This is a genomic window from Undibacterium sp. TJN19, from assembly GCF_049339485.1.
Lineage (GTDB): Bacteria > Pseudomonadota > Gammaproteobacteria > Burkholderiales > Burkholderiaceae_D > Undibacterium.
Map to the genome: position 1 here is coordinate 1 of NZ_JBMPPL010000009.1, position 228,608 is coordinate 228,608.

At 50.4% G+C, this 228,608-nt stretch carries 176 protein-coding genes, 1 tRNA gene, 3 pseudogenes and 1 riboswitch; of the genes and pseudogenes, 63 read left to right on the forward strand and 117 right to left on the reverse strand.

The window, feature by feature from the left end:
* The 14 genes and pseudogenes from ACO0LH_RS21160 to ACO0LH_RS21225 all read right to left on the reverse strand — a co-directional run.
* Positions 1-295: hypothetical protein (locus tag ACO0LH_RS21160; RefSeq protein WP_422943121.1), on the reverse strand; the 295-nt coding region annotated here is incomplete at its 3' end.
* 71 nt (positions 296-366) lie between these two features.
* Positions 367-39,000: a tandem-95 repeat protein gene (locus ACO0LH_RS21165; protein WP_422943122.1), complete on the reverse strand. Its 38,634-nt coding sequence runs from the start codon at positions 38,998-39,000 to the stop codon at positions 367-369.
* Between the two features lie 457 nt (positions 39,001-39,457).
* On the reverse strand, positions 39,458-39,724 hold the full coding sequence (locus tag ACO0LH_RS21170) for a hypothetical protein (RefSeq protein ID WP_422943294.1): 267 nt from the start codon (positions 39,722-39,724) through the stop codon (positions 39,458-39,460).
* Positions 39,725-39,798: 74 nt separating this feature from the next.
* A pseudogene (locus tag ACO0LH_RS21175) lies at positions 39,799-39,912 on the reverse strand (winged helix-turn-helix transcriptional regulator); the annotation flags it as partial.
* A gap of 116 nt (positions 39,913-40,028) precedes the next feature.
* Positions 40,029-41,088, reverse strand: a pseudogene (locus tag ACO0LH_RS21180) (IS3 family transposase); the annotation flags it as partial.
* Positions 41,089-41,393: 305 nt separating this feature from the next.
* Complete coding sequence (locus ACO0LH_RS21185; protein ID WP_422943123.1) at positions 41,394-42,068, reverse strand: hypothetical protein; 675 nt, start codon at positions 42,066-42,068, stop codon at positions 41,394-41,396.
* Between the two features lie 380 nt (positions 42,069-42,448).
* Positions 42,449-43,396, reverse strand: coding sequence for a response regulator transcription factor (locus tag ACO0LH_RS21190; protein WP_422943124.1), 948 nt, complete (start codon positions 43,394-43,396; stop codon positions 42,449-42,451).
* Positions 43,396-44,196, reverse strand: a complete 801-nt coding sequence (locus tag ACO0LH_RS21195; protein ID WP_422943125.1) for an alpha/beta fold hydrolase — start codon at positions 44,194-44,196, stop codon at positions 43,396-43,398. The genes ACO0LH_RS21190 and ACO0LH_RS21195 overlap by 1 nt, the downstream gene beginning before the upstream one ends.
* 771 nt (positions 44,197-44,967) lie before the next feature.
* Positions 44,968-46,121 (reverse strand): annotated as a pseudogene (locus ACO0LH_RS21200) (serine hydrolase domain-containing protein).
* A 185-nt stretch (positions 46,122-46,306) separates the two neighbouring features.
* Positions 46,307-46,696 carry a DUF4405 domain-containing protein gene (locus ACO0LH_RS21205; protein ID WP_422943126.1) on the reverse strand — a complete coding sequence of 130 codons (390 nt, stop codon included), beginning with the start codon at positions 46,694-46,696 and terminating at the stop codon, positions 46,307-46,309.
* Between the two features lie 139 nt (positions 46,697-46,835).
* Positions 46,836-47,651: an FAD:protein FMN transferase gene (locus tag ACO0LH_RS21210; RefSeq protein WP_422943127.1), complete on the reverse strand. Its 816-nt coding sequence runs from the start codon at positions 47,649-47,651 to the stop codon at positions 46,836-46,838.
* Between the two features lie 29 nt (positions 47,652-47,680).
* Positions 47,681-48,223: an FMN-binding protein gene (locus ACO0LH_RS21215; RefSeq protein ID WP_422943128.1), complete on the reverse strand. Its 543-nt coding sequence runs from the start codon at positions 48,221-48,223 to the stop codon at positions 47,681-47,683.
* Between the two features lie 39 nt (positions 48,224-48,262).
* The gene (locus ACO0LH_RS21220) at positions 48,263-49,594 is read right to left on the reverse strand and encodes a porin (protein WP_422943129.1); all 1,332 of its coding nucleotides are present in this window, start codon (positions 49,592-49,594) and stop codon (positions 48,263-48,265) included.
* A 43-nt stretch (positions 49,595-49,637) separates the two neighbouring features.
* Positions 49,638-50,828: a cytochrome-c peroxidase gene (locus ACO0LH_RS21225; protein ID WP_422943130.1), complete on the reverse strand. Its 1,191-nt coding sequence runs from the start codon at positions 50,826-50,828 to the stop codon at positions 49,638-49,640.
* Between the two features lie 551 nt (positions 50,829-51,379).
* Here ACO0LH_RS21225 and ACO0LH_RS21230 point away from each other — a divergent pair.
* Together ACO0LH_RS21230 and ACO0LH_RS21235 are read left to right on the forward strand one after the other, a co-directional pair.
* The gene (locus tag ACO0LH_RS21230) at positions 51,380-52,123 is read left to right on the forward strand and encodes an acid phosphatase (RefSeq protein WP_422943131.1); all 744 of its coding nucleotides are present in this window, start codon (positions 51,380-51,382) and stop codon (positions 52,121-52,123) included.
* Positions 52,124-52,449: 326 nt separating this feature from the next.
* Positions 52,450-53,175: a substrate-binding periplasmic protein gene (locus tag ACO0LH_RS21235; RefSeq protein ID WP_422943132.1), complete on the forward strand. Its 726-nt coding sequence runs from the start codon at positions 52,450-52,452 to the stop codon at positions 53,173-53,175.
* 9 nt (positions 53,176-53,184) lie between these two features.
* On the opposite strand, the gene ACO0LH_RS21240 is transcribed toward ACO0LH_RS21235, so the two are convergent.
* A complete protein-coding gene (locus ACO0LH_RS21240) occupies positions 53,185-53,700 on the reverse strand; it encodes a GNAT family N-acetyltransferase (protein ID WP_422943133.1) in 516 nt (171 codons plus the stop codon).
* Between the two features lie 89 nt (positions 53,701-53,789).
* Here ACO0LH_RS21240 and ACO0LH_RS21245 point away from each other — a divergent pair, with 89 nt between their 5' ends.
* Positions 53,790-54,215 carry a hypothetical protein gene (locus ACO0LH_RS21245; protein WP_422943134.1) on the forward strand — a complete coding sequence of 142 codons (426 nt, stop codon included), beginning with the start codon at positions 53,790-53,792 and terminating at the stop codon, positions 54,213-54,215.
* Here the strand turns inward: ACO0LH_RS21245 and ACO0LH_RS21250 are convergent.
* Complete coding sequence (locus tag ACO0LH_RS21250) at positions 54,172-55,311, reverse strand: hypothetical protein (protein ID WP_422943135.1); 1,140 nt, start codon at positions 55,309-55,311, stop codon at positions 54,172-54,174. The genes ACO0LH_RS21245 and ACO0LH_RS21250 overlap by 44 nt on opposite strands.
* Positions 55,312-55,628: 317 nt before the next feature.
* Between ACO0LH_RS21250 and ACO0LH_RS21255 the strand changes: the two genes are divergently transcribed.
* Both ACO0LH_RS21255 and ACO0LH_RS21260 read left to right on the forward strand, forming a co-directional pair.
* Positions 55,629-55,889 (forward strand): hypothetical protein, encoded by a 261-nt coding sequence (locus ACO0LH_RS21255; protein ID WP_422943136.1) that lies wholly within the window; start codon positions 55,629-55,631, stop codon positions 55,887-55,889.
* Positions 55,890-56,609: 720 nt separating this feature from the next.
* On the forward strand, positions 56,610-60,653 hold the full coding sequence (locus ACO0LH_RS21260) for a Pls/PosA family non-ribosomal peptide synthetase (RefSeq protein WP_422943137.1): 4,044 nt from the start codon (positions 56,610-56,612) through the stop codon (positions 60,651-60,653).
* 67 nt (positions 60,654-60,720) lie between these two features.
* Here the strand turns inward: ACO0LH_RS21260 and ACO0LH_RS21265 are convergent, their stop codons facing one another.
* Positions 60,721-61,386, reverse strand: a complete 666-nt coding sequence (locus ACO0LH_RS21265) for a DJ-1/PfpI family protein (RefSeq protein ID WP_422943138.1) — start codon at positions 61,384-61,386, stop codon at positions 60,721-60,723.
* 109 nt (positions 61,387-61,495) lie between these two features.
* On the opposite strand from ACO0LH_RS21265, the gene ACO0LH_RS21270 reads away from it, so the two are divergent.
* The gene (locus tag ACO0LH_RS21270) at positions 61,496-62,503 is read left to right on the forward strand and encodes a GlxA family transcriptional regulator (RefSeq protein ID WP_422943139.1); all 1,008 of its coding nucleotides are present in this window, start codon (positions 61,496-61,498) and stop codon (positions 62,501-62,503) included.
* Between the two features lie 23 nt (positions 62,504-62,526).
* Here ACO0LH_RS21270 and ACO0LH_RS21275 read toward each other — a convergent pair whose 3' ends face one another.
* Positions 62,527-63,039 carry a winged helix-turn-helix transcriptional regulator gene (locus tag ACO0LH_RS21275; RefSeq protein ID WP_422943140.1) on the reverse strand — a complete coding sequence of 171 codons (513 nt, stop codon included), beginning with the start codon at positions 63,037-63,039 and terminating at the stop codon, positions 62,527-62,529.
* Between the two features lie 65 nt (positions 63,040-63,104).
* Between ACO0LH_RS21275 and ACO0LH_RS21280 the strand changes: the two genes are divergently transcribed.
* The gene (locus ACO0LH_RS21280) at positions 63,105-63,605 is read left to right on the forward strand and encodes a nuclear transport factor 2 family protein (protein WP_422943141.1); all 501 of its coding nucleotides are present in this window, start codon (positions 63,105-63,107) and stop codon (positions 63,603-63,605) included.
* A 75-nt stretch (positions 63,606-63,680) separates the two neighbouring features.
* Here the strand turns inward: ACO0LH_RS21280 and mmsB are convergent, their stop codons facing one another.
* From mmsB to ACO0LH_RS21305, 5 genes are all read right to left on the reverse strand, one after another.
* Complete coding sequence (mmsB, locus tag ACO0LH_RS21285; protein WP_422943142.1) at positions 63,681-64,595, reverse strand: 3-hydroxyisobutyrate dehydrogenase; 915 nt, start codon at positions 64,593-64,595, stop codon at positions 63,681-63,683.
* Between the two features lie 164 nt (positions 64,596-64,759).
* Positions 64,760-65,938 (reverse strand): enoyl-CoA hydratase/isomerase family protein, encoded by a 1,179-nt coding sequence (locus tag ACO0LH_RS21290; RefSeq protein WP_422943143.1) that lies wholly within the window; start codon positions 65,936-65,938, stop codon positions 64,760-64,762.
* Entirely contained in the window at positions 65,935-66,735 is an 801-nt protein-coding gene (locus ACO0LH_RS21295; RefSeq protein WP_422943144.1) for an enoyl-CoA hydratase, read from the reverse strand. The genes ACO0LH_RS21290 and ACO0LH_RS21295 overlap by 4 nt, the downstream gene beginning before the upstream one ends.
* Positions 66,732-67,892: an acyl-CoA dehydrogenase family protein gene (locus ACO0LH_RS21300; protein ID WP_422943145.1), complete on the reverse strand. Its 1,161-nt coding sequence runs from the start codon at positions 67,890-67,892 to the stop codon at positions 66,732-66,734. Before ACO0LH_RS21300 ends, ACO0LH_RS21295 begins: the two co-directional genes overlap by 4 nt.
* 10 nt (positions 67,893-67,902) lie before the next feature.
* Positions 67,903-69,414 carry a CoA-acylating methylmalonate-semialdehyde dehydrogenase gene (locus ACO0LH_RS21305; RefSeq protein WP_422943146.1) on the reverse strand — a complete coding sequence of 504 codons (1,512 nt, stop codon included), beginning with the start codon at positions 69,412-69,414 and terminating at the stop codon, positions 67,903-67,905.
* A gap of 303 nt (positions 69,415-69,717) precedes the next feature.
* Positions 69,718-69,938, reverse strand: a riboswitch (cobalamin riboswitch).
* Positions 69,939-70,409: 471 nt separating this feature from the next.
* On the opposite strand from ACO0LH_RS21305, the gene ACO0LH_RS21310 reads away from it, so the two are divergent.
* A complete protein-coding gene (locus tag ACO0LH_RS21310) occupies positions 70,410-71,387 on the forward strand; it encodes a hypothetical protein (protein ID WP_422943147.1) in 978 nt (325 codons plus the stop codon).
* Positions 71,388-71,588: 201 nt separating this feature from the next.
* Here ACO0LH_RS21310 and metE read toward each other — a convergent pair whose 3' ends face one another.
* Positions 71,589-73,886 (reverse strand): 5-methyltetrahydropteroyltriglutamate--homocysteine S-methyltransferase, encoded by a 2,298-nt coding sequence (metE, locus tag ACO0LH_RS21315; RefSeq protein WP_422943148.1) that lies wholly within the window; start codon positions 73,884-73,886, stop codon positions 71,589-71,591.
* 88 nt (positions 73,887-73,974) lie between these two features.
* Between metE and ACO0LH_RS21320 the strand changes: the two genes are divergently transcribed.
* Positions 73,975-74,898 carry a LysR substrate-binding domain-containing protein gene (locus ACO0LH_RS21320; RefSeq protein WP_422943286.1) on the forward strand — a complete coding sequence of 308 codons (924 nt, stop codon included), beginning with the start codon at positions 73,975-73,977 and terminating at the stop codon, positions 74,896-74,898.
* 39 nt (positions 74,899-74,937) lie between these two features.
* Here ACO0LH_RS21320 and ACO0LH_RS21325 read toward each other — a convergent pair whose 3' ends face one another.
* The 10 genes from ACO0LH_RS21325 to ACO0LH_RS21370 form a co-directional block, all read right to left on the reverse strand.
* Positions 74,938-76,245: a DUF2325 domain-containing protein gene (locus ACO0LH_RS21325; protein WP_422943149.1), complete on the reverse strand. Its 1,308-nt coding sequence runs from the start codon at positions 76,243-76,245 to the stop codon at positions 74,938-74,940.
* Between the two features lie 77 nt (positions 76,246-76,322).
* On the reverse strand, positions 76,323-76,592 hold the full coding sequence (locus tag ACO0LH_RS21330) for a hypothetical protein (protein WP_422943150.1): 270 nt from the start codon (positions 76,590-76,592) through the stop codon (positions 76,323-76,325).
* Positions 76,592-77,446 (reverse strand): ChaN family lipoprotein, encoded by an 855-nt coding sequence (locus tag ACO0LH_RS21335; RefSeq protein ID WP_422943151.1) that lies wholly within the window; start codon positions 77,444-77,446, stop codon positions 76,592-76,594. The genes ACO0LH_RS21330 and ACO0LH_RS21335 overlap by 1 nt, the downstream gene beginning before the upstream one ends.
* 44 nt (positions 77,447-77,490) lie before the next feature.
* Entirely contained in the window at positions 77,491-78,300 is an 810-nt protein-coding gene (locus ACO0LH_RS21340; RefSeq protein ID WP_422943152.1) for an ATP-binding cassette domain-containing protein, read from the reverse strand.
* Positions 78,301-78,312: 12 nt separating this feature from the next.
* On the reverse strand, positions 78,313-79,386 hold the full coding sequence (locus ACO0LH_RS21345; protein ID WP_422943153.1) for a FecCD family ABC transporter permease: 1,074 nt from the start codon (positions 79,384-79,386) through the stop codon (positions 78,313-78,315).
* Positions 79,383-80,351: a heme/hemin ABC transporter substrate-binding protein gene (locus ACO0LH_RS21350; RefSeq protein WP_422943154.1), complete on the reverse strand. Its 969-nt coding sequence runs from the start codon at positions 80,349-80,351 to the stop codon at positions 79,383-79,385. The genes ACO0LH_RS21345 and ACO0LH_RS21350 overlap by 4 nt, the downstream gene beginning before the upstream one ends.
* Complete coding sequence (locus ACO0LH_RS21355; protein ID WP_422943155.1) at positions 80,339-81,421, reverse strand: hemin-degrading factor; 1,083 nt, start codon at positions 81,419-81,421, stop codon at positions 80,339-80,341. Before ACO0LH_RS21355 ends, ACO0LH_RS21350 begins: the two co-directional genes overlap by 13 nt.
* Positions 81,422-81,431: 10 nt before the next feature.
* Positions 81,432-83,627, reverse strand: coding sequence for a TonB-dependent hemoglobin/transferrin/lactoferrin family receptor (locus ACO0LH_RS21360; RefSeq protein WP_422943156.1), 2,196 nt, complete (start codon positions 83,625-83,627; stop codon positions 81,432-81,434).
* Between the two features lie 285 nt (positions 83,628-83,912).
* The gene (locus ACO0LH_RS21365; RefSeq protein ID WP_422943157.1) at positions 83,913-84,347 is read right to left on the reverse strand and encodes an EamA family transporter; all 435 of its coding nucleotides are present in this window, start codon (positions 84,345-84,347) and stop codon (positions 83,913-83,915) included.
* A gap of 53 nt (positions 84,348-84,400) precedes the next feature.
* Positions 84,401-85,615 (reverse strand): FAD-dependent oxidoreductase, encoded by a 1,215-nt coding sequence (locus tag ACO0LH_RS21370; protein ID WP_422943158.1) that lies wholly within the window; start codon positions 85,613-85,615, stop codon positions 84,401-84,403.
* A 114-nt stretch (positions 85,616-85,729) separates the two neighbouring features.
* Here ACO0LH_RS21370 and ACO0LH_RS21375 point away from each other — a divergent pair, with 114 nt between their 5' ends.
* A complete protein-coding gene (locus ACO0LH_RS21375; protein WP_422943159.1) occupies positions 85,730-86,554 on the forward strand; it encodes an AraC family transcriptional regulator in 825 nt (274 codons plus the stop codon).
* Positions 86,555-86,610: 56 nt separating this feature from the next.
* Here the strand turns inward: ACO0LH_RS21375 and ACO0LH_RS21380 are convergent, their stop codons facing one another.
* The gene (locus tag ACO0LH_RS21380; protein WP_422943160.1) at positions 86,611-86,838 is read right to left on the reverse strand and encodes a hypothetical protein; all 228 of its coding nucleotides are present in this window, start codon (positions 86,836-86,838) and stop codon (positions 86,611-86,613) included.
* A 214-nt stretch (positions 86,839-87,052) separates the two neighbouring features.
* Here ACO0LH_RS21380 and imuA point away from each other — a divergent pair, with 214 nt between their 5' ends.
* Genes imuA through ACO0LH_RS21395 form a run of 3 tightly spaced genes read left to right on the forward strand, consistent with a single transcriptional unit; the run spans position 87,053 to position 92,425 of the window.
* Positions 87,053-87,793, forward strand: a complete 741-nt coding sequence (gene imuA, locus ACO0LH_RS21385; protein WP_422943161.1) for a translesion DNA synthesis-associated protein ImuA — start codon at positions 87,053-87,055, stop codon at positions 87,791-87,793.
* On the forward strand, positions 87,732-89,243 hold the full coding sequence (locus ACO0LH_RS21390) for a Y-family DNA polymerase (RefSeq protein ID WP_422943162.1): 1,512 nt from the start codon (positions 87,732-87,734) through the stop codon (positions 89,241-89,243). Before imuA ends, ACO0LH_RS21390 begins: the two co-directional genes overlap by 62 nt.
* A gap of 8 nt (positions 89,244-89,251) precedes the next feature.
* On the forward strand, positions 89,252-92,425 hold the full coding sequence (locus tag ACO0LH_RS21395; RefSeq protein ID WP_422943163.1) for an error-prone DNA polymerase: 3,174 nt from the start codon (positions 89,252-89,254) through the stop codon (positions 92,423-92,425).
* Between the two features lie 37 nt (positions 92,426-92,462).
* On the opposite strand, the gene ACO0LH_RS21400 is transcribed toward ACO0LH_RS21395, so the two are convergent.
* The 18 genes from ACO0LH_RS21400 to rpsB form a co-directional block, all read right to left on the reverse strand.
* The gene (locus ACO0LH_RS21400) at positions 92,463-93,794 is read right to left on the reverse strand and encodes an AAA-associated domain-containing protein (RefSeq protein WP_422943164.1); all 1,332 of its coding nucleotides are present in this window, start codon (positions 93,792-93,794) and stop codon (positions 92,463-92,465) included.
* Between the two features lie 18 nt (positions 93,795-93,812).
* Complete coding sequence (locus ACO0LH_RS21405; protein ID WP_422943165.1) at positions 93,813-95,546, reverse strand: ABC transporter permease; 1,734 nt, start codon at positions 95,544-95,546, stop codon at positions 93,813-93,815.
* Positions 95,547-95,933: 387 nt separating this feature from the next.
* A complete protein-coding gene (locus ACO0LH_RS21410) occupies positions 95,934-96,620 on the reverse strand; it encodes an ankyrin repeat domain-containing protein (RefSeq protein WP_422943166.1) in 687 nt (228 codons plus the stop codon).
* A 20-nt stretch (positions 96,621-96,640) separates the two neighbouring features.
* Positions 96,641-97,420, reverse strand: a complete 780-nt coding sequence (locus ACO0LH_RS21415; RefSeq protein WP_422943167.1) for a TatD family hydrolase — start codon at positions 97,418-97,420, stop codon at positions 96,641-96,643.
* Positions 97,421-97,509: 89 nt separating this feature from the next.
* Positions 97,510-98,670 (reverse strand): lipid-A-disaccharide synthase, encoded by a 1,161-nt coding sequence (gene lpxB, locus ACO0LH_RS21420; protein WP_422943287.1) that lies wholly within the window; start codon positions 98,668-98,670, stop codon positions 97,510-97,512.
* A complete protein-coding gene (gene lpxA / locus ACO0LH_RS21425; RefSeq protein ID WP_422943288.1) occupies positions 98,671-99,462 on the reverse strand; it encodes an acyl-ACP--UDP-N-acetylglucosamine O-acyltransferase in 792 nt (263 codons plus the stop codon).
* Positions 99,459-99,920, reverse strand: a complete 462-nt coding sequence (fabZ, locus tag ACO0LH_RS21430; RefSeq protein ID WP_422943168.1) for a 3-hydroxyacyl-ACP dehydratase FabZ — start codon at positions 99,918-99,920, stop codon at positions 99,459-99,461. Before fabZ ends, lpxA begins: the two co-directional genes overlap by 4 nt.
* On the reverse strand, positions 99,913-100,974 hold the full coding sequence (gene lpxD / locus ACO0LH_RS21435; RefSeq protein WP_422943169.1) for a UDP-3-O-(3-hydroxymyristoyl)glucosamine N-acyltransferase: 1,062 nt from the start codon (positions 100,972-100,974) through the stop codon (positions 99,913-99,915). Before lpxD ends, fabZ begins: the two co-directional genes overlap by 8 nt.
* 5 nt (positions 100,975-100,979) lie before the next feature.
* Positions 100,980-101,456, reverse strand: a complete 477-nt coding sequence (locus ACO0LH_RS21440; RefSeq protein WP_422943289.1) for an OmpH family outer membrane protein — start codon at positions 101,454-101,456, stop codon at positions 100,980-100,982.
* A 91-nt stretch (positions 101,457-101,547) separates the two neighbouring features.
* Positions 101,548-103,896: an outer membrane protein assembly factor BamA gene (bamA, locus tag ACO0LH_RS21445; protein WP_422943170.1), complete on the reverse strand. Its 2,349-nt coding sequence runs from the start codon at positions 103,894-103,896 to the stop codon at positions 101,548-101,550.
* 69 nt (positions 103,897-103,965) lie between these two features.
* On the reverse strand, positions 103,966-105,339 hold the full coding sequence (rseP, locus tag ACO0LH_RS21450; RefSeq protein ID WP_422943171.1) for an RIP metalloprotease RseP: 1,374 nt from the start codon (positions 105,337-105,339) through the stop codon (positions 103,966-103,968).
* Positions 105,336-106,520: a 1-deoxy-D-xylulose-5-phosphate reductoisomerase gene (gene ispC, locus ACO0LH_RS21455; RefSeq protein WP_422943172.1), complete on the reverse strand. Its 1,185-nt coding sequence runs from the start codon at positions 106,518-106,520 to the stop codon at positions 105,336-105,338. The genes rseP and ispC overlap by 4 nt, the downstream gene beginning before the upstream one ends.
* Before the next feature lie 2 nt (positions 106,521-106,522).
* Entirely contained in the window at positions 106,523-107,341 is an 819-nt protein-coding gene (locus ACO0LH_RS21460) for a phosphatidate cytidylyltransferase (RefSeq protein WP_422943173.1), read from the reverse strand.
* Complete coding sequence (locus tag ACO0LH_RS21465) at positions 107,341-108,120, reverse strand: isoprenyl transferase (RefSeq protein ID WP_422943174.1); 780 nt, start codon at positions 108,118-108,120, stop codon at positions 107,341-107,343. Before ACO0LH_RS21465 ends, ACO0LH_RS21460 begins: the two co-directional genes overlap by 1 nt.
* A gap of 34 nt (positions 108,121-108,154) precedes the next feature.
* Positions 108,155-108,715: a ribosome recycling factor gene (gene frr, locus ACO0LH_RS21470; protein WP_422943175.1), complete on the reverse strand. Its 561-nt coding sequence runs from the start codon at positions 108,713-108,715 to the stop codon at positions 108,155-108,157.
* A gap of 84 nt (positions 108,716-108,799) precedes the next feature.
* Complete coding sequence (pyrH, locus tag ACO0LH_RS21475; protein WP_422943176.1) at positions 108,800-109,516, reverse strand: UMP kinase; 717 nt, start codon at positions 109,514-109,516, stop codon at positions 108,800-108,802.
* Positions 109,517-109,766: 250 nt separating this feature from the next.
* Positions 109,767-110,648, reverse strand: a complete 882-nt coding sequence (tsf, locus tag ACO0LH_RS21480; protein WP_186951391.1) for a translation elongation factor Ts — start codon at positions 110,646-110,648, stop codon at positions 109,767-109,769.
* Between the two features lie 137 nt (positions 110,649-110,785).
* Positions 110,786-111,532 carry a 30S ribosomal protein S2 gene (gene rpsB / locus ACO0LH_RS21485; protein ID WP_422943290.1) on the reverse strand — a complete coding sequence of 249 codons (747 nt, stop codon included), beginning with the start codon at positions 111,530-111,532 and terminating at the stop codon, positions 110,786-110,788.
* A 205-nt stretch (positions 111,533-111,737) separates the two neighbouring features.
* Between rpsB and map the strand changes: the two genes are divergently transcribed.
* The 3 genes from map (at position 111,738) to ACO0LH_RS21500 (ending at position 116,028) form a co-directional block, all read left to right on the forward strand.
* Entirely contained in the window at positions 111,738-112,649 is a 912-nt protein-coding gene (gene map, locus ACO0LH_RS21490; RefSeq protein WP_422943177.1) for a type I methionyl aminopeptidase, read from the forward strand.
* A 13-nt stretch (positions 112,650-112,662) separates the two neighbouring features.
* Entirely contained in the window at positions 112,663-115,215 is a 2,553-nt protein-coding gene (locus ACO0LH_RS21495; protein WP_422943178.1) for a [protein-PII] uridylyltransferase, read from the forward strand.
* A 66-nt stretch (positions 115,216-115,281) separates the two neighbouring features.
* Positions 115,282-116,028, forward strand: a complete 747-nt coding sequence (locus tag ACO0LH_RS21500; RefSeq protein ID WP_422943179.1) for a pseudouridine synthase — start codon at positions 115,282-115,284, stop codon at positions 116,026-116,028.
* 104 nt (positions 116,029-116,132) lie between these two features.
* On the opposite strand, the gene def is transcribed toward ACO0LH_RS21500, so the two are convergent.
* The 5 genes from def to smc form a co-directional block, all read right to left on the reverse strand.
* The gene (def, locus tag ACO0LH_RS21505) at positions 116,133-116,666 is read right to left on the reverse strand and encodes a peptide deformylase (protein ID WP_422943180.1); all 534 of its coding nucleotides are present in this window, start codon (positions 116,664-116,666) and stop codon (positions 116,133-116,135) included.
* 78 nt (positions 116,667-116,744) lie between these two features.
* The gene (gene galU, locus ACO0LH_RS21510) at positions 116,745-117,620 is read right to left on the reverse strand and encodes a UTP--glucose-1-phosphate uridylyltransferase GalU (RefSeq protein WP_422943181.1); all 876 of its coding nucleotides are present in this window, start codon (positions 117,618-117,620) and stop codon (positions 116,745-116,747) included.
* Between the two features lies 1 nt (position 117,621).
* The gene (gene ligA, locus ACO0LH_RS21515) at positions 117,622-119,673 is read right to left on the reverse strand and encodes an NAD-dependent DNA ligase LigA (RefSeq protein WP_422943182.1); all 2,052 of its coding nucleotides are present in this window, start codon (positions 119,671-119,673) and stop codon (positions 117,622-117,624) included.
* 12 nt (positions 119,674-119,685) lie between these two features.
* Entirely contained in the window at positions 119,686-120,777 is a 1,092-nt protein-coding gene (locus ACO0LH_RS21520) for a cell division protein ZipA C-terminal FtsZ-binding domain-containing protein (protein WP_422943183.1), read from the reverse strand.
* The gene (gene smc, locus ACO0LH_RS21525; RefSeq protein ID WP_422943184.1) at positions 120,774-124,298 is read right to left on the reverse strand and encodes a chromosome segregation protein SMC; all 3,525 of its coding nucleotides are present in this window, start codon (positions 124,296-124,298) and stop codon (positions 120,774-120,776) included. The genes ACO0LH_RS21520 and smc overlap by 4 nt, the downstream gene beginning before the upstream one ends.
* Positions 124,299-124,654: 356 nt before the next feature.
* Here smc and dapC point away from each other — a divergent pair, with 356 nt between their 5' ends.
* The 7 genes from dapC to ACO0LH_RS21560 all read left to right on the forward strand — a co-directional run bounded on the left by dapC (position 124,655) and on the right by ACO0LH_RS21560 (position 132,540).
* Positions 124,655-125,881, forward strand: a complete 1,227-nt coding sequence (gene dapC / locus ACO0LH_RS21530) for a succinyldiaminopimelate transaminase (protein WP_422943185.1) — start codon at positions 124,655-124,657, stop codon at positions 125,879-125,881.
* A gap of 64 nt (positions 125,882-125,945) precedes the next feature.
* The gene (gene dapD / locus ACO0LH_RS21535) at positions 125,946-126,773 is read left to right on the forward strand and encodes a 2,3,4,5-tetrahydropyridine-2,6-dicarboxylate N-succinyltransferase (protein ID WP_422943186.1); all 828 of its coding nucleotides are present in this window, start codon (positions 125,946-125,948) and stop codon (positions 126,771-126,773) included.
* A gap of 42 nt (positions 126,774-126,815) precedes the next feature.
* Complete coding sequence (locus tag ACO0LH_RS21540; RefSeq protein WP_422943187.1) at positions 126,816-127,958, forward strand: PilT/PilU family type 4a pilus ATPase; 1,143 nt, start codon at positions 126,816-126,818, stop codon at positions 127,956-127,958.
* Between the two features lie 6 nt (positions 127,959-127,964).
* Entirely contained in the window at positions 127,965-128,336 is a 372-nt protein-coding gene (locus ACO0LH_RS21545; RefSeq protein ID WP_422943188.1) for an ArsC family reductase, read from the forward strand.
* A gap of 1 nt (position 128,337) precedes the next feature.
* Entirely contained in the window at positions 128,338-129,465 is a 1,128-nt protein-coding gene (gene dapE / locus ACO0LH_RS21550) for a succinyl-diaminopimelate desuccinylase (RefSeq protein ID WP_422943189.1), read from the forward strand.
* A gap of 25 nt (positions 129,466-129,490) precedes the next feature.
* Positions 129,491-130,393 carry a 50S ribosomal protein L3 N(5)-glutamine methyltransferase gene (gene prmB / locus ACO0LH_RS21555; protein ID WP_422943190.1) on the forward strand — a complete coding sequence of 301 codons (903 nt, stop codon included), beginning with the start codon at positions 129,491-129,493 and terminating at the stop codon, positions 130,391-130,393.
* A gap of 161 nt (positions 130,394-130,554) precedes the next feature.
* Complete coding sequence (locus ACO0LH_RS21560; RefSeq protein ID WP_422943191.1) at positions 130,555-132,540, forward strand: ATP-binding cassette domain-containing protein; 1,986 nt, start codon at positions 130,555-130,557, stop codon at positions 132,538-132,540.
* Between the two features lie 17 nt (positions 132,541-132,557).
* Here the strand turns inward: ACO0LH_RS21560 and ACO0LH_RS21565 are convergent, their stop codons facing one another.
* Entirely contained in the window at positions 132,558-133,364 is an 807-nt protein-coding gene (locus ACO0LH_RS21565; RefSeq protein ID WP_422943192.1) for a zinc-dependent peptidase, read from the reverse strand.
* Positions 133,365-133,797: 433 nt separating this feature from the next.
* On the opposite strand from ACO0LH_RS21565, the gene ACO0LH_RS21570 reads away from it, so the two are divergent.
* From ACO0LH_RS21570 to ACO0LH_RS21580, 3 genes are all read left to right on the forward strand, one after another.
* Positions 133,798-134,124 carry a hypothetical protein gene (locus ACO0LH_RS21570; RefSeq protein WP_422943193.1) on the forward strand — a complete coding sequence of 109 codons (327 nt, stop codon included), beginning with the start codon at positions 133,798-133,800 and terminating at the stop codon, positions 134,122-134,124.
* Between the two features lie 26 nt (positions 134,125-134,150).
* The gene (locus tag ACO0LH_RS21575) at positions 134,151-134,378 is read left to right on the forward strand and encodes a DUF6500 family protein (RefSeq protein WP_422943194.1); all 228 of its coding nucleotides are present in this window, start codon (positions 134,151-134,153) and stop codon (positions 134,376-134,378) included.
* A gap of 96 nt (positions 134,379-134,474) precedes the next feature.
* Positions 134,475-135,587, forward strand: coding sequence for an NADH:flavin oxidoreductase/NADH oxidase (locus ACO0LH_RS21580; RefSeq protein WP_422943195.1), 1,113 nt, complete (start codon positions 134,475-134,477; stop codon positions 135,585-135,587).
* A gap of 83 nt (positions 135,588-135,670) precedes the next feature.
* Here the strand turns inward: ACO0LH_RS21580 and ACO0LH_RS21585 are convergent, their stop codons facing one another.
* Both ACO0LH_RS21585 and ACO0LH_RS21590 read right to left on the reverse strand, forming a co-directional pair.
* Positions 135,671-138,355, reverse strand: a complete 2,685-nt coding sequence (locus ACO0LH_RS21585; protein ID WP_422943196.1) for a polysaccharide deacetylase family protein — start codon at positions 138,353-138,355, stop codon at positions 135,671-135,673.
* 68 nt (positions 138,356-138,423) lie between these two features.
* A complete protein-coding gene (locus ACO0LH_RS21590; RefSeq protein WP_422943197.1) occupies positions 138,424-139,122 on the reverse strand; it encodes a DNA alkylation repair protein in 699 nt (232 codons plus the stop codon).
* 204 nt (positions 139,123-139,326) lie between these two features.
* On the opposite strand from ACO0LH_RS21590, the gene ACO0LH_RS21595 reads away from it, so the two are divergent.
* From ACO0LH_RS21595 to ACO0LH_RS21605, 3 genes are read left to right on the forward strand one after another with little or no spacing between them, the layout of a single operon-like run.
* Positions 139,327-141,396, forward strand: coding sequence for a ferritin-like domain-containing protein (locus ACO0LH_RS21595; RefSeq protein WP_422943198.1), 2,070 nt, complete (start codon positions 139,327-139,329; stop codon positions 141,394-141,396).
* A gap of 10 nt (positions 141,397-141,406) precedes the next feature.
* Positions 141,407-142,345, forward strand: a complete 939-nt coding sequence (locus tag ACO0LH_RS21600) for a DUF692 domain-containing protein (protein ID WP_422943199.1) — start codon at positions 141,407-141,409, stop codon at positions 142,343-142,345.
* Positions 142,342-143,226 (forward strand): putative DNA-binding domain-containing protein, encoded by an 885-nt coding sequence (locus ACO0LH_RS21605; RefSeq protein ID WP_422943200.1) that lies wholly within the window; start codon positions 142,342-142,344, stop codon positions 143,224-143,226. The genes ACO0LH_RS21600 and ACO0LH_RS21605 overlap by 4 nt, the downstream gene beginning before the upstream one ends.
* A 33-nt stretch (positions 143,227-143,259) precedes the next feature.
* Here ACO0LH_RS21605 and ACO0LH_RS21610 read toward each other — a convergent pair whose 3' ends face one another.
* The 4 genes from ACO0LH_RS21610 to ppsA form a co-directional block, all read right to left on the reverse strand.
* The gene (locus ACO0LH_RS21610; RefSeq protein ID WP_422943201.1) at positions 143,260-145,203 is read right to left on the reverse strand and encodes an SPFH domain-containing protein; all 1,944 of its coding nucleotides are present in this window, start codon (positions 145,201-145,203) and stop codon (positions 143,260-143,262) included.
* Between the two features lie 134 nt (positions 145,204-145,337).
* On the reverse strand, positions 145,338-146,288 hold the full coding sequence (locus tag ACO0LH_RS21615; protein ID WP_422943202.1) for an SPFH domain-containing protein: 951 nt from the start codon (positions 146,286-146,288) through the stop codon (positions 145,338-145,340).
* A 64-nt stretch (positions 146,289-146,352) separates the two neighbouring features.
* Positions 146,353-146,787, reverse strand: a complete 435-nt coding sequence (locus tag ACO0LH_RS21620) for an NfeD family protein (RefSeq protein ID WP_422943203.1) — start codon at positions 146,785-146,787, stop codon at positions 146,353-146,355.
* A gap of 405 nt (positions 146,788-147,192) precedes the next feature.
* Positions 147,193-149,610, reverse strand: a complete 2,418-nt coding sequence (ppsA, locus tag ACO0LH_RS21625; protein WP_422943204.1) for a phosphoenolpyruvate synthase — start codon at positions 149,608-149,610, stop codon at positions 147,193-147,195.
* Between the two features lie 231 nt (positions 149,611-149,841).
* Between ppsA and ppsR the strand changes: the two genes are divergently transcribed.
* Positions 149,842-150,690, forward strand: a complete 849-nt coding sequence (ppsR, locus tag ACO0LH_RS21630; protein WP_422943205.1) for a posphoenolpyruvate synthetase regulatory kinase/phosphorylase PpsR — start codon at positions 149,842-149,844, stop codon at positions 150,688-150,690.
* Positions 150,691-150,756: 66 nt separating this feature from the next.
* Here the strand turns inward: ppsR and ACO0LH_RS21635 are convergent, their stop codons facing one another.
* The 16 genes from ACO0LH_RS21635 to ACO0LH_RS21710 form a co-directional block, all read right to left on the reverse strand.
* Entirely contained in the window at positions 150,757-151,542 is a 786-nt protein-coding gene (locus ACO0LH_RS21635; protein ID WP_422943206.1) for a TrmH family RNA methyltransferase, read from the reverse strand.
* On the reverse strand, positions 151,543-152,148 hold the full coding sequence (gene rnhB / locus ACO0LH_RS21640) for a ribonuclease HII (protein ID WP_422943207.1): 606 nt from the start codon (positions 152,146-152,148) through the stop codon (positions 151,543-151,545).
* Positions 152,141-152,392 (reverse strand): glutaredoxin family protein, encoded by a 252-nt coding sequence (locus tag ACO0LH_RS21645; RefSeq protein ID WP_422943208.1) that lies wholly within the window; start codon positions 152,390-152,392, stop codon positions 152,141-152,143. Before ACO0LH_RS21645 ends, rnhB begins: the two co-directional genes overlap by 8 nt.
* A gap of 128 nt (positions 152,393-152,520) precedes the next feature.
* The gene (locus ACO0LH_RS21650; RefSeq protein ID WP_422943209.1) at positions 152,521-154,011 is read right to left on the reverse strand and encodes a DegQ family serine endoprotease; all 1,491 of its coding nucleotides are present in this window, start codon (positions 154,009-154,011) and stop codon (positions 152,521-152,523) included.
* Positions 154,012-154,023: 12 nt separating this feature from the next.
* Complete coding sequence (locus ACO0LH_RS21655; RefSeq protein ID WP_422943210.1) at positions 154,024-155,040, reverse strand: MucB/RseB C-terminal domain-containing protein; 1,017 nt, start codon at positions 155,038-155,040, stop codon at positions 154,024-154,026.
* 2 nt (positions 155,041-155,042) lie between these two features.
* On the reverse strand, positions 155,043-155,711 hold the full coding sequence (locus tag ACO0LH_RS21660) for a sigma-E factor negative regulatory protein (protein WP_422943211.1): 669 nt from the start codon (positions 155,709-155,711) through the stop codon (positions 155,043-155,045).
* Positions 155,712-155,777: 66 nt separating this feature from the next.
* Complete coding sequence (gene rpoE, locus ACO0LH_RS21665; protein ID WP_422943212.1) at positions 155,778-156,380, reverse strand: RNA polymerase sigma factor RpoE; 603 nt, start codon at positions 156,378-156,380, stop codon at positions 155,778-155,780.
* Positions 156,381-156,516: 136 nt separating this feature from the next.
* Positions 156,517-156,972 carry a protein YgfX gene (locus tag ACO0LH_RS21670; protein WP_422943213.1) on the reverse strand — a complete coding sequence of 152 codons (456 nt, stop codon included), beginning with the start codon at positions 156,970-156,972 and terminating at the stop codon, positions 156,517-156,519.
* A gap of 64 nt (positions 156,973-157,036) precedes the next feature.
* Positions 157,037-158,278, reverse strand: coding sequence for a beta-ketoacyl-ACP synthase II (gene fabF / locus ACO0LH_RS21675; protein ID WP_422943214.1), 1,242 nt, complete (start codon positions 158,276-158,278; stop codon positions 157,037-157,039).
* A 32-nt stretch (positions 158,279-158,310) separates the two neighbouring features.
* Positions 158,311-158,550 carry an acyl carrier protein gene (gene acpP / locus ACO0LH_RS21680; RefSeq protein WP_110253556.1) on the reverse strand — a complete coding sequence of 80 codons (240 nt, stop codon included), beginning with the start codon at positions 158,548-158,550 and terminating at the stop codon, positions 158,311-158,313.
* A gap of 151 nt (positions 158,551-158,701) precedes the next feature.
* Positions 158,702-159,454 (reverse strand): 3-oxoacyl-ACP reductase FabG, encoded by a 753-nt coding sequence (fabG, locus tag ACO0LH_RS21685; protein WP_422943215.1) that lies wholly within the window; start codon positions 159,452-159,454, stop codon positions 158,702-158,704.
* A complete protein-coding gene (gene fabD, locus ACO0LH_RS21690) occupies positions 159,451-160,392 on the reverse strand; it encodes an ACP S-malonyltransferase (protein ID WP_422943216.1) in 942 nt (313 codons plus the stop codon). Before fabD ends, fabG begins: the two co-directional genes overlap by 4 nt.
* 59 nt (positions 160,393-160,451) lie before the next feature.
* Complete coding sequence (locus tag ACO0LH_RS21695; RefSeq protein WP_422943217.1) at positions 160,452-161,438, reverse strand: beta-ketoacyl-ACP synthase III; 987 nt, start codon at positions 161,436-161,438, stop codon at positions 160,452-160,454.
* A complete protein-coding gene (gene plsX / locus ACO0LH_RS21700) occupies positions 161,435-162,511 on the reverse strand; it encodes a phosphate acyltransferase PlsX (RefSeq protein ID WP_422943218.1) in 1,077 nt (358 codons plus the stop codon). Before plsX ends, ACO0LH_RS21695 begins: the two co-directional genes overlap by 4 nt.
* Before the next feature lie 326 nt (positions 162,512-162,837).
* Positions 162,838-163,020 (reverse strand): 50S ribosomal protein L32, encoded by a 183-nt coding sequence (gene rpmF / locus ACO0LH_RS21705; RefSeq protein ID WP_186945318.1) that lies wholly within the window; start codon positions 163,018-163,020, stop codon positions 162,838-162,840.
* A 125-nt stretch (positions 163,021-163,145) separates the two neighbouring features.
* On the reverse strand, positions 163,146-163,670 hold the full coding sequence (locus ACO0LH_RS21710; RefSeq protein ID WP_422943219.1) for a YceD family protein: 525 nt from the start codon (positions 163,668-163,670) through the stop codon (positions 163,146-163,148).
* A gap of 115 nt (positions 163,671-163,785) precedes the next feature.
* Here ACO0LH_RS21710 and ACO0LH_RS21715 point away from each other — a divergent pair, with 115 nt between their 5' ends.
* From ACO0LH_RS21715 to ACO0LH_RS21725, 3 genes are all read left to right on the forward strand, one after another.
* Positions 163,786-164,397, forward strand: a complete 612-nt coding sequence (locus ACO0LH_RS21715) for a Maf-like protein (protein WP_422943220.1) — start codon at positions 163,786-163,788, stop codon at positions 164,395-164,397.
* A 94-nt stretch (positions 164,398-164,491) separates the two neighbouring features.
* Positions 164,492-165,244: an SAM-dependent methyltransferase gene (locus ACO0LH_RS21720; protein WP_422943221.1), complete on the forward strand. Its 753-nt coding sequence runs from the start codon at positions 164,492-164,494 to the stop codon at positions 165,242-165,244.
* A gap of 64 nt (positions 165,245-165,308) precedes the next feature.
* Positions 165,309-166,469: an iron-containing alcohol dehydrogenase gene (locus ACO0LH_RS21725; protein WP_422943222.1), complete on the forward strand. Its 1,161-nt coding sequence runs from the start codon at positions 165,309-165,311 to the stop codon at positions 166,467-166,469.
* Between the two features lie 75 nt (positions 166,470-166,544).
* Here the strand turns inward: ACO0LH_RS21725 and ACO0LH_RS21730 are convergent, their stop codons facing one another.
* The 13 genes from ACO0LH_RS21730 to ispD all read right to left on the reverse strand — a co-directional run bounded on the left by ACO0LH_RS21730 (position 166,545) and on the right by ispD (position 175,851).
* The gene (locus tag ACO0LH_RS21730; protein ID WP_422943223.1) at positions 166,545-167,768 is read right to left on the reverse strand and encodes a hypothetical protein; all 1,224 of its coding nucleotides are present in this window, start codon (positions 167,766-167,768) and stop codon (positions 166,545-166,547) included.
* A gap of 109 nt (positions 167,769-167,877) precedes the next feature.
* Positions 167,878-168,642: a hypothetical protein gene (locus ACO0LH_RS21735; protein WP_422943224.1), complete on the reverse strand. Its 765-nt coding sequence runs from the start codon at positions 168,640-168,642 to the stop codon at positions 167,878-167,880.
* Positions 168,643-168,651: 9 nt separating this feature from the next.
* Positions 168,652-169,251, reverse strand: coding sequence for a hypothetical protein (locus tag ACO0LH_RS21740; protein ID WP_422943225.1), 600 nt, complete (start codon positions 169,249-169,251; stop codon positions 168,652-168,654).
* A complete protein-coding gene (locus ACO0LH_RS21745; protein WP_422943226.1) occupies positions 169,248-169,526 on the reverse strand; it encodes a DnaJ domain-containing protein in 279 nt (92 codons plus the stop codon). The genes ACO0LH_RS21740 and ACO0LH_RS21745 overlap by 4 nt, the downstream gene beginning before the upstream one ends.
* 154 nt (positions 169,527-169,680) lie before the next feature.
* Positions 169,681-170,160 carry an FKBP-type peptidyl-prolyl cis-trans isomerase gene (locus ACO0LH_RS21750; protein ID WP_422943227.1) on the reverse strand — a complete coding sequence of 160 codons (480 nt, stop codon included), beginning with the start codon at positions 170,158-170,160 and terminating at the stop codon, positions 169,681-169,683.
* Positions 170,161-170,288: 128 nt separating this feature from the next.
* On the reverse strand, positions 170,289-170,465 hold the full coding sequence (cydX, locus tag ACO0LH_RS21755) for a cytochrome bd-I oxidase subunit CydX (RefSeq protein ID WP_422943228.1): 177 nt from the start codon (positions 170,463-170,465) through the stop codon (positions 170,289-170,291).
* A gap of 30 nt (positions 170,466-170,495) precedes the next feature.
* Positions 170,496-171,635 (reverse strand): cytochrome d ubiquinol oxidase subunit II, encoded by a 1,140-nt coding sequence (gene cydB, locus ACO0LH_RS21760; RefSeq protein ID WP_422943229.1) that lies wholly within the window; start codon positions 171,633-171,635, stop codon positions 170,496-170,498.
* 8 nt (positions 171,636-171,643) lie between these two features.
* Positions 171,644-173,233, reverse strand: a complete 1,590-nt coding sequence (locus tag ACO0LH_RS21765) for a cytochrome ubiquinol oxidase subunit I (RefSeq protein WP_422943230.1) — start codon at positions 173,231-173,233, stop codon at positions 171,644-171,646.
* Positions 173,220-173,513 carry a cytochrome oxidase putative small subunit CydP gene (gene cydP, locus ACO0LH_RS21770; RefSeq protein WP_422943231.1) on the reverse strand — a complete coding sequence of 98 codons (294 nt, stop codon included), beginning with the start codon at positions 173,511-173,513 and terminating at the stop codon, positions 173,220-173,222. The genes ACO0LH_RS21765 and cydP overlap by 14 nt, the downstream gene beginning before the upstream one ends.
* On the reverse strand, positions 173,513-174,127 hold the full coding sequence (locus ACO0LH_RS21775) for a GbsR/MarR family transcriptional regulator (RefSeq protein WP_422943232.1): 615 nt from the start codon (positions 174,125-174,127) through the stop codon (positions 173,513-173,515). The genes cydP and ACO0LH_RS21775 overlap by 1 nt, the downstream gene beginning before the upstream one ends.
* Positions 174,128-174,323: 196 nt before the next feature.
* Positions 174,324-174,596 (reverse strand): DUF4404 family protein, encoded by a 273-nt coding sequence (locus ACO0LH_RS21780; protein WP_422943233.1) that lies wholly within the window; start codon positions 174,594-174,596, stop codon positions 174,324-174,326.
* Positions 174,597-174,632: 36 nt separating this feature from the next.
* The gene (gene ispF / locus ACO0LH_RS21785) at positions 174,633-175,136 is read right to left on the reverse strand and encodes a 2-C-methyl-D-erythritol 2,4-cyclodiphosphate synthase (protein ID WP_422943234.1); all 504 of its coding nucleotides are present in this window, start codon (positions 175,134-175,136) and stop codon (positions 174,633-174,635) included.
* Between the two features lie 10 nt (positions 175,137-175,146).
* Positions 175,147-175,851, reverse strand: coding sequence for a 2-C-methyl-D-erythritol 4-phosphate cytidylyltransferase (gene ispD / locus ACO0LH_RS21790; RefSeq protein WP_422943235.1), 705 nt, complete (start codon positions 175,849-175,851; stop codon positions 175,147-175,149).
* A gap of 120 nt (positions 175,852-175,971) precedes the next feature.
* Here ispD and mfd point away from each other — a divergent pair, with 120 nt between their 5' ends.
* Positions 175,972-179,403: a transcription-repair coupling factor gene (gene mfd, locus ACO0LH_RS21795; protein WP_422943236.1), complete on the forward strand. Its 3,432-nt coding sequence runs from the start codon at positions 175,972-175,974 to the stop codon at positions 179,401-179,403.
* A 29-nt stretch (positions 179,404-179,432) separates the two neighbouring features.
* Positions 179,433-180,281, forward strand: coding sequence for a phosphoserine phosphatase SerB (serB, locus tag ACO0LH_RS21800; protein ID WP_422943291.1), 849 nt, complete (start codon positions 179,433-179,435; stop codon positions 180,279-180,281).
* Between the two features lie 81 nt (positions 180,282-180,362).
* Here serB and ACO0LH_RS21805 read toward each other — a convergent pair whose 3' ends face one another.
* Both ACO0LH_RS21805 and ACO0LH_RS21810 read right to left on the reverse strand, forming a co-directional pair.
* Entirely contained in the window at positions 180,363-180,776 is a 414-nt protein-coding gene (locus ACO0LH_RS21805; protein WP_422943237.1) for a divergent PAP2 family protein, read from the reverse strand.
* Positions 180,777-180,778: 2 nt separating this feature from the next.
* On the reverse strand, positions 180,779-181,663 hold the full coding sequence (locus ACO0LH_RS21810) for a decaprenyl-phosphate phosphoribosyltransferase (RefSeq protein WP_422943238.1): 885 nt from the start codon (positions 181,661-181,663) through the stop codon (positions 180,779-180,781).
* 37 nt (positions 181,664-181,700) lie between these two features.
* On the opposite strand from ACO0LH_RS21810, the gene ACO0LH_RS21815 reads away from it, so the two are divergent.
* The 7 genes from ACO0LH_RS21815 (at position 181,701) to ACO0LH_RS21845 (ending at position 189,839) form a co-directional block, all read left to right on the forward strand.
* Positions 181,701-182,102, forward strand: coding sequence for a GtrA family protein (locus ACO0LH_RS21815; protein WP_422943239.1), 402 nt, complete (start codon positions 181,701-181,703; stop codon positions 182,100-182,102).
* Entirely contained in the window at positions 182,099-183,400 is a 1,302-nt protein-coding gene (locus ACO0LH_RS21820; RefSeq protein ID WP_422943240.1) for an FAD-binding protein, read from the forward strand. Before ACO0LH_RS21815 ends, ACO0LH_RS21820 begins: the two co-directional genes overlap by 4 nt.
* A 1-nt stretch (position 183,401) precedes the next feature.
* A complete protein-coding gene (locus ACO0LH_RS21825) occupies positions 183,402-184,154 on the forward strand; it encodes an SDR family NAD(P)-dependent oxidoreductase (RefSeq protein WP_422943241.1) in 753 nt (250 codons plus the stop codon).
* A 2-nt stretch (positions 184,155-184,156) separates the two neighbouring features.
* Positions 184,157-186,037, forward strand: a complete 1,881-nt coding sequence (locus ACO0LH_RS21830) for a hypothetical protein (RefSeq protein WP_422943242.1) — start codon at positions 184,157-184,159, stop codon at positions 186,035-186,037.
* A 158-nt stretch (positions 186,038-186,195) separates the two neighbouring features.
* Entirely contained in the window at positions 186,196-187,269 is a 1,074-nt protein-coding gene (locus tag ACO0LH_RS21835; protein WP_422943243.1) for a phosphotransferase family protein, read from the forward strand.
* A gap of 63 nt (positions 187,270-187,332) precedes the next feature.
* Positions 187,333-188,592 (forward strand): acyl-CoA dehydrogenase family protein, encoded by a 1,260-nt coding sequence (locus ACO0LH_RS21840; protein ID WP_422943244.1) that lies wholly within the window; start codon positions 187,333-187,335, stop codon positions 188,590-188,592.
* A 404-nt stretch (positions 188,593-188,996) separates the two neighbouring features.
* Positions 188,997-189,839: a hypothetical protein gene (locus tag ACO0LH_RS21845; protein ID WP_422943245.1), complete on the forward strand. Its 843-nt coding sequence runs from the start codon at positions 188,997-188,999 to the stop codon at positions 189,837-189,839.
* 271 nt (positions 189,840-190,110) lie between these two features.
* On the opposite strand, the gene ACO0LH_RS21850 is transcribed toward ACO0LH_RS21845, so the two are convergent.
* From ACO0LH_RS21850 to ACO0LH_RS21870, 5 genes are all read right to left on the reverse strand, one after another.
* Entirely contained in the window at positions 190,111-190,863 is a 753-nt protein-coding gene (locus ACO0LH_RS21850; protein ID WP_422943246.1) for an SIMPL domain-containing protein, read from the reverse strand.
* A 54-nt stretch (positions 190,864-190,917) separates the two neighbouring features.
* Positions 190,918-192,246, reverse strand: coding sequence for a M56 family metallopeptidase (locus tag ACO0LH_RS21855; protein WP_422943247.1), 1,329 nt, complete (start codon positions 192,244-192,246; stop codon positions 190,918-190,920).
* Positions 192,247-192,321: 75 nt separating this feature from the next.
* Entirely contained in the window at positions 192,322-193,893 is a 1,572-nt protein-coding gene (locus ACO0LH_RS21860) for a TonB family protein (RefSeq protein ID WP_422943248.1), read from the reverse strand.
* Positions 193,890-194,270 (reverse strand): BlaI/MecI/CopY family transcriptional regulator, encoded by a 381-nt coding sequence (locus ACO0LH_RS21865; protein ID WP_422943249.1) that lies wholly within the window; start codon positions 194,268-194,270, stop codon positions 193,890-193,892. Before ACO0LH_RS21865 ends, ACO0LH_RS21860 begins: the two co-directional genes overlap by 4 nt.
* 171 nt (positions 194,271-194,441) lie before the next feature.
* Positions 194,442-195,299, reverse strand: a complete 858-nt coding sequence (locus ACO0LH_RS21870) for a DMT family transporter (RefSeq protein WP_422943250.1) — start codon at positions 195,297-195,299, stop codon at positions 194,442-194,444.
* Between the two features lie 192 nt (positions 195,300-195,491).
* Here ACO0LH_RS21870 and ACO0LH_RS21875 point away from each other — a divergent pair, with 192 nt between their 5' ends.
* From ACO0LH_RS21875 to ACO0LH_RS21910, 8 genes are all read left to right on the forward strand, one after another.
* Positions 195,492-196,202, forward strand: coding sequence for a glutathione binding-like protein (locus ACO0LH_RS21875; protein ID WP_422943251.1), 711 nt, complete (start codon positions 195,492-195,494; stop codon positions 196,200-196,202).
* A 67-nt stretch (positions 196,203-196,269) separates the two neighbouring features.
* On the forward strand, positions 196,270-197,496 hold the full coding sequence (locus ACO0LH_RS21880) for a DUF2863 family protein (RefSeq protein ID WP_422943252.1): 1,227 nt from the start codon (positions 196,270-196,272) through the stop codon (positions 197,494-197,496).
* Positions 197,497-197,547: 51 nt separating this feature from the next.
* Positions 197,548-198,033, forward strand: a complete 486-nt coding sequence (locus ACO0LH_RS21885) for a GNAT family N-acetyltransferase (protein WP_422943253.1) — start codon at positions 197,548-197,550, stop codon at positions 198,031-198,033.
* Positions 198,034-198,200: 167 nt separating this feature from the next.
* A complete protein-coding gene (locus tag ACO0LH_RS21890) occupies positions 198,201-199,391 on the forward strand; it encodes an acyl-CoA dehydrogenase family protein (RefSeq protein ID WP_422943254.1) in 1,191 nt (396 codons plus the stop codon).
* 10 nt (positions 199,392-199,401) lie between these two features.
* Positions 199,402-200,541, forward strand: coding sequence for an acyl-CoA dehydrogenase family protein (locus ACO0LH_RS21895; RefSeq protein WP_422943255.1), 1,140 nt, complete (start codon positions 199,402-199,404; stop codon positions 200,539-200,541).
* A gap of 56 nt (positions 200,542-200,597) precedes the next feature.
* Positions 200,598-201,059 carry a MaoC family dehydratase gene (locus ACO0LH_RS21900; protein WP_422943256.1) on the forward strand — a complete coding sequence of 154 codons (462 nt, stop codon included), beginning with the start codon at positions 200,598-200,600 and terminating at the stop codon, positions 201,057-201,059.
* A gap of 18 nt (positions 201,060-201,077) precedes the next feature.
* Positions 201,078-201,530, forward strand: coding sequence for a MaoC family dehydratase (locus ACO0LH_RS21905; protein WP_422943257.1), 453 nt, complete (start codon positions 201,078-201,080; stop codon positions 201,528-201,530).
* A 34-nt stretch (positions 201,531-201,564) separates the two neighbouring features.
* A complete protein-coding gene (locus ACO0LH_RS21910) occupies positions 201,565-201,945 on the forward strand; it encodes a nuclear transport factor 2 family protein (RefSeq protein WP_422943258.1) in 381 nt (126 codons plus the stop codon).
* A gap of 21 nt (positions 201,946-201,966) precedes the next feature.
* On the opposite strand, the gene ACO0LH_RS21915 is transcribed toward ACO0LH_RS21910, so the two are convergent.
* From ACO0LH_RS21915 to ACO0LH_RS21930, 4 genes are read right to left on the reverse strand one after another with little or no spacing between them, the layout of a single operon-like run.
* Positions 201,967-203,052: a WD40/YVTN/BNR-like repeat-containing protein gene (locus ACO0LH_RS21915; protein WP_422943259.1), complete on the reverse strand. Its 1,086-nt coding sequence runs from the start codon at positions 203,050-203,052 to the stop codon at positions 201,967-201,969.
* A gap of 2 nt (positions 203,053-203,054) precedes the next feature.
* Positions 203,055-203,333, reverse strand: a complete 279-nt coding sequence (locus ACO0LH_RS21920) for a MoaD/ThiS family protein (protein WP_422943260.1) — start codon at positions 203,331-203,333, stop codon at positions 203,055-203,057.
* The gene (locus tag ACO0LH_RS21925; RefSeq protein ID WP_422943261.1) at positions 203,326-203,802 is read right to left on the reverse strand and encodes a CYTH domain-containing protein; all 477 of its coding nucleotides are present in this window, start codon (positions 203,800-203,802) and stop codon (positions 203,326-203,328) included. Before ACO0LH_RS21925 ends, ACO0LH_RS21920 begins: the two co-directional genes overlap by 8 nt.
* A gap of 36 nt (positions 203,803-203,838) precedes the next feature.
* Positions 203,839-204,963 (reverse strand): M14 family metallopeptidase, encoded by a 1,125-nt coding sequence (locus ACO0LH_RS21930; RefSeq protein WP_422943262.1) that lies wholly within the window; start codon positions 204,961-204,963, stop codon positions 203,839-203,841.
* Positions 204,964-205,173: 210 nt separating this feature from the next.
* Here ACO0LH_RS21930 and ACO0LH_RS21935 point away from each other — a divergent pair.
* Positions 205,174-205,250 (forward strand) — tRNA-Pro (locus tag ACO0LH_RS21935).
* A gap of 86 nt (positions 205,251-205,336) precedes the next feature.
* On the opposite strand, the gene ACO0LH_RS21940 is transcribed toward ACO0LH_RS21935, so the two are convergent.
* Entirely contained in the window at positions 205,337-206,647 is a 1,311-nt protein-coding gene (locus ACO0LH_RS21940) for an ImmA/IrrE family metallo-endopeptidase (protein ID WP_422943263.1), read from the reverse strand.
* 223 nt (positions 206,648-206,870) lie between these two features.
* On the opposite strand from ACO0LH_RS21940, the gene ACO0LH_RS21945 reads away from it, so the two are divergent.
* Positions 206,871-208,280, forward strand: a complete 1,410-nt coding sequence (locus tag ACO0LH_RS21945; protein ID WP_422943264.1) for a hypothetical protein — start codon at positions 206,871-206,873, stop codon at positions 208,278-208,280.
* A gap of 63 nt (positions 208,281-208,343) precedes the next feature.
* Here ACO0LH_RS21945 and ACO0LH_RS21950 read toward each other — a convergent pair whose 3' ends face one another.
* From ACO0LH_RS21950 to ACO0LH_RS21960, 3 genes are all read right to left on the reverse strand, one after another.
* Positions 208,344-208,802, reverse strand: a complete 459-nt coding sequence (locus ACO0LH_RS21950; protein ID WP_422943265.1) for a cache domain-containing protein — start codon at positions 208,800-208,802, stop codon at positions 208,344-208,346.
* A gap of 296 nt (positions 208,803-209,098) precedes the next feature.
* Positions 209,099-210,055, reverse strand: a complete 957-nt coding sequence (locus tag ACO0LH_RS21955) for a 2-hydroxyacid dehydrogenase (protein WP_422943266.1) — start codon at positions 210,053-210,055, stop codon at positions 209,099-209,101.
* Entirely contained in the window at positions 210,052-210,465 is a 414-nt protein-coding gene (locus ACO0LH_RS21960; protein ID WP_422943267.1) for a VOC family protein, read from the reverse strand. Before ACO0LH_RS21960 ends, ACO0LH_RS21955 begins: the two co-directional genes overlap by 4 nt.
* Before the next feature lie 116 nt (positions 210,466-210,581).
* Between ACO0LH_RS21960 and ACO0LH_RS21965 the strand changes: the two genes are divergently transcribed.
* On the forward strand, positions 210,582-211,463 hold the full coding sequence (locus ACO0LH_RS21965; RefSeq protein WP_422943268.1) for a LysR family transcriptional regulator: 882 nt from the start codon (positions 210,582-210,584) through the stop codon (positions 211,461-211,463).
* On the opposite strand, the gene ACO0LH_RS21970 is transcribed toward ACO0LH_RS21965, so the two are convergent.
* A complete protein-coding gene (locus ACO0LH_RS21970) occupies positions 211,416-212,114 on the reverse strand; it encodes a ribonuclease HI family protein (protein WP_422943270.1) in 699 nt (232 codons plus the stop codon). The genes ACO0LH_RS21965 and ACO0LH_RS21970 overlap by 48 nt on opposite strands.
* A 137-nt stretch (positions 212,115-212,251) precedes the next feature.
* On the opposite strand from ACO0LH_RS21970, the gene ACO0LH_RS21975 reads away from it, so the two are divergent.
* From ACO0LH_RS21975 to ACO0LH_RS21995, 5 genes are all read left to right on the forward strand, one after another.
* Entirely contained in the window at positions 212,252-212,485 is a 234-nt protein-coding gene (locus ACO0LH_RS21975; RefSeq protein ID WP_422943271.1) for a DUF1272 domain-containing protein, read from the forward strand.
* Between the two features lie 61 nt (positions 212,486-212,546).
* On the forward strand, positions 212,547-213,443 hold the full coding sequence (locus ACO0LH_RS21980) for an EamA family transporter (protein ID WP_422943292.1): 897 nt from the start codon (positions 212,547-212,549) through the stop codon (positions 213,441-213,443).
* A 10-nt stretch (positions 213,444-213,453) separates the two neighbouring features.
* Positions 213,454-214,416, forward strand: a complete 963-nt coding sequence (locus tag ACO0LH_RS21985) for a GlxA family transcriptional regulator (RefSeq protein WP_422943272.1) — start codon at positions 213,454-213,456, stop codon at positions 214,414-214,416.
* Positions 214,417-214,482: 66 nt separating this feature from the next.
* Complete coding sequence (locus tag ACO0LH_RS21990) at positions 214,483-215,067, forward strand: glutaredoxin family protein (RefSeq protein ID WP_422943273.1); 585 nt, start codon at positions 214,483-214,485, stop codon at positions 215,065-215,067.
* 23 nt (positions 215,068-215,090) lie between these two features.
* Positions 215,091-215,564 (forward strand): DUF6265 family protein, encoded by a 474-nt coding sequence (locus ACO0LH_RS21995; protein WP_422943274.1) that lies wholly within the window; start codon positions 215,091-215,093, stop codon positions 215,562-215,564.
* Between the two features lie 135 nt (positions 215,565-215,699).
* Here ACO0LH_RS21995 and thrC read toward each other — a convergent pair whose 3' ends face one another.
* The 5 genes from thrC to ACO0LH_RS22020 form a co-directional block, all read right to left on the reverse strand.
* Complete coding sequence (thrC, locus tag ACO0LH_RS22000; RefSeq protein ID WP_422943275.1) at positions 215,700-217,160, reverse strand: threonine synthase; 1,461 nt, start codon at positions 217,158-217,160, stop codon at positions 215,700-215,702.
* A gap of 108 nt (positions 217,161-217,268) precedes the next feature.
* Positions 217,269-218,138, reverse strand: coding sequence for a formate dehydrogenase accessory sulfurtransferase FdhD (gene fdhD, locus ACO0LH_RS22005; RefSeq protein ID WP_422943276.1), 870 nt, complete (start codon positions 218,136-218,138; stop codon positions 217,269-217,271).
* The gene (locus tag ACO0LH_RS22010; protein ID WP_422943277.1) at positions 218,120-218,404 is read right to left on the reverse strand and encodes a hypothetical protein; all 285 of its coding nucleotides are present in this window, start codon (positions 218,402-218,404) and stop codon (positions 218,120-218,122) included. Before ACO0LH_RS22010 ends, fdhD begins: the two co-directional genes overlap by 19 nt.
* A gap of 9 nt (positions 218,405-218,413) precedes the next feature.
* Positions 218,414-220,723: an FdhF/YdeP family oxidoreductase gene (locus ACO0LH_RS22015; RefSeq protein ID WP_422943278.1), complete on the reverse strand. Its 2,310-nt coding sequence runs from the start codon at positions 220,721-220,723 to the stop codon at positions 218,414-218,416.
* 162 nt (positions 220,724-220,885) lie between these two features.
* Positions 220,886-221,458, reverse strand: a complete 573-nt coding sequence (locus tag ACO0LH_RS22020) for a helix-turn-helix domain-containing protein (protein WP_422943279.1) — start codon at positions 221,456-221,458, stop codon at positions 220,886-220,888.
* A 185-nt stretch (positions 221,459-221,643) separates the two neighbouring features.
* Here ACO0LH_RS22020 and kbl point away from each other — a divergent pair, with 185 nt between their 5' ends.
* Genes kbl through ACO0LH_RS22035 form a run of 3 tightly spaced genes read left to right on the forward strand, consistent with a single transcriptional unit; the run spans position 221,644 to position 225,260 of the window.
* A complete protein-coding gene (gene kbl, locus ACO0LH_RS22025; RefSeq protein WP_422943280.1) occupies positions 221,644-222,846 on the forward strand; it encodes a glycine C-acetyltransferase in 1,203 nt (400 codons plus the stop codon).
* 20 nt (positions 222,847-222,866) lie between these two features.
* The gene (locus ACO0LH_RS22030) at positions 222,867-223,838 is read left to right on the forward strand and encodes an NAD-dependent epimerase/dehydratase family protein (protein WP_422943281.1); all 972 of its coding nucleotides are present in this window, start codon (positions 222,867-222,869) and stop codon (positions 223,836-223,838) included.
* A gap of 39 nt (positions 223,839-223,877) precedes the next feature.
* On the forward strand, positions 223,878-225,260 hold the full coding sequence (locus tag ACO0LH_RS22035; RefSeq protein WP_422943282.1) for an L-serine ammonia-lyase: 1,383 nt from the start codon (positions 223,878-223,880) through the stop codon (positions 225,258-225,260).
* Between the two features lie 71 nt (positions 225,261-225,331).
* On the opposite strand, the gene ACO0LH_RS22040 is transcribed toward ACO0LH_RS22035, so the two are convergent.
* Positions 225,332-227,440 carry a hypothetical protein gene (locus ACO0LH_RS22040; RefSeq protein ID WP_422943283.1) on the reverse strand — a complete coding sequence of 703 codons (2,109 nt, stop codon included), beginning with the start codon at positions 227,438-227,440 and terminating at the stop codon, positions 225,332-225,334.
* 226 nt (positions 227,441-227,666) lie between these two features.
* Here ACO0LH_RS22040 and ACO0LH_RS22045 point away from each other — a divergent pair, with 226 nt between their 5' ends.
* Complete coding sequence (locus ACO0LH_RS22045; protein WP_422943284.1) at positions 227,667-227,981, forward strand: hypothetical protein; 315 nt, start codon at positions 227,667-227,669, stop codon at positions 227,979-227,981.
* A 103-nt stretch (positions 227,982-228,084) separates the two neighbouring features.
* Complete coding sequence (locus ACO0LH_RS22050) at positions 228,085-228,432, forward strand: hypothetical protein (protein WP_422943285.1); 348 nt, start codon at positions 228,085-228,087, stop codon at positions 228,430-228,432.
* Between the two features lie 77 nt (positions 228,433-228,509).
* On the opposite strand, the gene ACO0LH_RS22055 is transcribed toward ACO0LH_RS22050, so the two are convergent.
* Positions 228,510-228,608 (reverse strand): IS3 family transposase (locus ACO0LH_RS22055; protein WP_422943293.1); only part of this gene is annotated, 99 nt, incomplete at its 5' end.

The following is a 228,608-nucleotide window of genomic DNA, read 5'->3' on the forward strand; positions in this document are numbered from 1 at the left end:
CGTAAGCCAATACTTCATCCTGATGATTGCTGATACCCAACATCGCCATTTGCGAACCAAAATTATTGATCAGTGGACCATCTGACCATGGGCAGTCATCTCTATCCTGATCATCTTCATCATAGCTTGACAAACAGGGATATTGCTTCACAAGTTGGACGTGCAATTTACGCAGGGACGGATGTATCTTGCCGCTTTCTTGCAGATAGTCTTCTTTGATATGCGCAGCTTCGGCCAATGCTCGTTGTCTTTCTTGTGGCAAGGGATTGGCAAATATTTCTATCGTATAGCTCATGGCAGTCGTAAATTGAATATAGAAGGTTAAATGGTATCAGGTGACACTGAAAAGTGTCACCTGATATTGCGTTATTGCTGACTTAGCGTCTTATCCATCTGCGCCTGCAAAGCACTCCCCACCGAACTACCCAGACTATCCAACAAAGCCGCCATCGCCTGATCACTGCTTGCTGCTGTCGTGCTGGTGTTGCTTGATGACGTTGTTGTGCTTGCCGGTATCACAATCGCACTGCTACCTGTTGTTGACTGTAACGGTGTTGCTGAGACCGTCGCCGCCTTGCTGTTGGCAGTCGTTGCCGGTGTCGCCGGACTCACCACCGTTGCATACGGGTTGGCTGCGGCAACAGACATCGCCATCGCCGTGTTGGTGCTCGTCTGTTTCACTGGCATGGCTGCCGCCTGGAAGCTGCGGTTGTTGGCAATGTAGATATTGCTGTTCCAGTTATTGACCACCACATTGCCATCAATCACCCCACTGCCTGCGGTCACTGTCGCTAATGGCGCCAGGATACTGGCGTTCAAGGCGACATTGGTGAAGGTCAACTTCTTGGCGGTACTGAAGTTGAACAGGGTGTTGTAGTTCTTGAAGCCATCTGGCATACCGCCTTGCATGCCACTGTCCCCTGTCACATTGATGATGAGTGTCTGCCCTGGGGTGAGGTTGACGAAGTTGGCATAGGTCACGCTGAGCAGGTCGGCGCCTTTGACATTGAAGATTTGTGTACCGCTGGTGCCATCGCCCTGAAAAGTCATGCCATTGAACTGGACGGTGGTTTTACCATTGGCGGTTTGGGCTGCCAGGTTGGTGGACAAATCTGTCAACTGGGTTTTGTTATCAGCAAAGCTGAATGGTGGTGCGGCCTTGACGACGGTGTCACCCTGTTGCAGGTTGCTGGTGGTTTTGCTGCTGCCATAGGTGGCTTTGCCATGGGTAGACCCACCATTGAAGGTGAGCTGGTTACCAACGATCAGTGACATGCCCTGGTAGTTCTTTTGGGTGGTGTCCATGCTGAAGGACGACACATTGAAGTTGTGTCCTACGGCCATGGTACCGGCGACTTCACCACCGGTGGCGGTGTAGTCATTAAAGACAAAGGCATTGAACTGCCCTGCCAACCCCAGGTCGGCTGTGGTCATTGCCGGTGGGGCAACGGCAGTGATGCTCAGGCTGACGGTGGCGAGGTTGGAATCGACCTTGCCGTCGTTGACTTTGTAGCTAAAGCTGTCAGTACCAACATAGCCTGCTGTGGCTTTGTAGGTAAAGCTGCCATCGGCATTGAGGGTGACGGTGCCATGGCTGGCGGTGCTGATGAGCTTACTGGTGAGGCTGTCACCATCAACATCGGTGCCAAGCGCCTTGATGAGGATGCTGGTGGCATTGTCAACGGTAATGCTTTGGTTGCTGACGACCGGGGCATCATTGACGGCTTTGACTGTCAAGCTGACGGTGGCAATGTTGGAGTCGACCTTGCCATCATTGACGACGTAACTGAAGCTGTCTGTGCCGTTGTAGTTGGCTACTGGGGTGTAAGTCCAGCTGCCATTGCTGTTTTTTGTGACGGTGCCGTGTGCTGGCTGGCTGGTGATGCGGACACTTAATACGTCGGTGCTGTCAGCATCACTGGCGTTGCTCAAGAGGCTCAGGGAGACACTGGTGTCTTCATCGAGGCCGGCACTGCTGTTGGTGGCAACCGGGGCATGGTTGACCGGTGGGGTGGTACCAGGGGCATTGGTCGTTGCCGGGGTAAAGAAGTGGTAGGCATTGATCTGTACACCAGAGTTCCAGTTGTTGACGATGAGGTTGCCATTAATGGAACCAGACCCACCATTGACACTGGCATGGGGGGCAAGGATGTTGCCGTAGATGCTGGTGTTGATGGTGAAGGTATTGGTGCTGCTGAGGTTGAACAGGGTGTTATAGCCATCAAAGGCGTCAGTGACACCACCATCAAAGCCGGTATCACCAATGATGTTGACGATGATGCTTTGGCCTGGCTGGATGTTGTTGAGGTGGGTGTAACCGGCACTGGCAAAGTCAGCACCACTGACGGTAAAGACCTGGACTGCGGACGTACCGTCACCGGTGAAGGTGAGGCCACCGTATTGCAGCACGACAGTGCCAGTCACTGGCTGGTTGGCCAGGCTGGTGCTCAGGGTGGTCAGTTGGGTCTGGACATCAGCAAAAGCAAACGGTGGGTTGCCCTGAATGACGTGGTCATCTGCCTTCTGGCCATAGGTGTCTTGCGTGTGGCCATAAGACGCCGTGCCATTGATGCCGCCATTGTGATCAATGAGGTCATTGCCAACAATGAGGGAGAGGCCGTTGTAAGGCAAGTTCAGGTCATTGACGCTGTAGTTGCTGACGTTGAAGTTGTGACCGACGGCAACAGCCCCCTGGACGTCACCGTTGGTGCCGGTGAAGTCATTGAAGGCGAAGACGTTGAATTTGCCGGCAAGGCCCAGGTCGGCATTGATGCCTGACTGGGTGACAGCAGCAACGCTGATGTTAACAGTGGCGACATTGGAATCGACGGTGCCGTCATTGACCACATAGGCAAAACTATCTGTGCCACTGTAGTTGGCAACCGGCGTATAGGTCCAGGTGTTGTCTGCATTTTTGACCAAACTACCGTGCGCTGGCTGGGTGGTGATGCGAACGACCAGGACATCACCAACATCGACATCGCTGGCGTTCGCCAGCAGGTTGATGGTTTTGCTGCTGCCGCTGTTGAGACTGATGCTTTGGCCTGTGAGGACCGGGGCATCGTTGACAGGGACGATGTTGAGGCTGACGGTGGTGATATTGGAATCGACGGTGCCGTCGTTGACGACATAGGCGAAGCTGTCGCCCCCGTTGTAGTTGGCGGCTGGGCTGTAAGTCCAGGTGCCGTCCGGGTTTCTGGCTATGGTGCCGTGTGCCGGTTGTGTCGTGATGCGGACTGTAAGTGCATCGCCATCCACATCATTGGCGGCTGTCAGCAGATTCAGTTTGGTGGCATTGTCTTCGAGCAGGCTGACGCTTTGGTTGCTCAGTGTCGGGGCATCGTTGACCGGTGTCACGTTCAGGCTGACGTTGGCAACATTAGAATCAACGGTGCCATCATTGACCACATAACTGAAGCTGTCGCTGCCGTTGTAGTTGGCGGCGGGGGTGTAAGTCCAGGTGCCATCCGGATTTTTGGCTACAGTGCCATGCGCTGGCTGTGTGGTGATGCGAACTGTCAGTGCATCGCCATCGACATCATTGGCGGTAGACAGCAGGTTCAGTATTGCTGTGCTGTCTTCTGCCAATGTACGGGACTGATTAGCTAGTACCGGGGCATCGTTGACTGGTGTCACGCTCAGGCTGACGGTGGCGATGTTGGAATCTACGGTGCCATCGTTGACTACATAGGCAAAGCTGTCGCTGCCGTTGTAGTTGGCGGCTGGGGTGTAAGTCCAGGTGCCGTCCGGGTTTCTGGTTACGGTGCCATGCGCTGGTTGTGTGGTGATGCGAACTGTCAGTGCATCGCCATCGACATCTGTTGCACTACTCAACAAATTCAGTATTGCTGTGCTGTCTTCTGCCAATGTACGGGACTGAATAGCTAGTACCGGGGCATCGTTGACTGGTGTCACGCTCAGGTTGACGGTGGCAATGTTGGAATCTACGGTGCCATCATTGACTACATAGCTAAAGCTGTCGCTGCCGTTGTAGTTGGCGGCGGGGGTGTAGATCCAGGTGCTGTCCGGGTTTCTGGCTACGGTGCCATGCGCTGGTGGTGTGGTGATGCGGACTGTCAGTGCATCACTGTCAACGTCATTTGCTGTGGACAGCAGGTTCAATACGGCTGCTGTATCTTCTGCCAGACTGATGCTGCGGTTGTTGACCACCGTCGCATGGTTGACGTGGGCGACATTCAGGCTGATGGTGGCTTCTTGAGAATCAAGCTGACCATCATCGAGGATGAAGCGCAGGCTGTCGTTACCGTGGAACAGGCTATTTGGCACATAGGTGTAGCTACCATCGGCATTGGCGGTAAGGCTGCCATGGCTTGGCTGGGCGCTGATGCGGACGCTTAATGTGTCATGCTGGGCGTCGGTGCCATAGTCAGTCAGGTGGATGGTGATGCCACCATCTTCTTGTAGTTGCAGGCTGGCATTAGTGGCTACTGGTGCGGTATTGGCTGGCTGGACATGGAAGTACACAGTCACGCTGGCTGAATTGGCGGTGCCATCATTGATGTGGTAGACGAGACTGTCTTCACCGCTGTAGTTATTAGCTGCGGTATAGGTCCAGGTGCCATCGACATTGATGACCAGATTGCCGTGCGCAGGCTGGGTATCGATAACGGCGCTAAGCTTGTCGTGATCAACATCTGTTGCCACTGGTGCGAGTAGTGGCTCAAAACCATAGGCTTTGCCTGCGGTGACGTTGGCATCGAGATTACCAGCCACAACTGTTGGCGCATGGTTGACGTGATTAATGGTCAGGTGCACGGTAGCGACGTTGCTGGTGTGGGCGGCTATGTTTGCATCAGAACCTGTACCCTGGCCTGTGCCTGCATTGGCACCTGTGTCAACGCCAGTGACGGTGTAGCTGTACTGGAAGCTGTCTTCGCCGTAGAACAAAGCTGCCGGGGTGTAGCTGATGGTGCCGTCAGCGTTCACGACCAGGCTGCCATGGGCTGGCTGGGTGGTGATGTGCAGTTGGGGCACAGCCGCAGGTGTGCCGAACAGGTCGTTGCTCAATGGGTTGAGAATGACGGTCTGGTCTTCATTGCTGCTGACGCTGTCATCAAAGGCGACAGGTTTGCTGATGAGCTGGATGTCGCGCAGGCTGACGTGGCTGTTGCCAACACCAAAACCAAGCAAGTCAAACGACAGCAAGGCAGGTGTTGCCGCAATGGTGGCGCCATTGGCAATGCCTTGTTGCAGGTCGATGTAGTAGGTGGCGCTACCGTCGGGGTGCATGACTTTGCGCACGGTCTGGGCCAGGCGTTCTGTGCCATCGGTCTGGATGTTGAGCAAGGCGTCGCTATGGCTTAAGCCATCGGTACCAACCAGGGCGGCACCGGTGTTGGCGTTCAACAAGGCGACTTCGAAGGCGTCTTTGGGGCCAGCTTCTTCACCGTCAACCAGACCATTGCTTTGCAGGTCATGGCTGCTGATGGTGAAGGACAGATATCTGTCACCAGGGTTGAACATGAAGGATTGTGAAAGGTGGGCGTTGGCGTTACCGCTTTCGCCCAAGGTCACTGTGCCTTGTGGGGTCGTCGTGACGTTGCCTGCGGTTTGCCAGGCATGTAGATCACCATCAAAATTTCCAACGTTGGTGCTACTACTCCACGAGGCAGGCAGTTGCTGGCCATGGTTATCCAAACTAGCAGATGATTGGCTTATCGTGACGGGAAGGTTTTCCATCAATCGCGCGATATCACGCGCATCAGGCAAGCGCCTGACGCCTGGCGTCAGGTATTGCGACATGACGTCACCCGGACTATCAGACGTATCTACACTAGTTAATCCAAGTATGTGACCAAGTTCATGGATGACAACAGTCAATAAATCCAATTTGCCTTCTGCTGCACTGCCTGTTTTTGCGATAAATTCATGGCCCGCATCAGGCATGTCAAATTCTTCATTGATTGCGGGGCTTGTATCAACAAACCAACCCCAGCCAGCACCGTCAACTGAAAGGGAAACCTGTTTGCCATCGGTCAAACCGGCAAGGTTGGAACTCAGGGTTGCAACATTGAACTGCACTCCATTTAACAATGCAGGTGGCACCCCAGCGCTGATCCAATAGTTACGGGCCGTCTGAAGCGCAATCTGAATATCTAGCATCGTCAACGACTGCGTAGAATTACCTGGGCCCTGTGCAATGACATCCTGATGTTGGCCTTGATCAACACTACTGACCTTCCCTTTTCCTTTCCCAGGGACGTAAACTCTTTTGATTATGCCTTGTGGCGAATTTACATAAATATCAACATGTGAAGTAAGTTTGACTTCCTTTGGTGTAAGTTCATCGATCACAATTCCGCCTTTTGCAGCGCGCGGTCCTCTTGCCACAACTGTAATGTTCCTGCCTTCAGTAATCCATTTATACGCAAGGGTTTGATTTTTGGTTACTGTCGTTGATAAGTCCACCTTATTGTCCGAAAGTTCGCGAACACGACTAAATTTCGCATCAACCAGTTGATAGGCGTCAGATCCTTCTACCCTATACATATCGTCAATGCGTATAGTTATAGTTTTTACTTCACCAGGTTCGTTAAGTGTAATTTCCAACGTAACTTGCGATCCGTGATTTCTGATTCCAGGAATCTCACTATCTAACAATGCAGTAACCGCATCTTCATGGGTTCGCCAAGTCTCTCGGATTTCGGGATCTGATATTTCACGTCCCATTTCAACTTCTTTGCGGGCCTTGAATTCCTTGTATAACTCGTCACCAAGCTGGACAGCTTTTCCATGCGCTTCATTGATTTTATTTTCAATTTCGGCACGCGAAAATTTTCCGCTTTGAAGATCTTTTTTGAGTTTCGTGATTTCGAGATATTCATGCGCTACAACTGCCGTAATACCGTCATCTGAATTTAACAGACTTTCAGAAATTTGGACTGTCGGGCGATTGACGGGATTGCCGTCTTTGTCGGGCTTGAAGAAATCGTCCCAACCAAATAAATCAGCTCCATTGCTTTCTGGATAATCTGCAAATTTAAAACGGGCATACGCCTGCACATTATTTTTGTCCAATAACATCTCTTTGGGAACAATTTGAAATTCAATGGACAGCCCACTATCATCTACAACACGGACAACACGTGGATTTTCGGTTGATTCAATTCTTATATCGCCTTTGCCCAAGGCGCCGTTATCGCGACTGATTTCAATTGCGTTTTGCAAAGAGCGGGTTACGTTAGTGTCCCATAGTTTTTCAGTCAATTGCGATGATTCAAGCGCTGCGCCTTCAATTGCTTTTGGCTCACTCAGGTTGCGCCCTTTTACGCCATCTTCCATTAGTTCTTGTGAAGATCGCTTACCTCTTTTGGTAAGGTTGGCTATCGCATTATTCAGCGTTTTAATAGCGCTAAATTGTTTTTGCAATGCCGCTTGCGACTCGCGCACAGACTTGTTGTAATCCCTCATCGCTTGCGCTACTTGTGCAGGCTTAGTCTTGGCAGTCTCAAAAACTTTTAGGCGAGCTGCTTCAGTATTTTTCATCTGTAACTTGGCAGCACCGGCCTGCAATAACAATCCGGCTAGCGCCGCCATAATCCCCTCTGGATCATCATGTTGTAAAGCTATGCTTAAATCGTAGCCGGCAAGAAATCCACCACTGATAGGGTTGGCCTGCAACACTTGCATGCCAGCCATCTTGAGCAAATCAGCTTGTGTGGCAGTACCGGACTGATATAGCCGTGCCATTTGACTGATAGCAGGCATATCAGGCAGCGGCTGGCCGTATGCGATAGCATTCATGAGCGCAAGACTACGGACATGCACATCTAGCGCCTGTAAAGGGACTTCAATGAGGCCACTGGCAAGGCTCTCTATCACGTTCAAAATTTGTGCTGCCGTAGAATTTTTTGTATCGTATGTCACTTCTTGCAAGGTCTTGGTGGCTTCTTTGGTCCGCGCAACATAGGTCTTATTGTCTATTCCGTCTACCGCGAGATAGGCAGAATAGATGGTGGAAAAAAGGAAGTCAGTTTCTGCACCTGCCCTGATAGCCAAGGTTTGCAAAAGTCCTAGTTTTTCTTTGGGTGTGCTATCTACAGGCGGTAGCACCGGGCGGGTTACATCAATATGCCCTAATTCAGGAATGTCACCTGTAGATGAATAACTTCCGATTCCAAATACCCAGTCAAATGGCTGATCTTTGATAGGCCCATCATATCTAAATGGTTGGGCCTCTAGTACGGGAACAGATCTCAATTCACTACCTTCACGATCAATAGGGAATGATAGTTTGTTCTTTGTAGTTAGTGCTGCTTGAATCAATGCGCCAGCATTCCAGGAGAAAACTGCCTGGGACATGACTTCTGGCGCGCTAGAGTCTCCAGTATTATCAATGAATACGTCTGCGTAAAGACTTCCGTCTGGGGATAGCGAAAGTTGCCTTACGGATCCACCAGGAATTGGGGTGGTTGCCCCCATAAATTCAGGGTCGCCTTTTTCACCGAAAGGATCTCGTATAATGCCGATTTTTCCACCTAACTGTTTTCCAAAACCATAGCTATCACGTGCATTAAACAGGACATCATTGAATTTCAAGTTATAGTCGGCAACCAATGCGTATTGATCGCCGTCATAGGTCACTATTACTAATCCAGCCGCTTGCTGGATGTATTGTTGATGTTTCTTTTGCATCCAGTCACGATCAGAGATGCTTGGCGTCAACTTGGGAGATACCGCCGTAACTTGATTGCCTAATGTTCCATCATCGTTAATGGCCCACTTTAAGCCTGTCACACCCTGCGCAAAATCTTTTGCACTAGACAATAAGAACTCACCACGATTCAAACCACTGGTAATAAATTCTGGCCCCTTTGCAGAATTGCGAAGCGGATAATTGTACGCATCCAAGGTTTTAAAATTAACGCCGATTCTTCCATCCGCATCAACCTGCGCAAGATCAATGACATATACATTTCCAGGTACGATAAATGGGTTAACTGTGATGGGAATACTGGACGCCGGTGCTGTCACTGCCAGGTAACGACCGAAATTAATCGCCATATCCTGGAATCCAAATTTGATATCAGCACCTTCAAGACTTAATACTTGCTGGCGATTTAAGAAATCTTTAGCTGTCTGGTCTATATTGACTCGGAGCAAACGACCGCTATTAGGCCCATTTACCGTACCTTCTGTCACGTAAAGCCACCCACTATTGACCAATAAGCTTGTTATGCCAACGCTGGAGCCTTGAACCGCCAAGGTGTACACAATACTTTGCGTCTCTGTGTCATAGACATAGATTTTCCCATGGGCGCCTGCAATAAAAGCCAAGGTACCGTCATCACTGAAAGCAATTTCATCAGTGAACACACCATGGAAATCCAAAGCTTGCCCTTTCTCGTCTACTGTCACTTGTTTCACAAGTGTGGCAGTTCCAGCAGATTTAAACACGTTGAGTGTCGTCGCTGAAGTGATGAGGGTGTCATCGGCTATATCGTCTTTCCACGCAGGCGCTGTGTCGCTGTCAATTACTTTCTCTGACATATTTTCGCCGTCAGCACTAAAGGAGACGGCGATACGCTCTACATAAACGAAATGTTGAGAAAGTGCGATACCAGGTGGCAAAATAATTTCAAGAGACTTATCAGTCACATTTGAAGACGAGAACGATTTCCAGACCAATCCTTTGACTGGGTCTTGTCCAAAAATATTTGGTTCATCCAATTGATCGCCGCGCGGAACCAACCACACGTTATATCTGAAATTATTTGCAAATGAATCTGTTGGGACCAGATTTGTTGCACTTACTTTTAATGCTCTTGTTACGGGATTAAAATCGATGCCTGTAATTTGAGGTACTGTTGTCACACCCGGTGTAGTAGGAACATCAGGGAAGTTTATTGAAATATTTTGAGGTTCAAAGTCGTGATTCGGCACCTCTAACTGATACGAACCGTCGATTGTGTAGTTAAGCACAATGACCGCAGGGGCCGCAGCAAACAGGCTTAACGCTGCTATTGCCATCGCAGGATTTGTTGACATTGCTATAGCCATTTGGTTTGCCCATATAGCATCCCAATTTATCAATGCACCTGCAACTTTGATTTCACCAGTTTGTGGATCTTGTCTTTTCTTTACAGTGACAAGCATAGTTCCGCCAGCGGATGTGCCGGAATATGGAGGACTGGAAGTACGTGCCATTCCATCTCCGGCAATTACACCATTGTCGACGAGCCACCACGTATCGTGACGCACTCCTTGTGCGTCCACGATAATGCCTTTTTTCCAAAATAACACTTCTGTCCCCGGCGCAAGTATTTTTGCATTTCCAGTAACGGGATCTATAGGTGCCTGAACTTTCAGGGCTAACTGCAAGGGCAGATCAGACCTGACGTCTTGCATATCGATATCTACTGCGCCGAGCATGTCTAGCAATTCAGGCGCTGGTGGTGGCATTCCCAAATCATTCAAGTCACGGGTTTTAATTGATACCACAGCATTACTTTGCAAGGCTCCGGGCGCAATCATCACCAAATTGCCATCAGTATCCTGAACTGTAGCGCCCAAGCTCGCACTCACGTTAGCCGATCCAACGAATGGTTCTTGAACACGAATAACAATGTCGTGTTGCTTACCACCATAAACGACAGAAATTGTTGCTACACCACTATTTTTTGCATGAATCATTCCGTCAATACTAATATCTGCGACAGACGAATCACTAATGAAGTATTTGATGCCAGACGACGCGCTGGCAACACTTGTATGATCTGGCAACGTGACTTTAAGCTGTCGCTGCCCTACAAATGTAGGCAACTCTATGGCTCTTGGATACACGTCCACTTCAAATCCGTTTTCATCGAGTTGCGGAGATGAAGGATTTGTATCAACACTAAATACATTTACCCCTTCTATTCCACGCGCCTTAACGGTAACAATAGTCACGCCGGTAGATATACCAATTAAAGTACCATTGTTGGCGACTCTTAAAACATTTTCATTTGCAGATTTAGTTTGAAGGTAAGCGCCAGAAAGTATTACTCCGTTTTCATCTTCAAAGTCACCCGTCACATTCAAAGACGTGTTTCCGCCAATTGCCAACGTAGCGATGCGATCAACGTGTAGCAGCACTAGTTTCGCCCCGCTGACATTGACACCCAGTTCAATCGCATGCCCTGCCGCAAAGCCATCATCTGCCTGCACAGTGATCGTCGCTTGGCCTGCATAACCGACTTCTGGTGTGAACAAGACTGTCAAGCCATCTGCTGCAAGGGTGGCTGTTCCATGGGTCGCACCAATAACGCGCCAGAAGACCGGATCACTCTCTTGGTCTTCAGCGATATTGCTGAGTGTCACACTGCCATTCAAGTCAGTATGGGTTTTTACGGCATTGCTAAAATCTTGCGCCCTGGTCTTTGGTGCCACGTTGGTGTTAAGACCGTAATTCGCGTACAGGATCTGGCGGTCAGCCGCATTGACAATGCCATTACCATCCAGATCAGCTGTCAGGTTTTGGTTTGTCAATGCCTGTTCGAAGGCGGCACTGTCCAGGCCATCGACGATGCCGTCCTGATTGATATCTCCTGCAATGCCGATATGTACACTGGCATTGCCTGCACCTGTGATGCTGAGTAACTTCATACCCGCTTCTGTCACCGACAATAAAGTCAGGTGACGGCTGCCGTTCTGGCTTTGGCCCAAAACGGTCGCGCCACTGACGTTTAGTTGGACATCTGCACCCAGTGTTTCGACTGCCAGAATCAGGCGTGGTGCTGCCCCTGGTGTCTTGACGGTGGATGCCAGTTCGCTGTCCCTGACGGTGTAGCTGAGTTTTACGGTCTGTCCAGCGACCAGATTACCGGTCCAGTTATTGGTGGTTTGGGCAGCGGCGTTGGGGCCGTTAGCTATCCAGTTGACCGCTGCACCCAGGTTGGCGGTAATGCTGTCCTGGATCAAGCTGCCATCGGCATGGTAGCCAAGCTGGGTGCCATTGTTATTGCCGCCCAATTGACGCGCCAGAATGAGCTTACCTGCCTGGTCATAGCGGTAAGCAATGGCTTTACCAGCACCGGTGTTGGTATTTGCATTATTGCCGTCAGGCCCGCTGACCTGAATGATCTGGCCCTTGTCATTGCGCAAGAAGCTGACGCGGGCATTGCTGTCTGCGCCCACCAGTGCAACACCACTGTCACTGATTAGCCATTGCTGGCCATCGGTGAATTGGACGCTGTTAATCTTGCCCATGGCATCCAATTGATAACGGGTGCCATCTGGTCCGGTCAGGGTATAAGCCTCTGCCTGCCATGGCAGGCCAGTGCTTTGGTCATATAAACGGTTACCCTGACGCTGCAGGGCCACTGGCCTTGCATTGAACCCATTTTGGGTGTCGGTGGTGGTGGCTTGCAGTGTCCAGCCCTGATTGGTGGCGAATGTAGGGTGTACAACGGTCGGTGCGCTGGCGTTATTTGCATTTGTTCCGTTACTACCATTGCTCATTGATTCTGTGCTGGTACCCAAGGTAAAGCTCAAGAACTGAGTGGCAGCATTGGCTGTCGTCAGGCTGGATGGTACTTGCAGCCAGACATGGGCACCAATTTGCCACGGGGCGGTAGCGCCCAGGGCATCGGTAGTAAGTTGGTCTTGGCTTAAGCGGGTGTCCAGCAGACTGAGTGCCCAGTTACCCAGGTCGCCTTGTGGTTTGCTGGTGACATTTTGGGTGCTGAGATTGCGGTTAAGGGCAAAGCTGTGGTTACCGAGCTGGAAGCTGGCATCATTGCTGCTGGCCTGGTTTAAGGTTTTGTTGCTGCTGTCGATGATGACGCGGCTGTTGATTTCACTGGTACGGCCTGCCAGATCCCATGCTGTCAGGCGCAGGCGGTAGACGCCATTGGCCAACTGGGCCGGGTCCAGGGTGCTCAGGTCAAACTGGCCCGCAATGTGGCTGGCATTGCTGTTGACGCTGTTGAGCGTGGTCCAGGTGCTGGCATTGGCATTGCTGTCATTGCCACTATCATTACCATTGACTGGGGCAATTTCCAGTTTCCAGCCCATCAGTTGGGCTTCATTGATGCTGGCCTGAATCATGCTGGCATTGCTGATACTGAATGGGGCGGCGTTCGCATTGATGCTGGCGTTGCTGTTAGCCAGCGCACCACCCCAGCTCAGGGCGGGGGCGCTGCTGTCTTGTGGGTCACGCACCCGTATAGTCTGGGTGCTGGTGTCGCTGAAACCATCGACATCGTTGGCCGTCACTTGCAGTTCGACCAAACCAGCCTGGGCGGGGGTAAGTTTGACACGGCCTGTGGCGTCAAGTGTGACGTCAGTCCAGTTGCCGACAGTACCGTCGCTGCCAACGGTGCGCATGCGGATGTGGATGTCTTTGATGCTGCTATAGGCACTGGCACGTACGGTGGCCAGTACGGTCTGACCTGGCAACACCGGTGTGGCCGGGGTCAGGTCAACGAGGATGGCTGGTTTGTTGCCGGAGTCGTCAGCGACCACGCGCAGGGTAAATACTTCGACAGCGGTTTGTTTGCCGTCGAAGACACGGGCGGTGACGTTGACGTCGCCCAGTTGGCCTGGGCTTGGAGTCCAGTTGAGTTTACCATTGACGGCATCATAGCTGGCACCTTGTGGCAGGTTGTCAAAGCTGATGCTGAGGGCCTGGGTCTGAGCGGCACCGTCACTATCTGTCACGCGCAGGCCACCCTGTGCCTGGGCAAGCGTGCCGCCTTTGATGACGGGCAGGCTGAAGCTTTGGCCAACAATCAAGGCATGGTTGCTGGCCAGGATTTCTGGTGGGCGGTTGATGTCAAGCACCTTGACCTGCACACTGGAGATAGTGGTGGCTTTGCCATCGGTCACGGCAAAGCGGAAGGTAAATAGTTTGTCTTTGGCGTTGAGGTTATTGACGGTATCTGCGTCAGGTGTCCATTCAAAGCTACCGCTTTGTTCGTCAAATTGCACACCTGTTGGGGTGTCTTGGTCACGCAGCAGGCTGGCAGAGATGGCGTCGCCATCAGGGTCAACGTCGTGCAGGGCAAAAGCCAGGGTGTCGCCTTCCCAGACCAGTTGCAATGGTGTTTGCAAGACCAGCGGTGCCTGGTTGACGTTGGCAACGCGGATGTCGATCTGGTGGTCCGCATAGGCAGAACCATCGGTGGCACGCAGTGCGATTTGATACAGGCCTGCCGGGCCACCCGCAGCGGCTGTTTGTGCGGCCAGCATGCCGGGTGTCCAGCTGAGGGTGAGTCTGGTCTGACCATCACTGCCCGTTGCTGTTTGCATGGTCATGCCGTCTGGCATGCCTTTGACGGCCCAGTTGACGGCATCAAAGTCGGTATCGCGTACCACGATTGTGACAGACGCTGGCACGCCTTCAGTGGCGTTGACGCTGGTATTGGTTGTGCTGGTGGCTGTCACTTGCGCACCGCTGGCCTGAACGTTCAAGACTTCTGGCGCGCTGTTGGCTGCGCGTACGACGATGCGCATGTCGGTAATGACGGTGTTAGGCTGGGCGACAAAGTCTTCCGGCAGGATGACGCCGCTGTTTGCTGGTGGCAAGCCGCTGTCGCTGACTTCCAGGCTGATGTCGTGGCCACCCAGTTGGTCGGCTGTCGGTGTCCAGACAAGCCAGGCTTGACCATATTGTGGGTCACGCACAATGTGCGCACCGGCTGGCAGGCCTTGTGCGGTGAAGTTTAAGGCATCCTGATCAGGGTCGGTAACACTGATGGGGATGCGCAGTTCCTGGCCGACGACCGCGACAGAACGGGGGGCGACGCTGACGACCGGGGGTTCGGTCAGGCTGGTGGCTGACAGCACGAAACTGGTGCTGGTTGAAAGTGCCTTTAACGGGTCACCGCCACCATTGTTTTGTGCCGTCACCGTGATTGTGTAATCGCCACGGTTGTTTGCGCCTGGTGCGAAATGCAGTACGGCACGTGCATTGCTGCCTGTGCCTGTTTGTGTCAATGTGGCAAAGCGCGGCAGGCCAGTTACTGTCAAAGTGACAGGTTGTCCGTTAGGGTCCGTGGCCGTGATAGGTATATCTATGCTGCTGCCTTCTGCCACGGAAGCATTGCTGATGCTACCGAATATCGGCGTACTAAAACTGTCTTCTACAATGACAGGAATTGTGATCTGGCTGGACGCAGGGGTGCCGGTGCCATCACCATCGTCCGTTGCAGTAACGATAATCTGGTAGGTACCTGCCTGCGTGTAGCCAGGTGTCCAGTTGATTTGCAAGGTGTCTTCATCAAATGTGGCGCCTTGTGGCAATCCGGTTACGACATACTTAACAGTTGAAGTGCCCTGTCCATGCCCAGCGGGCCCTTGCGGCAAAAGACGAATTTTTGGCTGAAAATCTGGATTGTCAGGGTCATAGGCAAAGGCACTGATTTGTAATGGTTGTCCCTCAAGGATATGCCATGTTTCGGCCGGTGCAAATAATGGTGTTCCATTTGCATTGCTGACGTTAAACGTATAGTTTTGAGTAACTCTAGTCTTCGCAATTTCAACGCCATCAACACCAATATATGTGGCGGTCAAAGTAACGGGAATTACTACTTTTCCATGTTGATTAAAATCAGGCGTCCACGAGAACCAACCCGTTTCTGAGTTCAGTTTGGCACCCCCGGGCATCGATGCGGCATAATAACTCAGTTTCACCTCAGTCCCATCAGCTTGATGATAGATACCGGTTGGCTCCCATATTTGTCTATTGGAACCTGGCAAATTACCTACAATTTGCAAACCAAAACTTTCACCCTCTCTAAGTTCTCGCTCTGCAGTAGCGAAAAGCACAGGATTAGCGTAATCCTGATCAACATGAATATTAAAATTCTGTACTGTTGCCACTTTACCATCGCTCACTACAATGCTTATATTTGAATAGGTACCGGCCTGATCATAGTCAGGCGTCCAGTTCAATACTCCGGTAGCTGCGTTATAACTAGCTCCGTTGGGAAGATTGCGGAAACTAATTGTCAACGAATCTGCATCGGAATCTGTTACAGATATTGGGAGTGCCAGAGATTGGCCTTCACTTAAAGTAATATTTTCTATCTTCCTAATTACTGGCGCAGAATTACCTCCGGTTACTGGTATTTTGAAATGGCGTATAGCTACGCCTCCTCGCGAATCCTGTACACGAATAACTATTTCGGACTCAACCAGATCCGTTGAAGTCGGAATCCAATGCAAGGTTGCAATATTCCGATGTCCGACTGCTGAGTCGCCTATAGCCACGTCTGGAACTAATGTGAGCCCGGGAGGCCCCTGCACAATCTCCCAAAAAAATTCGGTCCCATCATTGTCATCTGCTGCAATTTTTGCGGTCCAAGGTGACCCTACTGTGGCAGAAGAAAAATTAGCTAATTCTGCAATCGGAGAATTTATATCATCCATTACAGTATTTAATGCTGCCAGTTCGTCATTTGGTAAATCCAACGGCAGATGTAATTCTGTTAAAAGCTCTGGCGTTATCTTTGATATAGATGCATTCGCTAAAATCAAAGCAGTAATAAGAGCATTCTTGTCTGCCAAATGCATACGAGATAGCAAAGCAAGCAAAGCTGCTGCTTCGGTTGGTGTTGGTGCATTCGAACGATCGGTAACAATCGACAAAGTCGGTGGCGTATTCGCATAAGGCAACGCATACACATTATGCGCGGCATCGAACTTCACAATCTGCCCGGTGGAGGCATCGGTACTGACCAGGCCATTCATGGGCTTGACAGTGACGGTCTGGTTAGCCAGGGTCTGGCCTGCCTTGATTTCATTGCCGTTGGCTGCCATGGCGGCGCTGAGGTCAATTTTCCAGAGGCCGGCTTGCTGGCCTGAACCCAGGCTGGCGTTATTGACTGCCCCGCCAAAGTATTGACCCGGATCAATCAGCAAGGTGATGGGTGCATGCAAATCATCCAGGCCGATGTTGGTAATGCTGATGTCGTAACTGATTTCCCCTGTCGCATGATTGGCGCGGGTGTTGTTAAAGCTCAGTTTGACGTTGCTGCTAAAGTTCATCAGCGTGGTGAAGTTGCTGATGTAACCGGTTTCCAGCGGTACCTGGTTGGCGCTACGGAGTTTATTCGACACCTGCAAGGCCCAGCCGCCGGCTGGCAAGTCAGGCAAACTCAGGATGACTGAACGGCTGGCGGCATTCCAACGGGCGGCCAGTGGGTGTACGCTCAGGTTACTGTTTGCACCGGTGGCAACCAGTGTGTAATTGAGCGGGTTCAAGACACTGGCGTCGTCGGTGCTATCGTTGCTGTCGGCCCCTGTCCACATGGCCTGATCAAAGTTAATGGCGAACTGGTTCAGTGGCAAGGGGATCATGGCGCCATCCGGGATGGTGCTGGCCAGGATGTGTGGCGGCCTGATCGGTGAGATCTCATCAATATGGCCGGTTTGCGCCACCAGGATGCGGCCATCGGCCGTGCTGACGATGGCTTCGCCTTTGGTGCCACCATTAGCGACTTGCAAAACGCGGTGCGAGGCCAGTTCTATCATCCAGACGCCGGCTGTTTGTGGCGTGGCTGTGGTGGATGTGGCTGGATGTTGTGCCGGGCTGCTGGAAGCCAGCAACAGGCCTGCCAGAGGCGAGCCCGCCTGGCCAAAATTGATGCTGTCGATGATGCCAGCCAGACGGTATTCGAGCTGCGCTCTGCCGCTTTCTTTACCTGACATCGGGAAACTGATGATGTCGGTGGTGGCCGTTGGCAAGGCGGTGTTGATGTCGCCACCAGTCCAGCGTACGCCCCACAGGCGGCCATCGGTACCGAAGGCGAGCTCACTGACGCGGGTGTTGGAGAAATGCGTCCAGATTTTGCCATTGGTGGCTTTGGGGTTGAATAGCTCTACCCCGTTACCGGATGAGACATAGATGGCGTCGCTGTTGGGGTCAATCGCCAGGGCCTGGGTCAGGGTAATACCGCCCGGGCCAGTTTGACGAGAAATTATTGACCCACTATGGGCGTCAAGCAGCAAGAGTTCGCTGCCGGTCATGACCCAGAGCTGACCAAGTTTGTCGACGGCCATATCTAGCACAGGCGCGTCGAGCGTGAACAGCGGGGTTACATTGTGACCACCGTCTTTGCTGTAGGCGAAGACTTCATTGCGCTGGCTGCCGGCGCTGGCGAGGATGCTGCCATCAGGCAGTTGTACCATGGCCATGGCACCGACATCACCCTGGCTGGCGGTATAGCCATCAGCAAAGCTGCGCAGTGTCATGGGAGCGATGACGCTTTGCAGGTCGCCCTTCTGTGCTGGTGCAACCAGACCTGGCAGGGCTTGCGTCGCCGACTGGAACAGGTCATTGCTGACGTAGGTGCGGTCTACCGGTGCGGCTGGCAGTTCGGTTGAGGTTTGTACGGTCTGGTTGGCGCCCAGGGTATTGCTGCTACTGCCGTCATCTGGCAAGACAGCATTAGTGACGGAGGCGGCTTCACGATTACCGGCATTGTCGGTGGCCGCGGCCAGAAATTCATACTGATGACCAATGCTGCCGGTAAAGACAGCTTGGCCCTGGGCAGAAGCGACCTGTTTTTTCCAGATATGGAAATCGCCACCATCTTCAGAAACGTAGATGGTGACGGTCTTGACGCCGCTGGCGTCATCAATGGCTTTCCAGCTCACGCTGTAGGCAGGTGCGCCGTTGCTGTCGGCAGGCAGGCTGCTGGCGGTAATGGTGGTTTGTGGCGACGCCGCATCAAGGGTATAGCTGATGTGGGTGCTTTCCACAGGCGGCAGGCCATCAAACCAGACGGTGGCGTTGGCATCAAGCTTGATGCCACTGACAGCTTTGGGACTGGCCTGAATGGTGTAGCCAACATAGCCGCTAATGCTCTTGCCACCATCATTTTGTTGGGGCAGCAACAAGCCGCGGCTGGCGTCGTTGAGCACTTCGCCGGTGTTGGGGTCGATGGCTTGCAATAACCAGGTGGCGGTCTGTGTAGCGGCATCTACACCGCCGCTGATACGCAGAATAAAACCCTTGCTGGCGACGAAATCAAAGTCGCGCTGGAAGACGGCATTGCCATCGGGGATGTGGACGTTGAGGTCGCCGATCTTGATGTCGTTGAGGCGGAAGGTACGCGCATCGAAATTGGCATCAAGCTTGGTAACCAGACGGACTTGTCCCAGAGCATGGTCAGTGGTGTTCTGGAAGCTCAGGGTGTAAGGCAGGTCGACATTGGCTGGCACATAAGCGACACCTTGGGCGTTAGGCAGCACTTGCGGGCCGCTGATGCCGATGGTGGATTGACCCGCCGTGGCTTGGGTGGCTGCCTGGCTCAGGTATTGGGCGAGGTTCAGTGCTTGCGGGCCGACGGGTTTGAAGTCCTGGTCAAGCAGGCCGATATGGCGCAGGTATTCCATCTCGGCACGGGAACCGGCAAAGACATTGAAGTTAATAAAGTGGGTAGACGTCGCTGCATTGGCATTGTAGTCCGCCGCATTGGGACCAACCGGAACGGGGACTTCAACAATGTCACGGTGCTCGGTTTCGCGCACTTCGTTGTAGTCGACGGTGGCAGTGGCGGCATTGGGGTCACCTGCACTGCGTGCGGTGTCGCCATACCATTGCTGCACTTTGTTGAAAAAATCAACCACGCTGCCTTGCGTGACGTAGCTGTCACCACCCTTACCCAGCAAGATGCCAGTAGCCAGTGTGGTATTGAGGCTGACGACTTGTGGATTAAGACGGATTGGTGGCGCCTGATCAACCGGACGCAACATGCCCCCTGCTTCGAGCGCGGCCAGCCAGCCTTGGGTCCATTGGGACGCGTCCGCCGCAAGAATTTGCAGGTTCAGCGGTGCCGTCTTGTCGGCCAGGATGGCAGTGCGCAGTTTTTGTGCATAGGTGGTTTGTTCGGTAATGAATTCATCGCGGGTAATGGGTGTGGCAGCACCAAAGACGTTAAAGCGGAAGGCCAGGGCCAGGCTTTCTCTTTCATCGAAATGCAGGTCAGTCTGGGATTTGAACTTGGCAGCCAGGCCGACTGAAATCTTGTCGAGATCATTGACGCCACCGTCCAGCAGGCCGGCAGCTTTCCAGTCCGGGCGTATTTGATACAGTTTGTCGCGCAGACCAACAAAATCATGGGCCATCCATTCGGCAAGGCCAGGGTAGGTTTGTATGTTGAAGGTGGCACTGGCCATACCATTGGCAGCAACGTCAAAGGCATAACCCGGGGTGAGGTTAAAGCCATTGGTATTGACTTGTCCATCGAGCGAGGCCCAGGGGATGTCTTTGCGTGCCGTACCATCGGTTGGCGTGGTGCCATAGTTCTGGTTATTGGCAATATCAGGGGAAATCTGTCCTGTTGGCTGCCCACCGACGTTCGAGGCGAAGGTGACGTAAGGTAACTTGAGGCCATCGACGATGTTGTTGCTGTTACCCATATTGGTAACACCCAGGTCGAAACGCACATACGGCGTATCGACGTTGGTCAGGCTTTGCAATGCAACGCTGTAGGTAGCTCCCTCACCCGGGGTGATGTTTTGCGAGCCGCCGATGCCGATGGTGACATCGGGTTCTATCATGCGGTCTACCAGGTAGCGGTAGCTTTCGGTGACGGTCTGGCCGTCCGGGTTGATGACCTGGATGTCATACAAGCCATGCGGCACATTTTGCAGGTTAAAAATGGCGCGTATATGGGTGGCATCAATGACTTGCCAGCGTTCTGGCTGGATTTCAAATACGCCCGGACGTGACAGCTTGACGAGGGCATCGGCCTTGAACTGTGTACCGGTGATATCCATGGTGACCCAGCGGTGACCATCGTCACCTGTACCACCGGCGTCAGGAGTAATGCTGGTGATGGACAGTGGCACCAGGTCAGCGCGCACCATGACGGGTGTGCTGGCAGGCGATTGACGGCTGCGTATCAGGACGTAATAATCCCCTGCCTTGGTGCTGGGGATGATGGCTTGCTGATCAGGTGAGACGGCCTGGTCGTAGGCGGCATCGTAATTGTAGCCGGTGGGGATGTCACCGTAGCGGATATACACTTCATTGGCACCGCTGCTGGCGCTGGAATCGAGCAATACACGCAGGGTCTGGCCTGCGGCCACGCTGACTTTGAACAACTGGTTTTGTCCGGTCGACAGCGTGGTGTTATAAGGCGTTGCCAGGGGCAGGCTTGGTACGGTGACATTGAGGCTATTGCCCGATGCAAGCAAGTTATTGGCTTTGCCTGGTGGCAGGTGCGCACCATTGGCATCATAGCTGATGGCGCCTTCGAAGACCTGGTTATAAATATCAGGACGAACAATCACACGCCATGGGCCATCTTTTAATGGCGGCAGATTGGCGATCAGTTTGCCGTCGTACGACAGATGGCCATTCAGGTCGCCATTGTGTTCCACTTTACCCAGAAGGATGTCGCCCAGATCCCACTGATTGTCGGAAGACAGGTAGATGGAATCTGTCCAGCTACCATAGGCTGGATTGTCGGAGGCATTGTTGACGGTGTAATTGATTTCAACGTTCTGGCCGACTTGTGCGCTCGCTGGCAGGGTCACTGCGGTGACGATCAAATCAGCAGGCGGTGGTGTCACGATCAATAAAGGTTGGTCAGCTGCGGCAACGTTATTGTCTTTATTGGTTTCCAGTACGGTGTTATTGCCCGCCCCCATGGAACGGTCAGGATCAGTAACAACAAAGACGTAATAGCTGCCATCCAGATTGCCTGGCGCCTTGAAACTGAGGTTGGCATCGTAGGAGCCGGATGCCAGCAAGCCGCCATTGTGGCTGACAAAGCCCAGGTACTTGTCGGTTTTGATATCCAGGTTACGGTCTTTGGAGAGATAGATCAGGTCATTCCAGCCTGCCTGATCAGGTGGGGTATCCCCCCCATGATTAACAACATGGTATTTGACCGTAAAATCTTGCCCGGCCACGACGGATGGCGGAATTTCTATTTTCGTGATCGCCAGGTCGGGTGAGGCGACGGCTGTAATTGGCAAGGCCAGGCTGGCAATGTTATTGCCTTCTTTGTTGAATTCGGCAATGGAACCACCGCCTGCACCATTTACGTCAACGACCAGCAAACCATCACGGATGGAACTAAGCGCTGGAGTTGAACTGGAATCACGGGCGATATCGGTATCGGTCTTGACAATCAGGTGAAAGTCGCCACTGATCGAGGTTGGCAGGGTAAATGTCACTGAATTGACATACGATTCACCTGCTTGCAAATAACGCGGATTACCAGATCCATCGTGCATATTGGCGGCACGTATGCGGAAGAATTTCTCTATCTCACTACCATTGTCGACGACTGGGTAATCGGTATCGTCGATGGAATCATCACGTGACAGGAACAGGCCATCGTACCAGCTCGTTAACCTGGTGGCGCGCTGACCGGCATTGATGACAGTCCAGGTAGCCGTAATGGTCTGACCGGCTTTTGGGTTCGGATCAGAAATGGTAAATGCGCTGACCTGCAAATCAGCCTCTTTAAAGGTGACATGCAGGCTGCCTTGACCTACGTTGTTCTTATTGTTCACACCTTCAAATACGCTAGCTACGTACAAATGGTCACGCGCATTTGCATTGGTGGTTGGATCACCGGTCAGTTCTTCGAGGGTGGCACCGCCAGAATTTTGCGAGATCAAACCATCGCCAACATTATTAATGGCGTCGGTGATGACATAAATATAGTATTGCCCGCTGATGCCAGCAGGTAAAGCAAAATTGCCTGTGCTTGTATAACTTGCCCCTGCTGCCAGGCCATCGTCGTTTTTATGAACCACGGAACCGATTTGAGTCAGGTGCGTGGGATCAAACTTCGGACTAGTGCTGACATACACAGCATCCAGCCATCCTTGCGTACCACTCCAGACTGCGGCACCTTTGTTGGTGACTGTCCAGGTAATGGGAGTGAGCTCACCAGAATCATTTTCTGGCTGGGTGACGACGGATGTCACTTGCAGATCAGATGGCGCATTGCTGATATTGGCCGCTACTGCTAAGGCATTGTTGGTTTCGTCGAATTCATCGATAGGGTGATAGGTATCGGTATCTGTTTCGACAACCACATAACTACCAGAAACAGATGGGCCCAGCCGCACGGTGTCGCTGACGGTATATTGTTCGCCGTTGCCAAGCGCACGTTCTTGTTTGTATTCACCCAGCAGCCATTTGACCTTGGCTTTACTGAGGTCAGCGTTGTCGCTGAGCCAGACTCGGTCGCTCCATCTGCCGTTAACAGAACCGGCTACGCTCTTGACAGCGTAGCTAAAACTAAAATCCGTACCAGCCACAATCGTGGGGTTGAAGTTGACCGAGGCAACCGTCAGATCGGGTTTGGTCACGCCAAGAATATTGATGGGGCGCGCTTTGAAGTTATCGCTTTGCGTGGATGTGGGATCATCCATGTTGACGTTGGACGCCAAGGTATCTTGCGGAATGACATTGTAGGTGTCTGCCCATACCGTAATATTGTATTGTCCTGACGCGATATCGTCTGGCAAGCGCACGGACAAATGCCCCAGGTAGTCTTCACCAACGCCTAGCAAGCCGGTGTGGCTGACTTGCCCCAGAAGGATGTCGCCTTTGCTTGGCGATGGTTTCCCTTTGCTGCGGGTCAGCCAGACAGTATCTGTCCATCCATTGACGCTGCTGTTGTCACCACGTGTTGCGGCTTCGCCTTTATTGCTGACTTTATAGTTGACATCAATGTTGGCACCAAAGGTAGCCTGATCCGGTGTCACGACATTGCTGGTGACGAGGTCGGCAAAAGGTACGGGTTCAATATTGATTTTTTTGATGCCGATATTATTGGCTTCGTTCGGGAATTCTTCAATGTTGTTGTCGATATCGGCGGCAACGATGATGTAGGCATCACCACGGTAACGCAAAGGTATCGTGAAACTGGCGAGCTGGCTGGCATAGCTGTCAGCGGGTATCAGTGCCTGGGCATTATCAATGCGTCCAAGCAGGACGGAATTGCCATTGAGCTTGCCATCGAGTGACAAATACACGGCATCCACCCATTTGCCGGAGGTGGCAACCGAGCCGGTATTGGTGACGCTGAAGCTGACGCCTGCGGTATTGCCCGCTTTGATATCGCCAACGATATTGATCTGCCCTACATGCAAATCCGGGCGCGGGGTCAGATCTACCTGGATCTGGCTACCAGAGAGGCTGACGTTATTGGTACGCGCTGATCCATATTCATAAACCTGGTCACCATTTGTGGTGCTACCAAGCAGGCTATTGGTGGTGACGCGGACACGATACGCGCCTTCAGTGCGCAGCGGCAAGCGGATTTCTTCTTTTCTGGTATAGCTGATACCGGCTTCCAGACCGTGGGTATAGGTAAAGTTACCGAGCAAGATGATGTTGCCATTACCAGTGATGGGGATCAGTTCAACGGTATCTATCCACTTACCACCGGCAGGTGCACTGCCCTGGTTTTGTACTGTCCAGCTCAACTCTGTGGTGCTACCTTCCAGCGCGCCGGGTGGCACGCTGATGTTGGTCACGGCCAAGTCAGGCGAGGCTGATAACTGAACGGGAATGGCTATGCTGGTGCCGGTATTGTTGTCGGTATGAGTAAATTCAAATGGACCTTCGGTTTTAACGTTGACGTAGTAATTGCCGCTGATGCCATCAGGTACGTTGACCGTTAATGTACGGGTGTAGCTGCCGTCGACGGCTAGTTGTCCCAGATGCGATGCGGATGCCAGTTCATAACGGGTGCCGCTGCCGTCCGGGTTGCTGCTTAACCAGATGCTGTCTGACCAGTTTGATCGGTCAGTGATGCCGATACCTCGATTGGCGACTGACCAGGTTAGCTGCAAGGGCTGGCCACTAAATACCGGCGTCGATGTGGTGACGGATTCCACCCTTAAATCGGCATAAGGCTTGGGCATGACGTCAAGCATGGTCGTTGATTTGACCGTGTTGTTACTTTCCAGATTATTTTCCCAAACCTTGCCCTCTTTGTCGGTCTTGACGAAGACATTGCCATGACGGCTTAATCCATCGGTGGTCAGGTAGGTGACCGTGCCCGTATAGCTGTCGCCAACCTGCAAGCCACCTTGATGTTCTACAGTGCCTAATACGATATCGTCGCTATTGCCAATAATATCATCACTAGAATAAATGACAACGTCGGTCCATGAACCGGTGCGACCCGCACCCGTACCCTGATTGGTGACAACATAGCTGACGCTGATGTTTTGCTGCTCGCCAATCACCAGCGAAGGATTAGTGATGGATTGCACAGCCAGGTCAGCATAGGTATCTTGCGCAACAATGATGCCGGCGTCGGTTTGATTATTGTCGCGGTGACCATTTTCATCCACGGTATTGTCAGGATTGGTGACAACGATGAGTCGATATTGTCCACTGCTGTCTACCGGCAATTGCACGGACAGGGACACATTGGCGACAGCGCCGGAAGCGATACTACCGTGAACGACTTCCCCTAATTTAATATCGTCAGCACTGAGTATGCCGTCTCGCGACAGGTAGACCACATCACGAACATTAAGCGCATCCGCACTACCGTTGTTGTGGGTAACCCAGCTCAGGGAAGCCGTATCGCCGCCTTTGAGCTTATCGCTTACCGTCAGCGAGTCAACCGCCAGATCGGGGCTGACAAGCCGTACGATGGTGCTGCCTATGTTGTCGGACTCATTGAGTTCAGAAATGTAATTTGACGCATCCGCAATGACTTCGAGTCGCCACTGGCCGGCTGGCAAGTCGGGCACTTTGAAACTGATCTGGTTGGAGAAGACATCGCCAGGTAATAATTTTCTGGAGGTACCAGGAGAAGTGGCAACAGTCATATACTGCGCCGGGCCATCGATATTGACGAGGCGCAATTGTTCTTGCGTCCAGCTGTCGGCATTGTCATTACCTGTGTTTTTAACGGTGTAGCTGACTTGCACAGTGTCGCCAACTTTCCAGGTCTGGTCTGTCGTAACGGCATTGACGATGAGATTGGGCTTTGGTTGCGCCAGGATGGTGGTTTGACCTTGCGTGGCAACGATATTATTGGCTGTATTACCGGCTTCGTAAGAATTACCAAAGCCATCGGTTTTAACGACGAAATAATAAGAGCCTGTCATTGCAGCAGGTAAGCTGACATCAAGTGCACCGGTGTAGGCACCACCGATACTGACCGCGCCAACGTGAGTAAGGGAACCAAGCAGTACGGCATCTACCCCAATAGCCGGGGTGGATGAAAGGTAAATCTGGTCAACCCAGCGGCTTACATCTGTCGCCAGATTACCTTTGTTTTCAACATGCCATTCGATGTGGGCATCGCGGCCAGCATATGCCTGGGCAGGCACCATGATAATCGCCGGCACCAAATCAGTATACGTTGGTGCAATAGCCACCACACCAGACAAACGGATGTTGTCGGCCCGGGTATCAGGTTCTATTACAGCGCGATTGACGTCGGTGACGACAGCAAAACGATAGTTCCCGACCATGCGCGCAGGAATATGGACGGTTGCTGATTGGGTATAAGTGCCATTGATGGCGAGTGCAGCGGTGTATTTGACGTTGGCCAGCACGATATCATCGGTGTTGCCGATGGTGCCATCGCTGGTTAATATCAGACGATCTGTCCAGGAGCCGGAAGCCGGTGCAGTACCGGAATTGTTGACCACCCAGGTGATGACAACATCATCACCTGAACTGATGTTAGCCGGTATGGTAAAGCTGCTGACGTTTAGGTTGGCATAGTCATGGGACGATGCGCTGAACTGGCTGCTAGCGGTGTTGTTGGTTTCGGCATTGCCAAGCAAATTGGTTTCAAAGATGCTGCCAGCGCCTGAAGTATTGCTGTCGGCAACGATGCTGACATCAAATTGGCCGCTGCCAGTAGCGCCTTTTGGCAAAGCCACTTTGACAGAGCGGACACGGGCAGCACCGGAGGCAAGCACCTGACCAGCATCTTCAGGGAAACCAATCGCCGTATCGAGAATAATAGTGCCGAGGGAGCCATCAAGATTGCGCTGACGTACAACGACGCGGTCTTGATAATCAGCCGGTGCCGCAACAGCACCATGATTGACATCTTCCCACACGATAGTGACGAGATCCCCATCTTTGATGCCGGTTTCCAGAACTCCGACATTGCGTACCTGCAAATCCGGCCCAACACCGAATGCCTGCTCACCGACGTTGTCGCTTTCCAGCGCACCGGATGCATCATACTCTGCTACCTGCGCGTTGGCATCAACGATGACGCGCAAACGGAAACTGCCGATAGCATTGATACCGCTTGGCCAGACGATGTTGGCACTACGCGTAACATTGCTGCCACTCGCCAGATTCTGACTTGTAAAGCTTTGGGTCAGGTCAGCCACGGTGGCACCTGTCGTCAGATTGATCAGTTCAACCCGTTCTGCCCAGGCGCCAGTTGCTGCTGCATTGCCAGCGTTGGCGGTGATCCATGCGATACTAACCTGGTCACCAGCCTGCCAATTTGACGCAGGTGACATTTTTATATCACTCACTTGTAAATTCGGGTACGGTGCCAGGCCGCTACTGAATCGAGCGGTCGCTAGATTATTTTGTGCAGCGTTTCCTATTTCGTTCTGGGTATTATCGGCATTGGTTTCTATGGTGACTTCGAGATCACCTGCGCCGACAGTCCCAACTGGCAAACGCAGGGTTGCAGTTCTGCTGATGGAGGCGCCTGCTGCTATGGGACCGCTATCTTGCGATTCCAAATAAGGCAGGTTTGCCTGCAAAATGATATCGCCGGTATGGGTATTACGAACGACCACGCGTTCGTTAAAGTCACCGATCGTCGGTTTGGAACCCTTATTAACAGTTTGCCAGTTAATGCGGATTTCGGAACCAGATTGCAGCGGCGTGTCGGCAACTACAGGGATGACATTGACATTCTGAATCGTCAGATCGATACCTGCTGTGGCAGTATTATCGAGGTCAATGATGCGTGGATTAGTTTTTGGGTTAACGAATACTGCCAGGGTGTAGGGGACAGACGCATCGGTTCGTTCGCGGTCTTCGACATCGATGGTGTATTTGCCTGAGACGGTGGCAACCAGCGCCACGTCATTGAGGTCTCCATAAGCGACCTGTCGCCCATAGGGATCAACCACTCGGACATTGGCCGTGTAGTTGAAATGCCAGCCACCCTTTTCTGGTTCGTACACGTAGCTACGTTGTGCCAGGTCACGGAAATCAAGATAGATGCTGTCACCGGCTTGCGCGTTGATGCTGTAACTGGTGGTTTCACCCGTTGACAATAAGCGCCCTTCCACAATTTGTGCATTCACCAGAGGGATCGCGGCAGCGGCATCAAGCAGACGAAAACCAAATTCGGTCGTCGCATTTTCATTGCCATAAACGGTCAGGGTGTAGGTGCCTGGCTTTAAATTGAATTCACGTGCACCGGTATCATAGCCATCTGTTTTTGGTAGTTCCTGGTTAGCCAGATTACCTTCGTTATAGGAACCATCCAAGCGCCAGCTAACCCCCGCGCTGGTAACCATGTTCAAACGATCGAACTGTACCAGTTTCGTCTGATCCAGGGTCAAACTGAATGAACGGCTATGCTGCCCAGCAGGGAGCGTGCCCGTTACGGTCTGTCCCAGACTGATGTTGCGGACAGCGCTGTTGTTAACCTGGGTCAGTTGGAATGAAATGCTGCTATTGTTGATGTTGCTGGTGTTGCCCGAATTATCCAATACCAAATAAACCGGGGCTGTATCGCTGACTTCATAGGCAGGGCCATCCTGACTGACCTTGCCTTGTTGCAGCAACTGGCCAAACTGATTGAGCAAACGCCAGTTTCTGGTGCTGTAGTTGCCGGTTCCTCCCTGAACATTGAGATTGAGTTTATTGCCAGCGACTGCATCGATTTTATAAACTAGCGCTGAGTAACTACTCAGGGCCGCCGTGACTGACTGTTCGAGTTGCAAACCAGGTACCTGGCTATCATTCAAATTACGCAGTGTAAAATCGTAAGTGCTTGGGTAATAGCTTTGCGCGATGTTTAAGGTATAGCGACCTGCTTTGAGGAATTGCGCTTCGCCATAGCTATTGGCTTTGAAGCTGACACCATTGACGTCGATAATCTGCGCACTTTGGTAAGCGGCATAGGCATCAGGTTTGACATTGCGATCCAGGTACCACAAACCAGATTCGCTGATTTCAAACGGAAAGCTTTGCGTTTCGCCACCATTGATATAGCCCGAGGCGCTAAAGACCGAAGTGACGGCTTGCGGTACATCCACTTCACCGACCGTTGCGGTAAAGGAATAGGCATTCGAAGCGACATTCGACAAGCTGTCACGTTGTACCTTGAGCAAAAATACGCCACCATCGCCTGCGGTGATATCAGTATCACCATTGGCAGGATTCCAGCTCGCCACAACCGCACCCGAATTGTTTCTTATCTCGACGCTACCACTGCCCGCCCATTGTTGAGCGGACAGATGGATATGATCGCCATTGCGTGCCTTGATTGACCAGACAGACTGGGTATCGCTTCCTGAAGGCATGCTTAATGTTTGTGCGATGCCGCCCTGTCTTTCCAGGTTGTGCATGGCTGGCAAGGAAGCTACAGTAAATTGTGCCGTACCTTCTGCATTGTCTACATTGTTGGTGACACGGACAACATAGTCACCGGCATCGAGGAAAGCATCGGGCTTCGTGCGGTCTGCGACGACATTGCCATTGGGCGTCACAATTTGGACGGTGGTATATGGGGAGTTCACGCTGATATCACGCAACTGCACCCAACCTGCTGTATCCAGATGGAAGTGATAACTATATTGATCCTGGCGACTTGCCATCGGGACAGATATCGGCTGGTTCCAGACCAGTTCAGCCGCCGCAGAAGCTGGTTGCCTGAGTTTCACCTCAATGTGCTGTAGAACATTGGAATCGCTGGACTGTTTGGCAAGGAGGTAGACGCCACCTGTTGCTGGTGTGGTAAAACTGACGGAATCCGTGTTTGTCCAGCCATCACTGATAGTGCGACCTGACTGGTCAACAACGACGTAATGGAGCGCGTCCTGATTGCCAACTGGGCTAGTGAAATCGAGATTGTATTGACGACCAGGCTGGATATCGAGTTTGAATATTCCAAGACTACGACCTGCGCCAAGGTCTGCACTGAGGGTCAACGGTGTCGCCTGGGCCGTTGCGGCACCGACCAAGGACAGCAGTTTGAATCCAAAATTGCCTGTGGCTGCGCCTGCGGCACCTACATTGATGGTGTAACTGCCAGCACTGAGTGTCTTCAGGGCGTAGCCAGACTTGTCAGCGAGGGGCAAATCCAGCAGATTGCCTTGCGGACCAGTCAAAGACAGGTAGGCCGCGCCTCCCATTGCATCAATTACAACAGTGCTGTCGTGATCAAGCGTGAAGTGGTAATGATTAATGTTGCCAGGGTTGGTGATGGCGGCATTGATCTGATCGCCAATATGGATGTCAGTGACAGGCTCGGCGACGACACCGATATAGACTGAGCTGTTACGCGCAGTTTCGTCAGCAGAACTTGCGCCGCCAAGTACAAACACATAATCGCCATTTGCAGGCAGAGTGACACCCTGCGACTGATCACCGTTTTGATACTGGGTTCCATTGGCAATGGAAACGCCGTTGGTGTCATACAAGTCCCAGCGTTGACCGTTCCTTGCTCCGCCCAGCAGACGGGCATCGATCAATAACTTTTGGCCTGCACTGCCGTGCACACGCCAGATGCTTTGCTGGCGGCTTTGGTCGACGGTAACAGGTGTAGTAACACCAAGGGTCAACGCCGGCAAATCACTGACCAGAGTCGACGCTAAATGGAAAGTACCCGGCGCATCCTGAGCAGGGTTAAATGTAAAGCCATAACTTCCAGCGGCCAGGTGATAGAGTCCACTTTGCGCAAAGGAATTATTATTGTTAGAAGCTAAAATTGTGGACGCGATGTCTGTTCTGTTCAATCTGACGTTATAAGCACCACCCGATACATTGAGCCAGACAAAAGCAGGTTCTGTCAGCGTAAAATTGTAGCTTTGCTGGTCAGCAGGAATATTGAGAGACGCATTGATTGTGCTGCCCAGGACGTAGTTTTCTTGTTTGATTTGACCTTCAGTAAGGGCAAAGGTCATATTGCCATTCAATTGGCCACTATTGGCAAACATCTGTACGCTGTAAGTGCCTTTTTGGGGGGCAGTAAAGGCAATACCAGTTTCCGGAGCATCATTGTAATTGCGTGTGTAGTGCCTGATGGACCCACTGGAAAAAGCCAATCCGTTTGAATCAACTACCTTGTAAAAAATATCTAAATTATATGGAAACGGCGTGATCGCATCCAGCCAATAGGTCTTGCCAGCTTCGCCAGCAATATTAATCACTTTATCCGGAACACCATTTGCCCAGTTGACATTGGTGGTATCACCAGACTTGATTTCATCTTTATTTTGCAACAACTTGGTGTTAAACGAAAAAGCGACGGGCCAATTATTTCCCTCATGATTGAATACTTGCAAAGTATAGGTACCAGCAGCAATACTAAACGCATATTGTCCGTCGTTCCCTGCACCTGAATTCAGGCGAGGTATAGCGTTACCGAATGCATCGATTAAATTTAAACTTATGCCATTTCGATCCGCATTCATTAAATCAGACAGGGTGAATTCAGATGCCGTATCTGCTGTGAAAGAATAGCGATAGACTTGGTAATTATGCAGAAACTGATTCTGAACTATTTGCCCTAAAGGCAAGGGCGTAGCCACACTCGATTGTTGGTTCACCATAAATCGAAGTGCCGTACCGCCTACCGTATCAAAAGCATTACGCTCTACGAGTAAAGTATAGTGACCGCTATGTGCTGGCGTGAATTGCAGCCCTTCATTTTTGGAAGGATCTCCTTCCCACACTTTTACACCAGTAGCATCATATAAACGGAAATAGTTACCCAGCGACGCATCAGCCAGACCGGTCAGCTGAGTTTCACCCTTGGCACTCAGATCGATGCCAAACACGGCATAATTTTGATCGGAAGCCATATCGACAACAATCTTGTCACCTGGCAGGATTTGCTGCGCCTGATCTGCATTAACCAGCTTAAACCGTGCATTACCACTACCATGGCTTAAGCTCAGTTGGTAATGCCCAGCTGGCAACCATTGGACTGGCATTTTCCAATTTCCCTGGACTGAGCCATACCCGTTCAAACTGCCTAAGAATTGTTCACCAATATGACCATTGGCCTCCACACCACGTGGCCCTGTCAATGTCCAGTCCTGGTAGTTCCCTTCCTGCCATTCAAGTGCAACCCAACCCTCAGTTGCCACATCAAAGTTATAGCTTTGATGTGGCAAGGGCGAGACTGCGAGCGTATTAACGTCAACAGGCGTGGCATTCGCACTGGAACCCGATGCAGGCTGACTCGATACTAGCAATTTCGCATCTTCGCCCGTATTAGCGGCACGGCGTACCATGACATACAAGTTGCCATCTGCAGCCATTGTCTTTGAAACGCTGTTCGGTAAAATACCATCGGCCAATAAAGTAGCTGCTCCAAATCCGGTCAACTTGTCAAAGGCACGCAACTCAAAATCACTGCTGGCTGCAAAATGCACTCCATCTTTAGACAAGCCTGCCGACACCGTGCTACCGGCCGTTTCCGCAACGCGATACCAGGCAGTTTCGCCAACTTGTAGCTGTTGCAATTCGGTGGCGACATTATTGTTGATTGCTGGCGCACCAGCCAAGGACGCCAGTCGGACAGACAATGATGTGGTCGGGCCGCCGTTGTTGACGAATTTGAGTGTGTAATGCCCTTTTTCCAGATACGCCATGTTGGCAAATGTAGCAAGGTCAGTGCTCAGGTCAGCAATATCGATTTTTTTACCATTGGGGCCAACCAATGTCGCGCTGACAGGAGCATCAGCAGCAAGGGTTGACCAGGACCATAGCCCACTCTGAGCAAGATCAAATGTCACTTCTGCTTCCTGGCCGGCAGCAGTAAATGTTTTATTGATGGCGTTGGCCAGGTTATCGGCAAGCACGATGTTTTCCTGTGGCAGCGGCAGAGGCTGGCTTACTACACTAGCGGTCAGATTGACATCAAAGGTATCACTGCGCACATGCAAGATATAGCGGCCATCTTTATTGATCGTGGCGGTGTTTTTACCCCAATTTGGCCAGCTTGCAACAAGATTGCCATCCAGGGAATACAAGTCAAAACTTGTCGAATCATCTGACTGGAAACTCCAAACATCACCTGCTTTCAAATCCTGATAAAACAGAGCATCAGTATTTATGTCAGTTGAATGAATACTCGTCAGAACGCCTTTTGCCAAAACCGATGCCGTACTCGAGTTTTGGATACGGATATGATTGAAGGTATCTCGACGCTGAAATACGCTCAGATTGTATTCGCCCGCCAAAGCCTTGAAGACAAATCCCTCACCAAAATCGGAAGAAATCAGTTGATTCCCGTCCGGCGTAGATAGACGCAATCCTGGATGGTCACGGAAAAAGACGCCATTTGTCTGTGTATCAGCAAAAATCAATCCATCTTCAGCAATACTCAGGCCATAGTTGGCAGAATAACGTCCATTATCGGCATCAATATTCGGCACCACCCATTCATTAAGATTGATCTGGCCTTGTTCCTGCGCTGCTGGTGCGATGGCTGTTACTTGTGCGTTCACAGTCAGCGCTGATTGCGTGCTGGCATCAGCAGTATTCGTAAATACAAGCGTAGCCGGGCCAGTGATATTGCTTTGCGTGACATCAAATAACTGATCACCAGTGGCATCATCCCTGTGTGTCACCACATTGAGCTTGTATCCGCTTCTGTCATAGGCATGAACGGTGTAAGCATGCTGACTATCAGAAGAATGGACGCGGAAGTTTGCTACATCCAGCGGCGTCACATCAAGTTTGAGCGCAATGGTTTGTGAAGCAGCCAAAGTACCCAGATGAAGTTCGGTGCCAGCAATTAACGGTATCGTGGACAGGGTACCAAGATTGACTGATTCAGCGACAGTAAAATCAATGCCTTCTGCGCCTGTGCTGGTCGCACCATTTCTGGTCACAGCTACATAGCAGGTTTGCGAAGTGCTGACAGACCAGTTTTGTTTTTGCAGATTAGAAAACGATCCCGTGTCCAGTTGATTGCCATAGCTATCAAAAATCGCATAGGTCTGCCCACTCGAGATTGATGACGCGAGCTGGTAGTTGACGCTTGCCAGGGCATCCATGCGGAAAAGTTCTACATTTTGTTGATCTGAAAATGCTGACGTGACATGTTGATTGGCGGCCACTGGGTCTGCCGCAATGGCAGTTTTAACCGTAAAAGAAAACTCTTTGCCAGGTTGCAAGAAACTGATCTGATAATGCCCGGCAGGCACCCAACCGAATGACGAGGTACCGTAAATATAAGTTTCCTTGATCGCACTGGCTATTTTTACAGCATTGATTACCCCTGGTGGATAATCAACAAATAGCAAGCCATCCTGCGCCAGATCAAAACTGTAAGTCGCATCGCTGCTGACAGCACCTGTGGTGACAGTTTGGCCTATGGTAATAGGCGTGCCTGCTGCAACAGTGTCCGCGCCTACTGGCGTGCGCACAGTGGTGAACAGGATATTGTCCTGGCCTGCGACTACACGTGTGACGCGTACAAAAATATCCCCTTGCGCCTTGGTTTGATTGAAGTCCCCAGTTACAGCCGTGCTGCCATTGAACGCAATACGGCCATAAGCATCAATAGCCTGGACACTGAAATCACCATTTTGGGCGTTGAGAGTATAGTGGAATTGGTCTTCTGGCGTAGAAGCGAGACGATACAAAGCCGATTCGCCGACAGCCAAGCTAGGGAGGTCAGCACTGATATTATTGGCCAGCGGCCGGGCAGTCTGCACAGATATTGCGTTGATTGCGTAATTGCCTATAGCATTGCCAGCACGGGCGACGAGTTCATAGTCGCCGGCGACCAGATAGACGGGAATTGCATCAGCGCCGGGCGTCGTATTTAGGGAGTGCCAGTCGATGACGGTTCCATTTGGCCCAATTAATTGCCATTGCCCGTCACTTAAGCCCTTAGTCGTTTCAAACAACCAGGTGCCGGACTCGGACAGATGGAAACTATTTTTTGTGATCTGTCCTGGTGCTAGCATTGTTCCAGCCAGATTGTTTGGTGCTGCATTACTCAGCGAACCATTGGCATGCGCGACATTTGTCCAGTTTTGGACTACCAGATTTCCGGAGAAGCCCGCATTGTTTCGTATTGAGCCGCCAAGCCATAGGTAATAATCACCGGTTTGAGGTAATACAATCGTAGCGTACTCGGAATTTCCTAACTCGCCCGCTTTAACGATGTGGCCTGTACGGTCTGTTACCTGGTAATGCGCAACGGCATTTGGCTGGTCGAACTGGGCGCTGAAACTCAAATTCGAATTTGCCTCAGCATGCAATTTATAGACATTATCTTCTCTGCCAGAAGATGAACCTACTGCAATAGTTTGTCCACTAGTGACATTGGCAGGCGCGGATTCTGCAACGGACAAAAGTTTGAAATCAAAGGCGCTGGTCGCACGACCTGTTGTAGAAAATTCGAGATGATAACGCCCTGGCATTACCGCCGTGGGTGGCAAGTCGTTTTCATCACGCCCGGATGTCCAGCCTGAGACGACCTGCCCTTTAGCATCAAGCAAGCGCCAGTTGACATTGTCAACATTGGAGATTTGATCCCATTTGAGCCAACCGCTTTGCGCCACATCGAAATCATAATTGACAGCAGCGCCCGGAGTTGGCAAATCTACGTGATAGGCTTGCCCCAAAACCCCTGCGACAGCAGGCGGAGTTTGCTTATACAATTTAAATGAAAACGGTATCGCGTTGCTTGGCGACGAAGCTTCTATGCTGATCAGATATTTACCGGTCGTGCTGGCAACGACTGCATTGCTATCCTCCCAATAAGCGCCCGCAGAAACGATTGCGGCGTCCGCACCGAAGATACGCCAGTTCCAATTGGATCCGCCAGCATGCGCAAAATAGAGCCTATCGCCGGCTTGCACATCAATCGCATACAGGGTAGCCAGTGTGGACGGGTTTATTTCTCCACTGATTTCCACATTAGCCTGCAGGGGAATAGCAGCTTCTTCACCCAGCAAGCGGAAATGGTAATTTCCTGTCTTGCCGTCCTTGGCATTGACCGTCAGGTAATAGGTGCCAGCATTGAGATCAAGGAAATTGTCACTACTGTCTTCAAGACCTTTTCCTGAAAACAGGCTTTTGACACCATCATCAAGTTGCCACTGAATTTGGTCGCCCTGCACACCATCAAAGAAGAAGCGCGACCGTTCTTTAACGACAAACTGATAACTGTCCTGTTCGCCAGGCTGGACGATGCTGCCTTCAATGTCGTGCACACCAGGTAAAATCACATCGGCATAACCCGTCATCGCCTGCTGGGAAACCGACTCACCTTTGCCGTCGTAAGTGTAAAGTGTACGGACGTCACCTGCGTTTTTAAGGCCATCAGTCAATTGGGCAAGCGTGCCTTCTGTTCTCAGTTCAACACTGACTTTTTGGGCGTAAACGCGTTTTTCAATAATTTGTTTGGCACCATCGTACAGTGATTGTGTCAATACGCCGTTGGTGTCGAGTGTCGCCAGCAACAAACCGTCGCGATCATAGAAATTACGCGTGCGACTATCCTTGGCATTATCTTTGACCAAGGCGATGTCTGCGGCAATGGGGCTGTCACCCAACTGACTGGTATCAATTGGCGTGAAATAGTGAATAAGTTCAGTCAGTTGTGAAGCGCCGTCATAACGATTCTCTGTGACTGCACCATTGCTGCCGATCTGGTATACCAGACGGCCAGCGTCATCCAACACTTGCCATGTGGAGCTGTCACCTGCTGTTGATACCGGCCTTATATCTGCAAGTTGCAGGTTCTTTGGCTCCCCATTTGAGTCGGTCAAGGTAGCCACATCAAGTGCTGAGGCGTACAGATGGATTTTGGTCAGGTTGCCCGCTTTGTTATAGGTGAATTCCGTGAGCTTGCCAGCACTGTCGATGGTGGCAATGTTATGCCCAGCATCATCGTAGAATTTCCAGGCTTTTAAACCACTTTTATCCTGGTAGGACGTGACCTGTCCTGTGACATCGTAGTGATAACTGGCGACAGCGGCAGCACCGTCGGTTGCCGATGTCACGAGATGGCCAAGGTTGTCGTAAATATTGACGGTTTTGATGCCCGCTGCATCCGTGACTGTGACGCGTCTGGCGGCATCGTCATACTGATTGATTGCAGTAGCCTGATTACCTTCGGTAACGCTGAGCACACGACCTAAACCATCATAGGCATAGGTGGTTTGTACTGTAGTGGTCACATCCAGTTTTGAGAGAAGGTGACCGTTCTGGTCATAGACGTAGCGGGTTTCGGCCTGACCTTCTGTCGCGCCACTGAAGGTGGGATCCACCAGGACTTTGACAAAGCGGATGACACTGGTCAATTGACCATGGGCGTCGTAGCTCATGTCGGTACGCAAAATATCAGTCCTGGACTGCGCCTGACCATCTTTGTTATGGACCAGGTTTTGTACTAAGGTATTGATGGTGTCGGCGGTTTCATTGCCGGTAAGGCTGATGGCATCGAGCGACTGGCCGGTATAGGCCAGGGCAGTAATGCGCTGGCCCTGGGCATTGTAGCGGTATTCGGTGATGCGCCCTTCGGCACTGACAATAAATCTGAGCAATTCGCCACGGCCAGAAGGAGCCGGCTGGTAATAATAACGCGTGACGCTACCATCGGCAGGTAATGCCGGACCCGCCCCATCGGCATCCGCTGTCAGGTAAATTGTCTCGCTACGCAGTTGTCCAAAACTGTCGTAGGCGCGGGCAACGGTGTTGCCGTTGGCATCGCGACTGGATGTTTGATTGCCTTGATCGTCATAGGTCATTTCATCGACATGACCGTTGTCGCCAGCAACACTGAGCAAATTGCCGTTAGCATCGTAATGCAAGTCGGTGTGGGAGACAGACAGATCAGACAGTGGCTGATCAATGGCGATCAATTTACCATTGGATCCGTAGGTCAACACGGTGCTGTGGTGTAAAGCATCGTCGACGGTGGTGATGCCGTTCCCAAAATCATAGGCAAAACGGGTGATATTGTGTTGTGCATCTTCAATTTGCGTCACACGATAATCACCCGCGATTTGCTTATAGGCGAAGGCGAGTTGTGTCCCGTCATCTTGTGTGATGTTGGAAAGACGCTTGCTGTTTCCGTCATAGGTGTAACGGGTGCTATAGACACTTTCCGTACCGCCCTGCTCTGCTGGTGCGATTGTCAGCGTTACGGCAGACAGGCGATTTTGTGTGTCGTAGACATAATGTACGGTGCTTTGATCATGCCATTGTCCGGCCTGATCTTGATAATGGGTAACAACTGCAGTGAGGTTGTTGCCGTCATATTGGTAGCTGGTGGATACACCATTGTCTGCCGTTGCCTTGGAGAGTAAGCCATTGGCATTGTATTCATAGCTGACGCGATAGCCGAGCTGGTCAATGGTGGCTAATAAACGCCCGCCTGTGATGTCATAGGATTCTGATAGACCGCTGTCGCCCTGACTCCAAACGAGTTGAGCGCCATCAATGCTGAGGGTGCTTTTAACTTCCCCTTCCTTTTGACCGGTATATTTTTGCAGGGCATCGTCCCAATGGAAGGTGACTTGCGAGCCATCGGCATCGGTCTTGACAACGCTGCTGCCCGCTACGCCAATCTGGCCGATCACATCGATGCGTTTGGCATAAAATCCTGTCAGCCAGTTATCACCATTGTCGTCTGTAAATTGGCCGTTACTATTGTAGGTGCGCAAAACACCAAGATCGAGGCCATGATCGAATAATTGCAGATCCTGGTTCTGAACAATCAAATTGCCATTTTTGCCATTGACATAGACTCGCTGCCCGTTTCGCCCTACCTGAGATTGACCCAACTGATTTCTTTGTCCTAGCAAATTCAATGCATTCAAATTCGCGCCCAAACCCTGACCATTTACTATTCCGACCATTTTGCTAACCCTTTACTTTTCGTAAATATCAATCCGTCGACATTGCTCAATAGAAATTTAAATTGGCAAATACATAACGAATTAACTGCACCATTACCTATATATGCAAGGCATCCACGGAATTCAAAAAATGTTTAGCGATTTCTTCAAAAAATTTTGAATGATTTTATTTATTTCAAAAATGAATGGCAAAACAGAAATTTCCACGAGGTTTAACGGATTTAATGTTTTTATGAAAACTATTGAAACTGCGTTGAATTTGTTAATGCTCAATAACAATGTTAAATAATTAATTCTTCTTTTTGTTGTTACTGCGTGTTACAAGAACATATTTGCCTTGACACCCTTGACAATGGTGGAGATGGGCGACCCATTGTTTTCAAATTGTTCCGCACAATACGCTACCTGTATGCCTGCGCGTTTGCATACACCTGACCATCAACCGCGACCGCAACGATTACCGCGCGAAATGGCTGGAATTGAGTTGGATGGCTTTTGGTGCCAAGGGCTTGGTCGCCATCACCTTTTTGGTTTGGTTTGTGCGTTTGCTAGCTGAATTGACCGTGTCAGTTTGATCCACCTTCCACTTCCTGGCGAAGGCTACCACCCGGTCATGCGACCCTTCAAATCCCAGTTCTTTCAGATCGAGATGGAGCTGCTTTAAGCTTCGTCGCTGCTTGCGATTTTTACCCGCTTCGGTTTTAAGCCAGCTTGAAAGCTGCAATGCATATTTGTCGATGGGACTGGTTGTTTGTCGCTCCGCATAGGCTGGCTCTGTGACTTCAGAGCGCAGATAGCGTCGCGCAGATAGCGCCGGACAGTGTTGCGAGAGATGCCAATTCGTCTGGTGATCTCCCGTAATGGAATCTGGTCACGAATGTGCCAGCGTCGAATAATACCTAGTAATGCCACGTCAATCACTCCTGCTCCCTGCTCATTAAGATAAGTAGGATTGTGTGCTAAACGTGGGTCACAATAGATGCAAATTATCCAGCAAAGTGGAGGTGCGGCGTAAAACTTGGACTGGTTTATGCCGTAAATCCGAGGCTTTTTCGGTATTCGAGGGGACTGAGTGAGCCAAGGGATATTTTAATGCGTTTTTCGTTATACTAGCGAATGTAGGAATCAACTACTTGAACGAATCAGCTTTGCGTTGTGTATCATTGAGAGCCACCCAGGCCAGCGATAGTGGGCGCCACGATCAGAGTGAACGATAGGTCGGTCTCCGCCGTTTTCTACCGTTTCAATGGCAGCATCTAACATCGTATTCACCAGATCTGCATCTGGACGTGTACCGATAGATCAGCTGATCACCAAGCCATCAAAGCAATCGATTATTGGCGATAAATACACTTTCCCAGCCGGAATCTGGAACTCCGTGATGTCGGTAAGCCATTTCTCATTTGGGGTGGCAGCCTGGAAGTCCCGATTGATGAGATTCTCCGGCGCTGGGCTGATTTCGCCCAGATAGGATCCATACCGACGCCTTCTGTTAGCGGTGACGACCAGACATTCCTGCTTCATCAAACGTTGTACGACTTTCTCCGAGATAAATATCTGGCGCCTGCCAAGTGCAGCACGCATCCATCGATAACCGTAGCAACGATGATTGCACTCGAACACTTCGGTGATGGCGAGACGCACATCAGCATACTTGTCAGCGCCTCGGAGTCGGATTCGATGATAAAAGTAGGAGCTGCGCGCGAGATCAAGTTCGACCAGAAGTTCTGACAGCGAATAGGTTTGCTTCAGGGCATCAACCAGCAGCGTCTTCTCCCGGTTGCTCAGGATCTGCAGATCGACGCCCAGGCTTTTTTTTAACAGTTCATTGGCCTTCTTCAAGAGTTGGTGTTCTAGCTGTAATCGCCGGATGTCCCGCTGAAGCGACTCGACTTGCCGCTGCAGCTCTGTTTGCTCAGGAACTGGCTTTGAATCGTTCTGGTGTCTCATTGATGGGGCTGCCTCACGACCGAGTAATTGATTCTTCCAGTTATACAACGTCGGCCTGCATACTGCTAGTTTTTGAGCAATTGCTTGTGCACTTGTCTTCCTGGTACACAGATCAATGACTGCCGCATTCTTGAATTCCGTGCTTCAAACACTTGATCCGAATAAATTTATTTACGAAGGCGTGAAGCCGGTCCAAAGCGTCCTCTAGCTTGTACTTCTCGATAGCTTTGCGAATGTGCTCGGTTACGACCTCAAAATCGCGTTCATCGGCAATGGCCGTAAAAGCATCCAGCTCGGCTACTAGCTAATCACTGAGTAGCCGCTGGGAAATCTTCCGGCAGTCGTCGATCAGCACGCCATCGCTGAGCTAACAGTTTTCTTCGCTATCGTACGAAATTAGACCCTAACGCGGTGGGCAGATGGAAACGAGTTCGTTAGGCTGCTTACGGATTAGGGTAGCTTTGGGAGTCTACCCGACAATAGGCCTCTCGTATCGTATTAAGATCCTCCAATGTTGGACCTTCGATGGATGACCCCTGAAACATCACACTATTTCTCGTTGAAACTGGGTGGCCATATGCCATGAGCACATGCCCCATTTCGTGAGTCGTAGTTATTTTCAGCCAATAATCCAAGTATATTGTTTGCGAAAGGGTGCTAAATTTTTGCAAATTCAGGTTTATTGTTGCCTTCTTTTTATAGTTACCATCGAATACAACACTAGTAGAACCGAAAGAGTCCGCGGTTGGCGTACTACCAAATCTCACTACGATGTCCGCGTCAGGCGTTGACACGAGAATAATAGCTCCAATTCCATTCCCGGCACTCGACCAATTGTTGGCGCTATAAAGAATTGCGTTCCGGTAGATAGATCTATTGTTTCCAATATCCACACCTGGGGCATTGCTTAGGTCGACATACAACGTAATCGGGAAGCGCTTCCAGCGGCTGATAAGAATTTCATTCTTATAATTGGGAGTGTTCCCGCAGGAGCCATATATGGTCACGTCTGATGGGATGACTTGACTTGATTTTTCTGAATTGCTGCCGCCCCCGCATGAAGCGAGAGCGCCCAGTAAAAAAACAAAGGAACAAATTCGTAAAGTTGAATGTTTCATGTTAGTAGCAATCTAAAAAATATTGATGTACTGAATAACCCAGGAAGCAGGCCCGGACAGGATGCGGCTTCAAGTCGTTCGGCTTGTGTTGATTCATTTTCTCGTTCTCGGCGTATTTCTTCCGTGAGTTAAGGTTTGAATCGGAGCTGGGACGACAATATTCGTCACGGCTCGTCTCGTTGCGCCCAGCGCTACCGCGATCAGAAGCCGTCTGTCTTTCATTTTTCGCTCGTTGTACTTCATGCTGAACGTCGCTCACCAAAAGCCAGGACAGTCCTGCTTGTCGAACGCAAGTAGTGCTTTCAGTTTGACAGTTCGCCTGTATTCCCGTAAATGATGCAGATGCATCATGCGGGCGTGGCAACTATGAGCGAGGCAGGTCAGATGTGGCCAATCAAGATGGCAAGTTCTCCTTTGCCACGAACACCGAGTTTTACATAGATTTTCTGGATGAAATTGCGCGCGGTTGCGGGCGCAATTTGCATGCGCCGAGCGACTTCTTTGTAGGATAGTCCTTGACTGAACAAGCGCGCCACCATCAATTCCCTGTCGGTCAGGCGCGCCAATACCTTGTCACTCAAGGCAAAAACGAACAATAGCCCGCGCTGCTGGCGCACTTTCATGCGTATTTTTGCGCCGCCAAATGACATGACACCGACCCGACTTAAGGCAGCAAGGACCGCGGCCGGCAGTCTATGCCCGTGCCAATTTGGAAACTCCAGGCTCACTATTTCGGCGAATCGTGATGTGCAATATTCAAGCGTGCCACCAGGCGTAATCACCGCCATCGCCTTGTCACATTCCGCTGCATCCATTCCCCGCAAGCGATTCAATTCGAAGGCTTGGCGTAGATGCGGGGCTAGTAATTCGAGCAGTAATTCCTCGTCTCCCGTAAAGTGCCGCGCATTGTGCGCACGGTAGAGTGAAATGCCATCCCAATAGGCAGTTTCCGAATTTTTTGCCGCGATCACCAAGCCATTGTTGTGGTTGTAACGATTTGCGTAATCTAGCACGATCAGCTTGTCGCGCTTGGCGTATAGGCACTGGGCATTGAAATTATAAGATCTGTCGGGAAGCGAGGTCACAGATTGGAGCACGGTGTCCCTGCTACTGATCTGTTCCCAATCCAGGTGGATGCTATCTGGCTCATTGTGCATTGTCGAGGAGTGGACGGTTGCCGTGTCGGCACCGACCTCGACGGCCATCATACGGGCCGAATCGAACGCCATTACCTGCTTGGTGATGGCGAAGGCAAACTCGGGAAATTCGTCGATGGGGACGTCCCGGGTACCGCGATACAAGCGCAATAGGAAATCGTTATAATCCATTAAAGCCCGTTGGTGGATACGCAGACACCATCAATGGCGGGCAACCAATGTTGTGACGCTAGTTCGAGGTGCGGGAAGTGGCCCGACTCTACAACCTGAATATGTGCGTTTTTGAGAAGCCTGTGCAGTGACTCGGTGTCTTCTGCAAGATCCAAATAGGGATCGAATGAGCCAAATATTGCCGTCACAGGACCGGGGAACGGGCATGGCAGCGGCAAGGCGCCACGCGCGAGCAGGCTGTCGAGGACTTGTTGAAAAGTCCGAAAGTCAAATCCAGCTGGACTCGACATCAATTCGGCAAAGCGTTCGCTATGAGACTTGGCATCCGGGCTCCAATAATAGTCGGTAAATCGCGGCACCTGCAATATCGCGCCAATCAGGCTCCAAAAACAAGCCGGCGCCGGTTCGGATTCGTATGCCTGGAGCGCACTTTCCAGTATGGCGGTAGGCGCTTTTTTCATCAGAAGGCGCGCAAAACGGTGGTAACTAATAGGCAAATCGAAGGTGGGTGCCAACAGCACCATGCTGTGCAATTGTTGCGGCGCCAGCGTTGCCAAATCCAGCGCGAGGCGGCAACCGAAGGAATTGGCGAGCAGGCGAATCGGCTTTCCCAATGCGACAAAATGTCGATGCAATTCGCTAGCGGCCGCTTCCAGTACAATGTCGTAGCTGATCGCATGGGGGCCGCTAGACCGCGGCTGCTCCCACCAAGCGATATCGAGCTGCTCGTTGATCCAGGTGCGCTCGGCCACGCTCGACAGTCCCGGTCCGCCATGCAGGAAAAGTGTGGAGTTAGGCATTGAAAAAGTCTCCAAAGATCAAATTCCAATCATATTAAACTGAAATCTTCATCCGTAGCGCCAGATATTTGAGGCTGCGCCGTTGAGGATGCAGCCTACAATTTGATTTCCATCTTTCGTCCAGAAAATGCGCATGCGGTTGGCCTTGGACGTAGCACCTGACCGATAATTCTCGACACCAAGCAGCCTATCGAGTGGCGATACGTTTAAGGTCGAGACCACTGGATGACAAATTCTTGGCATGGAGTGCTCGGCAGCGCTCCCAGTTTCATAGTGCGCTGCAAGCCGATCATGCGACTTATCACGCGCCTGCTATGTGAACGCCCTATAATTGGCGCAAGGAGAACGCGAATGCAAAACCTGAAAAATTTGATTCTTGGCGACATCTTCAGAGAAGCGGCAAATCAAGCAGTGAAAGTAGCGGTTGCTGAAGCTGATGCTGCGAACTTGCCAAGAGCATATGACCCCTGATTTTTCACTGATACGCAGCGCAGTTGGCGAAAAATGCCGACTAACCACGCACAATCAGTTGTCGTAACGCAACTCTAGAAGCCGATTGAGTTCCACGCACCCCGCCAGCGCCCCACATCCTCGGGCTACTGAAGTAGCGCTTTCTCCGTCGCCGCGTTCGCGGCTGAGTTACTGAAGGGCAGGTATGTCGAGGCGACAGAACAGCACCATAGTCGATCATGCTCAATCCATATCAGCAGTGACTGCCTGCGATTTGATCCCTATCTCTTGCGGCATTAATGAGTAGCCGGCGGTGTTGCACTAATGGCGCAACACGATCTTGGCGATTTTCTCTGACATGGCGTCAGGTGCCGGATCATGGGCATCGTTATTGGCCAGCACGGCGACAAAGATCGCTTCTTTTGGAAAGCGCCACGTATCTGCGCTGTAACCGCCTATGTCGCCACCGTGTTCAATTGCATCGCTGCCAGGAAATTGGCGGATGAACCAGCCATAGCCGTAGCCGGTGTGGCCGCCGCCAACTAAAGTGTAATTGGTCGCCATCCGCCCCCAGGACTCAGCCTTCAGCAGCAAGCCGCTGGTGATCGCAGCATCCCACCGGGCAAGATCGTCGACGCTGGTACGCAAAGCGCCTGCGGCAAAAGGCCAGCGCATGCTGTAGTGCGGCACACGGACGCTACCCTTTCTGCTTTGTGTGTATCCGACCACATCCGCGGACGGCGTCGAGCTTTGTTCGATCACTGTGTTGTCCATTTGCAGAGGCTGGAAAATCTGGCGCTGCAGAAAGTCCGGGTATGTCATTCCGGATACCTGTTCGGTGATGGCGCCGAGTAAAAAATAATTCGAATTGTTGTACGAAAATCGCTGGCCGGGTTGAAACTCAGATTGTGCGTCCTTGAAAAAAGCGATGGCTTCATCGACGCCCACATCTTTGTCCATCACCGTGCCGAATGCCGGCAAGGCGGTGTAATTTCTGATGCCGGAGATATGGGTGAGCAGGTGTCCGATGGTAATGTGACGGCCATGCAAGGGAAACTCGGCAAGTACTTGCTGATTTCATCCGATACGGCGAGCTTACCCTGCTCGGCCAGCAGCATGATCGCCGCCGCTGCGAATTGCTTGGTGATGGAACCCACCCGCAACGGCAAGCCGGGATGCATGGGCAAGCCATTCTCCACGTCTGCCATCCCATACCCCTTGCGGAGCAGTGTGGTGCCGTGTCGGGTAACGATGACGCTAACGCCGGGTTCGTCCGGTTTGAAGTATTTCGTCAGCATCGCGTCAATTTCCGCCGCACGCGCATAGGGGGCAGGTGTCTCCCTAATGGCACGCGCGGCATCATCAGATTGACCCCACGCGTCAGCACTTAACAGCATCAGTGGAATCAACAGGCCCGCAAGGCACCTGCATGGAAATTTGCTCAAAACAGTCACCCGAAAATTGTCCAGTTTCATTGGGTCGTCAGCCAGCGAATCGCGGTGAGGCACGCAGCATTGTTAAGAATTGTATATTTTGCAGCATTGAAAAATAGATCCCAACGCTGGCGTGGATACCCATGTTCACACTGACACGGTCAGCCAAAAGTGGCGCCAGAGACCCGGCCGTACATCCTCGTGTTTGGCTAGCAATCGTGCCCACCCTATGCAGATTCAGAAATTGACCGCCTACCCGCCTTGATATGCCAGATCAGCAGCAATGGTAGAAGCAGACCCGATATCCAATGGGACAGCGACCAGAGGTTGCGGCTGTCCTCCGTCACCAGATAATAGAGGCCGTATCCGCTGACGCTTAACCAGACAAGTAAAGTGATCATCAACCATCCCGTCGTCAGATTGCGACGGGCGTTGATGGCACGACGAATATGGTTGTTAAGCAGGCTGCCGATAAAGAAGCAGGCAAACATGGATGTCGCACCATGCATTTGCATGGATAGATGTTCGAGTGGATGCACGGTTTCACCAAATTCTCCGTTGACCCGCAAGCAGTAATGTGCGAGCAGCCAGAGTAAACCGGTGATCATCAGGGTCATGCCTATCCCATAAATTGTTCGCCTGTGCCAGCGCTCCAGGCGGAAACTGACTGAGCGGCTGCGGGCATGCGAAAGATGATGGGGATTATGTTTCATAGGGGTGCGATGCAATGCCCGGCATGGCCGGCGGCCAAAAGACTTAGATTATAATGGCTTGAGCACCAAATTGTGCCAGGCAGGAATGTTCGGCCTCGCCACTGGCCATTACCACTTTGGTCAAGGCATCAGCCAGCATGCATGACCTGGCCGATACGGAAACGCTGGATTTTGTCAGCACGCTTTCACCAGTTTGACCATTGACCAAGGCGCCATAGCTGCCCTGCTCTGTCTGTTTCTGAGAGAAATAGCTTGCTGATGTCGCCAATGCCTGATCCTGCAAATACAAGGCATAATTCATTTCAACTGGATTGGCTGGATTGCGCAACATGATCTGTGTCGGTATATCGCCAATGACGCGCAAGTCGCCACCGGCATTGACACAGGCGTTTTTCACGCCGGCCTGTCGCAGGCTGGATATGGCCATGTCGACGGCATAGCCCTTGGCAATGCCGCCCAGTTCCAGCCAGTCTGCCGTCTGTTTATGCACTTGCCCATCTTCTGTCAGGTGAAATGCCATTTTTCCGGGTTGATAGTCGGGAAGTTTTTGCGATGATGATGGCAACATCGCCCACGCCATCAAACAGCCAGCAATACGTATATCAAATAAGCCTTCGCTGGCTACGCAGACTTCCATGGCTGCCTGTAACACCGCATAAGTATGAGCATCTACAGGAATGACACTGCCTACTGAAGAATGATTGATCTTCATCAGATCACTGTCTGACGAATGAAAACTCATCAAGTTATGAATCAATGCTATCTGCTTGAATGCATCATCGAATACAGCTGCATGGTCGCTGTCATTGTTTTCTGTATTGCCATCGATCACTTCGTCAGCAATACTGATTTCGACCATGGTGCCCAACCAGGGTTGCGCCCTGCTTTTCACTTCTTGAGCACCACTTGCGCCAGTGCTGCAATCCGGCGCACGCCATCGGTGATATGGGTGCAAGAGAGGGTAGCACCACTGATGTTGGCGATGCCCTCCCCTATACTCAAACCTGCGCCAGCAGTTTTGCCGACGAACTGCTGACGCCAGTTGGCATTACGAATTTCAAAACCATGGCTTTCGCGATAACTCAGTATTTCTATTTGCCTGATACTTGCATCAGGTAGCAAGCCTACAGCATAAGAAATCAATTCAAATTTTCCTATCACGTCGTCAAGCACGATATAACCTAACAGCTTGTCATCCTTGAATGCAGAAAAACTTCGCCATGCCGCTGACCTTGCTGGCAAGCCTCCCAATTTTTCAATCTGGTGCATCTGGTCCAGTGTCAGTTGCAAAGTAACTGGCTTGAATGTGCTGGCATCCGGGAAAATCGCCTTTTGCGCCTGTTCCACAGTCAGATATTGCGTTGCGAATGCCTGGTTGCTAACGCCCGCCAGGCTGATCAATATTAAGGGCGCAACAGCGTCAGTTCTCATAATTCAGGCATTCAGATGATAAAGATATCTGCTAAGATATCAGAAAGAGTAGCCAACGCCGAGATTTAAACGGTCACGGCTACTATCGAGCTTGAATTTCTGGTAATCAGCCTTGAATATCACACCTTCACCCACTTTCAGGCTTGCACCGACGGTAGTGACTTTTTCATCTTCGTGCGGGGCAATACCCAAGCCCAGAGGCACCAGGGAATAGCTGCGCGCAGTATTGAATATTTCATAGCGAGCGAATGGTGTGAAAGTGTATTGATCATTTTTCCTGAGCTGGTAGGCAGCCTGGCCATACCAGCCGAAGAAGGACGATGGCACCGGCGTTGGCTGGCCGATAAAGGTCAGGTTAAGCGCATCGGTATTGCTGATTGTGCCGCGCGTGTAAACGGTAGACAAGTCCCACAAGCCAGGTGTATAGCGTGCATGCAGGTCCCACAATGTTACACGTGCATCATTTGCTGCAAAATCAGTCGTTGCGTGACCAGCTTTGCCACTAAACACCGATCCACCCAGTAACAAGCCAGGGATACCGCGCCAGTTCAGGGCCGCGTGTAAGCTCAGGTCATGGGCTTTTGCAAGCTGACCTTCCTGATGGATGCTGGCCAGCGGTGAATCAGCACCTTCTGTCGAGGCCGCATCCCATTTGCTCAGGTCAAATCCGGTTGTAATGCCCAAGTCCCAGGTCAGACCGTTGTCGTGCGTTCGCGACAAACCTATACCAGCCTCACGCCAGGTCGAAGGGATAATCGATGTTTCTACGAAATTACGTTGCACACCATGATATGCAGTCGGTTCGTGATTGGTATTTATCAGGCCCACTGGCATGAGGAACAACCCCCCTTTGATGCGCATGCCGTTATTGAGCTCATGCTCAACATAGAGTTGCTCTACCTCGGACTCTCCCTTGTCACTGGCAGAGGTAACGGCATGCTCCCATTCGAATTCGGCAACCATCTTGGTTTTCGCATCAAAACGATGGCTGATACCAATCACCGCACGTGCCACGTCAGCCTGGGTGTCGGCAGTTGAATTCCGGGGGCGTGTGTAATTGATTTCACCATAGCTGCTGACAACTGTCGACTGTGCCCAAGACGCTGTGCCACTTGCGTTACCGGCAGGATTGCCATTAGTTGCCCCTGTTGCGCCGGCAGCGGCAACGGTACTGGCCAGTGCTTCCTGCTTTTGCTCAACCACTTCAGTTTTTTTGCGTGCTGCTGCCAGCTCGGCTTTAATCGACTCCAGTTCAGCAGCCAGTTTTTCTATTCTTTGCAGTAACTCTGCTTCGCCCGCATGAGCTGGTAATGCAATCGCTGCACCCAAAAAAATGACGCTCAAGGCTTGTGCCAATAATGTTTTTTTCATGATTTCCCTTTGTAGATCTATCTATGTATTTTTATGAATCTGTTTATTTATAGCCGTCAGTGAGTGTGCCAAGAAATTTGATCACATCTTCGATTTCGTCTGCGCTCAGTGCCGCTGTCATACCGCGCTTGCGGTTGTACGGTACTTCGGTCACATTCACATTGCTCCAGTATTGTGGCGGCAAATCATTGAATTTCATGACACTGCCATCCGCAGCAAGGGGGTACCATTCTTCTGGGTTCGTATCACGCCGAACATAAAAGCCGAGTGCATCGCGCAAACTGGTAAAGCGGCCATTATGAAAGAACACTTTACGTGTGGCGACGTTGCGCAAGGTAGGCACCTTAAAAGCGCCACACAAATCGGTACGGGTGTTCAGATCCAGCCTGTCAGGGCCACATAAGCCGAGATCAAAATACGCTGGATTGGCCGTTGCAGCAATGCGCATATTGCGCGGCACACCAATATTGTCGTACGTGAAATCAGTAAACAAGGGCGAAGAGCCGTCAGCCCCCTTGCTACTGATGTGGCAGGCAGCGCAATTGCCCTTTGCCGGATTATTGAACAAGGCAAAACCGCGCAATTCTGCATCATTCAATTTAAGCTTACCCGCCAGAAATTGATCATATTTGGAATCATAGGGATGAAAATCACCGTCTTCCTTTTGGTACTGTTGCAAAGCGAAGGTAATGCGATCGAAGGCGGCATCTGCATCATCAAAGATACCGGCACCAAAAATCTGCCTGAACTGTTCAGCATAGCTAGCGCGCTTGAGGTTGGCGACAACATCCGCTTTGCTGGCATTGCCCATTTCATGCGGAGCAAGAAGTGGGCGCGCCGCCTGGATGGCAAAACTGCCCGCACGACCATCACGATCAAATCCACCTGTGGGCGTGCCATCGGCAGCGAAAAAGAAATTAGGTGTCAAATTGAGATAGCGTAGTGAAGGTACCGCACGAAAGCCAGGTACGTCCAAATTCGGGCCACCCAACTGGACTGCCAGATCGTTGGTCTGCGCATGGGCGTTGTCCGGATTATGACAAGATGCACAGGCCAGTTTCCCCGATGCAGACAAGCTGGTATCACGAAATATTTTTTCACCCAGCGCTGCCTGCGCACTCAATTGAGAATCTGCGACAGGTTCTGCCGCACTACCGCTACTGCTGGCGCCACCAGAACCACCACCACACGCCGTCAATAGCAACGCGCATGCCAGAAAAGTAAATACAGACACGCTAGTTTTAAAGACAGCGTTTCGCCCAGACATCATGGGGATGTCATTTTTCCCTCGAAAAACCATTGTTTATCCTTGAAATTTGGAATCAAATTCCACTTGCAGATGTATTGGCTCACGAGCCAAAAACATGGCAATCATGTGATGAAATGATTGAAATACAAATGAGAATCATTATTATTTCATAATTATACATAGTAAGCGAGCATGTAAAGCAAAAAAATGGAAATAATATGGAGAAATTAATAAGAAAACTTCATGCCGCCATCTGAAAAATGGACAGCATGAAGAATTAAGATTCAAGTAAAAAAATAATCAAACGCAACAGTTTTTCACGATCTCCCAATGTCTTTTTAGTGTCATAAATGCGTCTTATCATGCGTGCATTATCTGGACAAATCCCCTTCAGGAAAACATTTGGCATTTTTGGTGCAGATAAATTTTTGGCCTATATCGTTACGTCTATTTGCAGCGGTTTATAGACGCAAATTCATTGCATTCGATCAATATAAGCAAGTGATTAACGTAGGCATTCACATTTCTGGAATCGTATGAAAAAATATTTTAGTGTGCTCCTGGCGGGGATATTAAGTATCAGCGCCGCCATTTCTCCATTGGCAAACGCAAAAGAAGGTCAGCCTTACATTACCTCGAAAGATTTGGATTTAAACAAATTTCTTGCCCCGCCACCGGTAATAGATTCTTTAAAAATGAAAGAAGAACTTGCTGAAGTTCTGAATCGCCAAGTGACACGTACCAACGATATGGCAGCACGGGCCCAAGCTGATGCAATAGAGAATATCTGGCGCTTCAGTGAAGTCGTCGGACCGGACTTTAAAGTGGAAAAATTGCCTAAACTAAATGCTTTTTTTATCCGGGTCTTGGCATCCGAAGGCCCCGTCACTGATCCAGCCAAAGAATTCTGGAAGCAACCTCGCCCTCACCAATACAGTGACCTGGTCAAACCTGTGGTCAATCGCTCGAAATCATTTTCTTATCCTTCCGGTCATGCTACCGCAGGGACTTTGATGGCTGTGGTTTTAGCAAACATGCTCCCCGAGAAGAAAACAGAAATCATGCAAAGAGGCGATGAATATGCGAATAACAGGCTTATCGCGGGCATCCATTTTCGCTCTGATATTGAAGCCGGAAAAATTGCAGGTACCTTGATAGCTTACAATTTGATGAGCCGCGCCGACTTCAATACAGACTTCGAGATAGCCAAAAATGAATTAAGAAGCGTTCTGGGGCTGCCTGCCATACAAACGACGATCGTGGCACGTACAGAAAAATAAAAAATAGCAGTATTTGCATTAGATCTTCATTACGGAGGGATGCAGTGCCTTGCTGACTTAATGTAAGCTTCGTCAGCTCGGCTTTATGCTTATGTTAGACACAGCCCTATGATCGATTAGCGCTCCGCCATATCAATATAAAGTCAATAATCCACGTAATTGCAGTAATCCAGCCTGCCAATGCTGACATAGTCTTTCGCAAGACATAAATGCGGTATACGGCACTTCATATTGCTTCGCCAGATAATTAGTTTACGCAACGACGCAAAACCGTCCTATGCTACGAGTAGGTAAGCACCCTGCTGTAAAAGCAAAAGGAACAGATCATGAAGCGACGTACCATTTTGCAACTGGCCAGCTTGCAAGGGCTGGTTAGTTTGAACGCCCTCGCGCAGGAAACCAGGACCCTGCAAATTTCAACCTTAATTGAAAAAGATCCTGCCACCAGCATCGCTGAAAAAATTATTGATACTGCCTATCGTAAGTTAGGCTTGAATATGTTTGTCCATTATTTGCCCGGTGAGCGTTCATTGCGCAGCGCCAACAACGGCGAAATGGATGGCGAACTCTATCGCAGGCTGGGTATGGAAAGGGATTATCCCAACCTGATCATCGTGCCTGTGCCCTTGTTGACCTATGAAATCGTCATTTTCACACATGGCACCAGCTTCATCGTCAACGGCTGGGAAAGCCTGCGCCCCTATACGATAGGTTTTGTCAAAGGCATAAAAATCATTGAAAAAAATACCCTGGGGATGAAACTGGAAACAGCGCCCACCATGCGGCAAGCGTTCCAAAAAATGATACTGGGTCGTTCTGACGTAGTGATTGCCAACCGCGCATCTGGCTTGGCCGCGTTGAACGAATTGAAACAGACAGATGTCAGTGTGCTCACGCCACCATTGGCGACGTTTCCCGTATTTCATTACCTAAATAAAAAACATGAAGCACTCATTCCCGCCCTGACGACAACGCTGCAAAAAATGCAGAAAGACAAAACGATAGAAAATATTCAAAATACCGTCATGGCAGAATGGCAACGCAATGATTGAGTTACTTCATCATTCACGCTCCAGACAATAGACATGCCACATGCCGCGCTGCGGCCTTTCATACTCTTTCACGAAAACCATACCAAGCTTCAGCAAAGCATTTGCTGACCCTGCATTCGCTGGCATCACCTGCGCCAGCATGCGGGGGCGATCGATGGTTCTGAAACCATAGTCCAGTTGCGCAAGCCCAATTTCGGTCGCATACCCTTTACCCCAAGCGGCCCGCTGAAGCACAAAGCCGAATTCAAAATCGTCTTCACCCAGCGCATCACAAGGCTTAAGGCCTGCATAACCAATGACCGCCCCACTGCCTCGCTCTGCCAAAATGCCAATTTTTCGCCCGGTACCTTCATGATCAAAAGCGTCAGCAAAAAACTGCGCTGCTTCGTCATGCCCCATTTGATCCGCACTCAGATACTGCATCACAACCGGGTCACTAAACACCGTTGAAAAAAGAGGCTCAAAATCACTCGCCTGCGCGCTACGCAATATCAGACGGTCGGTTGTAACGATGGTGGTGGACATAGCTTGAACTTGAAATTAATCAGATTTGATTTTGCAAATTGTGAGAGAAAAAATCCAGGTTTCATTTTAACGCTTAAGCAGAAACTATGATGTCTGAAGATGGTGCTGTGCCCGTGGGCTTGCTTAGGGAGTTTGCCGTTTGGTGCAAACGCATTCGGCCACATCAGCATTTTCACGACTTTATACCAGCAGAAGTTTGGCATGGCATCAGTCCCTATGGATATCCACGCCAACATCCGTTCACCATTTTGCAACTTGGAATGAGTTATTGGGAGGAAGTTATTTGCGGCCAACTTCACAGACTGAAAGCTAAAAAAACATTTATTCGGGTAACAAAGCTGTTTGGGAAGATACTGGCAATCCGGCATAGGTCTTCGGTTTCAAGACCCATGCCGGTACATCAAAGCGCTCTACAAATTATCATTGTTAAAAATTATGCTAAATATTTTTTTTCGCCACTTACTGTATTCTTTAAGGCTGCGGCGTCAATAAAAATGCGCGCAATACACCATTGATCTTGCCAGTACCCGCCAGTTGGCCATTATCGTTGATACGCAAGCTATTGGCATCGATCTCGCTCAAACCACTTACCAAGTTACTGACATCGACAATGACGCCACCATCGTAAAAGAAGGCTCGACTAACTCTATTGGACTCGCTATTGAGCGTGTAATAACCGATTACTTGCCCCTGACTATTGATCGCACGTCCATAACTATTGCCGGTCGCACCTCCCGGCATACCCAGATTACGCATACTGCCTGCGGCATACAAAAAGGCACGTTTTTCACCACTCACAATATTGGCATTGCCAACGATTTGACCAAGATCATTGATACCGGTGGCTGTGCTTGTACTACCTCCCAGAGTCCCAAGGTCATAGAACTGACGGCCATCGTATAAAAAAGCATGTGTCGCCTGACCATTACTTGAACCACCCACTACCATACCAGCGGAATTAATTGCCGCTGCCGCGCAACCGCCTGTGGGAGACAAGGCACCAATCTCAATTAAGCCACTGCCATAAGATAAGGCACAACGATTTTGTCCTGCTGCATTACGGGCATCGGCAGCGATAACACCAGAACGGTTAATTGCCACTGCCCTGCTGAAGCGACCACCCAAGGTGCCAAGATCCACCAACCCAGATGCCGTAGCCACAAACGCGTGTTCATCATAATTAGGAAATACACCGTAACCTACAACCTGATTATTATCATTGATGCCGTTAATAATTACATAAGCACCACCAAACCCACCTAATGGCGTAGTACGATTCCCGCTGAACAGGGCAAGTTCTATACGCATACCATCAGCACTTGTCATCATGCCTGCTGCCTGCCCATATCGGTTGGCGACCGACACCGCACCGGTGGTATTGCCTATAGATGCAACGTGGTCACCTTTACTCAAAAACGGATAAGGCAAACCATCTGCCCTTGCGGACGCACCACCAACCCGACCATCGGCTGTCAAAGCCAACGCGTTACTGCTACCCGACTCAAAGGCACCCAGATCCGTCAACTTCCAGCCTGCCGCCATGCTTTGGCCACTCATGGCCAGCAATAAGGTAAAACCACTGAGATATTTTTTCAGATTTATCTGTTTCATTCTGTCTGGTGAAATTCTGGTTCACAGACCAGAACGGCATTATGCACTTGAATTAGCGCACAATTTGGTGGCAGCCTGCACACCCCTATTTTATCCACCGTTAATCAAAGCTTGTGGCAAGCACAAGCCGACATGCCTGACGCCATTTAAAAACAGTAATAACATCAGCGCATGTAGGAACGATAACAATAGAAATAAGGTGATGCAAATGGGATTAATGGGCAGATTTATAGCGCTTAGAAAAGTAAGATTTGTTTAGCAAAATGGTGTATATATAGCGCCAACAATTGCCATTGGCATCGCTGGTGATGGGGTTGGTGGCAACACTTGCCGCTGATGTATTTTTAGGGCTCGCTACTCTGCAGGTTGGCGGTGATGGCCTTGAAGTGGGATCTGACGTAGAAACGAGATTACAGAAGGTCTGGGTGTTGACGACATCGCCTAAGAATGCAATAGAATTTATGATTTGGGGGCAATCATCACATCCTATTTTCTCTGCAAAAAATACAGATCGGATGTGGTTTATTATTCATCGTCCGCTCCAATATTTACGCGGCTTTACACCAGCAAAAGTGTGATACGGGATTGATCCTTATAAAACTTCATCGAAATTAGTGAGATACTTTGCAGCTTGGGATGGCCTGTCACGAGGATATTATTTGTGGCGTTAGCTTCAATGTTTGAAATCAAAAGCAAACATCCGCGCATGCAGCGAGACTACTCATTAAAGCGTTTGTTTTTTGCACATAATTTCCTTAAATTTTAACCAAAAAGAAAATTGAAAATCGCGTGTTTGATTAAAGATCAAGCTTTTTGCTATTCAAATTAACGGCCACATCCGATTTTGTCTGCAAAAAATGTAGCTAGAATGTGACGCTATCGCTAAACAGGACGCCAAAAGTTCTAATAAAGTGAATCTTGAAGACGTTAACCATTGCAGCCGCTCTCTTTTGTTTTGAAATAATACTTTCACTTTTATTTAATCGTTGCTGTTAAGAAAATACTCTTGTACGCTGCCTGCCTTAGTGAAAAAATTAGATAGAACAGCAAAAAATCTGCCGAAATTTTTAGCATCTGCGGATGGGCAGCGTAATTCTGCTGATAAGGGAATGATTATTGTTACTGCAATTCAATAAGGGGTTTATTTTCCAAACGAAAATTTCAGGTTTCAATATATTTTCAACTATCCTACAGGCAACACTTAAGCATTAGTTGCAATTTTTTAACATACATAAGTATTTGCTATAAACCGACAAAATTTAGCCTATATTAGCTGACCTTTCTCTTTTAGATTTTTTATGCATTCGTTTAGCAGCACCTTAGTAAATTCCGAGATTTTGTACGGCGAACAGATACCTGATTTTTTACGCGAAGAAGTGTTGGCCGACATTCTGGAAGCAAGCGCGGCAGCGTTTCCAGACAAGGTCGCGCTGATCTCTGGCGGTCAGGCGGTCACTTACCATGAATTGAACCAGCATGCCGGCCGTGTGGCCTCTGCCTTGATTGCGTCAGGCGTGCGTCCGGGAAACATTGTTGGCCTGTGGCTGACACGGGGCATCAACCTCCTGATCATGCAGGCTGGCATTGCCAAGTCTGGCGCTGCCTGGCTACCGTTTGATGCCGATGCGCCTATTGAGCGTATTGCAGTTTGCCTGAACGATGCCAATGCGGTCGGGATTGTCAGTTGCCAGGCATTTGCCGCTGAACTTGCCACACTGTCTTGCCAGAAATGGCTGGCTGAACCTTTATTGGCGGATGTTGAGCAGGCCATCTTGCCGCCTGTGAAAGCCAAACCGGTCGACCCGGCTTATGTCATTTACACGTCTGGCTCCACCGGCAAGCCCAAGGGTATTGTCGTTAACCAGGGCAGTATCTGCCATTTCCTGCGTAGCGAAAACCATGTGCTGGGCATACGCAATAGCGACCGTGTCTACCAGGGGTTTTCACTGGCATTTGATATGTCGTTTGAAGAAATCTGGATCAGTTACCTGGTCGGAGCAATTTTATGGCTGGCGCCAAAAGAAATTACTGCCGACCCGGATGCCTTGCCGCTGGCATTGAATGAAAACCAGATCACAGTTTTGCATGCCGTCCCTACCCTGCTTGCCTTGTTCACCCATGAGGTGGATAGCTTGCGCCTGATTAACCTCGGCGGTGAGATGTGCCCCGAGGTGCTGGTCAACCGCTGGTCGCGACCGGGGCGGCAGATGTTTAACACCTATGGCCCTACCGAAGCCAGTGTATCTGCCAGCCTGGCCAGGTTACAGGCAAATCAGGCTGTCAATATCGGCAAACCCTTGCCGAATTATTCTTTGCTGGTGATTGCCACTGATGTGGAAAATGGCTTGCGACTTTTACCGCCCGGCGAAACGGGTGAATTATGTATATCTGGCCCTGGTGTTGCAGTGGGCTACCTTGGGCGACCTGATCTGACGGCAGAAAAATTTCTGCCCAATCCGTGGGCCAGGAACCAGTTTGAAGAAAGACTGTATCGCACTGGCGATCTGGCCTGTTTTAACGCTGATGGCACTGTGCAGTGCCTGGGGCGCGCGGATGACCAGGTGAAAATTCGCGGCTTCCGCGTTGAACTGGGCGAAATTGAAGCGGTGCTCGCCAGTCAAAGCGGTGTTGGCGCGGTTGCAGTTGTGTTGCGTAAAGAGCAGGACATTGACCAGATCATGGCGTTTATCGTGCCAGAGAATATGCCTGACAATGCCGATTTTGCCTCACTGGCAGGTTTTGCCTCTGATTTGCGCACTGCGCTGAGCAAGGTGCTGCCAGTTTACATGCTGCCTTCCAGGCTGGAATTTTTAGCCGAAATGCCACGTCTTACTTCGGGCAAGATAGATCGCAACACACTGAAAAAAATTGAATTAAGTGTTCAGGAAATCAATACTGATTCAGACATCGCGGAAAATGAGACGGAAGAAGTTTTATTCTCTGCGCTGGCAGCTTTGTTCCCTGGCCAGGCGATTCGCCGTTCGTCCGATTTTTTCTCTGACCTGGGTGGTCATTCGCTGATGGCGGCAAAGCTGGTTTCCAATCTGCGCAAACATCCGCGTTTTGCGTATTTCAAGATCAGTGATATTTATCAGCACAGAAGCGTTGCCAATTTGCTGGCGGTATTGGAAAAAACCGGTCAGGTGCAAGACGCGACAGCAAAACAGACGAAACAGGTCTGGGCGCAGGCACCAGACTGGAAACGCTGGCTTTGCGGTCTGGGCCAGGCCATAGCCATTCCCTGGCTGGTGGCGATGCGCATGGTGCAATGGCTGGCCCCTTTCTTTGCGTATCATTATTTTACGGGCGAGCCTGAAGATTCCATAGCGCGCGCGGTATCGCTGTCGGTGGGGGTATTTCTGTTATTGACTCTGGCTGAATTTGCCATTGCCATCCTGGGTAAATGGCTGATCGCTGGGCGTTTAAAGGCCGGACGTTATCCCCTCTGGGGCTTGACTTATTATCGCTGGTGGCTGGCAGACCGTCTGGTGGAAGCAGCACCAACCTATATGCTGAGCGGCTCATCTCTATATGTATTGTGGTTGCGCGCTTTAGGGGCGAAAATCGGGGCAGATGTGATTATCGGGTCGATGACCCTGCGGGCACCGGATCTATTGCATATCGGTGACAGATGCAACATAGGCAATGCCAGCAATTTTGAAAATGCCCGTGTGCAGCATGGTGAGCTCATACTGGGCACGATACGTATGGACGATGAAGCCTATGTCGGCTCGTATGCAGTACTGGAAGGTGATGTACATCTTCAGGCTGGCGGTCACCTTGAAGCGCAATCTGCACTGAGTGCAGGTCAGCTTATTCCAAGGTTCAGGATATGGAAAGGATCGCCTGCAAGGGATGTGGGTGAGTTCAACCCACAAATTTATCCACCAAGGCCAGTCGTATCACGTTTGCGCATGACGGCTGAAACGGTATTTTTTGTTTTTGGATCATTGCTGATCAGCGCCCTGTTTTTCATGCCGGTCTTCCCCAGTTTCGTGACGATAGACTGGTTTGATAATTCGGAACTATTCCCTGCCTTGCAGGGCAATTCAGTCATCTTCCAGTTGGTGAAGTATTTCGTGCTGGCCTTCCCTGCCACCGCAGTGCTGATTGTGTGTACCGCCCTGCTGTCTGCTGGCATACGCTGGAGTGTGCTGCCGACCTTGAAACAAGGTATGTACCCCGTGCATGGCAACACCTATTGCGGCAAATGGCTGGTTAATCAGATACAGGAATCCAGTCTGAATGTTTTGCATGGTGTGTATGCGACTATCTATGCGCCTTTCTGGTATCGCCTGCTAGGCGCAAAGGTCGGGCGCGGTGCTGAAATTTCAACGGCCCTGGGCGTGGTGCCCGACATGCTGACGCTGGGAGATGACACTTTTATTGCCGATGCCGTGTTGCTGGGTGACGAGCAAATTGATGGTGGCTGGATGAGCATGCATCCGACCGTGATTTCACGTCGCAGCTTTGTTGGTAATGGGGCATATATCCCTGATGGTACTGTCTTGCCTGAAAACGTCTTGATCGGCGTGCACACCAGCGCACCGGATAATACGCAGATGCGTGAAGGCGACACCTGGCTGGGCTCGCCTGCCATTAACCTGCCAGCACGTGAAGAAGTCAAAGGATTCCCTGAAGAGCTGACTTTCCGCCCTTCCATCGTGCGCCGCCTGGGGCGTGGTCTGATTGAAGCCTTCCGGATTATTGCGCCCCACGCGATGGTGATTGCGGTTGGTTATACCGTAGTCCTTGATCTGATGCCTCTGGCGGGGGATGACCGCTGGGCGGAAGTCCTGTATTACTTGGTATTTGCCGGCTTGTTCTACGGCATAGGCAGTTTTGCCTTTGTGCTGGCATTGAAATGGTTGCTGATTTTCCGCTACAAGAAAAGCAGCGTGCCGATGTGGACACCATTTGTCTGGATATCTGAGGGCATTACCAATTTGTATGAGGGTATCGCTGTTCCCAATTTCATGCGTTATTTGCGTGGCACGCCGTGGTTACCGCTGGTGTTCAATTTACTTGGCTGCAAAATCGGTCGTGGTGTGTACATGGATACGACCGATATTACCGAGTTCGATTGTGTCAGTATCGGCGCTTACAGCGAGATCAATGCCCTGGCCTGTCCGCAAACCCATTTGTTTGAAGACAGGGTAATGAAGATAGATCATGTCAGCATTGGTGAACGCGTCTATATGGGGCCGCGCAGTGCTGTCTTGTACAGTGCAGTCGTGGCAGATGACGCAAGTCTGGGTGCAATGACACTGGTCATGAAGGGAGAATACATTCCGGCAGGTTCCAGCTGGCATGGTTGCCCTGCCGCCATGACAGGGGCCTGATTTTTCAATTGACGGCTTGCCCATCTAATTAAGGCAAGCCTGAACTGCGATAGATTTTGTCGCATATTCAGGCTACATCTTTACTGGTTTCTGCTACTGCATTAGCCAGTTTTTGCTTTACACGCGCAACCAGCGCCTCCCCTGCCAGCTCTGGCCGCCCACAATGAAATGGTGGTTGTGGTGCATATTCCAGCATCAGTTGTATTTCTTTTGCCTCTTCGTCGCCACGAATTTCAGCAACCACGGTGAGTGCAAAATCAATGCCTGCGGTCACGCCGCCGCCACTGATGCGATTCCGGTCTTTGACGACACGGGCTTCATCAATGATAGCTCCAAACATGGGCAGGTATTGTCGATAATTCCAGTGGCTGGCAGCCCGATAGCCTTTTAGCAAACCAGCCGCCCCTAATAGTAAAGAACCAGAACAGACACTGGTGATAAAGCCGGCCTGCTGGCCTTGTGCATGCAACCAGGCCAGCACGGTTTGGTCCTGCATCAGTCGCTGCGTGCCTGGGCCGCCGGGTACACATAGCAAATCCAGTTGTGGGCAGGTGCTAAAACTATGCGTGGGCATTAATTGTAAGTCGGCATCACTGGCAACCGGGTCGGTATTCTTCCAGACGAAATGCAGCTGTACATTGCTCATTCTGGCAAACACCTGCGCCGGACCTGTCAGATCCAGTTGAGTTAAATGTGGGTACAGCAAAAAACCTATCTTGTATACAGCGCTCATTGATGGCTCCTGATCTGAGTAATATGGGGAAGTTTCGATCAGCACGCATTATTTCGTATACACTGATTGGCATCAATGACAATAAATTGCCGTTTTCTGCCAAATCAGCATGCCAGCTATTCACCCTGAAATGACATCAAACCGCGTGGCCCGCGTCATTGCCCTCGTGGTTTTCCCAGGTGTGCAATTGCTCGACGTTGCCGGCCCAGGTGATGTGTTTTCCATGGCCGAACAATTCAGTGTCGATGCCTGTTTTGATGTAGTTCTGGTTTCTGCAAGCGGTGGTTTGATCGCTACGACCAGTGGCATAGAAATTCACACCAGATGCATCCGGGACGTAGCTTCTGAAGGGATAGACACACTCATCCTGGCAGGAGGCAGCCAGCAAGGCCTGATAGCTGCCATTAAAGATGCTGAACTATCTGCATGGGTGTGTCGTGCTGCGGCTACTGCGCGGCGCTTTGGTTCGGTCTGTGCCGGCTCATTCGCGCTGGCACAGTGGGGCCTGCTGGATGCGCGAAAAGCCACGACGCACTGGTCAGTATCGGCCTTGCTCGGGCGTTTGCATCCACATACTGCGGTGGAAGCCGATGCGATCTATATAAGAGATGGGCGTATCTGGACATCTGGCGGCGTTACGTCAGGCATCGATATGTGCCTGGCCATGGTTGAAGAAGATCTGGGCCTATGGGTAGCCGCACGCATTGCCAAACAAATGATTTTGCCACTACGCAGACTGGGCAATCAATCACAGTTTTCATCCGTGCTGGAAGCCCAGGCCGGACGATATGCGACATTGGTCGACTGGGTGCGTGCCCATATACGCGAATCCATCGATGTCAATTTGCTGGCAGCGCATGTGGGTGAATCGGTGCGCAGTTTCCACCGGCATTTTCAGGCAGAAACCGGCCAGACACCGGCCGCATTCATAGAAGCGTTAAGACTGCAACTGGCACGCGAACAACTCGATGCCGGTGAATCACTTAAAACCGCAGCCCGGCTTGCTGGCTTTACGTCAGAGCAGCACTTGTCCAAGGTGTTCTTGCGGCGGTCAGGCATGACGGCAGCACAGTATCGGTCAACGCACAAAATCAATATGCGTACGCAAGAGTTTTGATGGTCTATTGCAGTAAAGACTTCTTATTCAGTTTCTTGTTTTTGCCGCAAAAAGACCTGACTGGCCAGTGCAGTACCTGGTGCGTCACGCCCTCCCGGGCCGGGCTCAAATACAAGTTCGTGCAGATGCAGCACTTCTCCACATACAGCGCATGCCGGCACGGCAGCAGTGATATGTGAACAGCCCAGATGACGGATATGCAGCGGCACCTGGTCTTCCGGTGAAGCCCATTTATCCCCCCAGGCAGTCAATGCCAGTAAAACCGGATACAGGTCACGCCCGCGTTCGCTTAAACAGTAACGCCATACACGCTTGTCTTTGGAGTCGGCCTGCCGCTCGATGATGCCCTGCTCCAGCAAATGCTTGAGACGGGCAGTCAATACATTGGATGCCAGGCCAAGGTCACGCTGGATCTCATCAAAACGGTCAAAGCCCAGGAACAGGTCCCGTACAATCAACAGAGTCCACCACTCACCCACTACTTCGAGGGTACGGGCAATTGAACAGGAAAAATCGGCAAAAGAACTACGTTCCATAATTTAGCTTGCTTGATGCAAGTTAGTTGCGTATATTACTTTCATTATGCCAGTGAAAGTCCATCATGTATGCCTTCATCGTAGAACGTCGATTGCGCGCAGTTTTCACCGCCCTCAGTAGTGGCAATGCCACGCCCATGCTGGAGGGGCTGGCATCCGCGTTTGAATATCGTTTCGAAGGTGACTCACCTATTTCTGGTTTGCGCAATTCACGCGCGTCCATGGCATTGTGGTGGGAAAGATTGTTTCGTTTATTCCCCGGCTTGCAGTTTGAAATCAGGGAAGTCGCTGTATTGGGGCCGCCATGGAACACCCGCATACACGTAGTCATGGATTTTATTGTGCCGCATGAACCAGACGGCCCCTACCGCAATATCGTCATGCAGTTCATGCGCATGCGCTGGGGCAAGATTCATCATATCCATACATTGGAAGATACCCAGCGTTGCAGCCGCTATCTCGCCTGGAGCATGACTCAGGGGCGGGAAGAATCACAGGCGGCACCTATTACGGATCTTCCCTGGCCCGGAGAGGGACCATTTTTAAAGACCCAGGCAGCAAAATGAAATGGCTGAAATGGCTGACCAGCTATTCCAACCAAGCTGATCAGCCATTTTAATGAATACCAGTCAAGCGGCTATTCATTTTTCCTTGGCGTGCAGTAACTCCAGAATGCTGGAAAAATCCTTGGCACCTGCCCCGTTCTGGCTATGCATGCCGTACAGGTTACGCACCAGTTCACCCAAAGGTGTGGCAGATCCAGTGGCAAGTGCCGCTTCTGTCGCCAGACCAAGGTCTTTCAGCATCAAATCCACACCAAAGCCCCCCGTATAGCCGCGTGAGGCTGGCACATTATCCATGACGCCAGGATAAGGGTTATACAATTCCAGCGCCCAGTTACGCCCCGAACTTTTGCTCATGATGTCAGACAGGGTTTTGGGATCAAGACCATTTGCGACACCCAATGCCAGCGCTTCAGCCGTACCTGCCATCAATATCCCCAGCAGCATATTGTTGCAGATCTTGGCCACCTGCCCTGCGCCATTGTCGCCAGCATGAAAAATATTCTTGCCCATCGCACTCAGCACAGGGCGGGCACGTTCAAGACTGGTGGCATCGCCACCCACAATAAAAGTCAGGGTGGCTGCCGCGGCCCCTGCCGTACCACCAGACACAGGCGCATCAATCATTGCAAGGCCACGCGCACTGGCTGCCTGCGCCACCTTCTGTGCAGCCTGCGCCGCGATGGTGCTGCAATCAATGATCAATGCACCTTCAGCTATATACGGCAAAATACCTTGTTCAACATTATCCTTACCCAGATAAAGGCTTTCTACATGGCGACTGGCGGGCAACATGCTGATAACAACATCGGCACCCTCGATGGCTTGCCTGGCATTACTGGCGGCCAGAGCACCGGCATCTGCCAGTGTCTTCAGGGAGACAGGCGAGAGATCGAAGACGGTGAGCGAATAGCCTGCCTTGAGCAGGTTAAGAGCCATGGGCGCGCCCATGTTGCCAAGGCCGATGAAGGCGATTTTTGTTTGATTTGACATGATGGTTGATCTCCTTTTTTTTGATTCTGTCCCTTCAAGCGAAGGGGCTTTAAAATATGGATATGCTGGTCTGATTATGGATTGTCTGATGTGTCCCTCCCCTTCAAAGAGAAGGGTTAGAGTGAAGCTGGTTTTTTTTGCAAATCGAAGAAAGGAAAATAATTTCAAGCAGCTTGTCTTTGTAATTCCTCAACACTACCCAAATCCCCTAGCGGATGCTGCCCTGCCGCCCATGGACTCGTGAAATACCTCTCCCCGTCCTGAACTTGTAAGTCGTCCAAACTATCCGGCAACCATTGCGGCTTCTGGTCTTTGTCCATGATCAATGCGCGTATTCCCTCGACAAAATCATGGTTTTGCGCACAGACAAGCGCCGCTATTAACTCCATACGAAAGACTTCTGCCAGCGACAAATACTTGCCTCTTGCCTGCAATGCATGCGCCAGCCATACTGAAGTCGGGCTGCCTTTTTGCAGACTGCTGACAGCTTTTTGCAGCCAGGGATATTCTTCCTGCTGCGCAGCATCGACTGCAAGTATTTGCGCTACGATGGTGGGCAAATCAGGCGCACTACACAATCGGTTGATGAGGTCAAAGTTGTTGCGCAAAGGGCCTGCTGTGTCACTGGATTCGGCTGCAAACGCAGACAAGACCTGGCTGAGTCGCTGATGGTTCTGGTCAGCGTGATTACTCCACTTAGTGCACTGCAAAGCCGTCAGTACATCCGCCTTGCTGGCTTGTGGCAAAACCTCATCGGCCAATTTTACAAACAAGGCATCGCTGGCATTGATACTGGCACCTGTCAGTGCCAGAAAAAGCCCCAGCTTGCCCGGCATGCGACTCAGGAACCACGTACCACCGACATCGGGGAACAGGCCTATGGCAATTTCCGGCATCGCCAGCCTGGATTTCTCTGTTACTACACGATGACTGGCGCCTGCCATCAAACCGATGCCGCCACCCATGACGATGCCATGTCCCCAGCATAAAATAGGTTTGGCGTACGTATGGACCAGGTAGTCGAGACGGTATTCCTGTGCAAAAAAATCCAGTGCGTAAGGATTCGCCAGTACATCACCAGCCCGCTCTGACGTATGGTGGCTGCGCATGCTGGCATACAAGTTCTGCAAATCGCCACCTGCACAAAATGCTTTTTCGCCTGCTGCCTGCAAAATAACGATGGCAATTGCCGGATCAGTTTTCCATGCCTGCAATTGCGCCGCCAGCAATTGCACCATGTTCATGGAAAGGGCATTCAGGGTTTTCTCAGTATTCAGGGTAGCGACACCCAATTGCCGGCCATCTGCGGTTGCCAGCGTGCTGAACAAGACTGGCGCTGTCATGCGTTGCTCCATACCGGCTGACGTTTTTCCAGGAAAGCGGCAACACCTTCTTTTTGGTCTGCGGTATCAAACAAACCCAGAAATGCCTCACGTTCTTGCGGCAATACAGCGGCCAAGGGTTGCTTGCGTGCGCCCTGTATCAACTGTTTGCATGCCTTGACACTGACAGGACTTTGCTTGCCAGCCTGTTTTGCCAGTGCCAGTGCACGATCAAGTGCCCCGCCAGTCGCCACCACCTCTTCCACCAGACCTATGCGTAGCGCTGTGGCGGCATCGATACGTTCACCGCACAAGATCAGGCGTTTGGCCCATCCTTCTCCCACCAGCCAGGCCAGGTTTTGCGTGCCGCCTGCACAAGGCAGCAGGCCGACTGTGGCTTCTGGCAAAGCCATTTGCGCCTGCGATTCTGCAATACGCAGATCACAGGCCAGGGCACATTCCAGTCCACCGCCCATTGCATAGCCATTGATGGCAGCAATCGATACGCCACGGAACTGGCTCAGGGTTTCAAATGCTTCGCCAAAGCGTCGTGCCATGTCCAGTGCCACTGCCTTGTCACCATCGGCAAATAATTTCAGATCGGCGCCGGCGGAAAAGAACTTTTGCCCCTCACCTGTGACGACCAGGCTGTAGATTGCCGGGTTGGCATTGAGGTCATGCACCAGTCGCGTCAGGGCCTGCAAACCCGCTGAGGTCCAGGTATTGGCGGGTGGGTTGGCAATCGTCAGCAAGGCCGTGTTGCCGATGACTTCACATTGCAGGTTGGTGTAGCCAGTGTATTGTGTGGCGTTACTCATAAAAACTCCTCATTCGTAGTTTGACTTAGCATGTGGCGAGCCACGATGACACGCATGATTTCATTGGTGCCTTCCAGTATCTGGTGGACCCTGACATCGCGTAAAAAACGCTCTAGTGGATATTCACGGATATAGCCATAGCCACCGTGGATTTGCAGTGCTTCATTGCAAACAGTAAAACCGGTATCGGTCGCCAGTCGCTTGGCCATGGCGCAATACACAGATGCATTCGGCGCCTTGCTGTCGAGTTTGCTGGCAGCCAGGCGCACCATCTGGCGTGCGGCCACCAGTTCGGTTTGCATATCTGCCAATTTGAATTGCAGTACCTGAAAATCGGCCAGTTTCTTTTGAAACTGCATGCGTTCATTCATATAGGTTTGCGCGCTATTGAGTGCTGATTGCGCAGCACCGATGGAACAGGTAGCGATATTGATACGCCCCCCATCAAGGCCACGCATGGCAATGCGAAAACCCTCTCCTTCTCTTCCCAGCAAATGGGAACGGGGTATGCATACCTGATCAAAATTGACCGTACGAGTGGGCTGGCTGTTCCAACCCATCTTGTCTTCTTTCTTGCCATAGCTGATGCCAGGCAGGTTTGCCGGTACCGCAAAAGCAGAAATACCATCCGCACCCTCACCACCTGTACGTGCCATCACTACCAGCATATCGGTCGCCCCGGCACCGGATATAAATGCCTTGCTGCCATTAAGTACATAGTTGTCTCCGTCCAGTCGGGCGCTGGTGCGCAGTGAAGCTGCGTCCGACCCTGAACCTGCTTCAGTCAGGCAATACGAAGCCAGTTTTTTACCGGTTGCCAGCAAGGGTACCCAGTCATTTTGCACCTGTGTTGCCCCCCAGTGGGCAATCATCCAGCTTGCCATGTTGTGTATGGTGATATAAGCCGTGGTTGATGGACAGGCACGTGCCAGCTCTTCAAACACAATTGCCGCATCCAGCCTTGTCAGCCCCAAACCACCCAGGTCTTCTGGCACGTACATGCCGCAAAAACCCAGCTCGCCGGCATGGGCGATGACATCCAGCGGAAACATGGATGTCGCATCCCAATGCGCAGCTTGTGCCGCCATTTCATGGGCGGCAAAATGTCGGGCAGATTGCTGGTAGGCTCGCTGGTCTTCAGTTAATTCGAAGTCCATGACGATTTCCTTACTTGAGCGAGATAGTCGTATTCACCTTGCCAGCTGTTACGCTGTCATCAAACCAGCGTGCCGTAATCGTCTTGGTCTGGGTATAAAACTGGATAACCTGTTTGCCGTAAGGCCCCAGGTCACCAAGTTTGGATGCGCGTGAGCCAGTAAAGGAAAACAGCGGGACAGGTACGGGGATAGGTACGTTGATGCCGATCTGTCCGACATCGATATCTTCTTCAAAAGTGCGTGCAGCAGCGCCAGACTGCGTGAACAGGGCCGTACCATTGCCGTTGGGGTTGGCATTGATGATGGCAATGGCTTCGGTCAGGCTATTGGCACTGACTAGACACAGTACCGGGCCAAAAATTTCTTCTTCATAGATGCGCATGCCTGGTTTGACACCACCAAATACGGTAGGGCCAACGAAATTACCGGATTCATAGCCCGGCACATGAGGCTGTCTGCCATCAAGCAATAATTCAGCCCCTTCGCTGACACCTTGCGCAATCAGGCGCTCTACCCTCTCCTTTGCCGTGCAGGAAATGACAGGGCCAATATCCGTATTGGCCTCTGCACCCGCATTGATTTTCAGGCTGCGCGCTTTGTCCAGCAATTCTGGCACCCATTCTTGCGCCGCACCGACCAATATCACCACCGACAAGGCCATGCACCGCTGCCCGGCTGCACCAAAAGCAGCGCCAGCGAGATTGTTCAAGGTTTGTTCTTTATTCGCATCAGGTAATACGATGGCATGATTTTTTGCACCCATCATGCACTGCGCCCGTTTGCCTGCCAGCGTAGCGCGTTGATACACATGCGTACCCACGCGGGTAGAGCCGACGAAAGACACGGCCTTGATATCGGGGTGATCGCAAATCGCATTCACCACATCTTCGCCGCCATGCACAACATTCAAGACGCCAGGTGGGATACCGGCCTGCAAGGCCAGCTCAACCAGACGCATGGTGACCATGGGGTCTTGCTCTGAGGGTTTCAGGATAAAGGTATTACCACAGGCAATCGCCATCGGGAACATCCACAGCGGTATCATCGCCGGAAAGTTGAAAGGCGTGATGCCGGCACAAACCCCTAAGGGCTGGTTCAGCGTATAAGTATCAACGCCGCTGGCGACATTATTGGCGATCTCACCCATTTGCAGGTTGCCGATATTGGCCGCATGCTCGACCACCTCAAGGCCGCGGAAGATATCGCCTTCTGCATCGGCCAGGGTCTTGCCCTGTTCGGCTGTCAGCAATGCAGCCAGCTCCGCCATGTTTTCACGTATCAGCTGCTGGTATTTCAAGAAGATGCGGGCGCGAGTACCGATGGCAGTTTTGCGCCAGGTCTTGAACGCTGTCTTGGCGCTTTCTACAGCAGCCTGCATTTCTGCATCGGTAGCAAATGGCACATGCGCCAACACCTGCTGCGTTGCCGGATTAATGACGTTACGCCATTGCGTGGCTTTGGATTCGACTAATTCACCGTTGATGATGAGCTTGACGGTAGGAACCTGGGAGAGAATTGTCATGATGTCTTGCCTGTACTTTCCTGATTGCGCACGGACACACGGCGGAAACTCGTCCGCAACATAAGCCGTACTGATGCCTGAAAACAGCATGCACATACAGTTCATATATGCATGCTGGCCATGGACGCGACCATGCAAACGCATAGTGCGCATCCGCCACGCACCTTCCGTACGTGACCAGACCCAAGGAAAAAAAGAGAAAGAATTGTCAGAAGCTGATGTGCGCCAAACCTGATAACCAGGCTAAGAAAACCAGTTATCCAGACACAATGCATCGCTTCAAACACAGCCTTCCGCAATGTTTTCCGTAAAGATCAACAGGCCGGTATCCGGGCTTGCAAGTCTTGTTACATCGCCTTCCCAGTCATGCATGACCAGTGGCGTCGATGATGTAACCGCACTCACTTACCGTTGCGGAGGCAGCAGGGGCTTGGTCGCTGGCTTCTGACTGGCCAGCGACGACCACTTTCCCGTTTAACGCTACTCAAGAAAATGAGCAGCGCACCTGTTATTTTTAGAATAGCACAGGAATTGACGTTAACGTAAACGTTAATTGGTGAAAAAAATTCAAGAGGTGCTTTAGCGCAGGATTAAGCATGGTTGAACTTGTCGGTCAATTACAAAAATAACAGCGTCATTCCAACCTGCTTTTAGCTGGAATAAAATCAATGAGGACTTACACAAAATTGACCCGGCAAGACATCAGCGACGCAGGCAGTGCTTTTTATTACGGCGAGAAGCAACGTAGCTGCGGTTTTGCGCAAGCCCTATCAGCTTTGACGCGCGACAGAGCGACTATCAAAGTCAAACCGTCAGTACAAGTCCACTTACACTTTGTTGCGCATTAATATAAAACACGCAATTAATTGATTGACATGGTTTTTACGGTCATGCACCATCATCCGGCTTAAAGCAGCAATTGTGCTCTGTCTTCATGCCTGGGCATGTGGATATGCGGCTTTGTTCATCCACTCTATTCAACTTCATTTGCTTACATGAAAAAATCAACTACCTCTGGCGCTGTTCGTTTATTGTCATCAAGTCTGGCATTGTCTTGTCTGGTAGCACCTGTGCTGGCGGCGGACTATAGTCCCTATCCCAAGGCCGGTATTTATGATGCCAGCGATAAAGGTTTTGAGCGTTTGCTGACGGTAAAACCTGACGGCAAATTCACACTGGAAGTTTCTGAGAAAGGCAAGGCGGGCAATTTACGCAGCGGGTCCGGGGAAGGTAAATTATCCGATGCGCCTGGCGGCTGGAACTTTAGCGAGGGACGTTGCACTATGACCTTGAAACGCGCTGCTGGTGGCATGCAATTGCATGTAGAGGCATGTGCAGGTTCCTGGGGCGATGTTCCCTTTGATGGTAAATATGCGTTCCAGGGTGAAGAAGTTGCTGCGGCTCCTGTCAAACCAGCATTAGTTGCTACACCAGCGCCCAAAGCAGCTGCGCCAGCTCCTGTCGCAAGCACTATGCCCGCCCCTGCTGCTGAGCCCGCTGGAGCGGCCACAACGCCCACCAGCACGATGTCACTGTCGCGCAAGGAATGGAAAGATAAATGGGGCCAGGTTACGGCCGAATTCATCACTGGCCACCTTGTGCAGGTATTGGCACAACGGTCCAGTGACACCCCGACAGGCCCAGGAATTGATCATTATTCAAATGCGGCAGTTATTGTCGATACCATTAACGACTATGAAAAGGCCACTGCTGCAGAGATGGCAAAACCGCCTTTGAAACAGTACGCACTTCCTTTGCCGGTTGTCACAGCCAAAGAAGGCGTGAAATTTGAAACTGAATGCAGTTATGGCAAATCTGCCATGGCCTTTGTAATCAGTGTCGACAGTTATGGAAAAGGGAATATTCTCACCCGCAAGCGGTTCAGCGCCTGGATGCTGGATAGCAAGCTGCAACTGACTGAAGTCAAGCCTGCCAGCAAGGTCAAATGCCCACAAACAAGCGCGTTCTATTGAAGGCACTTGCAAGCTATCATAAAAATTTGATCGGACACTGAAATGATGCTGCGTAGATTTGCCGGAAAATTTGCTCTCAATTTTCCAATCGCTCAACACCATCGTTCAGCGTCCATCTCTCATGGTGCAAGCTAAAAGGCACATTCTCACAATAAAGTGAAAATGTGCCTTACATCAATCATGCCAATTGAATAAACGCGATCAACAACAATCCTGATGCTCTTCATCCGCCGTTACAGTCGCCCGCAGCAATTTGGCGGCTTGCACCATGTTTTCCAGTGCTGCGATGGTTTCTGGCCAGTCGCGGGTTTTCAGGCCGCAGTCAGGGTTGACCCATAGTCTGGCGTCAGGCAGCACGCTACGGGCTTTTTGCAATAGTCTTTGCATTTCTGCGACACGTGGCACACGTGGCGAGTGAATGTCGTAGACGCCTGGACCGATATCGTTGGGATACGCAAATTCGCCAAAACCTTCCAGCAACTCCATATCCGAGCGTGAGGTTTCTATGGTGATCACATCGGCATCCATCGCAGCTATCCACGGTAGGATATCGTTGAATTCCGAATAGCACATATGGGTATGGATCTGGGTATCGTCTTTCACCCCTGCTGAGCACAGTTTGAAGGCGCGCACGGCCCAGTCCAGGTATGCCGCCCAGTCTTTGCGTTTTAGTGGCAAACCTTCGCGGAAAGCCGGCTCATCAATCTGTATCATGCCTATGCCTGCTTTTTCCAGGTCAGTGACTTCGTCACGCAAAGCCAGCGCGATTTGCAATGCCGTGGCTTCACGTGGCTGGTCATCACGCACAAAGGACCATTGCAGCATGGTGACAGGGCCGGTCAACATGCCTTTCATGGGCTTGCTGGTCAGGCTTTGTGCATATTCGCTCCAACTGGTCGTCATTGCTTCTGGCCGGTACACATCACCATAAATGAATGGTGGCTTGACACAACGGGAACCATAGCTTTGTACCCAGCCATTCAGAGTAAAGCCATAACCCCACAATTGCTCGCCGAAATATTCCACCATGTCATTGCGCTCTGGTTCGCCATGTACCAGCACGTCGATATCGAGCCTCTCCTGTTGTGCCACGACCAGGCGTATTTCTGCGCGCATGGCTTCGAGATATTCCAGGTGCGCCAGGCGGCCCTGCTTATAGGCGGCGCGTGCCTGGCGTATTGTTTTGGTTTGCGGGAAAGAACCTATGCTGGTAGTCGGAAACAATGGCAATTGAAAACGCTGCTGTTGCTTGCCTATACGTTCTGCAAAAACATGATGACGTTCAGCGTCTTTGGCTGTCACCGCTGCAAGACGTTTCTTGACCATCATGTTATGAATGCGCGAAGAATTGCGGCGACTGAGAATGGCGCTTTCTGCTGCATCAAATTGCGTGACGACTGCCGTTGCATTGCCATTCAACGCCTGCTTGAGTGCGACAATTTCAGTCAATTTCTGCGTGGCAAAAGCCAGCCAGTTTTTGCTTTCTTCATCCAGTGCAGTTTCATAAGCCAGATCGACTGGCACATGCAACAGTGAGCAACTTGATGCTATCCATAATTGCTCGCCCAATTGGGCATGCGCTGGCTGCAACTGCTTGAGCAGGCTGGATAAATCTGCACGCCAGATGTTGCGGCCATCAATGACGCCGGCGGACAAGACCCGGCCTTGTGGCCAGTTTTCAAGCAAGGCCGGCAATTGTTGTGGTGCTCTGACGAGATCCAGATGCACACCTGCCACTGGCAAGCTATGCAGTAATTCGGCACGATCCTTGACTGACTCAAAATAAGTTGCCAGCAAGAGTTTGGGTGTTTGCGCCGACAAGGCGGTATAGGCCAGCGGGAAGGCGTTCAGCCACTCAGCATCCAGGTCCAGCGCCAGGATAGGCTCGTCGATTTGCAGCCATTCGACGCCAGCCTGTTGCAAGCGTGCCAGCAGCTTCTGGTAAGCGGGAATAATTTTGGGCAACAAATCCAGTGAATGTGACAAGCCATTTTTTACCTTGCCCAGGTACAACAGGCTGAGTGGCCCCACCAGCGTGACTTTGGCCTGATGACCAAGGGCTTGCGCTTCTGCCAGTTCATCAAACAGCCAGTTGACGCCACCGTCAAAGTTCAGGTCAGCAGTCCATTCGGGTACAAGATAATGGTAATTGGTGTCAAACCATTTGGTCATTTCCATGGCGAAATGTTGCGGGTTACCACGTGCTGCAACATAGTAATCGGCTAATGTCAGTTCTGCTGCATGGAAGCCAAAACGGGCAGGCAGAGCGCCCAACAAAGCCAGTGTATTCAGTACCTGGTCGTACCAGGCGAAATCACCGACGCTGACATAGTCAAGGCCAGCCTGTTTTTGTAGTGCCCAGTGGCGGGCGCGCAAGTCACTGCCTGTGTCGCGCAAGGTCGCTTCGCTTACCTCGCCACGCCAGTATGCTTCTTGGGCAAATTTCAATTCACGTTGCGCACCTATGCGCGGAAAACCCAAAATATGTGCTGATGTCATGTCTTTCTCCTGTCAAGTCTTGCCATGATTACGCAAAGTCGACTATGATTCAAACGACATATTTTAAGAATCAACTTGAATTTTATTCATAATGCAATCCATACTTGAGCTACGACACCTGAAAACCCTGCATGCCTTGCGTGAAGCAGGTAATTTATTGCGCGCTGCGGTTTTGCTCAATGTGACGCAGTCAGCACTGTCACACCAGATCAAATTACTGGAAGAACATCACGGTGTACCGTTGTTTGAGCGCAAAACCACGCCTATCAGGTTTACGCCGGCTGGCGAAAGATTATTGCAGCTGGCTGATAGCGTATTGCCCCAGGTTGCCAGTGCAGAACGCGACCTGGCACGCATGGCGCAGGGAGTTGCCGGACAATTGCGCATTGCCGTTGAATGTCATACCTGCTTTGACTGGCTGATGCCTGCGATGGATGTATTTCGCCAGCGCTGGCCGGAAGTGGAACTGGATATTGTTTCCGGCTTTCAGGCTGACCCTGTGGGTTTGCTGTATAGCCATAAGGCAGATGTGGCGATTGTCTCTGAAACAGATGCATCAGAAAGCGTTGCCTATCACCCGCTGTTTCGTTTTGAAATCATTGCCCTGATCGCCAAAGACCATGCTTTGGCACAACGCGATTATCTGGTGGCACAGGATTTTGCAACGGATACCCTGATCACTTACCCGGTGCCCGATGACATGCTGGATGTCGTGCGCCAGATATTGAAACCGGCTGGCATCGATACCGCACGCCGCACGACAGAGCTCACGGTCGCCATGCTGCAACTGGTAGCCAGCAAACGTGGCATCGCTACCCTGCCCGTCTGGGCTGCACAAAATTATGTCAACCGCGATTACGTGCTGGCTAAAAGAATTACCCCAGCTGGCCTGACAGGCAGTTTATATGCGGCCTGCCTGCCAGAATTTTCCCATATGGCCTATCTCAATGATTTTGTTGCGACCATACGTGAATGCAGTTATCTGAATTTGCAAAATATTGAGCTCATCTAGAGGCAGATTCAAATCTAGCCCTAGCCTGGCTCTAGCCGTTCACACCTGATCTGCTGCTTCATCTGACTTCTCTGATTCCAGGGCCTGATTTTCCAGTTGTGAAAACTGCTCAAGCCCCCTGGCCAGTGAAGAGGCGCTGGGATTTTCTACAAATACGCAGCGTTTGCCAGTGCGTTTGCAAAAATCCTTGACGCGCCAATAGGCATTGTGACTGATGCAGCCAGTCTGGCATATCACCAGGTCGGCAGCAGCCAGGTTGGCGTCAAGCATACTTTGATTATCTTCAACACCGCCATCATGATGCGCAAAACGCCCGCCTACGCGCTCAATCAGGTCACGATAACTTGGCACATTGCCGCTACGCCCACCAACACACAACACAGTTTTCTGTTGCAGGAACAGTGCGATCGGGAAACTGCGCACAGTTGCCGACTCTACGCCGGCAGCATCATGACCCGCAGCCATCTCAGCAGTTTGTTCAATGGCATCCCTGGCTTCTTTTAATTTAGCCGTTTCAGCCAGTTTCTGGCGCGCTTCCCGCAGGCTGGATTCCAGTTCATTTTGCCGTTCGGTCATTTGATCGACCTTTTTTTGCAAACGTGTGCGCGATTCCAGATCAGGCATGGTGGCCTTCAACGCAACCAGATCAGCACTTAAAAAAGCAATGCCGCTATCCTTGCCTATACTTTCTGCACGCACCTGTACCAACAAGGTATTCAGACGCTCAATCTCATTCGCTTTCTCTGTCATGAGGCGCGTACTGCGCTCTTGCACCCGCGCCAGCTCCCTGGTCAATAGCGCGTTTTCTTCCACCAGCGCGTTGAAGCGTGACAGGTCTGCACGAACACTGGCACCAGCCTGATGTTGCAGCATATGCATATCGCGACACAAGCCCTCCTGCAAGCTGGTATCGCAACGAGGATGTGTCAATGCTGCCCAAAAAGCGCCTGCGACGTCGCCCAGGTCGATGGCATTGATCCATAGACGTATCACCGCTTCACGGGTTTTGGCTAGGCGAAATTGCTGGATCGTGCGGTTATAGCGGTGATCAAGTTCTTCCTGCAATGCTTCAGATACTTTGTTGCGACGGCCACATTCTGCAATTGCCCCCACATGAATCTCATAATCATCGGCAACAGATTGCCCACCCACGGCTTTATTGATGATGCGCCGCAAGCTGACCAGGGGAATACATACGCCCACCACCGGGCAATGGCATTCATGCGGCAAATCCCATATGCGCCGACGTCTGGAACCTGTTGCAGACGGCTTGTCAAGGCTATGGCCCTGCTTATTGCCCCTGGTAAAAAGAGCTGGCTCCGGATGTTCATTATCATGATCACACATAGTAATTCTCCATTCTCGTCGATTGCAGTCACAAGGCACATAGGGGCCTTGCCCGGTTCTGGCTAATGAATTTTTTCTTAATGAATTTTTTCTGCCGGCGGCAAATCAGGAGATGCCTCACCTCTTTCACCCGACTGCGCCAGCCCATGTCCCAGGTGATCAATCAGATGCTGTGCATCACCAAGCATGTCAGCCAGTGAGCGAAAGGCATCCAGTTCAAAGCGCATGGACACATATTGCAAAGACACATGGACGATGCCGCAATCAGGACAGATCATGACTTCACCAACCTTGCTATGCGCCAGTTGCACATGCTGGCAAGAGGATGACTGATGAGGACGTTTCATTATTTTCTCTCCGTTGGTGCTGGCGGTTTGATTGCTTCGCAGGGATCAATACGGGCATGCGGCGGTATGACATGCGTCGCATCGTAAATCTTGCTGGCTGTTGCTTCAGCTTGCACTGATTCTGGCTCTATATAGCCGTGGACCTGTGTACCGGCGAGTTCGCTCGCTGACAACCAGCGTGGCACGCCCAGGTCACGCCGTACATGACCATTGCCTGCCAGCAAAACCACGCCACGGCTGGCGTGATCAGCAAGAATTTTTGCCATCCACACGTCACGTACTACCTGGGCGTTCACCATGCTTTGCACCATCGCGGCAGGTATTTTTCCGCAATGCCCGGTTTCAATAGCCTGTTGCTGCCCCGAAATGAGGTCTTGTGGCAAAGCCTGATCCAGCCTGTAAGTGGTGATGCTTGCCTTATCCAGCACGCTCTTGAAGCCTTCACGCATGACCTGACTGGCATCAGAGCGCGACACATTGGCAGCAAGCAGAGGCAGCTTGTATTGCAGCGCCAGCGCAATGACTGGCCGGTAATAAGGCCATTCCCAGCGCTTGCCACCTGCTGCGTTGATGACGCAATCGGCGTCAGCACATTCTGCCTGCGCCTTGCTCAAGGCAGCCTGCGTTTCCCTGTCGAACTGCTCCATCGCAATGGCAGGCCGCCAGCCGTCTTGCACCATCTTTTGCAAGGCTTCAAAGCGTTGTTTGTGACCATCAGGATTGTCATGCACTTCGCCCAGCAATAAAATTTTGCCACTGACGGTATCGGCATAGGCATTCGTTGCCACCATCGCGATGACAGCTATCAGCAAACTAAAGGCCGACTTGGGTTTACTGTTTGTATAAGCACGCATATTTACCATCGTTCATTCATTTAAAGTAGTAGCGCAGCATCAGATCAGGCCAGCTTTCTCAGACGCGAAGGCTTGCGTACAGGTGACACCAGAAAATCACCATTTTCACTGGTGTAGCAATTCAGGCGGATACCATACAAGCTTTCCAGCGAAGGTATCGCCAGTTGATCAGCGGGCATATCGCCATGCAAGCTGCCATTCTTGATCAGGAGCAGGCGGTCAAAGCTTTGTATCGCATGGTTGATATCATGCAGGATGGCGATCACTGCATGATGCCTTTCACTGGCGTAGTGTTCTATGCTGTCGAGCAGATCAAATTGCAGACCCGAGTCCAGCGCAGCCAATGGCTCATCTACCAGTATCAGCCCATCTTTGACATTCCATAATTGTGCGAATACACGTGCCAGTTGCACCCTCGCCTGCTCACCACCAGACAGACTGTCAAACCGTCGCCCCAGCAAGTGTGATGCGTGTGCCAGCGCTGCTGCTTCGCTGACGATACGGTCCAGCCCCTGGTCCTGACTGCGCGCTACCCTGCCCAGGCCGATGACAAGGTCGGTTTGCAAGCCAAATGCCACATCATTCGTCTGTGGCAATACAGCCCGCTGCTCACTGAGTTCCTGCAAGGTCCAGGCAGTGATTGCACGTGAATTGAACATAAGATGACCATGCACAGGCGTTAATTCACGCGACATCAATTTCAACAGCGTTGATTTACCTGCACCGCTGGGCCCCAGTATCGCCAGTTTTTCACCGACAGCGACGTTCAGGCTGAAAGGTCCAAAAGCCTGTTGCCCCAGTCTGGTACCTACGTTGTCCAGATGCAGCAATTGTTTGGGAATGGAAGTTTTCATCAACATACGGTTTCAGGCGATGCGGCCGCGTGCCTTGCGTAACAAAATCAAAAAGAAAGGGCTGCCCAATATGGCGGTAAAAATACCCACAGGAATTTCTGCCGGAATCACAACAGTACGCGCCAGCGTATCAGCCACCAGCAACAGCAAGCCTCCGACGAGCATGGATTGCGGTATCACCTGTCTTTGATCCGATCCAACCAGTGCACGCACCATATGTGGAGCGATCAGTCCGATAAAGGAAATCATGCCGCACCAGGCAACAGTAAAACCGGTCAATACAGCCACGATCAGAATCACATTCCCGCGCACATAACGGACATCGACACCGACATGGGCAGCGGCAGCTTCGCCCAGTGCCAGCGCATTCATGGGGTGCAACAAGTGACGTGCACGCCACCAGGCGATGGTAAGCAAGGCGATCAATGCCAGCGTTACTGTCCAGATGCCGCCAGAGAGTGAGCCCAGCGTCCAGAAAGACAGGTTGCGCAGTTGTTCATCTGTTGCCAGATAAGTACACAGGCCGACGATGGCAGCAGCCATGGCATTCAAGGCCATGCCGGTCAGCAGCAATCCTGTGATTGAACCTGGTGTCAGCCAGCGGGCAATGCGATCCAGTGCGAAGCAGACACTGACGGCACCGAAGAAGGCAGCAAATGGCAATAACCACATGCGCCATAATGGTGGTATGGGTAAATTAAAACTCGCCAGCACCACGATAGTCAATGCTGCCGCCGATGCGCCGCCTGCGGTAACGCCCAGCAAACTGGGGTCCGCCAGGGGGTTACGGAACAAGCCTTGCGTCAGCGCCCCCGACAAGCCCATGGCTGCACCAACGGCGATTGCGAACAAGGCACGCGGCAGCCGGATATTCCATAATACATAACTGCCACCCGTCATTTGCTGGTCGCTGCCAAATGAAAACACAGCGGATATGGCGGCCTTCCAGTCGCTCAGCGATACGGGCACTGCCCCCCACTGCACACTCAGCACCAGACCGGTTGCCAGCAAAAGCGCCAGCAGCGATGCCGATCGGGGCCTGAGATGAAGACTGACAGGACGGGATAGCAAGGCAAGGCTACTCATGTCAGCATGGCCTTGGTGATGGCGGCATCGAGCAAGGACACTGCCTGCGGCAAACGCGGCCCGAAGCCCAGCAACAGCATGGCTTCCACAGCGATGACACGGTGACCGCGTCCTGCCGGGGTTTGTTCCACGCCCGGCATTTTCAAGAAGGCTTCCGTACCACCGGTGGCCTTCACCCCTTGTTCCGTCACCAGGATAATATCGGGCTGGGCAGCAATGACCGCTTCCGGTGTCATCGCTTTATAGCCAGTAAAGCCACTGCCACTGACGGGGCTGATGGCATTCTTTGCGCCGACATAGTCAATCATGGCCTGGGCGCTGGTGTCGCGGCCAGCGACCATGATTTGTGCAGGCGAATGAGCGAGGATAAACAGGATGCGTACAGGCTTGCTGTTTGCCTGCGCTTCCCTTTGCAGGATAGGTGCGCGTGCACGTGTCCATTCCTGTTGCAGGTTCTGCATCATGCTGGCAGCCTGTGTTTCACGCCCCGTCAGTTCACCGATGCGCTTTACACGGTCGAGCAAACCCTCAAAGCGATGATTGGCCGCCAGTATGGTGACCGGCACGCCAGAGGCTGTCAATTGGCGCAAGACCGCAGGCGGCCCCGCATCTTCTGTCGCAATCACCTGGGTTGGGGCCAGTCCCAATACGCCTTCGGCAGACAGGGTACGCGCATAGCCGACACTGGGCAATTTCCGGGCGACTTCGGGAAACAGCGAAGTCGTATCCACAGCTACCAGGTCATTGTTTGCATTGAGTGCATAAATGATCTCGGTCAGTGCACCACCCACGCTGACTATGCGGCGCGCGGGTGGATTGGCTGCCAGCGCCCACTGGCCGGTGCTTGCGAACAAACCGGCAGCCGCGAAACCACCCATTTGCCGCAATAGTTTGCGGCGCGGCAGTTCAGCCTGATGTTCAGACACTGCACCAGCACCCATCTGCATATCAGTTACGCTGCGCATGATTCCGATTCCTGCAACAGGTTATCAATCAGTGCACGCCATTCGCACAGTTCAGGCTTGCCGGGTTTGCGCTCACCAAAGAACATGGCAATGGTTTCTCCCTCTTTATCGAATAACTCCAGTGAAGTCACCAGGCCATCTGTGGTTGGTTTCTTGACGACCCAGGCGCTGGCGATATGGTCTTCGCGCAAATGCAGATTAAAGCCGGGATCAAGCACATTTACCCAGGGGCCCATGACGGCAATTTTCTTGATTGCACCAGAGTGGATTTGTATCATGCCCAGATTGCCAGTAAAAACCATGATGGGAACACCTTCATTCGAAGCTGATTGCAATAGTTCCTGACAACTGCTGATTTCCACTTTTTGCACAAATTTTTCTTCTGCCAGACGTAATGCCTGGGTACGGCTGACAGCAAACTTCCTGAGCAAGCCAAAGAAATCATGGGTGTCGCGCAACGATGCCCATGCCTGGCGAAAGCCATTGACATCAATATCGGCATCTTTGAGCTCAAGGCTCTTTTCTGGCGTGGCCTGTGTTTGCATACCGGTAATTTGCTCTTCGGCGGTAAAGCGGCTGACCACCGCCTCATAGGCAGCGATATCGCTTTGCGGCTTCATGAAAATTTTATGTATGGCCAAACCACTTGCATCGAAAAATTGCAGGCTTGATTGCAGGCCTTGTTCCGTTTTTTCACTGACTGCAAAACCATGTGCCCAGTGTTGATAAAAAACCCGTAAATCGATTTCACCGCCAAGCACCAGGCCCATATGATTGCTGTGACTGGCCTTGCGATACACACCAACTTTTTCATGGACACAGGATGCATTGCGCGTCAATGCCATGACTTCACCAAGCGGTTCCAGTGATTCGATGATATCGGGCCATTCTGACTTGAGCCTGATGGCGCGCAGGATGACATTGTCATCATCGAGCGATGCTGCCACGTGTGCAGCAATCAGTTCCCCTTCGGAGATATTGAGGCTTTCTGCAATGTCGCGGTGACGTGCCTTGCGTTCACGTCGCATGGTAATGAAGGAATCCCGAATAGCTTGATCTTGATCTGACATGGCAATCTCCTTAAAAGTCATAACGAACGGACACCTGGGCAGTGCGACCTGGTGCGGTATAGGCATCTTTCACGGTACTGTTGTCGGCCAGCCCACGGACATCGGACCAGCGCCAGTATTTGGCGTCCAGCAAGTTATTCAGATTGGCGGTGATGGTCAGATTGGCCATCGGCTTCCAGGACGCGCCCAGGTCAACGACGGTATAGGCGCCTGGGGCAAACTGAGGTGTTGCCGCCGGTGCGATACGGTCAGCATCCTTGCGTTGGTGATGCTGAACATTCAAGCGTGCGCCCCAGTTTGCTGTGTCATAGCGTAAACCGGCAACCAGCTTGACTGGATTGATGGTGTCCAGCGGCGTTTTTACACCACCGACTTCACTGTCACCCTTGGTGTAAGCGATACCGGCATTGGCTTGCCATTGCTGGTCGATCTGCCATTCAGCACGGGCTTCTGCACCACGGATTTGCGCTTTTGCCAGATTGATGTACTGGAAAATCATGGGGTCAGTCGCGGTACCAGATCCACTCATCACTTGCTGGCTGATGAAATCTTTATAGCTATTGTCAAAGGCAGCGACCGAGTAACGAAAACCGTCAACTTTGCCACGGAAACCTATCTCTACACTGTCAGCACGTTCGGCTTTCAGTTTTGCGTTGCCGATGCTGGTATAGCCTGACGCGAGATTGGTAAAGCCATTATTCACTTGGTCAGGCGTTGGTGCGCGAAAGCCCTTGGCAACCTGGCCGTAAGGTGTAAAACCGGGGGTCAATTGCCAGACCACGCCCAGGCGCGGCGTGACAGCCTGGTCAGACAAAGTGGCGACCGCGCCGCCAATATAGCCCGAGGCCGATGGTGCAAGCTTGTAATGGTCAAAACGCAGGCCAGGAATAATGCTGACCGCACCGGTTTCTATTTCATCCTGCACGAAAGCGCCGGCTATGGTGTAGGTCGTATCAGGGAAAGGCTTGGTCGGGAAAGTTTCACCAAATGGTGCAACTGTACCGTCACGTACGCCAGTCACTTCTGAACGGCTCCAGTCAAACCCGTAGCTCAGACGCTGGTCCAGTGCCCCACTCACATTACTTTCCATCTGCGTGGACAAGCCGATGACCTTGGTGTTATAGCTATTGTCACGTGTGCGGTCGGCTGCTGTATTTCTGTCTTCCGCCGAGAACTGCCTGACTTTGGCATCCTGCCAGTACACCTGGGTTTCTGCACGCTGTATCCAGCTTCCGTTAAGGTCCTTGAAGCGATGTTCAAGGCTGAGCTTGTTACGCTCGGTCTGATCGCGCGCATCAAGATCCAGTGTACTGGTGGAAACCAGCGGTGGCACTGAACGACCGGAAAGCACATCTGTGGTTTGCTTGCGTTTTTGCAGTTCTACGCTGGCCCCCAGTGTTTGTGTCCCATCTATGGCAAACAGGGCCTTCCCAAGCACATACTGGTTATCGTAATCGGCTGGATTGGGTTTGGTACGCGTAATGTTCGGAGCGTCATTATCAGCCTTGTTTTCTACTTCATGCCCTTTGCGGTAACTGCCCAGCAGCAAACCCTGCCATTGACCGCTCTTGCCTGCCAGGCCCAGCGTACTGGCCCATGAGCGGTCTATGCTGGCATAACCGGAACGTGCAAACCCACCAAAGCTTTGGCCCGGTTTCAGCAGGTCGGAAGGATCAAGCGTACGGAAGCTGACTGCCCCCGCCAGGCCATCGCTGCCAAACTGGGTAGATGTCGGGCCACGCAATACTTCTACTGCCTTGATACCATCGATTTCAAGAAAATCACCACGCCCGGTGGCAAAGGCGCCAAATGAAAAACTATTGGGAACACGAACGCCGTCTACCATCATCAGGACCTGGTTACCTTCCAGGCCACGGATATTAATGCCTTCATTGCCGGCACGCCCGGTGGCGCTGCCAGCCGCAGTGAATCGAGTCGGCGCAGCGCGCACACTGACATCGATTTCGTTATTGAAAATATCCTTAATATCGCGCGCACCGTCCTGCTGCATTTTTGCAGCAGATGTCACCGTTACCGTATTGGGAACCCGGTCAACGCTGCGTTCGGTACGCGTTGAAGTAACCGTGATTTCCTTGAGTTGGGTAACATCATTTGCTGTGGCTGGAGTTTGCTGGGCCAGGGCTGCGTGCGGGTTCAATCCCCACGCCATACCCAAGGCCAGCGCGATTTGCGTCTTGCGTAGCATAGTGCTTCCTAAAATAGTTTAGGCACTGGCTAGCGATGACTGGCTTGTGCAAATTTTTGTTCGGTAAAGAATGTTCCCGGCTGATTTTGATTTCGCACTGATTGTGGAATCAATGCAAAAAATGTGTACGGCGAGAATATACCCTCAATTATAAATGAGACTTATTCTCATTTGCAATTAAAATATATTTGTTCTTTTGAGACGAACGTGAAAAGCTTCGTTTTTGCCTGTCCACGGTCACTCACAGCCGTGTCAGCACTAAATCAGCGCTAAATCAACGTCACATTAACGCTTGAACGCCAGTAACAAAACACCACCGCCCACCATTGCTATGCCGCCCCATTCTCTTAGCGAGGGTCGCTCACCCAGGAAGGCAAACGCAAATATGGCCACCAGGACAAGACTGAATTTGTCTACCGGCGCAACTTTTGATGCTTCACCCATCTTCAGCGCCCTGAAATAGCAGACCCACGATGCACCAGTCGCCAAACCAGATAAAGTCAGGAATAACCATGTCTTGGGCGAAAGGACGAAGGGGTTGGCCCACTTGCCAAGGTAAGTTATCCAAACCGATAAGACCACAGCGATAATGACGGTCCTGATCAATGTTGCCAGATCAGAATCAACATTCTGAATACCGATTTTGGCAAATATGGCTGTCATCGCCGCAAACACGGCTGACATCATCGCCCAATAAAACCAGCTGCCTGATGCGTTCATATTTTCCCCCTGTATGAGTTTTACTGCCTGAGATTCGCTATCATGCCTTTAATTCATTTGTCCTGGTCACCAAATAATTGCTGGCTACCCCGTTGTGAAGAAATGACTGCTTTAAAACTGTGCTCCCGCAGCTTGCATTCATAATCCGAGATTGCCTCAAAGACAGGTTTGCCATCATGACTGATGGCATGCAAGGCCTGTGCCAATACAGCAGCATCGTAAAGTGCCGCGTTAGCCCCCAGGCCACTGGCCGGGCTCATGGCATGGATGGCGTCACCAAGGGCTGTGACCCGGCTTGATTCCCATGGTGGTATTGACTGTGTTGTCTTTACAGGCACCAGGGTCAGCATATCGGATGGCGTCAAAGCAAATAAAGATGTCAACTCAAGTGGCCACGCAGCACTGGTCGATACAATACAGGCGTGTATTTCTGTCGACGTATCAGGCAAGTTGCCGGTTTCATGCAAACCAAAACGGGCGCGTTGACCGATCAGGGCCCAATAAATGTAATCAGATACAGGTGTCAAACCAGAGTCCCTGAAAATGGGTGGGTCAGAATAAACCGGTATCTGCTTAAATTCCATCACATCAATGACAGCGGCAAGTTCTTTCTCAAAGATGACTGAGGTACCAGCCAGCAGTTGTGGTGCCAGGGTATTTTTGAGATTTTCAGTGAGCATGGTTTTACCATAAAAACAGACATTGCCAGTATCCTCAGGCCTGGCTTCAGGAAAACGCAGTTCACGCACCTTCGAATGAATACCGTCGGCGGCTATCAGTATGTCAGACAGAACCGAACTGCCATCAGAAAAATGAACACTCACCTTACCATCGCCCCGCTCTTCATAGCGACTCAGTTCTTTACCGAAGTGCACATGCTCGCGTATACCCGTCAGCAATACCTCTCGCATCGCAAGCCGGTCAGCCCTGAGATCAGGCTGATCTGCTTGGTCAGCAGACTTGTCGTCTTGCCAGTCGTCTACCCATTTTCCATTTATTGTTTCCAGCTGTGCATTGATAACCTTGACCTGACCCGCAGGGCGTGCGCATGTTTGCTGGAACAACATATATAAATCCATGGGCAAACAGGTGCGCAAGGCATGCTGCCCGGTCTGATCAATGCGGATGCGGTAACCTTGGTTGCGGCTGTCGGCTGCCTGGTCTTTTTCATAGACGCTGAAGGAGGTGCCGTTTTTTTTCAGACCCTGTGCCAGGCAAAGCCCGCCAAGTCCGGCGCCGATAATGCTGATGTGTAAAGCTGTATTCATAGTGCTCCCGCTATTGTCATGTGTCTGAAGAAAATACGCCTGAGACAATTATTGGACAAAGAGAGATGAAGCTGATAACGTTACTTTAGCTAAATATAATGAATTCAGGCCAACATGACTATGACACTGGCAACCAGGCAGGCTGACTTGCCTGATTTCAGCGATATGGCCGCAGGGCCTGCGCTTATTGCACTGAGGAGTGAAGACAAGGCAGATAGCCAGTTTCGTCTTGGGACGCGCGAATATGACTGGCATCGCCATATCCGGGGGCAACTTTTTTGTGTCGAGAATGGCTTGGTACAGGTACGCACTACCCACGGTGCATGGCTGCTACCACCACATCGCGCTGGCTGGATACCGCCCGGCCAGATGCATAAAGTCACCATCACTGGTGCCATGCATGGCTGGAGTGTCCTGCTTAACGCAGAATCGAGTACCGCCTTGCCGGAGCGCCCCTGGGTGATCGCTATCAATGAATTGATGACTGCCCTGGTGCGTCGTGCCGCCTCCTGGGACATGCATGCACAACTCAATGCACAATTAAACCTGGAGCAGGAAAATATCATACAGGTCTTGCTGGATGAGTTACGTCAGGCTCCGCACCAGCCCTTGCATTTACCCATGCCAGCTCATCATCGCTTGTTGCCGGTGACGGCAGCCATTCTCTCTAATCCGGGAGCAAGGCATGGCCTGAAAGACCTGGCTGAGCTGGCCTGCATGTCTGCCCGTACATTAAGCCGCCTGTTTCAGGCAGAAACCGGCATCAGTATTGGCCAATGGAGTCAGCAGGCTGGTTTATTGCACGCACTGGAACTGCTTGCACAGGGTGAATCAGTCGCCGCAGTCGCAGATGCACTGGGATATGCCACACCAAGCAATTTTATTGTCATGTTCCGCCGCTACTTTGGAGAATCTCCGGGACGCTATTTCAGCATCTAGGGTGGCATCTAAGGTGATTTGTATTACCCATCATACCCATCAAGCAAAAACTTGTTTTACCAGTTAGCTTTAGACAAAATCAACAACCATTTACGGAACAGCAAAATTTCCAGATGTCCGGCCTGTACGCCTGTGCTGCAATCCATCATGGGATTAACGTAGTAAGAGCGCTGGCGAAAATCACGGCAAACAAATAATTCGCGACGCCCCAGACGCATTAAAAATGAAGTTGGGGCCAGTTGCAGGCTAAAGCGGGTATCAAAGGATTGTTCGAGGTTTGCCATAATATTCTCCGTATCGGTTTTCAGTGAGCTGGTCAGTGATCATGATAGATGAGCAATAATTCGTCTTCGTTCATCCATGTGAAGTACTTTAACACAAAATACTGTATGCGCAATCAGTATTAATTTTTACTGTCTCTTTCTTTCCTCATGGAAGAATAGGTTTTGAAATTCCACGAACAATCACATATACTGTATATTTAATCAGTATATTGCCATGTCCAGTGTTTCCCCCATCAAGCCTGAACATATACATCCAGCATTGTGGCGTGCATCGCAACTGGCACGTGGAAATGGCGGCTATCTGGATACCGGCTACTCCGAGCTGAAGGCGGAATTGCCTGGCGGCGGCTGGCCACTGGGGCAATTAACAGAAATTTTGCTGGCACAAACTGGCACTGCCGAATTACGCCTTTTAAAACCTGCCCTGTGCCAACTGGATAACAGACCGGTCATATTGCTGGCGCCGCCTTTTATACCCCAGGCACTAGCCTTGGCTGATGCAGGCTTACAGACTACGCAATTGATCTGGATACGTTGCAACAAATACGTGGATGCTTTATGGGCGGCAGAACAGGTGTTGCGCAATGGCAGTTGTGGCGCGCTCTTGTTCTGGCAGTCACAAATACGCAGCGAAGCCTTGCGCCGCCTGCACCTGGCTGCGCAAAGTTCAGATACCTTATTTTTCTTGATGCGCACGCTGCGGGCGGCACAGGCACCCTCGCCTGCGCCCCTCAGATTAAGCTTGCGGCCCAGCCAGAATGGCCTGGAACTGGAAATAATCAAACGCCGTGGCAGTCAGCGTGACAGGCCAATCAGCATCTATTTACCACTTCATCATTACCTGTCCTCCTATGCGGGACGGGCGAAAGAAAATATTCCGGCGATCAGCAATCATGCACCCACACACCCATCATCCATTCTGGATCGCCATCCACTTGCCGCTGCTTCGACTTGAGGTCTTTGTCAAACCCTGGTTTGATGCAGAAGAACTGGCCGCCAGTGTAGTCCTTAGTCAGGGCCGGGTAGTTGCCATGTCGGCGCTTGCCCATCAGGCTGGTGTGTGTACAGGCATGCGCACAGGTGGTGTACAGATGCTGCTGCCAGATGTGCGCTGCTTTCAGCGTGATGTTCAAAAAGAATATGCCGCCTTAAACGCAGTAGCAACTGCCCTGCTCCAGTATTCACCCCAAGTCAGCCTGGCAGATGATGACAGCATCCTGATTGATATCAGTGCCAGCCTGAGCTTGTTTGGTGGTCTACGCACCTTGCGCAAACGCATACAGGGGACATTGCAAACACTGGGGTTTAGCGCAACAACCAGCATCGCCCCCGTTGCCAGGGCAGCATGGCTGCTGGCAAGAGAAGCCGCAAGAAAAAAACGGGCGGGCAAACATGCCCTTCATTTGAAAAAACTGTCACGCCGCCTGGACAGACTGCCAGTCGGCCTGCTTGCGACTGCGCCGCCCTTGCTGGACCTGCTGCAAGGCATTGCCTGTTATTCCTTTCGGGATTTACGGCAGTTACCACGACCAGGCTTGCAAAGGCGCTGCGGAAAAGCGATTTTGCATGAACTGGATCAGGCTTATGGTGAGCAAAGCGAACTGCATCAATGGCATGTTGCCAGCCCTGAATTTAAAGCCAGGATAGAGTTACCCGACCGCATAGAGCAAGCCGATGCTCTTTTGCTTTATGCACGCAGTTTGCTGGCGCAATTATTGGGGTGGCTGGCATCACAGCAACTTGCCGTCACGCATATACACATGGAGTTATTTCATGAGCGTGGCCGCCAGGCTATCCCACCCACCCTGTTCGATCTGCAATTAGCGCAAGCCTGCTGGCAGGAATCGCATCTGTTGTCACTGTTCAGGGAAAGGCTGACGCAGTTAAAGCTGGACGCTGCGGTGATCAGCATGATGCTGGAAGTCAAACAGACAATCCAGCGACAGGCACAAACTTATGCCTTATTTCCCGAACCCGGAGGCAAGGCAGAAGACCATCAGCGTTTGCTGGAATTATTGCTTGCCCGTCTGGGCGATGAAAATGTCTTGCAATCAGCACCGCAAGCTGATCATCGTCCTGAGGTAGCCAATAACTGGATATCAATCATGAAGAAAAGACCGGCCTTTGAACGCGACAATAGCCGTACTGCTTTGCGCCCAGACTGGTTATTACCACAGGCATTGGCGCTGGAAATCCGGCAACACCGGCCTTATTACCGGTCGGAATTAACGATCATTTCTGCGGCAGAACGCATAGAAGCAGGCTGGTGGCATGAGCAGGTGCAAGCAAGAGACTACTTCATGGCGACGGATGCCAGTCAGGTACGCTACTGGATTTATCGCGAACGGGCGACAGACCCTGATGCAGATGAACCAGTCTGGTTTTTGCATGGCATTTTCGGGTAGATATCAACATGAACAGCGCCTTCCTGCCAGATTATGCCGAGCTATTCTGCATGACCAATTTCAGTTTTTTGCATGGCGCTTCCCATGCAGAAGAATTGGTGCGTCGCGCTGTCACGATGGCTTATTCAGCCCTGGCAATTACAGATGAATGCTCTCTAGCAGGCGTGGTCAGGGCGCACAGTGAAGCTAAAAAAACACAACTACCATTGATCATAGGCGCGCATTTCAAACTTGAGGATGAAGACAGACCAGAAACCGCGTTGCATATCATCGCACTGGTACAAAATCGTGAAGGCTATGGCAATTTATCCGAGCTGATCACTCTGGCACGTGGACGCAGCAGCAAAGGTCATTATCTGCTGACCACGCAGGATTTCATTGACCCACCCCCAACATTACAACACCTGCGCGGCTTGCCTGACTGCCTCATGATACTGGTGCCAGAATATCCGGTAAGGCCGGCTATTCTGATGGCACAGGCAAACTGGCTGGCAAAGACTTTCCCCAAACGCGCCTGGATAGGTTTGAATCTGCTCATGCAAATGGCTGACGAATACCAGAAGCAGCAAATCTATCTATGCGCGGAAGAACTGGCCTTGCCTGTTGTTGCCATCGGCCAGGTAAGCATGCATGTGCGCTCGTGCAAGCCTCTGCAAGACACCATGACGGCAATCCGCATTGGCAAGCCAATTCCAGAATGTGGTTATGCACTGTCCATCAATGCAGAACAGCATTTGCGGTCGCGCCTGCGGCTTGCCAATATTTATCCGCGACAGGCATTGGCCGAAACATTGTATATCGCCAGTTTATGCAAATTTTCACTCACGGAATTACGTTATGAGTATCCCGATGAAGTGGTACCCAAGGGGCATACACCTGCCAGTTATTTGCGGGTTGAGGTCTATAAAGGCGCAGCCTTGCGTTATCCACAAGGCTTGCCACCTGGCCTCGCGGCCAGGATAGAACAGGAACTGCATCTGATCAATGAACTGGCTTATGAATCCTATTTTCTGACGGTATTCGATATCGTCCAGTTCGCAAGAAACAATGGCATTCTTTGTCAGGGTCGTGGCTCGGCAGCCAATTCCGTGGTCTGCTATTGCCTGCATATAACAGAGGTCAACCCGGAAACCCATACACTTTTATTTGGGCGTTTTCTGTCCAGGGAAAGGGGCGAACCACCTGATATCGACGTCGACTTTGAGCACCAGCGGCGCGAAGAAGTCATGCAATATGTGTATAACAAATATGGACGGGACCGCGCCGCACTGGCAGCGGCCGTTCATACCTATCGGCCGCGAGGTGCCCTGCGCGATGTTGGAAAAGCGCTGGGAATAGATCTGAGCATCGTCGATGCAGTCGCCAAATCGCATCGCTGGTTTGACAGCAAGCAAGAATTATTGAAACGCTTTGCGGAATGCGGGCTGGATGCCGATTCCAGCGTGGCCCGGCAATGGGCTTCGCTGACAAAACAACTGATCAATTTCCCGCGCCATTTGTCACAGCACACTGGTGGCTTTGTCATCGCCCGCCACAAGTTGTCCCGCCTGGTTCCCATAGAAAATGCGGCAATGGTGAATCGCAGTGTCATCCAGTGGGACAAGGACGATCTGGAATCCCTGGGTTTGTTGAAGGTAGACGTGCTGGCACTGGGCATGCTGTCGGCATTGCGACGAGCCCTTGATTTAATGGCGACTTTGCCAGACAAGCCTGCATGCTTGCAGGATATCCCCAGGGAAGACCCGATCACCTATGACATGATCTGCAAGGCCGATACCATCGGGGTATTTCAGATTGAATCGCGCGCTCAGATGAGCATGTTGCCACGCTTGCGACCAAGACAGATTTATGACCTGGTGGTACAGGTGGCGATCGTCCGCCCAGGGCCCATACAAGGCAACATGGTCCACCCTTATCTGCAAAGACGGCAAGGCAAACAAAAGATTGAAGAACATCAAAATCCCGCCATGCGTGCTGCCCTGGCACGTACACTGGGTGTGCCTATATTCCAGGAACAGGTCATGCAGATTGCCATGCTGGCCGCCGATTTTACGGTAGGTGAAGCCGATGAATTACGCCGCGCCATGGCGGCCTGGAAACGTAAAGGCGGGCTTGAAGGCTTCAGGGACAAAATAGTCCACAACATGGTCAAGAATAATTATGCGCAGGAGTTTGCAGAATCCATTTTTGAACAGATGAAGGGTTTTGGCGATTATGGTTTTCCTGAAAGCCATTCTGCCAGCTTTGCCATGCTGGCCTATTTCAGCAGCTGGATCAAACGTCATGAACCGGCGGTGTTTTTGTGTTCACTGCTGAATTCACAGCCCATGGGGTTTTATTCACCCTCGCAATTGATACAGGATGCGCGTCGCCATGATGTGCAGGTCAGGCCGATCGATGTGCAGCATAGCCAGTGGGACTCTTCGCTGGAGCCAGGCGACACCAGCACTGTGAACCGCTTTACCGGCACCGTACAATCCGCAGTGCGCACGGGCCTATCCCTGTTAAGCGGTATTTCAGAAGACGCGGCCTTACGCATCCAACAGGCGCGCAGTGAAGCTGCCTTCATGGATGTAGGAGATCTGGCGAAGCGTGCGCAGTTAAACCAGCATGAATTACAGGTGCTGGCTGCCGGTAATGCCCTGGTTTCCCTGGCAGGGCATCGACGTCAGGCGCTATGGCAAGCGGCCGGCTCCCTGCCAGACAAAGACTTGTTACGACCAACCAGCATACAAGAGCAAATTCCTGCACTGAAAGCACCTTCCGAAGCACAGGAAGTCCATAGCGATTACCGCAGCATGGGTTTTACCTTGCAGCGTCATCCACTGGCCTTATTACGACCACAATTATTGGCAAAACGTTTCTTGCCAGCAGAAATGCTCAATACCTTTCAGCAGGGGCAGTTTGCCCGCGGCTGCGGACTGGTCACGGGCAGGCAGCGTCCCGGCTCAGCCAATGGCGTGATATTCATTACCATAGAAGATGAAACCGGCCCGGTCAGTGTGATTATCTGGCCTTCATTGCTGGAAAAACAGCGGCGCGAAGTATTGAATGCGGGCTTACTGGGCGTGTATGGTATCTGGCAGTGTGAAGAAGAAGTGCGTCACCTGGTCGCCAAGCGGTTGGTGGATATGACGCATCTTCTGGGACAATTGACCGTCAGCAGCAGGGATTTTTGTTAAAAACATCTACTGCATGCTGTCGTTGCTGCAAAAAAATTTACTCTTCATTCGTCTCTGGTAAGGTCAGGCGGCCAGTATGATAATCATATTCATAGACTTCGCCATAGCGCCCCCATTCGATAGCAACTTCCAGTACCCGTTTGGCTTCATCCGCTTTCAGGAATTCTTCCAGCAGATCAATCAAAGGCTGTTCCGACAGGCTGCCATTGACTTCGCTTTCCAGATTGCGACGGATGTGCGCTGCCAGGGGTACATGCGTCAGCAATTGCTGACCAAATAATTCCTGTTTCTGGGCTTGCTCTACCTCGACGTATTTTTTGCCCAAAGGCGTGAGGATAATATCGCCCTTTTCCAGTATGGCAAAACCCAGCAGGCTCAGGGCTTCATAGGTAGGGAACAATTCTTCATCGGACAATTCTGTTTCTTCTGCCAGTTTCGGCAAGTCGGCACGGCCATTGAACGGTGCTTCTGCCAATAAATCGAGCACGCCTTCAATACGACTGACATCGGTTTCCGGCAGGCGGTAGCCAAGATGGCGTGCCGTTGGTGCATCTGCCGCCACTTCATGCGTGGCACGCATGGTCATCAGGCCATACACTTCATCAATGAGGGCGCGCACTTCGACAGAATCCACATCACGCGGCCTTGGCAAATCGATTTTTATCTCACAACGCACTGTGCCTGGATCGCTGGAAAGAATAATAATGCGGTCAGCCATCATGACGGCTTCTTCAATATTATGCGAGACGATCAAGATACCCTTGGTAGAAATGCGATCTTCTTCCCATAATTCCAGCATGTCGTTACGCAGGGTTTCACCGGTCAAGACATCAAGTGCAGAAAAAGCTTCATCCATCAGCAAGACATCAGGATTGGTGACCAATGCACGGGCAATACCGACACGCTGTTTCATGCCACCTGACAATTCGCGCGGTAAGGCACCGCCAAACCCGGCAAGGCCGATCAGCTCCAGCACGGCGTCGGCCCTTTGCTCGCGTTCGGCCGCGGGCACACCCTGCGCCTCCAGACCCAGTTCGACATTCTGCTGCACGGTTAACCAGGGGAACAGGGCAAACGACTGGAACACCATGGCAATGCCAGCGACAGGCCCGGAAATGGATTTATCGCGATACGCGACCTTGCCACCATCAGCGGATATCAACCCCGCCATGATGCGCAATAAGGTCGATTTGCCAGAACCGGATTTACCGAGCAAGGCGACGATTTCGCCATTTTTCAGCTGAAAATCGACCTTGTCCAGGACGATACGGGATTTACCATCGGCAGCCTTGAAAGACTTGCCCACCTGATGCAGGTCAAGCAAGGTATTTTGATTCAAGGCATTTTGATTGATTACTTGTTGATTCATCTTCATTCCTTACCATGCTTAATTGGTATGATCTTCCGCCAGCAAATACAATTTGCGCCAGAAAAAACGGTTCAGCAACATCACAAAAACGCACATGACGCCGATACCCAAAGCGATACGGTGAAAGTCGCCTGCTTCAGTCATCTGCTTGATATAACTACCCAGGCCATCAGCAATCAGCGTGGTTTTACCCCAGGTCACATATTCGGCAACGATGCTGGCATTCCATGAGCCACCACTGGCGGTGATCGCACCGGTGATATAGCTGGGGAAGACCGCTGGCAAATACACACGCTTCCATTTCAGCCAACCTTTTAAACCCAGGTTATCTGCTGCCAGACGCAATTCATTTGGTATCGTGGCAGCACCTGCCACCACATTGAACAAGATATACCACTGCGTGCCAAACACCATCAAAGGGCTTAACCAGATATTGGGAGTCAGATTGAACGTGACCATGGCAAATACAACCAGTGGAAACATCAGGTTAACCGGGAAAGCCGCTAAAAATTGCGCGATGGCCTGTACCTTTTGCGAATATTGTGGTCGTAAGCCTATCCACACAGCCACCGGCACCCATACCAGCGAAGCAAGCGCAATCAGAAGCATCACGCGCACCAGGGTAATCAGGCCCAGGCCGGTAACATGCAAAACCTCACCCCAGCCAACATTGCTATGGATGAAGCTGCCCAGACGGTACATGGCAAATACCGCAGCCAGAATGACGAGCACATCCCAGACCTTCGACCAGGCCGGATGCAGGAAGCGTTTTGGCCCACGTTCTGAGGTGCCATCTCCACGTACACTGAACCAGGATAAACCGCGACCAAGGAAAGTCCACAATCTTGCTGCCCATTCCCTGAACCAGCGACTATTGCGCATCCAGTCCAGCAACCAGGATTGCTGTGCCGTGTCACCTTGCGATTCTTCAAAACGGAATTTATCTGCCCAGGCTAATAAGGGGCGGAAGAACAACTGGTCATAAAGCAGGATACCAATCAGCATGGCAGCAATCGCCCAGGCAATTGCCACGCCATTACGCGCCTCAATTGCCACGGCAATGTAGGAACCGATGCCCGGCAGCTTGATGTCTTGTCCCGCCACAGAAATGGCTTCCGCCGCCACCAGGAAGAACCAGCCGCCAGACATCGACATCATCATATTCCACAGCAGACCGGGCATGGCGAAGGGTAATTCAAGGCGCCAGAAACGCTGCCAGCCCGACAGTCTGAAAATCTGTGCCGCTTCCTGCAATTCCGCTGGTACATTGCGTATAGACTGATACAGGCTGAATGCCATGTTCCAGGCTTGCGATGTAAAAATCGCAAATACTGCTGCGCATTCCACACCCAGTAAATTACCAGGGAACAGCGCAATAAACGGCGCTATTGCAATCGCCTGGAAACCAAGAATGGGCACGGATTGCAAGATATCCAGCGCCGGTATCATGATTTTCTCCGCCGCCGCATATTTGGCGGCAATCGCCGCAAACAAGAGACTGAACAACAATGAGAAAGCCAGCGCGGTGAACATGCGCAAAATGGTACGCAAGAGGTAATACGGCAGGTACAGCGGTTCCAGCGAAATCTGCAAAGTCTCGCCGACAGAAAAAGGACGACTCATCTGCATCGCGGCAAAAGCAAAAATTCCCAATACCGCCAGAACCAGGGGCAATAATGCCCAGTCCCAGCGATTTGGGCCCTTGCTTTCAGCGACGGTATCGTGTGACTGAAGACGGAACAATTCAAACATGCATACCCCTCATGTCGGTCTTACCGGTTTTGTCAGTCTTAAAAGTGCAAGAAATAAATGACATACTACCTCTCCTGTCATCAACAGGATGACAAAGATCAGATACGTGAGGGCAGAAAATGCTATTGTCAGCCGCAGGCTAGCCAACTTCAGTTGTAGCCTTACACGTAAATCAATAAATTGGGTAAGTAGGAGGAGCAGCACGCTGGCTGCGGGAGACTACTACCCGCCAAAAATGGCAAGGTAGCAAGAGGATTTCTGTGCTTACATTGCCATGTTGAATGAAGATCGACAACTATAACTGTCCACAGAATGTGCTCCAAAAATGAGATGCGCGAACTTTAACATAGACTGAGTTTTGCAGGCAAGATATTGCAAAGCAAAATCTTATTTTTTGACGACTTTCATGCGCTCTGTCAGCAGTGCTGCAATTTCTCTTTGCTCCGCCTCTTTCGCAAAATCGAGGGCTGTCAATCCAAGGTCATTTTTCAAATGCGGATCAGCACCTTCATCCAGTAATAAAGCAATCGTATCAAGGCTGCCAGAACGTGTCGCGATCATCAATGGTGTGGTTTTATTTGGCGACTCGGTATCGATGTAGGCAGACTTTTCCAGCAACAGTGCGACTATATCTTTGCTGCCGCTGGCAGCTGCGTAATGCAAGGCTGTCCAGCCCGGCTGGTTAATTTCTGCGCCGCGTTCAATCAGGGCTTTTACCGCAGGCAGATTATTCAGGTAACTGGCCAGCATCAGGGCAGTATCGCCATTGGTGGCACGCGCTTCCAGCTTGATATCTTCATGCGCGAGCAGCACATTGAACACTTTCATGGATTTTTCACGCAATGCAATCATCAATACGGTTTCGCCACGCACGGCTTCGACGGAATTGACATCAACACCTTTTACCAGCAACTCTTTGACATCCCTGGCATTATCAAATTTGACGGCAAACAAAAAATCATCATAGGTATTTGCGCTGGCAAATGGCGATGAAATCAATAGCAGTAAAACAGCAAGGCCGCAGAGATAATTGACAAAACGCAGCTTGCGGTCACAAAGCAGAATAACTGGCATGAACATTGGCATGTAAGCCTTCAATGGGCGAATTGGAAAAGCCTGAAAAAATTCTCTGTTGTGGCAGTTTGCACATCCTTTACTGAGACGCCCTTCAAATCGGCCAGAAATTCACCGACATGCCTCACAAAGCCAGGCTCGTTCATCTTGCCACGATGTGGTGCAGGGGCAAGGTAAGGAGAATCCGTTTCAATCAGGATACGCTCAAGCGGTATCGCTTTGGCTACCGCCTGTAAGTCTCTGGCACTCTTGAACGTCAGTATGCCTGAGAAAGAGATATAAAAACCAAGATCAACCGCAGCTAAAGCAACCTCCAGTGATTCGGTAAAACAATGCATGACACCAGCAACGCCGCCCTGATCAACACCTGCACCCTCCTCCTTCAAAATACGGATAGTATCTCCGGCTGCCGCCCTGGTATGGATAATCAAAGGCTTGCGGCACAGGCGTGAAGCACGGATATGCTGCCTGAAGCGTTCGCGCTGCCATTCCAGGTCCCCTTTGAGACGGAAATAGTCAAGGCCAGTTTCGCCTATGGCAATGATTTTTTCATGATCAGCCAACCTGACCAGCTGCTCTGCACTGGGCTCTTCGGTTTCTTCATAATCAGGATGCACGCCCACTGAAGCATAAATGTGGGGATATTGTTCCGCCAAAGCCAGGACTTGAGGAAAGTCTGGCAAATCCACGGAAACGCAGAGTGCATGGCTAACACCATTCTCTTGCATTTTGCTCAGTATTTCTGGCAAGCGGATGGCTAATTCAGGAAAATTAATATGGCAGTGAGAATCAACGTACATGCTAAGGCAATCTAAAGGGAAGTTTTCCTGATCGCGCAGTAAACCAGCGATCAGGTGACATCAGGCCGCACCAGTCAAAAAACGGAAGCTCAGCGCGCAGAAATCAATTGTAATACGGCTTGGGCAGAGACGTTGGCCGTGTCACGCAACAGCGAATGATGCATGTCGATAAAGCGCTGTCTGAGCCTGTCTTGTAGAGCCGTATCGTTTAATTGCTGCCAGATGGCATCAGCCATGGCTTCGGGCCTGGCTGCCGACTGCAAAAATTCGGGAACCAGAAATTCACGTGCCAGGATATTTGGCAAGCCTATCCACGGCTGGTAGCCCATATGGCGCAAAATTTGCCATGAGGCTTCCATCATCTTGTAAGCGATAACCATAGGCTTCTTGAACAAGGCAACTTCCAGCGAAGCGGTACCGGAAGCAACCAGTACCGCGTCAGCCGCAGCAATCGCCAGATGGGAGCGGCCATCAATCAGCAATACGGGTACACCATCGAGTTTGGCATCCACCACCAGTTTGATGTAATAGCTACGCTGCTTTTCACCAGCCATGGGGACAACGATCTGCAAATGCGGATCGCGCTGGCAAAGAATTCTGGCTGTCTGGATAAAGGCTTCGGTATTGTATTTAAGTTCTGACATGCGGCTGCCAGGCAGGATAGTCACGACTTTTGCAGCCTGATCCAGCCCAAGTTCATCCCGTGCCGCCACCATGTCTGGCGCCATGGGGATCACCTGCGCCAGCGGATGACCAACATAGGTAGCCGGGATACCGGCTTCGCGATAAATCGCCTCTTCAAACGGAAACACCACCAACATATGCGAAACGGCTTCAGCAATTTTTTTAATGCGCCCGCCACGCCAGGCCCAGATGGAGGGGCTGATGTAATGCATGGTCGGAATACCTGCACGCTTTAACTGGATTTCAAGGTCAAGATTGAAATCAGGTGCATCGACACCGATGAAGACATCCGGCTTTTCGTCAAGCAACTGCTGCCGCAATTGCTTGCGTATACCGGAAATTTCGCGGTAATGTGCCAGCACTTCAAACAGGCCACGTACAGACAGTTTATCCATAGGCCAGTCATTGACAAAGCCATATTCAGCCATCCTGGGGCCACCGATGCCATGCATATGCGCATCAGGCAAAGACTGGCGCAAGCCGGACAGCAGGCGGTTGGCCAGCATGTCGCCGGAAGTTTCTCCAGCCACCATGGCAATAATCGGTCGATTTGTCACGGTGCCAATTTAACGAACAATGCCGCGCGATGCTGCGTCGAGAAAATCACGCATCAAATGGACGTTCGCCGTCTCATCAACTGGCAAATCTGCCAATTGCTGATCCAGTGCCTGTTTGGCCTCTTCCAGCGTCAAACCGGATTTGTAAATCAATTTATAGGACTGGCGTATTGCCGAAATCTGTTCACGACTAAAGCCGCGACGCTTCAGGCCTTCCACATTGATGCCGTGGGCTGCTGCCGGATTGCCGTTCAGCATGACAAACGGTGGCACATCCTGCAACAGGGATGTACCCATGCCGCACATGGCGTGCGGGCCGACTTTGCAGAACTGGTGAATATTGGTGAAACCTCCCAAAATCACCCAGTCACCGACATGCACATGCCCGGCCAGTGCCGCGTTATTGGCGAAAATGACGTTATTGCCAACCTGACAATCATGCGCCAGATGGACGTAGGCCATAATCCAGTTGTCATTGCCCAGGCGGGTCACGCCATTGTCCTGCACCGTCCCCAGATTGAAGGTACAAAACTCGCGTATCACATTATTGTTACCAATTTCCAGACGCGTAGGTTCACCGGCATATTTTTTGTCCTGTGGTGCAGCACCTATCGATGAAAACTGATACAGCGTATTGTTACGCCCTATCGTCGTATGACCTTCGATAACAACATGCGGGCCGATCTTGGTACCGGCATCAATCGACACATTGGGGCCGATGATGCTATACGCACCAACTTCAACACTACTATCGAGTTTCGCGCTGGCATCAACCAGAGCAGTCGGGTGAATAAGCATTATGCCTCCCTGGCTTCATCTTTCGTACGCATGGTGCACATCAACTCGCCTTCGACAGCCAGTTGACCATCCACCGTTGCTTTTGCCTTGTATTTCCAGATGCCACGCGCGACCTTGATGATTTCAACTTCCATCTTCAACTGGTCACCAGGTTCAACCGGGCGCTTGAAACGCGCACCGTCAATACCCAGAAAATAAACAATGGTATTTTCATCCGGCTTTTGTCCCATGGTCAGAAATGACAGTATGGCCGCAGTCTGCGCCATCGCTTCTATCATCAGCACGCCAGGCATGACCGGCTTATTCGGGAAATGGCCATTAAAAAACTCTTCATTGGCGGTCACATTCTTGATGGCGACAATGCTTTTACCCAACTCCCAGTCAAGCACGCGATCGACCAGCAACATCGGGTAGCGATGCGGCAAATATTCTTTAATTTGATTTATGTTGAGACTATTCATGATCTTTTTCAGTCAATGTTTTAATTGTTTTTTCAAGGTAGCGAATTTTTTCACGCATGCCAGACAAATTGCGCACGATAGCCGCAGTTTTTTCCCAATCGGCATTTTTGGCGAGCGGATAGAAGCCCGTATATTGCCCAGGTTCCAGTATGGAACGCGATACCATGCTGGCGGAAGAAATATGCACATTATCAACGATGGTCAGGTGACCCAGCACCATGGCGGCACCACCAAACGTACAATACTTGCCGATTTTGGCACTGCCTGCCACCCCTACGCAGCCTGCCATGGCAGTATGTGCGCCGATATGGCAGTTATGCCCTATCTGTATCTGGTTATCGAGCTTTACGCCGTCTTCAATAATCGTATCTGCCAGTGCACCGCGGTCTACGCTGGTATTGGCACCGATTTCCACGTCATCACCAATCACCACCCTGCCCGTTTGCGGGATTTTGATCCATTGGCCTTTTTCATTGGCAAAGCCAAAACCATCGGCACCTATCACGGCACCAGAATGAATAATGCAATGCCGACCAAGAACACAATAATCGTAAATGCTGGCATTGGCATGTATCAGGCTATGGTCACCGATACTGACACCCCGCCCAATTACAGCACCCGCCTTGATGACGACATGCTCACCAATTACCGCTTCAGCGTCTATGCTGACGTTAGGACCAATACTGGCTGTAGCGGCAATCACCGCCTGCGGGCTGACCCACGCACTTGGATGCACGCCCGCCTCGGCGGGAATGGCATTGATGGCGGCAAAATGCTGGGCTGCGCGGGCAAAATAGACATACGGGCTGGCGGCAACAATACAGGCGCCAGCATAGTCTTTGCCGATTTGCTCAAAGTCTGCCTTAGTCAATATGACAGCCGCAGCACGGCTGGCAGCAAGCTGATGACGTAATTTGGGATTGGATAAGAATGTGATGTGCTGTTCGCTGGCTTCGCTCAGGGGCGCAATACCAATCACAGCAACATCCGGTGAACCGATCAACTGACCACCGAAGCGATCGACCAATTCACCCAGCCGAATGCTCGTGGTCATAGGAATTATTTGGAAAGCGCTTTCAAAACTTTGTCAGTAATATCGATGCGCGGATTGGAATACACGACGTCTTGCAAGACAACATCAATTTTCTCGGCTTCAGCGATTTGCTTGATAGCTTTTTGCGCACGTTCAACCAGGGCTGCAATTTCTTCATTTTGACGCTGGCTCAGGTCTTCATTGAAAATACGCTGTTTGCGCTTGAAGTCCTGATCCAGTTCAGTAATTTCACGCTGGCGCTTGATACGGTCAGACTCTGACAGAACTGGTGCATCTTTATCCAGTTTTTCAGCCATGGCCTTGATCTTTTTCGCCAGATTTTCCAGTTCTTCGCCGCGTTTGGAGAATTCTACCTTCAGTTTTGCTTCAGCAGCTTTTGCCGGTACCGACTCACGGATGACCCTTTGAGAGTCAAAAATCGCAATTCTGGACTCTTGTGCCTGGGCCTGAGCAACGCTGAAAACGCAAGCCGCACAAACCATCAAGCGTTGCAACAATTTGGTCGGGGTAGTATGTTGACTCAAAATAATCTCCGTAACACGTACTAAAACAAATAAGGGCACTATAGCAAAATCAGAACCCGGTTCCCATCTGGAACTGGAATGCCTGTTTCTTGTCTTCCGGTTTGGCATTGAGTGCCTTGCCGAAGCTCAATTTCAATGGGCCAACTGGTGATATCCAGCTTATACCTATACCCGCTGAAAAGCGCAAATCTTTGGCACGAACTTTTTGTCCTTCGTCAAACACATTGCCGCCATCCACGAAAGTGAACCAGCGTAGCGATTTGTCGGCTCCCGGGAAAGGAATCTGTAATTCTACATTACCCAGCAATCTTGTCGCACCACCCAGCGCATCACCATTAGGATCCTTGGTTCCCAAAGAAGAAGGCTCATAGCCACGTACAGAACCGATACCACCTGCATAGAAGTTCTTGAACAAGGGGTAAGGCTTGCCACCCAGACCGTGACCATAGTCAAACTCACCATTCAAGGCGAGGACAACAGAACGATAAACAGGCTGGAACAATTGGGCATTATAAATCGCGCGGTAATACTTGAAGCTACCTACGGCAGACAATTCCAGATTGGCACGCTGATAACGACCGATTGTCGGGGTCAGCACGCTATCGCGACTATCTCTTTGCCATGCGGCAGTCAGTGGATAAGAATTGGTGACAGCTTCGCCAACACCATAGGCCACATCCAAACTATCCTTGGAGCCATTGCCATAGTCAGCAACATATTTCAGGTAGCGATAGGGGCTGCCAAAATAGGTTTCTACTTTGGTACGCTCAAAACCCAGACCAAAGAAGACAGTATCAACCTCAGAGAATGGTACGCCAAAACGCAAGGCACCACCTGTCGTCTGGATTTTATAATCGCCTATGCTACCGATAATAGGACGGGTCGTACGGATGTAGGCCTCGATATTGCGGCTGACACCATCATCGGTAAAATAAGGGTCGGTATGGGCAACGGCGATCGTACGATTCTGGCTACTGGTATTGATATCCAGGCCTATCGTATCACCACTACCAAATGCATTTGCCTGCTGGATAGAACCAGTCAGTGTCAATTTTTCAGCATTCGAATAACCAGCACCAAACAGCAGGTTACCTGTCGGTTTTTCAGTAACGGACAAATTCACGTCAACCTGATCAACACTGGTTGGCACTTCCGGTGTTTCTATCGTTACGTCCTTGAAATAACCAAGACGTTCTACGCGGTCACGTGAAGCCTTGATTTTCTCGCCGTCATACCAGGAACTTTCAAACTGACGGAATTCACGACGAATAACTTCATCACGGGTACGGGTATTGCCTGCCAGGTTGATACGGCGAACATAAACACGCTTGCCTGGATCGACAAAAATGGTAAATGCAACTTCTTTCTTTTCCTTGTCCAGCACAGGATTGGCATTCACATTGGCAAAGGCATAACCAAAATTACCCATACGCTCGGAAATACGCTTGGTGCTTTCCGTCAGACGTGCCGCATTGTAGATATTGCCTTTTCTGAGCAGCAACAATGACGCGAGTTCTTCTTCACGCCCCATGGTATCGCCTTCAAGCTTGATATCGGAAACAGTATACTTGTCGCCCTCTTCCAGATTGATGGTGATGTAAATGTCTTTTTTATCGGGGGTAATGGAAATCTGGGTAGACAGAATTTGCATTTCCAGATAACCACGGTTCTGGTAAAAAGAACGCAATGTTTCTATATCACCAGACAGTTTTTGCTTGGAATACTGATCTGCCTTGGTGTACCAGGTGAACCAGCCTGGTGTCGTCAAAGTCAGCAATTCACGGATTTCGCCATCTGAAAACGCTTTATTACCGATAATATTGATCTGTGCAATTTTTGCGACATCACCTTCGTCAACGGCAAAAGTCACATTGACACGATTGCGCTCTATCGGCGTGATCGTTGTGGTGATGTGCATGCCATACAAGCCTTTGGACAGGTACTGGCGTTTCAATTCCTGTTCTGCACGGTCAACGGTGGCTTTATCAAAAATGCGTGATTCACCCACGCCAATATCTTTGAGTGCCTTGACCAGGGCTTCTTTTTCAAATTCTTTGGTGCCCGTGAATTCCACACCGGCGATAGTAGGACGTTCTTCCAGCAAGACGACCAGCACACCATCCTGCACTTCAATCTGAACATCTTTAAAGAAACCTGTCGCATACAGGGATTTGATCGCAGTGGTACTTTTTGCGTCATCAAAAACCTCGCCAACCTTGACAGGCAAATAGCTAAATACAGTACCAGCCTCCGTCCGTTGCAAACCTTCTACGCGTATATCCTTGACGGTAAATGGCTCAACTGCGTATGCATTCCCGGTGCAGAGTGCAAACGCTGCCAAAGACAAGGCATGACGACGAAAATGGGCTAAAGTGAACTGCTCGATATGTAATTTCATTGGGTATAAATTTCTTTCAATACTCTCAATATTGCTATCTGAAATGAGTTTCTGTCATCAAGCCGACTATTATGACATTAGTCGGACGATGTCATTAAAAAAAGCTATTGCCATCATGGTCAATAGCAGAAAAACTCCGGCACGTTGCGCCATTTCGATGAAACGTTCTTGCAAAGGTTTCCCCGTCAAAACTTCCAGCGAATAATACAACAAATGCCCCCCATCCAAAACCGGGATGGGTAGCAAATTCATCACACCAAGGCTAATACTGATCAAAGCGATGAAACTTATATAACTTATTGGACTGGATCGCGATGTTTGCCCAGCATAATCTGCAATCGTCAATGGCCCGGTTATGTTCTTCCAGGAAATTTTTCCCACCAACATTTTGCCCAGCATCTTAAGACTAAAATAACTGGTGTCCCAGGTTTTTTCGACTGCCTTGCTAAAAGCACCCAAAGCTGAAGCCTGAACCAGGGTCATTTCAGAAGTCATGGGCTTTAACTTCACTTTCAACAAACCAACTGTATGACCATTCAAGTCTTGTGATACGGGAGTTACATCGACTTCAAATTCATTTTGTTTTCTTTGCACCAATAGCTTCAACGGCTTATTGGCGTTCGCGTTGACGACTTGCCTGAAATCAATAATGTCGAGCAATGGCCTGTGGTTTATTTCAAGTATGCGGTCCCCTGCCTGCAAACCAGCTTTCAACGCCGGACTATCTGCCTGAAGGTCTTCAAAAACGACTTCAGGGCTACCTGCCAGGTTAAATCCCAGGGCGTTAAAAAAATCACTTTCCAGCTCTTTATCACTTAAACGTTTCAACGGCAACTCAACCGACAATCGGGAAATGCTCCCAGACCTGTCAGGGTTGGCCCGTTCTACATCGACTAGTGGATTGGCATCTGACATACCCGCCTGTATCAGTTTCCACCTGACTTCTGACCAACTCTGCACCTTCTCATTATTCACCGCCGTGATCAAGTCTCCATGGCGCAACCCTGCCTGATAGGCAATGGACGCAGCAGAAGCCAGGCGTATCTTTGCTACAGGCTCAGGCACTCCATGCAAGAACAATGCCGCATACAGCACAATTGCCAACAGGAAATTTGCAATAGGGCCAGCTGCAACGATGGCAATGCGCTTCCATACTGATTGCCGGCAGAATTCTCTGGGCATATCTTCTGCGGCGATCTGGTCTGCACCAAGTTCACGCACATCCAGCATTTTGACGTAACCGCCAAGAGGCAACATGGAAATTGCCCATTCGGTCTGGTCTTTACCAAAACGCCGGGAATAAACAATCTTGCCCATGCCCAGAGAGAACCGCAGCACCTTGACACCGCACCAGCGTGCGACAAGATAGTGCCCAAGTTCATGTATGGTCACCAGGATACTCAGGGTCACCAGAAACGCCAGGGCATTTTGTAGCCAGATCATGACGGGATCATTGCCTCTGCAATTGCACGTGCCTCAGCATCTGAGGCGAGGATGCTTTCCAGATCCGGGGTTTCCGTCACTCTCATTTTATTCAAACTGCGCTCTATGATCTGATTGATCATGCGGAAGCCTATTCTTTTATCCAAAAATGCTTGGACAGCGACTTCATTACTTGCGTTCAATATTGTTGGCGCAGATTGACCTGTACGCAATGCTTCATAGGCCAGCCTCAGGCAAGGGAAGCGTTCCAGGTTTGGCGCTTCGAAATGCAGACTGGCCACCTTCAGCAAATCCAGTGGTGCGACACCGGAGTCTATACGCTCAGGATAGGCCAGACCATAGGCGATAGGTGTGCGCATATCCGGGTTGCCCAGCTGCGCCATGACAGAACCATCTGTATAAGACACCATGGAATGAATGACACTTTGCGGGTGGATGACGACATCAATCTGGTCGGCCGGCGTGGCAAACAGCCAATGCGCCTCGATTACTTCGAGACCCTTGTTCATCATGGTGGCAGAATCAACCGAAATCTTGCGCCCCATCACCCAGTTCGGATGCGCAACCGCCTGCTCAGGCGTGACATCTGTCAGCGTAGCGACATCACGGTGCAAAAATGGGCCGCCAGATGCGGTCAGCAGAATTTTATATATGCCGTGCCGCTCAGGATGACGGTCATAATTTCTGGGAAGACATTGAAAAATCGCGTTATGCTCGCTATCAATGGGCAGCAAAGCAGAACCACTGGCATGTATGGCATCAATAAATAATTGCCCTGACATGACCAATGCTTCTTTATTTGCCAGCAATACCTTCTTGCCTGCTTTTGCTGCCGCCAAAGAGGCTGGCAAACCAGCCGCGCCGACTATCGCTGCCATGACACTGTCACACTCGCTGGCCGCGGCAACCGCGCATAGCGCCTCTGGGCCATGCATGATCTGGATATGCGCCAATTGTTTTTGCTTCAGCAGGCCAGCCAGTTCATCCGCCGCAGCCGCACTGCCAACGACGACAACCCTGGGACTGAATTGCTGGCACTGTTCGGCCAGTTTTTTCACCTGACTATGGGCTGTCAGGGCAAAAATGCCATAGCGTTCTGGGTGTCTGGCGACCACGTCCAGCGTTGATACGCCGATTGATCCGGTAGCACCCAAAATGCAAAGTTGCTGTTTCTTCTGCATTTTTATCGCCACAAGTCCAGCAAGGCCGCCAAAGGCAAAACAGGGATCAGGGCATCAATCCTGTCGAGTACACCGCCATGCCCCGGCAATAAGTTACTACTATCTTTCACCCCTGCACGTCGCTTCAGGGATGATTCAAACAAATCCCCTACCACGCTGGCAGCAGTCAGCACAGTCATTGCTGCAACAAAAATCAGCCAGCCTTTTCTTGCCAATAACTGGGCAGTAAAGGTGTTTTGCAATGCTGGAACAAAACCGGTAGCGGCTGCTAACAGCAAAACACAAATCCAGCCGCCGATTGCCCCTTCCCAGGATTTGCCTGGGGAGATCTTTGGGGCCAGCTTGTGCTTGCCAAATGCCTTGCCTGAAAAATACGCGCAAATATCAGCAATCCAGACTATCGCCATGACAGAAAACAGGTACATCGGCGATTTTTGGAAAAACACAGCGATCGCAATAAAACAGGCAAAAATGCTGATGCCATACAGCGCACTCAGCATGCCGTTGGCAAAACTCTGCACATCGGGCAAGCCCCTGGCCATCGTGGGGAGCAGTCTGAACAACCAAAATGCAGTACAGAACGCGAACAGTAAGAGTTGCGAAAAACTATCCAGGTGGAAAAAGCAATACCCAAGCAATACCGACCAGATACCAGCCATCACCAAAGGCACTGGTTTTTTAAATACGCGCTGGCATTCCCACATTGCTGCGGCGAAAAATACCAGGGCAAGTACAGCAAAAGCGATGAAGGAAGCAGAATACAAAACCGGCAACAGTATCGCCAGAAGAACCAGAGCAGTTATTACGCGGGTTTTAAGCATCAATTGCTTTCTTGCGGATGGGATTGCTCGGATACTTGTGCACTGGTCCGGCCAAAGCGGCGCTCACGATTTTGGTACGAGAGTATTGCCACATCCAAAGCCGTAGCGTCGAAATCAGGCCAGAACGTGTCTGTGAAATAAAATTCACTATAAGCCAGTTGCCAGAGCAAGAAATTCGAAATACGCGTTTCACCACCCGTCCTGACAAACAGATCAGGCTCAGGCGCATAAGCCATTGAGAGATAAGAACTTAACTGGTCTTCGGTAATTTGCTGACCAGCTTTGCCCGCTTCACTCAAATGCTGCTGCAAGCGATTGGTCGCCTGTACGATATCCCAGCGCCCACCATAGTTAGCGCAAACGGTAACAGTAAGACCTTTATTATTGGCAGTTTTTGCTTCTGCCGCCACGATCATGGCCTGCAATTTGCTGTCAAACCGACTCAAATCGCCCACTACCTTCAGACGAATATCATTGGCATGCATTTTTGCCACTTCTTTTTCAAGTGCGGTCACAAACAAACGCATCAGCAAGGAAACTTCTTCAGCCGGGCGACGCCAGTTTTCAGAGCTGAAAGCAAACAGTGTCAGGTAAGAAACGCCACGCCTAGCGCAAGCTTCCACGATGCCCCTGACTGCTTCCACGCCCTTAGCATGACCAGCGACACGCGGTAAAAAACGCTTGGTTGCCCAGCGTCCGTTACCGTCCATAATGATTGCAATATGCTTAGGAATGGCGCCGACTGCCGGCACCTCCTTAGTGGAGCTTGTATGGGTCATGTAAATCCAGAATGTGTTGAAACGCGGGCGACGACTATACTGTCAACACTTCTTTTTCTTTTTCGGCCAACAACTTGTCTACTTCAGCAACAAACTTGTCGGTCAATTTTTGCACTTCATCCTGCGCACGACGCTCATCATCTTCCGAGCATTCTTTTTCTTTCAACATCTTTTTCAATGACTCGTTGGCATCGCGACGAATATTACGCACAGCAATCTTCGCATTTTCACCCTCGGTCTTGACCAGTTTGACCATTTCCTTGCGACGCTCTTCAGTCAGCGGTGGTGTTGGCACGCGAATCAACTCACCCTGAGAGGATGGATTCAAGCCCAGGTCTGCATCACGAATGGCTTTTTCAATCGCGCCCAGCATTTTCTTTTCCCAAGGCTGGACACCGATAGTGCGCGCGTCAATCAGCGTCACATTGGCAACCTGGGTAATATGGGTTGGCGTACCATAGTAGTCAACCTGTACATGATCCAGTATGCCAGTATGGGCACGGCCAGTACGTACTTTTGATAAATCGGCTTTCAAAGTCTCGATGGACTTTTGCATACGCTGATCAGAGTTCTTTTTAATATCTGCTACGCTCATCGCGCTCTCCTGTACAACATGACAAGTGCATCGTATCCTGCGACTGCCCTTGCCGAATTAATATGAAACAACCAAAGTGCAGGATTATACGTGCACTAATGTGCCTTCGTCTGCCCCCAGGATGACATTCTTTAATGCGCCCGGCTTGATAATGGAAAAGACCTTGATCGGCAGCTTCTGGTCGCGGCACAAAGCAAAGGCTGTCGCATCCATGACCTGCAGATGACGTGCAATTGCCTCATCAAACGAAATTGTCGTATAACGGGTAGCTGTCAGGTCTTTCTTTGGATCAGCAGTATAGACACCATCAACCTTGGTCGCCTTTAATACAATCTCAGCGCCAATTTCTGAACCACGCAGCGCTGCTGCTGTGTCCGTCGTAAAGAATGGATTGCCGGTACCAGCAGCAAACACGATCACTTTACCCTCTTCCAGGTATTGCAGAGCCTTGGGACGCACATAAGGCTCTACCACCTGGTCAATCGCAATCGCAGACATGACACGAGAGGTCAAGCCAACCTGACGCATGGCGTCAGACAGGGCCAGGGCATTCATGACAGTTGCCAGCATCCCCATATAGTCAGCCGTTGCCCTGTCCATGCCTTGCGCACCAGGCGCAACGCCACGGAAAATATTACCTCCACCGATAACGATCGCCAGTTCGACGCCCATTCTCGATACTTCTGCTACGTCGGCCACCATGCGCTCTATCGTTGCGCGGTTAATGCCGAAAGGATCATCGCCCATCAGGGCTTCGCCAGAGAGCTTCAAGAGCACACGCTTGTAAGCAGGTTTTGTCATGATAGGACTCCTTCTGGTAAGTTGATTAGTCTAAAAAATTTCATGTTTCATCAGAGCAGCTTTGATAAAGCTCTCTTGCTTTCCATTTGCCCTACAAACTATGCTTTTTCAACAATTCGCAAGGCAAATGAAACACTGATAGAGATATTTACACATGAATACCCGGACTTAAATACCTGGACACAAATACTTACAATCGCCAGGTTTAAAAAAACGGGCCTTTCGGCCCGTTTTTTATTATTTTGCCCGATTACGCTTGTTTCGCTGCGGCTACTTGCGCAGCCACTTCAGCGGCAAAATCATCTTGCTTCTTCTCAATGCCCTCACCAACAACAAACATGGTGAATGCCTTGACAGTGGTATTAACAGATTTCAACATCTGCTCAACAGTTTGCTTGTCGTTTTTAACGAAAGTCTGATTCAGCAAAGAAACTTCCTTCAGGAACTTCTGCACAGAACCTTCTACCATTTTTTCAACGATTTCAGCTGGCTTGCCAGACTCAGCCGCCTTCAAAGCAGCAACAGAACGTTCTTTTTCGATCAGATCAGCAGGAACCTGATCAGAAGACAAAGACACTGGTTTCATTGCAGCAATGTGCATCGCTACGTCTTTACCAACTTGCTCGTCCGCACCGTCAAATTCAACAACCACGCCGATACGTGTGCCGTGCAGGTAAGAAACCAGTTTGGCAGTTGTATCAAAGCGGACAAAACGACGGAAAGACATATTTTCGCCAATTTTGCCAACCAGAGCAGCACGCACTTCTTCTACTGTCTTGCCATCCAGTGGCAAGGCACCCAAAGCGGCGATATCCGCTGGGTTATGCTCAGCAATCAGCTTGGCACAAGTATTGGCCAGCGCCAGGAAATCATCATTCTTGGTCACGAAGTCTGTTTCGCAGTTAACTTCGATCAGGGAACCAACGTTACCAGCGATATGAGATGCAACAACGCCTTCTGCAGTAATACGGGAAGATGCCTTGGAGGCTTTGCTACCCAGTTTTACACGCAGAATCTCTTCCGCACGGTCCATATCGCCTTCTGCTTCTGTCAGCGCTTTTTTGCATTCCATCATCGGCGCGTCTGTTTTCGCGCGCAGTGCACCTACCAAAGCTGCTGTAATCGCCGCCATGTCATTCTCCTAGTTCAATGGTGTTTAAAGAAACACCGATATCAAATTTTGTTTAAAAAAAAGGGCGAACGACTGTTGCCCCATTTTTTCGTTCCAGGCCGCTATGGCGACCCGGAACTAAGTGCCAGAACAGGCAATTAAGCTTGCTCGACTTCTACAAACTCATCAGAACCTGGCTTAACAGCTTCCAAAACTTCATTAACTGCATTTGCACGGCCTTCGAGAATTGCATCAGCAACACCGCGAGCATACAAAGCAATCGCTTTGGAGGAGTCATCATTACCTGGAATGATGTAAGCAACACCTTCTGGGGAGTGGTTAGTATCAACCACGCCGATAACAGGGATACCCAGTTTCGCCGCTTCAGTAATAGCACCTTTATGGTAGCCAACGTCAACCACGAAAATTGCGTCAGGGATGCCGCCCATATCCTTGATACCACCGATGGATTTTTGCAGCTTGATCATTTCGCGCTGGAACATCAAACCTTCTTTTTTGGACAATTTTTCAACTGAACCATCTTCAATGGAAGCTTCCATGTCTTTCAGACGTTTGATCGATGTCTTGACTGTTTTGAAGTTAGTCAACATACCGCCCAACCAGCGCTGATCAACGAAAGGCATGCCAGCGCGTTGCGCTTCAGCTGCGATGATGTCGCGGGATTGACGTTTTGTACCTACCAGCAAAACTGTACCGCGGTTAGCGGACAATTGACGAATATACTTCATCCCTTCCTGGTACATAGCCAGGGTTTTTTCCAGGTTGACGATATGAATTTTGTTGCGATGGCCGAAAATATACGGTGCCATTTTTGGATTCCAAAAACGAGTTTGGTGACCAAAGTGCACGCCAGCTTCCAGCATTTCACGCATTGTTACAGACATAATAACTCCAGGGTTAGGTCTTGAATCCAGCCAGTGATCTTGACACTCACCTAATAATAAGGTTCGCACCGAAAGACACCCTTTTCGACCGGATTCGATTGATAAAATATTAATTAGCCAGTACCGCATTTCAATACATCTACAAGCTAACCATCTATTGTACTATGAAAATCAGGTTTTCCTCAAGCCCCTGGTTTAACAGCCAATGCGGTGCCGTCTTTCATGGACTATAATTCCGGTTCTGCAACATTCCGCAATTTTACTCAGCCTGGTTTTTCAAAGCCAAGGCAAACAGACAAGAAAACGTATGGAAGCTATTACTATCAAGACGCCGGAAGATATCGCCGGCATGCGCATCGCTGGCAAATTGGCATCTGAGGTGCTGGATTACATCACGCCCTTTGTCAAGGTAGGTGTTACTACCGGTGAACTTGACCGTCTATGCCACGAATATATGGTGAATGTGCAAGGCACCATCCCGGCACCGCTGAATTATTGCCCGCCTGGCTATACACCTTACCCGAAAGCCATCTGTACATCAGTGAACGATGTCATTTGCCATGGCATACCTGGCGACAAGGTGTTGAAAAATGGCGATGTCGTTAATCTGGATATCACAGTGATTAAAAATGGCTACCACGGCGATACCAGCCGCATGTTTTTCATAGGTGAACCCTCCATCCTTGCCAAGCGACTGAGCGATATCACCTATGAATGCATGTGGCTGGGTATCGCAAAAATCAAACCCGGTGCGCATCTTGGTGATATTGGCCATGTCATACAGCAGTATGCTGAAAAAGCTGGTTATAGCGTGGTACGCGAATTTTGCGGTCACGGCATAGGCAAGATTTTCCATGAGGCACCGCAAGTCATGCACTACGGCAAGCCGGGCACCATGGAAAAACTGGTTGCCGGCATGATTTTTACGGTTGAACCAATGATCAACGCCGGTCGTCGTGAAATTCGTGAAATGGGCGATGGCTGGACCATCAAAACCAAAGACCGCAGCCTGTCTGCCCAATGGGAGCATACCGTCCTGGTCACAGACACTGGTTATGAAGTGCTGACACTGTCGGCTGGCTACCCGCCGATTCCAGATTTCATCACCGCAGCCTGAAGCCAGCAGCGCAATGCAGACACCGGCACTTTCATTCAAGGAAGAATTAAAATCAGCCCAACTGATTGTCATTAATTCATTCAAGGAAAATCATAAGGCAGAACAATTACTGCATGATTTGTGCCGCAACGTCGATCAGGTACTCAGCAAAATCTGGCGTCATTTCGACTTCCCCAAAGAGGCGGCACTGGTCGCCGTCGGCGGTTATGGCCGCGGTGAACTGTTTCCCTACTCCGATGTCGATGTACTGATACTGTTACAGCAGCGGCCAGATGCCTTATTAAGGGAAAAGCTGGAAAAGCTGGTGCAGCTATTCTGGGATATCGGTCTTGATATTGGCCACAGCATACGCACTGTCGATGAATGCCTGCAAGAATCAGCAGCAGATATCACCGTGCAAACCAGCCTGCTCGAAGCGCGCCTGGTGACGGGCAGCCGCAAGCTGTTCAAAGACATGCAGCAGCAGTATGCAGAAGCAATAAATCCACAAAAGTTTTTCCAGGAAAAACTGCTGGAACTGCAACAGCGCCATGTCAAATATGAAGACACTCCCTACAGCCTGGAACCAAATTGCAAGGAAAGCCCGGGCGGGCTACGCGATTTGCAGGTCATACTTTGGGTAGCCAAGGCAGCCAACCTGGGCAATTCATGGCGCGAACTGGCTGAGCGCGGCCTGATCACAGATATAGAAGCCAGACAGTTGAAGCGCAATGAACGCGCCTTTAAAGATATACGCATACGTCTGCATATTTATGCAGGCAGACGTGAAGACAGGCTGATTTTTGATGTACAGACTGCGATTGCTGAAACCTTTGGTTTCAAGACCACCGAAGCAAGGCGCGCCAGCGAACACCTGATGCAGCGTTATTACTGGGCGGCCAAGGCGGTTACCCAGTTGAATACGGTGTTGTTGCAAAATATTGAAGCGGTATTATTTCCGCAGCCATCGGTGCCCCGCCCCATCAATGCACACTTCAATGAAGTCAATGGTTTCATTGATATTGCCAGGGATGATACTTTCGAATCTACGCCGTCGACCTTGCTGGAAGTATTTCTGGTGATGGCCAGGCATAGCGAATTAAAGGGCATGACCGCACGAACCTTGCGGGCACTGTGGCATGCCAGGTTGCTGATTGATGCAGAATTCAGGCATGACATTTTCAACCGTGCCCTGTTCCTGCAAATCCTGCAATCACCGCAGGGCATCACCCATGCGTTAAGGCGCATGAACCAGATGAGCATACTGGGCCGTTATCTGCCGAATTTTCGCCGCATCATAGGCCAGATGCAGCATGACCTGTTCCACGCCTACACAGTTGATCAGCATATCCTGATGGTAGTACGGAATTTGCGCCGCTTCACCATGCCCGAGCATGCGCATGAATATCCGTTTTGCAGCCAGTTGATGGCTAACTTCAATCAGCACTGGGTCTTGTATATTGCCGCCCTGTTTCACGACATCGCCAAAGGGCGTGGCGGTGATCACTCCCTGCTGGGCATGACAGACGCCAAGAAATTTTGCTATGACCACGGCCTGAGCCGCGCCAATACAGAACTGATAGTCTTTCTGGTGCAAAACCATCTGACGATGTCGCATGTGGCGCAAAAGCAAGACTTGTCCGACCCGGATGTGGTACAAAATTTTGCCAGTCTGGTCAAGGATGAACGCCACCTGACAGCCCTGTATTTACTGACAGTTGCCGATATTCGCGGCACCAGCCCCAAGGTGTGGAACGCCTGGAAAGGCAAACTGCTGGAAGACCTGTATCGCATGACCTTGCGTGTACTCGGCGGCGAAGCGCCCAGCAAAGACAGGGAATTAAAAAACCGCCAGGAAGAAGCCTTGAAAGCCTTACGCCTGTACGGCCTGGCACCTGACGCACATGAAAAATTCTGGCAGCAACTGGATGTCGCTTACTTTTTGCGTCATGACGCCTCGGATATCGCCTGGCAGACACGTTGCCTGCATGATCGCATCGACAGCCAGACGCCTGTCGTCAAATGCCGCCTGTCGCCTATCGGTGAAGGTCTGCAAGTTACAGTCTACGTCAAGGATCAGCCCGACCTGTTTGCCCGTATCTGTAATTATTTTGATGGCAAAAACTTTGGTATTCTCGATGCAAAAATCCATACCAGCCGTAGCGGGTATGCGCTCGATACATTTCTGGTGATAGAACCCGCTTTTGCCAATAATTATCGCGACATCATCAACCTGATAGAGCACGAACTGACAGAGATATTGACGCGGCAAACACCGTTGTCGCCACCTAACCGTGGTCGCCTGTCGCGCCTGTCACGCACCTTCCCTATCGTGCCAACAGTGGATTTGCGACCAGACGACCGTGGCCAGTATTATTTATTATCCATTTCCGCCAATGACAGAAATGGCTTGTTGTATGCAGTAGCAAATATTTTAACCAAATACAAAATCAATCTGCATACAGCAAAAATCATGACCCTGGGTGAGCGTGTCGAAGACGTGTTCATTGTTGATGGCGCAGCACTACAGGGTGCGCGCAGCCAGATTCAATTTGAAACCGATTTGCTTGATGCATTGCGCATCTGAATAATCTGAAAACCAGGCAAGCACACTTTATTGCGGATTAACCGCTACTTCTTATTTAATTGCATCATGACAGAACTGGTAAGACTCTCCAAACGCATGTCCGAACTTGGCCTTTGCTCCCGACGCGAGGCCGATGAATGGATCGCCCGTGGCTGGGTCAGGGTAGACGGTAAGGTTATCTCTGAACTTGGCAGCAAGGTGCTGCCGCATCAGCAAGTGACTGTCGAACGACAGGCCGCAGCAGAACAGTCCAAGCGCGTAACCGTGCTGATCAATAAACCGGTGGGTTATGTCAGCGGCCAGGCCGAAGATGGCTACACGCCGGCAATTGCGCTGGTAAAGCCGGAAAATCGCTGGGCAGAAGATGACGTAGACACGCAATTTCACCCCACCCAGTTGCGCAGCCTGGTGCCAGCGGGCCGCCTGGATATCGATTCCGTCGGCTTGCTGGTCTTGACACAGGATGGCCGCATCGCCAAACACCTGATCGGCGAAACCACGGTAGTCGAAAAAGAATACCTGGTACGTGTCGAATACAGCAAGTCTGGGCGTTTGCCAGAAGCTGATTTACGCAGGCTGAATCATGGCCTGAGCCTGGATGGCAAAAAATTATTGCCCGCCAAGGTAACATGGCAAAATGAGGATCAGCTAAAGTTTATCCTGCGTGAAGGCAAGAAACGCCAGATTCGCCGCATGTGCGACATGGTGGGGCTGAAAGTGCTGGGCTTGAAACGTGTACGCATAGGCAAAGTGAAGCTGGGTAATTTACCTGAAGGTCAATGGCGCTACCTGCGTGAAGATGAACAGTTCTGAAGCAAGCCAGAATACACATCCAGGCAAGCGATTACATCAGAAAAAACATCCGCAAGGTTTGCATCAAGTCAAAATGCAAACCTGCCGGTATTAATCGTCATCACTTAATCGTCATCATTCGGATCAAGTTCAGGAAACAGCACTTCAGTAAAACCAAATTGCGTGAGGTCGCGTATGCGCATTGGATACAGGATGCCGTTGAGGTGATCACATTCGTGCTGTACCACGCGCGCATGGAAGCCATCTACCTCGCGCGATATATGTTTGCCATACTGATCAAAGCCCTCATAGCGCAAGGCACTCCAGCGCGGCACCAGTCCACGCATGCCAGGTACTGACAGGCAACCTTCCCAGGCATCATCTGTCGCTTCGGACAAAGGTGTCAATACCGGATTGATCAACACCGTTTCCGGCACGACTGGTGCGTCAGGATAACGGGGATTGTTCTTGAAACCAAAAATGACCAGTTGCAGGTTGACCCCGATTTGTGGTGCCGCCAGGCCTGCGCCATTTGCAGCAATCATGGTCTCAAACATATCAGAGATCAGCTGATGCAGTTCTGGCGTGTCAAATACGGCAACTTGCTCGGCAACTCTCAACAAGCGGGCATCGCCCATTTTCAGGATAGGATGAATCATGGCGCAATGGTTAGTCGAAAATGGTTACAGGAAAAGCGCTGTGCGGTCAATGAATTGACCGCACAGGTACATATTGATTTATTTCAGCGATTGCAAATATTCAGAAAACTCGGCACTGGTTTCCTTGTGTTTCAGACCGAGGGCAACACTGGCTTTCAGATAACCAAGTTTTGAGCCGCAGTCATAGCGTGTTGCCGCAGGACGGAAAGCATATACCGGGAAATCCTTGAGCATTGCAGCAATACCATCGGTAAGCTGGATCTCGCCGCCCGAACCCTTGCCCAAGGTTTCCAGGTAAGAGAAAATCCGGCCAGACAGAATATAACGTCCAACCACTGCCAGCGTAGATGGCGCCACATCCGGCATTGGTTTTTCGACGATGCCCTGCACTCTTTCCAGGCGGTCTTTGTACGGCGTGCCGCTGACAATGCCGTATTGACGTGTAAATTCACGCGGCACATCCTGCACGGCTATGATACTGCCACCCTCTTCTTCATACTGGCGCGCCATTTGCGCCATGACAGAGGCTTGACCGGTGTCAGAGTCCATCAAATCATCTGCCAGCAATACCGCAAACGGATCATCGCCTATCACTGGACGGGCGCAAAGGACAGCGTGCCCCAGGCCCAATGCAGCCGTTTGACGGATGTAAATACAGTTGATGTTTTTGGGGATAACGTTCCTGACCAGATCAAGCAAAGCTTCTTTGCCAGCAGCCTCAAGTTCGCTTTCCAATTCATAGGCTTTATCGAAATGATCTTCAATCGCGCGTTTATTCCTGCCAGTGATGAACACCATTTCTGTAATACCGGCTTCTACAGCTTCTTCGACCGCATACTGAATCAAAGGTTTATCGACAATAGGCAACATTTCTTTTGGCTGTGCCTTGGTGGCCGGTAAAAAACGGCTACCCAAGCCCGCAACCGGGAATACAGCTTTTCTAATTTTTCTCATTTCAGCTCCTGGAACAAAGTTGAAGCAATTCTGCTTCTGTCAAAATAGTGATACCCAATTCTTGCGCCTTCACCAACTTACTGCCTGCATCATCTCCAGCAACCAGATAACTGGTTTTTTTTGATACAGAACCTGCCACCTTGCCGCCAGCCTTTTCTATCACTTCAGTGGCCTGATCGCGGCTAAGACTTGGCAAGGTCCCTGTCAGTACCAGCGTCTTGCCTGCCAGCACCTGCTCGCCTTTTTCCTGTACTTCAATTTCGGGCCAGTGTACGCCCGATGCGATCAATTGCTCTACCAACTCTACATTGAGCGGATCAGAAAAGAAACGCAATATCGATTTCGCAACAATAGGCCCCACATCAGGCACATTTAACAATTGTTCTTCTGTTGCTACCAGCAAGGCATCCATTTTTCCAAAATATGCAGCCAAATCCTTGGCCGTGGATTCCCCCACATGCCTTATACCAAGTGCATAAATAAAACGGGCGAAACTGGTGTGTTTGGATACCTCCAGTGCTGCCAGAATATTTTGTGCTGATTTTTCGGCCATGCGGTCAAGTTCAACGAGGGCGCGCAAACCAAGCTTATACAAATCGGCAGCAGTCGTCACCACCTGTTTGTCGACTAACTGATCGATAAGCTGTTCGCCTACACCATCTATATTCATTGCCTTACGTGAAGCGAAATGAAACAGGCCGCCCTTGCGCTGTGCCGAACATTTAATCCAGCCACCAGTACAACGTGCAATCGCCTCATCTTCCAGCTTGACGATGGCAGAACCACAAATTGGGCATGCTGTCGGCATGATGAACTGGCGTGCATCAGCCGGACGTTTTTCCAATACACTGGCCACCACTTCGGGGATCACATCACCTGCGCGCCGGACAGAAACGGTATCACCAATGCGGATGTCCTTGCGCTGGATTTCTTCTTCATTGTGCAAGGTAGCGTTGGTCACCGTGACACCACCAACAAAGACCGGCACCAGCCGGGCAACCGGGGTAATGGCACCGGTGCGCCCCACCTGAACATCAATATCAAGTACAGTGGTCAGGGCTTCCTGCGCGGGAAATTTATGGGCAATTGCAAACCTTGGGGCACGTGAAACAAAGCCCAGATTGTCCTGACTGGCGAAATCATTGACTTTATAGACTACCCCATCAATTTCGTAGGCAAGCGCATCACGTTTTTTTTGTATCGCCTGATAAAAATCCAATAACCCGGCAGCACCGCGAACCACGGCATTTTCTTCACAGACAGGTATGCCCATCTGGCGATACCAGTCCAGCAAAGCACGATGCGAGGAAGGCAATTTGCCGCCTTCCAGATAACCTATGCCATATGCAAAGAAACGCAGGCTGCGCTGTGCCGTAATTTTTGAATCCAGCTGGCGCAGGCTGCCTGCAGCCGCATTGCGCGGATTGGCAAATTCTTTGCCCCCGGCATCTCTCTGCCTCTGATTAAGTTTTTCAAAATCATTTTTGAACATCAATACTTCACCACGCACATCCAGCACTTTAGGCGGATTGTCGCCGTGCAGTCGCAAAGGAATACCGCGTATCGTGCGTATATTCTCAGTCACGTCTTCACCGGTAAAACCGTCACCACGTGTAGCGGCCTGGCTGAACAGGCCGTCGACATAACGCAAATTGATGGCCAGGCCATCAAATTTCAAATCAATCGCATACTCAATCTCGCCAGTTGTATCGAGCCCTTCACGGACACGGCGATCAAAATTGATAACATCTTCATCGGCGAAACCATTATTCAACGAAAGCATGGGTATGGCATGCTGCACCTGCCCAAATTCAGGCAAAGGTGCGCCACCAACCCGGTTGGTAGGAGAATCGGCAGTCTTTAATTCGGGGTGGGCCTGTTCAAGCTGCTGCAACTCTGAAAACAGGCGGTCATATTCAGCGTCAGGCACACTGGGATTGTCCAGCACATAATAGGCATGGGCATGGCGATTCAACTCTGAGCGCAAAATTTCTGCACGTGCCTGTGGCGTGGTCACCTCACCAGAAGTGCCACCAAAAATATCATTCTGCATGTCTGTCGTTGATTAGCTAAATAGTCGTTGTGCACGCAAAGAACCGGCAGGTATCTGCGCTTCTGCCATGGCAGCATAAAACTCATTGACCTGGCCGGCAATTTCATCGAGTGCCAGCTTGGAAATCGGCTGGTTGCCATCGTCCACCACGGTACCGCCAAGTCGCGTAGACAAAGAACGCGCGCAGGCTGCCATGGCACCAAAACCGTCACGCGCCGGCGCCACGCAAGGCACATCCAGCAGCAAAGTCAGACGCGACGTCATGGTTTCGCTGACGCTGACATTGGTTGACAATGTGAACAGGCTGCCACCATCGCCATCCGGCATCATCAAGCGACCATCAGGGCGCTGATCAAAGCCCATTTTCTCCAGTGCAGCCAGCAAGGTGTTCAATGCCCAGGGGGCGCCATTGGCGGCAATATTCACGCTCAATTGTGCATCGTGCTCAGCAACAAACTGATGCAATTCACGCGCATGTATCATCACCTTGTTCATGTCAGGAATATCTGAATGGGCATTCAGGTTGTCTGCAATCGCCCGTAGCTTCATGATGAATTCGGAATATTCGAGTTCATTCAAAGGCCCGCTGCGGCTGACCATTTGCACACCGGCAAACAGACAGGTATAAGCACCGCCTGTAGAAATCACGTCTCTTTGACCGCTATGGCTTTGCCCTATGAAATGCACAGGTTTTTTACCTACATATTTCAAATCGGCGATTTCGGCCAAAATCTTTTCGCCACGCACTGGTGTTTCAAATTCCAGCGGAATCACGCAATCGATCAACTCATCAACCGGCAATTCTTTTTCCTGTACAGCTTGCGCCTGATGTTCGTCCGCATAGGCAGAATTGCTTTCTGCAACAAAACCGGCATCGGGTGACATGGGCGCAGCATCAGCCATCATCTCACCATCAAGGCTGGGCTCATGCCGGATGATGGCATCGGCTGGTGCATCAGGGTTCATCAGGACATCATCATGTCCTTCACCAAAGGCATTTTCAACGGTTTTCTTGGCTTTGTACTCCTGCCATTTATTAAAAATAACAACGCCGACGACCAGCGTTCCACCAATTGCCAATAAACTGATTTGTAGATCTGTCATGCTGCTTGAACCTCAGTAGCAAAGTTGATGGCGGATTCCATATCCACCGCAACGATTCGTGAAACCCCCTGCTCTTGCATGGTGACGCCGATAAGCTGCTGCGCCATTTCCATTGCAATCTTGTTGTGGGAGATAAATAAAAATTGTGTGTTTGCCGACATGCGCTTCACCATATTACAGAAGCGTTCGGTATTTGAGTCATCCAGTGGCGCATCGACCTCATCAAGCAAACAGAATGGTGCTGGATTCAACTGGAACATCGAGAATACCAGAGCCGTCGCCGTCAACGCCTTTTCACCACCGGACAGTAAATGGATAGTCGCATTTTTCTTGCCTGGCGGTTGCGCCATGACCTGCACACCGGAATCAAGGATTTCATCACCGGTCATGATCAATTTGGCCTGCCCCCCACCAAACAGGATAGGGAAAAGCTCGGCGAAATGATGATTCACCTTGTCGAAAGTATCTTGCAACAAGTCGCGTGTTTCTATGTCGATCTTGTGTATCGCATCCTGTAAAGTGGTAATGGCTTCTGTCAGGTCGGCATGCTGGGCATCAAGGAAAGTCTTGCGTTCTGTTGCCTGCGCCAGCTCATCCAGCGCAGCCATGTTCACTGCCCCCAGAGCGGCAATCGCATTTGTCAGGCGGGTCACTTCACCCTGCAAATAAGAAGGTTTGAGATCGTCATGCAGTTTTTGCGACAAGGCTTCTTCATCAACTTCAAAGTTGCGCAGCTGTTCGGCGAACTGCTCCTGACTGAGCCGGGCTGCCTGTTCTTTCAGTTGCAACTCAACAATGCGGTCGCGCTGCGGTTGCAGGCTGCGCTCTACCTGCATTTTAGCTTCTTCATGATGCCGCAACTGCTGCGTCAACTGATCGAGTTCATGGCGCGCATTCGCCAGTGCCAATTCTTGCGAACTGCGGCGGTCAAGCAAGTCTTGCAAACCGGCCTGGGCTGTCTGATCATCCATGGATTCCAGCTCCAGCTGTCCTTGCTGCATGCTGGCAAATAACTGGGCAGACTGCTCTGCTGCTGTTGCGATACTGCGACGTAATTCTTCCATCTTGCTGCGATGGGATTTTTCAGCAAAGGCGGCCTCTTGTGCAGCAAGCTCCATGTCACGCAAACGCTGTCGGGCATCATTTAACTGCTGTTCTTTTTCCAGATAAGCAGTCTGCCCCTCTTCATGGCTTTCCTGTAATTCAGCCAGGTCCATGTCAAGTTGCTCAAACTTCTGTTCTGATTCAGCACGGATTTGCTGCTGCTCACTCTCCTGCCCCGAAATCTCGGTCAGGTCATTTCCTATCTGGGTGCTGCGCTGGTTAAAGCGTTCCTGCACCTCGGATAATTTCATGAATTCAATTTGCAGGCTATGTGTTGTCTGCGTCAGGCTGGCGACACGCTGGCGCAGTTCCTGCAATTGCTGGCTGGCCTGGGTGTACATTGATTCAGCACGTACCGCCCTGGTCTTGGATTCATCTGCCAGCATGTGCTTGGCGCGGCATTGTTTGGTGATGTTTTCAATTTCCTGCTGGCGCGCCAATACGCCATCCTGTTCGGAATCAGAAGCATAAAAACGTACGCTGGAGCGGGCGATGACATGCCCCTGTTTAGTGATAAAACAGGCGCCCGTCGGCAGCTTTGCCCTGTCCATGAAGGCAGAGGTCACATCATCAGCAACGTAGACCTGGTGCAGCCAGTCCTGCAACAAGCCACGCACACCAGCATCATTCAACTGCAAGAGCTGAATGAATGGTTTAAAACCCGCTAGCGGCACTGTCGTATCGGCTCCGACTGTTGGCGCGCAAACGGCCATTTTGGCCGGAGGGGCATCGCTGAAAAAAGCTTTGGCCCAATCCAGATTTGACATCTCCAGCGCCGAAGTGCGCTCACGCAAAATCGATTCCAGCGCAGTTTCCCAGCCAGCTTCTATATGGAGTTTTTGCCAGATTTTTGGCAAGGCATTCAGCTCGTGCTTTTCCAGCCATGGCTGTACTTTGCCCTGGCTTTGCACTTTTTCCTGCAATTGTTTTAGCGCCAGCAGGCGTGCTTCGAGTTGCGCATATTCAGCAGCATCCTGATTCACTTGCAATTGCGCCTGCTTGCGCTCGTCCTCCAGCACTGGCAGGCGCTCTTGCGCCTCCTCCAGTTGCATGCTCAGCTCTTCCAGCACCTGTTTTTTCTCTTCCAGTTGCATGGAGAGATTATCAATGTGCGTGGTATCTGGCAACTGCAAGCCCTGCTTTTCCTGCATCAGGCGTTCGCGCCGGCTAGCGAGGGTGTTCAGGATATTCGAGGCATTGCGCTGATGGGCAGATTCAAGCTCGATCTGCTGCTGCATCTGCATGATTTTAGCGCGTGATTCCGTCGTCTTTAACTGTGATTCGCGCCACACCTGCTCCATGGCGGGCAGTTTATCTTGCTGTTGCTGGCTGACTTCCAGCGCCTGCTCGGCACGCATGGCGAGTTCTTCGACATGAATTTCTGCTTCAGATAAATCATCCTGGAATTGCTGGCTCTGTCTCTGCCACTGATCCCGCTGTGCCGTGAGGGAATGCAATTGCGATTGCAGGCGGCTACGTGACTCAATGACAAACTTGATCTGCGCTTCCAGACTGCCGATTTCAGCATTGGTCTGGTACAAATGCCCTTGTGCCTGGTGCATGCGGTCACCAACTGCATAATGTGCCTGACGCATCTGCTCCAATTCCAGCTCTACATGGCGCAGTTTTGCGGTTTGCTCTTCCAGGTCAGTCTGGGTCTTTTCTATTTCGGCAAAATGCTTTTGCTGTTCGTTCGCTGCTTCTTTTTTACGCAACAGCCACAGTAATTTCTGTTTTTCTTCCTGGTCCGTCTGTAATTCACGGAATTTATTGGCGACAACTGCCTGAGCACCCAGTCTTTCCAGGTTATTGTTTAGTTCTCGCAGGATATCTTCGACACGCACCAGGTTTTCATGGGTGTCGTGAATGCGGTTTTCAGTTTCGCGGCGGCGTTCTTTATAACGGGAAACCCCGGCAGCTTCTTCGAGAAAAATACGCAACTCTTCCGGGCGCGCTTCAATAATGCGCGAAATCATGCCCTGGCCTATGATCGCGTATGCGCGCGGGCCCAGGCCAGTCCCTAAAAAGATGTCTTGAATATCGCGCCGGCGTACTGGCTGGCCATTGATGTAATAGGTGGAGGTACCATCGCGCGTCAACGTGCGTTTGACAGCAATTTCGCCATACTGGCTCCACTGACCGGCAGCTTTGCCCAGGCTATTGTCAAAAACCAGTTCTACCGATGAGCGTCCGGCAGGTTTTCTATGGGTAGAGCCATTGAAAATAACGTCCTGCATGGATTCACCACGCAACTCTGAAGCCTTGGATTCACCCAAGACCCAGCGCACTGCATCAATAATATTCGACTTGCCGCAACCATTAGGCCCAACAACCCCAACCAGTTGCCCTGGAACATGAAAATGAGTGGGATCTACAAAAGATTTAAATCCCGACAATTTAATAGAAGTTAATCGCACTTTATATAATTTTATTATCTTTTGCAGTCAAATCTACCGCGTATCGTTTATTTCCACGGGCTGCCACCATGCCCGTCGCTCACTATCGCTGCATCATACCATCGGAAACGCAAAATTTTTAGCTTTCAAACTTATTACACAATTAACGTTGCAGTTCAAATTATTGCTGAATTAAACCAGCTTAATCACAGTGAATGGCAAAACAGGCATGAAAGCCTTTCTCTGAAGAATGCTCAGGAGGCTATAATATGCCTTGCTCTACTATTCTACTTTGACCAAATAAAATGCCGGAAATCGATAAGCGAACCTGATAAATCGCCAAAAACACCCGCTTAACGCAGCCAACAATTCGAAAAATGACTTTTAATCCCTATCTCAGCAAGTTGCAGCCATATCCGTTTGAAAAACTGAAACGACTCTTTGCTGATGTCATTCCCAGCCCCGACCATGCGGCGATCAGCCTGGGAATAGGCGAACCCAAGCATCCGACACCGGCATTGATCAAGGATGCCATTACGGCAAACCTGGCCGGGCTGGCCAGCTACCCGGCCACTGCTGGCTCGGACACCTTGCGAAATGCCATTTCAGCGTGGCTGGGCCGACGCTACGCTATTCCGGCGCTAGATGCAGCTACACAGATTCTACCTGTGAATGGTTCACGTGAAGCCCTGTTTGCATTGGCGCAAACCATCGTAGATCCTGGCGCATGCAAAGATGGTTTGCCACTGGTGCTTTGCCCCAATCCTTTTTATCAGATATATGAAGGTGCTGCGTATCTGGCTGGCGCAGAACCTTATTTTGCCAACGCCGATCCGGCACGCAATTTTGCACCTGACTACAAAAGCATCCCGGAAGCTATCTGGCAGCGCGTGCAGTTACTGTACATCTGCTCTCCAGGCAACCCTACTGGCGCGGTTTTAAATCTGGATGACTGGAAAGAGTTATTCGCATTGTCAGACCAATACGGCTTTGTTATCGCAGCAGATGAATGCTATTCGGAAATTTATTTCAAGGAAGAAGCGCCATTAGGCAGCCTGCAGGCCGCACGCGCCCTGGGCAGGAATGATTATACCCGCCTGATTACGCTCTCCAGCCTGTCAAAGCGCTCGAATGTACCTGGCATGCGCTCAGGTTTCGTCGCAGGCGACGCTGAAATCATCAAAAAATTCCTGCTCTACCGCACCTACCATGGCAGCGCCATGTGCCCGAGCATGCAGGCGGCCTCGGTCATCGCATGGAATGATGAACAGCACGTACAGGAAAACCGCGATAAATACATCAAGAAATTTGCCCAGATCACGCCCGTTCTGCAGGAAGAGCTGGAAGTCAAACTGCCTGATGCGGCCTTTTATCTGTGGGCCAGGTTGCCAGATGCCTTAAAAATGTCTGATACAGAGTTCGCCCGGCGTTTATACGAGGAATATAATGTCACAGTTTTGCCAGGAAGTTATCTGGCACGCGAGGCACACGGCATTAACCCGGGAGAAAACCGTATACGCATGGCACTGGTCGCAGAAGTGGAAGAATGCCTGGAAGCTGCACAAAGAATTGTCGCTTTTTGCAAAAAGCATGGCACTAACTGATTCTGCCCGTCTGAATTACCTGTTTTTAGTTTATTTACCTATTTGACTTATTAAGAAACTCAATATGACTCAACAATTACAGCAAATCATCGATCAAGCCTGGGAAGACCGTACCAGCTTTTCTCCAAAATCCGCGCCCGCAGAAATTCGTGAAGCCGTTGCCCATGTATTGAGTGAACTGGATGCAGGCAGCCTGCGTGTAGCAGAAAAAATTGATGGCAGCTGGAATGTCAATCAATGGGTAAAGAAAGCTGTATTGCTGTCCTTCCGCCTCGAAGACAATATCTGCATGCCTTCCGGTGATCATATGCAGTTTTTCGACAAGGTACCAACCAAATTTGCCAATTATACGGCGGAAGATTTTGCCAAGGGCGGCTTCCGCGTTGTGCCACCAGCGGTTGCGCGTCGCGGCAGTTTCATCGCCAAAAACGTCGTGCTGATGCCGTCATATGTCAATATCGGCGCCTATGTCGATGAAGGTGCAATGGTTGACACCTGGGCCACCGTGGGCTCTTGCGCGCAAATCGGCAAAAACGTACATCTGTCTGGCGGTGTTGGTATCGGCGGCGTATTGGAACCCATGCAGGCCAACCCTACCATCATCGAAGACAATTGCTTCATCGGTGCGCGTTCTGAAATCGTTGAAGGCGTTATCGTTGAAGAAAACTCCGTGATTTCCATGGGTGTGTACATCGGCCAGTCGACAAAAATCTATGACCGTGCCACTGGTGAAGTCAGCTATGGCCGCGTTCCTTCCGGCTCTGTCGTGGTATCAGGCAACCTGCCATCTGCTGATGGCAAATACAGCCTGTATTGCGCAGTCATCGTCAAACGCGTTGATGCACAAACCCGCTCCAAAACCAGCATTAATGAATTGCTGCGCGGCGCCTGATCAGGTCTTTTGTTTAATTTAAATTCAGCATAGGGAAACATCATGGCAGCGATGGAGAGATTATTTCAACTGATGAAAGAAAAACAGGCATCTGATATGTTTTTCGCGATGAACTCGCCTATTCATCTGAAAATCAATGGCAATTTACTCCCTATCAATCAGCAAAAGATGGATCAGGCGAATATTCTGTCGCTGCTCAATGAAGTCGTGGCACCAGAGCATATGGAACAGCTAGAGGCAGAAAATGAGCTCAATGTTGGTATAGGCTCCCCCGGGATTGGCCGTTTCCGCCTGTCGGCATTTCGTCAGCGCGGTTCCATCTCGGCAGTTTTCCGTTTCGTGCCTGGCGATATTCCGAGGCTTGATACCCTGCACTTGCCACCTGTGCTGTCTGAATTGATCATGGAAAAACGTGGTTTGATCCTGTTGGTCGGCTCGACCGGTTCAGGCAAATCAACCACGATTGCCTCCATGCTGGATCACAGGAATGAAGTCAAGACCGGCCATATCCTGACGCTGGAAGATCCGATTGAGTTTTTGTTCCGCAGTAAAAAATCCATCGTCAACCAGCGTGAAATTGGCAGCGACTCGGAAAGCCTGAAAACCGCATTGAAAAATTCATTGCGCCAGGCACCAGACTGCATCCTGATTGGTGAGATTCGTGACCTCGAAACCATGATGGCAGCGATTGCCTATGCGCAATCAGGCCATCTGGTACTGGCAACCCTGCATGCCAATAACAGTTATCAGGCATTGAACCGTATCATCAGCTTCTTCCCTATGGAGACGCGCAGTGCATTGTTGCTGGATCTGTCCTCCTCAATACGCGCCATTATTTCACAACGCCTGATACGTGCAAAAGATGGTGGTCGCTGCCCGGCGGTAGAGATCATGCTCAATACCCGTTATGTGGCAGAACTGATAGAACAGGGCGATATTTTCCAGATCAAGGAAGCCATCGAGAAAAGTTTGTCACCAGGTTCACAAACTTTTGAACGCGCTTTGATGTACCTGATCAAAGAAGGACTGATCACACAAGAAGAAGGCCTGGCCAATTCCGATTCTGCCAACAACCTGTTGTGGTTGCTCAATAATGAGGCATCGAGCAGTACCTCACCACCGCCAGCACCGGAACCAGAAACCAAGGAAGAAGCGTCCTTCACTGAATTTACCCTCAACGTATAAAGACGTATGACACAAAGCATTACCTTATTTGGCATCCCGAACTGCGATACGGTTAAAAAAGCCCGCACCTGGCTGCAAGAGCAAGATCTGGCCTTTGAGTTTCACGACTTTAAAAAGCAGGGATTGACGCGCGCAGCAGTCGAAGCCTGGCTTGAACATCAGAGCCTGGATGTGCTGATCAATCGCAAAGGCACGACCTGGCGCGCGTTGAGCGAAGAAGAAAAGGCCGGCGCCGACAATACAGAACAAGCGATCGCCCTGATGCTGGATAAACCCTCGGTCATCAAACGCCCTGTCATGTTGATAGACGCGAATGGCAAGACCCAGGTTAATGTCGGCTTTTCCGTACCGCAATACCAGTCTATTTTCAAAAAATAATATGAGCAAAACACTCGCGTTGACAGAGCAATTAATTGCACTTGACTCAGTCACCCCCGAAGACAAGGGATGCCAGCGCACCCTGATTGCCCTGCTTGAACCATTGGGCTTCCATTGTGAGACCATACAGTCCGGCGATGTTACCAATCTGTGGGCCAGGCGCGGTGATGCCCAGCCTCTGCTGGTTTTTGCCGGCCATACTGATGTCGTGCCGACCGGGCCCGTCACGCAATGGCAATCTGCACCGTTCACGCCCACACACAGGGATGGCAAATTATTTGGCCGTGGCGCTGCCGACATGAAAACGTCCATCGCGGCATTTGTTGTGGCGACCGAAGAATTTGTTGCGGCCCATCCTGACCATAAGGGTTCCATCGGTTTTCTGATTACCAGTGATGAAGAAGGCCCGGCAACCGATGGCACCGTGGTCGTCTGCGAAAAGTTGAAAGCACGCGGCGAACAACTCGATTACTGTATCGTCGGCGAGCCAACCTCCGTCGACAAGCTCGGTGACACGATCAAGAACGGTCGCCGTGGCACCATGTCTGGCAAGCTGACAGTCAAAGGTGTGCAGGGTCACATCGCTTATCCGCAACTGGCAAAAAACCCGATACACCTGGCTGCCCCGGCAATGGCAGAACTGGTCGCTGAAATATGGGATGCAGGCAATGAATATTACCTGCCAACCTCATGGCAAATGTCGAATATCCATTCCGGAACTGGTGCGTCTAACGTGATACCAGGCGAGGCGGTGATTGATTTCAACTTCCGTTTCTCCACGGCCAGCACGGCAGAAGGTTTGCAACAGCGCGTGCATGTCATTCTGGACAAATATGGCTTCGAATATGATTTGAAATGGACAGTTGGCGGACACCCTTTCCTCACGCCCAAGGGCAGCCTTAGTGATGCGCTGGCGGATGCCATTCGTGCTGAAACCGGTGTCGAGACCGAGTTATCCACGACAGGCGGCACATCTGATGGCCGCTTCATCGCCAAGATTTGCCCGCAGGTTGTGGAGTTTGGCCCGCCCAATGCCAGCATACATAAAATCGACGAACACATAGAACTGCAATACATAGACCCGCTCAAGAACATTTATCGCCGCACGCTGGAAAACCTGCTGACCTGAGCGAAATCCAATACTGATACCTAATATGACGACACCTGCCACCACTTTTCTGACCATACGCGATCTTTTGCGCTATGCCGTCAGTCGCTTTAACAAAGAAAAACTTTTCTTTGGCCACGGCAGCGCCAATGCACTGGATGAAGCTGCGTATCTGCTGCTGCATACCCTGCATTTACCGCTGGATAAAATTGACCCGTTTCTCGATGCCCATTTGCTGGCGCAAGAGATAGATGCCGTATTGCGCGTCATTGACCGCCGCGCTGTTGACCGCGTTCCAGCATCCTACATCACCAATGAAGCCTGGCTGGGTACCTATAATTTCTATGTGGATGAACGCGTCATCGTACCGCGCTCATTCATTGCAGAACTGATACCTGAGCATTTTTCTCCATGGGTCAATGATCCGGATTCGATCGCCAATATCCTGGAGCTGTGCACTGGCTCTGGCTGCCTGCCCATCATGCTGGCCGATGCCTTCCCTGAATCCCATGTCGATGCCGTCGATATTTCCACAGATGCGTTGGAAGTAGCCAAACGCAATGTTGCAACCTATGAACTGGAAAGCCGCATCACATTGATAGAATCTGATTTATACAGCAATGTGCCGGACAAGAAATACGACTTGATCATCACCAACCCACCGTATGTGAATTCAGGCTCCATGGCGAAACTGCCCAAGGAATACATGCACGAGCCTCAGCTTGCTTTGGCCGGTGGCGACGATGGCATGGATCTGGTACGCAAGATCGTTGCTGGCGCAGCCCAGCGCCTGACTGAAGACGGCCTGCTGATGGTAGAAATCGGCAATGAACGCGCCTTTGCAGAAGCTGCTTTCCCTGAATTGAACCTGACCTGGCTAAGCACCAGTGCCGGTGACGACATGGTGTTTTTGGTTGAAGCCAGCCAGTTAGTCGATTACAAAGCGTAAAATAGTGAGTTGATCAATTTTACAAAAAACGGGCAAATTCGGTTTTGCCCGTTTTTCTATTTAACAAAGGCCGCAAATCATATCGATTTTGCAGGTCATTTCAAAAAACCAGCCTTTGTTCTGCCTTGCCGAAACAGCAATACCATTTATTTTAAGTTTATATGATACGTCTTCAACAAGTTATTCTTGCCCGTGGTACCAAACCTTTATTCGATAGCGTCGATGTCACGCTTAATCCCGGCGACAAGATAGGCTTGATCGGATCAAACGGCGCAGGCAAATCCAGCTTGTTTGCCATGTTGCGTGGTGAGCTACACCCCGATCAGGGCAGCATAGAATTCCCGGCCAAATGGCAACTGGCGCACGTCGCCCAGGAAACCCCTGCCCTGGAACGTAGCGCTATCGACTACGCCATTGATGGTGATGTCACGTTGCGCAAACTGGAAGCAGAGCTGGCTGAACTGGAAGCGCAACCTGAAAGCCATGATAACGGTATCGCGATTGGCAATGTCTACGGTGCCCTGGCAGATGCAGATGCCTATACCGTACGCTCACGTGGTGAGCAATTGCTGGTCGGCCTGGGTTTCACGCTGGAACAAATGGAACAATCAGTTGCCAGTTTTTCTGGTGGCTGGCGCATGCGCCTTAATCTGGCCCAGGCCTTGATGTGCAAATCAGACCTGTTGCTGCTTGATGAACCGACCAACCATCTGGATCTGGATGCCATCATCTGGCTGGAGGATTGGCTCAAACGTTATGCCGGCACACTAATCATCATTTCGCATGACCGCGATTTCCTCGATGGTGTCACCAATGTGATTGTCCACATTGATGAGCGCAAGCTCAAGCGCTACTCGGGTAATTATTCAGCATTTGAACGTCAGCGCGCAGCGCAACTGATACTGGCGCAAGGCACGCTGGAAAAGCAAAACCGCAAACGCGCCCATTTGCAGTCTTTCATTGACCGCTTTGCCGCCAAAGCCAGCAAAGCCAAACAGGCGCAAAGCCGTATCAAAGCATTGGCCCGCATGGAAGAACTGGCCCCCTTGCGCGCTGCTGCGGAATTTTCTTTTGAGTTCCGCGAACCACTTAGCGCTCCCAATCCCATGCTGGTGATGGAAGATGTCAATTGCGGTTACCGCATAGAATCCAAGACTGACCATAGCTTCTCGGAGAAACTCATTGTCTCCGACGTCAAATTCTCGCTACAAATTGGTCAGCGTATTGGCCTGCTGGGGGTGAATGGTGCGGGTAAATCAACATTGATCAAAACCATCGTCGGCGATATCAAACCGCTGACAGGTGAAATGCATACCGGCAAAGGTCTGGAAATTGGCTATTTTGCCCAGCACCAGGTCGAAATGCTGCGTCATGATGAATCACCGTTATGGCATCTGGCCCATATTGCACCGAATGTGCGTGAACAGGAATTACGTAACTTCCTCGGCGGCTTCAATTTCCCTGGCAACATGGTAACCAGTCCGATCGCACCGTTTTCTGGCGGCGAAAAAGCAAGGCTGGCACTGGCGATGATAGTTTGGCAGCGCCCCAACCTGCTGTTGCTGGATGAGCCAACCAACCATCTGGACCTGGAAACCCGCGAAGCCCTGACAGAAGCCCTGGCGCAATTTGAAGGCACACTGGTCGTCGTATCCCATGATCGTCACTTACTGCGCGCCACGACTGATCAGTTCATCATCGTTGCCGACGGCAAGCTGCAACCATTTGACGGCGATCTGGATGATTACAAAGACTGGCTGTTCAAGAACAAACTTGAAAAAGAAGCTTCCCCTGCCCTGCCACCCAAATCCAAAGCCAAGGAAGAAAGCCTGCCACAAGCCAAGCCTATCCCGGTTGCCGTGGACGACAAGGAAAAGCGCCGCAAAGAAGCTGACGACAGACAGAAAAATGCGGCCCAGCGCAAGCCTATAGAAACCCGCATCAAACGCCTGGAAGAACAAATGGCCAAGCTCAATGCCAGGAAGCAGGAAATTTCTGCCCAGCTGGAAGGCGCAGACATCTACAGCGACGCCAATAAGGAAAAACTCAAAGGCCTATTGCTGGATCAGGCTTACCTGGTAAAAGAGCTCGAACAAACCGAAGCTGACTGGCTGGAGCAACAAGAGTTTCTTGAAGCAGTAGGATAAAATTCTACAGCAACTGCCTAGGCCCATTCCCTGGGATCAACGCGATAGTAGGCATTTAACTGCGCAAATAAAGCTGGGTGAAAATCTGCAAGCTCCCGGCTTTTCTTGAAAAAAGCCTCTGTGATCACTGCAAAAAACTCTGCCGGATTGGTCGCCCCATAAGGGTCGATCACCGTAGGCACATCACTGGCAATGGCTTGTTGCAACTGCATAAATTCACGTTCCATCACCTGCGACCATGCCTGATAGGCGGCGGCATTCTTCAACGCAGGTGCGCCGTTGGTTGCGCCGGTTTCACTATCCAGTTGATGGGCAAATTCATGCAACACCACATCTTGTCCACGCGCTTCAGTTTCGGGGTTATGCGCAGCCTGATCCCAGGCAAGAATAACGCGCCCATCACTCCATGATTCACCACTGAGACCCTGATTGGTATGTGTGACAATGCCATCACCATTCGTTTGCGTTCGTGGTGCAACGAAGGTAGTTGGGTAGACCAGGATATGTGTCAGTTGCGGGTACACACCGGATGCACGATTGAGCAGCAACATGCAGGCTTTACCGGCTATCGTTACTCTGATCTCATCAGTCATGATTAAACCAGCGCATTCCACAAAAGTTTTCTGATACAAAAACTGCCGTATGCGGCGCTTTAGCTGCATTTGTAAATGGGTGGGCAGTTTCGCGTAACCAGGTAAATTCTTGCGCAGGATTTTTGAATAATTCAATGGAAAAGCTTGCGACAGCACATAACGCAAACGCGCACGCGGCAGGATAAACACACCCAGTATCAGCAAGACCATCGCGAGCAGCAGCCATTCCATATTTTCATCCCATCCTCACGCCAATTAGCGTGATCAATTGCGACGCAAAGACCTTCCTGTCCTGTCATTTGCGGTCATGGAGGTCAGGTATTTCTTTACAAACGTTCACTTAACTGTATCAAAAATGGGCACTGCGCCGATAAAGTCAATAGCAAGGTCGAAAATTCCCTGATCTGGCGCATTCATGCTTTCTTGAAGACTTGCCCTGCATCTGCGACCAAACTTTTAACTATTGATGTCAAAAGGCTTTGCCATTTATTGAGCGATCTTCTTGCTATCTTAAAAGCATAACTTACTGATATGATTTAGCCGCTTGATATTTAGCAAGTGTTTTGAGAATCTGTAAATGAAGAAACAGATTTTATTGCGTGGATAGCACAGCATTCATATAGGCTGACGCGTATCATCAAACTTCAAAAAAGGGGATAGCGATATGTTCATTGTGTGGCAAGGTGCAGGCTTTACCGCAGTACTTGTTCCGTTCTTATTCGCTTTGGGTGGCAATTACCTGATAGACGAATGGATGGGCAAAGGTTATTACTCTTCCCATTCCTGGGCACCTGCAGTTTCTCTCGCCATATCTGCTGCCGTAGTCTGGTTCATAGGCTATAGCCTGAAAAAATTCCCGCCAACCGAGCACATAGACCCGAAGACGAATCAGATTGTCCAGGTATTCGAAAAACACACGATATTCTGGATACCACTGCAATACTTCGCGCTTGTTCTAGCAGCGTTTTCGGTTTACATACTGCTTAAATAAATTCCCTGTTTAAATACTGCGTTCGTATGAGAGATATCTTAAGAAAAAAAATCATTGCCGTATGTGACAACAAAATCGAGCAAAAGGGTTCAAATGTCGGGCTTTCTTTTTACGCGTTCTTTGCCAATAAAAATGATGACCCACAACTATTGATGGAAGCTGCTACCTGGTGGATCATGACGAACAAGTTTGACCATTTTGAAAAAGCCATCAAAATCAAGCAAGTGATTGAAGCCATGGATAGTGCCACTTGAGTGAAGGCTAATTTTCAGGCGCCCAGCAATAAAAAGAGACTAGGGGCATAATGCCATTTCATATTCCCCTATTCTCTTACACGGTTTTCTACCAGCATGAGCGCACTCTTTTCACCACTGAGCCTAGGCTCTCTACAACTTAAAAATCGCATCATTATTGCACCCATGTGCCAATACTCTGCCGATGCAGGTAATGCCACAGACTGGCATACAGTGCATCTGGGCGGCCTCGCCCTGTCTGGTGCTGGCCTACTCATCATAGAAGCAACCGCAGTCGAAGAAATAGGCCGTATTTCACCAGGCGACCTGGGTTTATGGTCGGATGAAAATGAAGCGGCCCTGGCAACAGTGCTGACAACATTGCGTAAATATTCTGCGATGCCAGTGGCAATACAACTGGGCCATGCGGGTCGCAAGGCTTCCAGCCAGGTACCATGGGATGGTGGACAATTAATTCCACTGGAAGACGGTGGCTGGCAAATGGTCGCGCCATCCGCTATTGCGCATGCGCAGGGAGAACGCCCTCCTCTTGCGCTTGACAGCGAAGGCCTGGCGCGTGTCAAAGCTGCATTTGTCAATGCTGCAAAGCGTGCACATCGCCTGGGTATCGATGCTATTGAATTGCATGCTGCGCACGGTTATTTGCTACACCAGTTTTTATCACCACTGTCAAATCAGCGCACTGATCAATATGGTGGTTCAATAGAAAACCGTATGCGCTTCCCACTCGAAGTTTTTGATGCAGTGCGTTCCGCAGTACCAGAAAAAATGGCCGTAGGCATACGCATTTCTGCTACTGACTGGGTGGATGGCGGGCTGACGATAGAGCAAAGCAAGCAATTTACCCTGTTATTGCAAGAGCGAGGCTGCGACTTCGTTCATGTATCGAGTGGCGGTATATCTCCCTTGCAGCAAATTCCAGTAGGGCCTGGATACCAGGTACACCTGGCGCAAGAATTGAAACAGCACTGCAAATTGCCCATCATTGCCGTAGGCCTGATCACCGAGGCGCAGCAGGCCGAAGAAATTATCGTTGCAGGTAAAGCTGATGCCATCGCGATTGCGCGTGGCATTTTGTACGACCCACACTGGCCCTGGCATGCTGCTGCAAAATTGGGAGCGAGCGTGGAAGCACCCCGTCAATACTGGCGTTCGCAGCCACGGGATCAAAAGAACCTGTTTGGTGAAACAAAGATCGGGCAGAGATAAAAAATTACATTCCCTATCTCATCAATTTCATAAAAAACGGCGCATCACATCATGCGCCATTTTTTTCGATACATTTTTCCTGGTCAGTTCAGCTTTTTCAAGGCATCTTTGACATAGCTGGCATTCGGGCTATTTGGCGACAATTCCAAAAAGCTCAGATAGGCTGTTTTTGCTTTTTCATTTTCATTCAACAAGGCCCTGGCATCACCCAGGTTCAGATAGGCAATTGCCCGTGATGGATCTATCTGCAAGGTATTTTCAAACCATCTCGCTGCTTCTGCATATTTTTGCTGCTTGAAATAGACAAAGCCAAGGTTATTGGCAGCAAGGCCAAAGTCAGGACGGTATTTCAGGGCTTCAGTAAATGCTGCTTCTGCCTGCGCATATTGTTTTTCACGGTATAGTTGCAAGCCATGATCATTCGCTCTTTGCGCCAGTTGACGTGATGAACCGTCCACCAGTTTTGGCGCTGCAATTTTTTGTTCGCCGCCGTTGAGGTTCTTGATGACGATAGGTGTGTCACCTCCGGCTTTTACTACTGCGCCATCAAGTTTGGTGTTGAGCGCTATCGCATCGGCAGAAAGCTGATTGGTTTTGGCACTTAAAAATTCACCTTCACCACGCAATTCAAAGACGAATTCCCCGCCTTCGGAGCCTGGCAAACTACCAAAGGCCGGCGTTTGTTGCGACACACTCGATACAGCGGGCGCAATATAGGCCGCCAGTTCGGTCGCAGTGATCATGCCGTCACCATTCATGTCTGCCTTGCCACTCAAGGCCTGCAACAAGGTCCACGTGAACACTGAATGGCCATTCGGGCCACCATCGGCCACCAGTTGATCTGCACCACCGGCAGTGAGCATTTGCCGGCCTATACGCTTGGCATTTTCACGCAGGAATGCCGTACTGCCACCACCACGCGTCAGGCCAAGGCCGCTATAACAGGCATCCATGACAAACAGGATATGTTTGGCGTTGAGGCTTTCGGCAATGTTCTGCAAATCTGTCATGGGAATCGCATCTACCGACAATTGCTCAGGATCAGAATCAACCGGGATGATGTAACCCAGGTTACGGCCAGAACTCAGTTTTCTGGTGGCACCATGACCGGCGAAAAATACAAATACCCTGTCGTCTTTCTTTAATTGCCCATGCCCCAGTTTTTCATGGAACAAAGCCAGGATATTATTTCTGGTGGCATCCGCATTGGTCAGCGTCAATACCTTGTCACCGGCAAAACCCAGGCGGTTAATCAGGGTTTCACGAATGGCGCTGGCATCCTGCACTGCGTACTGTAATTTCGGCCATTTCACGTAATCATTAATGCCGATGACTATCGCCCAGCTGTTTTGATAATCCGTCGTGATACTGACTTTTTCTGTTGTTGCCTTGCTGCCTTTGGCAACTTTGAATTCTGTACCGTCCCAGGATGCAAAACTGTAGCCATCGGCGATCAGTTTATCGAGTACCAAAGGCAGGGCTTTGACAGTACGCTCATGAATGTCATGGAACAGGATAATGCCGCGCTGTTCTTTTTCCAGCTGGCCCAACACACGTCCGGCGATGGAGTTTGGCACAGGGTCAGCCCAGTCCAGGGAATCGATATTCCACATCACCGAACGCAAGCCCAGCTTGCCCAAAATCTGCATGCCTTCCTTGTTCTTCGCGCCATAGGGGAAGCGGAACAAGGCTGAGCGTGTCGGGTCAATCGCCTTGAGCAATTTGTCGGTCTGTTCGATTTCGGCATTCAGGCTGTCGCCACTTTGCTTGGAAAGCAAGGCGTGGCTAAAGCTATGGTTGCCGATGACGTGGCCAGCACTCAGCAATTTTCTACTGGTCTCGGCATTCTTGTTCAACTGCTCTTTACCTTTTGCATCAACAGTGCCGACGTTTTTACCTACTTCAAAAAATACACCGGGTACATTGTATTGTTTTAAAATCGCTGCAATTTCATCGGTATAGGTGGCATGTGGGCCGTCATCAAAGGTGAGCACCACAGTTTTGGCAGGCAAGCCCTGGCCAAAGATTTCTTTTTCCTTGTCATCTGCCAGATCAGGTTTTTCAGGGTAAGGCAAAATGATGCCGTAATCCTTGAGGATTTGTTCACGGTTATATAGCTTGCTCAATTTGACGATATAGTCATCCCAGCGTTCGCGCTTGAGCTCTATAGAGCGCGATTCAAACCGTGAAAAAATTTCTTTCAGTTCCTTGTCATATTCTTTTTCTATATCGGTCAGAGCATTCAGGTCATCGCTCACACGTTTGTGCAGTTTGATCGCTGGCAAAGTCTGTTCTGCCGCGATCAGCTTTTGCAGTTGCAACAACACTTCACGAAATGCCAGGCGGTCAGCATCATAGAGGTCTTCGCCCGATTCGATATACGTCAGGATGGCGTCAAAGCTGCTTTCGCGCTTTGCCGCGCTGAGCGTCTTCAGTTTATTGAAGGTATCACTCAGGTTTTCCAGCCGCACAAGATTTTCATGAAACAGGGCCTGACCAACCCGGTTGACTTCATTACGCTCTTTGGGTGACAACTTCTTTTCTTCAGCCAGCAACACAATGATTTTGCGGTAAGCGATCAATAAGCCATTCAGGTCTTCAGGTAATTTACCGGCAACGATACCGTCATTCTTGTCAGTGGCCCCGGCAATCTCGCCTGATGCACCCGACGTACCTGATGTACCAGATGGTTTTTGAAAAACAAAATAGCCTGCCAGCGCCAGACATGCGGCAAGACCGCCAGCAATAATAAATTTGGTGTGTTTCATCAGAAGGAAAATAGAAAAGCGCAATCAACCCGATATCATATTGCAAATGCCCGGCAATATGCATGCTTTTACAAGGAATACCCCAACTTCAACAGGTTTTTACCCGCTTCGCGACAGGTCAGCGTCGACAATTTCTGTTTATGTGCAGTCAAAAAATCACGGATAAGAGCTGGATCATGCCAGGCATAGTCACGCAAAGCCCAGCCTGTCGCCTTCCTGATAAAGAATTCTTTTTCATGCGCCAGTGCCAATGCGTAATGAAACAGGCGTTCTGTATCCGTTTTTTCACGCCAGCCTAACTGGTGCAATAAGGCGATACGCCTAACCCAGAAATCTGTATGGCCCAGTGCCGCATCCATGTTTGCCTGTACTTGTCTGTCATCGGTCAAATGCAGGCGCAGCACATCACCAACGACCCCTGCCAGGCCGTCAACTGTATCCCACCAGGATTTTTGCTGCACCAGCGCCAGCAAGTCGTTGATGTTGCCGGGCTCCAGGCGTGTATGGTGCTTCACGAGCACATCGACAGCAGTATATTGGTATTCGCGTTCTTTACATGACCATAAAGCCCCTGCGACCGCCATCAGTTCACTTGCATTGGCGCCCTTCAGGTCTTTAATGATCGCTGCACTTGCCTTGCGCCTGTCCGGTGCGGAAATACCCAAAAAATCATAGCGGTCTTTCATATACGCGCGCATGGCTTGCGCCCTACCTGCATCAGCCAGCGGTGCGAAGGCTTGTTGAAAATCGTCGAGAATTTTTTTCACCCAGGATACCTCGAAAGAAAATTGAGCCAGTTAATTGAGCCAGATACCAGCTAATTACATGACTATATGAATAGCAAAGAAATATTCAAAAACGACAATTAAACCATTTTCTTTATGCTAGAGTAATTGGCTTTTTAACATTTTCAAAAAGTGTTATTCACCATCCATCGCCTGTTTGAATAGTCTGACCACGGAGACGCCATCATGTTTGCAGCCATTCCTGAATCGCCACAGAAAGTCATCACCAACCGCTCACTTGAACACTTGCAAACAGATACGGCGGCGGTGCGTGCTATTGCCCAGGCAACCGTCAGCGTAGAGCTATTTACGATACCGCTGTACATGAATTCCATGTATTCGATCTATGGCACACATCAGATCAATTCCAAAAACAATAATTATTATAAGGGTCGCCAATGGCCAGGCCTGGCGACCACTGCTCAACCCAATACGGCCAATGAGCGTGCCTTCAATATCATATTCAGTGTTTTCATCCAGGAAATGCTGCATTTGCAGATGGCTGCCAATATCGCCACAGCCATTGGCGTCGCTCCCAGTTTTACCACTGATTCTGGCTTGCAAAACAGCGAGCGTGGCTGGACTTGCTATGGCCCAGGCAAACATACCATACCTTGCATCGTTGATCTCAGGGATACCCATAGCTACAAAGACGTCAGAGTCAATCTGGAATCGCTGAATAAAAACCAGATAGAACTCTTCCTGGCAATTGAGCAGCCAGAAATGCAGGCACGTGAAGAATTGCGCCACAATGCCGATAAATATTTCCCTGACATACCACTGGCTGACTGGACACCTGACAAAGGTTTCACTGATCTGCCATTGTTTGGCACCATTGGCTATATGTATGAATGCTATGCCAAATACATCAGCATGGAGTATACGGATGGCCAGACACTCTGGCAAAAACTGTTTGATAATGAAGCCGTACAAAAGGATATGTTCAATGTCCACAGTACGCCAAAACAGCCAAATGAAAGCCACCCTAAAAAAGAGTATCCGCAATTTGATACCTTGTTCGGCCCTGATGATCTTGACGGTGGCAAAACTGGCTCACAAAACAAGGTCATCGACATGATGTGCGCCATCACAGATCAGGGAGAAGGCAATTCCGCTGGCATCAAATACTATCGCCGCTCACAGTTATTGCGTGCCGTACAGCCTGATTATCGCGAATCCGACGAAGCCCTGATAGCTGATTACCCTTCCTATGACGGTGACGGCGAAGAAGCGCTTTCCAGAGATGCTGCCGCACGTTTCCATAGTGCAGCCTTTGATCACTATGAGCGGTTTCAGGATATCAGGAAAGAAATGGAACATCCTGGCGCAGCCGCTTCTGATCGCTTGAACACTTGGGAGCAATGGCATGCCGTTGCCGGCAATCACTGGACAGCTGCGATGCTGACAAACAAGGATTATCAAGCCGCTTCAGCACCACAAAATATTCCCTCACCTGACGAAGTGGCCGGTGCGCTGAATCGCCTGAAAGCTGACGGCGCAAAAACTGTAGAAATGCTCAGCCGCGTCTCTGCCGGTGCCATTTACGGTATTACTTCGATACTGGATGAGTACTGGGCAGACAAGAACGCAGCCTTCCCCTATCCGTCCATGGTTGGCTCAGGTGACCGCATGTCGATTTGCTGGGCCATCACAGGATGTTCGCCAGATTTATCGGTTGACGTGCCCTTGCCAGACCAAAATGTTTTGTATCATGCCTGCCAGGGCCTGGATTTCGACAAGAATAAGGCGACAGCCAGCGAACAGGCAGACAATCAATGCGCAGCCATTGAGGTCTATCATAGCTGTCGCGGCTCAAATGGCTGCCGCGCCCAGGGCGGTTGCGGCTTTGCCCAGATAGACATGGTCGTCAAACCAGAAAAAGACAACCTCCTGGGCGCAAGCCCAGACCTTGGCTCACATAGTCTCTGTGGCGCGCCCCCAGGTCCGGCACCAACAGGCACTTTATATAGCCCGCCTAGTGACAACCGCTGCAAGACATATGGTGGCTGTGCCGTGCCGATCTCGGCATCACAGCTGTTTCCAGCCAGCGGCACGATGACGCTATATACATTTGGCAATGAACCACCTCATGAAGCACAATTACTGAAGAACAAGAACATCAATTTCAAACAAGGTGACGGCGTTTTTGACACGGCATGGGCAGCTTACAGCAAGGCCATGGCGGCAAGTCATAAAAACCCGGGGGAAATGCCTAAGCCAAATGATTTGCGCCTGGCTTTGCCACCATCAACCTGATGATGTAAGCATGTCTTTGCAACACATCAAACAAGCCACGCAGCCACGCCTGGGCCTGCCCAACCTGGGCCTGGGCGTTGGCCTGCGCAACACCCACTTTGAGCACATCCTCAAATATGGTGCCGGAGTAGCCTGGTTTGAGGTGATCACAGAAAACTTCATTGATAACCATGGCTATGCGCGGCACGTGCTGGAACGCATAGCGCAAACCTGTCCTATTGTGATGCATGGTGTTTCCCTGTCGATAGGCAGTACGGATGCACTGGATTTCGACTATTTGAATAAGCTCAAACAGTTGGCTAAAGAATTGCAGCCAGTCTGGATATCTGACCATTTATGCTGGACTGGTGCGGCTGCAATGAATACTCATGATTTGCTGCCACTGCCTTTGAACGAGGCAACGCTTGAGCATGTGGCTGGGCGTGTATGCGTAGTTCAGGATTTTCTGCAACGTCCACTGATCATTGAAAACCCCAGTACCTATGTTGAATTTGCGCAGTCAAGCATGGCTGAAGATGAGTTCTTAAGCCGCTTGACGGAAAAAACCGGTTGCGGCCTGCTGCTGGATGTCAATAATGTCTACGTATCTGCCTACAACCACGGCTTTGATGCTGAGCGTTATATACGCAACCTGCCGGCGGACCGCATTGTACAAATTCACCTGGCAGGGCCGAGTCACTGCGGTGACTATATGATAGATACGCATGATCAGCCTGTGCCAACACCGGTATGGCATTTGTATGCGCTGGCCCAAACTTTGACAGGTGGAGTTTCCACATTGCTGGAATGGGACGCCAATATCCCGGCCTATCCTGACTTGCTTGCCGAACTGGACAAGGCAAGGCTGGCCATGGCGGGGCATTTTCCTGATATGAAAATCAATGTGGCATCCGGCAATAGCTTATCTACCCCTTTGCATTTTCAGCTGGAAGAACTCAGCACTTCATGAACCAGCCTTTACCTGACCCATCGCTATCGCAATTACAAAACTGGTTCTTGACAGTGATGACAGCACCTGGTGGCCTGGCAAGAGGTTTAAGCCTAGCACAACAACACCTGGGCATGGCAGAACCGGATATCATCAGGATAAGACCAGGAAAACAGTCACGCATGCATATTTATGCCAATGGTTACATTCTGCGCTTGCAGGAGTGCCTGCAGGCTGACTTCCCGGTTTTACACCGTCTGATGGGTAATGAATTATTTAATTTTTTTGCTCACAACTATATCTGGCGCCATCCTTCCCGCGCACCATCCTTGTATGATCTGGGTGCCAGCTTTGCTGACTTCCTGCTGCAAAGTCAGCCAAAAAATGAGACCCATGCAGACGAAGCGAACCTGCTATTGCAGTTCCCGATTGAAATAGCCAGACTGGAACGGGCATTTACTGAAGTCATACGCGCGCCTGGTCTTGAGCAAAACCGCGACACCAAAACCAATAATGCGTTTGACTTGTTGATGGGTTCTGATGCAGACATCTACATCCCGGCCTGCTTACGGCTGCTGAAATCCAGTTTTCCTTTACAGGCTTATTGGGAACAGGCAAAACATGCGGCGGCAGAACAGGATTTGCCAGCCCCACCAGAACCTGAAACCAGTTACCTTGCATTGACGCGCCAGAACTACCGCATACAGCTGATCAGCCTGCTTCCCTGGCAATATCATTTTTTGCAGGCCGCTTACAGCAATCCCGGCCTTCACCAGTGTGCAGTACAATCAGCAAAAGAAACCGGGCTGGACGTTCAGTCGCTGCTGGTAGATATCTGCCTGTGGCAGCCTCAGGCACAAGCTCTCGGCCTGCTGACAAATGAAAAGATGGCATCGTTTTGACCGATGCCATCCTGTTAATCGCGCAGAGCTTACTTAGCTGGCATTAATAATTGCTGTCTTGTTCTCACCCTTATTCAGCAAGTCTTTCGCTGCCAGGGCCAAAAAAGCATCCACGGCTGAACTGCTGCCGCTGCCACCGGTCTGTATGCTTGGCACCATGGCGATATGGCCTTTCTCTATGGCTTCGGCAAAGCGCAGTAATACTGTTTGCTGGAATTGCAGTTCAGGGCCACCATAAGCTTCTACATTCAACTCGGTTGCTTTCGCTTGCGCCTCACCTATCTGCTGGATCTGGTAGGCCTCGGCATTGGCTAAAGTACGTTTGGCATCGGCCGCACCAGAAGCAACCTGACGTGCTTCTTCCGCGGCCTTGATCGCCTTTTGCACGGCTGCACTACCCTGGTTTTCTGCAATTTTCACTGCCAGCTCTGATTCAGTAATGGCAGTTTGCTGTTTTGCCTTGGCTTCTGCTTCGCGCAAAATACGTTCTTGTACAGCGGCGGTTTCCTTGGTCTTATAGGTTTCCAGTTGTTCCCGCGATACCTGGCGTTCACGCAATTGCTTGAGGATGACTTCAATCTGGGTATCACCGGTCTTGGCACGCGGCGTACCTATCAGCACCTCATTGAGAGTCAGGTTATACCCTTCGAAATTTTTGCGCATTTCGGCTTTGGCACGTTCCTGGATATCAGAGCGTTCTTGCAATAATTCAATCAGGGTTTTCCCCTGGCCTATATTTTTGAAATAGGCGGCGACCATAGGGTCCAGGGTTTGCTCGACCAGTTTTTGGATATCGCCAAACCTTTGTATGACCAGTGGTGCCATTTTGTAGTCGATATTGACGACAACCGACAAAGGCAGGTCAGGTTCGAAAGCATCTTTGGTGATCAACGATACTTCACTCAGGTGTTTATCCAGCTCATGCGAGCCGACCTGGCCAGATTGCCATTTCAAAATGAAGTTGGTGGTAGGTACATCAATGACGCGCTTGGCATATGGGTTCAGCGCATATTTGCCAGGCAATAGTGGTGAAACCTGCACGCCCTTTTCATCGCTGCTAACCAGCTCACCGTGACGGTAAGCATCACCGGTCACATCATTACCCGCCTTGCCGGTATAAGACACGACAACACCGACATACCCCACCGGTACGACACGTTTTTCGACGATTTCATAGCTGGCAAAACGTGCGTTCAGATAGTAAGTACCTTCGACAAGAACCTGCAACTGACGACCTTTATAACCGCCGGCTTCGATAAACACTTCGGGGTTTTGAAAATCATGATGATAACTGCGACCTTCATGCGGATCAGCACCAACTACCGGCGCAACGATCGTGCCTTCAGGCAAAGACTGGCCTTCATGCGTCGTAATCACGGCCAGTTTATCGTCGCGTATGACCAAAGGCAAAAAGCCATTGCGTGTACGCAATTCATCCAGCATTTCAGCCAACTGCCCTACCACGATGCCATCGGTACTGACATTGCCGTCACCTGGCAAAGGCAGTGCATACACGCGCTCAGCAGTCAGCACAACAAACTGGGCGAGGTTGATTGCATAAGTACCTTCACGCAGTATCTTGCGCTGCAAACCTTTCTGACCTGCATTGGTCAGAAAGCTGCGCACGTCCGTAAAATCATTGGCAATTTTGTTGCATGCCAGATTTTGCGTCGGTGCCATGGCCTGTCCGTCACGGGCAAATACATAGGCCAGGGTACCCTGTTGTATCGTGACCAGATCATGTCTGTGGATGGAGTATTGAAACGGGAAAAAAGCATGAAAACCACCACGCAGCACTTCTGGCTGGAAACCTGCTTCACCGTTCAGCGCAATGAAACCATGCTGTACTGAACCGCTGGCCGACCATTTTTTTTCGATGATACCAATTTTTTCATTCGAGATATAAACCAGCATATTACTGGTGTACAGCAACAGAATAAAGGCAACAACACTGACTGCCAGAATAATTTCAAACATACATATCCTCTTAAGATAAACACCGGTTTTCCGGCAATGCAGCGGCTCAACCTGCATCTGTCAGATGCAGGTCAGGCTTGACTGTGGTTTTTATTTTGTGTAGAGATGCAGAGCCTGTCACGCTCTGGCATGGGTCAGACGGGTCGTCGTGGCGACTCGATGATGGCAGGTTTTTGTGACTTGGCGACTTGCATGGCAGTAGCGATCAGGCCACTCATATCACCCAAATTGGCCGGAACAATAATCGAGTTATTGGTCTTCGCCAGATTGGAAAACGCTGCTACATATTGTTCAGCCACTTTCAGGTTCACCGCATCAGCACCGCCTGGCGATTGTATCGCTGCGGCAGTCTTGCGTATCGCTTCAGCGCTGGCTTCTGCAATCGACAAAATGGCAGCAGCCTGCCCTTGTGCGCGGTTGATGGACGCCTGTTTTTCACCTTCCGATTTGGCAATCGATGCTTCACGTTCACCAGTGGCGATATTGATCTGCTCTTGCTTACGGCCTTCTGAAGCGGCAATCAGCGCACGCTTTTCACGCTCAGCAGTGATCTGCGCCTGCATCGCATGCAGGATTTCTTTTGGTGGTGTCAAGTCCTTGATTTCATACCGCAAGACCTTGACGCCCCAGTTCGCAGCCGATTCGTCAATCGCATTCACGATGGTGGTGTTGATGTGATCGCGCTCTTCAAAGGTTTTATCCAGCTCCATCTTGCCGATGACTGAACGCAGGGTTGTTTGCGCCAGTTGGGTAATCGCCGCGATATAGTTTGATGAACCATACGATGCGCGCATGGCATCGGTGATCTGAAAATACAGTATGCCATCAACTTGCAATTGCGTATTGTCTCTGGTGATACATACCTGCGGTGGTACATCCAGAGGGATTTCTTTGAGGATATGCTTGTAAGCGATGCGGTCAACGAACGGCACCACGATATTCAAGCCTGGCCCCAGTGTGGCATGATATTTACCAAGACGCTCCACAACCCATGCATGCTGTTGTGGCACGACATTAATGGTTTTGAAAACAAATACCAGACCCAACACAAATAAAACCAGAGCGACGCTACCTATATTTTCCATATTCTTACCTTTATTGTTATTCAAATAGTTTTTATACAGATGTACTACAGACTTCCGCTTACTTCTATGACGGCTTGACGATCAATCGGCTACCTTGTATTTCTTCAATCACATATGCACCGGGATAGCCTGCCGAGTGCTGCAATTCCACATCCCATAAAGCGCCGCGGTACATGGTACGCGCTGCGAACTTGCCATTTCCCAGGTCTTTCCATTCATTGACTTGCAGGCTTTGGCCGATATCCATGTTGACATCCGGGTTACGGCTAACGTCGCGATTTCCTTTCCAGCCATATTTGCTTTTATGCAGTGCTGCTGTTGCCGCTGCGCCGACCAATGCTGCCACAATCAACTGTGCTGGCGTCGTAAATTGAAGTGCTGCTACAACAGCACCTGCCAGCAAACCTACAGAAATCATCAATAAGTAAAAGGTACCGGTAAAAAGCTCAAATATCACTACCAGCCCCGCCAGACTTAACCACATCATCCATCCATTCATTTTCTTATTCTCCTTTATTGGTTTTCACTTTTTTACGCATTATTTTTTACACATTATTAACGCAAAGCGATTTTGTTTTCAAAACACCCAGTCGTTACAAATTTCCAATATTCACTGTGATCTCTGCATTCTCTATGAAGAACTCGACATTTTCATCGGTAATCGCTACAGAAATTTACTCACAAAAAAGCCCTCGTTACCTTTTGGTAAAGAGGGCTTGCTCGGCAATTTTGGTGAAGTATTGATTTTCTTTTTCTTATTGTTTCGACACCCGTAGTCTAGTCCGAATTTTAGAAAATACAAGAAGATTTGATGCAATAAACAAATTCATGTTGCAACGCACCAACAAGAAAAACGGGAACTGCTTTTCAACAATTCCCGTTTCTTTTTCAGTTCACAAGCAGCTTATTTTGCAACTGCCGCCAGTTTTTGCCAGGTATCAATCACTGAATCAGGGTTGAGGGAAATTGACTCTATTCCTTCTTTCATCAGCCATTCAGCAAAGTCCGGGTGATCTGATGGCCCCTGACCGCAGATGCCTACATATTTATCGAGCTTGCGGCAAGCTGCGATGGCACGTGACAGCAAAGCACGTACTGCCGGGTCACGCTCATCAAAGTCGGTTGCCAGCAATTCCATGCCGGAATCCCTGTCGAGACCAAGCGTGAGCTGTGTCAAGTCGTTCGAGCCGATAGAGAAACCATCAAAGAATTGCAGGAATTCTTCTGCCAGTATCGCATTCGATGGCACTTCGCACATCATGATCAGGCGCAAGCCGTTTTCACCACGTTTCAAGCCATTTTTACCCAGCAAATTGACGACTTTCTCAGCCTGCCCCAAAGTACGCACGAAAGGCACCATGATCTCGACATTGGTCAGACCCATGTCGTTGCGCACGCGTTTCATGGCCAGGCATTCCATTTCGAAAGACTCGGCGAAGTCCGGTGCCAGGTAACGCGCAGCACCACGGAAACCCAACATAGGATTTTCTTCGTCCGGCTCATAACGTGAACCACCAATCAGTTTTTTATACTCATTGGATTTGAAGTCAGACAAACGGACAATCACTTTTTTGGGCCAGAAAGCCGCAGCAATCGTGGCGATGCCTTCGGCCAATTTGTCTATATAAAATGCCTTGGGTGATGCATGGCCACGGGCCACGGATTCCACGGCTTTTTTCAAATCTGCATCAATGTTTGGATATTCCAGAATGGCTTTTGGATGGACGCCGATATTGTTATTGATAATGAATTCCAAGCGCGCCAGCCCAACACCTTCATTGGGTACGGACTGAAAATCAAAGGCCAACTGTGGGTTACCAACATTGAGCATGATTTTCAGCGGCAATTTTGGTAATTCACCGCGCAGCTCTTCGGTGATTTCAGTCTCCAGCAAGCCATCATAGATTTTGCCTTCATCACCTTCCGCACAGGACACTGTAACCAGGGTGCCATCTTTGAGCATATCGGTCGCATCGCCGCAACCAACGACGGCTGGCACACCCAGTTCACGCGCAATAATGGCGGCATGACAGGTGCGGCCACCACGGTTGGTGACAATGGCAGCAGCGCGCTTCATGACCGGTTCCCAGTTAGGGTCAGTCATGTCGGCCACCAGCACGTCGCCAGGTTGTACTCTTTCCATTTCAGACGGGTCATGGATAACGCGTACACGACCGGCACCGATTTTTTGGCCAATGGCCCGACCAGAAGCCAGCACAGTGCCACTGCCCTTCAGCTTGAAGCGCTGCTGCGCGTCAGAAGCTTTTTGCTGGGATTTGACGGTTTCAGGGCGAGCCTGCAAGATATACAGCTTGCCGTCGCGGCCGTCCTTACCCCACTCTATGTCCATCGGGCGGCCATAGTGTTTTTCAATAATGGTCGCGTATTTGGCCAGCTCGACAATTTCAGTGTCATCCAGCGAATAGCGATTACGCATTTCAACTGGTACGTCCACGGTTTTTACTGAGCGACCTGCTTTTGCTTCAACGGTAAATTCCATCTTGATGAGTTTGGAACCGATATTGCGGCGGATAACTGGAGACTTACCCAGTTCCAGCATAGGTTTGTGCACGTAAAATTCATCCGGGTTAACCGCGCCCTGTACCACTGTTTCACCCAGACCATAGCTGGAAGTGATAAAAACCACGTCCTTGAAACCGGACTCAGTATCGATCGTAAACATCACGCCTGCGGCACCCAGGTCGGAACGCACCATGCGTTGCACGCCCGCAGACAATGCCACTTCAGCATGCGTAAAACCTTTATGCACGCGATAAGAAATTGCCCTGTCGTTATACAGTGAGGCAAATACATGCTTCATTGCTTCCAGTACGTTGTCGATGCCCACGACATTGAGAAATGTCTCTTGCTGGCCCGCGAAGGACGCATCCGGCAAATCTTCTGCCGTTGCCGATGAACGCACGGCAAACGACATTTCTGCCGTTGAATCGGCGACCAGTTTGTTATAGAAATCTTCGATTTCTTTAAGCAGTCTTGGCTGGAAAGGTGTCTCGATGATCCATTGACGGATCTCGGCACCAGCTTTTGCCAGTTCCTTGACATCGTCAATATTCAAATCTGCCAGGCGGTCAGCGATGCGCTGGGCCAAAGGCAGCCCCCCGTTTTCGCTATACGACAAAAAATCACGAAATGCCTGTGCTGTGGTGGCAAAACCACCAGGCACACGTACACCGGCAGTGGCCAGCTGGCTGATCATTTCGCCTAATGATGCATTTTTTCCGCCGACTGATTCAACATCCGTCATCCGTAAATGCTCAAACGAGGCGACATAAGTCGCTTCGGTATTTGCTGCGTTGGACATAACAACCTCTTTTTGATGGTAAGAAATCTTTGCTGTTTAACGCCGTGCTGCTTCGTATCCCACTGTTTTTTTGTTATTCTTGAGGTGAGCTACATAGGTCATGCTGTTGCAGCATTTTACATTGTGTCTTGCAAGATTTTCTCAAGGAAATGAGAATTTGCCGTCTTTTTTGTTTCCATTATTTACAAATATACTTGATTCGCCTATTTAATTAACCATATCAAAATCACCATGTCAGATACCCCTCAGCAGCCCCGGCCACCGGCAAACCGCACGGTATTTTTTGTTTCTGACGGTACGGGCATTACAGCTGAAACCTTTGGTCATTCAGTGTTGACCCAGTTTGACCTGAAATTCAAGCAAATTCGCCTGCCTTTTATTGATACGCTGGAAAAAGCTCATGACGCTGTACGCAGGATTAATGAAGCTTATACGGCTGAAGGCAATCGCCCCATCGTGTTTTCTACACTGGTAAAAGTAGACCTGGCTGGTGTCGTTTTCAAATCCAAGGGTTTGCATATGGATTTGATACAGACTTTTGTTTCCCCCCTGGAACAGGAATTGGGTATCAAGTCCACCCATACCATAGGGCGTAGTCATAATATTACGGATTCTGAAGAATACAAGAATCGTATTGAGGCAATCAATTTCTCGCTTGCGCATGATGATGGTCAGTCCAACAAAAATTTATCGACGGCAGATGTGATACTGGTTGGTGTGTCCCGTTCCGGTAAAACACCCACCAGTCTGTATCTGGCCATGCAATACGGTATTAAGGCTGCCAATTATCCGCTGATACCAGACGACTTTGAACGCGGCAAACTGCCTTCTGCCCTGCCGGAATTCAAAGGCAAGATATTCGGTTTGAGTATTGCCCCCGAACGTTTGTGCGAAATTCGTAACGAGCGCCGTCCTGGCAGCAAATATGCTTCACTGGAAAATTGCCGTTATGAGGTCAACGAGGCAGAGCTGATGATGAAACGTGAAGGCATACGCTGGCTGTCATCAACAACCAAGTCCATAGAAGAGATTTCGACGACGATCTTGCAGGAAATTAAATCTGACGTGCGCGTGTATTAAGGTTTCAGCGTCCCAGCATGACTGACCATTAACTGGAAAATGGCATGCATGCCATCTTCCATGTCATCAGTCTAACTGCTGGCGCACCTGCTCAAAGAAACAGATGGCTGCACTGGCCGCCACATTTAATGATTCGATCGCGGCCTGCTGCGGTATGGTCACGGTTTTGCTGGCCAGGGCCATCAACTCAGGCGCAACACCCTGTCCTTCATGACCAAACAGCCAGATGACAGGCTGGTTCAGATCAGCCTGGTAAATGCTTTCTCTGGCATGCGAACTGGTCGCCAGCACGGGGATTTTGGCTGTTTGCAATAAGACGTGTAAATCGATATTTTCAAAAATATTCAGCAAGAAATGCGCACCCATGCCAGCCCGCATGACTTTGGGTGCCCATGCGAACGCTGTGCCCGGGCTGCAAAATACATTCTGTATGCCGGCTGCCGCTGCACTGCGCAAGATAGATCCCAGGTTGCCGGGGTCTTGCAGATTATCGAGCACGACAGAAGAGGCAGTCACTGCAACAGGAAATGCAGGCGCAGGTGTGGCGATCACGAACATCAGGCCAACACCGTGTTCAACCTGGCTGATGGCATTGTACAAGGCATCCGGCAAGCAGATACATTGCACGCCTTCTTGTTCGCTTTTCGCCAGAATGGCTGTAATTTCATGGTGTTGCAGGCTTCCTTCGGCAACAACACAATACTGTGGGGCACTCCGATGCTGGAAATAAGCTTCGCATAAATGCACGCCATCGAGTAAGGTGCGGCCAGCCTTGCGCCTGGCTTGCGAACTGGTCGCCAGTTGCTTGATTTCTTTATAGAGCGGATTGTCGCGTGAAGTAATCGATTTCATTTAAGTCAGTAAAGCTTTCACAGGCGCATAAGATTTTCTGTGTATAGGCGAAACGCCATGTTCACGCAGTCGTTCAAGATGTAGCGCGGTGGGATACCCCTTATGCTGATCCAGTGCATATTGAGGATATTCAACATGCAATTGCATCAATGCATGGTCGCGTGCAGTTTTCGCTAGGATGGAAGCGGCAGAAATAGCCGCCACCTTGTCGTCACCTTTGACGATGGCTTCTGAACGCACTGCCATGACGGGGCAACGGTTGCCATCGATCAATGCCAGGGTCGGCTGTACCGACAATCCCTCTACGGCGCGACGCATTGCCAGCATGGTGGCCTGCAAGATATTGAGCTCATCGATTTCCTGCTCTGAACATTCGGCAATGCACCACGCCAGCGCGTGCTGTTTGATTTCGATAGCCAGTTGCTCGCGCTTTTGCTCACTCAGTTTTTTTGAATCCCTCAATCCAGCTATCGGATGCAAAGGGTCAAGTATGACAGCAGCAGCCATGACTGGCCCTGCCAGCGGGCCGCGACCAGCTTCGTCTACGCCACAGATCAACTCTCCCTCATAATCGAACAGGGACAAACTCGGTGTTGTATCACGCATGGAAAAACGCTTTCAGTGCAGCAGGATCAAGGTAGTAGTGACAAATGCGCTGCTGGTTTTGCGCTTCTTTTTGGCCGACAAGTACAGGCACCAGTTCATCATAAGTGGCCAGCAATTCATCATCCTTGTCGATATCGACGACATTGACCGTAAATCCGTATTCGGGACTATAAGCTTGCAATTGCTCAAGCATGTCATCGCAAAGATGGCAATAGCTGCGCGAATATAGTGTAAATTGAATCATTATCTTGCCCATCGTAATGGCTATTCCAGTACCGGCATTATAAGTCCATGCAAGCTCAGACGATCACGGGCCAGAAATAAAAAAGGCCACCAGATGATGGTGGCCTTTGCTGCAACTACATGAACAGCTTATTGGCTGGTAGGACGTACCGCGACAAATTTTGAAACCTCGCCGCGTTTTGCCAGCAGCAAAACTGGTTTTTTGGTATCCACTTTTGCCATGACAGCAGCAAACTCTTTGGCATCTTTAATATCCGTATTATTGATACGGGTAATGATATCGCCAGCCTGCAAACCTGCACGTGCAGCGCCGCCCTCAGCATTTTCGATGACGACACCGGCAGTCACATGGGAATCACGTTTTTGCGCATCACTCAGGTCGCCTACCGACAGACCAAACACATTCACCGAAGGTTCGGCTTTTTGCTTGGTGCTTTTTGCCGGTGTTTTTTCTGCATCAGCTTCAGCAACGGTAATGGTGATGTCTTTTGCACCGCCTTTGCGCCAGACTGTCACAGTTGCCTTACCGCCTGGTTTGATATCACCGACGATGCGATTCAAGTCGACCGCTTTTTCAACGATGGTGCCATTAACTTTCTGAATGACATCACCAACTTCCACACCTGCTTTTTCAGCTGGCGAACCCGGCATGACACGCTGTATCAAGGCACCCTGTGCTTTTGGCAAGCCCAGACCTTCGGCCACTTCTTTTGGCACATCGATGCGCTCTACACCAAGGTAGCCACGAACCACTTTACCTGCAGATTTTAATTGGTCAACGACACGCATCGCTTCATCAATGGGAATCGCAAAAGAGATACCCATATAGCCGCCAGAACGACTGTATATCTGGGAATTGACACCAATGACTTCACCACGCATGTTGATCAGGGGGCCACCAGAGTTACCTGGATTAACTGCCACGTCAGTTTGTATCAATGGCAGATAATCGCCGGTATCACGTGCCTTGGCAGAAATAATACCTGCTGTGACAGTGTTGTCCAGATCAAAGGGTGAGCCGATTGCTATGACCCATTCACCAGCCTTGATTTTTGCGGAGTCACCAATGGTGACGCGCGGCAGTTTGCTGCCGTCGATTTTCAACACGGCCACGTCAGTGCGTGCATCCGCACCAATCACCTTGGCTTTAAACTCGCGCTTGTCGGTCAGTTTGACATAAACCTCTGACGCCCCCTCAACCACATGCGCATTGGTCAGGATAAAACCGTCTGGCGAGATGATGAAGCCAGAACCTACGCCACGGGGAACTTCCTCTTCCTGCTGTGGCACTTGCTTGCGGCCTTTGGGTGTGGGTTGCTGTTTTGGTGTTGGCGTTGGTGCAGGTGTGCCGAAGAAGCGACGGAAGAACTCCTGCATCTGTTCATCATCTATGCCATTCGCATTACTTTGACCCGCCTGGACTTTTTCTGTTGTACGGATATTCACAACAGCAGGGCCGGATTTTTCGACCAGTTCAGTAAAATCTGGCAAACCTGCAATCTGCGCTGCTTCTGCAACAGGGTTGGCATTGATTGTAGTCGGCGCTATAAAACCCACACAGGCACTGAGTACCAGGGTAGAAGCAATTTTTTCTAAGGGAAAAAGTGTGTTCGCTTTCATGGTGTCGTTCGCTTATTTAGGTTTAAATTCAATTGAGTTCATTACTTGCCGGATGGCCGTCACGGGCACTTCGCCCACGACCGTCAGCCAGAATTCTGCCTGGCGCTTACCCATGATGGTCATCGCACCCTGCTGCAAACTGCCTTCCGTGCGGTTATCGCTATCCGGCTCAATAAATACTGAAATTGCTGCCAATCCATCAGAGAAGATCATTTGTATGACCTGATGCGCCTTGACCGGGCTTCCATCGCTGTTTTTGACAGCTTCCGAAGCGGGTATCAGGCGCTTCATTTCACGCATCTTCCGGAATCCGGCAGGCAGCGATTTCACTATCCAGCCAGAATTGATATTGGACTGCACCGTCAGATTTTCAACATGCCATTGGGCAGTATTTTGAAAACTTGATTTAACTTTTTGTTTGTCGATATCGCCGATAGTCAATTGGGTAAATGCAATCTGCTCTATTACCTCATTTTTGGTGTTGACAGTCTGTGCGCGCAGTAACAGACCAGAATTTTTTTCTACACAAAGACGATATCCATAACGGGAATTATCACGCGGATCAAGCAGATAGGTCTGGCAATCGATGCCGGCAACCCTGCTGACATCTGCTTTTTTGATTGCGTACGATTGTGGCAGTGACTGGGCATTCGCTGTCAATAATGCAGGAAAGACTTCTTGCGTTACATTTTTTTCTATCTGCAAAGTCTTGCTCTCTGGCAGATAACAGGTTACTTCGTCATTTTTGCGCAGATATTCCCTTGGTTGCCCATCAAGGATTTCCAGTTTTTCCAGTTCGCCATTACCGTCAACAACATGGGTAATTCTCGAAGTGCGGATCTGGCTGGCCTGCTGATAAACGAATGTACCCGAGTAATTCAGTTTCTGAGCCGAAGACTGGATTTTTCGCAAAATCCCGTGAACTTCCCGCTTGTCGTCCGGCGCGTCCTGCGCAAACGTGGGCGACAATGAAGTGCCAATGACAACCAGGCCCGCCACTGCGATATTCATACGCAACAAGCACATCATATTTATTTTTCCGAGGCAGACGACACTGCATTGGCGCGCGTCACATAGGGCGCGCCACTATTGATGGCTGGAGAAAAACGCTGATGGGCTAACAAATAACTGTCTATTCTGGGGTCACGCAACATATCGGGCGACTCTGTGGCGACTTTCTCACCGGCTTGCGCGCTATGCTCAGGCGTGCCCTGGCTGTTCACTGCCAGCGTAGTCAGTGGCGCGCCATCTGAATGGGAAGCGAGTTGCACATTGCTGGCAGGTGCTGCCTTGCTGCTCAATTGTACCGGTGCGCCTGAATTGGCCTGGAATATTTGCAACTGGGGGGCCAATAAAAAGGCAAAGACAGCTGCCGCAGCAGCGCTTGCCACTGCCACATAGGAACCTAAAAATTTCTGTTTTCTTTCATTTTCAGGCTTCCTGGTATTTACCGAGGCTTTGGGCGCGAGAATAACGGGCTCGGCATCCAGTTTTTCAGAGAATTTCTTTGAAAAATCTGCGCTGAAAGTAATCGCCAGTTCATCTGAACGCAAGACATCACCAATCTGGTGATAAATTTCCCATGCATCCTTGCTTTCAGCGTCATTTAAGCTCGCAAGCAAAGAATCCAGTTGAGCATCGCTTAGCTCGCCGTCAGCCATGGCTGAGATACTCTCGTGTTGATTTGCGCTTTTGTTCATGATTTTCACCTTTTTACTACTTTTCGAATTCATTATTACTGCAATATTTGCCTGCCCTGCGATTGGCTACCAGCGTTGTTCCAGCGTCGTACCAAGCAATGGCCTTAATTTATCTGCAATCGCCTCACGCGCCCTGAATATACGGCTGCGAACAGTGCCTATCGGGCATAACATCACTTCAGCTATCTCGTCGTAACTTAACCCTTCAATCTCGCGCAAGGTAATCGCATTGCGCAATTCTTCTGGCAACGTCGACATGGCAAAATTAACTGTTTCGGCAATTTGCTTACTAGCCAGCAAAGATTCTGGCGTATTGATATCCCTTAGTCCCTCTGCATCGACAAAAGTTTCTGCTTCTTCGACATCGGCATCGGTTGATGTAGGCGCCCTGCGCCCTTGTGTCACCAGGTGGTTTTTCGCGGTATTGACACCAATACGATACAGCCAGGTGTAAAACGCGGACTCACCACGAAAATTCGGCAAGGCCCGGTAAGCCTTGATAAACGCTTCTTGCACGACATCTTCTGCTTCGGCATGGTCATAGACGAGCCGGGACACGAGCCGCATTAATTTCCTTTGATATTTGGAAACCAGAAGCTCGAATGCTTTTTTGTCACCACGCTGGACGCGCTCAACCAATAGCTGATCAATTTCGCGTTCTGTCGTCACTCATTTATTCCTATATTTGCATGACCAGGCTGATGCCAGCCCGAAATGCATGTTATTACCGTCAACATACGCGATTTATACCCCATCAGAGTCCGCATTATTAAAAAAAGTTCCTTAACAGAAGTAACATTTCATTTCACTTCTGTTTATGTTGACTAATCCACATCAAGCTTACCCTGAGTGCGCGAAAAGCAGCAGGATCCAGTGAATCTGGAAGTATAAGCAACTTATGTTCCCTGTCATCTTCATCAATCAAAAAAAGCGACAATAACTGCGGCCACAAGCAGCTTTTGGCGCTCAATCTCACTGTCAGGTTGCTGGATTGCTCCTCTGCTTCATTTTGCCAGTGTAATGCCATGACCCCGGCGTCAGATATGCTCAAGCGCATGCTCTCTGACGCAGCCCACCAGCGCGCCATCTGCCACACGCTGGCACCCAGCGAGATAAGCAGGAGGGTAATTTTCAAATAGACCGGGATACTGACCGCTTGCATGAGCAAAAACAAGCTGAGGTGTGCAAGAATCAGCATGCTCAGACAACTGGCAAGCAGCAGGCGGGATGGCTTGGGCTCAACTAAAAGTGCAATAGTCATGGCGGCAAAAAAAATGGCACTTCATTTCCAGCGAAACGAAGTGCCAAGGCTAATTTTTTACGAATTAGATTTTTGCAAATATCAAAGTACCATTCGTTCCACCAAAACCGAACGAATTTTTCATTGCATAATCGATTTTCATATCACGCGCCATATTCGCACAATAATCAAGATCGCATTCAGGGTCCTGATTAATGATATTCATCGTCGGTGGCGATATCTGGTTATGCATCGCCAGTACAGTAAAGACAGATTCCAGGCCACCAGCACCACCCAAAAGATGGCCTGTCATCGACTTGGTCGAATTCACGGTAATTTTGTAGGCGTGGTCAGCAAAGGTTGCCTTGATCGCGTCGGTTTCGTTTTTATCGCCTATGCCAGTCGATGTCCCGTGCGCGTTCAGGTAAGAAATTTGCTCAGGATTGATGCCGGCATCTTTCATCGCATTGATCATGCTGCGACGCGGGCCGTCCATGGTTGGAGAAGTGATGTGATAAGCATCGCCGCTCATACCAAAGCCAATGACTTCAGCATAAATTTTTGCGCCACGCGCCTTGGCATGTTCATACTCTTCCAGCACCATGACACCGGCACCTTCACCGAGGACAAAACCATCGCGGTCTTTATCCCATGGGCGAGAAGCCGTCGCCGGATCATCATTTCTGGTAGAAAGTGCACGCGCTGAGGCAAAACCACCCAAACCCAGAGGAGAAATCGTTGACTCAGAACCACCTGCGATCATGACATCGGCATCACCATAAACGATCATGCGTGCCGCTGTACCTATGCAATGCAAACCTGTCGTACAGGCAGTCACGATAGCCAGATTGGGACCTTTCAGTCCGTACTTGATCGACAGGTTGCCGGAAATCATGTTGATGATGGATGCTGGCACGAAGAATGGACTAATCCGGCGTGGCCCACGCTCGATCAGAGTCTGTTTGGTATCTTCGATTAATGGCAAGCCACCTATACCAGAACCAACGATGACGCCGATACGGTCTGCGTTCTCTTCAGTGACAGCAAGGCCACAATCCTGGAACGCCTGCATCCCTGCGGCAATGCCGAAGTGGATGAAAGTATCCATATTGCGCGCTTCTTTTGCCGGAAGATATTCCTCGACATTGAAGCCTTTCACTTCGCCAGCAAAATGCGTGGTAAAGGGAGTTGCATCAAATTTAGTAATCGTTGCAATTCCAGATTTGCCTGAGGTGATGGCACTCCAGGTATCTGCAATATTATTGCCGACCGGCGAAATGCAGCCCAGCCCGGTAACGACGACTCGACGTTTAAGCGAACGACTCAAGCGTTTCTCCTGAATTTTAAAAAATTCGACTATTAAGCCTTGAGATGGGCTTTAGCGTAGTCAATCGCTTGTTGAACAGTAGTGATTTTCTCAGCTTGTTCGTCAGGGATTTCCATTTCGAATTCGTCTTCGAGTGCCATCACCAGTTCAACGGTGTCCAGGGAATCTGCACCCAAATCATCAACGAAAGAAGATTCGATTTTGATGTCAGCTTCAGCGACGCCCAGTTGTTCAGCGACGATTTTCTTAACGCGTTGTTCGATATCGGACATTTGTATCTCCAGTGAAAAAATCAAAAAAATAAGGGCCTACAGAAAGTGCGCGCATTTTAGCAGGTTTGTGAGCAAAAAAAGCAAGCCCTCAATCTTCAGCAGCAACTCCGGCTATTTTCTGCGAAGTTGCCAACAAAAATCAACAAAATGATTACGCCAAATACATCCCGCCATTTACATGGAGGGTGGTGCCAGTAATATATCCTGCATCTGGCGATGCCAAAAACACGGTTGCAGCTGCAATATCTTCCGGGCGTCCCAATTTTGCAAGCGGAATTTGCTGCAAAATCGCAGCTTTTTGCTCTTCAGTCAATGCGCGGGTCATATCCGTATCGATAAAACCTGGGGCAATGCAATTAACGGTGATATTGCGACTACCTATCTCTCTGGCTAATGCACGACTCATGCCAGCCACACCAGCTTTCGCAGCAGCATAGTTCATTTGCCCAGGATTACCAGACGAACCGACTACCGAAGTAATATTAATGATGCGGCCTTGCTTGGCCTTCATCATGCCGCGCAAGACTGCACGCGATAAACGTGCCACTGAAGTCAGGTTGGTGGAAATGACGTTATCCCACTCTTCTTCTTTCATGCGCATTGCCAGTTGATCCTGGGTAATGCCGGCGTTATTCACCAAAATGGACAAGCCACCAAATTCTTTCTGAATTTCATCCACCAGGCTGGCTGTGCGCTCAACATCATTAACATTGAAAACCAGACCCTTGCCAGCACCTGGCGCAACTTCTTCCAGATAAGCGGAGATCGCAGCAGCACCAGACTCGGTCGTCGCTGTTCCTATGACTTTAGCGCCCGCCTTTGCCAGACCAACGGCAATTGCCTTGCCAATACCACGTGACGCTCCAGTTACTAAAGCGATTTGATTTTCCAATTGTTGTGTCATTTTAATAATTCCAATACTTTTTCCAAACTTGCCTGATCAAACACCGCATCACCAATCAATTCTGGCTGAATACGCTTGGTCAATCCTGCCAACACTTTGCCTGGTCCGCATTCGACCACGTGCGAAATGCCATCGGCATGCATTTTATTGATGGTTTCCACCCAGCGTACCGGGCTGGCAGCTTGCCTGACCAACGCATCCCTGATTGAATCAGGCGTCACAGCAACTGCAACGTCAACGTTATTGATCAGAGTCACCGTGGGCACTGAAAAAGTGATGTCAGCAAGATAATCGCGTAATTTATCCGAAGCCGGCTTTAACAAGGAAGAATGAAAAGGTGCAGACACAGCCAAAGGCAAGGCGCGTTTTGCCCCTTTTGCCTTGGCAATTTCGCAGGCACGCTCTACTGCTGCCTTGCTACCAGCGATCACGACTTGTGCAGGCGCATTGAAATTCACGGCCTCAACCACTTCACCCGGCACGGCAGACTGTGCTTCAGCACAGACTGCTTTTACATCTTCATCTGACAGACCCAAAATAGCCGCCATACCGCCCTGCCCTACCGGCACTGCATCCTGCATGGCCTGCGCGCGAAAGCGCACCATGGGCACGGCATCCTTGAATGCGATGACGCCAGCAGCAACCAGCGCCGAGTACTCACCCAGACTATGTCCGGCCACCGCTTTTGGAACGGCACCACCGGCAGCGATCCATGCGCGATAAGTAGCGACAGCTGCCGTCAGCATGACAGGCTGGGTGTTGGTCGTCAGGTCCAGCGCTTCTTTGGGGCCTTCATTAATCATCTTGCCCAGATCAAGCTGCAAAGCCTCAGAGGCCTCGGCAATGGTTTGTTGCACTACTGCATTATCAGCAAAACCATTCAACATACCAATGGCCTGAGAGCCCTGACCTGGAAAAACAAAAGCAAATTGCGTCATATCAATCTATATCTCTTATTGGTTTAATTTTCATTGCGGCGCTACTTATTACTTACTACTTACATCTTTACAATGGCAGCACCCCAGGTAAAGCCACCACCAACACCTTCCAGCATGACCGTATGACCTGGCTGAACACGACCATCACGAACAGCAAGATCAAGTGCCAGGGGGATGGATGCTGCGGAGGTATTGCCATGCTGATCTACCGTGACCACCACTTTGTCCATGGGCATGCGCATTTTCTTCGCAGTACTCTGCATAATGCGAATATTGGCCTGATGCGGTATCAGCCAGTCAATCTGATCCGTCGTCAGGCCGGCAATTTCCAATGCCTCGTTGGCGACTTTTTCCAGCAAATTGACAGCCAGTTTAAAGACTGCCTGCCCGTCCATGTACAAGAATGCACTGCCTTCGACCACACCGCTTTGCACATTGCCTGGCACGCACAGAATATTGGCGTAGCTGCCATCTGCATGCAGCTTGGTCGCCAGCACACCTGGCTCGGCTGAGCGTGACATGACAATGGCACCGGCACCATCACCAAACAATACGCAGGTGGTACGGTCCTCAAAATTCAAAATCCGGGAGAATACTTCGGCACCAATCACCAGCACATTTTTATGACTGCCAGACTTGATCATGCTGTCAGCAATCGACATGGCATACATGAAGCCGCTGCAAACTGCCTGCACGTCCACGGCAGCGGCACCATTGGTGATGCCCAGTTTGTTTTGCACCACGCAAGCCGTACTGGGAAACCCGCCTAAAAAATCCGGCGTGGAAGTTGCCAATATGATCAGATCAATATCATTTGCCTGCATTTTTGCGGCATCCAGCGCGCACTTTGCTGCCTCAACCGCCATATCACTGGAAGTCACATGAGGCTCAGCATAGTGGCGATATGAGATCCCGCTACGCGAGAATATCCACTCATCGGAAGTTTCAATTCCTTTTGCTGCCAGTTGTTCGGTCAATTCCTGATTGCTTACTTTTTTGGGAGGCAGATAGCTGCCTGTACCGATAATTTTGCTAAAGAAAGTCATGCGGTTTTCTGTACCAATAGTTCGTTGTTATCTGGGACGACCGGCTCTGCGACTGGCATCAATTTTGCCATCGAGGTCGAAATTCTCGACAATACATCATTCTTGGCCGCGTCAAAAGCGCGCTGTATTGCCCATTCATAACTGTATTTGTCAGCACTGCCATGGCTCTTGAAAACAAGACCACGCAGACCGAGCAGACTGCCGCCATTGTAATTGGAGGGATTCATGGTGCGCGAAATAGACTTCAAGGCACCGCGCGCCAAAATGGCACCCAGGATATTTAAAGGATTGCTCTTGAACGCAGCCGTCAAAGTAATCTTGACGAAACGCCCCATGCCTTCAGCTGCCTTTAAGGTCACATTACCAACGAAGCCATCACAGACCACAATGTCGGTGGTTCCTTCAAAAATATCATTACCCTCGACATTGCCATAGAAATTCAGCAAGCCCCGCTCATGGTCGGCACGCAGCAATTGCGCCGTTTTCTTAACGACATCATTTCCCTTGATATCTTCCTCACCAACATTGAGCAAGCCGATACTGGGCTTGTCCTTGCCTTCCAGTGCCGACACCAGGGCTGACCCCATGATGGCAAACTGATGCAGATGCAAAGGCTCACAATCCACGTTTGCACCCAGGTCAAGCATATAAGTTGGCAGGTTTTTCTGATTGGGAAGTATGCTGCAAATTGCCGGGCGGTCCACACCCTGCATGGTTTTCAGCACATAGCGCGAAACCGCCATCAGTGCACCAGTATTACCAGCAGAAACACAGGCCTGTGCACTGCCATCCTTCACCTGGTTCAAGGCAATCCGCATGGAAGAATCTTTTTTGCGGCGCAAGGCAATTTCTATAGGATCATCCATCTCCACTACTTCGGTAGCATTGATGATTTTTAAGCGTGCGTGATTGCTGGCGTGATTTTTCTTCAGCTCAGCCTGAATGATTGCTTCAGCGCCAACCAGGAGAAATTCAACATCTGGCTCACGGTTTGCAAAAGCTACTGCCGCCGCCACGGTAACTGCCGGACCGTGATCTCCGCCCATGCAGTCTATGGAAATTTTTATTGTCATGTATTGATACGAAACTTCAATCCGAAACAGCTAGTGTATCAAATCGAGACAGCAGTCATCCCGAATTAATTTCCAAGATTTGGGAATATTTTCCCAAATTTCCAGCAACTGCTCACACCCTTCAAGGCTTGGCACGAGTCAGGCAAGCATTTTCTCCAGGGCTGAATTTATTTGAACGAACCAGAATGCACGTTCAGGATACAAAGACTTCTCAACGTCGCCATCGATCCGATGGTCAGGCAAGCGAAAGAAGTCAAAAGTTAACGCAAAAAAAGCGGCGCCAAGTCAAAAACTCGTTACGCCGCTTCTTTTACCAAGGACAGGGATTACTCGTCGTTCTTGGTTTTCAATACTTTACGACCACGGTAAAAGCCGTTAGGGCTGATGTGGTGACGCATATGTGTTTCACCAGTTGTTGGCTCGATACCCAGTTGCGGTGCAACCAGGAAATCGTGGGAACGGTGCATGCCACGCTTGGATGGGGACTTTTTGTTTTGCTGAACTGCCATGATAACTCCTAATACTTCAAAAAATGTTTCTAAAAATTTAACACACTTGATTGAAGAGTACAAACATCTGCAACCAAGAATCCCTAACAATACTTCGACCTGAGTGTTTTTTCAGAATAATGCCACTAGGTACGCCCATTAATTTTCTTCAGCACGGCAAAAGGTGATTCTTTCTTGCCGACTTCCACTTCTATCGCTGCAGTAGTATCTGCTGAAGCCAACGATACATCCGGGCATACTGCATGTTTGGGCGATTGGGGTATTGCCAGTAGCGCCTCATCCTCGATCAAATCCATGATATTGAATGTTTTGCTACCTACTACAACATCGATCTCGTCATTATCAAGAAAAGCTTCAATTTCATCGGCATTTTCTTCATCCTTGGCGAGTATCAATACAGACTCAGAGTCAATGTCAAATGCAAACGGTGTCAGGCAACGCTGACACATCAACTGCACTGAACCATCCACAGTCAACACCAGCTGCGCATGTCCAGATGCATCTTTACCGCCTGTCAGAGACCAGTCCAAAGCACCATCGGTGTTTGCACTTTCCGCAGAAAGACGGGGCAGATCTGCAACCAATAAACTTCCCGAACGCTGCTCTTCGAGCCGAGAAAACGTGAAAGCATCAATCACAAAAGCTTGCATAGGATTATTTGAACCCAGAAAACCTGCGATAATAACAGGATTGCACCTTATTAGTCAAAGAATTGCCACGTTTTTTCACGCATACCCTCTACAAATTCCAATAAATATTTTCAAAATGCAAATAAACAATGCCGATGTCAGGCTTATTCTGGCGTCCAGCTCGGTTTACCGCCGCGAATTACTGGGAAGACTGCAATTACCTTTCGAAAGTATCGCGCCGGAAATCGATGAAACACCACACCTCAGCGAAAGCCCGGATGAAACAGCATTAAGGCTGGCGCAACAAAAAGCCGAAGCAATTGCCGCCACACATGGCGACGCCATTATCATAGGCTCAGACCAGGTGGCCACCTTGTTTGGCCTGCAAATTGGCAAGCCAGGCAACCACGCCAGCGCACTTGGGCAATTACAAACCATGCGCGGTCATGAAGTGACATTTCACTCAGCACTATGTGTGCTTGACAACCGCCAGGATGCAAAAAATCGCCTGCAAATCCAGAATATTAAAACCCTGGTAAAAATGAGGAACCTGAGTGACGCCGAGCTGAATGCCTATTTGCACATAGAACAACCCTATGATTGTGCTGGCAGCGCCAAGAATGAAGGTCTGGGTATAGCAATCATAGAAAGCATCAAAAGCGACGATCCTACGGCACTGACTGGCCTGCCCCTGATTGCGCTGACAGGCATGCTGAGAAATGTCGGCATGCGCTTTTTCAAGCTATAAACTTCTTGTTGAAACTTTTTGTTAAGCCGCGCGCGCTTCAAAGACCGCAGACAAGAATGACAGATTAATTACACATTATAGAGAAATCTCCACCATGACCGGTACGCTTTACCTGATTCCTAACACCCTGGGCATGAACGACGATCAGCACAGCAATTTGCTGGCGTCCATCATACCGGATACTGTCCAGGCAATGACTGCACAGCTCAGCCATTTTGTCGCTGAAAATGCCAAGACGACACGCGCCTACCTGAAATTCCTGGGGCAGCAACACGCCTTGCAAAAACCAATACAAGAAATTCACATCACCGAATTAAACATCAATACTCCAGCCCAGGCACTGGAAGGTTTATTGCAACCATTGCTGCAAGGCCATGATGTGGGCTTGATTTCCGAGGCGGGCGTGCCCGCCGTGGCAGACCCGGGCGCCAACCTAGTCAGGCTGGCGCACCAGCGCCTTATCAAGGTTCGCCCTCTGGTTGGCCCCTCATCTCTTTTACTCGCACTAATGGCCAGCGGACTGAATGGACAGAGCTTTGCTTTTCACGGATACCTGCCAACCGATGCGGCGCTCAGGGCCAAGCGCATAAAAGAACTGGATGATCGGTCTAGAAAAGAGAAGCAGACCCAGTTGTTGATAGAAACACCGTACCGCAATGCTGCCATGCTGGAGGCGCTAAGCAGTCACTGCCATTCTGCCAGTTTAATCTGCGTCGCCACTGATCTGAGCTTGAACACCGAAACCATCCAGACCAAAACAGCGGCGGAATGGAAAGCCTGCGTCAGCAAACAGCAACTACCTGATTTTCACAAAAAGCCAACGGTTTTCTTGTTCCTGGCGGCTTAAAAACGAACGACTGATCTATTGTTTGTATTTGCGCTAAGATGTCTCTTTTCCGGAGGAAATAACGATGCTGAATTTTGATTTTTATAACCCTACGCAGATTTTATTTGGCAAAGGCCGCATTGCCGACCTGAACAAAGTCATTCCCGCAGAAGCCAATGTGCTCTTGCTGTATGGCGGCGGCAGCATCAAGCAAAACGGTGTTTTTGACGAAGTCATTGCCGCACTGGGGTCACGTACAGTCACCGAATTTACTGGCATAGAACCCAATCCAAGCTATGAAACCCTGATGAAGGCAGTAGAAGTCATCAAGCAAAGCAAAATTGATTTCTTGCTGGCCGTTGGTGGCGGATCAGTCATTGATGGTACCAAATTTATTGCGGCTGCCGCACTGTTTGAAGGGGGTGACCCTTGGGCCATACTCGAAAAACGCGGTGTCAATGTGACTAAAGCACTGCCTTTTGGCAGTGTACTGACCCTGCCAGCCACTGGTTCGGAAATGAATAATGGTGGCGTTGTTACGCGCAAATCCATCAAGGCAAAAATGGCATTCTCAAGCCGTCACTGCTTCCCGGTATTTTCAGTGCTTGATCCTACCAAGACCTATACCTTGCCAGTCCGCCAGATTGGCAATGGCGCGGTTGATGCCTTTGTACATGTCATGGAACAATACATGACCTATCCGGTCAATTCACCAGTGCAGGATCGCTTTGCAGAAGGCCTGTTGCTGACATTGATAGAAGAAGGCCCCAAGGCGCTGGCCAATCCTGAAGATTATGATGTACGTGCCAACCTGATGTGGTGTGCCACCATGGCCTTGAATGGCCTGATTTCCACCGGCGTACCACAGGACTGGGCGACGCATATGATAGGCCATGAATTGACTGCCCTGCATGGCATAGACCATGCACAAACACTGGCTATCGTCTTGCCCAGCATGCTGCGCGTACGCAAGGAAGGCAAACGTGCCAAGCTCCTGCAATATGCCGAGCGTGTATGGGGACTGGTTGATGGAGATGAAGACAGCCGCATCGAAGCTGCCATCAGTCGCACACAGGATTATTTTGAGCAAATGGGTGTTAAAACCCGCCTGGGCGATTATCAGTTAAGCAGTACGGATATCGAACCCATCCTGTCGGCACTGCAAACCCACAGCATGATCAAATTGGGTGAAAAGCGCGACGTGACACTAGATGTCAGCCGCCAGGTGCTGGAGATGAGTTTGTAATAGGACGCAGAAAGGATCAGCCATTCCTGCTTACAACAAGAGGAATGGCGATTAATGCTAACCGCCATTCATACATTACTTCTTCGCCGGCTTTTGGATATGACAATTCGCGTCCAGAAAACGCATGGCGCCAGTGAAATTGGTATCCCAGTCATCCAATAAATAATTATTGGCATCGTCGACGAAATTAGCCCAGTCTTCCAGCAGCCCCTCCTGTTTTTCATGAGGCGCCGTGGTTTTTATCCACTCGGTTGCCAGCTCCGGATGAAAGCCCGTCTCACGAAATTTTTTCACCAGACTTTTTGCTGTTTTTTCCGGTAAAGTCGTTTTCGCCGGAATTTCACCTGCTATGCAAATGAACAGCGTCAATAGCGAATCAATATCGGTTTTTCCCTTGGTTAGCCTGGTCCATTCTTTCGATACCAGCGCATCGTATTCTGAAGTGTCTTCAACTTCATGATCACGCAAGTAGTAACGGTCCTTTAATTCAAATACGAGCTTGTCCAGCGAAGATGACTGATCCTGCATGCGCGGCAGGTCATGCGCCTTGATTTCGCCCAAAATACGTTCGACAATGCCATGGAACTGCGCAGGAATACCTTCCATATCAAGCGCCGACCACGCCTTTTTAATTTTCGCCGCACTCAATGAGCGCATGGCATTTAAAAGTGTCGCGAATTCAATCTGGTTTTGCAAAACCTCGTCAGGCCTGCCAAACATTTGCTGCAACAAAGCCGTACGGACGACAGAAACTGCCTCCACGTCTTCTTCATGCAAAAAACTGGCTGACAGACCCAGTGTCTCGCCGAACCAATATCCCGCCTCGATTTCCAGGGCATTCATTTGCCGGTGTTCAAGGGTATTTCTATATTCGATTGGTTTTTCCTTGAGCGACCAGGCTTCCAGAAAATCTTCCACCTTGCCTTTTGCTTCACGCCCCAGCAATGCATATTCGGGCATGGCAAACAAGGCCTTCAGCAAGCCCGAGCCACCACGTGACAACGTCAGAAAGGTGTTATCGCGTATCATTTTTGCAGCCAGCTCCAGGTCGCCGCGGGTATTCTCTATCAGGTACAGACTGGCCAGGTTGACGATGCGCTTGCGCGCCGCCTCAATTTCCGGGCGCAGATATTTACTGCCAAACGCGTCAGCAATTTGCACCATACCTTTTGGCGCCTCTGCCTCTATCGCCGCAATTTTTGCGCTGGTGATAATCGCCCGCTGCACACCGTAACGCAAAGCCGATTCAAAGAATGGCCGGTTATCCGACAAGGCAATTTCAAAATTATTTTCAGGCATGAATTTCCAGATCAAACAAACTTGATTGCAGCGCAGCAAACAAAGAAATCATTGCAATGCAGGCCAAGACCATCAGCATGCATTGCATCAAACCAATATGGCGAGTGAATTACAGGGCGGACTCTTCGTCATCGTCCTTGTCATCGCCATCATCATTGTTTTTAGGGCGCTCTTCTTCCTCTTCTTCAGCAACGCCCTCGCCTTCCAGCTCATCCTGTGCAAGGCTGGCTTGATACGCCTTGTAGCGCGCGCGCAACTTCATCAGCACTTCGCGGAAAATCTCTGGCAACTCATAACGCAAGATGTAGGTCACCTGCATCCAGTCGTGATCTTCCAGATTCGCCATATCGAGCGGCGAAGCGAGGCTTTCGGTATCGCGTGTCAGGTTCAGCAAGTCGTCGTCTATCGCACGCGTTTTTGACTCATCACCATATTCATACAAGTCAAAGGTCGCATAGCGATAGAAATGTTCGACCATTTGCGTACGGTCCAGCAAATAATCAACCAGGGCGTCATAGCCGCCATCTACCTCGGCAATTTCATACAAAAACTCTGCCGGGTCAGCCCCATCACGGAAAATGACGGAATTGATCATGCCGCGCAATTGCTCATGCGTCTGGTCACCATAACGACGCTCCAGCACAACTGCCTGGGCAAATTGCTCAGGCGTGACCAGCAAGTTCACCAGCGACTCTTTGGATGCATCATATTCACGGATGATGGCCAGCAAATCCTTGGCCGGGAATTCATCCAGTGCAGCGACAAGTGCCTTGTCGCCCTCGGTTTCAGCCAGGTTTGCCAATGCGTGTTCGGCACCGGCTATATCGCCCGCCAGTACCAGGCTTTGGGCTTCTATCAATGCAGGATAATTCATGAATGCTCCTTATTCTTTGCGGTCAAAGCCTTGTTCAGCCAGCCAGTCAGCACCAGCCTCACCCAGATCATAGTCATCACCGTCATCACCATCATCGCGACCATGACGGCCGTACTGCCCATCCAGATCGCCACTTTCTTTCAACTCGTCATTGGCTTCATTGGCTTCTTTATCTTCATCATCTTCTTCCAGCGTATTGGCATCACTGTGCTTGCGCGATTGCTGACTGCGATTCAGATATTCCAGCCCGGCTGCAACAACCAGAAATGCTTCCCCTGCCGGGTCTTTCAAGACGATACGGCTCAGAGGTTCTGCCCAGGGCTCAAGCTTGACGGCGGCAGACAAGGTTTTCCAGGAAGGTAACTTGCCCGCCTCTTTACCTGATAAGGATTCCATTACCAGGGGGTTCATGAAAATAAAACCTTCGTGAAAGGCAACTGCCAGCATTTCAGGATTGGTTTCCATCATGGGCAATAACATGGGCAACTGTTCTGCCTTTTCACGCAGTCTCGCCTTCAACACATTTTTGCCTTCCGAGTCGGATTTCAAATCTTCCAGTTCAGCTTTATAGACCGACATCAGATCTTCAAAAAAACGTGACAATTTCACTGCAATACTCCTGATAAATAATTCTTCCAGATTTCGGTCGCTGTCTCCAGCGGCGAATCCAGCAAATTGCGTCGCCGGTTTTCATCATAAGCTGACCGTGCTGCCTCATCTGACAAGACATCATAGGCTTCTTTTACCGCATGGAATTTTTCTGGCGCCAGTTCAGAATCATTCCGGTCGGGATGAAACTCCGCTGCCTTTTGACGAAACGCTTTTTTTACATCGGCCAAACTCGCGTTAGTAGCGATGCCGAGAACAAAATAATAGTCTTTCATACACACTCTTGCTTGCACTTGGACTGAAATTCGCACTGCAGACTTGCAGTAATTGCCGGGGCAGTGCAGATGTATTGCACTCCCCGTACAGAGATAAGGCTAAAGCTTATGATATTGCGTTCAGGCATCCATCATCAAGATGCCAGACGGCATATCAATGGTGATGACCATGTTCGCCATGCACATGACCGTGCACTACTTCTTCGTCGCTTGCTTCACGTATTTCCAGCACTTCTGCATCAAAACGAATGGTCATACCAGCCAGAGGATGATTGCCATCGACCGTGACTACACCAGCATCAATTGCCGTTACGCGAAATTGCATGGTTTCTTCAGTTTCAGGATCGCGTGTTTCAAACATCATGCCAACTTCGATATCCGGCGGGAAAGCACTGATGTCTTCTTCACGTACAAAACTTTCATCAAAGTCACCAAAACCATCTTCTGGTGCCAGCGTCACCGATACTTTATCGCCAACGGCCTTACCTTCCAGCGCTGCTTCCACTGCCGGAAGAATATTGTCATAGCCGCCATGTAGATAAACGATGGGGTGTTGATTCTGGTCAATGACCTCGCCCTCGGCGTTGAACATGGTGTAATTCAAGCTGACAACGGTATTTTGTGAAATCTGCATGGCTGATCAGGTGTGTGTAATTAATAAGTAATTGCGCATTGTATGCGACAAGAAAGAAAATGGGTTTTGGCACCCAATTCGATAGACTAACCGCGTATTGTAGCAGAGGTAACAGAGCAGACGTATGACTAGCTACGTTTGCCCTCCCTGCTTTCCTTATACTCTTGCCGCGCCAGCTCAAAGCGCTCCCTGGTTTGTGCCTCGTCACGGTCACCAAAAGCGTAATTGGCTTCCAGCCACATGACATTGATGATGCCAAATGCCAGCGCCAGGCCTACACCCAATATCCAGTTGAAATACCACATGCCATTTCTCCTCTATACCTTGATTTTATATCAATATGCCGAATGTTCGTTTGCATTGATATGCGCTTCATTGACCTTGCCGCGCAGGACGCGGTATATCCAGCTCGTGTAAATAATGATGACAGGCAAGAAAATTACCACCACCCAGAACATCACCCCCAGGCTTTTATGACTGGCGACAACATCCCAGGCGGTGAGGCTGCTGGAAGGGTTTAACGATGAAGGCATCACAAAGGGGAACATCGCTACACCGGCCGTCAGTATGACCATGGCAACACATAGGCCACTGCTTAAAAATGCAGTCATATCCTTGTTTTTGCAAGCAAACAGCGGGCTTAGTATTGCCGCAAGCAAACCAGCTACAGGCAAGCCCCACAAGATGGGCATGCGGCCAAAATTGTCCAGCCAGGCACCAAGGCTGCGCTCAGCGACCTTCATGGTCGGCATGAAGGCGGTATTCACGTCAGGCATGCTGATGATACGGTAGCCATCCATGCCAAATGCCACCCAGATACCTGCGCAGCCAAAACTCAAGAACGCGATAGCGGCGGCAACCAGCAGTGCCGTTCTGGCCCGCTCACGTATCAAACCCTCGGTCTTCATGCGTAAAAATGCCGCGCCATGCATCGTCAGCATGGCCACACTTAATAGCCCTGCAAGCAAGCCAAAAGGATTAAGCAGACCCAAAATGCCGCCCATGTATTCCAGCCGCATGGTTTCATCGTAATGAAAAGGCACACCCAGCAAAAGATTGCCAAAGGCGACACCAAAAATCAGTGGGGGCACAAAACCGCCAATAAACAAGGCCCAGTCCCAGGCAGAGCGCCAGCGAGTATCCTGCACCTTGCTGCGATAATCAAAACCCACGGGTCGGAAAAACAGCGAAAAAAGCAACAACATCAGCGCCACATAAAAACCTGAAAATGCAGCAGCATATGCGAGCGGCCACGCAGCAAACAAGGCCCCGCCAGCCGCAATGAACCAGGTCTGGTTACCCTCCCAGGTAGGCCCAATGGAATTAATGACTATACGTCTTTCCATATCGGTCTTGGCGACGAAAGGTAACAGGATGCCAACGCCAAAATCAAAACCGTCCATCAATGCAAAGCCAATGATCAGGATGCCGACGAAGCCCCACCAGATCAGTTTTAATGTTTCGTATTCAAACATGGTGACTCCTAAGGCTTGGCTGTTGCAGTATTGGAAGGCTGAGCGGCGTCTTGTTCAAAATGGTATTTACCCGTATGCAAGGCACTGGGACCCAGCCTGGCATACTTGAACATCAGGAATAATTCAATCACCAGCAGCAAGGTATAAAACCCCATGAAACCTGCCAGGCTGAAGTACAAATCATTCACCTGCAAGGTCGATGCCGATAAATGCGTGGGCAAAACACCAGAGATTGTCCAGGGCTGGCGACCATATTCAGCGACGATCCAGCCGGTCTCTATCGCCACCCAGGGTAAAGGAATGCTGTACAAGGCCAGTTTCAGCAGCCACCTTTGCTTTGCCAGGCGACGGCGTATCAGGAAGTAGAAAGAAGTCGAGAAAATAAACAGAAACAATATGCCCAGGCCCACCATCAGGCGAAAACCCAGAAACATCGGAGCCACTCTGGGTATCGAATCATGCGTTGCCTTGTCAATCTGGGCTGGTGTTGCATCGATCACATTTGTCGTGTATTTTTTCAATAGCAGGCCATAACCCAGGTCTTTTTTCAGCTTTTCGAATTCGGCGCGCGCCTCAGGTGATTTATCGCCAGATTTCAGGCGCATCAAGGCAGCGTAGGCTTGCATGCCGTTAACGATGCGGATGCGGTTTTCCAGCTTCAGATCTTTAATGCCTGTCACCGGGGTATCCGTTGAACGGGTGGCAATAAGCCCCATCAGATACGGTATCTTGATAGCGTAATCAGTGCGCTCTTCTTTATCGTTGGGCAAGCCGATCACCGTAAACGGCGCCGGTGCTGGCACTGTCTCCCATTCGGCCTCTATGGTTGCCAGCTTCACTTTATTGACCTCGCCTGCGGTATAGCCTGACTCATCTCCCAACACGATGACAGACAGGGTTGAGGCAAGGCCAAACGCAGACGCAATCGCAAATGACCTGATGGCAAAAGCAGTATCCCTCGCCTTCAGCAGGTAGTAAGCAGATATCCCAAGTACAAACATGGATGCGGCAACGTAGCCAGCCGCCACTGTATGCACGAATTTTACTTGCGCCACCGGATTAAAGAACACATCCTTGAGACTGACCAGCTCCATGCGCATGGTTTCAAAATTGAAATCAGCACCGACGGGATTGTTCATCCAGCCATTGGCAATCAATATCCATAAAGCAGACAGATTCGAGCCAAGAGCCACCAAAAAAGTGACGCCCAGATGCGCTGGCTTTGACAATCGGTTCCAGCCGAAAAACATCAAACCAACGAAGCTCGACTCAAGGAAAAAAGCCATCATGCCCTCTATGGCAAGTGGCGTGCCAAAGATATCGCCGACATAATGCGAATAATAAGACCAGTTGGTACCAAATTGAAATTCCAGGGTAATGCCGGTGGTGACGCCCATGGCGAAATTGATGGCAAATAGCTTGCCCCAGAACTTTGTCATATCTCTGTAGATTTCACGGCCTGTCATCACATAGACCGATTCCATGATGACCAGAATCCAGGACAAGCCCAGCGTCAGCGGGACAAACAAAAAGTGATACATCGCCGTTGCCGCAAATTGCAGACGCGACAGGTTGACGACTTCTTCAATGGGTACCATGTTTTTCCTTTAATTCCACTTGCTGATCCGGCTTGTTTTCGGTTTGCACTTGTCGTGCGTTTGGGTCCGGTGCATAGAAAGCAGTACTTTCATGCTGCGTGGGTGATAACAGATGCTGTTCCATTTTTTCAGCTGGCAGACGCATATGCCTGGTTTGTGGCCTCGAAAAGAAGGCATTCCACAAGAGGCTCAATATAAGCACCTTGATGCAGATCGCCAAAGTAATTTCCAGCCACAAAGGTAAACGTTTCAACCGCCCTAAAGAATAGATAGCGCTCATTATTTTCCCTCGTCAGGCACCTTTGCAGCCAATCCATCAGATGCGTCTTCCGCCTGCTCATTTTTGCCACCACCAAAACGGAATTTATCGCGTATATCCAATATGGACTTGACCTTGGAGCCCATTTTCATCAGGGACGCGAGAGTTTCAGGTGACAGACGCTGCACATCCTCAAACCAAGAGGTAGACAGCTCTATCAGTTGATACATTTCACGCATACGCTCTTGCGCCAGCTTGTCGGCATCACTGGCAGGATTCTCCACCAAAGCATCGCGCAGCATGGACAGCGTGGGCTCTATTTCGCGCCGCCTGCGCTCTTCCAGCAAGGCCTTGAAGATGTCCCAGATATCTTTTGGCGGCTCAAAATATTCACGCCGGTCTCCAGGTTTGTGCAGCAGCTTGACCAGACGCCATGCCTGCAACTCCTTCAACCCCATACTGACATTGGAGCGCGAGAAGCCAAGTGCCTCGGCAATGTCATCGGCATTTAGTGCACGCGATTGCACATACAACAAGGCATAAATCTGCCCGACGGTGCGGTTGATGCCCCAACGGCTACCCATCTCACCAAAATGCAAGATGAATCTTTGTGTCAGCGGGCTTAGTGTTTCCATATTCAATTTCCCTGATTTCCTGAATTTTCATGAATTACTGAAATTATAGAATATCCTGTAAATTCTCGCTGAACACGCCTATGAAATACAGAATAGTCTTTAAATTAAAATATTTGCAAGTAATTGGATATAAAAAAACCGCCAGCGGCGGTTTTAAGAAAATCTGAAATTTTTATTTGAGAAACTGGTCGCAAAGCTATACGCCAATTTTTTCCAGCATGACGCCAATCTCACGCAAGGCAGGTTCCAGTTTCGGGTGTTGCGCAGCAAAGCGCGCTGACAAAGCTTGCGATCTTTCACTTAATGCAGCAAAAACCGGATCATCACCAGCCTGACCATTGGTAAGTACCAGGTGTATATCCTGATTCAATTGTCCCAGCAGGTTTTTCAATTCATCATCGATATCGGCCGTGCCGGCCAGCTCCTGATGCAACTGCCCCAATAACTGTTTTAAATTTTCTTTACTCATACAAATCTCCATTCATTTTTTTATGCTAAATGCAGTTTAGTTGTTTGACAGTGGAAAGACCAGCACCACCGCCTCTGCAGCAATTCCCTCTTCGCGTCCCAGATAGCCCAAACGCTCATTGGTCTTGGCCTTGATATTGATTTGCGTGATATCCACCTGTAAATCTGCTGCAATGTTTGCCACCATCGTCTGAATATGTCCAGCCATCTTGGGCGCCTGCGCAATAATAGTGGCATCAAGATTGCCCAGCACATACCCGGCCGCATGCACACGCTGCATGGCTTCGCGCAATAAAACACGCGAGTCAGCCCCGGCAAACCGGGCGTCAGTATCGGGAAAGTGTCGTCCTATATCACCCAAGGCCACGGCACCAAACAGCGCATCGGTAATCGCATGTAGCAACACGTCGGCATCAGAATGCCCGAGCAAACCGGTCGCATGCGGGATATCGACACCACCAATAATCAATTTTCGCCCAGGCACCAGCGCGTGACAGTCATAACCCTGACCTATCCTGAAGGCTTGCATCTTATTCTGCATCAATCTTCCTTTATTCTTTACCGATACTCAGATATTTTTCTGCAAGTGCCACATCGCCCGGCAAAGTCAGCTTCAAATTACAGGCATGCCCTTCCACCAGCAAGGGGACATAGCCTGCCGCCTCAACAGCACTTGCCTCATCCGTCACTTCTTGAGCCGCGTCAAGCGCATCGCACAATAGTTGATAACGAAAGATTTGCGGTGTTTGTGCCAGCCAAAGGCCATCTCTGGGGACAGTCTCCACCCTCCCGTTATGTACTCGCTTGACAGTATCCACCACAGGTAATGCCAACAAACCACCAACTGGGTGCGATCCTACCTCATCCAGCAAGCGTTGCAGAAGCAAGTTATTCAACCCAGGCCTGGCGGCATCATGCACCAGTACCCAATCCTGGCTGGCCAGTCTATTAGCAAGCAAACGCAAGCCATTCCTGACAGAATCACGCCTGCTGGCACCGCCACAACGCAGAACTGTCAGGCGATCTGAGTTTTGCAAACAGCTATCAACATAGCCATCATCAGGACTGACTACGACATAAGTATGCTGCACTGGCGCAAAGTTCAGGAAAGCATCCACGGTATGCTGCAAAATAGTTTTATTTCCCAACACCATATACTGCTTGGGGGTTGCTGCCCCCATGCGCGTTCCCACGCCTGCGGCAGGGATAAGCGCGACATATTGTGGTGCTACTGCAAATATAGAATCCGTTACCATAAAAAGACAGATATAAGCTCTTCGATAGGAAAGAGCCCCTTCGTTTATAATTAGGCGCTCATTTTAACCGCGTATCTTGTTCCGTAAGCAGGTTTTACGGCATCTTCCTGTATAGCCGCAATGTCATTTGATTTCAGCAAATCTTTAGCAAAACCTGGCCATAGACTGGCGCTCCCGAATCTGCATGGTTCTTCCGATGCCTACGCACTGGCACAAGCAGCGGCGACGCTAAAGGCCGAAAAACGCATGCTGACCGTGTTTGTCGCCAATCCCGGTGACGCCCAGCGGCTACTGGATGAATTGCCCTGGTTTAACGCTGAATTGCGCTGTCATTTGCTACCGGACTGGGAAACCCTGCCCTATGATGCCTTTTCACCGCATCAGGACCTGGTGTCTGAGCGTCTGGCCAGTCTGCATGAAATCCAGAACGGTAACTGCGATGTCTTGCTGGCACCTGCCACGACGGCATTGCTGCGCATGGCACCGCCGTCATTTCTGGCCGCCTACACCTTCTTTTTCAAGAAGGGCGATACGCTGGATGAAGCCAAACTCAAATCGCAACTGACGCTGGCAGGTTATAGCCACGTCAGCCAGGTCATGTCACCCGGCGAATATTCTGTACGCGGTGGCCTTATCGATCTGTTCCCCATGGGTTCACCCCTGCCATACAGGCTCGATTTATTTGGTGACACCATAGAGAGCATACGTACTTTTGATGCCGATACCCAGCGTTCGCTCTATCCCGTACCTGAAGTCCGCCTCCTCCCGGGGCGCGAATTTCCCATGGATGAACCGGCACGTGCTGCCTTCCGCAGCCGCTGGCGTGAAACCTTCGAAGGCGATCCTTCCCGTTCTGCGATCTACAAAGACATCGGCAACGGCATTGCTTCTGCGGGTATTGAATATTATTTGCCGCTATTTTTTGATCAAACCGCCACACTGTTTGATTATCTGCCCAAAGCTCCTTATTTTGTCTTGCTGGGTGACATAGACGAAGCAATTCAACGCTTCTGGAACGATACCCGCTCGCGTTATCAATTTCTGAAGTCTGACCGTGAACGCCCCGTCCTGTCGCCAGAAACGGTATTCCTGCGTGACGAAGATTTTTTCGGTGCCTTAAAACCAGAAGCGCGCTGGACGATTGCCAGTGCCGATAAGGCCATGGCAGCCTCGGAAGTATCAAGTTTTCTACCTGATATAGCAGTCAATCGCCGCGCTGATGACCCGCTGACGAACCTGCGTTCATTTTTGTTGCAAACCGACAAGCGCGTGTTGATTTGTGCAGAAACCATGGGCCGCCGCGAAACCCTGCTGCAATATTTCAATGAATATGACATCAGGCTGAACCTTTGTGAAAGCTTTGTCGATTTCCAGACCAGTGATGCCAAACTGATGCTGGGCGTCGCCCCCTTGCATGCCGGCTTCGTGCTGGCGCAAGGCTTGGCCTTCATCACCGAAGCCGAATTATATGCAGGCAGCGGCAAGCGCATAGGCCGCAAAAAACAGGAAGCCGTCACCCAGGTCGAGCACATGGTGCGCGACCTGTCCGAGCTTAAAATAGGTGACCCGGTTGTACACAGCAACCACGGCATAGGCCGCTACATGGGGCTGATCAGCATGGATCTGGGGGAAGGTGAAACTGAATTCCTGCACCTGGAATATGCCAAGGATACCAAGCTGTATGTACCCGTATCACAATTGCATGTCATTTCACGCTACTCAGGTGCAGCCCCTGAAGACGCACCCTTGCATACCCTTGGTTCTGGCCAGTGGGAGAAGGCCAAGAAAAAAGCCGCGCAGCAAATCCGCGATACGGCAGCTGAACTATTGAACCTGTATGCGCGCCGTGCGGCGCGCCAGGGTCATGCCTTTGACTACTCAGCCAGGGATTATGAAGCCTTTGCAGACAGTTTTGGCTTTGATGAAACACCAGACCAGGCCGCTGCAATCACCGCAGTCATTGGCGACATGACCTCGGGCAAACCGATGGACAGGCTGATTTGCGGTGATGTTGGCTTTGGTAAAACCGAAGTTGCCCTGCGTGCCGCCTTCGTCGCAGTCATGGGTGGCAAGCAGGTGGCGATTCTGGCGCCGACAACCTTGCTGGCTGAACAGCATGCACAAACCTTTGCTGACCGTTTTGCCAACTGGCCCGTGCGTATTGCCGAATTGTCGCGCTTCCGCTCTGGCAAGGAAATCAACCTGGCCATCAAGGGCATGGGCGATGGCACGATCGATATCGTCATCGGCACGCACAAACTGCTGTCGGACGATGTCAAGTTTGCCCGCCTTGGCCTGGTTATTATCGATGAAGAGCACCGCTTTGGTGTTCGCCAGAAAGAAGCATTGAAATCATTGCGCGCAGAGGTCGATGTACTGACGCTGACCGCTACGCCAATACCGCGCACCCTGGGCATGGCACTGGAAGGCTTGCGTGATTTCTCCATCATTGCCACGGCACCGCAAAAGCGTCTTGCCATCAAGACTTTTGTACGTAGCGAAAATGATTCCGTCATACGTGAGGCCTGTCTGCGTGAATTGAAGCGTGGCGGACAGGTGTATTTCCTGCACAATGAAGTCGAAACCATAGAAAATCGCAAAGCCATGCTGGAAGCACTGCTACCAGAGGCACGGGTAGTCGTGGCACACGGGCAGATGCATGAGCGCGACCTGGAAAAAGTCATGCGGGATTTTGTCGCTCAGCGTCACAATATATTGTTATGTACGACGATTATCGAAACCGGTATCGACGTGCCCACCGCCAACACCATCATCATGCACAGGGCCGATAAATTCGGGCTGGCGCAATTGCATCAATTGCGTGGCCGGGTGGGTCGTTCACATCACCAGGCCTATGCCTATTTGCTGGTGCATGACGTGCAGGGGTTGACCAAACAGGCCAACCGCCGCCTGGACGCCATCCAGCAAATGGAAGAACTCGGCAGTGGCTTTTATCTCGCCATGCATGACCTGGAAATTCGTGGCGCAGGTGAGGTCCTGGGTGATAACCAGTCCGGAGAAATGCATGAGATTGGCTTCCAGATGTATTCCGACATGCTCAATGAAGCTGTGCGCGCATTGAAGAATGGCAAAGAACCTGACCTGGCAGCGCCTTTATCGAGCACTACTGAAATCAATCTTCACATCCCTGCCCTGCTGCCAAATGAATTCTGTGGTGATGTGCATGAACGCCTGTCCATCTACAAGCGCCTGGCCAATTGCAGCAAGGCGGACGCCATCGACAATATGCAGGAAGAAATGATAGACCGTTTTGGCAAATTGCCGGAACCCGTCAAATCACTGCTGGAAACGCACAGATTGCGCGTCGCGGCAAAACCGCTGGGCATCATCAAGATTGATGCTCACAGTGAAGCCGCCACCTTGCAATTTGAACCCAAGCCACCTATTGACGGTATGCGCATTATCGAACTCGTACAAAAGAACAAACACATCAAACTGAACGGGCAAGACAAATTGCGCATCACGGCAAATATGCCTGATCTGGCCAGTCGCGTGGCACAAATCAAGGCAACCATCAAAGCCCTGCACTGATCAACTTACGATTTAACACTATGAATACCATGCATTTGACCATACAGGGACTGAACCGCAGTCTGGCTGACAACCATGCACTGATTGCCAGCATCGCTGAGCAGACCAAAGCCTTGATAGCGCCAATCAATGATCAGGCTGTGCGCCTTGAAAATGTGACGTGTAATGCTGATTTGCTGACAGTTATTCGCAACAAATGTTTAACTGCGCAACTGGATGTGACCGCCCAACACCAAAAACTGAGCATGTCTGACTTCAAGCTGGTGGCGATGGATATGGATTCCACACTGATCACCATAGAATGCATAGACGAAATCGCTGACATGCAGGGCCTGAAGCCGCAGGTGGCAGAAATTACCGAAGCCGCCATGCGGGGTGAACTGGAATTCCAGGAAAGCCTGACACGCCGCGTTGCCCTGCTCAAAGGCCTGGATGCTTCAGCGCTGCAACGTGTCTATGACGAACGCCTGCAGCTGTCACTGGGTGCGGACAAGATGTTAAAGACCATACAGGCAGCCGGACTGAAAACCTTGCTCGTGTCTGGTGGCTTTACTTTCTTTACTGACCGCATGAAAACCCGCCTCAATCTTGATTACACGCATTCCAATGTACTTGAAATCGACAATGGCAAACTGACCGGCAAAGTCACAGGCACCATCGTCGATGCGGATGAAAAGCAAAGAACCGTAGAACGCGTATGCGCGGAAATGGGCATCTCCACCAAACAGGCCATCGTCATGGGTGATGGTGCCAATGACCTGAAGATGATGAAAATTTCAGGCCTGTCTGTCGCTTTCAGGGCCAAGCCCGTAGTGCGGGAACAGGCTGACGTGGCTTTGAATTTTGTCGGACTGGATGGTGTATTGAATTTATTATAAAAATTTCTTGTTGAAGCACTGATTAATTTATTGCACGACGCCATTTTGCGTTGCAATGCTCGCCGCGTACAACCAAGCACATCAACCCAAAATCAGTTTTATAGCAGCAGCAACGGCTACACCAGTCAGGATGCCAGCCACAATTTCGAAACGTGAATGGCCGACACGCTCCCGCAATAGCTTTTGATCGCCTGAGTCATTCAATCTGTTGATTGCTTCGGCATGCTTGCCTATTTGACGACGCAAACTGTTCGCATCAAGTATGACAATAAAAGCCAGTGTCACAGACACTCCGAAAGCCGGATGAGCAATACCCTCTTTCATGCCTATCAGTGTCACCATGCTGCTGACGATGGCGCTATGATTGCTTGGCAACCCACCATAGCCAATCAAACTAAATGCCAGTTTCCTTGCCTTGATGCTGTTAATGGCAAATTTAATGCTCCCGGCCACCAGCCATGCTGTGAAAGGCGTCAATAAATACGAAAAATTCATATTCATCCCTGGACTGGCCACAATGCCCATAAACAAGCAGCCACCCATAATACGACCGTTAATAAAAGCTGCCAGTCTGTCAACAAGGCTTCTGTCGGTGACTCGCCATTATCCAACGCTTCGACGCCATACCAGTAACGGAATAATCCAAACAATACCTGGGGTACAGTGATAATCAGTTGAGGCTTGGCTGACATGACAAACATTCCGTAAAAGACCAGGGCACAGGTTGCAGACATTTCTGCATAACGGTCTATTAAAGCCACAGAATATTTTTCAAGTACCTTGCGGCCTGCCGTACCGCTCTGGATTAACTCCTGTCTCCGCTTGATCGCCGCAAGATAAAGAGCCAGACAAAGCGTAGTAACAAACATCCATGCCGAGACTGGTACCGATAAGGCAACCGCCCCGGCATAAACACGAAGCACAAAGCAGATGGCGATAGTGAAAATATCTATCACTGGCTGGTGTTTCAACACAAAAGTATAGGCGACATTCAATGCCATGTACGCAGCGACAACCAGCACCACTTGAGGAGCAAAAAACCAGCCGCATAATAACGCTGCATAAAGCACTGCGAGCAAAATCAATGCCATAGGTAGATTGACTATACCGGCAGCCAACGGACGGCTCCTGGATTTTACGGGATGTCGCCGGTCTTCGTCGACATCATGCATATCGTTAATAATATATGTCGCCGATGATCCCAGGCAAAAAAGCAGCACTGCAAAGAACGCGTGGCTCACTGCATGTATATTGACAAATTCCCCCGTAAACATGAGCGGGGCAAGAACAAAAGCATTTTTGATCCAATGCTTGGGACGCATCAGCGTCAATAAGCCAAGCAGGCGTGCTGGTATGGTATGAGTTATTAAGTTATCATGCATAGTCTATCCATTTTAATTCCATGATAATTTTTTAACCATGCAATTGACAATAATGTATGCGATGTTCGCATTAATTGCGACAGCAGTAAACATTGGAACACAAGATATCGTTACCCGTCATTACAATGGCATGTTTTTCATGTTTGTTTCTCTCGCAGTCGGCACCGCAGCAGGCCTGATCGTTAAATACATTCTCGATAAACGCTATATTTTTCAATATCAAACCGAAAATACGGTCCAGGATAGCAAGATGTTTGCGCTCTACTCCTTGATGGGCCTGGCAACTACAACTGTTTTCTGGGGCTTCGAATTTTGCTTTGACTTTTTTTTCCACACCAGGGAAATGCGTTATGTTGGTGGTATCATTGGTTTGGCAATAGGTTACCTATGCAAATACAAACTGGATAAACGTTACGTATTTCATGCGGATCCTGCATGAAACAGATCAGTTCCTGGGGACGCTTAAGTGCAGATTCTCATCATGTCCTTAGCCTCAGCGATCCACGCCAGGCCAGGCACCTGGTCTGCAATGCACAACTTTTGGGACTGGCTCACGGGATGGGCCGCAGTTATGGCGATGCCTGCCTCAATCCTGATGGCCTGCTCTGGCTTACTACCGGATTAAATCACCTGATCAGCTTTGATGAGAATACTGGCCGGCTGACCTGTGAAGCTGGCGTGCTGTTGAGGGATATACAGCAGTTAATGATTCCGCGCGGCTGGATTTTACCTGTGACGCCTGGCACGCAAATGGTCACCGTAGGTGGGGCCATTGCCAATGACGTGCATGGCAAAAACCATCATTTGCTCGGCTGTTTTGGCGACCATGTCGAGCACATTGTATTGCTGCGCACCGATGGGGAAACGATAGTATGCAGCCCCACGCAGAAACCGGACTGGTTTGCAGCGACAATAGGCGGCCTGGGCCTGACGGGATTGATCATACAAGCAGAACTGAAGTTGCGCCGCATAGCCGGCCCATGGCTGGAAACAGAAACCATTCCCTACGATAATCTGGATAAATTCTTCTATCTCGCAGATTGCTCGGAGGCCAGTTGGGAACATACCGTTTCCTGGATTGACTGCATTTCAGGTATTGCTGGACGGGGAATATTCATGCGGGGTAATCCAGACAACATCAGCCATCTTCCTGAACCAACGATTAATAAACGCAGCATGCCGTTTGTACCGCCCCTGTCTTTGGTCAATCGTTTATCACTAAGACCATTTAATAGCGCTTATTACAATTTAAAAAAATGGCGCGCAGGCAAAGGCATTGCACACTATACGTCTTTCTTTTACCCACTTGATAATCTTCTGGAGTGGAACAGGATGTACGGTCCGAAAGGATTTTTTCAATATCAAAGTGTAGTGCCACGTGAAAACGGGAAAGCCGCGATCCAGGAAATGCTGAAAGAGATTACCCGTTCAGGCGACGGTTCTTTTCTCGCCGTATTGAAAACTTTTGGTAACCGCCAGTCAGCGGGCATGCTCAGTTTTGCACAGCCTGGCGTGACCCTGGCTCTGGATTTCCCCAATAATGGGCAACGAACGCATCAATTATTTGCAGGCCTTGATGCCATTGTCCGCTCAGCTGGCGGACGAATCTATCCTGCCAAAGACGCCCGCATGCCACGCGATTTGTTCGAAGCAGGCTACCCGCGTCTCAATGAATTTATAAATTACCGTGATCCCGGCATCAGTTCCGGCTTGTCGCGTCGTTTAATGGGAAGTTGAATTGAATAATAAAAAAAGAATCGTTATCGCAGGTGCCACTTCATCCATTGCTGAGCATTGCGCGAGAATATGGCTTCAATCAGGACCTGTAGATTTCGTCCTGATTGGCAGGGATTCTGTCCGTCTACAGCGCGTAGCGGCTGATCTGATGGTCCGCAGCCCCCAGTCAGATATAGAGTTAATCGAAACCGATTTTCTTGATCCTGCCGCGATTGAGGTGACAGTGAACGATATCAGCGCCAGAGGAGCTGTTGATATATGCCTTATCGCGCAAGGTTCGCTACCAGATCAAACGATGTGTCAAAGCAGTTTGCAGGCTTGCAGAGATGCATTGGGAATCAATGGCGTTTCACCTGTCCTGTTTGCCGAAGCGTTTGCAAAACATATGTCCAGCGCAAGGCACGGACATATCGCATTAATAGGTTCAGTCGCGGGGGACAGAGGCAGGAAATCCAACTACGTATATGGCGCGGCAAAAGGTCTGGTTACTCGCTATGCACAAGGTTTGCAACATCGCCTCGCTGGTTCGGGTGTAAAAGTAACGCTGATAAAACCCGGCCCTACCGATACTCCGATGACAAACAATCTAAAAATGCAAGGCGCAAAACTGGCACCGGTAGAGGAAGTGGCAAAACAGATAGTGAAAGCAATTGAAACTGGAAAACCTGTCATCTATGTCCCTGGCAAATGGATGATTATCATGATGATCATCCGCCATCTGCCAGGATCTATTTTTAACAGGATGGACATATAGGAATGAAAAGATCCCCAGTCACAAAAATTCTTTTTATTTACTTGCTACTATCGATAACGACTTTACTGATATGGACTGCCAGGGACATCAATCCCGTCACAGGAGATGAGCCACATTACCTCATTATGGCAAATGGGCTGGTTCAACATCATACCTTTGAACAAACCAGCGCGTATCAAGACGAATTTAAAACACGTAAGATATTTAAACAAGGACTTGCAGCGTCCGACGCTCAATTGACGCCCGAGAATTCTCACGCCATAGCGGGCCCGCATGGAAAATACAATGTCCACAATATCGGACTCCCTTTATTGATTGCCATACCATTTCTATATGGCGGGACGCTCGGTGCAAAACTGTTTATGGTTTTTTGCAGTGCGGGGATTATCCTGGCAAGCTGGAATTTCAGTTCACTTTTTTCAAAGAACGAAAGACACAGATTTTGGGCAGTCATGGTGATATGCATATCCATGCCTTTCATTCCCGCATCAAGCCAGATATACCCTGACATCCTGGCTGGCATGATCATACTGACTGGCCTCTACTGGTGTATTACGCCACAACAAAAACGCTCATCGCTTCACGAATTCTTGTTGGCACTTGTAATCGTTTTTTTGCCGTGGCTACAAATAAAGTTTGCGGTAAGCTGTGCAATCATCGTATTGACAGTGGCAAGCAATATGTATCGTGAATCAAAGGAGATAGGGAGGGTCTTGAAACTGCTTCTGGTCGCATCGATTTCCTGCACTTTGCTGGCTATTTATAATAATTACGCTTTTGGAAAAATATCCGGTCCTTACCAGTCCGACGCCATGGAAATCAGCACAACAAGTCTGATGGTCTTATTTGGTCTTTATTTCGATCAGAATCAGGGATTTTTATTACAGAACCCTGTTAACTTGATTGGTGTCCTGGCAATCGCCTGGTTTTACCGGTTCAACAAGCGTTTCGCCTTAACGTGGGGCTTGATTTTTTCATCCCTGATCGTTCCCAACGCCATGCATCCAAGCTGGTATGGAGGCACAAGTTTTTCGGGGCGATTTGCCTGGGCAGGCGCAAGTATATTCATTATTCCCACCATATATGGCCTGATAAGAATTGCAGAAACAAAAGAAAAACTCTTTAAGATAATAGTATGCGTATCAGTACTGCTGCAACTCTGCTTTTTTTATCTTTACGCAATCATAGGCGTTAATTCATACAAGAGAGCAGTTGATACCTGGTTTGATAGTTATTCAATTTATTATTTACCTGTTCATTCCTGGTTGCCGATGTTTTACAACACCACCTGGGCATTTAGTTATGCACCAAACTATATGTGGGCAGGTTTTATCACAACAGTTTTTATCATGGGTTTTCCCCGTGAGGGGAAAGTTCCCGTTTTTATAAGATATGCAGTGCTTGCATTTGGGTTAAGTATTGTACTTGTCGGTTTCCATAACAATCATCCTGATGATGATGCCTGGTTTCAGGCGATTGATTTGCCTTCTCAATCGGGCAGGCTGAAGGATTCGACACGGATTGGAGAGCAAGGAATCGATGAGTCAGGGTTTATTACATATGGCCCTTACCTCCTGCTCGGGAAGGGCCAGTATGAAGTGACGGTTAAATATAGCAGTGTTGGCACATCCCAGCAGTCAGTTGGCTGGTTTGATGTGTACGATGCGACATCAGGCAAGCAAGACTTATTGCGACCGTTGTATGGGACCAATAATGCTATCCAGGAATTGAAAATAGAATTCGCCAACGACCAGTGGGTACCTCACACTTTCGAATTTAGAAATAAGTGGAATGGAATATCAAATATAAGAATTTATGGGATTCATGTACAAAAAAAGTATGATCCCAAACCCGCCTTTGCTAATGCCGTAAGGCAGGAATAAAGACAGGCTAAACATGCGGCACCTAAACCTAGAAAACAAACAGGCAAATAATAGTACGAACGTTCTATTATTTGAGTTAGAATAGTTTTAAACGCTACAGCGCATCCGGCTGGCAAGGCGTAAGATCAACTTAAAACTGAAACAATTGGGAGACACCGATGTTTGAAGAATTCATGGGCACCATGCCGGTAGCTGACCGTCAAAAATTTGATGTGGCAGCACTGGCAGACTATATGCGACAGCATGTAGACGGTTTCGATGCGTCACTGGCAGACCAACTGGTCGTTGAACAATTCAAAGGTGGTCAATCCAACCCCACGTTCAAACTTACTGCCGGACACCAGCGCTATGTGATGCGCGCCAAGCCAGGCCCTGTCGCCAAACTGCTGCCTTCCGCCCATGCAATAGAACGTGAATTCAAGGTCATGGATGCCTTGAACAAGGCCGGTTTTCCGGCCGCACGCCAATATGCGCTGTGCAGTGACGAAGAAGTGCTGGGCAGGGCCTTTTACATCATGGAATTTGTCGACGGCCGCGTGCTATGGGATCAATCCCTGCCCGGCATGACACCGCAACAGCGCGCTGAAATTTATGATGAAATGAATCGCGTCATTGCGCAATTGCATACCATCGACTATGCCGCGATTGGCCTCGCAGATTACGGCAAACCTGGCAATTATTTCGCCCGCCAGATAGACCGCTGGACCAAGCAATACCGTGCTTCAGAAACAGAAAAAATCGAAGCCATTGACAAGTTGATCGCCTGGCTGCCGCACAATATCCCTGCTGGTGACGACACCAGTATCGTGCATGGTGACTACCGCCTTGATAACATGATGTTCCACCCTACCGAACCGCGCATCATGGCCTTGCTGGACTGGGAGCTGTCAACACTCGGTCATCCACTGGCAGATTTTTCTTATCACTGCATGAGCTGGCATGTGACACCAGGACAGTTCCGTGGCATTGCCGGGCTTGATCACAAAGCCCTGGGCATACCTGGCGAACAGGAATACATTGCCAAGTATTGTGAGCGCACCGGCAAGACCATACGCCCTGAAGATTTTAATTTCTATCTGGCCTATAACCTGTTCCGCATGGCAGGTATTTTGCAAGGCATCATGAAGCGCTATGTCGATGGCACGGCTTCCAGCGCGCAGGCAAAAAAATCCGGTGAAGCGGCAAGACCCATGGCTGAACTGGGCTGGAGCTATGTGCAAAAACAGGCTTGAGCAGCGGTAAATTCATTTACATTGCAAGTAGCTATATTTATAGCAGACCATCACGGAGACAACATGGAATTCGAATATTCAGATCGCTGCAAAGAATTGCAAGGCCGGCTTTTGCATTTCATGGATGAACATATCTACCCGAATGAAAAAGCATATAAGGCAGAAATTGACCGCAATGGCACAGAAAAGGGTAACCGCTGGCTTGCGACCCAGATCATAGAAGACCTGAAACCGAAAGCCCGCGCCCAGGGCTTGTGGAATTTATTCCTGCCAAAATCAGTGCGTGCCCCAGAAGGTTTGTCTAATCTTGACTATGCCCCTTTATGCGAAATCATGGGGCGTGTCAGTTGGGCACCTGAAGTATTCAATTGCTCGGCACCTGACACCGGCAATATGGAGACCATAGAACGTTATGGGGCGGAAGAACATAAAAAACGATGGCTGGAACCCCTGCTTCGCGGCGAAATCCGCTCAGCCTTTGCCATGACAGAACCTGGTGTTGCCTCTTCAGATGCCACCAATATCGAAACCCGTATAGACCGTGACGGCGACGACTATGTCATCAACGGCCATAAATGGTGGATATCCGGCGCTGGCGACCCACGTTGTGCGGTGTATATATTGATGGGCAAGACTGATTTCAATGCAGCGCGCCATTCGCAACAATCGATGATACTGGTGGATGCAAAGACACCAGGCATTACTGTCGTGCGCCCTCTTCCCGTGTTTGGCTACGATGATGCGCCACATGGGCACTGCGAAATCCTGTTTGAAAACGTGCGCGTGCCAGCGTCGAATATTTTGCTGGGTGAAGGCCGTGGTTTTGAAATTGCCCAGGGCCGTCTTGGGCCTGGTCGCATACATCACTGCATGCGTGCCATCGGTGTGGCTGAGCGTGCGCTGGAGCTGATGTGCAAGCGCCTGAACAGCCGCACCGCCTTTGGCAAGAAAATTTCAGAACAAAGCATCTGGCGCGAACGCATTGCCGAATCACGCATACAGATCGATACGGCACGCCTGCTGACATTAAAGGCGGCCTACATGATGGACACCGTCGGCAACAAACATGCGCAGGCAGAAATCGCCATGATCAAGGTATTGGCACCCAATGTCACACAGCAAGTACTCGACTGGGCGATACAGGCACATGGCGCAGGCGGGGTTTCCGGTGATTTCCCGCTGGCGGCGCAATGGGCAGGCAACCGCACGCTGCGCCTGGCAGACGGCCCGGATGAAGTCCATCGCAATGCGATTGCCAAACTCGAACTGGCAAAACATATCAGCCTGACCGAAGACCTGGGTTTGCCGATTACGCGCAGCTGATCTTCATTTAAAGTCATCACAAAAGCAAAGGGCAAGGTCTTTACCTTGCCCTTTGCTTTTGTAACTCCTGATTGAAAATCTCACCCTGGCTGTCTGACAGACATATCCCACAGCTCTTTAGGATTTGGCTTATACGGGTTTATTGCTGTCTTGACTAGAATAAGACCTGCATGTTCGGAATCACAATCAATAAGGGTTTTATTTCATCAGACTGAAGCCATTACTACATTTTCACGCCACACTTTGATATCAATAAAATCCTTCATTTTGAACTAATGCATGCCCATATCACTGCCAACATTGGCGCATACGGGCTTTAACAAGCACTCTGTCGGCATTGATCTGGTCAGCGGGCTCGCGTTGATCTGCATGTGTCGACATTCACCTACGTTAAGGAGCTTTACATGAAAAATGCAAATGGACATGGAAACAATTATCAAGGCGATGGCCGCAAAAATAAAAATAACCAGGCCGGCCACGCAGACAATTTTGGTCATAATGACAGTTTCGCTAACGATAGCGGCAATTTCACCAATGATTATGGTCAACGCTCTGCAAGCGACCAACACCAGCAATGGAGTAACCAGGGACAGTACCCCTCCCAAAAACGCCACACCGGCCCGGACACCAACCAGGGCAATGTAAATCAACAATATTACAATCAGCAAAACCGTCCCGCTGGTAATGATAATGATTTTGACCACACCAGTAACGACCCATATGGCCGCAACAACCGCAATGGTTCATATGGCCAGCAGTCCAATCAGGGGCGCAACCCCGGTCAGGGCGTCAATCCCAACAGCCAATGGTCTGATCAGGATTCTCGCGGCAACAGGCAAAACCAGTATGGTCGCGGGTATGAAGGCGATCCAGACCAACACTATATCAACGACAACGATGCCTATTTTTCACAATCGCGTTACAACAATAATGGCCGTGGTGAAAGCCAGCCCGTAACGCAGGGTGCCTACCGTGACAGCCGTCACGCCCATCAGGAAGGTCATTTCGACCCTGACTATCATCAATGGCGCAATCAACAAATCGAGGCGCTCGACAACGAGTACAACGACTGGCGGCGTGAGCGCTATCAGAAATTTTCCGACGAATTTAGTACATGGCGCAATGGCCGCTCTGTCAGTGCGTCGAAAAATGAACAGGGTAAATCAGATAATGCGAAAGCTGACAATACCAGCAACGCAGGCACAGGTGCCAGTGAAATTACTACTGATACCAAAACCAAAAACTGATTAGCTTTGATTAAGTATAGCTAGCCGTCTTAGTTTGACGAATTAAAAACCTGGCCTTGCGATAACTTAATCAGCGTTTCTCAATGTTCTTGATTATGTTACCGTCATCAGCGACGCAATCAACGATGACAGTAGGTGACGGCATCGGGAAGTAAGTTCCCTTTGCTGTCACTCTCAATGTATCTATCGATCAATGCACATCTTCAATAAAGATTTGTTATTTCGAAACTTATTTATCGAAACTTAGTTATCGAAACTTATTTAACAAAATCTATCTAGTGCGAAAAATAACATTTACCGATTTTTTATACATCAAGGCAGATGGCAAAAATAAATCGTTCATTGTTGGTTTTTCAGCCGCACCAGATGTCGTCAGCAAAGCTGGTATCAGTCTGGCACCATCCAGCCCCAATTCACTGTCAATGCGGCTTAAAGCCTGCTCAGAAATGGCTGTTGGCACGATGAGTTTTACAGAAAACCCTGCCGCCAGTTCTTTCGCTCTTTCCCTGGCATTCTCTGCCGCTTTCAATGTCAGTTGATGTTCGATCTCGGCATAATCCGTGCGACCAAACCGTACCGAAAAATTGCCCAGGTAAGGTCTCGCAAGCAGGTATTGTGTCATTGCGTTCCATTGATCAAGATTTCTTGCATAGACATGAAAATTTCTGATCAGGCGATAACGTTGCGAAGCTTTATCCACATTTGCCATTTCATCTGCACTGACGATTTTTTTGGTATCGTGCGCTGCCATATCAGCACTGGCGACCTTGTGATTAAACAAAAAAGCAATTACCTCTTCTGATTGCGCATTTAACAGCGCCAATGACTCATCTGCCTCTGGTGTGAATGCTGTAAGCTCAAAATCCAGTTCTGCCAGATCTGCCGGCAAGGTGATCGTGGCACTTCCATTGGCGTGGATAAATGGGTAAGCAGGCAATGTGCCCGCTTCTGCGCCCAGGGAAAGAAATGCAAGGAGAAAAAACCTGAAATGGCGAAACATCATAGGTAGCAATTGTGTCTTCATTATCTTTGATTAAAAACTGGTGTCAGTCTCGCTGGCACCAGTCAGGTTTACTATTTAGTTCAATTTCCAGACAAACTGCACTTTTGTCCACAGCATGGCATTTTTACCATTTACCTGACCAGGAACCGCCTTTGCAGCACAGCCCTCAAGAGCGGTGACGACAGCACTATCCAGATCAGGGAACCCTGTTGAACGATCTACTCTCGCTTTCAATATTTGCCCTTCTGAAGCAATCAATACCGAAAGCTGAACAACACCCGCTTCTTCCCTGCGCAATGCAGCTCTGGGATATTGTGGCCTACAGTCTCTGAAGTCGATGACCGGTCTTTTATCGCCATTTCTTTCATTGGCCATTTTTGCTGCATCCATCGCCTGCTGACTAATATCAGCTGGCACCGCAGGTGTGTTTGCCTGGGCGTACACAGCCAGGCAACTGGTAGTAATTCCCAGAATGGCGACCGCGGCCCTCCAGTTGACTGTGCTTACTTCAGGTTTGACAAGACGTTTGATACGAGACATAAGATTTCCTCCATGTGCCGCCTGGGCTAGTTGAGGGGTTGTGAACTGCAAGTTGGCCAATTCAGAAAGTGCAAGAGCAAGACGCCGCGGTTCGCCTGTCACTCTTGCGGCAAATTCATCCGCAATTTCTTCTCTGTCATTACGGATTTGTTTTGATATCCACCATACTGCCGGATGATAAAACAGCAGCATTTCTATTGCCGTCTGAACCAGATTCAGCAAATAATCATGTCGCTTGATGTGCGCCAGTTCATGTGCCATCAGCATTTCCAGCAATTCAACCGGCATACCACCAAGCATGGCACTTGGCAGCAAAATCATGGGGCGAAAAATACCTACGGCCAAAGGCGTACTCAGGTCATCGGCGATACGAAGCACCACCCTTCCCTGAATTTGAAATTGCTGGCTCAACTGATCTGTACGCGCCTGCCATCCCAGGTCAGGCTTGCTACGCCGTGGGCTTGCATACGTACCTATCCACAGCAAGCCTGCTGACATGCGCAAGGCAAGCAACATCACGCAAACCAGCCACATCATGACGATGTCATGCATATGCGTTTCCAGCCAGTCCGATATGCTCATCATTCCATTTGAATTCCACACCGGATAAACCAGCATCTCGCTCAATACCTGCATATCCCTGCCAGTTGCCGAAGCGTTCAGGTGTAAATACAATTCCCTTGCCGGCACAATGAGGCAGACAAGCAAAGCTGCGTAACTACACGCATATCGCGATCTGATATGCCGATGCCCCATCAGAGTGAGCAACAAACCCAGCGCCAGAGCAATCAGGCTGCCTTGCCAAATGAAGTGCAATAGTGTCCAGCCAAGCGCATTCACAAGAGCGGGAAGAAACTCGGTCATTTATCCTCCGGATGTATAGGGACCTGTTAGCTTTCAAGAGCGATATTCAGAAAGGAAGAAAGAAAGAGATATCGATCAGCTTATCTTCCACACAAATTTGATTTTCGACCGAAGCGCGACAGCTGCTCCGTCAACGATGACAGGCTTGATCTTGCAGCCCTGAAAAGCTTGGGCAGCGGCATAATCCAGAGTGGTAGAACCACTGGACGTGATGATTTTTACCTCATCGATAATGCCATCCTTCTTGACCAGGAACATCAGGGAGGTCGCCCCAGTTTCATGCGCGCGCAAAGAATAAGCCGGGTACTTTGGATAGCATGCAGAAACATCCAGAGAAATTTTAGCTTTAGGTCTTATCGTCTCATCCACTTTTGGCACATCAGCGACAACTGGTTTATCTTCTTCTGCAGCAGATGGGGACGACTCAGTTGTCTGATTGTTTTCTACTGGCGCAAGTGCTGGAGCATCCTTGTCTTCCTTGGTAACGACTGGTTTTTCCGCCGCTTTCTTTACTTTGGTTTGCAGCAGTGCCGTTTTTATTTCTTTCTTTGGTAAATTTTCTGCGTCAGCGGTTTGTACCAACTCCGGTTTTATGGGGCTTATATAAGGTGGCAAGATAATGCCAGGTGCCTTCTGCTGCACGGGAGGTTCTGCCAATGGCGACAGGGCCTGACCGGCATATACCGCGGTGCTTGCCGCAATTCCAAGCAAACCAAGAATGCCGCGAAAACTGGTGTGTTGTACCTGAGGTTGAAGCAAGTGCTTGATGCGTGACATAAGGTTTCCTCCATGTGCCGCCTGGGCGAGTTGAGGGGTTGGGAACTGGAAGTTGGCCAATTCGGAAAGTGCAAGAGCAAGACGCCGCGGTTCGCCTGTCACTCTTGCGGCAAGTTCATCCGCAATTTCTTCCCTGTCATGACGGATTTGTTTTGATATCCACCATACTGCCGGATGATAAAACAGCAGCATTTCTATTACTGTCTGGATCAGGTTCAATAAATAATCATGTCGCTTGATGTGCGCCAGTTCATGGGCGACCAGCATTTCCAGCAATTCGACTGGCATGCCGCTCAACATGGCACCAGGCAATAAAATCACAGGGCGAAAAACACCGATGGTAACAGGCCCGCTCAAGTCATCCGCCACTCTGAATAGCACGTTGCGATGTATGCGGAATTGCTCACTCAAACGATCTATACGTGTTTGCCACCAGGCATCCGGTTTGCTACGTTTGGGGCTGGTGTAAGTACCTATCCACCACAAGCCTGCACACATACGCACTGCCAACAAAATTACACACACCAGCCACGTCATGACGACATTCGTCAGGTGTAATTCCAGCCAGCTTGAAAAACTGCCCCACACAGAGGCATTCAATATAAAGCGAACGGGAATTTCACCAATTTGTTCTATTTCTACTTCACCGCTGATATGGGTAACACCCAGGTGTTGATAAAACTCGAACACAACTACCGCTATGCATGTCAGCAATGCCATATAGCTAACGAGATAGCGTGCCCTGGCATTGGCAACACCCATGCAATACAAGAGCAACGCCAACAATAAGGCGATCACCATCCCTTGCCAGACAAAATGCAATAAAGTCCAACCCAGGGCATGAACAACAGATTGAACAAAAGGGCTCATTTTTCATCCTCATTTAACAGTTTTTGAATTTCTGCTTTCTCTTCCTTGCTGACATGACCGCGCAGTGCCGCCATGACCAGATCTTTTGCTGACCCAGAAAACGCCTTATGAATCAAATCCTTCAAGAGATTGGTCTGCAAGGAATCCTGCCCCTGCGCTGCCGCGTAGACATGAGATTTTTGGGTCTCGTCCCTGGTCAGCAAACCTTTGGTGTGCATGACCTGCATCAGCCGCAAGACCGTGGCCGAGGCCAGGTCTGGCCGGTCTTTGATGGCGGCCTGATGCACTTCCCTGACCGTGGATGGCCCCAGTTGCCAGATCAGGCGCAACAAATCCAGTTCAGCGGCAGTGGGTTTGCGAGATACATTTTTTGTCATGGCTTACTCATGGGTTGGCTTGATTTAAATCTAGAATATATGGTCTAGATTATTTTGTCTAGACCATTTTGTCTATTTTTTAAATTAAGCTAAAAACAATGAAATAAGCGATGACAATAAAACGTGAATTACTCAGACATGACCGCGTGAAAAACGAAAGGAAGAATTTTGTTAATGCTTGCCATGAAGATAGCTTGCATGCGCGGTTGCAGCCAGCACGATAGCCGCGCCAGCCATTTCGCGCATGCCTGGCATTTCATGCAGAAAGAAGTAAGCCAGCAACATGCCATATACGGGCTCCAGCGACGTCATCAGACTGGCGAAGCTGGTAGAAAGACGGCGCAGGCTGAACATGAAAAGACCATGCGACAGGGCAGTAAACACCACCCCAAGCAAAACCAGTCCACCCCAGGTTTGCATGGAAATGCCCGTCATTACATCCGCCGCCAACACAAACGGCAGTAGCGCCAGCGTTGCGACGGCATTTTGCAGAAAGGCGAGTTTGAAGGCAGGTATATGCCCACCCTGCCAACGATTTGCCATCACCAGAAAAGCAAAGCCGAGGCCAGAGAAAATACCCAATGCGAGTCCGATGACGGCACCATCCTTCCATGAAGCATCTGAAACCATGACGATCATCCCGATTACCACGGCCACTGCCGCCCATGCATCACTGGCACGCCTTTTTTCTTTAAAAAACCAGGGTTCCAGCAAAGCGACAAACAAAGGGAAACTGGCAAAACCCATGAGGCCAAAAGCCACACTGGCATAATTCAACGCAGCAAAAAAACTTAGCCAGTGCACGGCCAGCAAGACGCCACAAAGGATGACGGATTTTGGAACTTCACGAAAATTGAGCTGCCCTTGCCAGGCCAGCACCGGCAATAAACTGAGGGACGCAAACAAGGTCCTGCCAAAAACCAGCAACAAGGCCCCCACGGCCAGCATTTTTCCAAGCACGCCCGCAGCACCAAACAGGAATACCGCCATATGCAAGGCAAGCAAGGAAGAAAATGCAGGTGTTTTCATGGCTGATTTTTTTAACGGGCAATCACAAAGTATATCGGGCATACTGGATTTTCAGGCGCGCTTTTTAAAAAACCACCCTTCCTATTCTGCAAAGCGACATTTTTCTCGAAGTGCAGCGCAATTTTGCAAACCTATGCATAATGGCTGTGCGGGACATCTGCTGTTTCAATCAACCAAGTAAAGAGGAAAGCAATGATAGATGTTTATTCCTGGCCTACGCCTAACGGACATAAAGTGCACATCATGCTGGAAGAATGCGGTTTGCCTTACCGCGCGATTCCCGTTGATATTGGTGCTGGCGACCAGTTCAAGCCTGATTTTCTGGCGATTTCGCCCAATAACAAAATTCCCGCCATCGTTGATGCCGATGGGCCTGACGGCAAACCCATCGCGTTGTTTGAATCGGGTGCCATACTGCTATATCTCGCTGGCAAAACCGGACAGCTCCTGGGTAAAACCGATAGGGAAAAATATGAGGCGCTGCAATGGCTGATGTTCCAGATGGGCAGCGTCGGCCCCATGCTCGGCCAGGCACATCATTTCCGTATTTATGCGCCAACCCAGATTGAATATGCTGTAGACCGTTACACCAACGAAACCAGACGTATTTACGGTGTCATCGACAAACAACTGGCAAAAACTGCCTACCTGGCCAGCGATGAATACAGTATCGCCGACATCGCTACTTTCCCGTGGACACGCTCGTTTGCGAACCAGGGTATAGACTGGGCAGACTTTCCCCATGCAAAACGCTGGTTTGATACCGTCAGCCAGCGACCTGCGGTTCAGCGAGGCGTACAGGTACTGGCAGATTTACGCAAGCCGCTGGACAACGATAAAGCCAGAGACGTACTGTTTGGGAAAACCCAATACGCCCAACACACCCAACACGCAAAGAAATAATTTCATTCATACGGGGTAAGGCAAATTGCCGTTACAATGGTCTTACCCCCTCCAACACTATTTCAGCATGCGCAGACCCATCAAAAGAAACCGCCTTAAACTCGCCGCTGAAAGTCAACGCGTTGCCAATCTTGCGCTGGCTGTAGCCCAATCTGCAAGCCGTATCGAAGATCTTGACTGGCAAGCGAAGCTCGATGCCCTGGTCACCAAAAGCCTGAAACAGCATCATCAGGACATGCTGGACACTGCGACCGAGCATTTATTCCAGACCCATCCAAACGCCTATGAAGTGCTGACCGAGACCCTGGAATCCGTCAGCACCTGTACCCATTTTGAAGTAGATGGGAAACAGTTCATCAGCCTGCTGATTGCTGCCCCGGCACTTGCATGGACACGTTTTGAAATTGCCTCTGGCGCGATACCAGTTGAAGCACTGACAATTTTGAGCACGCAGTTGACAGCGCATTTATTGGCTGATCAAACGCGCCTGCGCCTGTTGCCCAGTCTGTATTCAATAGACCAGTTGCCACGCAGCCATGCCGACACCTATGCATTGCTGGAACGCCATAGCCAGGCCCTGCTCAAAAATACCGCATCACCCGCTGAACCGGAAAAAGCAAAGACTGTCCCGTTTCTGGCAGATGTACGTTATGTGTTGGGCATACTGGTTGCGCCAGCAGGTGCGCCTATCTTTCAATGGCAAACCATTGATGCGCCATATGACTGTGCACAAGCAAAAACAGATGCGTTGCTCCAGTGGCAGGAACAGACCGAAGCAACCGTCAAACGTTTGCTGCCAGGCTGTGGCATAGAATTATTGTTGCCGGAAGCGTATTACACAGCCTGCCGCGAGGCGGATATCAAGATACGACCCGCCAGCCTGCGCTCTGCCATGTTTTACCTGACACAAACCCTGGGCAAGGAAGCTGATCAGTTCAGCGTCATCATTGCATCGTTTGGTGAACAGGAAAATCCAGGGCAAATTGATGAATACCGTATCAGTTTTTGCCTGCGCGATGAGACTGAAGTCATTTACGGCGTGGTCTGGCCGCTATACCAGGCAGAAGACCAGATCACCGCAGTCAACCTTGATGAGAATGAGCAACTAGCCGGAGAAATTCCTAGTATTTTGCTCGAATGTGGCGTGACCGATATTATCCAGCTGGAAGAAATTTTTGCGATGGAATTTTGCGACGATTGTGGCACGCCATTGTTTGCCGATCGTGAGAGCGACCTCGTTCATACTGAAATGCCGGACGATGCACCTACGCCAGGCGCAACACATTTTCATTAATACCCAAGAACAGTAAGCCAGTTAATGACTGGTTTTACTGTCCTCCTTCATATGAAAACAAACCTGTTCCCTTTTCAGTTTCGTGTCGCTATAAGTAAAGACGCGGAAAACGTCAGCGCGCTTATAGCGTTATTTGCCGGTGACTTCATCGTCAACCCCGATGGTTCAGGTGCAGAACAGTTCCTGCACTCAGTATCAGCACAGGCTGAGGCAGGCTACATTGCTGATCCGCGTTACCACTTCATTCTCGCCTTTGCTGGTGAACAACTGGCCGGTTTGATTGCCATGCGCGATCTTGCTCATTTATTTCACCTGTTCGTCCATCCTGATTTTCAGGGCCGCGGCCTGGCGACAGAACTATGGCGGCGTGCACACCTGCATGCAGTTGAGCACGGGCATGGCAATGCCCACACCGTCAATTCCTCCTTGAATGCGATTCCGGTTTATGAGCGTTTCGGCTTTACCGCGAACGGTGAAGTAACAGTCATGCATGGCATTTCCTTCCTGCCTATGCGGCTTCAGAAACAGATTTCCTGATTAAGAAGCAGCACACTATCTGCGTTCCGTCACTGCTCTTTTGCACCGCAACAAATCCTGTTGGATTTTGCTTATCACACATTTGAAAATCCGTTGTACAATTAGTTTTGAACGGTCGTGCTTTTTTTCTTGCCTGACAGTAGCGGCCATCATAACCAGGAGACAACATGGATTTGAACTATACGGCGGAAGACCTCGCCTTCCGTGATCAGGTGCGCACCTATCTGGAAGCGAATCTGCCAGAAGACCTGAAACAAAAGGTGCTGAACCACAAGCGCCTTTCAAGAGAAGATTTCGTGCGCTGGCACAAGATACTGGCCAAACAGGGTTGGGTAGGCACAGGTTGGCCGGTTGAATATGGTGGCACTGGCTGGACACCGACCCAGCGTCATATTTTTGAAGAAGAATGCGCTCGTGTAGGCACACCAGCTATCTTGCCATTTGGTGTCAACATGGTGGCACCAGTCATCATGGCCTTTGGTAACCAGGCGCAAAAAGATTATTACCTGCCACGCATATTGAATTGCGATGACTGGTGGTGCCAGGGCTATTCTGAACCCGGCTCAGGCTCAGACCTTGCCTCATTGAAAACCCGCGCAGAACGCGAGGGGGATTTCTACATCGTCAACGGGCAAAAAACCTGGACTACGCTGGCACAACATGCCGACATGATTTTCTGCCTTGTGCGCACCGATCCTTCCGTACGCAAGCAGGAAGGCATTTCCTTCCTGCTTATCGACATGAAAACACCGGGCATTACCGTGCGCCCCATCATCATGCTGGATGAAGAACATGAAGTGAATGAAGTGTTCTTCGATAACGTCAAGGTGCCAATACAAAACCTGATCGGTGAAGAAAACAAGGGCTGGACTTACGCCAAATACCTGCTAGGCCATGAACGCACCAATATCGCTGCCGTCGGACGCGCCAAGCGCGAGCTGCAATTCCTGAAACGTATCGCCGCAAAGCACCACAAGAATGGCAAGCCCCTTATTGAAGACCCGGTTTATGCGAACAAGGTCGCCAGCCTCGAAGTCGAATTAATGGCGCTCGAAATTACAGTATTGCGGGTTATTTCACAAGATAGTGGCCGTCCCGGGCCAGAAGCCTCACTGCTGAAGATCAAGGGCACTGAAATCCAGCAAAGGCTGACCGAGTTGATGGTAGAGGCCGTTGGCCCTTACAGTTTGCCATTTGACCCTGGCTTTCTCGAAGGTGAATCTGCGCACAGCATTGTTGGCGATGATGATGCAGCACCTCTGGCACCGTATTATTTCAACTTCCGCAAGACCTCGATCTATGGCGGCTCAAACGAGATTCAGAAAAACATCATCACCCAGATGATCCTGGGACTGTGAGGAGAACAAGATGGATTTCAATTTAACGCAAGAACAAAAACAATTCGCTGATGCCCTGCGCCGCTGGGTAGAAAAAGACTACGGCTTTGAACAGCGCAAGCACATCATCGCTTCTGCAGAAGGGGTGTCTGCCAATGCCTGGGCCGGTCTGGCTGAACTGGGCGCAACCGCCCTGCCCGTTCCTGAAGAACAAGGTGGCTTCAACGGGTCTGCTGTGGACATGCTGGTCATCATGCAGGAACTGGGGCGTGGCATCGTCATTGAGCCTTATTTTGCAACCGTAATGGGCGCTGAGTTTTTGAAAAAAGCCGGCAGTCATGCAGACATCCTCGAACAAGTCGCCACCGGCGAGATCAAACTCGCTTCAGCGCTGGCAGAGCGGCAATCACGGCATGACCTGTTCGACATCGTCACGACAGCAGCAAAAAATGCTGATGGCTTTGTCCTGAACGGAACGAAAACCGTGGTACTGCATGGTGCACAGGCAGATAAGCTGATTGTTTCAGCCCGCAGCAGCGGTGCGCAGCGAGACACCGATGGCATCAGTCTGTTCGTGGTTGATGCCAATGCAACTGGCGTCAGCCGCCGCGACTACCGCACCATAGATGGTTTCCGCGCGGCCGACATCAGTCTGAACAATGTGCAGGTAGCATCCGGTGCACTGCTGGCTGAAGTGGGACAAGGCTGGGAACTGCTCGATGCCGTAGCAGATTATGGCGTCACCCTGCTATGTGCAGAATCCATAGGCATCATGGAAGCGATCACCGCGGCCACGCTCGATTATCTGAAGACACGTCAGCAATTTGGCGTGCCAATTGGCAAGTTCCAGGTGCTGCAACATCGCATGGCAGAAATGTTCATGGAAATGGAACAGGCACGTTCCATGGCCACACTGGCTGCGGTCAAGGTCTCTTCTGACAATGTCGAAGAACGCCGTCGCACCGTGTCCGCGGCCAAGGCACGCATCGGCCAGGCCGCACGTTATATCGGCCAACAGGCGGTGCAACTGCATGGCGGCATGGGCGTGACCGATGAATTGCCTGTTTCGCATATGTTCAAGCGCCTGACCATACTCGAACTGTCACTGGGCGATACCGATCATCACCTCGCCAGATTCGTGGCACAACCCGGCTTTAAAAACGCAGCGTAATCGCGCAGGAAAAATCCCGGCTTATCCGGGATTTTTTTTGTTTAAAAGGACCTTACATGACTATCAAGACAGATACCTGGTATTTCGAAGACTTCGTCCCTGGCAGCGTTATTGAACTTGGCCAGCGAACGGTGACTGAAGAAGAAATCATCAACTTCGCCAAGCAGTTTGACCCGCAATCTTTTCACGTTGACAAAGAAGCCGCCAGCCACTCCATCTTTGGCGGTGTCATCGCCAGCGGCTGGCATACCTGCGGCATGATCATGCGCATGGTCGTTGATGGCTTTCTGGCCAATTCTTCCAGCATGGGTTCGCCTGGTGTTGATGAAATACGCTGGATTTTGCCAGTGCGCCCAGGTGATACGCTGACTGTGACCGCAGAAACCCTGGCCAGCAAAGTATCCACGTCCAAGCCTGACCGCGGTGTCATCAACACCCTTTGGAAAGCCGTCAATCAGGATGGCAAACTGGTCTGCACCATCACCGGCATGGGCATGTTTGGCCGCCGTCCTGCTTGAATCTGAAAAGGAAAACCGATGAGAGAAATTCACAGCCTTGCCGAATTAAAAGCGCTGATTGGTGAAGAAGTCGCCCAGTCTGACTGGGTAGAGATCAGCCAGGGACGCGTCAATACCTTTGCTGACGCAACAGGTGACCACCAATGGATACATATTGATGTAGAAAGAGCCAAACGCGAATCGCCTTTTGGTGGCCCTATCGCGCATGGCTTTTTAACGCTGTCGCTGCTACCCATGTTGCTGGCAAATGCCCTGCATCTGACTTACGTCAAAATGGGCGTGAATTATGGCCTCAACAAAGTACGCTTTCCCTCGCCTGTGCCGGTTGGCAGCCGCCTGCGTGCCAGGATGAAATTACTGCAAATTGAAGATATCAAGGATGGCGCACAAATGACCTGGGAAGTCACCATAGAACGTGAAGGCCAGGACAAACCGGTTTGCGTGGCAGAATCCATCTCGCGCTGTTATTAGACCTTACACCCAGTAACTCAACACAAAACCCATCATGCCAAGCAACGAAACACTGGAACGCTTCATCGCCATGGTTGAAACCAACGACCATGCCAAAGCCTGCGAAATTTTTTATACAGAAAATTCAACGATGCAAGAAAACCAGGCAACACCAAGAACAGGCCGCGATGCGCATGTCGCTGCAGAGCATGCCGTCATGTCACGCGCCAGATCGGTGTCGTCTCAATGTGTACGCCCCGTATTTGTCACAGATGACAAGGTGGTGATACGCTGGATTTTCCGTTTTGAATGGCTTGATGGCAGTGTCACGCAGATGGAAGAACTGGCCTATCAACGCTGGGAAGGTGAACGCATTGCCGAAGAAACCTTCTTTTATGACCCTGCCCAGCGCGTACCGGTACGTTCCAATGCTTAAAACAGGCTTAAGCAGCTAATCTCAATAAAACCTGACCGCATAGACAGGTGGCAGGTTTGATGACACCTGCTGCCAGCCATCGCCCGCGTTTTCGCTGGCCCACAGGTTGCCTGTGGTAGATGCCATCAGCAGGTTTTTACCATCATCAGCCACCACCATGCAGTGACGGTAGATCAGGTCATAACAATCCTGTTGTGGCAAACCATTTCGTAATGATTCAAAAGTCTTGCCACCATCCCGCGTACGCGTAACGCTTAAGGCACCATGCAGTGGCACACGCGTCTGGTCTGCTATCGCCGGCGCAAACCAGGCAGTATTCGGGTCGCGTGAATGGGCGGCAACGGCGAAGCCGAAATCGGGGATGCATTCAGGCAAATGCAGTTGCTGCCAGCTGGCAGCATCATCTTCGCTGCGCCAGATGCCGTTGTGATGCTGGCACCACAAGACATGCGAAGCGAACTTGCTGCGCACGATCAGATGCGGGTCTTGTGTGTTCTGGTTTTCTGCCAGGTCTGGCGGCATATAAGATGCACGCATGCCAGAAGCCGCCAGTGCCCAACTTTGTCCGCCGTCAAAGCTTTGCCAGACGCCACCACATGAGATACCCAGCAAGATATGCAAATGATTGCGCGGGTTCACGCAGATGGAATGTATGCCCGGGCTGTCGTAACCACCGCCAAACCATCCCTTGCGTTCTGGTTTGTCCCATAGCTGGCGGTTCAGTTCCCAGCTATTGCCACGGTCTGTCGATTTGAACAAACCACCCGGCAAGGTACCGGCCCACAAGACACCAGGCTCTTCCGTACCACCGTTGACCAATGACCAGATGACTTTGAGCTTCCATTCCACATCATCATCCGTCTTTGCATGTTCAGGGTAAGCTGGTACGGCTACTTCAGTCCAGTCACTGCGGCCTTCATCACGCCGATGCAGCTTGACGCCAAAGTGCCCCAGGTTAAGTGCGGCATAGATAGCGCCATCGCGCCGGTCATGCAGGCACATACTGACCGGTTCACCCAGAAAACTGATCTGGTCGATCTTCCAGCCTGCGTCTGCCGTATGCAGCATCTCAAACAGGCCCTTGCGGGTTGCAATCATCGCTTTCATTATCAGCCTCCGGAAAGTGCCTGCAAGACATGCACCTGACTGTCTGCGCGCAGAGTATCGTGTAAACCAGTATGTTTATTGTGACCAGTCACGCGCTTGCCATCAATAAAAACAACCACATGGAAACGCAAATCGCCCTGCTCGTCAAGAATATAGCCACGCAAGACCGGATTGACCGCAAACGCCGCCTCCAGTGCATCGTGCAAGTTGTCAGCCGTCGTTTCCACCTCAGGCACTTCAGTGAAACGCCGAAGCTGCTGGGTAAAAATCAGCCTAGCCATGCTCTGCCCAGTCCTTGTAGGGATGCTTGAGCAGGTTTGCATTGGCATAGCGCCTGTCATGGCTGACTTCTGCACCCAGCCAGTCGGGACGATCATAAGGCTGGTCTTCTGATTCCAGCTCAACCTCAGCCACGATCAAACCCTGGTTATCACCAAAAAATTCATCGACTTCCCAGACCAGGTCGCCCATGGGAATACGGTAACGTGTTTTTTCTATCAGGGGTTGCTGGCAGACAGTGTCCAGCAAGACTTGCGCATCAGCCAGCGGGATGGGATATTCCCATTCGCCGCGACTGATACCTTCAGACAGGCCTTTGATGGTCAGCATCGCACGCTCTGCTTCTATGCGTACACGTACGATGCGGCTAGGCTCAGAACAGATATAACCCTGGCGCAGAAATGTGCCTTGCCCCTGTTGCCTGAAATCTTCATTGATGACAAGGAACTTGCGTTCAATTTCTACGCCCATCACAACTCCGGTTAATTATTTACCGGAATTATGCACTCATGCCTTCAAGGAAGCCAGAATCGGTTGCAACATTGCCTCACCCAGCTTGATACTGCGTGAACCGTCCCAGCCTACATCGGCGTCGGGCAGGTTGGCATTGTCCTTGAATGGCAATTCCAGCGTCAGTGAAACGCATTTGAAAGTATGGCCTATATATTTCGATGCCAGCTTCAATACGTCTTCATTGTATTTCGAGGCTTCGTAGCCATACTTGGTCTGGAAATCCGGGCTGGCCAGGCAAAAACTGTCAACAAAATGCTGCTGCTCCAGTTTTTGCTTTTCGCTGAAGCCTGCCAGCATTTCGCTGCCGGCAACAAATATATAGGGCAAGCCTTCATCACCATGGATATCCAGGAACAGGTCGCAGCCCGTTTCATGAATCTTGTTCTTGACGTAATACACTTCCGGGCTGGTTTCCAGCGAAGGTGTCATCCATTCACGGTTCAGGTTGGCGCCCGCTGCATTGGTGCGCAGATTGCCGCGTACTGAACCATCCGGGTTCATATTCGGGACGATATAAACAACCGCCTTTTCCAGTATGCTGCGTGCGACCGGGTTGGACGGGTCCAGCAAGGCATTCAAAGTGCCTTCCACCAGCCATTCAGCCATGGTTTCGCCCGGGTGTTGACGTGCAATGATCCACACTTTTTTCTCGGCAGCCGGGTCACCGACCACAATCATGTTCAGGTCACGGCCATCGACGGTATTGCCCAGGTCTTCTACCCGTGCAAGCGCGGAGTTTTCAACACCGCCCAGCAAGGCCAGGTGACGCTCCCAGGTATACGGCTCAAAATAGGCGTAATAGACACTGTCGCGCTCAGGCGTATGACTTATCGTCATCACCTTGCCATCATATTCGGTATCCACGCGGAACCAGTTGGCGCGGTCATAACTGGCAACGGCACGGTAGTTTTCCCAACCCTTGGGATAAGTCGCTTCGCCGGCATTCATGATGCGCATTACCGCTTGCTGGTCACGCGCGCCCTGCAAACGGAAATGAAACCATTGCCAGATATCGGCATGTGAATCCTTGCGCAAATTTAATTCGATTTCCCCCGCCAACTCCACCTTGACGACTTCGATCGCTCCCGCATCGAAGTTCTGACTGATTTTAATTGTCATGTTTTATTTTCAGAAATGTTTTTAAGCACCGTAATCCCGTACGGCGGCCATAGACGGGTATTTTCACAGTTTTTTCTGAAATATGAAAATATTTTAGTCAAATTACGTATCAAACGCGTACAAATATTTTCATCACGGCAATGATTAAATAAGTTTCTACGCAAATATGGCAAAAAACGCCATGATGGACTATAATATTTGACTCAGTGTCGGGGCGTAGCGCAGCCTGGTAGCGTACGTGCATGGGGTGCACGGGGTCGGAGGTTCGAATCCTCTCGCCCCGACCAAAGAAAAAAGAAAAGGCTTACAGATTTCGATCTGTAAGCCTTTTTTGTTAGGGTAATTTAAAGGAAATCTTTTCTATAAATGAATTTCAATAGATTGGTTCCCTAACGTCGTTCAACAATCCTAAACTATTTAATCTAATTGCTGCTGCTTGACGCGAAACGCCATATTGCAGCATCAACTCAATCAGTATGCGATCATAATTTTGTATATTGCACAACTGATTATCGACATATAGGGAACCGAAACCCTTATTCTTAATATTGAGGGAATCGATCAAGCCTAGAAAATCATTTACAAATATATTTTTGGGCATAAGCAAGCAAGCCGCAAAATAATTTGCTTGAAATTCCATTCGAATTATTTCTGGAATGCCTATAGATAATTTTTCTCGAGTTAGCGAAAAATCTGCATCCTCGCATATTTCCCCAGACAAAAAACGAGAGTGCTGAAGAAAATGATGGGCAAGTTCATGCGCAAGTGTAAATCTCTCACGACCACGATTAGGGACTGACTCAGAATAAATATAGATTTCAAGTGGAGAAAAGCGAATTGTTCCAAGTATATGCCTGCCATCTTCTTTTACACACATTGCTTGAGTATTATGGACTGTTAGACCATTAAGCTCGGACTCTTGCCGGCAAATATCTTCCAAGGACACCTCACCAAGTCTGTATCCAATCCCTTGCAATACCTTATAACTGAGACTTTCAAGTTCATCTTGCGCTACAAATGGAACCTCATTCGCTAATTTATTAGGTGTATTCAACGCTCGCTTTAAGTAATTAACATTGAGAGCCGTATCGCTTGCAAGATTGTCGAAAAATTCCCACACGCAATTCGTTATGTTTGAAGCCGATTGCAAGTAGAAATCAAAAGTGCCACTTTGAAAATCCTGTCTAGATAATCCATCTTCAATATCAATTTGTTTATGACTATATAGAGATGCGTTCGTAGATGGCGAACGATGTAATTCCCATTTAAAATTTGAGGAATCAAAGTGACGAAGCAAACCCATACCTTTAGATTTAGCAAAAGCCCGAGTTCCAGACTGAAATGACGCATTACTAGCAATAACTGCTTTTGCGTTTGCCGCTGCAACCTGTTGCACTTTTGCAAAAAACTCTTCTGCATCATCTACTGGTACTGAATGAGTATAATTTTTACACTCTACTAGAAACAGCAAAGAAAATTTATCTTCTCCAGGAAGAAATACTTCAATCGATAAATCGAAGATTATGTTAGTTCCTCGATCTTTTGAAAAATATCCCTTTTTTCGAAAGACTTTGCAACACTCTCGACGCGCCCAAAATCGATCCGCCGAAATCTCAGCTTCAAAGAAAGAACATATGCGGCTCTCAAGCTCATCGCCGACAAAAGTAGTGTTTATTTTAGCCATGCAGCAATAATTATTAATAACACACTTAAATTTCTTAACAGATTTTTAAATCTACTAGAAATCAACTAAGAATCCACAGCAATATGAGCATGGCATTTAATTTAATCTTTGTCAGCAATTGCGTTAAGATAACTCCCGTTCACTACAAATCGAATTTAGTTCAAGACGTAGAATGACCGCTTTATCTCTCTAAGTTGCCAACCGACATAAGGAGTTTTTTCCCATGAAGACTGTTGTTACACGCGATCGCATCACTCCATTGCTAAAAGCCACTCTTGCCACTTGCGGGATATTAGCATTCCCCCTGATTACCACCGCACAAACCAAACCCGCCGCTGTAAAAGACAAGCCTGCTGCTGCACCAGCCAAGGGTGGCGCGCAAGTCGTTAAGGCGCCGATTGCGCTGGCTTATATTGATATCGCCACCAGTGCCAGTGATATGCCCAGTGCGATGAGTGGTGCCATGCAAGGTGGTCAGTCTGGCGGTTTCTTTGGTGCATTGGGCGGGATGGCGCGCGGGTCGTCTGGCAGCACGGACCGGGGCAATGTATTTGGCAATACGCACTCCATGGGTTTCAGCAGCGGCCGGTATGTTGATGTGTCGGTCTATACAAGCAAGAATACGGCGCTGACTGAAGCAACACAGGCAATACCGGCAGGCATGAACCTGGGTGATAGTCTGAAGCTGGTCGCGCCTGTACCTGACAAGCCTGTACCGGTCACAACAACTGAAGAGACGCCGACCGAACCAAGTTATGAAAGGCCGAAGGGCAAGATTTCGATTTACTGGGGTTGCGGTGAAACCGTGCGTCCGGGCCAGCCAAGGGTGCTTGATGTCGCCAAGTCTTCACCTGAAGATTATGCGAAATTCTTTGTCATGCGTGGCAAGGTTACCAAGGGTGCGCGTTCACAACCGGGCTGGCCTTCTTGGCCAAACAAGGTCGATGACCGCAAGGTGCCCGACACCGCTTCCCTCGTCGGGCAACACCAGTTTACCGGCAATGGCATCCCGGACAGTTTCAAGGTGAACCTTGGACCAGGCCAGGATTTGATGGCCCCGATAGAGCTGGCGCAAACCAAAAAAGATGGTGGTGTCAACCTCGAATGGAAATCGATTGCCAATGCGCGTGGTTATTTCATCAGCGTCATGGGTGGACAACAGTCTGGCAATAGCGATAGTGCTGAAGTCATCGTCTGGACATCCAGTGAATTGCCCGACTTTGGTTTTGGTCTCGTCGATTACCAGACCAATGCCGATGTCGATAAATGGATCAATGAAAAAGTCATTTTGCCAGCCAGCACAACAAAATGTGACGTACCCAAAGGCATATTTGGTGAGCAGGGCACGGGCATGTTGCGCATGATTGCGTATGGATCAGATGCTGTTTTCGCCTACCCGCCCCGCCCTGCCGATACAAAAATCGCCTGGGAACCCGACTGGCAAACCAAGGTACGCGTGAAGTCTACCTTCAGTTCAATTTTGGGTGGCATGGGTGATATGGGCGGACGCAGGTCAAGACAATCGCCCCAGTCTTCACAATCTTCCCCCTCAGACCAACCACAAAAACCCGAACAAAAAGAAGAGCCCAAGGTCAAGGCAACGGATGTACTGAAGGGTTTGCTGGGATTTTAAACTGGGCTGCCTGATGACATGATAATGCGGGAGCATGCACGCTCCCGCATCTTTGCAAAACGTTTATTTATAAACGCCACAAGCAAACATGACGTCATCGATGACTTCGTTATACATGGATTTCTGCGTCATTTCTTTCGTCAGCGGATGCGGCCATTTATAGTTGACCCAACCGCCATTCTTGCCTTTACCTGCAGCCAGTTGTTCTTTCATGATCATCACACCATCTGTATCTTTAAGATCGATGATGTTCTTGCCGATCAGCTTCTTGTTGGCACCATGCGCCACGACTGTGCCAGTCAGGTCATACACGACGACATACAGGTCGCGTTCATTGAAAGGGCCTGCCGGATCATTGACTGCCGCAAAAGTTTTTTCCTTGCCATTGGCCTTGTAATAGGCAATCGCCTTCTTGACCATTGCCTGCGCCTGTTCATTCGTACTGTTTTCTGCGGCCTGTACGGCACCTTGTAAGGCAAAAGATAAAATACCAAACAAGATCAGTGAGAAAAGTCTTTTCATGGTGTGTCTCCTGGCAAAAATAATTTTATTTTTAAAAACGTCGGAACAAACTATTTGAATCAGAACTGGGATGCTTGCTTTGATATTCATTGTTCATCAATGAAACGGATGACTGGGCACGACTGCAGGGGCAGCCATGCATAGTGAAATTCAGTATATTGACGTGCGGCAAAGCTGTCCAGAATAGTATTGACGATCGTTGTTTCTATTTGCAAACATTTTCAAAAATAATCAGAAGACAATATTGACGAAAATCGCCAGGTTTCAGACGACCTGAAACCTGAACAGCAAATGCATTAATAACCTCTGGCGACATCCACAGTCTGCGGCAACTCGCCGGTGTCACGATAGCGCCGTATATTCTCCGCAACGATACGCGAAGCCGTCGTGCGGTCTGTTGGTGCGGCGCAATGCGGCAATACCGATACCTGCGGGTGCTGCCATTGCCAGTCTGCGACAGGTAGCGGTTCAGTTTCAAACACATCCAATACTGCATGCGCAAGGTGGCCATTATCAAGCACCACATGCAGGTCAGCAGCATTGACGATGGCTCCCCTGGCGAAATTGATCAGCGAAGCACCCGTGGGCAAACCCGCCAGCATTTGTGCGTTGATAAGACCTTTGGTGTCTGTCGTCAGTGGCAACAGGCATACCAGAATATCTGTCTTTGCCAGCATGGCAGGCAATCCATGCTCACCGGTAAAGCATTCGATATTGGCAATGGTCTTTGGCTTTCTGCTCCAGCCACACACCTTGAAGCCTGACTGCAGCAAACGGTTTGCGGCCGCTTCCCCCAAGGCTCCTAGACCCAGCAGGCTAATGGTTCTTTCCTCAGGCCTTACATAGTCGCGGGCCTGCCATAGCTTTTGCGCCTGTTGTCTTGCATAAGCAGGTATTTCACGATGCAGATATAAAGTCCATGCCAGTACCGCTTCTGCCATGGTGCTGGCCAGTTGCGGATCAACCAGGCGTACAATTTTCAGATCCGTATTACCCAGGTCTGCGACCAGGCGCTCTACGCCAGCCCAGACACTGTGTATCCATACCAATTGCGGCAATTGTTTCAAATCAGCAGGATCAGGGTTGGCAACGATGGCCACCTGGCAAGCTGCCCTGGCTTCTTCGGTCAACTCATCAAAGGCGACGATATGCTCATCAGGCAATGCAAGCTGCAAAGCCGCTATCCACGCCTGCGTATGCGGGTAGCCATGTGCGGCGATGAAGGGAATGACAGTCATTGATTTTGAACTCATTTATCGTAAACACTTTCAAGATTGGTAAAACCCTTGATCTCTATCGGGTTGCCGGATGGATCAAGGAAAAACATGGTGGCCTGCTCACCAGCCTGCCCGACAAACCGCAGACTGGGCTCCATCACGAACTGCAACTGGTGCGCACGCAGCCGGTCAGCCAGGGCTTGCCAGTCTTGCATCGCCAATATCACGCCCAGATGCGGCATGGGGACCATGTGATCGCCCACCCTGCCAGTATTGGTAGTAGCAAACGGCTGGCCCAGGTGCAGCGATATCTGATGCCCGAAAAAATCAAAATCAACCCAGGTAAGGGTACTGCGCCCTTCGCGACAGCCCAGCACATTTGCATAAAATTGCCTGGCTTGCTCAAGATCTTGCACATGATAGGCCAGATGAAACAGTGCTTTCATTGCACTCCCCCTCTTTTAATATTGGATCAGATTGAACGACTGCTAAAGCAAAATAGTAATGTCTTATCTTGAAAAGAGATAACATATAATTTTTATTATCTTCAAAAATAATTCTTATGGATAGCCGTTACTTACAAAGCCTGATTGCAACGATAGAACACGGTTCAATCGCCGAAGCTGCACGCCATGAAAACCTGACAGCAGCTGCCATCAGTCAAAGGATACAGGCACTGGAGCGCGAACTGGGCTTTGCACTGTTATCCAGAATTGCCCATTCTGCCAAACCGACAGAAGCCTGCCTGCGCTTGTTGTCACGTGCCCGCCATATAGTCCGTGAAGTCAGTCTGCTGGCTGGAGATATCGACTGTGAAGGGCTGACTGGCAGTATCAGGATAGGTGCAATCTCTACAGCAATGACAGGTTTGCTGCCAGCTGCCCTGCGTCATTTGACCCAGCATGCACCCGGGCTCAGGCCGGGTATAGTGCCAGGCACTTCAAGGGCTTTATACCAGGCTGTACTTGATGACGAGATAGACGCAGCAATACTGGTTGCACCGGAATTCGAACTAGCCAGAAACCTGAGCGCGAAAAATCTTAAAAGCGAGCCTCTGGTCTTGCTTTCGCACACTGCACCTGACGCTGGTATTCATGCCATGCTGACAAGCGGCCCCTACATACGCTATGACCCGGCATCATGGGGTGGTCGTTTTGCTGAAAAATACCTGAAAGACCAGCATCTCGACATCAATGCCCTGTGTGACCTGGATGCACTGGAAACCATCGTCATGCTGGTTGCCGACAAGGTGGGCGTCAGTCTGGTACCACACTGGTCCGGTATCGAACGCTTGGCCCAGGATTGTGTTCTTACTCCCATTCCAGATACAGTCTATGCACGCCAGCTGATTTTACTGAGCAAGATACAACATCCACGGCCGTCCATGCTGGATCAGCTATGGCTGGCCCTGCAGAGGGGACACCTGGACGCGTATTTGAGTTAAGGCGTCAGCCAGACTGTTTTTATGCCTTGGCACCCAGCGTAGCTGCAATTGATCAAATGCATCGATGAACTGCCTCGCCTGTTGCCGGTAATCGGCCATGCGTGGCAGAACACTGGTTTTCACCTGATTGAAGTCATGGATGACGACCTGGCTGTCACCTTGCACGAGCAAATCTGTGACCTGATGTTGCTGTGCTTTTTTCAAAGCCAGGATCAGGGCGCTGTATTCGGCGTCTGAGCTGTCACCGTGATCAAGTTTCTCCGTATATTCAAATACCCTGCCATCTGGCGCTTGCAGCACACAAGCAATCTGACATTTGCCTGGATTGGGGACGGCTGACCCATCAAACCAAGCCAGCCAGGTCAGTGCTGTTTGCATCTGGCGAGCTTTGTCTTGCAGGTTTTTTGCCTGCTTTTTTTGCTGTACGCGACGCTCAGTCTTTTGTAGCCGGGCAGCTATTTTTGCTTCAGCACGGCATTGCCCAAGTTGCGCTATATCTGCCAAGCCAGCCAGTTGCGCGCTTCGCAGCAACACGATTCGCAATGCCTGTTCGGGTAATAGTGTGTCTTGTTTTGCCAGTTGACGGCTTTTATCAAGCTCCTTGCGGCTGGCAATGTCTTTCAATTGCGGATAAGTAAAGATGGACTGCATGAAATATTTTCAAGTATACGTAGTTGAGATGAATGTCCTGATATGACCGCGAATGGTCGCATTTATGGCTGGTGCTATTCAGGCAAACTGGTATTCTGCTTCATGTCCGTTGCCAGCCAACTCCAAAGAAAGTCGCCATGCTTGAACTACGCCCCAATTGTGAACGTTGTGACTGTGATTTACCACCCTCTTCTGCCGATGCCCGCATCTGCACGTTTGAATGCACCTTTTGCGTCAATTGTGTTGAAGGCGAACTGAAAGGTGTTTGCCCCAACTGTGGCGGTAATTTTGCACCCCGCCCTATACGGCCCGCCGGCAAGCTGATTAACAATCCGGCATCGACCAAGCGTGTATTGGCGAAAAAAGCCTAAGGCCGCAGCCACGCTGCCCAACCTCACTATTCATCACATCTGAACAATGTCCAAATCTGTCCTGAGTCCACGCCACATACTCGTTGCTGCCATCGTCATTTTGTTATGGGGCATGAATTTCGTGGTGATTAAAATTGGCTTGAAAGGTATCCCGCCATTCTTGATGGGAGCATTGCGCTTCATGCTGGTGGCGTTTCCGGCAATTCTTTTTTTGCCACGCCCCAAAGTGCCATTCAAATTATTGCTGGCTTATGCAATGTTCATCAGCCTTGGGCAATTCGCTTTCCTGTTCTCGGCCATGGCAGTGGGTATGCCAGCGGGCCTGGCGTCCCTGGTATTGCAGGCGCAGGCCTTCTTCACCGTGGGTCTGTCTGCGCTGGTGTTTGGCGACAAACTGCGCGCCAGCAACATGATCGGCATGCTGATGGCAAGCATAGGCCTGATCTTGCTGGGCAGCGTCAGTATTTCCAGTTCTGCCAGTCAGGTTACCGTTGCAGGATTTATGCTGACCTTGTGCGCCGCCCTGTCATGGGCCAGTGGCAATGTCATTAACAAGAAAATCGGCGTTACCAATGTGCTGAGCTTGGTGTCATGGAGTGCAATGGTACCCATTCTGCCTTTCCTGCTGCTGTCATACGTGTTTGAAGGCGCGGACGTGATTGAGCACAGTCTGCGCAATATGAGTTTATCATCAGGCCTGACGATTGTTTATCTTGCTGTTGCCGCAACCCTGATCGGTTATACGCTATGGGGGAAATTACTGGCCAGCCTGCCTACGCATCTGGTTGCACCGCTTACCCTGATGGTACCGGTGGTCGGATTGACTGCCGCCTGGGTATTGCTTGGTGAAGCATTGAGCCACACGCAGCTGATGGGAGCGGCGATCGTGATGGCGGGTTTGCTGGTGAATGTTTTTGGCAGCAAATTTGCCAGTGGCGTACGCAGGATTTTTGCATGACCTTGTGAAAATGCCAAAAATCCAGCCCGTTTATTTTTTGTTATTACCAGATACTCTGTTACTGGATCTGGCCGGGCCTGCTGATGCTTTTTTATTTGCCAATCGCTACCAGGATCAACTACGTTTTGAAATGCGCTTTATCAGCCCGCTCGATAGCGTCACCAGCTCAGTCGGCTTGCAACTTGGCCCTTTGCAGGCAATGCCAGATCAACTGGAAGATGGCGCGATTCTGGTTTTGCCAGGGCTTATCGGCGGCAAGGAAGTCTATCAACGCGATGATGCGCAAGCCGTCATTCAGTGGCTGGGTAAACACGTCCATGCACAACACCGTCTGATGTGCATTTGCTCAGGCGCTCTGCTGGCAGCCTATGCGGGCTTATTGCATGGCCATAAAGCGACAACGCATCACAACCATTGCGATGACCTGGCAAGCATAGACAGCTCAATCAGGATAGAAGAAAACCGCATTTTTGTCGAAGACGGGCATATCAGTACCAGCGCAGGTGTGACCGCTGGCATAGACCTGGCGCTGCACATCATCAACGACATGGTCGGGCCGCTGGCCGCCACTGCTGTTGCGCGCAATCTGGTGGTATATATGCGCCGCTGCGGCACTGACCCGCAGCTATCGCCCTGGTTAAAATACCGCAACCATCTGCACCCTGTTGTGCATAAGATACAAGACGCAATGGTGCACGACCCCGCCCATCCCTGGACTTTGCCTGAGCTGGCCGATATCGCCTGCACCAGCACACGGCATGTCACGCGCCTGTTCAAATCACATACTGAAGTATCGATACAGACTTATCTGAGCTCACTTCGGCTATCATTGGCAAATAAATTCCTGAGCAACACTGACTGGTCTATCGATAGAATTGCTGAAGCCTCAGGCTTTGGTTCTTCAAGGCAATTCAGGCGCATCTGGAGTACTCATTTTTCTGCTCCACCATCTGCATTCCAGCAAAGCCGATGATGTTGCGGCAATTCCAGTGTGGCTGCATGTGAGTTAAGATACCTCAAATTATTACACTTCATCGCCATGACCCGCATTTGCCCTAAATGTAGCTATATACGCAAAGAAACCGATAGTTGCCCGGAATGGCAATGCCCATCCTGTCAGGTTGCCTACAATAAGGCGGCAGACCTGCATCTGCACACAAATACGCAGGGCCAAAGCAGGCGCACTACAGCGCAGAAAGACACCAGCTCACCTTCCGCCGCATGGAAATGGCTGGTATTGTTTATTGTATTGCTATTGGTATCCCTGCAAAGTTATTCAAGCTGGAAAAAAACCAAGGCCAGCAGGCCTGCGGCTGTCACACAATTAGCGCAGGCTACATCGACAACGACTGACACTGGCAAAACCAGCAACTATCAGCAACCAGTCATTACCTTATATGGCACGACATGGTGCGGTTATTGTGCTGCCGCCAGAGAATTTTTCAATGCCAACGGCATTGTCTATAAAGACCTGGATGTAGAAAACAGCAACGAAGGCTACCAGGCTTATAAGACCCTGGGTGTCAACGGCATTCCTGCCATTGTCATTGGCGGTGAACTGGTGGAAGGCTTTGACGAAGCCAGGATACGAAAAAAACTGGATCCGTGGCTGCATAAAACCTGAGTATTTTTCTGACTGGGGATCATATGAAGTTGGCATGTATCGCTGGCTTGAGTGCCAGCATTTTATTCTCTGCACCGGCCCTGGCTGGCAACAATATACTAGACCTGCAATGGCTAAGCGGATGCTGGCAGGCCAGCGGCGCCGAACCCGGCTCAGAAGAACATTGGCTGGCGCCAGCTGGTGGCAGCATGCTGGGCATGGGCCGTACTGTGCGAAAATCCAAAACCGTTGATTGGGAATTCATGCGCATACAGGAAAGCAATGACAGCCTGGTCTTTACTGCCAAACCATCAAGCAAACCTGAAGCCAGTTTTACTCTATTGTCGCTGGAAAATCAAAAAGTTGTTTTTGAAAACCCCCGGCCAGAATTCCCGCAGCGTGTGATTTACCAGTTAAATGCCGATGGCAGTTTGCTGGGGCGCATAGAAGGAACCGTCAAGGAGCAGTTGAAAGGCATCGATTTTCCCATGCAGAGGGTAGCTTGCGCTGCCAGATAAATATCTGGCAGACATACAAAAAAACAAAAGGGGCAAATGCCCCTTTTGTTTTTGCCAAGCGATACTTAAACAACGCAATTCACAATTCACACTAGCAATTGCGCCGTTATTGATCGATTCACTTTTATCGTTCGTTTACAACCCCGTATTTTTAGCAATATAAGCCTTTATCGCGTTCACGTCGGCATGCATGACTTCAAAACGCTGTGGCAAGCTTTCAATATTTTCAAACCCGGCTGGGCGTTCCGCATCGCGTCCCAATGCCTCCTGTATGGTTTCATTGAATTTGGCTGGCAATGCGGTTTCCAGCACAATCATGGGCACGCCTGGCTGAACACGTTCGAGCGCCACCTTGATACCATCGGCGGTATGAGTGTCGACCGTGATGCCAAAATCTTTTTCTACCTGGCGTATGGTTTGCAGGCGGTCAGCATGGACGGATTTGCCGGATTCAAAACCAAAACGGCCAATTTCAGCAAACTCATCGCCATCACTGCCAGGCTGACCTGACAAATCAAAGCCGCCTTCAGTTTCTACTTTTTTGAATAAGGCAGCAACGCGTACCGCATCGCGGCCCAGCAAATCATAAATGAAACGCTCGAAATTCGATGCCTTGGAAATATCCATGGAAGGGCTGGTCGTATGCCAGGTTTCTGCCGATTTGCGCACACGATAAACGCCGGTACGGAAAAACTCATCCAGTACATCATTTTCATTTGTTGCCACCACCAGCTTGTCAATCGGCAACCCCATCATGCGCGCAATATGGCCAGCGCAGATATTGCCGAAGTTACCTGAGGGAACAGTGAACGACACTTTTTGATCGTTACTTGTCGTGGCGCTTAAATAACCACGGAAGTAATACACGACTTGCGCGACGACACGCGCCCAGTTGATGGAATTGACGGTACCTATCTTTTGACGGTTCTTGTATTCCAGATCATTGGATACAGCCTTGACCATATCCTGACAATCATCGAACACGCCTTCTACAGCGATGTTGAAAATATTCGGGTCTTGCAGGCTGAACATTTGCGCAGTTTGAAATGCGCTCATTTTCTTATGGGGTGACAACATGAAAACGCGTATGCCTTTTTTGCCGCGCATCGCATATTCTGCCGCGCTACCGGTATCACCTGAAGTCGCGCCGAAGATATTCAATTCTGCATGATTTTTCGCCAGCGTATATTCAAACAGGTTGCCCAGCAACTGCATGGCCATGTCCTTGAATGCCAGCGTCGGGCCATTCGATAAACTCTGCAAGATCAATTTGCGGCCGTCTTTATCTTGCAAGACACGCAAAGGCGTGATCTCGGTAGCGGCTTCATCGCTGCGCACGTTTTTATACACATCCGCCGTATAAGTCTTGTCAGTCAGCGCTTTTAAATCTGCTTCAGGGATATCTGTCGCAAATTTTTTCAGCACTTCAAATGCCAGGTCTGCATATGATAGCTTGCGCCATGCATCGAGTTCTGCACCGGTGATTTGTGGGTAAGCCGTTGGCAGATACAGGCCACCATCGGGAGCCAGACCACCTAACAGGATTTCAGAGAAATGTTGAGCTGCGGTATGCCCGCGTGTTGAAGCGTATTGCATAAGTCGACAGAGGAGATGGGAGGATTGAACAAATATTGTTCCTATTATAGCTTTCTTGTGCCCTTTAAACCTCTACAAATTTGGCGAAAAGCCATTTTCATGGCCGATTCATTCGGTGAGCAGGTATGCAGTATGGGTATACGCCACGAAGCCATGCTGGCGCACAAAGCCAATGAGGCAGATACCTGCGCGTTCTGCCACATCGATTGCCAGTGCCGTTGGCGCGGAAAGTGCAGCCAAAATGGCAATATTGGCACGTGCGGCCTTTTGCACCAGCTCGTAACTGGCACGGCTGCTGAGCAAAACAAAACCGGCACCGCTTTTTCCTGCACCTTTGTCAGGTTGGCTTAATGCACCTATCAATTTATCAAGGGCATTGTGCCGCCCCACATCTTCACGCAGGCTGACGATATGGCCCTGCATATCGACCCACGCGGCGGCATGCATCGCACCAGTCATTGCATTGATGGGTTGCTGTGCGTTCAGCCCTTGCAGGGCCTGGAATAGAGCGGCTTTTGATAGTTTCTGTCCTGCTATCACAGTCTTGTCTACGCTTGCAGGCTGGTGTAATTCCAGTGCCTGCAAACTCTCAAGACCGCACAGGCCGCAACCTGTGTTGCCAGACAGATTGCGCCGCCTCTCCTTCAAGCGGGCAAAGCAGGATGCCGCGATGTGTAAATGAATTTCCATGCCAGATGCCGCGGTGCTGTCTGCATATTCGATGGAATAGATATCATCCAGACCTGCAACGATTTGCTCAGACAAACTAAAACCTATCGCAAAATCTTCCAGGTCAACTGGTGTCACCATCATGACGGCATGCGAAATACCATTGTAGACCAACGCCACCGGCATTTCTTCTGCAACCTGGTCAGCAATAGTGACTGGCAATGCCGCATCGTAGCCATGCCTTTGCACTTGCAGTGAACGGCTGGCCGGTTTTACGTCTTGTGCTGAATTTATTTTTGCGCGCCGCATACCAGACGCCCTTCTTCTGTCAGGCTCAGCAAACTGCGTTCACCATCCTGTTGCAGGTCAACCCAACCGAGCCCGGCATGCAAGCTCACGGTTTCGCACCCCAGGCAGGCAATGCAACGCAACAGCGTGCTTTGCCGCACGCCCAGACGTTTGCACAAACGGGCAAGCGAAACCGCCTCTGGCTGCGCAGACAATTCTGCCATCAGCGCAAAAGCCAGTTGCTTTAACTCACCATCTAGTTCAGCGATCTCGACACTGGTTTCCATGACAGCAATTCAGGCGGCAACAGGTATATGGGTGCTGATGATCACGGGTATCGATTTTGATGTTGGCGTTCTCGCATAATCTGCAAAACTCGATAACGGAACCAGGCCATTCGTTTCAGGGAAATAAGCTGCCAGACAGCCTTGCGGGATATTGTATTCCACCAGCATGAAGCGTTTGACCTGACGCCGCTTATTATCATCACACAGGCTTTCCAGATCAACCCAGTCACCTGCCTGCATAGCCAGCGCCTGAATATCAAGTTTGTTGATGAACAATACCCTGCGCTCGCCAAAGATCCCACGGTAACGGTCATTCATGCCATAAATGGTGGTGTTGTACTGGTCGTGAGAACGCATGGTCGCCAGGTTAAATACCGGCGACTGGCGTGCCTTGCGTGCTTGGTGAATAGGCAGATCAACCGGCACGGCATGCGTATTGAAATTGGCCTTGCCGCTGGCGGTGACCCAGATTCTTTCTGCGGCAGTATTGCGCAAATGAAAACCGCCAGGTACGGCAACCCTGGTATTGAAATCAGCAAAATCTTCAAACACTGCCGCAATTTTGTCACGTATGCGGCTATAGTCGGCAGCCAGCCAGGCCCATGGGGTTTTGCTGCGCTGCTGCAATGTGGCTTCTGCCATGCGCGCAACGATCATGACTTCTGACAATAAACCAGGCGCAGCAGGTGGATTGATGCCTGAAGACAGATGCACCATGCTCATCGAATCTTCTACCGTGACAGCTTGCGGCCCACTTTCCTGGATATCGATCTCGGTGCGACCAAGGCAAGGCAAGATCAATGCATCTCGCCCGCAGACCAGATGGCTGCGATTTAATTTGGTCGTGACATGCACGGTCAGTGCGCAATTGCGCAAGGCCTGATGGGTAAGCTCGGTATCTGGCGTCGCGGTGGCAAAATTACCGCCCATGGCAAAAAATACCTTGTTCGACTGATCAAGCATGGCCTTGATGGCACCGACTGTGTCGTAACCATGTTCGCGCGACGGCGTAAATTCGAACACCTGGGCCAGCTTGTCCAGAAATGCTGGTTTCGGTTTTTCTACAATCCCCATCGTGCGGTCGCCCTGCACATTGCTATGCCCGCGTACCGGGCAAGGGCCTGCGCCGGGACGACCAATATTGCCACGCAAGAGCAAGAGATTGACGATCATCTGTATCGTCGCGACAGAATGTTTATGCTGGGTGATGCCCATGCCCCAGCAGGCAATGACCTTGCCTGCCCGCATGTAGGTATCGGCAGCGCGCTGGATTTGCGCACGCTCAAGACCTGATTCGCGCACGATGACATCCCAGGGTTCTGCCATGGCTTCGGCAGCAAATTGGTCAAAATTTGCGGTATGCTCGGCAATGAAGGCTGTATCAATAATCCTGGGCTTGCCATCGGCCTTGGCCTGCGCATCAGCTTCCAGCACACATTTGATCATGCCTTTGACGGTTGCCAGGTCGCCACCGATCTTCAACTGAAAGTAGTCGGAAGAAATGGTCGATGCCTGATCGGTCAGCATGTCTATCGCATTTTGCGGGTTCTGGAATTTTTCCAGCCCACGTTCACGCAATGGGTTGAACGACACAATCGCCGCACCACGTTTTGCAGCAGAACGCAACTCACCCAGCATGCGCGGGTGATTCGTGCCGGGGTTTTGCCCAAAAATCAAAATGGCATCGGCCAACTGAAAGTCTGACAGCAATACCGTGCCCTTGCCTACACCCACCGCTTCACGCATTGCAAAGCCGGAAGGCTCATGGCACATATTGGAGCAATCAGGGAAATTATTGGTGCCAAACTCACGGACAAACAATTGATACAGGAAAGCCGCTTCATTACTGGTGCGACCAGACGTATAAAAAATCGCATCATTCGGGCTGGGCAAGGCGTTCAGATGCGTAGCAATAGAGGCAAACGCCTGATCCCAGCTAATCAGTTGGTAACGGTCTGTGGCCCTGTCATATTGCATGGGTTGCGTCAGACGCCCTTGGGCTTCGAGCCAGTGGTCGGATTTTGCCGACAACTCTTCAACGGTATATTCAAAAATCAGTTCTGGCGTAGCGCGGCGGGCTGTCGATTCAGCCGCTACCGCTTTCGCGCCGTTTTCGCAAAATTCAAATGTGGAGGTATGGTCGGCATCAGGCCAGGCGCAACCAGGGCAATCAAAGCCATCAGGCTGGTTGGCCGACAATAGCGTCAAGGCGCCCTTTTTTGGTATGCCTTGCTCAAAAATCTGCTGCGCAACGCTTTTCAGCGCACCCCAGCCACCAGCGGGACGGTTATATACCTGCACTACCTTCTTGTTATCCATACCAGTCTTATCTCCATTGCGCATATTGCGTGGGCGCCAATTCACGGCTCAACTGCAAGAAGACACTCAATCTTGCCCGACACACAATTTTTTATCCCCCGAATGTTACCAGAAACCATCTATTTGATTGGCATAAGCATCAAAAAGCCGGTCAGCCAGAATCTATCTGTGTATCACGACCAGCAGAGCTTTGGCTTCGGTCTTGCCGATATTACGGATAGCATGATTCTTGTCAGCCTCATAGCGGGCTGTCGCACCAAGCTTCAGTTTCTTGCGTACACCATCGACCTCGACCTCGACAACGCCATGTATCAGCGTCAGATGTTCAGAAGCACCAGGGTCATGCGAGTTTGACACCAGCGCCCCACCAGGCGACAAGGTCAGCTCATACCATTCATATTTCCCTGCCAGTTCCATTGGCCCCAATATGCGCAGGATGTAACCGGAATGCTCTCCCGGCAAGGTGGGTGTCTCGTGGGCTTCCAGCACACGGATAGGGTCTTGCGCCCTGACTTCGGACGATAACAATTCAGCAATACTGACACCTAATGCATTCGCCAGCCGCCAGGCCACGGCAATGGTGGGGTTGGCTTTTTCCCGCTCGATTTGCGACAGCATGGACTTGGAAACACCGGCCGTACGCGACAGGTCTTCCAATGTCAGCCCTCGCTCAAGACGCATTTTTTGCAAAGTCGCGCCCACTTCCGGCGGGGTATTCGGTAAAACTTTTTTCATAGAGACTCTTGCATCGTTAAAAAAGCTGCTTTAATATTCGATATATTGAACTTTAGTTCTTCATATCGAATTAATCAAACAATCAAAGAAATCTTTGACACCAGTGCAACAGTAAGTGTAACAGTGCAAAGATCATAAGTATCAACAGATACAGGCAATTAGCCAAAACAATTTCGGAGGCAGGCATGAGCGGGAACCAGTCCAGACAGAATTTTCTGAGCAACTTAACAACAAATCTTGATAATTTGCGTCAGCAAGGCCTTTATAAGCCAGAACGTGTCATTGCTTCCCGCCAAGGTGCCGAAGTTACCTGCGACGATGGCCGCCAGTTGATCAACCTGTGTGCCAACAATTATCTGGGCCTCTCTGGTGATGAATCCATGGTGCAGGCATCGATTGCAGCAACCGAGCAATATGGTTATGGCCTGTCTTCTGTCCGCTTCATTTGCGGCACGCAAACTGTCCATAAACAACTGGAAACCGCCTTGTCGGCCTTCCTGGGTACTGAAGACTGTATTCTCTACGCTGCGGCTTTTGATGCCAACGGCGGTGTTTTTGAGCCCTTGTTCGATGAAAACGACGCCATCATTTCCGACGCCCTGAACCATGCATCCATCATCGACGGCATACGTCTTTGCAAGGCTGCACGTTTTCGCTACCAGCACAACGACATGGCTGACCTGGAAGCGCAACTGATTGCAGCGGCAGACAAGCGCCATCGCATTATCGTGACCGATGGTGTTTTTTCCATGGATGGCACGATTGCCCAACTGGATAAAATCTGCGACCTGGCAGACAAATACGACGCCCTGGTCATGATTGATGAATGCCATGCTTCCGGTTTCATGGGCGCAACCGGCCGTGGTACCCATGAACACCACAATGTGCTGGGACGCATAGATATTATTACCGGCACACTTGGCAAAGCCCTGGGCGGTGCAATGGGTGGCTTTACTGCGGCGCGCAAAGAAGTGATTGATACACTGCGTCAGAAGTCACGCCCTTACCTGTTTTCAAATACGCTGGCCCCATCCATAGCGGGTGCGTCTTTATCTGTATTGCAGCGCTTGTCGTCGTCGACAGAATTACGTGACCGTTTGCATGCCAATACGGCGCATTTCCGCCACGAGATCGAAGCTTTGGGCTTTACCATCAAGCCAGGCACGCATCCAGTCGTGCCGGTGATGTTGTTTGATGCCCCGGTAGCACAAAAATTTGCTGCACGCCTGTATGAACTGGGCGTATTGGTCACGGGTTTCTTTTACCCGGTAGTGCCAATGGGGCAAGCACGCGTGCGCGTACAGTTATCCGCAGCACACACGACTGAACAACTGAACACCGCCCTGGCAGCCTTTGCGCAAGCTGGCCGCGAACTGAAGATTATTTAAGATCATCATTAAGGAAAATCATGGAACGTATTTTAGTCATCGGTGCCAACGGCCAGATTGGTAGCGAACTGGTAGAGGCCCTGGCAGCCCAGCATGGCGCAGACAATGTCATTGCTGCCGACATCAGCGCCAGCAGCCTGTATGGTGCCAAAATCTATGAAGTCATTGATGTATTGAATACAGACCGGCTGGCGCAAATCGTTGCACAATATGAAGTCACCCAGGTCTATCAACTGGCAGCGCTGTTATCTGCCACAGGTGAACAGGCACCATTGAAAGCCTGGACATTGAACATGGATGGCTTGCTCAATATCCTGGAACTGGCCCGCCTGCGTGGCGAAACTGGCAAACCGTTGAAAGTTTTCTGGCCTTCATCGATTGCTGCCTTTGGCCCCAACACGCCAGCAGTCAATACGCCGCAATATACGGTCATGGACCCCACGACCATCTACGGCATCAGCAAACTGGCAGGCGAACGGCTGTGCGAATACTATTTCCAGAAATATGGCGTCGATGTACGCAGCATCCGTTATCCTGGCATCATCAGCTATAAATCACCCCCGGGCGGCGGCACGACCGACTATGCGATTGCGATATTCCATTCTGCCTTGCGTGGTGAAGCCTATGAATGCTTCCTGGAAGAAGAAACCACCCTGCCAATGATTTATATGCCTGATGCGATACGGGCGACGATTTCGCTGATGGATGCGCCTGCGACCAAACTTTCTATACGTTCTGCCTATAATGTGGCCGGATTAAGCTTTAATCCACGGGAATTAGCGTTTGCAATCAAACAAAATTTGCCTGCATTTAGCATACACTACGCGCCAGACAGCCGTCAGGCTATCGCTGCCACCTGGCCACAGAGCCTGGACGATACCGTAGCGCGCACAGACTGGGGCTGGCAAGCACAAGTAGGCCTGCAACAACTGGTGGAAGACATGCTCAAGAACATCCGTGTCGGCCAGAAGGAGTTGGGCAAGGCTGCATAAAATCAACAGAGACAAGCACAAGTATAAAGAGGTGAACTGATGGACATGCGTGTATTCGAGTTATTCAAGATAGGCGTGGGCCCATCCAGTTCCCATACGGTAGGACCGATGCTGGCTGCCCGCCGCTTCTTGCTTGAATCTGCCGATCTGTACAAGGCCAGCAAAGTGCAGGTTGCCTTATATGGTTCACTGGCCTTGACCGGCCATGGCCATGCCACCGACAAGGCCGTTCTACTGGGTCTGATGGGCGAAACCCCGCAAGATATCGTGCCTGAAAGTGTGGATGAGAAACTGGCCGCACTGGCCAGCTCAGGCAAGATGCATTTACTGGGTGAATACCCGGTTAAATTTGATATTGCCACCGACATCCTCTGGCACAAACGTGAAGTCTTGCCTGGTCATCCCAATGGCATGAAATTTACGCTTAGCCGCAACGATGGCAGCAGCTTTGAAAAGATTTATTACTCAACCGGCGGCGGCTTTATCTATTCGGCTGAAGAACTGGCCAATCCTGCCTCTGGCAATACTGAAGGCAGAAAACCACTACCCTACCCGTTCGCCACCATGGCTGAATTGCTGGCACACGGTCAGCGCACCGGCTTGTCAATCACGGATATGCTACGCGCCAATGAAAGCGTGTATTGCTCAGAACACGAACTCAATGCTGGCCTGGACAAGATCTGGTCTGTCATGAAAGGTTGCATATCACGTGGCCTGCAATTGTCCGGCGAATTGCCAGGCGGCCTGCATGTCAAACGCCGCGCTGCCAATCTGTGGCGCACAGCCAATGAAACTGCTGACGTACTGCCGCATGATGGCATGCACAGAGTCAGCCTGTATGCGATGGCGGTGAACGAAGAAAACGCCGCTGGTGGCCGTGTAGTGACAGCGCCAACCAATGGTGCGGCAGGCATCATCCCTGCGGTATTGCGTTATTACGCTGAAGACTGTAAACCGAGTCATCCCGAACAAGGCATACGCAACTTTTTGCTGGCGGCCTCTGCAATTGGCATGTTGTGCAAGACCAATGCCTCCATCTCAGGTGCTGAAATTGGTTGCCAGGGCGAAGTCGGCGTGGCCTGCGCCATGGCTGCTGCGGGATTGACGGCAGCACTGGGCGGCACCAATGAACAAATCGAGTCAGCCGCTGAAATTGGCATCGAACATCATCTGGGCATGACTTGTGACCCGATCGGCGGCCTGGTACAAATCCCCTGCATAGAACGTAATGGCATGGGAGCGGTAAAAGCGATTACGGCCGCATCATTGTCCTTGCGCAGTGATGGCACCCATCATGTGAGCCTGGACGATGTGATAGAAACCATGCGTCAGACCGGAGCTGACATGCAGGACAAATACAAGGAAACTTCATTGGGTGGCCTGGCGATACACGTCGTCACGGTCAATCACGCTGCCTGCTAAGTGACTTACCCGCCTGTTAAGGCATGAACGGCCGCTTCAGTTGCCTGAAGCGGCCGTTTTTTATGATGACATCACGGCGTCAGCGAAAAGCCCTTTTGCCCGGTCTGCCACAGAAAGAAAGCCCAGGTGTCAGCCTGCTCCGTCAGCCCATCGGCTTTCCACGATGTTGCAAAATCCGTCCTGAACAAGGCAGGTCTGGTCTTGTTTGCATTTGCCATCTGCAAGCGTGCTGCAAACTTGCTTGTCATCCAGACCGGCGCATCACTCACAGCAAAACGCGCAGATAACAGCGAAGCTGGATAGTTTTCGCCATCACGCAAATTCAGGTAAGCATTGTCTGCAGTTTCTTTTGCGCGCAAAGCCGGGCTTGCCTTCCTGCTTTTGGTGGCAGGCACGGGTTCGGATAAAAGATTCGTGCCTTGAACTGCCGCAAACAAGTCAGGCCTGCGGCTGATCATCGTCGCCATCAGGCGCTTGCCCGGCCTTTCTTCCTGAGCAACCAGTTTTTTTGCGCTGGTGTAGCCTTCGCTGATCAGATAGTCTGCGCCAGCCAGAAGTTCATCAACACCCTCGTTTGACGAAGTCTTTTTTACGGCGGGGACATCCGGCACATAGACAATGGCAATCATGGCATCCTGTTCCAGCCAGGCCAGCCTTTGTGCTTCAAATTTCGCCAGCCTAGCAAGGCCAGTGCCGGTTTCCAGCATCAATAAACACGCATGTTTGCCATCAAGCTCCATACCTTGCGGGTACAGCACGGTCATGGCAACAGTCTTGTTTGTACCTGGCAAGGTAACGCTCAAATTCTTACTTGCCATGCGGTGAAAACCTAATTGCGTAGGGCGTAAAATCTCAATATTCTTGATTTGCCCGCCAGCCAATACACGATACGACAAAGGCGCTGCATTGGCAGCTTCCAATACAAAAAGGGCACCTTCATTGTCTGCGTCGGCACTTAACTGACTGATACGGCCGTTATATGGCAAAGCCAGTTCTTCCCTCTTTGCACTCGCCAGGTCTATCTTGATCAGCTTGCTGTAACCGGCTTCTGCCGCATGCAAATACACGCTCGACTTTGAGACGGCGAGACCCAGCAATTCATCTGTGCTGGCAGCGACAAATTCTTTTGCCGCACTCAATTGGGCTGTTTTCAAATCCAGTTTGAGAATCGCGCCAGTCAGCTTCTTTTTGGCAGAGAGCAGATACAGGTTATCCCCAGCGAGCCAGGCATCCCGGACTTTATCGGCAGGGCTACTGAGGCGCTGCCATGGCGTGGCTGCGGCCTTCAACTGGTCTTGCTTTACCAGGTACAGGCTACGATCGAGGCTGCTGCCATGCTGCACCTCGGCCAGCAAATAAGCTGAGCCAGCAGCGCTCTTGATGGTAATCATATCCGTTGCGGCAAACCTCCTGAATTTGCTAACGCCCGGCCCAATCAGGGGCATGTCTTCTTCCACCTTGCGGCCCGGCATATGCTGCCACACCGCCCCTTTGTCAGCACCTGGCTTCAAAGCTGCTTTGCGGTAAAAAATCGCGCTGCCATCGGCTTTCCACGCAACACTCTGTACGTCAGGCGCAATGCTGTCGATATTTTCCTTGAGCATGCTGGCATCTGACGTTTTGATGATACGCAAGCTGTGACGCACACGCCCGGAGGCGTCTGCCCTGGCAAGGCCGACCGCCAGATAAGCTGCATCAGCAGATGGCGAGAAGAAATCCACGGTTTGTCCCGGCTCCGCCAGCAGCAAGAGCCGTTCACCATTGGTAGCCGCATTGCGCATGAAAACGCGGGATCGGTTGTCGGCAGCAATGCTAACAAAAAACTGGTTGCCGCGCGTTTCAATCAAACTGCCTGAACTGAAATTGGTCGCCTGCAAAATTTTAAGCCTTTTCAACAAGGCATCACGACCACTGATACGCGACAACACCGCATTGCTGAAGTCTGTCTGCTTTTTCATCCATGCACGCACCTGGGCATCGCTGAGCGATTCCAACATGCGTAGCGGATCTGGTGACTTGTCGGCAGGTTCAGTGCTGCCAGCCGCGGGTCTGGGCAAAGCCGGATAATCACCCCAAAAGGGCAATTGTGCCTGCGCGGGCAACGAGCAAAAAGCAGCCAGCAGAGCCAAACACAAGCAATAACCCAGTCTTAGAGATAATCCACCCCGCTTTAATGCCATGCCTGCTCCGAAATGATGGGCGACCCCTGTCGCCACCTTGTACCTTGCAACTTGTGCATTGTAAAAAATACTTTGCTTTTATGCCTGATTATTTGCCATTCATGTTTCATTTCTTGAATTTCATCCCTCAGTTTCAGCATTTCATCGCAAACGCATGGCAGGCCCCCTTACATTTCCTTAAAGTGCTTACATCGCAAGACCAAATGCCTTCTAAAGGAGAAACACCATGAACATCGTCAAGAAAACTAATTTAACACTCTTAACCATTGGCGTATTTGCTGCTACCATAGTGTCTGCAGCTACATATATTAATAAGCTTAACGCAGAAGTTGAAACTTCTACAGTCACAATAACAGCGCAAAGGCTGACAGAACAACAAAAAATTGCTTACGATGCAGAGCAAGCTGGCAATACAATGCAAACCGTCTTCATTGCGGCAAAACGCCTGAGCAAAGAAGAAAAACTTGCTGTAGACCAGCAAAATGCACAAGTTCAGCAGGCAAAACTGCATGCACACAAAAAACCGCAGTTGTTGGTTTAATATCTACAGTTTTAAGAGTTTTCGGTTAAAAACATTGTATTTCTGATTTGTTGTCTCCCTTTATTGAGCATCCATTGCGGTATTTATTATCTTGCAGGCAATCATGTTAAAAAAATCCATCGGTTTGTTTTTGCTTTCGACATCCATGCTCGCCAGCCTGGCATTTAGCCAGGACTATACTTTGATGGCATCCGTCCCCACGCAATTCGAGCAACAAAACAAACCTGATCAGGAAATAATGCAAGAAACGCAAGCACCCGCCGCCACACAGCAAGCACCAGTGCAGCTAGACAGAAGCGGCGTAGACCGCGCATCCGTGCATTTGCAAATACTGCAACAATCCAATAACCGCCTGTCAGAAAGCACCCAACCAGCAGCAGCTCCAGCTCCAGCTAAAAAGACTGCGGCGGAAGATAAGAAGTCGCAATCAAAAGCGGCTAGTACTTCTTGAATGGGGTTTAGAGGCGCAGCTGTTAGTTCGCGCTGAATTATGACCAGCGGGGGGTGCAGCGTAAAACTTGGACTGGTTTATGCTATAAGTCCTAGGCTCTCACGGTATTCCATGGGACTAAGTGAACCGAGGGAAATCTTGATACGCTTTTCGTTATACCAGCGGATGTAGGAGTC

Bases quoted from the DNA above. Each gene is read 5' to 3' on its own strand.
- ACO0LH_RS21165 (WP_422943122.1), bottom strand. From the start codon at position 39,000: ATGGTCGGAATAGTAAATGGTCAGGGTTTGGGCGCGAATTTGAATGCA.
- ACO0LH_RS21185 (WP_422943123.1), bottom strand. From the start codon at position 42,068: ATGAAACATTCAACTTTACGAATTTGTTCCTTTGTTTTTTTACTGGGC.
- ACO0LH_RS21190 (WP_422943124.1), bottom strand. From the start codon at position 43,396: ATGGATTATAACGATTTCCTATTGCGCTTGTATCGCGGTACCCGGGAC.
- ACO0LH_RS21195 (WP_422943125.1), bottom strand. From the start codon at position 44,196: ATGCCTAACTCCACACTTTTCCTGCATGGCGGACCGGGACTGTCGAGC.
- ACO0LH_RS21205 (WP_422943126.1), bottom strand. From the start codon at position 46,696: ATGACCCTGATGATCACCGGTTTACTCTGGCTGCTCGCACATTACTGC.
- ACO0LH_RS21210 (WP_422943127.1), bottom strand. From the start codon at position 47,651: ATGGTCGAAATCAGTATTGCTGACGAAGTGATCGATGGCAATACAGAA.
- ACO0LH_RS21215 (WP_422943128.1), bottom strand. From the start codon at position 48,223: ATGAGAACTGACGCTGTTGCGCCCTTAATATTGATCAGCCTGGCGGGC.
- ACO0LH_RS21220 (WP_422943129.1), bottom strand. From the start codon at position 49,594: ATGAAAAAAACATTATTGGCACAAGCCTTGAGCGTCATTTTTTTGGGT.
- ACO0LH_RS21230 (WP_422943131.1), top strand. From the start codon at position 51,380: ATGAAAAAATATTTTAGTGTGCTCCTGGCGGGGATATTAAGTATCAGC.
- ACO0LH_RS21235 (WP_422943132.1), top strand. From the start codon at position 52,450: ATGAAGCGACGTACCATTTTGCAACTGGCCAGCTTGCAAGGGCTGGTT.
- ACO0LH_RS21240 (WP_422943133.1), bottom strand. From the start codon at position 53,700: ATGTCCACCACCATCGTTACAACCGACCGTCTGATATTGCGTAGCGCG.
- ACO0LH_RS21245 (WP_422943134.1), top strand. From the start codon at position 53,790: ATGTCTGAAGATGGTGCTGTGCCCGTGGGCTTGCTTAGGGAGTTTGCC.
- ACO0LH_RS21250 (WP_422943135.1), bottom strand. From the start codon at position 55,311: ATGAAACAGATAAATCTGAAAAAATATCTCAGTGGTTTTACCTTATTG.
- ACO0LH_RS21260 (WP_422943137.1), top strand. From the start codon at position 56,610: ATGCATTCGTTTAGCAGCACCTTAGTAAATTCCGAGATTTTGTACGGC.
- ACO0LH_RS21265 (WP_422943138.1), bottom strand. From the start codon at position 61,386: ATGAGCGCTGTATACAAGATAGGTTTTTTGCTGTACCCACATTTAACT.
- ACO0LH_RS21270 (WP_422943139.1), top strand. From the start codon at position 61,496: ATGCCAGCTATTCACCCTGAAATGACATCAAACCGCGTGGCCCGCGTC.
- ACO0LH_RS21275 (WP_422943140.1), bottom strand. From the start codon at position 63,039: ATGGAACGTAGTTCTTTTGCCGATTTTTCCTGTTCAATTGCCCGTACC.
- ACO0LH_RS21280 (WP_422943141.1), top strand. From the start codon at position 63,105: ATGTATGCCTTCATCGTAGAACGTCGATTGCGCGCAGTTTTCACCGCC.
- mmsB (WP_422943142.1), bottom strand. From the start codon at position 64,595: ATGTCAAATCAAACAAAAATCGCCTTCATCGGCCTTGGCAACATGGGC.
- ACO0LH_RS21290 (WP_422943143.1), bottom strand. From the start codon at position 65,938: ATGACAGCGCCAGTCTTGTTCAGCACGCTGGCAACCGCAGATGGCCGG.
- ACO0LH_RS21295 (WP_422943144.1), bottom strand. From the start codon at position 66,735: ATGAGTAACGCCACACAATACACTGGCTACACCAACCTGCAATGTGAA.
- ACO0LH_RS21300 (WP_422943145.1), bottom strand. From the start codon at position 67,892: ATGGACTTCGAATTAACTGAAGACCAGCGAGCCTACCAGCAATCTGCC.
- ACO0LH_RS21305 (WP_422943146.1), bottom strand. From the start codon at position 69,414: ATGACAATTCTCTCCCAGGTTCCTACCGTCAAGCTCATCATCAACGGT.
- ACO0LH_RS21310 (WP_422943147.1), top strand. From the start codon at position 70,410: ATGAAAAAATCAACTACCTCTGGCGCTGTTCGTTTATTGTCATCAAGT.
- metE (WP_422943148.1), bottom strand. From the start codon at position 73,886: ATGACATCAGCACATATTTTGGGTTTTCCGCGCATAGGTGCGCAACGT.
- ACO0LH_RS21325 (WP_422943149.1), bottom strand. From the start codon at position 76,245: ATGTGTGATCATGATAATGAACATCCGGAGCCAGCTCTTTTTACCAGG.
- ACO0LH_RS21330 (WP_422943150.1), bottom strand. From the start codon at position 76,592: ATGAAACGTCCTCATCAGTCATCCTCTTGCCAGCATGTGCAACTGGCG.
- ACO0LH_RS21335 (WP_422943151.1), bottom strand. From the start codon at position 77,446: ATGCGTGCTTATACAAACAGTAAACCCAAGTCGGCCTTTAGTTTGCTG.
- ACO0LH_RS21340 (WP_422943152.1), bottom strand. From the start codon at position 78,300: ATGAAAACTTCCATTCCCAAACAATTGCTGCATCTGGACAACGTAGGT.
- ACO0LH_RS21345 (WP_422943153.1), bottom strand. From the start codon at position 79,386: ATGAGTAGCCTTGCCTTGCTATCCCGTCCTGTCAGTCTTCATCTCAGG.
- ACO0LH_RS21350 (WP_422943154.1), bottom strand. From the start codon at position 80,351: ATGCGCAGCGTAACTGATATGCAGATGGGTGCTGGTGCAGTGTCTGAA.
- ACO0LH_RS21355 (WP_422943155.1), bottom strand. From the start codon at position 81,421: ATGTCAGATCAAGATCAAGCTATTCGGGATTCCTTCATTACCATGCGA.
- ACO0LH_RS21360 (WP_422943156.1), bottom strand. From the start codon at position 83,627: ATGCTACGCAAGACGCAAATCGCGCTGGCCTTGGGTATGGCGTGGGGA.
- ACO0LH_RS21365 (WP_422943157.1), bottom strand. From the start codon at position 84,347: ATGAACGCATCAGGCAGCTGGTTTTATTGGGCGATGATGTCAGCCGTG.
- ACO0LH_RS21370 (WP_422943158.1), bottom strand. From the start codon at position 85,615: ATGAATACAGCTTTACACATCAGCATTATCGGCGCCGGACTTGGCGGG.
- ACO0LH_RS21375 (WP_422943159.1), top strand. From the start codon at position 85,730: ATGACTATGACACTGGCAACCAGGCAGGCTGACTTGCCTGATTTCAGC.
- ACO0LH_RS21380 (WP_422943160.1), bottom strand. From the start codon at position 86,838: ATGGCAAACCTCGAACAATCCTTTGATACCCGCTTTAGCCTGCAACTG.
- imuA (WP_422943161.1), top strand. From the start codon at position 87,053: ATGTCCAGTGTTTCCCCCATCAAGCCTGAACATATACATCCAGCATTG.
- ACO0LH_RS21390 (WP_422943162.1), top strand. From the start codon at position 87,732: ATGCACCCACACACCCATCATCCATTCTGGATCGCCATCCACTTGCCG.
- ACO0LH_RS21395 (WP_422943163.1), top strand. From the start codon at position 89,252: ATGAACAGCGCCTTCCTGCCAGATTATGCCGAGCTATTCTGCATGACC.
- ACO0LH_RS21400 (WP_422943164.1), bottom strand. From the start codon at position 93,794: ATGAATCAACAAGTAATCAATCAAAATGCCTTGAATCAAAATACCTTG.
- ACO0LH_RS21405 (WP_422943165.1), bottom strand. From the start codon at position 95,546: ATGTTTGAATTGTTCCGTCTTCAGTCACACGATACCGTCGCTGAAAGC.
- ACO0LH_RS21410 (WP_422943166.1), bottom strand. From the start codon at position 96,620: ATGCCAGTTATTCTGCTTTGTGACCGCAAGCTGCGTTTTGTCAATTAT.
- ACO0LH_RS21415 (WP_422943167.1), bottom strand. From the start codon at position 97,420: ATGTACGTTGATTCTCACTGCCATATTAATTTTCCTGAATTAGCCATC.
- fabZ (WP_422943168.1), bottom strand. From the start codon at position 99,920: ATGAATAGTCTCAACATAAATCAAATTAAAGAATATTTGCCGCATCGC.
- lpxD (WP_422943169.1), bottom strand. From the start codon at position 100,974: ATGACCACGAGCATTCGGCTGGGTGAATTGGTCGATCGCTTCGGTGGT.
- ACO0LH_RS21440 (WP_422943289.1), bottom strand. From the start codon at position 101,456: ATGGTTTGTGCGGCTTGCGTTTTCAGCGTTGCTCAGGCCCAGGCACAA.
- bamA (WP_422943170.1), bottom strand. From the start codon at position 103,896: ATGAAATTACATATCGAGCAGTTCACTTTAGCCCATTTTCGTCGTCAT.
- rseP (WP_422943171.1), bottom strand. From the start codon at position 105,339: ATGATCTGGCTACAAAATGCCCTGGCGTTTCTGGTGACCCTGAGTATC.
- ispC (WP_422943172.1), bottom strand. From the start codon at position 106,520: ATGCAGAAGAAACAGCAACTTTGCATTTTGGGTGCTACCGGATCAATC.
- ACO0LH_RS21460 (WP_422943173.1), bottom strand. From the start codon at position 107,341: ATGCTTAAAACCCGCGTAATAACTGCTCTGGTTCTTCTGGCGATACTG.
- ACO0LH_RS21465 (WP_422943174.1), bottom strand. From the start codon at position 108,120: ATGACCCATACAAGCTCCACTAAGGAGGTGCCGGCAGTCGGCGCCATT.
- frr (WP_422943175.1), bottom strand. From the start codon at position 108,715: ATGAGCGTAGCAGATATTAAAAAGAACTCTGATCAGCGTATGCAAAAG.
- pyrH (WP_422943176.1), bottom strand. From the start codon at position 109,516: ATGACAAAACCTGCTTACAAGCGTGTGCTCTTGAAGCTCTCTGGCGAA.
- tsf (WP_186951391.1), bottom strand. From the start codon at position 110,648: ATGGCGGCGATTACAGCAGCTTTGGTAGGTGCACTGCGCGCGAAAACA.
- rpsB (WP_422943290.1), bottom strand. From the start codon at position 111,532: ATGTCTGTAACAATGCGTGAAATGCTGGAAGCTGGCGTGCACTTTGGT.
- map (WP_422943177.1), top strand. From the start codon at position 111,738: ATGCGGTGCCGTCTTTCATGGACTATAATTCCGGTTCTGCAACATTCC.
- ACO0LH_RS21495 (WP_422943178.1), top strand. From the start codon at position 112,663: ATGCAGACACCGGCACTTTCATTCAAGGAAGAATTAAAATCAGCCCAA.
- ACO0LH_RS21500 (WP_422943179.1), top strand. From the start codon at position 115,282: ATGACAGAACTGGTAAGACTCTCCAAACGCATGTCCGAACTTGGCCTT.
- def (WP_422943180.1), bottom strand. From the start codon at position 116,666: ATGATTCATCCTATCCTGAAAATGGGCGATGCCCGCTTGTTGAGAGTT.
- galU (WP_422943181.1), bottom strand. From the start codon at position 117,620: ATGAGAAAAATTAGAAAAGCTGTATTCCCGGTTGCGGGCTTGGGTAGC.
- ligA (WP_422943182.1), bottom strand. From the start codon at position 119,673: ATGCAGAATGATATTTTTGGTGGCACTTCTGGTGAGGTGACCACGCCA.
- ACO0LH_RS21520 (WP_422943183.1), bottom strand. From the start codon at position 120,777: ATGACAGATCTACAAATCAGTTTATTGGCAATTGGTGGAACGCTGGTC.
- dapC (WP_422943185.1), top strand. From the start codon at position 124,655: ATGACTTTTAATCCCTATCTCAGCAAGTTGCAGCCATATCCGTTTGAA.
- dapD (WP_422943186.1), top strand. From the start codon at position 125,946: ATGACTCAACAATTACAGCAAATCATCGATCAAGCCTGGGAAGACCGT.
- ACO0LH_RS21540 (WP_422943187.1), top strand. From the start codon at position 126,816: ATGGCAGCGATGGAGAGATTATTTCAACTGATGAAAGAAAAACAGGCA.
- ACO0LH_RS21545 (WP_422943188.1), top strand. From the start codon at position 127,965: ATGACACAAAGCATTACCTTATTTGGCATCCCGAACTGCGATACGGTT.
- dapE (WP_422943189.1), top strand. From the start codon at position 128,338: ATGAGCAAAACACTCGCGTTGACAGAGCAATTAATTGCACTTGACTCA.
- prmB (WP_422943190.1), top strand. From the start codon at position 129,491: ATGACGACACCTGCCACCACTTTTCTGACCATACGCGATCTTTTGCGC.
- ACO0LH_RS21560 (WP_422943191.1), top strand. From the start codon at position 130,555: ATGATACGTCTTCAACAAGTTATTCTTGCCCGTGGTACCAAACCTTTA.
- ACO0LH_RS21565 (WP_422943192.1), bottom strand. From the start codon at position 133,364: ATGGAATGGCTGCTGCTCGCGATGGTCTTGCTGATACTGGGTGTGTTT.
- ACO0LH_RS21570 (WP_422943193.1), top strand. From the start codon at position 133,798: ATGTTCATTGTGTGGCAAGGTGCAGGCTTTACCGCAGTACTTGTTCCG.
- ACO0LH_RS21575 (WP_422943194.1), top strand. From the start codon at position 134,151: ATGAGAGATATCTTAAGAAAAAAAATCATTGCCGTATGTGACAACAAA.
- ACO0LH_RS21580 (WP_422943195.1), top strand. From the start codon at position 134,475: ATGAGCGCACTCTTTTCACCACTGAGCCTAGGCTCTCTACAACTTAAA.
- ACO0LH_RS21585 (WP_422943196.1), bottom strand. From the start codon at position 138,355: ATGAAACACACCAAATTTATTATTGCTGGCGGTCTTGCCGCATGTCTG.
- ACO0LH_RS21595 (WP_422943198.1), top strand. From the start codon at position 139,327: ATGTTTGCAGCCATTCCTGAATCGCCACAGAAAGTCATCACCAACCGC.
- ACO0LH_RS21600 (WP_422943199.1), top strand. From the start codon at position 141,407: ATGTCTTTGCAACACATCAAACAAGCCACGCAGCCACGCCTGGGCCTG.
- ACO0LH_RS21605 (WP_422943200.1), top strand. From the start codon at position 142,342: ATGAACCAGCCTTTACCTGACCCATCGCTATCGCAATTACAAAACTGG.
- ACO0LH_RS21610 (WP_422943201.1), bottom strand. From the start codon at position 145,203: ATGTTTGAAATTATTCTGGCAGTCAGTGTTGTTGCCTTTATTCTGTTG.
- ACO0LH_RS21615 (WP_422943202.1), bottom strand. From the start codon at position 146,288: ATGGAAAATATAGGTAGCGTCGCTCTGGTTTTATTTGTGTTGGGTCTG.
- ACO0LH_RS21620 (WP_422943203.1), bottom strand. From the start codon at position 146,787: ATGAATGGATGGATGATGTGGTTAAGTCTGGCGGGGCTGGTAGTGATA.
- ppsA (WP_422943204.1), bottom strand. From the start codon at position 149,610: ATGTCCAACGCAGCAAATACCGAAGCGACTTATGTCGCCTCGTTTGAG.
- ppsR (WP_422943205.1), top strand. From the start codon at position 149,842: ATGTCAGATACCCCTCAGCAGCCCCGGCCACCGGCAAACCGCACGGTA.
- ACO0LH_RS21635 (WP_422943206.1), bottom strand. From the start codon at position 151,542: ATGAAATCGATTACTTCACGCGACAATCCGCTCTATAAAGAAATCAAG.
- rnhB (WP_422943207.1), bottom strand. From the start codon at position 152,148: ATGCGTGATACAACACCGAGTTTGTCCCTGTTCGATTATGAGGGAGAG.
- ACO0LH_RS21645 (WP_422943208.1), bottom strand. From the start codon at position 152,392: ATGATTCAATTTACACTATATTCGCGCAGCTATTGCCATCTTTGCGAT.
- ACO0LH_RS21650 (WP_422943209.1), bottom strand. From the start codon at position 154,011: ATGAAAGCGAACACACTTTTTCCCTTAGAAAAAATTGCTTCTACCCTG.
- ACO0LH_RS21655 (WP_422943210.1), bottom strand. From the start codon at position 155,040: ATGATGTGCTTGTTGCGTATGAATATCGCAGTGGCGGGCCTGGTTGTC.
- ACO0LH_RS21660 (WP_422943211.1), bottom strand. From the start codon at position 155,711: ATGAACAAAAGCGCAAATCAACACGAGAGTATCTCAGCCATGGCTGAC.
- ACO0LH_RS21670 (WP_422943213.1), bottom strand. From the start codon at position 156,972: ATGACTATTGCACTTTTAGTTGAGCCCAAGCCATCCCGCCTGCTGCTT.
- acpP (WP_110253556.1), bottom strand. From the start codon at position 158,550: ATGTCCGATATCGAACAACGCGTTAAGAAAATCGTCGCTGAACAACTG.
- fabG (WP_422943215.1), bottom strand. From the start codon at position 159,454: ATGACACAACAATTGGAAAATCAAATCGCTTTAGTAACTGGAGCGTCA.
- fabD (WP_422943216.1), bottom strand. From the start codon at position 160,392: ATGACGCAATTTGCTTTTGTTTTTCCAGGTCAGGGCTCTCAGGCCATT.
- ACO0LH_RS21695 (WP_422943217.1), bottom strand. From the start codon at position 161,438: ATGACTTTCTTTAGCAAAATTATCGGTACAGGCAGCTATCTGCCTCCC.
- plsX (WP_422943218.1), bottom strand. From the start codon at position 162,511: ATGACAATAAAAATTTCCATAGACTGCATGGGCGGAGATCACGGTCCG.
- rpmF (WP_186945318.1), bottom strand. From the start codon at position 163,020: ATGGCAGTTCAGCAAAACAAAAAGTCCCCATCCAAGCGTGGCATGCAC.
- ACO0LH_RS21710 (WP_422943219.1), bottom strand. From the start codon at position 163,670: ATGCAAGCTTTTGTGATTGATGCTTTCACGTTTTCTCGGCTCGAAGAG.
- ACO0LH_RS21715 (WP_422943220.1), top strand. From the start codon at position 163,786: ATGCAAATAAACAATGCCGATGTCAGGCTTATTCTGGCGTCCAGCTCG.
- ACO0LH_RS21720 (WP_422943221.1), top strand. From the start codon at position 164,492: ATGACCGGTACGCTTTACCTGATTCCTAACACCCTGGGCATGAACGAC.
- ACO0LH_RS21725 (WP_422943222.1), top strand. From the start codon at position 165,309: ATGCTGAATTTTGATTTTTATAACCCTACGCAGATTTTATTTGGCAAA.
- ACO0LH_RS21730 (WP_422943223.1), bottom strand. From the start codon at position 167,768: ATGCCTGAAAATAATTTTGAAATTGCCTTGTCGGATAACCGGCCATTC.
- ACO0LH_RS21735 (WP_422943224.1), bottom strand. From the start codon at position 168,642: ATGAATTATCCTGCATTGATAGAAGCCCAAAGCCTGGTACTGGCGGGC.
- ACO0LH_RS21745 (WP_422943226.1), bottom strand. From the start codon at position 169,526: ATGAAAGACTATTATTTTGTTCTCGGCATCGCTACTAACGCGAGTTTG.
- ACO0LH_RS21750 (WP_422943227.1), bottom strand. From the start codon at position 170,160: ATGCAGATTTCACAAAATACCGTTGTCAGCTTGAATTACACCATGTTC.
- cydX (WP_422943228.1), bottom strand. From the start codon at position 170,465: ATGTGGTATTTCAACTGGATATTGGGTGTAGGCCTGGCGCTGGCATTT.
- cydB (WP_422943229.1), bottom strand. From the start codon at position 171,635: ATGTTTGAATACGAAACATTAAAACTGATCTGGTGGGGCTTCGTCGGC.
- ACO0LH_RS21765 (WP_422943230.1), bottom strand. From the start codon at position 173,233: ATGGTACCCATTGAAGAAGTCGTCAACCTGTCGCGTCTGCAATTTGCG.
- cydP (WP_422943231.1), bottom strand. From the start codon at position 173,513: ATGAGCGCTATCTATTCTTTAGGGCGGTTGAAACGTTTACCTTTGTGG.
- ACO0LH_RS21775 (WP_422943232.1), bottom strand. From the start codon at position 174,127: ATGGAAACACTAAGCCCGCTGACACAAAGATTCATCTTGCATTTTGGT.
- ACO0LH_RS21780 (WP_422943233.1), bottom strand. From the start codon at position 174,596: ATGAGTAAAGAAAATTTAAAACAGTTATTGGGGCAGTTGCATCAGGAG.
- ispF (WP_422943234.1), bottom strand. From the start codon at position 175,136: ATGCAGAATAAGATGCAAGCCTTCAGGATAGGTCAGGGTTATGACTGT.
- ispD (WP_422943235.1), bottom strand. From the start codon at position 175,851: ATGGTAACGGATTCTATATTTGCAGTAGCACCACAATATGTCGCGCTT.
- mfd (WP_422943236.1), top strand. From the start codon at position 175,972: ATGTCATTTGATTTCAGCAAATCTTTAGCAAAACCTGGCCATAGACTG.
- serB (WP_422943291.1), top strand. From the start codon at position 179,433: ATGCATTTGACCATACAGGGACTGAACCGCAGTCTGGCTGACAACCAT.
- ACO0LH_RS21805 (WP_422943237.1), bottom strand. From the start codon at position 180,776: ATGAATTTTTCGTATTTATTGACGCCTTTCACAGCATGGCTGGTGGCC.
- ACO0LH_RS21810 (WP_422943238.1), bottom strand. From the start codon at position 181,663: ATGCATGATAACTTAATAACTCATACCATACCAGCACGCCTGCTTGGC.
- ACO0LH_RS21815 (WP_422943239.1), top strand. From the start codon at position 181,701: ATGCAATTGACAATAATGTATGCGATGTTCGCATTAATTGCGACAGCA.
- ACO0LH_RS21820 (WP_422943240.1), top strand. From the start codon at position 182,099: ATGAAACAGATCAGTTCCTGGGGACGCTTAAGTGCAGATTCTCATCAT.
- ACO0LH_RS21830 (WP_422943242.1), top strand. From the start codon at position 184,157: ATGAAAAGATCCCCAGTCACAAAAATTCTTTTTATTTACTTGCTACTA.
- ACO0LH_RS21835 (WP_422943243.1), top strand. From the start codon at position 186,196: ATGTTTGAAGAATTCATGGGCACCATGCCGGTAGCTGACCGTCAAAAA.
- ACO0LH_RS21840 (WP_422943244.1), top strand. From the start codon at position 187,333: ATGGAATTCGAATATTCAGATCGCTGCAAAGAATTGCAAGGCCGGCTT.
- ACO0LH_RS21845 (WP_422943245.1), top strand. From the start codon at position 188,997: ATGAAAAATGCAAATGGACATGGAAACAATTATCAAGGCGATGGCCGC.
- ACO0LH_RS21850 (WP_422943246.1), bottom strand. From the start codon at position 190,863: ATGAAGACACAATTGCTACCTATGATGTTTCGCCATTTCAGGTTTTTT.
- ACO0LH_RS21855 (WP_422943247.1), bottom strand. From the start codon at position 192,246: ATGACCGAGTTTCTTCCCGCTCTTGTGAATGCGCTTGGCTGGACACTA.
- ACO0LH_RS21860 (WP_422943248.1), bottom strand. From the start codon at position 193,893: ATGAGCCCTTTTGTTCAATCTGTTGTTCATGCCCTGGGTTGGACTTTA.
- ACO0LH_RS21865 (WP_422943249.1), bottom strand. From the start codon at position 194,270: ATGACAAAAAATGTATCTCGCAAACCCACTGCCGCTGAACTGGATTTG.
- ACO0LH_RS21870 (WP_422943250.1), bottom strand. From the start codon at position 195,299: ATGAAAACACCTGCATTTTCTTCCTTGCTTGCCTTGCATATGGCGGTA.
- ACO0LH_RS21875 (WP_422943251.1), top strand. From the start codon at position 195,492: ATGATAGATGTTTATTCCTGGCCTACGCCTAACGGACATAAAGTGCAC.
- ACO0LH_RS21880 (WP_422943252.1), top strand. From the start codon at position 196,270: ATGCGCAGACCCATCAAAAGAAACCGCCTTAAACTCGCCGCTGAAAGT.
- ACO0LH_RS21885 (WP_422943253.1), top strand. From the start codon at position 197,548: ATGAAAACAAACCTGTTCCCTTTTCAGTTTCGTGTCGCTATAAGTAAA.
- ACO0LH_RS21890 (WP_422943254.1), top strand. From the start codon at position 198,201: ATGGATTTGAACTATACGGCGGAAGACCTCGCCTTCCGTGATCAGGTG.
- ACO0LH_RS21895 (WP_422943255.1), top strand. From the start codon at position 199,402: ATGGATTTCAATTTAACGCAAGAACAAAAACAATTCGCTGATGCCCTG.
- ACO0LH_RS21900 (WP_422943256.1), top strand. From the start codon at position 200,598: ATGACTATCAAGACAGATACCTGGTATTTCGAAGACTTCGTCCCTGGC.
- ACO0LH_RS21905 (WP_422943257.1), top strand. From the start codon at position 201,078: ATGAGAGAAATTCACAGCCTTGCCGAATTAAAAGCGCTGATTGGTGAA.
- ACO0LH_RS21910 (WP_422943258.1), top strand. From the start codon at position 201,565: ATGCCAAGCAACGAAACACTGGAACGCTTCATCGCCATGGTTGAAACC.
- ACO0LH_RS21915 (WP_422943259.1), bottom strand. From the start codon at position 203,052: ATGAAAGCGATGATTGCAACCCGCAAGGGCCTGTTTGAGATGCTGCAT.
- ACO0LH_RS21920 (WP_422943260.1), bottom strand. From the start codon at position 203,333: ATGGCTAGGCTGATTTTTACCCAGCAGCTTCGGCGTTTCACTGAAGTG.
- ACO0LH_RS21925 (WP_422943261.1), bottom strand. From the start codon at position 203,802: ATGGGCGTAGAAATTGAACGCAAGTTCCTTGTCATCAATGAAGATTTC.
- ACO0LH_RS21930 (WP_422943262.1), bottom strand. From the start codon at position 204,963: ATGACAATTAAAATCAGTCAGAACTTCGATGCGGGAGCGATCGAAGTC.
- ACO0LH_RS21940 (WP_422943263.1), bottom strand. From the start codon at position 206,647: ATGGCTAAAATAAACACTACTTTTGTCGGCGATGAGCTTGAGAGCCGC.
- ACO0LH_RS21945 (WP_422943264.1), top strand. From the start codon at position 206,871: ATGAAGACTGTTGTTACACGCGATCGCATCACTCCATTGCTAAAAGCC.
- ACO0LH_RS21950 (WP_422943265.1), bottom strand. From the start codon at position 208,802: ATGAAAAGACTTTTCTCACTGATCTTGTTTGGTATTTTATCTTTTGCC.
- ACO0LH_RS21955 (WP_422943266.1), bottom strand. From the start codon at position 210,055: ATGAGTTCAAAATCAATGACTGTCATTCCCTTCATCGCCGCACATGGC.
- ACO0LH_RS21960 (WP_422943267.1), bottom strand. From the start codon at position 210,465: ATGAAAGCACTGTTTCATCTGGCCTATCATGTGCAAGATCTTGAGCAA.
- ACO0LH_RS21965 (WP_422943268.1), top strand. From the start codon at position 210,582: ATGGATAGCCGTTACTTACAAAGCCTGATTGCAACGATAGAACACGGT.
- ACO0LH_RS21970 (WP_422943270.1), bottom strand. From the start codon at position 212,114: ATGCAGTCCATCTTTACTTATCCGCAATTGAAAGACATTGCCAGCCGC.
- ACO0LH_RS21975 (WP_422943271.1), top strand. From the start codon at position 212,252: ATGCTTGAACTACGCCCCAATTGTGAACGTTGTGACTGTGATTTACCA.
- ACO0LH_RS21985 (WP_422943272.1), top strand. From the start codon at position 213,454: ATGCCAAAAATCCAGCCCGTTTATTTTTTGTTATTACCAGATACTCTG.
- ACO0LH_RS21990 (WP_422943273.1), top strand. From the start codon at position 214,483: ATGACCCGCATTTGCCCTAAATGTAGCTATATACGCAAAGAAACCGAT.
- ACO0LH_RS21995 (WP_422943274.1), top strand. From the start codon at position 215,091: ATGAAGTTGGCATGTATCGCTGGCTTGAGTGCCAGCATTTTATTCTCT.
- thrC (WP_422943275.1), bottom strand. From the start codon at position 217,160: ATGCAATACGCTTCAACACGCGGGCATACCGCAGCTCAACATTTCTCT.
- fdhD (WP_422943276.1), bottom strand. From the start codon at position 218,138: ATGCGGCGCGCAAAAATAAATTCAGCACAAGACGTAAAACCGGCCAGC.
- ACO0LH_RS22010 (WP_422943277.1), bottom strand. From the start codon at position 218,404: ATGGAAACCAGTGTCGAGATCGCTGAACTAGATGGTGAGTTAAAGCAA.
- ACO0LH_RS22015 (WP_422943278.1), bottom strand. From the start codon at position 220,723: ATGGATAACAAGAAGGTAGTGCAGGTATATAACCGTCCCGCTGGTGGC.
- ACO0LH_RS22020 (WP_422943279.1), bottom strand. From the start codon at position 221,458: ATGAAAAAAGTTTTACCGAATACCCCGCCGGAAGTGGGCGCGACTTTG.
- kbl (WP_422943280.1), top strand. From the start codon at position 221,644: ATGAGCGGGAACCAGTCCAGACAGAATTTTCTGAGCAACTTAACAACA.
- ACO0LH_RS22030 (WP_422943281.1), top strand. From the start codon at position 222,867: ATGGAACGTATTTTAGTCATCGGTGCCAACGGCCAGATTGGTAGCGAA.
- ACO0LH_RS22035 (WP_422943282.1), top strand. From the start codon at position 223,878: ATGGACATGCGTGTATTCGAGTTATTCAAGATAGGCGTGGGCCCATCC.
- ACO0LH_RS22040 (WP_422943283.1), bottom strand. From the start codon at position 227,440: ATGGCATTAAAGCGGGGTGGATTATCTCTAAGACTGGGTTATTGCTTG.
- ACO0LH_RS22045 (WP_422943284.1), top strand. From the start codon at position 227,667: ATGAACATCGTCAAGAAAACTAATTTAACACTCTTAACCATTGGCGTA.
- ACO0LH_RS22050 (WP_422943285.1), top strand. From the start codon at position 228,085: ATGTTAAAAAAATCCATCGGTTTGTTTTTGCTTTCGACATCCATGCTC.